The sequence below is a fragment of the Actinopolymorpha pittospori genome, assembly GCF_014873875.1.
Lineage (GTDB): Bacteria > Actinomycetota > Actinomycetes > Propionibacteriales > Actinopolymorphaceae > Actinopolymorpha > Actinopolymorpha pittospori.
In genome coordinates, this window is the sequence record NZ_JADBEM010000001.1 from 3023840 (window position 1) to 3250596 (window position 226757).

The window sequence follows — 226757 nt, forward strand, 5'->3', positions numbered from 1 at the left end:
AAGCCGGTTCCGGTGAAGTGCGCCTCGTCCCACCCGCCGTCGGGACGCTGGGTCTCGACGAGCCATTCCACTCCCCGCTGGGCCGCCTCGGAGTCAGCCTCGTCGGCCGCGTCCAGGGCGAGCAACGCCCAGGCCGTCTGGGAGGCGGTCGAGGCACCCACTCCGATCCATTCCGGTTCGGAGTAGGAGCGCAGGTCCTCACCCCAGCCACCGTCGGCGTTCTGTCGTGCTCGCAGCCACTCGACGGCACGGTGGATCGCCCGATGCTTGCGGGAGACCCCGGCCGCCACCAGCGCGGGTACGACGGCGCCGGTTCCGTAGATGTGGTTGGCGCCCCACCGGCCGAACCACGACCCTTCCGGCTCCTGCTCCTCGAGCAGCCAGCGCACGGCCCGCTGCACGACCGGATCATCCGCGTGTCCTTCGTGGGCGAACATCTCGACGATGTGGGCCGTCACGTCGGCGCTGGGTGGGTCGATCACCGCGCCGAAGTCGCAGAACGGCAGCTGGTAGGCGAGTTCGCGGGTGTTGTCGGCGTCGAAGGCGCCCCACGCGCCGTTCCGGCTCTGCATGCCACGCAGCCAGATCCTGGCCCGGCGTACGGCGTCGTCGACCTCCGGCACGTGCGCGGTGCGGCGCAGGCCGAGGACGACCTCGGCGGTGTCGTCGGTGTCGGGATAGCCGTCGTTGTCGAACTCGAACGCCCACCCGCCGGGTGGTGTGGTCGGACGCCGGACCGCCCAGTCACCTCGAACCGTGATCTCCTCCTGGAGCAGCCAGTCACGGGCGCGCAGCATCGCCGGCGCGTCGGGGTCCATGCCCGCGTCGCCCAGCGCCACCAGCGCGAGGCCGGTGTCCCAGACCGGCGACTGGCACGCTTCGATCCGTCGTACGGTCCCGTGCGGTGTCTCCTCGCGGATGGTGTAGCGCTCCCATCCCCGCAGGCCCGCGGTCAGCACCGGATGGTCCAGGGGATACCCGAGTGCGTTCAGCGCCATCAGCGAGTAGACCCACGGTGGCTGGATGCCACCCCAGCAGCCGTCCTTCTCCTGGCGCGCGATGATCCACTCCGCGGCTCGACGCAAGGCGACCTTGCGCAGTGGCCGGACGGCGTGGCGTTCGTACCCGTGCAACACCTGGTCGAGGCGCTGGAAGGCACCCCGCCAGGTGGTCACCGGATCCGGCCGGGGCGCCGGCGCGTGGCTACGCAGCTCGGCGGTCGTCACGCCGAGGTCACGCTGGGGCCTGAGCGCACCGAGGATGGTGAGGGGTACGACAGTCTGTCGTGCCCAGCACGCCCAGTCGTAGAGGTTGAACGGCACCCACTTCGGCAGGAACACGATCTCCGGTGGCATCGCCGGAACGTCGTTCCAGCTCCACTCGCCGAACAGTGCGAGCCACATCCGGGTGAAGACCCGGCTGCGCTCCAGACCACCCTTGTCAAGAATGTATTGACGGGCCTGTTTCAGGTGCTGGTCGTCCGGGTCGTCACCGGCGAGGCGGAGCGCGACATAGGCCTCGACCGTCGTCGAGAGATCACCGGGCCCGAACCTGAAGTTGGCCCACGAACCGTCCTGGCGCTGCTGGCTGCGGATCCAGCGGGCGGCCTCCTCGGTCTGCTCGGCCGTACGGATTCCGAGGAACTGACGCATCATCAGGTCCTCGGCGTCCATCGTGACGTTCGTCTCCAGCTCGCCCTTCCACCAGCCGGCCGGGTCCTGCAGGTCCATCAGGTGGGCCACGGCGCGGTCGAGCGCGTCCTGCGCGCGGTGGGTGTGTGAAGTGGCGTCGCGGAGTCGGTCGTGTGCCGTCATCAGCGGTCCCGTCCACGCAGCCGGCGGGCGATCCTGGCCAGGTCGTCTCGGATCTCCTCCGGCAGCTCCAACGGGTCGAGGGCCCGCACTCCGGCAGCGAGCTGCCGGTCGGCCTCCTCCTCGGTCCAGGCACGCCCACCGGCCTCGTCGACCAGGACGGCCGCCCGGATCAGTTCGCCCTCGTCCAACGGGTCGGGCCGGTTGTAGAGGTCCCGCAGCTCCGCGGCCGCCGCCGTCGAGGAGGTGAGCGCCGCCACCACCGGGACCGTCTTCTTGCACGCGCGCAGGTCCGACAACACCGGCTTGCCGGTGAGCACCGGGTCGCCCCAGATGCCCAGCAGGTCGTCGGTGAGCTGGAACGCCATCCCGACGTGGTTGCCGAACTCCGCGAGCCCCCTGACCAGGGTGGGCGGCGCACCGGCGAGAACGGCGCCGAGCGACGTCGAACAGGCGAGCAACGCCGCCGTCTTGTCCGCCGCCATGCTCATGCACTCCTCGAGCGTCACGTCGTCGCGCTTCTCGAACGCCACGTCGGCGGTCTGCCCCGCGATGAGCTGTCGAACCGTGGCGCCGAGCCGGCGTACGGCGTCGGGCACGTGTTCGGAGCGGGCCTCGCCGAGCACTTCGTTGGCGAGGGACAGCAGGGCGTCCCCGGCGAGGATCGCCGCGGAGATCCCGAACCGGGCCCAGACCGTCGGGCGGTGCCGGCGTTCGGTGTCGCCGTCGATCACGTCGTCGTGCAGCAAGGAGAAGTTGTGCACCAGCTCGCAGGCCAGGGCGGCCGGCACGCCGGCCGCGGCCGGTGCGTCGGCGGCCAACGCGGACAGGACCGCGAGGGTCGGGCGCAGACCCTTGCCGTTCAGGTTCTGCTCGGCCGGGAAGTGGCCCTCGGAGTCCCAGAACCCCAGGTGGTAGCCACAGGTCAGCCGGGTGCCCGCGTCGAGCCGGTCCAGCACCTCGTGCAGCGCCGGGTCGACCAGCCGGCGAATCTCGGTGATCCGGTACTCGGTCGGGATCAGCGTCATGGCAGGGCCTCCCCAAATGTTCGAAGTCGGGGCGGGCGTGCACGAGAGATGTCGAGCACGTCCGCCGCCTGGAGGCCGCTACGCACGGCGCCCTCCATCGTGTCCGGCCAGCCGGTGGCGGTCCACGCACCGGCGAGTGCCAGGTTGGGCAACAAGGTGCGGGCGGGTGGCCGCAGCTCCGCCGTACCAGGTCCCTGGTGGAAGGTCGCGTGCGGCTCACGAGTGACGAACGAGTCCTCCAACCGGGCGGTGCGAGCGCCGGGCAGAAGTTCGTCGACAGCTTCGGAGTAGGTACGTCGTACCTCCTCGGCCGGAGCGTCAATGCAGCCGTGCGCGGCCGAGACGGACACCACGAGGTACTGCCCGTGTTCGAGCCCGGCTGCCCGGGTCCGGTCGAAGATCCACTGCACCGGCGAGTCGAGGGCGGCGGCGTACCGGAAGCCCAGCACCTTGCGGTTGTAGCGCAAGTGGACGTTGACAATCGGTGCCGAACCGAGTCTGGTCCAGCGTTCCCGGTCCGGCACGGCCTGGGGTGGCACCAGCCGGGCGGCGGCCGGATGGGGAACGGCGACCACCACGGCGTCGGCGCTCAGGGTGCCGTCCCGGGTCCGCAGCACGAACCCGTCACCGTTCGGTTCGATGGCCATCACCTTCGTCCCCGTGTGTACGGCGACCCCGAGGCGCTCGAGGAGCCGGCCGGCGGGCTCGGCGTGCAGGTAACGCAAGGGCACGGCCGGCACCCCGATGTCCGCGGCGTCACGTTCGCCGAGGAACGCCGTCCGAAACACCTGCGCGGCGAGGGCGAGTGAGGCCTTGTCCGGCGGGAGGTTCAGCGCGGCGACGGCGATCAGCCCCCACAGGCGGTCGATCGACCGGGCGGACTGGTGCCGCCGACGCAGCCAGGAACCGAACGTCAACGCGTCCGAGTGCGGGTCGGCCGGATCGACGTCCCGCAGTGCGAGGACCGCGCGGCCGGCGCTGATCCGCTCCCGCGGCGAGAGCGGGCTGTACCCCAGCAGCGACCGGGTGAGGTGCAGCGGTGCCGGCGCACGACCCGCGCGGTACAGCCAGGACAGTCCTCGGGCGTGCAGGACCGGGATGGCGAAGTGGTCCTGCACCGGTGCGTGCCGGCTCACCCCCAGCCGCTCCAGCAGCGCGCGGTAGGCGTGGTAGCAGCGCAGGAAGACGTGCTGCCCGGTGTCGGCGACGACGCCGTCGCGGAGCAGTGAGTACGTCGCGCCACCGAGGTGGCTGCGGGTCTCCAGCAGCGTCACCTGGGCGCCACGGTCGGCCAGCCGGAGCGCGGCGGCGATACCGGCCAGGCCGCCGCCGACCACCACGACGGAATCGCTCATGCGGCCCCCAGGGTGAGGGCCCGGGCGGCGACAGCCAGCTTCGCGCTGGTCGGCAGCGAGAGCCGGGTCGAGCGCACGGCGTCGGGGTCGGCGCTGATCCGGTGCAGCAGCCGGTGGTAGATGCCCGCCATCGCAGCGGTGCAGGCACGGCTGCGCCGGTCCAACATCGGGAGCAGGGTGAGGCCGCGGGTGTACCACGTCTGCGCCCGCTCGGCCTCGAACCGGACGAGATCGCGGAAGCTGTCCGGATCGTTCAACCGGTCGCCGGGCCCGAGCTCGAGCGTGCAGCCGTAGTGCTCCAGGTCTGCCGCCGGCAGGTAGACGCGTCCGTTCTGGCGGTCCTCGCGCAGGTCGCGGAGGATGTTGGTCAGCTGCAGGGCGACACCGAGCGTGTCCGCCAGTGGTGCGGCGTCGTCGTACTCACGGGGGTCGAAGACGCCGAGCGACAGGCGTCCCACCGAACCCGCGACCTGCCGGCAGTAGCCCACCAGCTCGTCGAACGTCTTGTAGCGCAGGCCCCGCACGTCGGCCTCGCAGCCGTCGATGAGTTCCTCGAAGCCTCCGAGCCGGATCGGGAAGCGCCGGGCGGCGTCGGCGAGCGCGACCAGCACCACGTCGTCCTCGGAGGACGGTGAACCGCTGGCCTCGAGCGCCTGGACCTGCTTGCGTACGCCGGCGAGTTGGTCGAGCTTGTCCGCGTCGGGCAGATCGCCGTCGCCGATGTCGTCGATCCGGCGGGCCATGGCGTAGACGGCCGACAGGGCGCGTCGCTTGGGCGGGGGCAGCAGGGCGATGCCGTAGGCGAAGTTGCGCGCCTCGCGCCGGGTGATGGACTCGCAGCCGCGGTAGGCATCGTCGACGTTCATGCGCGTCCCTTCGTCACGGGTCGGCGCCGGCCGAGCATGCTGCGCAGGAATGCGCCGGCGAATGCGGGCGATGTCGGCCTGGGTACCCGCCGCAGCGGATCGAAACCCCCTCGCCGCAAAGCCGCGCAGGTGGCCCGCCCACCGGCGACGTATCCCGCGACACTCAGCCGAGCCCAACCCGACAGGGTTCCGAGCAGGGGAGCGCCCGCTTCGAGCAGGTCCTTCGCCCGCGCCGTCTCGAATTCGATCAGGGCGCGGACGTCCGCGGTGGCGGCGCGCAGGCCGAGGTCCTCCTCGCGTACGGAGAAGTGCCGAAGGTCCTCCCGCGGCACGTAGACCCGGCCGCGGTGGTAGTCCTCGGAGACGTCCTGCCAGTGCTCGAGCAGCTGCAACGCGGTACAGATCTTGTCCGACAAGGCGATGCGTTCGGGGGTGGCGCGACCGAAGACACGCAGGACCAGTTCGCCGACCGGATCCGCGGAGAGCCGGCAGTAGCCGAGCAGGTCGTCGAAAGTCTCGTACCGGCTGATGTGCTGGTCCCGACGGTTGGCCTCGACGAGGCGCAGCAGGGGATCGGCGGGGATCCGTTGCCTGGCCACAGTCGACGCCAGGCCCGCGACCACCGGATCGCTCACCGGACCGCCGTTGTACAGGGCGCGTACGTCGGCCTCCACACTGCCCAGGGCCGCCAACCGGTCGCCGGAGGCCTGGTCGCCGAGGTCGTCGACGTGGCGGGCATACCGGTACACCGCCTCGAGATCCTGGCGAATGCGTACGGGCAGGATTCGCAGCGCGACCGGGAAGTTCTCGGTGGCTGCCTTACCCAGCGGGTCCTCCGCCCGGATGGCGGGGCCACCGACGCCGATCGGCGCGGCGTCAGCCGAGCCGTCTGGCCTGTCGGACATGGCGAGCCCCTCCTCGCTGCCTCCGGTCGAGCGGGCGCGCCGTGGCGGCGCCGCCGGGAAGTCCACCGCACTTCGGTATGCCTTCGTGTGAGCGCCCCGTAATGCCCGTGCCCCGAGGGTCACGAGCTGTGTGATTCAGCTTAAGGGCGCGCGCGATCCGTGGTCACGACAATTCGGCGAGAAACACGGTCAAGAATGCATCCCGAATTTGGTAAAAAAAACCGGCAAGAAAAGGTTTGAAAGGACGCTGAGGCTATTTGCTCAGGTCGGGACCTTCGGGGGTACGCGGAATTGCTCCGGGCGCGCCCCGCCGGTGCATCATGTACGCCGCGAGCGAAGATCGTTGAGAGCCTCCCGCAGGTCCGAAAGCGCGCTCACCCGAAACACCACGAGGACCGCGCCATAACCGAGCAGGCACACCGTGCCCACCGTTCCCAGTGCCAGGATCGCGTGCCAGGCGCCATCCGTGGGAAGGACGCGAAGGACCGCCCACCCGCTCACCCCCGACACGGCAGAGGCGACCAGGACGGCCAGCAGGGTGCGGACAAGTGGTCGCAGCGCGATCGCCTGGTGGCGGCGTGCCGCGAGCACCGTCAACACGAGCGAGGCCAGGCACACCGACGTCGACGTCGACGCGGCCAGACCGGCCACGCCAAACCGCACGCCGATGGTGAGATCGCCGATCACGTTCACGGCCATCGCACCGAAAGCCGTCAGCACCGGGACGCGGCTGTCACCGACGGCGAGACACGCTCGCGCCACCACTTCGCGCACCGCGAGTCCGATCAGCGCGACCGAGTACACGGCGACGGCCAGGGCGGTCAACCGGACGGCCTGGGCGTCGAAGTTCCCGCGGCCGAAGAGGAACAGGACGATCGGCTTGGCGGTGACCGCGAGCACCACCACGACGGGAGCCATCACCACGAGGACGACCCCGAGAACGCGCCCGGTCGCGGCCCGCAGTTCGCGCCGCCGCTCCGGCCGGCCGAGCACACTGAACGCCGGGAAGAGCGTGGTCGCGAACGTCGTCACCAGGACGACCTCGGCGAGGGTGACGACCCGCCAGCCGTAGCTGAGGGAGGAGATGGTCCCCTCGCCCTGCGCCGAGCCCACCGCCCGGTCGACCATCGTGTTGACGTTCGCGATGGCGCTGCCGACCAGCAGCGGCGGCACCATCCGCACCATCTCCACGAACCCGGGGTCGCGGATCCGGAACGACGGGCGCAGCCGCATCCCGATCCCGTGGACGGCGGGCAGCTGGAAGAGGAACCGCACGGCCGAACCGACCACGAACCCGATGGCGAGGACCTCGACTCCCCAGGTCGCGCCGAAGAAGGTGATCATGGCGATCATCACGAGGTTGAACGGCACACCCTGGATGCCAGCCCAGAAGAAGCGGTCGTGTGCCTGGGCGGCGCCGGCCAGCAGGTTCGTGCCGGAGACGAAGATCGTCGCCACCAGCACGATCCGCGTCATCGTGACCGCGACCTGCTCGGTCGGCCCGTCGAAGCCTGGCGCCAGTACGTTCACCACCGGCCCGGCCGCGACGAACATCACGAGCGACGCGGTGGTGAGGATGGTGAGGGTCACGGTGAGCGTGACCTGGATGGTGCGTTGGCCGTCCCGGTGCCGGCCCTCGTCCACCGCGCGGGCGACCGGCGGCACCAGAGACTTCGCCATGGCACCGGAGACCAGCCCGAGGACGACGTTCATCACGCCCTGCGCGACCAGGAACGCGTCCACGGAGGAACTGGCGCCGAAGACGGCCGCCATCACGGCGTCACGGCCGAACCCGAGCACCTGGCTGATGGCGGTGAGGATGACGAGCAGTGCGGAGGAACGGACGATCTTGGCGCGGCGACTCGGTGTCATGAGCGGCCGCCAGCGCCACCCGGTCGCCGGTCAGCGCGCGGGTCAGTGCACGGCGCGGACGGGACTGACGGCACGCACGTGGCTCGCACGGCTACCGCCTCCCTCTGTCCTCGCGTCGTCGCGGATGCCGGTGTCGCCCGCCAGCGGGATCACCACCGTGAAGGTCGCGCCGACGCCTGGCGTGGAGTAGAGGACGACCCGGCCGCCGTGTGCCCTCGCGATGGCCGCGACGATGGCGAGGCCCAGTCCCGACCCCGATCCCTTGCCTCGCGTACCCTCGCCCGCCCGCTCGAACCGTCGGAAGATGCGTTCGCTGTCCGCCGCCGCGACACCGGTGCCGGTGTCGCGTACCCACAGGTGAACGCTGCGCGTCACCTGGTCGACGCTGGTGCCTAGGGCGATGGTGTCGCTCTCGGTGGTGTGGCGTACGGCGTTGTCGGCGAGCTGCAGCATCGCCTGGGTCAGGCGCTGGCTGTCCGCCGTCACCGTGACGTCCTCGCTGCTCTCGACCAGCCAGTTCCGCGTACCCAGGTTGCGTGCCTTCTCGGCGATGTCCTTGACCAGGAGGCCGACGTTCACCGGTGCGATGCGCAGGAAGTCGGCCCGGTCGGCGGTCGCCAGGGTCGACAGGTCGTCGACGAGGCGACCCATCCGGTCGAGTTCGTCGAGGACGAGGGACCTGGCGGCGGCGACCTCGGAGCGGTCACCGGTGTCCAGGAGTTCGAGGTGGCCGCGCATGATGGTGATCGGCGTACGAAGCTCGTGTCCGGCGTCGCCGAGCACCTGGCGTTGGAGGGTGAGCGGGGCGAAGGTGAGTGGCAGCCCGGACGCGTGACCACCGACCGATCCCAAGGTCCGCACCAGTCGGCCGACGAGCGGCCAGCCGGCGACCGCGAAGAGTAGCAGCCCGGCCAGGCCGACCAGGGCGAAGGCACGCGCCGCGTCGTAGACGCGCCCGGAGACTTCGGCGATGTCGCGGACACCCACCCAGGCGTAGCTGTTCTCGTCGCCTCCGGAGATCGGGTGCACGACCACCCGGACCTCGCCGGTCGCCGTCTTCGCGGTGCCGGTCGCTGGTCCTCCGCTTCCGAGCAACGACTGTGCGGCTTCGACGAACGCCGGGTCACGGCCGAGCGACGCGGCCTCGGTGCCGGCCGACTGCTGGCGCAACTGGCCGTTGACGAAGGCGAAGAACACCTCGCCCTGCTCGGGTGCGTGGTCGCGGAGGGCGACCGCGAAGATCTCGTCCGGCGTGGTGAGGACCTCACCGGTGCCCGGATCCACCAAGGTCGCTCGCGGAGTCGGGAAATCGCGCAACTGCTGACTCATCGAATTGTCGACGGAATCGATGATCCGGTCGCGCTCGACGAACGCCGTGGCCGTTCCGGCCGCCAGCAGGATGAGGGCGCACAAACCCACCATCCAGCCGAGGAATCGGGCTCGTACCGTCCTTGATTCTTCCGGCACGTTATACGACCGATACGTGCCCGCCATCGAAGCCACCCGTTAGTCCACCCGTCATGCGTCAGCGCCGGACTCCATTATCCGAAGTTACGACTGATTTGGTGGGGGAATCGCAGGTATGGCCGAGGTCCGCGTTCGGCCGATGGGAAAGGAGATCGCGGATGACCCACATTCTCATCGCCGAAGACGAGCCGGGCATCTCGACACTGATCGAGAAAGGGCTGCGGTGCAACGGGCTCGACAGCACCACGGTCGCCGACGGCGAAGCCGCCCTGACCTACGCCACCTCTGGCGACTACGACCTACTCGTTCTTGATCTCGGGCTACCGGTCAAGGACGGATTCACCGTGCTGCGGCGCCTGCGGGAGTCGCGCAACACGATCCCTGTCCTCATCCTGACCGCCCGGGACTCCGTGGCCGACACGGTCGCCGGCCTGCAGGGTGGGGCCGACGACTACATGAGCAAGCCGTTCCGCTTCGAGGAGTTGCTGGCGCGGATCCGGCTCCGGCTCGGTACGACACCCCGCCAGGCCGTCACGGTGGTTCGGCACGGGGAGTTCTCGCTCGACCTGCGTACCCGCCGAGCCGTGGTGGGTGACCGCGCCGTCGATCTCACCACCCGCGAGTTCCTGCTCGCGGAGATGTTCCTCCGCCATCCGGGTCAGGTTCTGTCCCGAAAGCAGCTGTTGTCGCACGTGTGGGGATACGAATTCGACCCCGGATCCAATGTGGTCGACGTCTACGTGCGGTATCTGCGCCGCAAGCTCGGCCCCGATCGCATCCAGACGGTGCGTGGACAGGGCTACCGGTTGGTGGGTGAAGGCGCGTCAAATTAAGGCTCTCTCATCCGGCGACAGCTCAACTTTCCGCCACCCAAGATGAACTCGGGATGGCCGACGGGCAAACAGAGGGCGGCCAAGAAGAGAACGGACGGGGTGATGGTATGTCCATTGCCGAACCGCGCGCCTGGACCAAAATAACGGTGGACGGAAACTCCTTCCAGCGGCTACCCGTCCGGACCCGTTGGCTGACCGAGAAGGACGACCTGGAACGCGTCATCTCAGAATACGGCGCAGACCTCGAGCCCGGTGACACGGTAGCGATCAGTGAGAAGGTGGCCCTGCTGCTCGCTGGCGCCACCGTGTCGACCCTCGACGTGCACGTGGGCAGGGAGGCGAAGTTCCTGACCCGCTTCGTCCGTCCCAGGCCCGGCTCCCGCGGGCTCTCGGTCCCGGAGAAGATGCAGTACGTCCTGCAGACTCTGGGCCGTCCGCGCATCTACGCGGCAGCGGCCGCGGCGGCTCTGACCAGGCCGTTCGGGGTGCGCGGGACCTTCTACCGGCTGGCCGGCAGCCTGGCCCGGGACATCGACGGCGGCCGTCCGCCCTACGAGGAGCTGCTCTTTCCGCCGTTCGACCAGAGCGAGGCCGCCAAGCTGTGTGCGGAACTCGACGAGCGGCTCGGCGTGGGCGTCGCGATCGTCGACATCAACGACTTCGGTGGTTCCATCCGCGCGGTCTCCGCCAGGTCCCTCTCGGCCGCCACTCTGGCGAACGTACTGGCCGACAATCCGCTTCGTCAGCGGCTGAGTGGTACGCCTTTCGCGATCATTCGACCGTCCTGATGAATCCCGCCTCCGCGCGGGAGTAATCCTCAGAGTCACTCAATTTCACCCACGCTGACCACCCGTCGATTCCGAAAACAGAGCGGCGGTTCAAAAGCGTGTCAAATTAAGGCTTCCGCATCTCACCCTCGACGTCCCCGCCCGCTGCCCACACTGATTTCGGCGAGATTTTCCTCGAGATCTGGCCCAAGCGGACCGGAGCGACGGGCGGGGGACGGAAATGGCTGTTGTCGAACCACGAGGCTGGACCAAAATAACGGTAGACGGAAACTCCTTCCAGCGAATGCCGGTCCGAACGCGCTGGCTCAGCGAGAAGGACGATCTCGGGCAGGTCCTGCTCGAGTACGGCGGCGAGGTCGAACCCGGCGACACGATCGCGGTCAGCGAGAAGGTGGCCCTGCTGCTCACGGGAGGCGCCGTCTCCACCACCGAGGTTCCGGTCGGCTGGGAGGCGCGGTTGATGGCGCGGTGCGTCCACCACCGGCCCGGTGCGCTCGGGCTGTCGATTCCGGTGAAGATGCAGTACGTCCTGCAGACACTCGGCCGTCCGCGGATCTACGCGGCGGCGGCCGTCGCCGCGGTCACCCGGCCGCTGGGGATCCGCGGCGGGTTCTTCCGGGTGGCCGGTGACGTGGCGCGCTACGTCGACGGTGGACTGCCGCCGTACGAGGACATGGTGTTTCCGCCGTTCGATCCGCGGAAGGCCGCCGCGCTGTGTGCCGACCTGGACGAGCGGCTCGGCGTGGGCGTCGCCATCGTCGACATGAACGACTACGGCGGCGCGGTCCGGGCGGTCTCCGCGCGGTCGATCCCGGCGGCGACGCTGCTCGCTTCGCTCGCCGACAACCCGATGCGTCAGCGCCTCACGGGGACGCCGTTCGCGATCGTCCGTCCCTCCTGAGATGCGGCAGATCCTGGGAGCACGGTGCGGCGCTGGCCAGGGCCGGGCTGGTCAGGGCCGGCTGGGCCGGCCGGCCGCCGGCGAGCGGTACGCCGGCTTGGCGCCGGTGGAGGAGCGCGGGGCGCCGCTGGTACTCGACCGGACCGGAGCGCCGGAGGAGCGGGCCGCGCCGCTGCCCGGACGGACCGGCTCGGCTCCGGCCGGCTGCCGGCTCTGTGCGGCGCCCGCCGGCCGTTGGTGCGGGCGGGCGATGAGGCTACCGTCCGCGGTGCCGTCGAGTACCTGGCTCGCGAGTGTGGCGAGGCGCATCTGGTGGCGCCTGGCGTGCCCGCGCAACAGGACGAACGCCTGGTCGATACCGAGGCTGCGGCGCTCGGCCAGCATGCCCTTGGCCTGTTCGATGACGAGCCGGCTGTCGAGTGCCTGCTGGAGCTGCTGGGCGAGGGTGTCGGCGCGTTGCTGCCGGCGTTCGCGGAGCAGGGTGATGGTGGCGATCCGGGCGAGCCCGTTGGCGATGTGGACGGCGTTCTCGTCGTACTCACCGGTGTCGGCGCCGTAGAGCTCGATCGCGCCGAGCACCTGGTCCTGGTGCCGCAACGGCCAGGCGTGCGCGGACCGGTAGCCGGCGGCGCGGGCGAGGGTGGCGAAGCCTTCCCAGCGCTCCGGCACCTCGCCGAGATCGGTGCACGTGACCGGTCGCCCGGAGAGGTACGCCTCCGGCCCGGGCCCACTTCCCGCACGCGGGTCGGGTGCGTCCGCGACGCGGATGCCTGGTGAGGACGAGGCCACCAGCTTGAGCTGCCCGTGGTTGTCGGCCAGCATGACACTCGCTCCGGCCGCGTCGAGGAGTTCGACGCTGCGGTGCGCGAGCCGCCGGAGGAAGCCGGCGATGTCGAACTGCCCGGGTCCGCAGTCCGCCAGCTCCACGTAGGCCTCGGTCAAGCGTTGTTCAGATGACAATCCAACCCCCACCTTCGAGGTACCGGGGCACCCCACCCCGGGGCAAACGGACGACAGGACCGCGCCCTGGCGACCGTGGTGTGGTCATCCGGATCGGCTCTGAACCCGGCAGGCGCGGCTGGTTGCTGCATACCCACTGGTCCGGTGTTTCACCCATTGGTCCGGATTTTTCAGCGAGCGCTTTCCGGCGCTGGGCCGACCGATGCTACCGGAGGAGAACCGTGTCCGCGGGGAGCTTCGCGCGGCACCGCGATCCCGTGGGTGGTCTTGATCCGCTCCGTGCGGCTGGACGTCGCGCGGCACGGGTCCGGGTCCGGCGACCTCCGCGACTGGCCGACAACTCCTGAACGTGGGACCGGCTCAGGAGTTGCTCCAGTACCGCGATGACGCCGGTGAGGTAGGTGAGGCCGGTGAGGGAGGTGCGTGAGCCGCCCTTGCGTTCCGAGGGTGGTCAGCCCCGCATGCGATCCGCGGGCAGCGGCGCCCGCGTCGCGGCGACCGCCGCTGGACAGGGGTCCAGAAACGGGCATCACAACCTGTTGACTTGCCCCCCCTCGCGCGAATTGACTTGGCCGCTACAGGTGAGTCCAAACATTCTTTTCGCGCCCGACGTGGGCGTAAATGGCTGTGCCCTGAACGGCGAGCACCTGGAGGTCGGCGTGATGGAGTCGGCGAAGAAGAAATACGAAAACGTCGAAGACGTAATCCGCTATCAACTCATGAACAGACGTGACGCTCTTCGAACCGGTCTCGGCGCTGGTGCCGCCGTGCTGTTCGGTGGCGGATTGCTCGGTGCCTGCTCCAGTGGTGGTGGGAGCTATTCGGGCGAAGGAAGGAACGCGCCGGAAGGCGGGGAGGAGCCGGTCGTCGGACGGGCCAACATCCCGACCCCGCGCGACCAGACGCTGGTGATCGGCCAGGTCGACTACCAGGTCTTCAACAGCTTCAACATCCGGATTCCGAACGGCGTCCAGTCCGGTAACGGCTTCGACGTCATGGTCCGTGAGTACCTCTTCTATCTCAATCTGCCAACGGGTGAGCTCATCCCCTGGCTGGCGACCGGCTATGAGTACAACGCGGACCACACCACGCTGACCTTCACCTTCGACTCGAACGCGAAGTGGAGCGATGGGCAGCCCTTCACGTCCAAGGACTTCAAGTTCACCGTCGACCTGATGCGTGACCACAGTGAACTGCTCGGTGGTGGCGGTGACCTCAAGGACTTCGTGAAGAACGTCTCGACGCCGGACGCGCAGACCGCCACGTTGGAGCTCACCCGGGCCAATCCGCGTCTGCACTACGGATTCATCTGCACGATCGCCAGCGGGTTCGACGTTCTGCCCGAGCACGTCTGGGCGGACAAGGATCCGACGAACTTCCGCGACAACCCGCCGGTGCGGACCGGGCCCTACATGCTCGACCGGGCCATCGCCAGCCAGAAGATGTTCGTCTGGAAGAAGAATCCCAACTACTGGAACAAAGAGAAGTTGGACCCGAAGCCCAACTACGTGATCTACCAGTCGACCGCACAGTCCCAGGACGCCGCCAGCCAGGCCTTTCGGCGGGCGGAGTTCGACGTGGGATCACTGGACGAGGAACACGCCAAGGCGTTGCGGAGCCAGAGCTACCAGAACCTCATCACCACTCCGTTCCACGACCCGTGTCCCAGGGCGCTCTGGCTCAACTGCGACCCCGCTCGCGGCATCATCGGCGACCCGCGGATGCACTGGGTCATCTCCTACGTGATCGACCGCGCGAAGGTGGGCACCACCGTGTGGCCGGTCAAGACGCCGGCCGCGCAGTATCCGTGGGCCGACTACGACGGCAACGACAAGTGGGAGATCGCCGAGGTCGCGAGCCAGTACAAGATGGAGTACGACCCGGCCAGGGCGGCCAGCCTGCTCGACGAGATGGGAGCCACGAAGGGCTCCGACGGCAAGCGGATGTGGAAGGGCAAGCAGGCCAGCATCGAGATCATCACGCCCTCCACCGTCGACGGTGCGGAGTTCGTCATCGGCCAGCTGATCGTCGGTGAGCTGAAGAAGCTGGGCCTGGCCGCCAACATCCGCAGCTACAGCGGATCCGTCCACAGTGAGAAGTGGGAGCGCGGCGAGTTCGACATCTCCTCGCAGTGGGTCTGCAACGTCTCCTGGGACCCCAACCAGCTCTACACCAGCCTGCAGACGCGGTACGCCAAGAAGATCGGCACGAACGCCGTCGGACGCAACCAGGTCCGGCTGCGAAGTCCACGGCTCGACCAGCTCTCCAGCCAGCTTGACGGGATGGACCCAGCGAGCCCGCAGGCCAAGCAACCGCTGCAGCAGGCGTTGGCGGAGTACTACCGGACGCTGCCCGTCATTCCGGTGATCCAGACCGCCTACCCGGCCTACTACAACACGACCTACTGGAAGGGCTGGCCCACCGAGGACGACCTCTACCAGGTGCCGAACAACTGGTGGGGCCAGTTCATGTTCGTGATCGGGAAGCTCGAGCCGACGGGTCGCAAATGAGCTCGTCCACGAGGGCGGCGGGATCTGGACTCCGTTCCTATCTCGCCGCTCATCCCCTCGCGAGCTACGCCGTCCGCAGAATCGGGCTCTACCTGGTCGAACTCTGGGGCGCTGTGACGGTCGCCTTCTTCTTCTTCCGGATGATCCCGGGCGACCCGATCCAGACCTTCATCCAGACCCTGCAGCAGAACTACGTGTACAACACGCAGGCCAGCGCCGAGGTGATCGCGCGCTACCGCTCGGAGTTCGGTCTGGACGGCAACATCTTCTCGCAGTACTTCCACTACATGTACAAGGTCCTGGTCGAGCACGACCTCGGGCCCTCCCTGCTCAACTACCCGACGCCGGCGCAGGACGTCATCATGCGGGCGCTGCCCTGGACCGTGGGTCTGCTCGGTCTGTCGGCGGTACTGGCGTGGGTGTTCGGGTTGCTGGCGGGGGCTCTGGCCGGCTGGCGCCGGGGCCGGCCGGGCGCCGACCTGGTGACGAACCTGTCGATCGCCCTGTCACACGTGCCGTACTACTTCCTGGCGCTGATCCTCACCTTCATCTTCGCCTACCAGCTGGCGTGGCTACCGGCCCGGTCGGCGTACGACGCGAGACTCTCGCCCGGGTTCACGCCGGAGTTCATCGTGAGCCTGCTGAGGTACGGGCTGTTGCCGAGCATGTCGATCGTCGTCATCGGTGTCTTCAGCTGGCTGCTGTCCACCCGGATGCTGATGGTGCCGGTGCTCGGCGAGGACTACCTCACCTACGCCCAGGCGAAGGGGCTGCGCCCGCGCCGGATCCTGACGCGATACGCGCTCCGCAACTGCTACCTGCCCCAGGTCACGGCGTTCGGCATCTCCCTGGGTTTCATCTTCAACGGCAACGTCCTGGTGGAGCAGCTGTTCAACTACCCGGGGCTCGGCGCGACCCTGGTCAACGCGATCCAGATCCTCGACTTCAACACGATTCTGGGGGTCACCAACCTCGCGATCTTCGCGGTCCTCACCGCCAACCTGATCCTCGACCTGCTGCTGCCGCTGCTCGACCCACGGGTGAAGTACTGGCGCTAGGCGGGGCAACACGGCCCCAGGGAGTGGTGCGATGAAACTGCTACGTGCGCTCGGAAGAGTCTTCCGCGGCAACTGGAAGTTGACATCAGGGTTGGTGCTGCTGGTGCTGCTGGTCGCCGCGGCGGTGTGCAGCCCACTCATCGCCTCCATGGTCGGCAAGGGCCAGGATCCGGTGGCGATCGCGGCGTACGAGAAGTGGCTGGTGCCCTCACCGGCGCACTGGCTCGGCACGGACCAGTACGGCCGCGACGTCTTCGCCATGACCATCGGCGCGCTCGCGGTGTCGCTGAAGGTGGGTGCGATCGCGGGGGTGATCTCGACGATCGCGGGCGTGGTGATGGCGTTCGTGGCGGGATACAAGGGCGGCGCGGTCGACGGCGTGCTCTCGACGTTCACCGACATGGTGCTCGTGGTGCCGAGTTTCCCGCTGCTGATCGCCCTGTCGGCGTACACCAAGGACGTCGGGATCGTCGAGGTGGCGCTGATGCTGGCGGCGTTCAGCTGGCCGTTCGCCGCGCGGACGATCCGCGCCAACGTCCTAAGCCTGCGGTCGCGGCCCTACGTCGAGCTCGCGAAGGTGACGAAGTTTCGGGACCTGGAGGTCATCGCGTATGAGTTGCTGCCCAACATGCTGCCCTACATCGGGGTCGGTTTCGCGTCGTCGGCACTCGGTGCGATCTTCGCGCTGGTGGGGCTCGAGGTGATCGGTCTCGGCCCGGGGGAGACGATCGACCTCGGAAAGATCATCTTCAGCGCGATCAACACCGGTGCCATGACGCTCGGCGCCTGGCCGATGTTCGTCGCACCGATCCTGCTGCTGACGTTGCTCTTCGCGGCGCTGAACCTCATCAACATCGGGTTGGAAGAGGTCTACAACCCGCGGCTGCGAGGAGTGACCGGTGCATAGGGCGGGTGTGGGTCCGGCCGACGGGCAGCTGAGCCAGCAGCGGTCCGAGGGGCAGGTGAACCCGGAACGGCAGGAGGCGGAGCCGGTCCTAGAGGTGAAGGGGCTCGACGTCCGTTACCGCACGACCCGTGGTGACGTGACCGCCGTCAAGGGCGTCGACCTGACGGTACGCCGGGGCGAGATCCTCGGCATCGCGGGGGAGTCCGGCAGCGGCAAGACGACCTTGGCGGTGGCGCTGCTGCGGCTGCTCCGACCGCCGGGACACGTCGCGGGTGGCGAGATCACGTTCCATCCCCGCGGCGGGCAGCCCGTCGACCTGCTCCGGATGGACGAGCGGCGGCTCCGGGCGCTGCGCTGGCGATCCCTGTCCTACCTTCCGCAGGGCTCCATGAACTCCATGAACCCCGTCATGCGGGTGGGGGCGCAGTTCCGCGACGTCATCCTGGAACACGCCGGTGACCGCAGGCGCGAGGTGGACGCGATGGTGCCGCGGCTGCTGCGCCAGGTCGGACTGGAACCAAGAGTCGCGCGGATGTATCCGCACGAGCTGTCCGGTGGGATGAAGCAGCGCGCGCTGATGGCGATGTCCATCGCGCTCGAGCCCGACCTCGTGGTGGCCGACGAGCCGACGACGGCGCTCGACGTCACGATCCAACGGGTCATCCTGCAGAGTCTCGGCGATCTGCGCGACGAGTTCGGTGTCACCCTCGTCGTCATCTCCCACGACATGGGCGTGCACGCCCAGCTCGTCGACCGGGTGGCGGTGATGTACGAGGGCGAGGTGGTGGAGGTGGGCGACGTACGTCAGGTCTTCAAACAGCCGCGGCATCCCTACACCCGCAGCCTGATCGAATCCATCCCGCGGATCGGGGAGGCGCCGTGGCAGGAGCAGCGGAAAGGGGGCCGGGCGTCATGAGCGCGAGCCAAGCCGACGCGAACCCGGACCCGGCAGCCGAGCAGCCGAGCGTCCCGCATAGGGACAACGGCCCGGACAAGGACATCGAGCTACGTCAGGTGGAGCAGCGGTTCCACGCCCGCGGCTCGGCGACGGGGTTCCTCACCGCCGTCCACGACACGACGTTCACGCTGCGGGCCTATCCACCGCACATCGTCAGCCTGGTCGGACAGAGCGGAAGCGGCAAGAGCACGATCGCCCGGATCATCCTCGGGCTGCAACAACCCACGTCGGGCACCGTGACCTACGGCGGCAAGGACATCTTCTCCCTGTCCAGGGCCGACTACGACGACTACCGCCGCAACGTGCAACCGGTGTTCCAGGACCCGTACGCGATCTTCAACCCGGTGTACCGGGTCGACCGGGTGCTGCGGACCGCGATCAAGAAGTTCGGGCTGACGTCGTCCAAGGCCCGGGCGGCCGAGCTGATGGAGGAGTCCCTCCAGGCGGTGAAGCTCGATCCGGCGCAGGTGCTCGGGCGCTACCCGCACCAGCTGTCCGGCGGGCAGCGCCAGCGGATCATGCTGGCCCGCGTGCACATGTTGCGGCCGAGGTTCATCATCGCCGACGAGCCGGTGTCGATGCTGGACGCCCAGGTGCGCAAACTCTTCCTTGACATCCTGGTCGACTTCCAGCGCGACTACGGCATGACGACGTTGTTCATCACCCACGACCTGTCCACGGTCTACTACGTCGGCGGCGACGTCATGGTGATCACCAAGGGGCGGGTGGTCGAACAGGGCCCGGTCGCCGAGGTGATGCACACGCCACGGCATCCCTACACGAAGATGCTGCTCGCCTCCGTCCCGCAGCCTGACCCGGACGCGCGCTGGACCGACCGGATCGACCTGGAGGAGGCGGAGCGGGAGGAGGCGGGCCCGGAGGTACCGCCCGGCGACCAGGCGCTGGAAGCAAGGGTTCCCTGACGAGCGACCCGACCCGAGCGGCGGGGCGAGCCGAGGCTCGCCCCGCCGGTCTCGTCACAGCGAGCGGTGGACCTTCGCGGGATCGGCGCCGGCTCGCAGGGGGACCAGCCGGTAGCTCAGGTCGTACGTCGTACCCGACGCGACCTGGTAGCGCTCCAGCGTGTCCGGCCCGCAGCTCGCGCCGCCAAGCCCACGTTGACGTACGTCGATCGTGAGGTAGGCGACGTCGTCCCTTTCCAGGTCGACCGTGTGGCGGGCGGTGCCCAGCGTCGCCGCGGAGTAGTGCGACACACCGGCCTCCACCGGCGTCGGCGCACTCACCAGCAGCCCGACACCGTCGGGACGGCGGATGGCGAGCCACCGCACGTCGGTCTTGTTGCCGTGCTCCTGCGGCAGGATGTAGGGCACGTACTGCTCGTCGACGCTGCCCTGCCACCGGCCGACGGGTGCACCGGCCTTGCGGTCGATGTAGCTCTCGTGCGGACCACGGCCGAGCCACTCGATCTGCTCGAACCCGGCCGGGACGCTCGCCAGGACACCGATCCGAGGCAGGTCCGGCAGCTCCTTGTCGACCTCGAACCGGTGGTGGGCGGTCAGGCTGCCGTCGGTGCCGACCACCCAGCGAACCTCGTGGGTGATGCCGTGCTCCTGGCCACCGGCCAGCAGCCGCTCGGAGCGAACGACGACGACGCGACCGTCGTCCTCCTGCTCGACCCGCACCGCCTCGGTCCGCGTGACCGGCTTGTCCAGCCCGGCATCCAGCCAACGGAAGTACGCCTGGTGCCGGCGCGCCCACGGCGCGTCGGCCAGCCGGATCCCGTCGTTGTCGGTCGGCGCCCGCCACGTGTTCAGCTCCGGTCCCGCGGCCAGCAGGTCGACACCGTCCACCCGCCACGCGGTGAGCGCGCCGTCGCCGGAACGGACGACGAGCTCCACCTGCTCGCCGCGGATGGTCCAGCCGGTGCCGGACTCCTCGACGGTGAGGGCGGGCGCCGCCGAGGTCGTCGGAGCGGCCTCCTCGGCACCGACGCCGAGGGCAAGCTGGACCCAGCCGACCTCGTGGCCCGGGCCGGCGAGCGGCACGTCGTCGGCGACGAAGCGCAGCGTGACGAACGCCTCCTGGCCGGCCGCGAGCGAGGGTGCCGACCACGGCACCGCGATCTCCTCGGTCCCGCCGGGTGCGGTGGACAGCGTGGGCAGGTCACCGGACTCGACCACCGAGCCGTCGACCGTCACCTCGAAGGACACGCGCAGGTGCGAGAGGTCCCGGAAGTCGTACTTGTTGCGCACTGTCAACCGGTCGTTGCCGGTGAGTTCGGCGTCGAAGGGCTGGAACAGCCGCTTGGCCTCCCACATCGCCGGGTGCGGCGTACGGTCTGGCCAGAAGAGTCCGTCGCAGACGAAGTTGCCGTCGTTCGGGTGGTCGTCGAAGTCGCCGCCGTAACCCCAGTAGGTACGGCCGTCCTCGGTCGTCTTCTGGATGCCGTGGTCGAGCATCTCCCAGATGAAGCCGCCCTGCAGACCGTGGTGGGACTCGATCGCCTGCCAGTAGTCGAGGAGGTTGCCGACGCTGTTGCCCATGGCGTGCGCGTACTCGCACATGATCAGCGGCCGGAAGTCCGTCGTCGTCTTCGCCCACTCGACGATCCGGTCGATCGACGGGTACATCGGGCAGATCAGGTCCGAGGACGGGTGCCCGGCCGACCAGTCCGGAGCGATGGCGCCTTCGTAGTGCACGATCCGGGTGGGGTCGACCCGGCGGACCCAGCCGGCGGCCGCGTCGTGGTTCGGGCCGTACCCGGACTCGTTGCCGAGCGACCACGCGAAGATGCTCGGGTGGTTGCGGTCCCGGATGACCATCCGGCTCACCCGGTCGACGAACGCGGCCTGGTAGCGCGGGTCGTCGCAGATCGTCGTGTAGTTGGCGTGCGTCTCGATGTTGGCCTCGTCGATGACGTAGAGGCCGTAGATGTCGGCGAGTTCGAGGAAGTACGGGTCGGGCGGGTAGTGCGACGTACGGACCGCGTTGACGTTGAACGCCTTGAGGACTCGGACGTCCTGCTCCACCGTCTCCTTGGGCACCGCGCTGCCGAACCGGTCGTGGTGCTCGTGCCGGTTGACGCCGCGGATGTAGACCGGCTTGCCGTTGATCAGAAGCTCGCGGTCGCGGATCTCCACGCTGCGGAAGCCGGTGCGGATCCGGGTGGCCTCCACCTCGTTGCCGTCCGGATCGAGCAGGCTCACGACGACGGTGCAGAGCGTCGGGACCTCCGCCGACCAGGGGGAGACCTGCGGCAGCGACGTCCCGAGCCCGACCGAGCCGAGCCCTGGCGTGTCACCGGCGCGCAGCGCCGGCTCCCCGCACAGCGGCTCGTCAAGGACAGCTTGCCCGTCCGGCCCGTCGAGGGTCGCGACGACGCTCCAGCCCGGCCCGGGCAGTTCGCCGACACTGACGAGGACACCGAACGTCCCCGCGCCGGTCGTGTGGTCGTAGCCCGCGGTGACGGCGACGTCGGCGAGGTAGGTGGCCGGTGTCGCGTAGAGGTGGACCGAGCGGTGGATACCCGCCTGCCACCACTGGTCCTGGTCCTCGACGTAGCTCGCGTCCGACCACTGGATCACCTGGACGGCCAGGGAGTTCGCACCCGGGCGCAGGACGCCGGTGACGTCGTACTCGCTGGGCAGCCGGGAGTCCTTGCCGATCCCGACGGGCGTGCCGTTGACCCAGATCGAGGACACCGAGATGGCTCCGCCGATGTGCAGGACCACCCGCGAGTCGGACCAGTCGGCCGGCACGGTGAACGACGTGCGGTAGAGCCCGGTCGGGTTGGCGGCCGGGACGTACGGCGGCCGGTTCGGCGCGAACGGCATCTGCACGTTGGTGTACTGCGGGTGGCCGAACCCCTGCATCGTCCAGTTGCCCGGCACCGCGGCGGTGTCCCAGGAGGAGACGTCGAGGTCGGGGTCGGGGAAGTCGGCGGGGGTGTCCTCCGGCCGGTCGACCACGCGGAGCGCCCAGTCACCGTCGAGGGAGAGCACCCGCGCGTGGACCTGGGCGCGGGCGTCGTCAGCGCTCGGGAAGGGGAGCAGGCTGGCGCGGGCGGGTAGTCGGTTGACTCCGGTGAGTTCCGGGGTCTCCCACGGCCGGAGCGCGGCGACGGCGGCTCCGCCGGTGTGTGCGGTCGTGGTGTCGACGGCGGTCGTGGGGGCGTCGGGCCGCCCGGATGGGTCGTTGGCTGGCATGGGGGTGGCACTCCTCGGGACGACGATTCGTCACCACCGTAGGGCCAGTTCGTGCGGACTGGGAAAGCGCCTGTCCCAGATCCCGGGCAGGTGCCCGGATCGTCCCGTCGAGCAGAGATCGGGGCCTGTCCCGGGCCGATGGGCTGGAGGCTCGTCCCGGGCCTACGGGCGCCGGGCCGGCGGGCTCCACACGTACGGCGTGGTCGTGGCCACGGCGAGCAGTCCGAGCCGGCGCAGGATCGGAGCGCTGTCCGGCGACGCGTCCACCCGCAGGTAACGGATGCCGCGCTCGAGCGCCAGGTGCGCGCGCCGAGCGACGAGGGCGCGGTAGATGCCACGGCCGCGCCACCCCACCAGGGTCGAACCGCCCCACAGTCCCGCGAACTCCGTGCCCTCCGTGACGCGTAGCCAGGCCACGCTCACCATGGTCGGCGGATCCACGAGACCGGTCTCGGCCACGAGGACGACGGTCTGGTCCACCGCGATGTCAGCGGACAGCGCCTCGACGAGCCAGCCGTAGTCCGCGCCCCACACCGCCGTCTCCATCTCGGCGATGCGGTGAAGGTCGGCGCGATCGGTGACCGTCCGGATCCGGACGCCGGCCGGCGGTGTCACCTCGGTCGCGAGGCGTACGGCGTCACCCACCAGCACGGTCTTCGGCTCCTGTGCCACGAAGCCCGCCGCCACCAGCCGTTTCGGCAGGTCCTCCGGTAGGTCGTAGTCGTGGTACTTCCACTCCGCGGCCTGGCCCAGACCGGTGTAGAAGTCCCGCTGCGCCGCGATGAACGCGTCGAGGCCGGGGCCCTCGAGGCCGCCGAGGTCGCGGTAGTCGACGAGGCCGGGGCGACCGTTCCCGTGGTGGCGAACGACGGGGCCGCTTCGCTCCACCATCATTCCTTCATGGACGGTGGTGGGAAAGCGGCCCCGGACCTGCGCGTCGTACGCCACGCGGTAGGTGGTGACGGTCACGCGTTCAGGCGGTGCTCTTGCCGGTGTGGTCGTTGACGAAGGCCAGCATCCGGGTCCACGCGTCGGCGCACTCCTTCGCGTACTCCTCGTGGCTGCGATCGAAGAAGCTGTGCGGCGCACCCGGGTAGGTGTGCAGCGTGTATTCGACACCGGTCGGTGCGAGGGCCGCGCCGAACTCCTCCACCTTCTCGGCGGGAATGCTCTGGTCGGCGCCGCCGAACAGGCCCAGCACCGGCACCTTCGCCTGCGGCGCCCGGGTGATCGGGGTCGGGCCGTTCTCCACCCGCGGCCGCATGCCGCCGTAGAAGCCGATGACACCGGCCAGGTCGGGCCGTGCCGCCTGCAGGAACGAGTTGGACCCACCGAAGCAGAAGCCGACGGTGAAGATGGACGTCACCCGGCCGCGCTCGCGAAGTCGGCGGACGGCCGCGTCGACGTCGGCCGCGACGCCGTCCGGCGTGGTCTGCGCGACGTGCGGGCCGTACTCGAAGTCCTTGTCGCGGTGGCCGGTGCCGGCGGTGCGGCCGAAGTAGTCGATGGAGACCGCGTCGATGCCGACGCCCGCGAAGCGCTCGGCCAGCCTCGTGTAGAAGGCGAAAAGTCCGCGTACGTCAGGCAGGATCACGACACCGGCGCCACTGGGCGTGGGCGCGTCCGCCTCGAACGCGGAGAACGCCGTGCCGTCGGCGGAGGTGAGGGTGAGATCCGTGCCGGTCACCGGTACGGCGCCACCGGGCGGCTCGGGCGGAAGGGCATCAGCTGCGAAGCACACGACGTTCTCCCTGAGCTCGTGGGCGACAACCCCGCCAGGCATGGCGGCCCGGTCGTCACCATGGATGGTGCCCCCGAATCTTGTCCTGTGTACGAACCTACCCCGCGCACCCCGGGGTGCCGTAGGGTGGCCGCCCGTGAGGATCGCTGTCCTCAGGGAGCGTCGACCCGGCGAGCGCCGGGTCGCCTTGCTTCCTGAGCAAATACCCCAGCTGCTCGAGGCCGGTGTCGACGTGTCCGTCGAGTCCGACGCGGGCGCCGAGGTGGGCGCCTCCGACGAGGCGTACCGCGCCGCCGGTGCCGAGGTCGGCGAGGACGTGTTGGAGGACGTGAACGCGGTGTTGTCGGTCCAGCCGATCAACCTGAGCACCGCGCGTCGGTTGTCCGAAGGCACCGTGACCATCTCGTTCCTGCCGACGGCCGAGGAAGGGCCGCTGGTCCGCCGACTGCGCGAGCGGCAGATCACGTCGTTCTCGATGGACCTGGTGCCGCGTACGTCCCGCGCGCAGCCGATGGACGCGATGTCCTCCCAGTCCATGGTGGCGGGCTATCGCGGCGCGATCGTCGCCGCCGAACGGCTACCTCGTTTCTTCCCGATGTTCATGACCTCGGCCGGCACCGTTCGTCCGGCGAAGGTCCTCGTCCTCGGCGCGGGCGTCGCGGGACTGCAGGCCATCGCCACCGCGCGCCGGCTCGGCGCCGTCGTGCAGGCCTACGATGTACGCCGAAGCTCTGCGGAGGAGATCGCGAGCCTCGGCGCGAAGTTCGTCGAGGTGGACCTTCCGCCGTTGGAGGGCGAGGGCGGTTATGCGCGGGAGATGACGGAGGAACGCTCCACCAGGCAACGCGAGCTCCTCGCACCCCACGTCGCCGACGCGGACGTCCTGATCACCACCGCCTCGGTGCCCGGACGCCAGGCGCCGCTGCTGGTGACGGCGGAGATGGTCGCGGGCATGCGACCGGGCTCGGTGGTCGTCGACCTCGCCGCCGACCAGGGCGGGAACGTCGCCGGCAGCATCCCCGGACAGGAGCTGTCCGTCGACGGCGTACTCGTCTGGGGCGGGTCCAACGTGGCGAGCCAGCTGCCGCGACCGGCCAGCGAGCTCTACGCGCACAACGTCGTCAACCTGTTCTTGCTCATGGTCCGCGCGGGTGACCTTCACCTCGACTTCGACGACGACATCCTCGCCGCCGCGTGCGTGACCCACGCGGGGAGGATCACGCACCGGCCGACACTCGAACTCCTCGGGGAAGTGGGGTAGATGACCGAGGGCATCGCACTGCTGACCGTCTTCGTGCTCAGCGCGTTCACCGGCTACGAAGTCATCTCCAAGGTGTCCACGACGCTCCACACCCCGTTGATGTCGGGGGCCAACGCGATTCACGGCGTCATCCTGATCGGTGCGATCCAGGTGGCCGGCCGGGCGCAGGGAAGCCTCGAGCTCTGGCTGGGTCTGGTCGCGGTGTTCCTCGCCACCCTCAACCTGGTGGGCGGTTTCGTGGTGACCGACCGGATGCTGGAGATGTTCCGTCCGAGGAGTGCGAGGCGGAATGGCTGAGAACCCCCTCGTCGTGGCCCTCCAGTCGGCGCAGATCGGCACGGGGACACCGACCTGGATCCAGTTCGGCTACCTCGTCGTCGCGGTGTGCTTCATCCTGGCGCTGAAGGGGCTGGCGTCCCCACGCACCGCGCGCACCGGCAACCTCGTCGGCGCCGCCGGAGCGGTCCTCGCGGTCGTCCTCACCTTCGTCTCCGTAGGACCCGACCATCTCCTCCCGATCCTGGCCGCCATTCTGGTCGGTGTCGCCGTCGGTGTGGTCGCCGCGCGCCGGGTCGTCATGACGGCGATGCCGCAGTTGGTCGCGCTCTTCAACGGTGTGGGTGGTGCGGCCGCGGGACTGGTGGCGTTGCTCGAACTCGGGGAGGTCGGCGACGCCGGCGTCCCCGCGCACCTGGCCACCGCGTTCACGGTGCTGGTCGGCGCGGTGAGTTTCGCCGGCTCGGTCCTGACCTTCGGCAAGTTGCAGGACCTCGTGCCCGCCCGGCCGATCGTCGTCCCGCGGTTCCGCTGGGTCTACGGCGGTGCGCTGCTGTTGACCCTGGCCGCCGCGATCCTCGTCGTCATCACCGGCTCGGTCACCCTCGCCGCGGTGCTCGCGGTGCTCGCGCTCGTCCTGGGCGTCTTGCTGGTCCTGCCCGTCGGTGGCGCCGACGTGCCCATCGTCATCTCCCTGCTGAACGCGTTCACCGGACTGTCCGTCGCCGCCAGCGGCTACCTCCTCGGCAACGCCCTGCTGCTGGTGGCCGGCACCCTCGTCGGCGCGGCCGGCTCCCTCCTCACCAGGCTGATGGCGCAGGCGATGGGCCGGCGGGTGACCACGATCCTGTTCGGCGGCCTGAGCGGCACCTCCACCCAGGGCGTGACCGCCGAGAGCACGTTGCCGGTCAAGTCCGCCGGGGCCGCCGACATCGCCGTCATGCTGGGCTACGCCCGTCGCGTCGTCGTCATCCCGGGCTACGGACTGGCCGTCGCCCAGGCCCAACACGTGCTCCGCGAACTCGTCGACACGCTGACGGCACGTGACATCGAGGTGGTCTACGCCATCCATCCCGTGGCCGGCCGGATGCCCGGACACATGAACGTCCTGCTGGCCGAGGCCGACGTGCCCTACGACCAACTGGTCGAGCTGGCCGACGCCAACCCGGAGTTCCCCGCCACGGACGTGGCACTGGTCGTCGGGGCCAACGACGTCGTCAACCCGTCGGCCCGCCGGCCCTACGGCTCACCGATCTCCGGCATGCCGATCCTGAACGCCGACGAGGCGAAGGCCGTGGTGTTCCTGAAGCGTTCCATGCGCCCCGGCTTCGCCGGCATCGAGAACCCCCTGCTGCACAACCCGAAGACGACGCTGTTCTTCGGTGATGCCAAGGAGTCCTTGACGAGGCTGGTCGCCGCGCTCCGGTCGGTGTAGCGCGGGCGTACGCGGACGTCGGACCGGGCGCCGCTCGGTGTAGCGAGGGCGTACGCGGTCGGGTGTCAGACGGCGGTGATGCGCACGCCGAGGTTGCCGAGCTTGGTCCAGTACGGCTCGACCAGCATCTGGGCGGCGCTTCCGATGACCTGGCTCGGACACGGAGGCTCGGTCTGGTAGAGGCTCGGTCGTGGGATGCGCCGCTGGGTGGTCCAGCCGCAGCTGTCCACCCGGACGAAACAGTCCCACAGCCCCTGGTCGAGCGGCCGGCCGAGCTTGGCCCGGCGCGGATCCAGCCGCGCGGTGCCACGCAGGGTCACCTGCTCGGTGTCGTCCGTGGTGTCGGGCACCAGGTGGCTAGAGGTCGACACCCGGTAGTCGCCGGAGTCGTCTCGGTTCTGCAGGTAGAGGTTCAGCCGGCTGCGCGTCAGCACGGTCGTCACGTCGTACGCCTCCTCCGGTACGTCCGTGCGCAGCTCCACCGGCGGCTCCCACAGCAGCAGTCCGTCGACCCGGTGGAAGGTCACCGGACGGCCGTCGGCGTAGGCGAGCCGGCCGCTGACCCGGATCAGCAGCTCCTCCTCGTCCCAGTCGATCCGCTCCAGCGTCGGCACCAGCGTGAGGCCACGCTCGGCCCGCTCCAACCTGGTGATCTCGGCGTACTCGCCGACCCGGAGCAGATGCGCGCGTACCCGCATCGACACCGGGAGCCACTCCTCCACCGCGGGCCCGAACCGCTCGGCGGCGAGCTTGCGCACCTCGCGGTACTGCGCGTACCGGCCGAAGCGGATCGGCCGGCCGAGGACCGTCCGGCCGCCGAGCCGCGCCAGCATCTTGGTCTGGTACCAGCGCGCGTAGATCCGGTCGCGCACCTCACCCCGCCGGGTGTGGGTCTCCACGAGGTCGAGCATCTGGCGCAGGGAGCGGTAGTCGGCCCTGCGGTCGGTCCGGCGGGCGAAACGGTCGCGGCTCGTCCGCCCGGACCACTGGCAGCACACGTCGTCGGCGAGGACGCTGATCACCTTGGCGTGGAGGTAGCCCTCCAGCACGAACCGCTCGTCCTCGAGCCAGACCCCTTCCTCGGCGAACCGCAGTTCGTTCTCCACCAGCAGGGCGGTCCGGAACAGCATGTGGGGTGTCAGACAGTCCACCAGATGGTCCGACACCAGGTCGGCCTGGTCCCGCGACTCCAGGAACGGCTCACTCGGCGCGCCGGGTCCGACCAGCTTGCCGACCACGATGTCGGCGTCGTTGCGGACCGCCATCGCGTACATCCGCTCCAGCGCCGGCGGTGTGAGCCGGTCGTCAGGGTCCAGGAAGTAGACGTACTCGCCGTTCGCGCGTTCGATCCCGAGGTTGCGCGGCTGGCCTGGACCACCGGTGCGGGTCGCCTCGAGGGCGCGCAGGTGCGGATACCGCCGGCTCAGCTCCTCGAGGCGCCGCATGGTGCCGTCGTTCGAACCATGGTCGACGAACATGAGTTCGTACTCACCCGGTGAGAACGACTGGCGAAGCAGTTCCTCGACACAGGTGTCGAGGAACGATCCCGGGTTGTGGACCGAGACGATGACGCTGACCTTCACACCCATGGGAAGACCCCCTGGTGTGAGGATCGGCAGATCCCCAGCCCCACAAACCTCTGAGGAATCCGCTCGCGGCGCCCCGCATCCACGGGGGCGGGTGTTGTCGTCGTCACGCGGAGGACACCGCTACGCGTTTCCTCCTCCTCTTCAGTGCACGACCCTGACTGGTCCCTCAGGGCACGCCCTAGCCGGCCACGCCGTAGAGCCGGTCACCCGCGTCGCCGAGGCCGGGGACGATGAAGCCGTGGTCGTTCAGATGTTCGTCGACGGCGGCCGTGACGATGGTGACGGGTACGTCGACCGACGCGAGCCGGCGTTCGAGGTTGGCGAGTCCCTCAGGCGCGGCGAGCAGGCAGACGGCCGTGATGTGGTCGGCGCCGCGGTCGACGAGGAAGCTCACCGCGTCGGCGAGGGTCCCACCCGTGGCGAGCATCGGGTCGAGGACGTAGCACTGGCGGCCGGACAGGTTCTCGGGGATCCGCTGGGCGTACGTCGAGGCCTTCAGGGTGTGTTCGTCGCGAACCATCCCCAGGAACCCGACCTCGGCGGTCGGCAGGAGCCGGACCATCCCCTCGAGCATGCCGAGCCCGGCCCGCAGGATGGGGACGACGACCGGCTTCGGCGCCGCCAGCTTGACCCCGCGTGCCGATGCGACCGGAGTCTGGACCGCGACTGGTTCGGTTCGCACGTCCCGGGTCGCCTCGTAGGCGAGCAGCGTGACCAACTCGTCGGTGAGTCGACGGAACGTCGGCGAGTCGGTCGTCGTGTCGCGCAACACGGTGAGTTTGTGCGCGACCAGCGGGTGGTCGGCCACATGAATCCGCATGGCCGTGAACCTTAGGCCATCCACGTTGCCGGCAGGGAATCCGTCACCAGCACTGCCTGCGGATGGTGAGACCGCACTCCCGGAGAGCGACAGAACCCGGCATGGAAGCCAAATTTCGCCAGGCGGCACAAAAAGATCGCCTCCAGACGTTGCCACGCGCAGGCCCCTGCGCCACCGTAGTGGAGTCATGTCGAGGGGCGTTCCGGTCAGGCGACCCTCCAGCTCACGGGGTCGTCTGGATCGGTGGGTGAAGCCATGGCCAACTGGCAGGGACGTCAGCGAAACCTTTCGGCGCCGGTTCCGCAGACCTTCGTGCGCGCGCCCGGACCCGAAGCGGTCCATGCCGCACCGCCCGCCGTCACCTCACCGGGCCACGAGGCCACGTTCCGCCCGTCGCCTGAGTGCGACGACACCGCGGAAGCTGTCGATGCCCTCACCTTCACCGAGAGTCAGCGCGAACGGCTGCGACGTCGGGCGGCCTTCCTCCGCGACCTGGCCGAGGCGAAGGAACTGCGGGCCCGGGTCCGCCCCCGACACACCCGCGTGGTCCGCCTCCGCGAGGCGCTGCGCCGGGCCACCTACCGCTCCGCCTGAGCCGTGTCGGCAACGGTTTTTCCAACTTTGGACGAAAACGCGCCGGTGAGCGTCACAAAGGCGCGGAAAAAGCGGGTGCTTTTTCGCGCGCGTCTGCCACGATTCCATACATGGCCGAGGAGAGCAGCGCGGCGATCGACTTCGCAGTGGTCACCTACCTCGAGGAGGGCCGCTGGCGGGCTTCGTCACTGGCGAGCACCGCTGCGCGTGACCTCGACACCTTCGTGCGTACGCTCCGCCAGCAGCCCGGCGATCTGGGTTGCCTCGGCTTCGTCTCGGTGGACGACGACTTCTTCGTCATGGTCCGCGTCTGGGGCAACGAGGTGCGCTTCCTGCTCTCCGACGTCACCGCCGCCACCGACTGGCCACTCGCCCGGGAGGTCCTGGACGAGTTGGCGCTCCCCGTCCCGGACGAGGACGACGAGGACCAGGCGCAACCCGCCGGTGACCTCACCATCGTGGCCGACCTCGGTATGGCGGCGATGGACCTCGGTGCGCTCTGCGACGACCTCGACCTGTACCCCGACGAGATGCTCGCCAAGATCGCCGAACGACTGGGCTGCGGTCCGGCGTTCCGGCATGCGGTCGACGCCGCTGTGGGCTGACCTCGACACCAGGGCGGTAGCGACCATTGGCAGTATGAGCGACTGATGGCAAAGACCGACTGAAGGAATGGTGCGCGGTGTCGTACTTCGCGGCGGCATTCGCCCGTAGTGGGGGCGAGTGGGTGGCAAGCGAGATCGACCTCGACGACGTGGACAGCGTCGAAGGCGTGGTCGACGCGGTACAGCAGGTCGAGACCGACGACGGGATCGTCCTCGTGTTCGTCGAGGAGGAGAACTGGTTCGGTGTGATCCGGGTGGAAGGTGACGACGAGCCCCGGGTCTATGTGTCGGAGGCGGCCGAGGCGATGCAGTCCCTGGTCGGCGAAGCGGTGTTGAGCCAGCTGATGGAGGACTACCGGCTGAGTGAGGCCTCCGACGACGAGGACGAGGAGGAGGAGCCGGTCGTGTTGCCGGCGGAGCCGATCGGTGAGTTCGGCATCCTCGACGACCTCGGCATCCAGTCCGGCGACCTCAACCGGCTGGCCGAGGCGATCGGCACGTCGCCGGCCGCGGCGGTGTCGTTCCTCGCCGACCGGCTCGGGTTCGCCGAAGCGCTCGAGGCGGTCCGCTGACGCCCGCCGGGCCGGCCTTCGAACCCTGGCCGCCGCAGGACCCGTCCGGGTGGGAGGGCCCCATGCGGGCGGCGCTCGACGAGGCGGTCCGGGCACCGGACACCGGAGACGTACCCGTCGGCTGTGTCGTCCTGGACCCGGCGGGCGCCGTTCTGGCGGTCGGCCGTAACGCTCGGGAGGCCACCGCCGACCCGACGGCCCATGCCGAGGTGCTGGCCCTCAGACAGGCCGCCGCCTCCCGCGGTCAATGGCGCCTGGACGGCTGCACGCTGGTGGTGACACTCGAGCCGTGCACCATGTGCGCGGGCGCGCTCGTGCTGGCACGGATCGAGCGGGTGGTTTTCGGGGCGTACGACGACAAGGCCGGTGCGGTCGGATCGCTGTGGGACGTCGTACGCGACCGGCGGCTCAACCACCGGCCGCAGGTGGTCGGTGGGGTTCTCGCGCCCGAGTGTGGCGAGGTGCTCAGGAGGTTCTTCGCCGCGGCGCGGCGACCCGGCTGAGGGGCCCGGAGCGGCCTCGGAGGTGGCCCCAAAACGCGATCTCCGGAGCGCCAGTGTGGGCGAGCGGACGGCCTCCGGTAATCTACCCCGCGGTGGCGTGTCCGAGTGGCCTAAGGAGCACGCCTCGAAAGCGTGTGAGGGGCAACCCTCCGCGGGTTCAAATCCCGCCGCCACCGCAGTAGGAGGGCCCGGGCGCACTTGTCGTGTCCCGGGCCCTCGCCCTTGTTGCGGGGGGAGGGCGGGGCGGTGACGGTCGCCGAACTCAACGCGTTCCTGCTCTACGGCTCCCTGGTCGTCCTGCTCGCCGTCCTGGCGGTCCGGGCCTCCGTCCGGTTCGGCCTCCCCAGCCTGTTGATCTACCTCGGGATGGGACTCGCCCTCGGGGAGGGCGCCCTCGGCATCCGCTTCGACGACGTCCAACTCGCCCACGCGCTCGCGTTCGCGGCCCTGGTCGTGATCCTCACCGAAGGTGGCCTTACCACTCGGTGGAGCGACGTCCGTCCCGCGATGCTGCCCGCACTTGCCCTCGCCACCGTCGGCGTCGCGGTGAGTGTCCTCGCCGTCGCCGTGATCATGCACGCGCTGCTCGGCCTGGACTGGCAGCTCGCCCTCCTGCTCGGCGCGGTGACCTCGCCGACCGACGCCGCCGCCGTCTTCTCGGTGCTCCGTCGGGTGTCGCTGCCTCGACGTCTGTCGAGAGTGCTGGAGGCCGAGTCCGGTCTGAACGACGCCCCGACGGTCCTCCTCGTCACCATGCTGAGCGCGTCGTCCTTCGGGCAGGAGTCGGTCCCCTCCGTCGTCGGACTGATCGTCCTGGAACTCTTCGTCGGTGGTGTCCTCGGGCTCCTCATCGGCTGGGGTGGCGCCTGGGCGCTGCGCCGGGTGGCGCTGCCCTCCTCCGGGCTGTACCCGCTCGCGATCGTGTCGTTCGCCGTCCTCGCGTACGGCGTCACCACAGCCCTCCACGGGAGCGGGTTCGCCGCGGTCTACATCGCCTCCCTGGTGCTCGGCAACGCCGAACTGCCGCACCGTGTCGCGGTCCGCTCCTTCGTGGAAGGGCTCGCGTGGCTGGCGCAGATCGGGCTGTTCGTGATGCTCGGCCTGCTCGCCTGGCCGAGCCGGTTCAACTGGAGCGAGGTCGTCGTCGCCCTGCTCGCGGGGGTCGTGCTCAGCTTCGTCGCCCGGCCGCTGTCGGTGCTGTTGTCGTTACTGCCGTTCCGTACGTCGGCACGCGACATGGCGTTCCTGTCCTGGACGGGGCTGCGGGGTGCGGTGCCGATCGTGCTGGCCACCATCCCGTTGGCCGCGGACGTGCCGGGAGCGGAGCGGCTGTTCAACATCGTGTTCGTCCTGGTCGTGGTGTTCACCCTGGTGCAGGCGCCGGTGCTGCCGTGGGTGGGGCGAGTGCTCCGGATCGACGGCGGTGACACCGTTCTCGACCTCGATGTCGAGGCGGCGCCGCTCGGTCGCCTCGACGCCGACCTGATGGAGATCCGGATCCTGCCCCGGTCGAAGCTCGCGAACGTCGAGGTCAGCGAGCTCCGGCTGCCGCAGGGCGCGTCGGTCTCGCTCATCGTGCGGGAGGGCCACAGCTTCGTTCCCGACCTGCGCACCGTGTTGAAGATCGGCGACGACCTGCTCGTGGTCACCCCACGCCGCCTCCGCGACGCGACCGAACGTCGGTTGCGGGCGGTCAGCCGCGCCGGGCGGCTCGCGGGCTGGCTGGAGGGAAGGGGCAACCCTCCGCGGCGCCGGAGCCGGCTGCGTCGTCCGTGACGTGACGGACGACGTGAGGTTGGAACCGGCCGAGGTGAGCCGGAGTAGGACCGCTCAGCCGCGCGTTCGGGCGGCGAGATCCGGGGTCGGGAGCGTGCTGACCACCTGGACGACCAACGCGATGTCGGTCGTCATCAGCTGGATGAGGAGGGACTCGCCAGAGGACTCGCCGGGTACGCCGACGAACTCGAACTGCACAGCGTCCGGGGCGCCGAGCTGGTCCTCGACCAGCCGCGTCCACAGCGCCGTCCTGCCGATCGCATCCGCCCACGGCGCGAGCCCTGAGACGTTGGCGAGCCGCCACCTGTCGAAAACGTCGTCGCTCGTCTGCGTCAGCTCCACGGTGGCGTCGCTTCGGTTCAACGAGACCAGCCAGTCACCGTCGACGAACATCAGGCGAACCGCGGCGATCTCCGTCGGCCGGTCCGGGTCGAAGAAGTAGCCGACCGCCCTGAGGGCTCCCGCCTCGTCGACGATCCGCTCGAGCTCGTCCCGAATCATGACTCACCTTCTGAAGACCTAGCCTGAACCCCGCTGCTTGTCACGATAGTGCTCGGCCCGCTTGATGATCTTGAGGGCCTTCTCCGCCCAACGCTTCTCCTCCGCGCTGCCCGTCTCGGCGAGCTCGGCGAGTTCCCGGACCGACATGTCGGCGTAGTGGCCGAGTTGTTTGACCTGGCCGCCGCCGCCTCCACGGGCGAGGATCGCGTCCCGCGCCGACTTGTCGCGCGTCTCCTCGTCGAAGGCGTTGAGCCGCTCGTCGACCTTGCGTTCGAGCGCCTTGCGCTGTTCGTCGTCCTGCCGGGAGCGGTTGGGATCGTGGTCGTCGTCGTCGCCCCGGCGTCGGCGTCCGCGTCCGCGGGGGGTGAGGTCGTCGATGACCTCCTCGATCTCCTCCTCGACCTTCTTGCCGATCTTGCTGCGCGTGTTGCCCTGGTTGTTTCGTCGGTTGTTCCTGCCGCCTCGTTTAGGCACTGAGGATCTCTCCGACCACCATGCCCTTGAGGTTGTCGACGATCGTCTTGGTGATCTGGCGGAAGATCGGGATCTGGAGGAGGGAGGCGCCGAGCGTGGCGACGGCGGTGGCGATGGCCTGGGCGATCGACCAGATCTTGAGGAGCAGGACGAGCGCGGCGTAGATGACCAGGCCGACGCCGAGGGCCAGGGGGATCTGGCCGCCGTTGGTGAGTGCTTTGGCGGGGCCGTGTTGTTGCCAGTAGGTCCGGAAGGCTTCGATGGCCTAGTCGGTGTTGGTGTCCCAGACCTTGCCGGCGGCGGTGTGGGCGTCTCGTGCCATCGCGGCGATCTTGGGCATCACCTCGAGCCAGGCCTGGCCGATCCGAAACAGCTTCTCCTCATCGGCGTCGGGCCAGTCCAGGCCGGCGAGGTTCATGACCGTGACGAGTCCGCCGGGCGGTTGGAGGCCCATCCCGGCGCCTCAGATGTTGGCCAGTGGGTCGCCGGCCCACTGGACGGTGGCGGTGGCCTTGCCCTGGGAGGCCTGGTAGTTGTCGGCCATCACGCCGAGGTCTTCGGCGTCGGTGCGCATGATGGCGGCTACTTCGTCGAAGAGGTCGAAGATCTTGTCGGCGCAGATGGTGCAGGTCTCACCGATCAGGCTGCCGATGTCGTCGCTGCCCCACGGCTCCCCGAAGCCGGCCAGCAGCTGCTCCGTCTCCTGCGTCAACGACTCCAGGTCACCCGCGAGCCGGCCCAGGTCGCCGCCGGCCGTACGGATCACACCCCAGTCGATCCTGCGCTCATCCATCGCTCGTACTCCCGTGCGCCGCCGAGTGTTCGGTCACGCGGAACGAGGTGACCGGTGTGCAGATGGTAGAGACTTCCGGGCCCACGTGGTCCCTGGGCGACTCGGGGCTGTGGACAACCGGTGGGCCGGGCGGGCGACGTTCGAGCGACGGCGTCCTAGTCGACCGTTGGAGTCTCGGTGGCTCGGGGATCGACGCAGACGGGAATCGGCGTGTCGACGTCCATGGCGGTCGGCCCCTTCGCCGCGAGGCCGTGGAAGTCGCTGCCCAGGACGATGTCGACACTCACGTCGTCGCGGTTGTCGGAGCGGACGGTCGGGTTGGTGAGGTTGGCGGCGACGAGGAGGACCTCGGGTGCGTTGGAGGCACGTCCCCGCACCTCGACCCGCGCCACCTTCGAGTCCCGGTCGTTACCGACGGTGTCGACGGTGAAGCCGCGCTGGCGAAGCTGTTCGGCCGTACGGTCGGCGAGTCCCGACACGCGCCCGGCGTTGAGGACGTTGACCGTCACTTTCGCGGCGGTGATCCGCTGCTTGACACCCGGGGAGGGGGAGTTGCACACCTCGGTGGGACCAATGCTGGGCACGCCCCTCATGACCGACTGGTAGCCGTACCACGCGGCCCCGGAGACCAGGGCGACCAGGACGACAAGCGTGAGGGGGCCACGAATCTTGCGTCTGCGACGGCGCCGAATCCTGCGTTGCTCGGCGGTGTCGTCCCACGCCATGCCCGCCCCCTTCCCCGCTGAGAACCATCAGCCCCTGAGCCGAAGCACGCGGGCGTGCAACACCATCCGTTGGTGCAGGGCGGCTCGCAGGGCCCGATGCAAGCCGTCCTCGAGATACAGCTCGTTGTCGTATTCGACCACGTGCGCGAAGAGATCGCCGTAGTAGGTGGAATCCTCCGCGAGAAGTGTGTCGAGATCCAGGGTGCGCTTGGTCGTGACCAACTGGTCGAGTCGGATCGGGCGCGGTGGCAGCTCAGCCCACTCGCGCTGGGTCGTGCCGTGCTCGGGATAGGGACGTCCGTCGCCGACTCGCTTGAAGATCACGCTTCGGCAGTGTAGTGGTGCCTGCTCGATGTGACCGGACAGAAGCGGTAGGTGTCCCCAGCGTAGGCCGGTCCGGGTGTCTCACGCCGCCCTCTGGCCAAGTGGGTCAGCCGATTCACCCTTGGGTATGACAGCTCGCGGGTTTCCGGTGGGCGGGTGCGTGGACGAAGAAGATCATCAACGATCTGGCGACGCTTCCGTCCCGCGCTCAGGACGCTCGGCCGACAGGGCGCGCAGCGCGTCCGCCTGTCCGCGTAGCGCCTCGAGGGCGGCCTCGACACTCGTCGACGCGTCGCCCACACCGCGCATGAGGTCGGCCGACACGTCGTCGTCTCCCAGCGCGGCGAGCGCGCCGCGGATCCGGTCGTGGACGGCATCGGACTGGACGGCCGCGTCGACGGCGAGGAGCGACTCCTCGACTCTCTTCACTGCTTCGGCGTACCCGTAGATCGTCTGTACCCGCCGGTCGATCGCGTCCTCGGCGGCCTGGACGGCGCTCACCTGGTCGGGCAGCCCACCACCGGTCGCGCTCAACAGCTTCCGCGCCTCGGCGAGCTGCGCCAACGCGCTCGCGATCCGCCATTGTTCGCCGGCCAGCAGGGCCAGGCCGTCGCCGAGGTGTCCCTCGCGCGCCGAGCGGGACATGGCCACCCGCAGCACCGCGTCGACGACGTCACGCATCACCGGCTGGTACTGCGGATGCAGGTCCCGGTCAGGAATGATCACCCGCGCCCGGAGCTCGGCGTCGTCGCGCTGACGATCGGAGTGCCCTTTGATCTGCAGCGCGACGTGTGCGACAAAGGGTGCACCCAACGCCAGGATCACGGCCCGGGCGAAGAGGTCGATACCCGGTTGGATCACGAGGATGATCCAGACCACCGCGAGGACCGACAGGTAACCGACCGACCGCGGACTGACCCGCTCGGTCGCCCCTTCGAGCCAGCGCGCACCGGCCCGACGCACGCGGGCCCGATCGGGCGCGGCGAGGCTCAGTGGAACCAGGATGTCGCGTCCGCCGATCCGGATGACCCCCGCTGCCGGACTCTCCCGTACCTCTTTGGCAGGCCCGGCTCGCCCGTCTGGCTGCATGCTCGCAGAGTAGCGGCGGCGCACTCGCCGTGGCAGCCTCCGACAATGCCCGGCCATTCACCGAAACCCGAGGTCCCGGCACGGAGCGAGTCGAGGGAACTCCCTACGTTCTGTCTTCCGCTTCAGGAGCGAAACGCCTCGAGGAGGAACAGAGAATGGAGGTACGCGCCGCATTGCCACATGCGCCGAGCGTCTCCGGTGGGGTAGAGGTGGAGCTATGAAGAAGATCATCAACGATCCGGCGAACGTCGTCGACGAGGCACTGGCCGGGATGGCCGCCGCCCACGCCGACCTGATCGAGGTCCACCGTGATCCCCACTACGTCGTCGCGCGCGAGGCGCCGCGACGGGGCAAGGTGGGTGTCGTCTCCGGCGGCGGGAGCGGGCACGAGCCGTTGCACGCGGGCTTCGTCGGCTTCGGGATGCTCGACGCCGCCTGCCCGGGCCCGGTGTTCACCTCACCTTCCCCCGACCCGATCCTGGCGGCGACGATGGCCGTCGACGCCGGTGCCGGCGTCCTCCACATCGTGAAGAACTACACCGGCAACTTCAGTCATCTACACTTCCGACATGCGCGCGTTGATCTACGCAAGGCTCAGCCGGTCGAAGGATAACTCGACCTCCATCGTCCGCCAGCTCGAAGCCTGCCGTCAGGAGGCCGAGCGCCGAGGGTGGCAGGTCGTAGGGGAGTATGCCGACGACGGAGTGAGCGGCGCCGTCGACCCGAGCGAGCGCCCCGAGGCGACGAAGCTCCTCGCCCGGCTCGACGAGGCCGACGTGATCCTCGTCTGGAAGCTCGACCGGCTCGCGCGATCCTTCCTGGCGTTCGCCGACCTCATGCGCGTGAGCGACCGGGCCGCGGTCGGTATGACCTCGGTCACGGAGCCGCTGGACACGACGTCACCCATGGGCCGGGCGATGATCCAGATAATCGCGGTCTTCGCAGAGCTGGAGCGCGCCATGATCCGGGAGCGGTCGCTCGCCAGCCGGGCATACCTCCGCACGACCGAGCGGCACATCTCCGGGCGGGCTCCGTACGGCCTCCGGATCGTCCCGGCGGCGGACGGCAAGGGCAAGGCGCTACAACGCGATCCCGAGGCCGTAGAGGTCATCAGGGAGATCCTTGCGCGCCTCGTCGACGGCGAGCCTGGGACGACCATCGCGGCCGATCTGGAACGCCGGGCGGTGCCGACGCCGCGGGTCCGCACGAGCTTGAAGCCGAACCCGAAGCCGTCGCACTGGAGCTACCAAGCGATCAAGCACATGCTCGGGCACCCGTCCCTCCTCGGGCACAAGATCGACGAGCGGGGGCACGTGCGCCGCGACGAGCAGGGCGCGGAGCTGATCTTCTGGGAGCCGGTCACGGACCGGGCGACCCTGGAGGCGGCGCGGCTGGCAGTCGAGGCGCGGAGCGTGGACAAGACGAGCCCGAACCGCCGCCATTGGCTCTTTGGCGTGGCGCTCTGTGCGAAGTGCGGCCGACCGCTGACCCAGAACGCGAGGGCGGGGCGGTCCTACGTCGAGAGGGGCTGGGACACGCGGTCTGTGCTCCGCTGCCTCGGCACCCGCGAGGAGCCGTGTGCCGGCGTGCTGATCGCTGAGCACAAGCTGTCCGAGTGGGTCGAGGAGGAGGTCCTCCGGACCGTGGGGCGCTTCGAGGCCATCGAGCCTGTCTACGTGCCCGGGAGCGACGTCGAGGCCGATCTCGCGGCCGTTGAGCGAGCGATCGGGAACCTCCGAGACGACCGGGACGCCGGGCTCTTCGACGACGACGAGGACGACTACCGCGAGCGCATGTCGGCGCTTGTCGGCCGCCGGAAGGCCCTACGCGCCGCGCCTAGCACCGAGCCGCGCTGGCAGTACCGCTCTATGGGCTGCACCGTCGCGGAGTTGTGGAAGACGCTGGAGCCGGCCGGCCGAGGTGACCTCCTCCGGACGATGGGCGTCACAGTGGAGGTCTCCTCGGCGAACCGGCGGAGGAACGTCACCACGGGCGAGCGCGCCCGGGTGGTCCTCCCAGACGAATCCGGCGCCTGGCAGGCGCCTCTCGAACAGGCGTTCTAAACTGATGACGGGGCCGCAAACTGGGCAGGGGACCGGTCCCAAAGAGAGCGGCACCCTCCAGCTCCAGGCCGAGGGTGCCGCTTCTTTCGTTGCTCGGTTACTGGCTTCGTCGCTTCCGGTAGAGACCGCCGAAGAGGCCGAGCACGGCGAGGAACACCGTCACTGCGCTCTCCGGGCCGTTCAGCCACAACGCCACGCCCGCGAGGGCGACCGCGACGGTGAGGCCGGCAAAAGGGGTGGGGGCCAGCGGCGGGCGGCTAGCTGGCAACCGTTCGGAATCGCGTAGGCTCACGGCAGGACTCCCTTTCTAGGAGTGGAGTTTCGGGTGCGGGGCCCGCCGACCTTTGCCGGGTGGGGCGGGCCTCCGCGATCACTGAGATGACAGTAACCCGGGAACACCCCAGTCCCCCGACCAGCGGGACGCCCTCAAGGAACGTTCGATGCCATGGATGCACAAGGATTAACATGGATTAACAAGGATTAACATGGCGATCGTTACCGACTTGAGACCGACGCGAACGCCGATGCACCTTCGTTCACGTGCGCCTACGTCTCGACGCGCCCACTTCTGTCGCCGAACTGTGATCGGCGCGAATGCAAAGAGAGCCCTCGCCGAGGGAGGACTCGATCTCGGCCAGCACCTCGCCGTCGAGTTTTTCCCGGTTCGACCCGCGCCTGGGCGCCGCGGACGGTCTTACGCACTGCTTCCCCGGCCAGGTCGGGCAGCGTCCGTGTTATCCACCACGGGGTAACCGTCAGAAGGACCTGCGCCGTACGGCGTGTGATCCGGAGGCCGGGGGTGCCGCTTCTGCTGTCAAGAGGCGGGGGCCTATTCAGTCGATAGGCAACCGGTCGTCCGTCCTGGGAATGGGGGCCATCCGACCCTTGTTGTAAAGGTTAGCTCTGCTAACGAGCTAGTAACCATGAGGCAAGGGGGTACGGGGGTGCAAAGGGCGATCTTGGCGCGCGCCAAGCGGTGCGCGGAACGGCATGCACGCGAAAAGAGCGACCCGACAACGGATCAGTGTCTAGCCATCGGGGTGCAGTGCGGCGTCGCCGCGACCCTCGACGTACTGGGCATCCAGCTCAGACGGCTGCCTCTGGGCGATGGCTTGACGAGCGTCGCGCGGCGCACGGAACCGCTGCCGGATCATGACCACGGACCGCTTCCAGACGATGACTCGTCGATAGGATCTCTTCCGGACGACTTCCTGACGTAGCGCCTAGAAGGCCCTGCGCCGGACGGCGTGAAGGTCGTCGAGCCGCCTGATGGGCTGCCCGGAGGCCGTGCGGCACCACTGCCCGGGGTCGGCGTGGCAGTGTCCGCAGGGGCGGGCTAGCACCCTGGCGAGGACGGCGCGCTCGCCCTCGTCGCACCCGTCCAGCTCCGGCAGGGATGTGTCAAACACCCAGTCGACGACGCCGCAGTCGGAGTCCGTGGCGTGGGTCTCCTCGTTCACTTCTTCCTCCCGTGATGGTGATGCTCCGAGGCCACTCGAAGAGAAAGCGCCCCGACCCTTCGCGAGGGGCCGGGGCGCTTGGCTTGCTGGTTACTAGGCAGCGGCGCAGACGGCGAACACCTGGAGCTGGTTCGCCTTCGTGCCGTTGTTGACAGCCTTCACGGTCCAGCCGTCCGACCCCCACGCGCCGGACTCGCCCTTCGTGAGGTTGCTCGGCATCGAGTAGTCGACGACGACGCTCGTCGCGCCCTGGGCGAGCTTGTAGCCGCCGCCGATCGCGACCTTGCCCTCCGGGCACGTCTGCGTGCGGACGAAGTTCTGACCGATCGGCATGGTCACCTCCACGCCCACGACCTCGTAGCCGGACACGCCGTCCGCGCCCCTGTCGCCTGCCTCGCCCTTCTCACCCTGCGCGCCGGCGGGACCGGCGGCGCCGGGCTCACCCTGTGCGCCCTTGAGCGAGGCGAGCCAGTCGGTCTCTGTGCCCTCGAAGCCGCCGGCCTGGGCCAGCTCGTAGGCGGATTTGCCGTCAGCGCCGTTGGCGCCAGCGGCACCAGCGGCACCAGCAGCGCCCGCGGCGCCGTCCTCGCCCGCGTCACCCTTGGCACCCGCGTCGCCCTTCGCGCCCTTCAGGGAGATGAGCCACTGGGCCTCCGTGCCCTTGTAGCCGTTGCGCTTCGCGACCTCGTAAGCGGACTCCCCGGGCTTGCCCGTGGCGCCCACCTTGCCCTTGCCATCCCACTTGATCGGGAACTCATTCGACTTGCACGCGGTCGGCTTGCCGTTGGTCGTCGCCGGGACGATGCGGAGACCGGAGTAGCTCTTGGTGGAGCAGGCGTAGACGGTGTTGTACTGGTTGTACCCGTCCGCCGGGTCGATGGCCGCGTAGGCGGCGGCACCGCTGGCGACGACGATGCCGGCCCCTGCCGCGATGGCGATGAGACGGCGGCTCTTGCGCGTTGCGAACACGACACTCCTCATGTGAAAGGTCCCCCTGAGATGCCCGGCGGACGGACGGGGGTGTTCCGCCCGCCGGGGTTTGTGGTTGGGCTCAGCCCCGGAGCCAGCGCAGGACTAGCCAGGCGATCACGAGAATCGGAACCCACGCGCCGATGGCACATGCCAGGAATCCGAGGGCGCGGGCCTGGGGGGAGTCGACCCATCGGGCGCGGTGACTTGGGCCGCCCTCGGCCCTGTCCTGCGTCCTCGGCGTGTCGATGAGCATGGAGCGGTCCTTCCCCCTTGGTGCTGTCCTGCTGGTGCCCGATGGGGCGGCCGGGACCGGGTGACCTTTCGGTCAACCGACCGCCGCATCAGGGGCAGGAGCAAATTAGCGAACTTGTAGGAGCTTGTCTAGATACAGATGACTACAGAGGACCAGTTTTGCCTACGAGTGGCCGGGGCCAACCTCATTGCATGGGGCCTGATGACGAGATCGACCACGATGGGCCAGTGGCGCCTTACAAACAGTTGGCCGAGATCCTCCGTGCCCGGCTCAAGCGCGGCGACTTTGGAGGACCGAACCGGCCGATCCCTTCAGAGCCTCGGCTCGTCCAGGAGTACGGGCTCGCCCGGTCGACGGTCCGACGCTCGGTGGCGATCCTCGTAGAGGAAGGGCTCGTTTACACGGTCCCGCAGCGCGGGAGTTACGTCGCCGGGAAGTGAGTCGCCCCTAGGAGGACGCGGCGAAGCTGCACATCCGTACAGCCACCGTTGGGCTCCCGGTCGACTAGGAGCAACTGGAAGATGCCCTGGAACGGGTTCACCCTCAGGCCGTAACGCTCGGTGATGCCCTCCTCGCGCAGTACGAGAGAGAGCCTTTTGAGGTCGCCGTAGGCCCGGCCTCGCTCGGCGTAGACCTCGATCAAATGCGCCTTCGTTGCCCGGGCCATGACGGCACCTCCCTACCGCGTGCTGCGGGTTACAGACGGGTCCAGGCGCCGCAGCGCTGGGATTCAAACGCCTTGTCGGTCGACTTGATCGTCACGACGACTGGGCCGGCTGGGAGACCGTTCGCGAGCGTGTCGTTAAGGTCGCCCGACAGGCCGCTGAGGCGCTGCCAATAGCAGTTTGCGCCCGCCTTGGGCGTCGCTCGGTACGTGCCGGGCTTGATGTCCTTACCGACGAGGTAAATGCCGTCGCCGCTGATCGTCGAGGCGGGCCCGGCGGCCTTGGCCGGGGCGGCAGGCTTGGCCGGGGTCTTCGGGCGGGCCGTCACGGTGACGGTAGGCGCGGGCTCGGGTGCTGCCGTCACAGTGACAGTCGGCGCGGGGGCCGGGGTCGAGGCGACCGGCGTCGAGGTCCCGGACGCGCCGATGCCCGACCCGATCGCGAACAAGAGCATCCCGCCCCCGATTTCGGCGAACGCTCGGTTACTCGGGCGCTTGCGGCGCGGGGCGACGGGCTCGACGGGCTGGGGTGCGCGGTGTTGAGACATGGGGGTGTTGCCTTTCGGGCCGTTTGGTCTGCGGCGCCCACTGGCGTCTGATGGAGAGAAGCTAGCATGCGTGAAACCACTCACGCAAGACGAAGGCCCCCGGGGTCGTCCCGAGGGCCTTTCGCAGTGGTGGAATCTCCTTATGTGGGGAGGGCTACGGCCGGATTGGATAGCCGGTCGCGAGCGAGTGAGCGGCGTCAGCGGCGGTCGCGTCGAGGCTGTCGAGGGTGTCGAAGTCGGCAAGGTCCCGGTCGACGTCCGCACCGATCAGGTCCGGGTCGTATGGCATGTGTTCCTCCTCGTGAATTTGCTTCGGGTGTGCCGCGTAACCAGAGGGCCAGTTGGCGCGTTTCTGTTCACGTGACGTATGGAGACTCACGCACCGACTGCCGCACGCATCTTTGCGACGGCCGCCTGACGGACCCGCTGGGCCTTGAGTCGGGACGAGAGACCGAGCTGGGCCGCGATCTTGCCGTCCGGCAGCGGGTCCGCGCCGCCCAGGCCGAAGGCCAGCCGGCAGACCTCGGCCTCGGTCTCATCGAGCACACCGAGGGCAGTCGCGGCCAGGAGCCGGTCCTCGACTCCGACGAGCGGGTCGGTGGTCGGGCCCCAGGGGGCTACGGCGTCCGTTTCCGCGGCCTCCTCGCGCCGGCTCTCCTCGCCGTAGTGAGTCATGAACGGGGCGCCTACGTTGGCGGACTTGAACTGCCGGTAGATGTTCGTGAACGTCGCAGAGGCCATGTCGAGGGACGGAGCCAGCTCGGCGCCACGGGCGGGGTCGCCGTCAGCGCGCCGGAGGATGCCGAGGAAGCGCTTAAGCGTGCGCTCGGGGATGCGGGACATGACGCCCTGCCCGGCCTCCCTCGACGCGGCGTCGGTCGCGTACTGCCGGACGATCCCGGCGACGCGCGGGTACTCACCCCCCGGGTCCCATGCCTGGACGGCCTCCAGGAAGCCGACGAGCACGACCGAGCGAAGTTCCTCCGTGTCCTGGAACATCGGCCAGAACTCACGGACGGCCGCCGCCAGGGCGGGCAGGTAGGCCCGGATGAGGGTGAAGGTCGCCGCCTCGTCGCCAGCCTGGGCGCGGATGAGGAGGTCGCGCTCCTCAGCGTCGGTAGCGATCGGTGCGGCGGATTCGGTCCAAATGGCAGCAAACATGCGTTGATCTCCTTACGGATCTTGTGTAGGGTTGATCAGGTACGTGAGGGGACTCACGCATCAGGTGGAGAAAGAAGGCGGGCGCGACAGCGGCCCGCCCGAGTGGCGGAAGATCAGGGGGAGTTATGCCGAGAGAGCGTCCTCGACGTGCACGACGGGCACGCCGTAGGCCTCGGCAAGGATGACTTCCGGTATGAGGGCCTCTAGCGATCCGGGTAGGCAGATGACGGCATCGGAGGCGAGGAGCGCGTCGAGGTCGACCGAGACACGGGCCAGGAGGCGTCCGAGTGATCTGCCGCGGAGGGCCGGATCGCCGCCCTCGTGTGGGGAGTAGACCTCGGCGCCGAGAGCTCGAAGACGCTCGGCCGCGTCGAGGAAGGCATCGCGGTTCTGATCCGCGTAGCCCGTCATGGGCCCGGCGAGGTAATAGACCCGCCGCCCTGGTGGGGGGTGTTGCATGCGTTGCTCCTGCTGTCACCACGCGCCTGTTGCCTTGCGTGTTGACAGCACTATTGCAGGCCCGCAACGCCTAGACAACGTTGTGACAGCTGAATTTCTGCTGAACGAGGGTTGTGTGTACGCTATGGCTCATGAGGTGGTGGGAGTACGTACAGCGGGTGACGCGCCGGGCCAGCCAGAACGAGATCGCCAGGCGCCTCGGTATCGCGCCGTCGAGCGTCAACCGCTGGCAGACCGGTGACCCGAAGCCGGAATCCGTGCGTGCGTTCGCCATCGAGTACGGCCGGCCCGTCCCGGAGGCGTTCGTCGCGGCTGGGTTCATGCAGCCCGAGGACGTCGAGGAAGCTCCGACGCCGGGGCCCGTGCCGCCGGCATCGTTGTCAGTCGAGGAGGCGGTTGAGCGCATCTGGGGGCTAACGGCGCTCCCGGAAGAGACTCGGCGAGCGCTGATCCTTGATCTCATGGAGCGCGAGGCGCGGGGCGAATCCGAAGCCAGCTAGGGATCTGGGCCCCGGTCGTGAGTGATCGCTCCAGCAAGGCGTGGTACATCTGACGAATGCTGGAGGGCAGTCAGGTCATGATCCCCGCCTTGTATGCGGCCATTTGGGTAGGCGCCGCCCTGATCTTTGCCGGCTTGATCGGGTATGTAGTCGGCCGTAGCGAGGACAGGCGGACCCAGGCCGCCGTCGCCAAGGATGTCGCCGAGGTGCGAGCGCGTCTTGACGCACGCGACGAAGCCGCCGAGATCCTCCAGCGTGTAAACGCCGCGCCGGAGCCAGCTCCCGTCCCCGAGACGCCAAAGCCGCGAAACGGGCTCTACCTCATTCGGGGCGGGCTACAGGCCGTTGCGTTCGCAATGGGTGGCATCGCCTTGGAGATGGCCCGGCGGCTGCGCTCCCGGTCGATCGCTACCGGAGTCGCAGGAACCCTCGTCACGACCGCCGGGGTCACGAGCCTCGTCCTCGTCACGCCGCCAGACACGAATGACGACCTGGAGGCGCCCGAGTCGGCCCCTACCGCGCGCGTGACGCCAGGCCCGGAGCGCCCGGAGAAGGCGGTAGGGCGGTCTCAGTCGACGCCTCTTGACGTGGCCGAGACCGAGCCCCTGTCGCGTGCCCCGACACCAGCGCCGACGGTCGCCGCGCGGCCCACGGGCCCGTCCACGCGCACCGCGGAGCCAACCGCGCCCTCCTCTAGGCCCTCCCCGACGGCCGCATCGGAGCCGACCGCGCCCGCAGCCGGGCCGGCCGATAGCGCCGGGTCGGTCGTGGCGAGCCCTAGACCGGTCGAGTCCAGCCCAGAGCCCACGGCCAGCGCGACCGCCGAGCCGGATAGCCCCGTGTCGGCCACCCCTAGCCCGGAGCCGCTACACACGCCCGACCCGGTGGCGCCGCCCAGCTCCGACCCGCGCTCGGCAAGCCCTGAGCCCACGCGCAGTCCGACGAAGGAGGCGACGGGCAAAGACGGCAAGGATAGGGACCGGCGAGATAAGGACCGGAAGGATAAGGATCGGAAGGATAACTCCGATTCCGGCCCACATGACCGCAAAGGCCCCACGCCGGGGATCGCGCGGTATCTAGGCGCCCTCCCAGACATCGAGAGCTTTCTCGGTCGTCCTGAGTGAGCAATAAGACCGCCATCACGACGGTCTCAGTACTTGCGCTAATCGTTTCTATTAGTAGTGCGTTGGTTGCCCTCGGAATCAGCTCTGGGCCGGCCGAGTTCTCATAGATACAAGTTGCATACATGGTGAGATCATCGGGGGTTATGAGATGCGGAAAGCAGGGCTCGCCAGAGGATGGTCGTGTGCGCTGGCCCACGCCAAGGGCGAGAAGATGAGAATGGGCGAGATTGAAGAGCTTTCCGAGGAGGAGCTGCACGGCCTGGACATCGGTGTCAGATGCGGCGTCGCGGCAATCCTGGACATCCTGGAGGCGCGGTTCAACGGCAGCGTGGCCTAAAAGGGAAGCCCCACCTCTTCGTGAGGTGGGGCTCCTTCTTCACTTCTTCGCTACCGGGAACCGACCCCGGGCTTTGTGAGTTGTTGCAGACAGGCCCCGCCTTTCTCCCCCCGGGAGGCGGGGCTCCCAATTCATTGCCTCCCCCCAGGGAACGAACTTCAGACTCGCCGAGTTGTTGAGAAGGGCCTCGCAGGTGTGCGGCCGGCGGGGCCTTCGTTTCACTCACGCGGCGCCGTAGCCGTGGCCCCAGGACGGGCCGTAGACCTCGGGGTCGCTTGCGATCTGCACTCCGTGGAAGACGGAGCCCATGACGCGGCCCAGCTCGCGGACGTACTCCTCGGCACTGTCTGCGGGAGCCTGGGCGATTAGTTCGTCGTGAACGGGCAGGAGGAGGCCGTCGCCGAGGCCGGCGTCGTGGGCGTCGACGATGGCCTGAGCGAGAAGGTCCCTCGCGGTCGACTGGACGACGTAGTTCGTCGCCGCATAGAGCCGGTCGCGGTCGAGCGGGAGGTGCCGGCCCGAGGGCGTGACGACCTCTTTCCGGCCGTACTCGGCGCGGTTGATCAGCCGGCGCGAGTATTTCTTGATCCCTGGGAAGGTGTCGTCGTACGCCGTGATCGCGCGCCGGACGGCCTCGATGTCCGCGCCGGTCTGCCGGGCGATCGTCGTAGCGCCGCCGCCGTAGACCTTGCCGAAGCCGACCGCCTTGGCGATCTTGCGGTGTTGCTTGGTGAAGTCCGGCCCGAAGACCCGTTCGGCGGTGAAGCTGTGCAAGTCCAGGCCGTCAGTGATGGCCGCCTTCATAGTCTCGTCGCCGGACAGCGCCGCGAGGACGCGCATCTCGACGGCCTGGAAGTCCGCCGCGACGATCGTGTGCCCGGGGTCGGCGACGAAGGCCCGCCGGATCACCCAGTCCGAGGAGGGGAGCTGTTGCAGGGGAGGCCGCGAGATCGACATGCGCGCGGTCCGCGCCTGGAGCCCGCCGATGAACGGGTGAAGCCGGCCCGCGTCGTCGGCCAGCTCGAGGAAGGCGTCAGCGTAGGCCGTCGCCCACTTCTCGGCGCGCTTGGCCCGGACGACCGCCTCGGCGAGCGGGTTGGGTGCTCGGACGTCGAGCCGCTCCCACTGGAGGTCGAGGTCGGCGAGCGGGAGCAATACGGCCTTGTCGACCTTCGCCGCGCCCGAGGGTGTCCGCTCGTCCAGCTCCTCGCCCATCGCGAGGAGCGCCTCGGCAACCTGACCTGTCGAGTTGACGTTCTCGACGCCGTACCGAGCCGCCGCCTTGCGGTACTGCTCCGCCTCGACCCTGAGGCTCTCCCGGAGCGTCTCGACGTAGGGGACGTCGAGGAGCATGCCCCGGCGCTGCATGATCGCGAGGAGGAGCTGTAGGTGATGCTCGAACTTCGAGAGGTGGTCGAGGCCGACGTCGCGGACCAGCGGCCCGATCTCGTGGAAGAGCCGGCTTACGAGGATCGTGTCCAGTCCGGCGTACCGGAGATAGGTCTCGTTCGTGATGTCGATGCCGGCCCAGCCCGTCGCCTTCGTCAGACCGAGCGAGCGGAAGACCGCCGTGAGGCCGCCTTGCGTGTCTGGGGCCTCCGGGTCGACGTAGACCGCAGAGAGTGGCTTCAGGCTGTGCCCGATCCCGCCCTCGGACTCCGCGCGCGGGTCGAGCAGGTGGGACAGGATGCGCGTGTCGAAGACGTGGGGCCCCAGCTCCTCGACCGTGACGCCCAGGTGGCGGTCCACGACGAGGAGGTCGTACGCCGCGTTGTGCATGACGAACATGCGCGGCTGCTGGAGCGCCCGGGCGATCGCATCGCCGAAGAGATCCGAGCGAAGGACCCACGCCTCGCGGTCGTTTCCGAACTGGGCGAGCCGGAGTTGGAACCCGCGTGTAAACACGTCGAGGCCGGTCGTCTCCGTGTCGAAGCCGAGCACTTTGTCGCCCTGGGCGAGGAACTCCTCGAAGCCGTACAGATCGTGCCGGGACTCTGGGATGTGGATTCGGCACTCGGCGCCGCCGACGGTGTGCGTGAGGGTGAGCACGTCTCTCCTGTCAGGTGTTGGCAGGCCCCGGCGCCGGGACTCAGGTCTCCAGCGCCAGGGGCCGATTAGGATGCGGAGGTCAACTCACGCACTGGCCGCCGCAACATGCGGCGCCGTCGGGCTTGGGCTCGTCCGGGTCGACGTCCGGGGCCTCCTCGAAGACCGCAGGCGGGAGGTCGTCCCCAGCGCCGCACATGCCCGAGAGTGGGCAGCTCCCGCACGCGGACGGGGCGCATGGGTTCGTCATTCGCGATACCTCCTAGAGCACGTCGTCGAGCGACGGGCCGGCTATCTGTGATTGGTCGTCCTGATAGAGGGCCAGCTCGTCGTCAGGTGTTCGGCTTTCGTCGTCGATTTCTGGGGCGTCGTGGTCGGCGACGGCATCGGTCTGCCGAGCCCGCCGCACACCCTCGAAGGCCATGCCTTGCGTGATCCGCCGCTTTATGAGTCCGCGCTCCTCCAGCGCCGCGAAGAACGCCCGCCGGGTCCAGCGCTCTTTGTTCGGAAGCGCCTCGTCGTCCGTCCACTCGCGGTAGGCGTCCCACAGGACCTTTCCTGTGACCTTCGAGCCCTCCTCGGCCACGAAGACGCCGGGGAAGAATCCCGACAGCGCGTCGGAGGTCTGCCGGTATTCGGTCGTCGCCTGGCGGATAACCGGCGGGTCCTGGAGCCCTCCCGCATACCACTCGGCAGCCCCACGCACGGCCCAGGCGAAGATGCCCGCGGCCTCACCCCGGAGCGTGTCGCCGAGGCGGTGATCGCGCTCAGACGGGCGGAAGTAGCGCTCCCACGGGACGAGCTTCACCCGCCGCCAAAGCCCCTCGTCCTGGCCGCGGAACTGGGGCTTGAAGTTGGTCGCGAGGAGCAGGAGGAACGCAGGCCGGAACTCGAAGAACTCCTTCCGCATGAAGCGGGCCGAGATGAGGTCGCGCCCCGTGACGCGCTTTAGGACCGCCTCGGCCATTGGCCGGCCCTGCTCGCCTTCGGCAGCCATGACGAGCCGCGCGCCCTTGAGCGCCGCCAGGTCGTTAGGGATTCCGCCCGAGCCCCGGTCCTCGAAGGTCGAGAACGGCGTCGTGACGGTCAGCTCGCGGAAGACGTCCGTCAGCGTGTCTGTGAAGACCGACTTCCCGTTGGCGCCCGTGCCCCACAGCACCGCGAAGCACTGCTCCGAGGTGTCGCCCGTCACGCCGTAGCCGACGAGTCGGCGTATGTAGGCCGGAAGGTCGGCGTGGGACGGGAAGACCTCGCGGAGGAAGGATTCCCAGCGCGGGCAAGCCGCCTTCGGGTCGTAGTCCAGGTCGACGCGACGGGTGATGAGTAGCTCCGGGTCGTGAGACTGGAGCGAGCCCGTCCGGAGGTTGACGACGCCGTTTCGAGCCGCGAGCAAGTGCGAGTGCCGGTCGAAGGCGTCCAGGTCGGCCGCCACGTCCCGGAGCGCCTGTAGCTCGCGCACCGCGGCATCAATCCCCCTGGAGGATTGCGAGTGACGAGCCCACGCTGCCCACGCCTTCGCCTCCTTGATCCGGTTGCCGTCCGCCCCTGCCTCGGCCATGAGATCGGCCGCGATCGCCGTCACGAGGTCGGCCGCCTCCTGGACGTAAGCCCGGGTCGTGTCGAGCTTGTCCGCCCGCCACACGCCGTCGCCCAGGAGGAAGAAGCCGGCCTCGGGGGAGTACCGGACGCCAGAGCCACGGGCCGCGATGTAGTCACGGACGAAGCGGGCGTTCCCGAGGTCCGTCAGCGGGTATGCCTTGGCGTCCCGCGAGCGGAGCGCCGCGTCGTAGGACGTGATCTCCTCCGCCGACAGGACCGCCCGGACGGCCTCCTTCGCGAACCGAGCCGGGTCCCGCTCGCGCCAGGACGTGAGGTCGAGGCCCTCCGGGACGTCGAGGACCTTCGTCCGCACGCCTCGCCCGACGAGCGACGTCGCGAGCGTCGACGAGAACGCCTTCCCGCTGGCGTCTCCATCGCCCGCCACGACCGCGGTACGGTCGCCGACCCACTCCGCTACCGTCTCGACGACGAGGGCGTTGGAGGCGAGCCCCGCGCCCCGAATCAGGATCGCGTCGTACCCGAGGGCGACCGCAGTAAGGCCGTCGCCAGGGCCCTCGGTGACGAGCACTTCGTCCCAGCCGGCCGAGCCCGGAAGGTAGCCGACCTTCGCCCACGAGGCCCCGTCTGGGTTCTCCGGGCCGATCCAACGGACCTTGGCGTCGGCCGCCAGGGCGCGAGCCTGGAAGCCGCGGGGAACGCCGTCGCGGTCGCGGAACGGAACGACGAGGCGCGGACCGCCGCCGAGGTCGTCGGCGTAGCCGAGGCCGAGCCGGTCGAAGTCGTCCTCGCTCAGGCCGAACCGCTCGGCCGCGTAGTGGATTGCCCCCTCGGCGTGCGGGTGCTTCGTCGCGGTGGCGTACTTGTCGAGCTTCGCCGCCAGTGCCGCCGTGAGGGCCGGGCTCACCGGCAGGTCCCGCGACGTCGCCCGGACCTTGACCTCTCCGGGCTCGACGTTGCCGAGATCCGCGAAGGTCATCCCGAGCGCCGCGAGGACGTCTTTCGTCTCGCACCGTGCCCGGCACTTCAGGAGGATCTTTCCCGCGTCCGAGACAGCGAGTCGAAGGGACGGGTGACTGTCAGTGTGCGACGGGCATGGGACCACCCAGCCGTCGCCCTCCTCGACGACCTCGGCGAACCGGCCGAGCAGGTCTTCGAGAGTCACGGGGACTCCTTTCGTTGTGTGTGGTCTGAGAGAGGGCCAGCCGGCGCGGGGGTGTTCAGCTCGGAAAGTCCTCGGCGAGATCCGCCGCGGTCTCGGCCGCGTGCGCGGCGAATGCCTCCGGCGCATGGCGGGTCAGGAGGTACTCGGCGCGGCGAAGACGGATCAAAAGCCGCGCCCAGGTGGCGACGGTCATCACGGCGTAGCCGGCGCCGACGGGCCGGCGGGCGCGCTTGACGAACGCGACGCCGTACGCCTCACCTGCGTTCAAACGCTGCCTCTCGGCGCCGTCCAGGCCCTCGCGGATCGCGTCCTGCCAGGAGGCCCAGTCCTTCGCCTGGCCGATGAACGGTGAGAAGCCCTGGAGGTCGCCGACGTCGTTCCGGCCTTCCTGCCTCGGCTTGAAGGGCTTGAGCCCGTAGCGGAGCTGCCAGAAGGCCGCCAGCGCGCGGACGAGGGCGGTTTCCCATCGGGTGCCGCGCGCCTTCGCGGGGTTGCTCACAGCTCCCGCCGAACGGACGCGCCGCGGACGACCGCGAGGCCGAGAGCCACAGCCCACTTGGACATCTGGCGTTCGGAGGGCTCGCCGGTCACGAGGAGGTCGGCGGTCGAGCCCTGGAGGTCCGCCGGGCCGTGGACGTAGCTCCGCGAGCCGTCCGGGCCGAGCGTGTAAACGTGCATTGGTCTCCTTACGAAGCCAGCGGCCCCGGGGCCGGCCGGACAGGTCCAGCTAGCCCCAGGGCCGGGAAGTGCGCGGATTAACTCACGCACTGGGTCAGAACGGAGGCGCCTCGCCGTTGTTCGCGGAGGACACGCGGCCGATCACCTCGATAACTGGCTTGGTGAACTTCCGCTTCGCACCCTCCCTCGTCTCGAACTCGACGACCTCCAGGCCGAGCCATGCGATGGCCGGCCCGTCGATCGCCGCGAGTGCATCCTCGACGGGGCCCAGGTCGCGGACGAGCGACCACGAGCCGGAGGTGAACTTGAACTTTCCGAGCGCCGGGTCGTCGGCCAGGGTGAAGAAGAGGGTGACGTTCGGCTGGCAGCCGGTGCCCTTGGTCGCGGCGGCCTTTCGGTCGGCGTAGGTGGCTGGGCACTCGCACGCACGGCCCTCGGCGTCCTCGCCGTGCTGCTCGACCCCATCGCATCGCCGGATCGCGCCGGCACGGCCCCACAGGACCATCTCGGAGCGGAGCGCCTTCGGGCTGTCGATGATGACCTTGACGCGCTTGGCCTCGGTGAAGACTTCGAGACCGTCTTCGCCCGTCGCCTCCCACTCCTGGGGCGCGTCGCCTCCGAACATGGAGTGAACGGCGTCCGCGACGTCAGGGTCGCCGGTCGTGACTCGCCACTTCTCCAGGCTCATCGGCCGCTTGTTTACCTGGTAGCCCGAGCGGAACCGACCGACGAGATCGTCCGAGAACCTCTGGCGAGGCTTCGGGGCGCTTTCGGGGTCGGTCTCCCAGATACGAAGAGACAAGGGTGATCCTTTCGAGACGCGCGGGCGCCCTGTTGAGCCGGGTCGTTTGAGCCGGGCGGCGTTCAAAGCCCGAGCCCCGCGAGATGTCAGGGACGCTTGGCTAGAGGGCCAGTAGCCCCGGGGGTGTTCACTTCGAGGAGTGGAGAAGGCCCGGGGGACGAGTGAGGCGAGGACCGGGGATAGATCCGCGCGTCTCCTTACGCATCGCCGCGCGCCCGAGCACCTCGGCGATCTTCGCGGACCGCCGGGCGCCCATGTGGGGGAGGACCGCCGTCATGATCTCGACCGCCCGAGCGCCGGAGATCTCCGCGTGCCAGGTCGCCTGGAACGGTGCCGGCTTCAGGGTGAGGCGGATCGTGGAGCCGAAGAGGGTCGCGGCTCGGCCTACCACGTCGCGGTCGCACATCGCGACCCGGACGCGGGGGTACTTCCCGCGGTGAAGGTCGAAGGTGCCCTCGCCCTCCAGGAGGCCGGCGAGCCAGATTACGTCCTCACGGTCAGCTTCGGTGATCACTTCGTGGCAGCCTTTCTCGGGGCGCGGGTACGGGGGCCGGAAGTGGCGCCCGAGGATGGGTTGGTGTTGATGGGGTTGCCGATGACGCCGCCCTTGATCTCGCGGTCCCAGTCGAAGACCTCGCGGAGGCTGAGGAAGTACTTGAAGACCGCCTCGTCGCAGCGGATCGGGAACAGGCCCCAGCCCTCCGGACGGACGTGGAGGACGAAGCCGCCCTCGATGTCAGGCATGGGGACCTTGGAGCCGTCGGGCCGGATGATGTAGTCGGCGTGCCGGTAGGCCGAGAGCTGGAGCGCGACCTCTTCGTGAACGCCGGAGCGGGTAGTCTTCCAGTCGCCGATCACCAGCTCGCCGCCGATGCGGCCGAGGACGTCGAAAGAGCCGGCGTAGGAGTGCTTCTCGCTCCAGACGGTCTCTTCCATGAAGACGAACTCGGGCTCGAACTCGGCCAGGAAGGATTGGAAGTGGTCGGCATAGACCTTGATGTCGGGGTGCAGGCGCCGAGGAGCTTCGCCGCGGGCCATGCCCTCGAAGACGTCGTGCACCTCGGTGCCGACCTCCGCGGCCCGCGCGGTGTCGCGGTCAGGAGCGCGCTTCAGGAGGTCGACTGCCGCGGACTTGTCGCGCATGGAGATGCCGACCAGCTCGCCGAGGTTCTCGACGGCGTACTCGGCGACGGCCTTCGAGGCCCAGAACTTCAGGAAGCCCTTCGGAAGCATGTTCACGACGGACGTCACGCCAGGGACCTTTACGGCCGTATCTGGGTGGACGTAGAGCCGAGAACCGCCCCGTGAGATCGTGCTGATCTTGGGAGTAGTCACGGACGCCCCTCTCAAGGGGTCGGGATGGGGACGTCCGTCTAGAGGGCCAGTGGCCCCGGGGATGTTCAGAGATGAGCGGGAGCGCCTGGGCAAGGCCCGAGGGCATGTAAAAATGCAGGAACTACCTACATTCTGTATTCCGCTTCAAGAGAGAGAGTCCTTGAGGAGGAATAGAGAATGTAGGTAGTTCCTGCACTTCCTACATGGTCAGAGCGTCCGGAGCTGCTCCGCACGCTCGGCGATCTTGCGCAGCAGGGTCCGCGCCGCTCGGCGGTCTGCCCCGCGCAGCTCGGCGACAGCCTCGTCCGAGACCCGCTCCAGGAGTGTGAACGCCACAGAGAAGGCGCGTATGACTTCCGGGTTCTCGCCGTCGCCCTTGAGGGTGGCAAGGAGGTTGCTCCGCTCCTCGTGAGCCGCGCGCACGCGCTCGCGGGGGCCAGGGCCGAGACCGAGGTCTTCCAGCTCCTCCGGCTTGAGACGCTCGCGCAGGATGTTGCCGATGTGGTACCGGCTTGCGGCCTGTAGGGGCGTGGCGTCCTCGGGCGGGATGCCCGCCTCGCCGTAGAGGTCGCGGACGAGTCGCCGGTACGCCCAGGCACGGCCCGCCCAGTCCGGGGTGCCGTCCTTCGTGAGGAAGTGCTCGCGCAGGTTCACCAGAGTTTCGCTCAGGTCCCGCATGAGCATCGTGCGGCGCTCGCGGTCGCCCTCGCCCAGCGAACGGAGCCCGCGCAGGATACGCACCGCGTCGCTTTCGAGCGCTGCCCTGGTCTTCGTCGCCACAGGCGCCGATCTTACACCGCCGCGTAAGACAACGCGCGCACCTTTGGGGTGAAACGCCGAAAGGCCCCGCTTCGTGCAGTTCCGAGGAGCGCCCGTAAGTCGAAGGCTCTCCTCTCGATAGGTAGTGCCTCCGTCACTCTCGGAACAGAGTCCGTGCCCGATGGCTTGTAGTTAGCACCGGCTAATCAACTATCGAGGGGGCGGGGGAGATGCGGAGAGAGATCATCGAGCGGGCGCGGAGGGTCGCCGAGCAGTGTGCGGGGGGCAGTGCAGGGTGGTCGGCGCTGAGCGAGGAGCAGCTGAGGTGTCTGGACATCGGCGTCCGTTGCGGCATCGCCGCGACTTTGGATGCGCTCGGCCTCAGCCTCAAGACGGACCCCGACCCTGCATAACGCCAAAAAGACCCCGCCCTGGGGCGCTCGGGGAGCAAGAGCGCCTCAGGACGGGGCCTTCAGAGGGTTCAGATCTTCGTCGTCATCTTATAGCGGACGGTCTCGGCCGCCAGGAGGTTGAAGAACACCGCCGCCGCATGATCTTCCTCGCGGTCCTCCGCAAGCCACTGCATCAGGTGACGGTGTGCGCTCGACTTGTAACGCGCGAGCTCCTCCGGGCCCTGGGCCTTCTCCCAGTTGCGGTCGGTGTACTTCACGGCGCCGCGGGCCATGTGCTCGGCGATCCGTGTAAGCAACTGAGCCGAGTACGGGACGCCCAGGGGCAGGAGGAGGTCGAATCGGGGCTTGCCCTCCTCCGTGTCCCGGACCATGCCGCTGTCGTACTCGGCGCGGGCGCCGCTGTCCTTTGTGACGAACTCCGCCACGGGATCTCTCCCCTCCGTCGGTTTAGGTGGACGACGGACTAGAGGGCCAACGGGCCGGGGGGTGTTCACACAGGATCGACACAGGATTGCCGGGTACGTTCTGATTACGAGCGGTTCCTTCGTAACGCCGGGACAAGGGCGTCCCGGCTGGATACTGCCGAGGCGCCGGTCGTCGCTTGCTCCTACGCCGGTCGGCGCCGCTAACGACAACGGGGGCGTAGGAGCCACCCAAAACGACAAAAGGCCCCGACCCTCCACGCGGGAGGGTCGGGGCCTTCGGTGCCGGGGCTACTGTGCGGTCGGGTCGGTGGGCTTCGCGGCCTGGGCGACGGACGCCTGGGCGGTCGCGCTGACGATGCCGGACTGCTTGATGATCGCCTTCAGGGTCGCGAGGGCGGCCGGGACGGATGCGACGGCCGCAGCCTTCAGGACGTCGAGGTTCAGCTGGTCCGCCAGGAGGAGCAGACCGATGAACGTCTGCACGTAGGTAGCGCCGACGCGCTCCGCCAGGTCGACGAAGAACTGCTTGGTCACTCAAAGCTCCTTGCTAGTTTCTCAATGGCGCGCATGGTCTCGGCGTGCGCGTCGCGGGTGACTTGCTCCAGGGCTAGCCAGGCTTCGCGGCCGGTGACCAGCTCGCGGAGAGTGGCGTTCTCCTGCTCCAGGTGGGCGATGCGCTTGGTGGTCTCTTCCCGGTAGGCCGAGAACTCCTGGCGCAGGTCGTTCAGACCCTCTTCGAGCCGGTCGCCGCGTGCCTTGTGCGCCGCGGCTTCGTCCTTCCAGATGGCCGCGGCCTGGGTGCGGGCGGCGTTACGCCAAACGACCACGCCGGCCGAGAGGAGACCGACGAGCCCGAGGGCCGTCCAGACGATGGCGAGGCTCACAACTCCTCGTAGACGCCGGCGATCGAGAACTGCATGCCCGCAGCGCAGTCAGAGCCGAGGAGGTTCGCCGTCACGCTGGCATTGACGTAGAGGATTCGGTCAATGGCGTTGGCGGCCACGGTGCCGTCGGGCCAGGTGACAGCGCTGAGCGTGTAGCCGGGCCCCTCGGTGTGCCCGACGAACACCTGCCGCACGATGCGGGCCGGGTTCGTCGGCAGGCCGGCCCAGACCGGAAGCGTTCCTGAACCCGCCGTGGTGCCGATCTTCACGTAGATCTGGAACGCGACGGTCTTCCGCCCGATGCGCCGCCAGCGCCCGGTGCGGACCGCGAATGTTGGCGAGCCGGCGTTTCCCCAGTTGGGGATGTAGGTAGCCCAGTCCGTCGTGTCGGAGGAGACGATGTTGCCCGCGACGGTGAGGTTCCCGATGTTGTCGACGTTGACCAGACTCGTGCCCGCTTCGGTGACGATCTGGAGCAGGTCGCCGGTCTGGCTGGCGCGCCGGGTGAGCCGTTGCGTGGTGTCCGTCGTGGCAACGGCGCTCACGTGCAGGGTGCTCGACCCCGGAGCCGGAACTCCAATGCCTACCCGGCGACCCGCGCTGACCGAGACGGCCGCGTTGCTGGCGCTGTCCCGGATGGAGGCTAGGTCGGCCGTCTGCCCGGACGCGCCCTGGACGGTCAGCGGCACCGCCGACGGGTCGGCGCCGATCGCTCGGAGGGTCGGGCCGCCGATGCGGTTGATGAAGGGGCGCTCGTCGGCCAGCAGGGTGACCGCGCCCGTCGAGTCGACGGTGAACGCGCGGAGCGCGACCTCGTAGCGGTCGGTCGGGGACTTCGGGAGCGTCGGGCGGCCGGCGCCTGCGGTGCCCGTCCGGAGCGCTACGCCGTAGGTCCAGGGGGCCGTGGTCCGGTCGAGGTAGGCGACGACGACGCTCTGCTGTGTGCCGGAGGTGGGCACGGGGATCGAGCCGGGGACCTGGGCGTCGAGGGAGAGAACGTGTCCCGCGATGAGGAGCCGGCCAGGCTGGACGGTCCAGGTGCCGGCGCTAGTGCTGACCGCGAACGCGGTCGAGGGCTGGCCCGGAAGGATGCCGTCGTCGACGGCTAGCCAGAGCGCCTCGTGCTCAAGGTCGTTGACAAGCCCGCCTTGACGCTGGGAGTAAGGCCAGAGGTCGGCCGCCATGTCACAAGGCCCTTTCGAGGTAGGAGATGCGGCGTTGCAGGGCCGCGACTGTGGAAGCGAGGGGGTCGTCCGTCTGCGCTTGAGTGGTGCCGATCACGGACGTGACCTCTTCGAGGCCGGTTTCGTCGATCTTGACGTCGACTTGGCGAACGAGATCCTCGACAGCGCCGAACGGCGTCGTCACGGCCACCTTGTCGCCGAGGTCGAAGTCGCGACGCCAGCGGACCGTTGGGGTGTCCTGAATCAGCGCGGAGACGGCCGTCTGCTCGCCGGACGCCGCGAGGACCTCGGACGCGGCCTTCAGGTACTCCGCATACCGGGCGTCGGCCGTTTCCGTCGAGTCGACCTGGCGCTGATCGACGAAGACCTCTCGCCGTTCGCCCGCGACGTAGAACTCGACCAGCTCGCGGGCGGCGAGGTCGCCTTGGCCGGCGACGAGTGCCGCCGTTGCCGTAGCGGAGACCGAGCTAACCGAGAGGGTGCGGACGTTCCCCAGCTCGACGCCGAAGCGAGCCGTCCTGGACTTGTCGGCGGGGGCCCGGACGACGAACTCCATCGCCCCGTTGAGGTTGTCGCGGACGTCGAAGACGAGCCCACCGCCCGCAAGAGCCACGGTACGGAGGGCGTCCAGCAGGGGTGTGAAGCGCTCCCGGATCGTGACCTGTGTCCCGGCGCCCGTGGACGTGCCCAGGCGAAGGCCGGCGACGCGGCGGGTAGCCAGGGCGAGCGATCCGGCCTGCCAGTTGACCGTGACCCTGAGGACTTCCTCGGCCTCGTCCGGGCCGTATACGAAGTAGCCGGCCCGGGGGTTGGTAGCGCTGTCGTTCGGCTGATCCGCCCAGGCGACGCTTGGCGTCGGGTAGACGATCCGGTAGCCGAGGCGGCCGAGGTCGGTGTCGCCCGCGAGGGAGTACAGACCCGGCCCCTCGGCCTCATCGCCGGGGTCCGCCGACCATGCGAAGGACCGCTCGTCGAGCATGCCCGAGGCGACGACCTCGCCGTCCCGGAGGAAGATCACGCCCGCGCCTGGGGCCGGCCAGCCCTCCGGGGTTTCCTCGGGCGGGATGCTGAGCGTCCACGAGCCGACCTCGTTTACACGCATGGCCAGGGTTGCCGACCACGAGCGCAGGAAGCCGCCGATCGACCTGTCCGGCATGCGCGCGAGGAGTTGCCAGGTCACGCCGTCTCCAGTCGTGGCCGGTAGGCGAGCCGCACGCTCGAAGGCGTCGGCGAGGACTGCCAGCCCTCCATCTGAACGGCGATATCGACCTCGCCGGGCGGGAGGGTGAACAGCGTCGAGGACGGCCAGCCGAGGTCGCCGATCCGGTTCGCGCCGGTCTGGTCGGTGACGGTGGAAGCCCCGACGTCGACGGTGATCACCTCGCCGCTCGTGACCGCGCCGAACGACCACGAGGGGCCGCCGGGGATGCCCACGCTTACCGAGGTAGCCGGGCCGGTGATGGTCCAGACCGGCGAGGCCGGCGCGTCACCGCGGACGAGGACCGTTTGGGTGCCGAAGGCCGTTTCGGGCGAGACCGTCTCGTACGGGCTCAGATAACTACGCGGGGCCGGGGCCTGGAAGTCGACCGCGACCTCTAGGGCGCCGTACCACCATGGGTCGGTCGCGACGAGCTGGACGACCGCTACGTCATCGGTCACGCCGCGTCCACTGTCGTCGGTCCAGCCGAACCCGTCGAGGTAGACCGCGGAGACCTCGCGCCACGTGCCGTCACGGCGGGCGATCCGAAGAACGCCCGGACGCGGTACGCCGGCCGGCGGGGTCGTCTGTGTAAACGCCTTCGTGAGGTCCCGTCGCAGCGTCAGGAACTCATCCGAGCCGGCGGCCGAGTACAGCATCAGCGGGAGCGTGATGATCCGCTCGCCCGCATACGACCACCTGGCGATCGTGCCGCCGGTCGCGATGCCGCGCCGGGTGATGGTCCGGGGGGCCGCGCCGAGGCCGTCGACGCCCTCGTCGAGGATGACGACGCCGGTCTCCGCGCTGCCGTTCATCAGGTCCCAGGACCGCCCGTCGGGCCCGGTCCAGACCACGCTCGCGAACCAATCGAGAGCCATTTAGCGCGGCCTCCCTACTCGGGTGCGTACCCGAGCCCCGTGAATGACCGGGGCGATCGTCTGCTCGTTGATGTCGAGGTTCCGGCCGTTGAACACGTAGGTGTCGCCGCCCAGGAATCCGCCCGCACGCTTGGCGTCGGCGATCGACAGGCCCCCGGTCGAGGTTTCCGAGAAGGCCGTCAGGGCTGCCGCGGCCTTGTTGACCTTCGGGGCCGCCTGCTGGATGCCGATGGCGAGGCCCTCGCTGATGTTCTGGCCGTAGCCCATCATCACCCGCGACGGCGAGTGAATCTTGAGCGCTCCGGTGATCTTCGACTTGATCCCGTCGACGATCCCGGACACCTTGTCCTCGACGGCGCCGATCATGTCTCCCATGCCGGCGATCAGGCCGCGGATGATGTCCTTACCGGCACTCAGGAGCAGGCTTCCGAGATTGCCGAGCGACTTCTTGACCTTGCCGGGGACTCCGCCGACGAAGCTGACGGCCTCGCCGAACTTTGCCTTCAGGCCGGAGACGAACTGGCCGACCTTGCCCACCGCGCCGACGACGGTCGAGCCGAAGTCGATGACCTTTCCGATGATCTTTACGACCCAGCCGATCACGGTGACGATCGCGCCGACGACGTTCACGAGCAGGAAGCCCGCGAACTTGATCAGCGGCGGGAGCACCTTCCCGAGGATCGCGGCGGCGAGCTTCAGGACGAAGCCCGTGACCTGAACCACGACGGAGATAACCCGCTGTATGGTCGGCTGCCACTCGCGGAACTTGGCGAGCACCTGCTCGAGAGCCGGGAGGACGTTTTTCCGGTAGGTCGCGACGAGGGTGTCGAAGACCGGCTTCAGCCGCTGCGCGATCGCCTGGTAGATGCCCAGGATCGCCGGCAGTAGCGTGCCGACGAAGAACGACGCGAGGCTCGCGATGATGGGCAGGACCTGGCCTTGCAGGATCGACCAGACGCTCTGGAAGATCGGCGCCAGACTCGACCCGATGTACTTCACCAGCGACACGACCGAGGGCAGCAGGCCACCCGTGACGAAGCTCGCGAGCTGGCCGAAGACGTCGCGCAGGGTGCGAGTGGCGCCCCCGATGACTCCGAAGACACCTACCGTCGTCCCCTGGCTGCCGCTGATCGCGGCGACAAAACCGCTCAGTACTGCGCCGGCCGTTTTGAGGGCAGGCCCCAGGATTCCGCCGAGTGCGCCAGCCGCGCTCTGGAGCGAGGGCAGCCACTTGTTGAAGAGGGTGATGGCGCTGGTGACGACCGGGAGTAGCGCGGCGCCGAGCTTCGTCTTCAGGTCCGAAAACTGCGCGGACAAGATTCGCTGCTGGTTAGCCAGACCGCCGGAGGTACGGGCGAAGTCGCCCTGAGCCACCGCGGTTTGCTTCATGATGAGCGCCTGGGCGGCGAGGACCCGTTGCTGAGGCGTGAGAGCGGTCTTCGTGGTTGCGATCAGGCCCATGGCGAGCGCCTGCTGACGAAGCGAGGCGTCGTCGAGGAGCACGCCGTACTGCCGAATAGGCTCGGACTCCCCGCGCAGCGCCGCACCGATCGCCGTGATGGCGTCCTCGGGTGAGGTGTTGTAGAACGACGCCAGGTCGCCGGACAGTCCGGTGAGGCCGGTCGAGAAGCCGGCGAGGTCCTTCCCGGTGAGGCCGGCCGCCTTCCCGAACACGCCGAAGGTCGAGGCGCCGTCGAGGGCCGACTGCTGCGTCTGGCCGAGACTGGTGTTCGCGGTCTTCGCGTAGTTCAGAACTTCGTCCGCGGCGTCGCCGAAAACGACCTTCGTCTTCGAGACGGTCTCGTTCAGGTCGGAGGCGCCCGATACCGAGTCCTTCAGGAAGTTGAAGACCGCCTGTCCCGCGAAAGCTGCGGCGATCGGGCCGGCAAAGCCCTTCGCCATCGTGAGGAGCCCACCGCCGAACGCCTGCCCGCCAGCCTTACCGCTGGCCGCCATCGGGACGGCCGTCTCCTTTGTCAGGGCCGACTGAAAGCCCTTGGCGGACGGGATGATTTGAAGGGTCGCGTAACCGACGTTGGACACGGCGAGGAGCCCTCCTTACTGACTTGGTGAGAGCCGCTCGCGCTGGGCTTTCAGTCGCGCGGCGAGAGAATCGGAGGCCGGCCGGTCCTCCATGCCCTTCGGTCGGGCGGGGTGGGGCTCTCCGGTGAGTGCGTGGTAGACGTCGGCCAGGAGGACGTCGGTGAGCGTCCAGCCGACGGGAACGCGGTTCTGATGCGCCCACGTAGCCGAGCCGGGCGGCAGATTGCTAACGAGGGCATAGAGCCGCCTCGCGGAAAGGCTCCCGCGCCAGAACTCCGCAATGTCGATGCCGTAGAAGCGCTGTAGGTCGGCCTCTACGGCATCGGACTGGTCGCGGAGTAGGACGAGGAGCCCGGCTAGTTTCCCTCCAGGCCCATCGCAGTCTGAAGCGACACGAAGAGATCGTTAAGCGACTGGACCGTGCGCGGCTTCGAGCGGAACTTCGCCCACTGGGAGGCGCCCAGAAGCGCGCGGACGGTGGTCGCGACCTTGCCGTCCTCGTACGCCTCCAAGACGTCGACGTCCCACTCCATCGGCGGGGGAACGACGTAGGAGTCGCCGTCGTACTCGAACGCGACAGACTCGCCGCGTGCCTCGGCCTTCGCGGGGGTGGAGTCAGCCATCGGTGAAAGTCTCCTTGCGGGCGCGGATTGGGCGCGGAAAGGCAGAGGCCCGGGACACGCTCCGCGCTTGGCGTATCCCGGGCCTTTTTAGAGGGGGTAGATCAGGGGGTGAGGGTGCCCTTGAGCTCCGTGTAGAGCGTGCCGTCCGCCTCGGGGTAAAGGACGACGGTGATCGAGTACACGGTGACGTCGGACTCGGTCTCGGTAACGTCGTCGATGCTGTCGACGGTGGCCCGCTTGACGATCCGGCGCTTAACCGTGTCGCCGTCACGGACCTCGAAGCCGATCGCGAACTCGGCAGAGGTGGGGACCCTCACGGCCGAGGTCGTCAGGCTGCTCGCTTCGTCAACGGTCCGGGTAGAGCCGGGGTTGACGATGCCGAAGATGGTGTCGTTGTCCTCCAGGGCGACGAACGTGATCGTCCGCTTGTGCTGGGACTTCGTGCGCTTGACGAGGAGCCCGCCCCAGGCGTACTTCTCGCTCGACTGGTCCTCGCGGGTCTCGGTGAAACCTTCCTCGCCGTCGAGCAGGCCGCCGGCCTTCCAGGCCGTGGCCCATGCGCTCGTGACGTCGGCCGGGCCAGCGGTGCCCACCGGGGCAACGTAGACATCCGCGTTTGCCCACTGCGCGGCGTTGGTGGCGTCTCCCGCCATCAGTAACTCCTCAGTAAATGGTCGGTCGCAGCCGCGCCGCGACTGTGAACGTAGAAAGAGGCGAGCCCGTGGCCGGGTCCGTCGTCGGTATCGGCCCGGTCAGGGGGCCGTACGAGCGGACCTCTGGGCCGCCCTCGTAGGCCAGCAGGACGGCCCGCAGGTGCCGGGCCAGGGCATAGCCGCTCGCGTCGTCCACGCCCCATACGGCGAGCCGGAGGGAGACCGTCTCGGTGACCGGGTAGCGGACGGTCGAGCTGTCGACCGCGACCGCGACGTAAGGCGCGGCCGGGGCCGTGGGGTACTCCTCGGGCGCCTTCGTGCCGAAGGTCGCCGAGGCGACCCGGGCGCGCAGGACGCCCAGCGTCGCGAGGATCGCGTCCGGGAAGTCAACGATCGGCCTAGCCACGCTCGCGGACCTCCAGGCCCGCAGCGCCGGCAGCCCGGGTGAGCGTGCCGTGCTTCGCCTGCATGCCGAGCCCGCCCGGGTGCGCGAGCGTCACAGCAGCCGCAGCGCGGTCGGTCGTGTAGCTCGCGACCCGCACCTCGCCACGGGCGGCATAGCGCTGCCACTCCGGCGACGAGCTGGCGTTGCCGGCGACGGTCCCCGCGAGGTCGTCGAGGGCGGCGCGTACTTCGCCGCTCCGGAGGACCTCGGCGATGCCGGCGTGATCGAGCCGGACCTTCGCACTAGCCACTGGTGACCTCCAGCCGCGCGAGGCCGACCGTCACGAGAACGGCCGCCCGCATGGAGCGGACGAGGTTCGGCTCGCCCTCGACTGCGTAGGTGACGCCGTTTACACGCACTCGGTCGCCGAGCTGGACGTCCGCGTCGGGCGGTAGGAGGAGCTGGTCCCGCCGGACCTGGAAGCCCCGGACCGTCGAGGTCGAGGGGGACTCCCAGGAGGCGCCAGGATTGCCGTAGGCGTCGGTTCCCGAGGCCCGGAGGATGGTTACCTCATCGGGCAGGTTCCGGAGGCTCACAGCGACCACCGCCACGGGTCGGGGTGGTCCCACTCCTCGCGGGGGACGGGCCTTCGTGTGCGGTCGTACGCGGGTAGGACGCGGACCGTCGTGAGCCCGCCTGTACCTGCGCCCCGCGCGGCGAGCTGGACGACCCGAATCTCGTCAGCCGTGAGGTAGACGCCGGTCTCGCCCTGGGCGTACTGGTAGGAGTACGAGCCGCCCAGGTTCTCGCCCTGGTAGCCGTCCGGGTTGCGGTAGGACCGGAGGGCGGCGCGCACGACGACCGCTACGACCGGATCGGGCGCCGTGATGGTCACGCCGTCGACGGCGACCCAATCGCAGCCGGCCTCGTTTCGGACGAGCGCCGAGGCGTCGGCCAGGTCCGCCTCCGCCCGCGCGAGGTCAGCGCCAGCGAGCGACCCGACGTCAACGCCGAGCCGGACTTCGAGCGCCGAGACCGGCGCGAGCGAAGGCAGAGCCATGGTCAGAACTCCTCGTGTGTAGACTCACGCCCTAGATCAGGCGGTCGTGCTGGTCAGCACGCGGACCGCCGGGACAACGGTCGCCCCGGTGCCCTGCTCGACCATGTTCATCGCCTGGCAGCCGATGAACGTCGACACGACGCTCCGGTCGGCCAGGAGCGAGGAGTCGTAGTCGCGGATGTACCGCATCGCGAATCCGTCGCCGGACGCGCTCTGACCGAAGGACACACCCTCGGGCACGCGCGGGGCCCGGATCGCCAGCGTGAAGGCGTCGCGGTGGTAGGCGACGATCTCGTCGTGCGCGAGCCGGTTGGACTCGATGATCGTGAAGCCGTGGACCTTGCCGACCTCAGCGTTACGGAGGGCATCCGTCGAGCCGCTCTGGTCGTAGCCCTTCAGGGCGCCGGAGTTGAGCAGGTCGGCGTAAACGCCGGTGCCCACCGCCGCCGTCAGGTTCGTCGCCGGGACCTTGCGGTCACGGAGGATCTGACGAAGCGTCACGAACTGCGCAGTCGGGTTGGTTGCACTGTACGAGCCGGCGACAGCCACGGCGCTCTCGGCGAGGGCCTGGAAGGCCGCGACGACGGTGTCCTCGACCTCCTCGGCAACCGCGGTCACCTGAGGCGCGAGCACCTGGCGGCCGAAGTCCTCCAGGTTCAGGGACAGGTCCTCGTCGGTCAGGTCGACCGCCGAGTAGATCATGTCCGTCATGGTCACCGCGACGGTGCTTTCCGAGATGCTGTCAGTCTGGATCGCGGTACCGGCCCCGATGCTCCGCTTCCGGGCGTTCAGGGTCGCCGGCTTCCGGACGTTGACCACGGTGCCCCGGCCGCCGCCGAAGCCGGCCTCGTAGTCGCGGTTGACGGTCCGGGCAAGCACGAGGTCGCCCCGGACGAGCGCGAGGGCCACGCTGGCGACCTGCGCGGGGGTGTAGAAGGTGTTAGCCATGGTTAGGCGTGGGTCCTTTCAGGAGGATCAGTAGCGGGCGCGAATGCGCTCCGCGATGGCGTGCGGGTCGAGGTCGCCAGGGTCGGCGTCGCTTCCGTTGCCGGGAACGAGCTTCGGCTTCGGCTTGCCGGGAAGCTCCGGAGTCTTTCCGGCCGTCCCGAGCTTTTCGGCGAGGAGCTTTGCCTTCGCCTGGATCTCTTCCTCGTTGGCGCCGGACAGGAAGCCGAGCAGCTCGTCCGGGACGCCGTGCTCTCGGGCGGCCTTCGCCACCGTGAGAGCTGTTCGGTGCTCGGCGGCCTCGCGCTCGGCCTTCTCGGCCCGCTCGATGATCCGCTGAAGCTCCGTTTTCTCCGCGTCTTCCTTCTCGCCGAGCCGCTTCTGAAGGTCCCCGAGGGTCTCCTTCAGCTTCGCGTTGTCGCCGCGCAAGTTGTCGACGAGCCGCGCCGCGCGGTCGGGGTTGAAGTCGCCTTCCCACTTCGGGGCACTGCCCTCAGCGGTCGGGGTCTCGGTCGCGGGTGCCTCAGCGGCGCCCTGCGGGGCCTCTGGGGCGTCGGTAACGCCTTCCGCCATGTTCTACGTCCTCCTGGGTACGCGAAAGGCCCTGGAACCTGTCCAGGGCCTTGGGGAAGTGGGCAAAGCAAAGGCCCTCACCGCCTATGCGATGAGGGCCTGCGTGTAAACGCCTCCGGCGGAGCCCTGTGGCCGGTCGTCCGGCCGCCGGATTGCCTCGGGGTCTAGCCCTGGAGGCCGTCTAGGGGTGCTGTTACGGGGTCTTCGTGCTGGACGGAGGCGAGGATCTCTCGCCACACCTCGTCCAGGGAGCGACCCTGGGCGGCGCCGGCCCGGAGGGCATCCTCGACGATGCGCCGGACGATGCCGGCATCGGTGTAGGGGGGCGCGGTGGCGTCCCAGCCAACCGCGTCGCCCTGGCGGGTCAGGTGGCCGACGATCTCGCGCCCTACGCGGACGGTGACGATCTCGCCCTCGCCTGTGTAGGAGTGCCGGGGGTATCTCGGTGGGGCGTAGGTCAGGGCTAGCGGCTGTTTCTCGATCATGGTTCTCACTTCCCGAGATTCATGATACTACTCACGCACGCGAAGCGCGAGGCATGGTCGGGTGGCCTTTGAGGCTCGCCGGGTCGACGCCCGCGGGAATGACCTCGGCCTCGATGTGCCAGGTCCTGCCGACCTTGTAGACGGCGTGAATGAAGAGGTCCGTCGAACGTTGGAGGAGGACCTCCCGCTCGCCTGTGAAGTTGGAGAAGTAGTCGACGTAGGCGCCGTTGTGACCCTGAGGAACCCGGACGAGGATCTGCACCGGGCTGTGTGAGAACGCGGCCGTGGTGCCGATCGACGTACTCATGTAGCCGTGCTGGGTCTGGACCGTCCCGATCAGCTCGCGGGGGTCCGGGGGCGGGATGTGCGCCGTACGGAGCCCACCGTCGAACTCGAACTCGTCGAAGGCGGTCCCACGTCGGACGTAGGTGTCCTCGGGGAACGGGCTCCGGTCGATGCCGGCGTCCGCGTCGCGCGTCAGGTCCTCCCAGCCCTTCGGCAGGGCAGTGCCGTCGGCCTCTGCCCGCAGGGCGTCGTTCCAGGCTCGGTAGGAGCCGCCCGTGTAGGTCTTCAGCGCGCGCTTGGCGGCGTCGTTCTTGTCGAACCGGTGGAAGGTCTTCCCCGCCCAGTCGAGCGCCGCGCGGTCGGAGGTGAAGTCGAGGGCGCCGTCCATGCCCTTGAGCTGGACGGAGATCCCGTTGACCTCTCGCCACTCGGCGAGGTACCTCGTGTAGCGGGTGGAGTTGTTCTTGTAGGACCGCAGCGCCTTCTTGTACGCCGTCTCGTCCGCCGGGGTGAAGCCTTCGCTCGCCTTCAGGGCCGCCTTCGCCTCGGACTCGAGAGCGTCGTCGATGTACCGGTTCGCCTTCAGGTAGTCCAGGGCGCCCAGGTCGCCGTGCTCGATGACGCGCTCGACGTAGGAGTAGTTGAAGCTCTGGGAGAGCTTCTTCCCGGTGCCGAGGGCGTCGTAGCGGGCGTTGACCTTGCCGAGCCAGTCGTCGAGGGCCTTTTGCTTCGCGGTCTTCGGGGCGGTGGGGGACTTTGGCGCGGTGGGCGCCGGCTTGCCCTTCCACTTCTTGACCTTCGCGGCTTCCTTCGCCGCCGCCTTGGCCGCCAGCTCCTCGGCCGCCTTCGCCGCTGCCGCGGCTTCCTCGGCTGCCTTCTTCGCGATGGCCTCGGCCGTCTTTACGACGTGCTGGCCGTAGGCCGCCGTGCGGACCTGGGCAGGGCTCGCCATCGGCCAGCGCTCAGAGTGGGCGCGGTTGAACGCCGCCCGGGCCTCCTTGCCGCTGAGGCCGACCGTCGACTCGTCCCAGACGGCGCGGAACTCCGTCGCCTGGGCGGTCCAGCCGGTGTCGCCCTCGAAAACCGGGACGGCCTCACAGTGGCAGTGGTCGTGTGTCCGAAACGAGCTGGAGCCCGACGACTTGTACGCCGGGCCGCGCCCGATCAGCATGGCGCAGAAAGAGCAGGGGTTGCCGCCGGAGCGCCGGGCCCAGCCGGTCGCGAGAGAGTCGCTCTGGACGGCCTTACGGATCGTGTCCCGGCCGCCGTCCTCGACGTGCCGGGTCACCGCGCCGAGCGTCATCTGCAGCGCCTGGACGAGGGCGTCCGTCGGCGAGATCCCGCCGGCAATCTTCGCCTTCGCCGCGACCGGGCCCGTGACCGCGAGGGACGTGTCCAGCGCTACTGGGTTCACGTCCTCGGCCAGGCCGACCGACTCCAGGGGCGGAGCGGTCGTCTCCATCGCGCGCAACGCCTGATAGAACGACGCGGCGAGGCCGGAGGACTTTGCCCGGTGCCCGTTGACGATGGTCGCAGCGACCTTCGCGTACGCCCGGTAGGACTTGTCGAGGTCCTTCGGGTCGAGGAGTCCCTGAAAGGCAGCCGTGACCGAGAGGAGGGCCTGGTCGGTGTTCGCCTTCTGAGCGAGGCGGTGCGCCTCGGCCAGGGCCAAGCCCTCCTTCGTCGCGGGCATGCTCACGCCTCCGGTGGACTAGGGCGCGGGCGCCTGGGATTACGGGTTAGGCGAGTCAGGCGCGGGTGCTGGAGCCGGCGCCGGAGCAAAGCTCGACGCGGTAGTCGTCGCCTCTGCGTTCGCCGTGAGGGCGTTCGCGAGTGCCGTCAGGCCGTCGCCCCTCTGGGCCATCTCCCGCCAGCGTGTGACGTCGCCATCGGTCACGCCCGGGATGCGATCCCACAGGCCCTCAACGGGCACCATGAGCATCTGCGCCATCTTCCCGAGCGCGTCCACCGTGCTCGCCAGAGCGCGGGCTTCAGACTCGCGCCAGCGGACCTCCGACTCCTCGTCAGAGGCGCCGTCAATGTCGCCGTCCGCCAGCGACGCGAGCCGGAAGACTTGCTCCCAAGATTCGCCGAAGTTCGTCTCGAACTCGCCGCCCTTACGGGTCGTTGTGGCCTCGACAGACGCGAGAGCGTCCGCCGCGAGGTTCACGAGGTCGCCGAGGAAGACGAGCGGGGAGATCTGAGAGATGGACGCCAGCGTTTTCACGGCCGACTGATACGTCGTCAGGTGCCCGCTAACGTCGGTTTGCGGGAAGTCCCCAAACCGAGCCTCGGGGTTATCCGAGACCCAGAGCCGGTCGACCGCGGCCTCAAAGGGCTCGATCGGAAGGCCGGTCTCGTCGTCGACCGGGATGGCAAGGCCAGTCGCCCAACGCTGACGGAAGCTCGCATACTGAAGAGCAATCATCAGAGTGAAGACCGACTCGTTGATCCGGTCCTGGATGTTGATTACCGGCGCGATGATCCCGCGGGCCTCGCCGTCGAGCCGGTCGCGGAAGCGGACGAGCGGAACATGCGGAAGGTTGTGTACCTCCTCGCCGATGTACTCCAGCTCGCCCGAGCCCGGCCGATTCTCGGCGACCAGGTGCACCGATCCGCCCTCAAGGAGCTGATACAACGTCGCGCCGTCGATACGCCGGCCCTTGAAAATAAGGGCGTGCACCGGCCACTCGTCGTCGTCGTCCTCGTAGAAGGCGAGCGTCCGCAGCGGCGAGATCGGTCGGATCAACGGGTCGGGCTCGCCCGGGAGGACGAGCACATAAGAGGCCCCGTACTCCAGGGCGCCACGGTGGGCGATGCTCTGCCGGGCGTCAAGCTTGTTTGCCTGCCAGTACCGCCACGCCTGAGAGTTGTCACTCGCGGTCGAGGCCCGGTAGCCGTCCACCCAAAGCATCTTCGAGAAGGTGTCCGAGATCAGCGGGAGCCAGTTTGTGATGGACCGCTCGGCGAGGATTCTGTACTCTCGCTTTGCCTTCTTCGGCATGTACGGCAGGTCATGCTGGCCCCGGAGGTACCGCCGGATACGCCCGTGGTGATGGTTAGGGTCGAGCATGGCGCGGTGCTGGGGAATCAGCTCTTCGGCTAGCTTCAGCACGGCGTCGGGGGTCAGAGCCATGCGACCTCCCTGGTCGTGTCGTGTTAGAAGCCGACGAGCCGCCCGACGCGGCCTCGACGTTTGCTGAGTACGTTCTCGGCGAGGACTCGTGTCCGTGCCATGCGCGCGAGGACGAGCGCCGCCAGGGCGTCGACCTTCTTCGTGGATTCGCGCGTCTCTTTGCCGAAGCTCACGCCCCAGCGGTTGGGCCGGCGGCGAGCGTTCAGGACGTGACGCCGTAGCCGGGCGTCGCCGTCGTGGGGGGCCTCGTGGTCGACGATGGCCCGGTTCAGCGCCTCGACCGCTCGCACCGTGTCGGCGGCGTGGGCGCGCATGTCCCAGGCGACCGCATGACGGGTCGTGGCCTTCACGAGGAGCTTCTCGGCGTACTCGTCACGCCAGGCGTCGACGTCGGTCTCCCAGTACGCGACGTCGGAGAAGAACGCGACGACATCGAAGCGTGTAAACGCATTGCCGACGTAGCCACGGACGACGCTCTTGTCGACCTCCCAGCCGACGCCGGCAGGGCCCGAGGGCTTCTCCCACAGGCCCAGCAGGAACGGGGCGCCGTCGCTCACGCGGACCGCGACGAGGGCCGATGAGTCGTCGGTGAGCGAGCCGTCGAAGCCGAGGGTCACGGTCTCGCCGTCCGCCAGCGGGGCGAGGTTCGGGTCTTCGTTCGCGTCCCACTCGGCCGGCGCGACCCAGGAGTCAGCCGCGGCGACGATCTGGTTCAGGTAGAACCGCCGCGACTCCTCCGGGGGCGTCGAGGGGTCGTAGACCTCGGAGCGGATGCGCTCCAGGTCGACCCAGGTCGCATCGCCGTAGGACGCGCGGAGCCCTTCGAGGAGCAGCTCGGGGTCGGCCAGGTCGACGAAGCCGGGGGCCTCGCGGGAGTCGTAGAGGAGGCCGGCCTCGCGGGCTCGCCCCTCGGCGATCGCGAGGTGGTCCTGATAGCTGGACTCCGCGACGCTTTCCTCGCTCGGGGCGTGGGCGTTGGTCGTCTCGATCGAGCGGGCCGAGCCGTCGCGGGACTTCGCGAGGTTGCGTCGGATGACCCGGGCGAGCTTCCAGCCGCCGTTGCTCTCGGTCCAGTGATGGGTTTCGTCCATCACAGCGAAGCTCGGGCGGGCGCCCTCCTGGGTCGAGGAGGACGCCGTGATCGGGAGGAGCCGGCCCCCACCAGGGGCGAAGATGCGCGTGAGGCCGACGTCGAGGCCGTACTCGTCGGTCGCCGGGGCGCCTTCGAGCATGCTCAGGACGACGGTCATCGTGTTCTGGGTCTGGGTCTCCGAGACGCCCGCGAGGTTGACCCAGGGCATCGGGTGAGGGATGCCGAGGGGCTCTCCGGCCGCGTCCCAGCCGCCGAAGCGGACCGGGCCGCACAGCTCTGCTAGACACAGGGCGCCCAGGAACGGCGACTTGCCCCAGCCCTTCGAGCGCCGGAGAACCGCGCGTCTATACACGAACCTGCCGCGGTCGTCGACGGCGTAGAACCACAGGACGAAGTTGATCTGTTCGGGCGTGAGCCGGAACGGGCTCCCGGCCTCGTCGCCGTCGGGCTGTCGGAGCATGCCCTCGACCCAGCCGATGACCTGCCAGCCGAGCGTGCGGACGGAGCCGTCCAGCGGGAACGACGCGAGGGAGACGACAGCCTTTACGGCGCTAATCACTGCCCGACCGGAGACGGGCCGCGAGGTCCGCTCGGGCGTCGACGAGGCTCACGACCGGGGCGTCGTCGCCGTCCTCGGCCTCGATGTGCATACGGGCCCTCATGCGGTCGACGAACGTCGCGCCGAGGCGCTCCTCGTTCATCCGGATCTCAGACAGGGCCGCCGCGGAGGGCTTCCGGGAGTAGGACTCGACGATCGCGGCCAGCAGGCCGAGGCGTGCCCAGTCGGTCGCCTCGAAGACCTGGGCCTGAGGAGCGCGCCGCCAGGTGTCGAACCAACGGATGACGGTCTCGCTCCAGTCCTCCCGGCCGGTCAGATCGAAGAGGCTCGGGCCGCGGACCTCACCGTCGCGGGTGAGGCTCGTCGAGTCGTGCGTCGGGGCGTTACGCCTCCGGCGGGTCTCCTTCTGGGTGTGCATTGTGCCGCGTGCCATGATCGGCCCTCCTCTCTCGGCGACTGGGGTCGAGCGCGCTCGACCGTGAGAAGATGCGCGCGTGCGTAACTGGGGGGAACACGTGAAGGCATGGGTCACGCCGGGACGCGGGAAGGCGCTCGCGGTCGCCGTCGTCGCCGCTGGGTTAGCGGTCGCTCTCGCTCGCTACGCGGGCGGACCTAAGCTCTTCCTCGACTATGTGAAGGTCCTCGTCTGGCCTCTCACGCTGGCCATAAGCGCGTGGTGGCTTCGAGACGTCCTTCGAGACAAGCTTCGTCAGCTCTACGAAGTGGCGTTTCCCGGTGGGGCCGCTGCGAAGTTTCGCGAGGCCGAGCGCGTGGACGCCGAGGCTTCGTCCGAAACAGCTCCAGCTGCCCACCTTTTGCTCCAGACGAAACACCTTCCTGAGGCGGAATCCCGCGCGGGGGACGCCGGCCCGGAGCAAGTCAACGGGCACCCGGCGGCTGAAGCCCAGGACGAGCTGGCGAGACAAGCTAGGGAACGCGAGCAGCGTAAGGCTTTCGAGAAGACCTTCAGGGAAGGCGCCGACTGGGGCTGGAAGATGTCCCAGATTGGCTTCAAGACCGCCCCAGTGCCGCACATCGTGTGGAGCGGGAACACGCCTCATATCACACACGAGGTGGGCTCTCGTCCCCGTCAAAGCGTTCGTGCCCTTGTGGCAGAGATCCAGGCGATAGAGGATCGGCTGAACCAAGGACAAAGCTTTCTGGTGGGAGACCCATACGAGGAGTTGGCGCGCCTCCGTGCCCAACTTCGAGCGCTCGAACCCCTCCACCCTCTCGGTTTGGAGGCCCTGATTCGGGACCCTCGGTTGGGAGGTAGTCCCCGGAATTCGTGAGAAGATGCGCACTGTGATGATGGCGCAGGATTCAAGCTCCGACCGTCCGTCGCATTAGCGCCTGGGAAGGTTCCCTACGCAGCTGCGGCCGTCTTGCCGTTCACGTTGACGTCAACGGAGACCACGGAGTCCTCCAGGGCCGCTCGGGCGCCGGCCTCGGACGCCGCGCGCACCGCGTCGGCGAGCGACTGGATGTCGACGGAGGCCCCGGAGCCGACGGCCTTCGCGAGCGTGTCGATCGTGGCGCGGAGAGCCCCGATCTGGGCGGCGTTGGCGACGGCGGACGCGGTGTCAGTGCGGATGTGCGCGACGAAAGTCTCGGCGGTGGCCTTGCTGCCGGAAAGGCTGGTCAGGCTGTGAGCCCAAACGGCGTCGGCGATCTCGTTGGCGGTGGGCAAGTCGTCCTCCTGATGGGCCTGAGGGGCCGGGGTGGTGCCGTAGTAGGCGGGGGCGAGTCTCTTCAGGGCCGCGAGGGTCGAGACGTCGCCGTCCACGACGCCGGAGACGCCCTTCACGGAGGCCTTGTCGGTCCACTGCCAGACCGAGGTACCGGCCGGCATGGCGCTGTCCGCGGAGGGCCATGGCCCGCCGGGGTTCGGCCACTTGGCGAGCCAGAGCCAGCGGCCCTCGACAAGCGAGGCGCCGTTCGTCTTGTTCGTCAGGTAGTCGGGGTTGACGTAGAGGCCGCAGCGCACCGCGCCCGCGAGACCGAGCTGCCGGTCGACCTCCTGCATGAACGCGAGCGCCCAGGCGGTCAGCGCGGACTTACCGAGCCCGCCAGTCTGCTCCAGGTCCAGGGCTGGGGGCAGGTCGCGGCCGGTCCTCCAGCCCGCGGCCTGAAGCTCGCTCGCGTAGTGCGCGGCCTGGGCCTTGGCGTCCTGGTCTGGGTGAGCGAAGTGGTAGGAGCCGACGAGGAGGCTGGCGTTGCAGGCCGCGGCGAAGTAGCTCCGCCAGGTGCTCGACGTGAAGCTCGTCCCCTCGGTCGCCTTGACGAACACGAAGCCGATGGTGCCTTTGAGCTGTGACCACGAGGTGACGGTCTGGTAGGAGGAGACGTCAATGCCGCGGACGATGGTCACCTGTCGGGCTCCGATCTGTCAGACCTTGCCGGTGAGGATGTGGAACAGGAACCAGACGATGAAGCCGCCGAAGAACCACGCGCCGGCAACGCCCCACTTGCGCCACGGGTTCAGCCCCAGCCACGCCCGGAGGCGCTCGCTGAGGGTGTCTCCGACGACCTTGTTTCGGATGGCCGGGATCTCGATGGCGAGGAAGCTGCCGATCACGGCCGCAAGCCAGACGCCCCAGATGAGGTCAGGCGACACTGGTGCCGCCGATCGCTACGGCCAGCCGGCCATCGGGGCCGCGAGTCACGCCGACGAGCGCCTCCTCGTCCGTCGCGGCACCGATGCCTATAACGACGCCGGCCGGCGCCGAGAGCTGGTAGCCGAAGCGGGCCTCCAGGTCGGAGACGGCCTCGACGAACGCGGCGGCCTTGGTGATGACTGCGGGGGAGATTGCGTAGACGGTCACGTCGCTGCTTCCTTCGTGTGGAGCGTGCGAGGAGGAAGCCCGGGGGTCCACAGGCTTACGCACAGGTCAGGACAGGGGGTCTAAAGGCCCTGAAAGGGCAGGACTTGCGGCATTGCTTAGGCCTTGCTGATCTATGTCCAGTTGGTCGCTATCCCGACCCATGGCTTCCCCCAGACTGGGGAGTCCCGCGGCGACTTTTGTGGTGCAGTAGAAGCTCGGGCGGCCCTGCCCGCGGGAGTATCTCCAGGACAGGGCCGGAAAGGGGGGATCGTGCGTGAACGCGTGAAGCTCCGACGCCGACTCATCGCGATCGGTGTCACCTTCGTGACCTTCCTCGGCATCACCGGACCGTCGGCGCTAGCCGATGGAACGAAGCCCACAGCCCCGCGACAAGACGGTGGGGGTGGCAGTAATGCGCCATCGCCTACGGGCGATCCACCGATCAACGCCGATGAAGGCTGGCAGCGAGTACCCGTCCTCGGGTCCACTGGCGGGAACCTCGAGCAAGGTGGCCGATTCACGATCAATGTCGCCGGCGGTAGATGGTCAGTACAGGTGCCTGACATCGGCTTCGTGGGCCCCGCGGGCTATGATCGCGAGGATCTTACGAGCAACCCTGACCGCATGCAGGGTTGCGAACTCCTCGGGAACTTCCGGCCTGGGGCGCTCCTAGGTCGAGTAAGTGGCGGAGCGGTGTTCGCCGTCACCTCCGGCCAATTCCGTGAGGCCGACGCCAGCGGAGCACTCGAACTTCGCATAAACGAAGCGGACCGCTGCCTCACAGACAACTCGGGCGCGATCAATGTCGAAGCGATGAGTTTCGGCGTCATCAGTGTGCCTGGACAGCCCTCGACCGGGCAACGGCCCAACGAGCAGGACGTCCGAGAAATCCAACAGCACGTAGTCCTACTCGCGCTGCAGCAAATGACCCAGTACGGACAACGGATATGTGAGCAGCGTCCAGCCAGCTGCCTGCAGTTCTTGAGGAGTGCCACGCTGCAAAGGGTGCTTCAGTTCGTCGGCGGCAGGGCCTTGCCCGCCCTGAGCGCACTCTCGTTCGCCAGGCTGAGTCTTAGGGCTATGCAGGTCAACGTCGACTGCGGCGCGCTCTTCCTCATTCCGAGCCTTAGGACAGTCACAAGTCGTGACATCAACATCTGCGTAGCGTCAGAAAGACTCTTCCAGACACGCCTCAAGGAGCTTTACGGCATCCCCGACTCCATATGGCCCTCGCCGTGACCGGATGAAAGCAGGCCCCCCAACCCGAGCGAGGGTCGGGGGGCCTGTTCGTAACGTCTCAGTGCGACCCCTATGCCCGTACAGAGGGCGAGAAGCTATGCCGTCTCGGTGAGGGGGCACGGCGGGGGAGGGGGTCATGCCCCAGGGGTAGAGCGCATCGGACTACCGATGTCAGAGCATCCCCGGATGAGACTCGGCCGGACGAGCGCGGGATACCCGGCGACGAGCCGCGTTACCTTCGGCTGCTGTCTTCCGCCCGTGATGCCAACGGCAGATCGTTTGCAGGTTGTCGTACCCATGGTCATCGCCAGGGCTGATGTGGTCGACCTCGTTACCTGGCTCACCACACAGGACGCCCAGCTCGTCGCGCACCTGGCAGCGGTAGCCATCACGCCGCAGCACGCGGAGCCGACGCACGGGCCAGTCATCAGGGAGCCGGGCGCGTCGGGTAGATCCTTCCCACGCCATGGCTCGACCTGCTCCCGGGGTAGCAAAAGAGCCCCTGGGGTTAGCCAGGGGCTCGCGTGTGGGTGGGATCAGGCGGCGGCTTCCATCTCCACGAGGAGGCGGCGCCGGAGGTACTCGCCCTTGCCGGGCTCGTCTGCTTCGATCTTGCGGCAGTGGTTCTCGAAGATCTCCTTAGCGACCCGGGCGACCGCCGCAGCGAACTCGCGCTCGGTGCAGGTGGTCTTGCCCTCCCGCTCCCAGATCTTGATGACGACCTCGGCTGCCAGATCGGTCGCGCTGTCGAAGATGTCCGTGGCGGTGATGTGCGTCGCTGTCGTCATGTGAAGACAATAACGTGCGTGGGTTGACTCACGCAAGCCTTAAACGCCCCGGGAGCGCTCAGAACCGCTCTACTCGCAGCCCACGATCAACCGCGCGGCTAGCGGGGAACGGGAGCGCTTCCCGGGGTCCACATAGCTACAACTTCCGGAGAATGCGCAGGTCAGGCGGCATTCTCTTCTGTGACAGCCTTCCTGCGTTCGGCCCGGTACTCACGTTCGGCCGCCGAGCATGCCGGGCACGCCGCCTCCTTCATGTAGCGGTGGCGGTTGTACCCGGCGTGTGAGCCGAGCTTGTCCCCGCATGCCAGCCCCGGAGCCAGGTCGAAGCGCTCCAGGGCTGCCGGGTCGCCGAGCCGGTAGGCCCAGTGCGGATTTGCTGCCCACCACGGGTCGGCCGCTGCCCGTCGCCCGAGGGTGTCCAGGTGGCCGGCCAGCTCGGCGGAGAACGTCGAGCGTCCGTCATCCGTGCCGGTCGGCGTGTGCGCACCGGGCGGGAGCCGGTCGAGCTGGACCGCGGGGCTCCCACCATCGGTCGCGAGGCCGACCTCTTCGAGCCGCTCGTCGAGGAGGTCCTGAGCCCACGCCGGCAGACTTGGCCGGAGGGCTTCGCTCGCTTCCTGGGTTCCGGCGTACTTGGCCCGCTTCCTCGCGTTGTCGGCCTCACGCGCCAGGGCGTCAGCACAGACCGCGCAGAAGTGCCGGTTAGCCCCTGGGCGCCGCCGGAAGGGCTCACCGCAGCGCAGGCAGCGGAGCGGCGCCTCCCGTTGCTCCTTCCGCCGCTGCCGGGCCTGGGCGGCGCGCTCGTCCCGCTCGGCTCGACATGCCGGGCACAGGGCGAGCTTGCGCCGCTCAGGCTCGAAACGTGCGCCGCAGCTCGGGCACGTCAGCACTCGTCAGACTCCTTTCCGGTACGGCTGGGGATCTCTGCCATGAGGTCGTGTAGCTCGTCCCACTCGCCAGCCTCATCGCGGGCGAGGTCGTCCGCGTAGGTGCGGGCGTAGAAGGCGTCGAAGGACTCCCAGGTGCTGGGCATCACCGCGTCCCTCCCTTCGAGGGCGCGAGGTTGGCCCGGGTCTTGGCGATCCGGTGGACGGTCCGTACGCGGGACGGGTAGAAGGAGCGGAAGACCTCCGAGCCCTTCGAGCCGCCGAGGAACTCCAGCCAGACGAGGCCGTCCGGCTTCTCGACGGCGTACAAAAAACGGAATCGCCCACGCTCGCCGCGGATGCTAACCTCGGCGCCGGGCGCCAGGATGCGGCCGTTTACACGCCACTCGAGATGACGGGTCCAGCTCGCCGACGGGTCGACGTGCGGGACGAGCGGATATGCAGAAAGCCGGGGCCGCCTCCGGCGGCGTGGCGTGGTCGTGGTGTTCACGGGGCCGACTCCTGGCGCATACGGGCCCGAGCGTGGGCGCACTTGGCGTGCTCGCGCAGCCTGGCTAGCTGGGCTCTCAGCCCGGCTATGTGATCTGCAAGCCGGCCGGACTGCTCCTCTGCGGCAGCGGCGCGAGCCTCAGCACGCTCGGCACGCCGGGTCAGGGCCTCGATGATGAGGTGAGCTAGGGCTGCGTACTCATTCATCGCCGGGCTCCTCGGCGTCGTGGAGTGGGCACACGGGCACGAAGTGGAGCCGGCTGGTCCCATCGGCCTCGTCGGCGGCGTCGAGGATGCCCGCGGCGAAGCTCCTCGCAACGGCGGGCTTCAGGACGACGGTCATCGGGTCGGCCGAGGCGCTCTTGGTCTGGAACAGGACGATGGCGCCATGAGGGCCGCCCCTCGCGGCGCGGACGGCGATCAGGTCGCCGGGGTCCTCGTGGCAGTTGACCGAGCGAGTCGGGCCGGCGGCGACGGCCTCCTCCTCGTACTCCTCGGTCTCATACGCCAGCTCGTAGCCGCGGAGGACGAGCAGGGCGTTACGGAGTCGGTCGAGCATTGGGGTCTCCTTCCTTTATTCGCAGTGAGTGGGTTAACTCACGCATCAGACGTCAGCTCGTCGAGGAGGAAGGCGGCGAGGCCCACGACGTCGCCCGCGGTGGCGGCCTGGGCGCCCATGAGCGACGGCTTCCGGGCGTTGAGGATCTCGACGGCCTTCGACGCTGCCGCCACTCGCCGGGGGTCGACGGCGGGCTCCGCGGCGCCGAGGAGCTCTTCCAACTCGGCGAGCAGGGACTCGACAGCGCTCGCGTTCAGGTAAGAGCCGTCCGCGTGAAGCCAGACGAGGGCGCCTTCGGGGGCGTCGGCCTCGGGGTGCTCCAGGATCACGCCCTCGTCGTAGACGCCGCTGATGGTCGCGATGTGGCTGGGGTGGGTGGGCATGCGCAGGAATCTCCTCTGTCCTATACAGGCCGCGGGACGGGCCGGGCGCTGTTGGACTAGAGGGCCAGCTGGAGACCGGGTGTTCAGGCGGGCTCCCACCTGCGCCGCTCGCCGTCTACATCGTTCGGCCTGCCCAGTCGCTCCGGAGGTCCTCTCCGGCGGCAGTGACGAAGGCGTTTTCGCCCTGCTCGTACGTTGGATAGTTGGCAGGATGAGGAATGATGGGGTCAAATTGCAGCACGGTGTACCACTGAGCCGCAGCCTCTCTGACTTCCCTTGGGCCAATGAGCCTCACGGCGATCCATGTGTCCATCAACTCGATTCGTAACCGGTTGCACCGATCGACCGCGGCTGTCACCTTTGGGTCGAGCGGGTCAGACTTGTTGGGCGGCTCGAACTTCCTTTTCAGCTCGTGGGCTTCCCAGATGGCGGCAGTCACCTCGCGGGCCGAGACCGCGAACGCCTGGTAGGCGGCATGGCGCTGCTCCCGGCGGCGTTGCCAGTCGTCTCGCTCGTGCTGTGAATCCTGCCACGCACGCTCCTCGCGCCGCTCTCTCAGAGCGTGCAGATTCTGAACCTTCAGTGCTTTCAACTGCGCCCTCATCTGTAGCCACGAACCGCCCCAACCGGCTAGCAGGCCACCAGCCGCTGGGATCGTCAGTTCCCACCACGTCGCCATGTGTCCTCCCCTGTCGATCACGGACGGTACCGACCGGGGCACGTAGCCGTCAGCCAAATTCTGCTGGCTCGACCTGGCTCTTCTTGCGGAGCCAAGGTCGGAGATCTCGGTGGACGGCCGTCAAGTCGGCCCGGACGAGGGGAGGGCGGTCGGTACGCGCCGTTGTGTAGTAATGCAGCAAGGACCTACATTCTCTATTCCGCTTCGAGTGAGAGACCCCTTGAGGAGGAATAGAGAATGTAGGTCCTTGCTGCATTACTACAGGCGCCGAGCCTTCCTGGCGCGCTTTCCCTGCGCTCCCGACGTCCCCGCTCCGTTGGAGCGCCGTAATCTGGTGCTCCAACCGAGGGGAGGGGCTGGGGTGCCCAGGACGCACGAGCGCAGCGGGTTCTTCGAGGTAGAGCCTGGCGAGGAGCTCTTGCCGCTGTTCGATCACCTGGAGGTCTTCGTCGACAAGCAGCTCCAACGTTGGGGGAGCGGGCAGTTCGCAAGGATGGTTCTCCTTCGAGACGCCGGAGGTGAGACGACGGCCAAGACCCTTCAGGAAGCCCGTGAAGACTCGGCGGAAGATCGTCACCAGATCGAGATGCTGATCATCCACTACATGGAGGGCGGCAGCCTCGGTGGCCGCACCCTGGTTATCAGCGCTACGAGCTGGAGCCGAGAGGCCGCCGGGAGCTTCCGGCTGGCCGTCAAGGTAGGCGGGCCCGAAGAGGCAGAGGTCATCGGCCTCGCTCAGATGGTCGGCGATGAGATACGGGCGTACAAGGACCGGGAGAAAGCTAAAGCCGAGGTAGAAGGCCAGGAACCCGGCCCTAAGGAAGCGCCGACGTCTCTGTGGCTCAACCCCTGGGTAGTGGGCATCGGCACGGCGTTGGGGGCGACGTTGGCCGCGGCCGTGATCACTTGGTTGTGGGCAAGCATCTTCTGAGGTTGAGACCGCTGGACCTTCGCTGGACTGCAGGTTTGGGGTAGACGTTGGCTATGAAGAAAATCATCAACGATCCCTCGACAGCCGTCGACGACGCGCTAGCCGGATTCGGTGCCGCGCACCCTGACCTCGTTCAGGTGCATCACGACCCGAACTACGTCGTCCGGGCGGATGCTCCAGTGCGGGGGAAGGTTGCGGTCCTGGCGGGCGGCGGGAGCGGGCACGAGCCGCTACATGCCGGCTTCGTCGGGCCGGGGATGCTCGACGCGGCGGTCCCAGGGCCAGTGTTCACCTCGCCCACGCCGGACCAGATCTTCGCGGCGATCCAAGCCGTTGACGCCAGCCTAGGCACAATTCTTTTAGTGAAGAACTACACCGGCGACGTGCTGAACTTCGAGACCGCAGCCGAACTCGCCGCGGCCGAGGACATCGAGGTCGAGGCGGTCGTCATCGACGACGACGTGGCGGTGCGGGACAGCCTCTACACCGCCGGCCGGAGGGGTGTCGGTGGCACCGTGCTCGCCGAGAAGATCGTCGGTGCGGCCGCCGAACGCGGTGCCGACCTGGCCTCGCTGGCCACGCTCTGCCGGAGGGTGAACGCCAACGTACGCAGCATGGGCATGGCGCTCACGCCGTGCACGGTTCCCCACGCGGGCAAGCCGACGTTCGAACTCGGCGACAACGAGATGGAGATCGGCATCGGGATCCACGGCGAGCCGGGCCGGGAGCGGCTGCCACTCGAGCCGGCCAACGCGATCGTCGAGCGGCTGCTCGCGCCGGTCGTGGAGGACCTGCCGTTCGGGTCGGGCGATCGGACGCTGCTGTTCGTCAACGGCATGGGGGGAACGCCGCTGATGGAGTTGTACGTCGCGTACGCCCATGCCGAGAAGGTGCTCGCCCAGCGCGGCATCGGAGTCGAACGGCGGCTCGTCGGCAACTACGTCACCTCCCTGGAGATGCAGGGCATGTCGATCACGCTGCTCCGCCTCGACGACGAGATGCTCGACCTGTGGGACGCCCCGGTCCAGACCGCCGCCCTCCGTTGGGGCCGCTGACCGTCCGCCCGTCCTCATGATCGTGGGCGAGCCGCCCCGGCCAGCTTCGGGGAAAGGGATCATGGTCACCGGAAAGGACCGGCACCCTCGTGGTGCGAGGCGGCAGGGGGGGAGGATGGCTCCATGGTGGTGATGCCGCATGCCGGACAGTGACGTACCGATGACGGCGCAGGATCTCCTCCGGGTGATCGCCGACTATCAGGCGGTGATCGCGGAGAACCGTGCATATCTGATCGAGCTGGACGCCGCGATCGGTGACGCCGACCATGGCGAGAACCTCGACCGGGGCATGAAGGCCGCGGTGACCAGGCTCGCCGAGACCGACACCCCCACGCCGGCCGACGTGTTGAAGACGGTCGCGACGGCGTTGATCTCCAAGGTCGGTGGGGCGGCCGGCCCGCTGTACGGAACGGCGTTCCTGCGTGCCGCGAACGCGGTCACCGGCAAGCCCGAGCTGACCGGGTCCGACGTCGCGGAGGTGCTGCGGGCCGGGCTCACCGGCCTGGTCGCCCGTGGCAAGGCCGAGCCGGGCGACAAGACGATGGTGGACGCCTGGGAGCCGGGCGTGCGAGCGGCCGAGCGCGGGGTCGAGCAGGGCCGCTCCATGCGGGACTTCCTCGCCGACGCCGCCGACGCCGCCGAGCAGGGCATGCTGGCCACCATTCCGCTGGTCGCCCGCAAGGGCAGGGCGAGCTACCTGGGCGATCGCAGTGCCGGACACCAGGACCCCGGTGCCACCTCCTCGGCCATGCTGTTCCGCGTCCTCGCCACCGTCGTAGACCACAGGGTGTAGGGCGCGGCGTTCGATGTCGGTCGGCATTGTCCTCGTCGCTCACGTCCCCGCGCTCGCCGACGGCGTACGCACCCTCGCGGCGCAGATGGCTCCCGACGTCCCGATCGCCGCGGCGGGCGGCACGGACGAGGGAGCGGTCGGCACCAGCTTCGAGAAGATCCTCGGCGCCGTCCTGGCGGTCGACGCCGGGGACGGTGTCGCAGTCCTCTACGACCTGGGCAGCGCGGAGCTGACGGCCGAACTCGTCCTGGAGTCCCTCGGCCCCGAGCAGGTGGAGTGGATCCGGCTGGTCGACGCTCCGCTCGTCGAGGGCGCGCTCGCCGCGGCCATCTCCTCCGCGGGCGGTGCCGACCTGGCCACGGTGGTCGCCGCGGCGAGGTCGGCGTTGTCCGAGCTCGCCGGGCGTACGGCGGAGGGCGCCGCCGCCCCGGTGGAGGCCGAGACCGGGCCGACCCTGACGGCGACGGCGGTCCTCCGCAATCCCGCCGGCCTGCACGCCCGTCCGGCCTCGCGGCTGGCGCACCTGGTCAGCGGCTTCGACGCCCGCCTCCGCATCGGCCGACCGGGCCAGGCGGGGGTCGACGCGGCCAGTGTCCTCGGCATCGTGGCGCAGGGCATCCGGGTCGGCGCTGAGGTCGAGGTGGTGGCGACCGGAGGGGAGGCACGGCCGGCTCTGGATGCCGTCCTCGCGCTGGTCGCCGAGGGGTTCGGTGAGTTCGGCGGACCGCCACCCGACGCCACCGCCGCGCCGGCCGAGGTCGTACCGGACGGTGGCGAGCCGGGCATCATCGGCGGGGTCGGCGCCTCTCCAGGGATCGCGGTCGCGCCGGTCCGCCACCTGCACCGGGCCGCGCCCGCGCTGCCACCCGCCCGCCCCGGGCTGGATCCGAACGCCGAACGCCGCCGCCTGAACGCCGCGCTGACCCAGATCCACGCCGCGCTCGGCGTGCGGGCCGCGGCGGGTGGCCCGGACGCGAGCATCGCGGGCGCCCACCAGGCGATGCTCGACGACCCGGCGTTGCGGAGCGGCGCCGAGGCGAAGATCGACGAGTCGACCCCCGCCGAGCGCGCGTGGTGGCAGACGGTCCAGGAGGCGGCCGAGCTGCTCGCCGGTGGGGACGCCTACGCCGCCGAACGCGCCGTCGACGTCGAGGAGGTCGGTCGGGCCGTCCTCGCCGCCCTCGGGGTCGACGTCCGGCCCTCGATCCGGCCCGACGACGCGGCGGGTGCGGTGGTGGTGGCGGAGGACCTGTTCGCTTCGGACGTCGCCGCGCTGGCCGAGGCCGGTGTCGCCGGGCTGGCACTCGCCGGCGGCGGCCGAACGGCGCACGCCGCGATCATCGCCCGCGGGCTCGAGGTCCCGATGCTCGTCCGCCTCGGCCGCCCGCTGCTCGACGTCGCGGAGGGAACGCTGGTCGTGCTCGACGCGATCTCCGGCATCCTCCAGGTCGACCCGCCGCCGTCGGTCAGGTCCAGCGCGAAGGAGCGGGCGTGCCAGCTCGCCGGCGAGCGCGACCGGGCCCGGGCCGAAGCGGCCGGTTCGGTGGTCCACGCCGAGGGCCGGCAGGTGCTGGTGGCGGCCAACGTGGGCAGCCTCGCCGAGGCGCGCGCGGCGGTGGCGGCGGGAGCGGACGGCGTGGGCCTGCTCCGGACCGAACTCCTCTACGTCGACCGGCCCGCGCTTCCCGACGAGGACGAACAGACCGCCGAGCTCGGCGCGATCCTGGAGGTGCTCGGCGACCGGCCGGTCGTCGTCCGGACCCTCGACGTCGGCGGTGACAAGATGCTGCCGGCCCTCGACCTCGACCCGTGGCGCAACGGTCCGCTCGGCGTCCGCGGGCTGCGGTACGGCCTCGCGCATCCGGGCGTGCTCCGCACCCAACTGCGGGCGATCCTGCGCGCGGCGGGCGAGCAGGGGGCGCACGTCTGGGTGATGGCGCCGATGGTCACCGTGGCGGAGGAGGCACGGCAGTTCCGCGAACTCCTCGCCGACGTCGTGGCCGAACTCGACCGGCAGGGCACCGTCCATGCGCCGCCCGCGAAGGTGGGGGTGATGCTAGAGGTGCCGGCGGCGGCGCTGGCGCCCCAGGACATCTGCGCCGAGGTCGACTTCGTCAGCGTCGGTAGCAACGACCTTCTGCAGTACGTCATGGCCGCCGACCGCGCCAACGACGCGGTGGGCTACCTCTACCAGCCCGAGCACCCGGCCCTGTGGCGGGTGCTCGACCTGCTCGTCGGGACCGCCCGGGCAGCGGGCTGCCACGTCGCGGTCTGCGGGGAGATCGCGGGGGACCCGGAGGCCGCCGTACGCCTCGTCCGGCTCGGCGTCGACGAACTCTCGATGGCGCCCAGCTCCCTGCCCGCCGTCAAGGCCGCCCTGCGAGAGGCGTACGGCTCCGTCAGCTGATCGGCTCCGGAGTGCTGTGGGCGGGCGGCGCTCCGGCGGCACTGCCGGCCGTGTGCAGGGCACGCGGGTGCATGGTCGCCCACGTCCGCGCCACCGTGACCGCCGTGACCAGGTCGTGCTGCCACTCGCCCGCGTCCCGGCCGACCGCGCCCCGCTGCCAGCGGTCGTAAAAGAACGCGAGTTCGGTGACGGCCGTCTGGTACTCGCGGACGGCCTGGGCGGCCTCGTGTCCCCACTGGCGTTCGACCGCGGCCCGCCAGCCGCTGCGACCCGGCAGGCTGGCGAGGTAGCGCACTTCGGCGGGCGCGATCCATCCGGCGGCGACGAATCTCGGCAACTGGGTCGCGACGATGCGCTGCTCGCGTCGGCGCTGCCAGACGACGACCGACGCCATCGCGACGAAGACCGGCACCATGAACACCAGGTAGACGAGGAAGAAGCCGCGCTCGCCCAGCAGCGTGGCCGAGCCGTTCCACAGGCTGTGCAGGAGGACGGCGGCGAGATAGCCGAACAGCGGGTAGGCGAACCGCGCCCTGCTGCTGCTCCGGCTCATGGCCCCGATCGCGAGGCCGGTCATCGCGGTGAAGATCGGGTGCGCGAACGGCGAAAGTATGCAGCGCAGGGCGAACAGCATGAAACCGCCGTGCAGGCCGTTCTCCGAGATCGCCGTACCGAGATAGAGGATGTTCTCGCTGAACGCGAAGCCCACGCCGACCAGCCCGGCGTAGACGATGCCGTCGACGATCCCGTCGAGCTCACGTCGTCGGACGGCGAGCAGCAGCAGCAGGAAGGCGCCCTTGAACCCCTCCTCGACGAACGGCGCCGTCACCACCGTGCCGAGCACGTTGCCCACCCCGGTCCCGACGACCTTCTCCCAGGCGTGGTTGAGGGCGATGCTGCTGAACGCCGCGGCCAGGGCGGCGACTCCCGCGCCCCAGAAGAACGCCATCAACAGGAGGCGGCCGGGCTCGGGTTCCCAGCGGTCGATCCAGAGGAAGACCGCGACGACCGGTACGACTGGGACGAACGCGAAGAAGGTGGCGAGAGCGGTGGGTTCTGGGCCGGCGCCGCGTATAGCGAGGGCGATGAGCGGTGTCATCAGCGCGGCCATCAAGACGATCAGGCCGACGGGCATCAACACCCGACGGTGGTTACGGTGCCGGCCGGCCCAGGGTCGGCGATGGTGGTGTCGGCCGTGGGCGCCCGGCCGGGCGGGTGGGCGGCCCGTCCCCGGCGGCCCGTGGGTGCCGTGCGGACCGGCCGGTGGCCCGTGTGAGGCGTGCGCCCCGTGTGGGTGGCCGTGCGACCCGTGCGAAGCATGCGCTCCATGGGAGCTGTGCGACGGCCCCGAGGACGGTCGCCCGGCGATCGGTCTGCCCGGTCGGCCGGTGCGTGGGGCACCGGAACGAGGGGGCGACCCACCGCCTTCGGGAGGTCGCGGCGGCGGACCCCCGTGCGGACCCGGACCCGGGGGAGTCGTACTCATGCGGCAAGAGCCTAAAGGAGCGGCTCTCCGCGCCGCCGCTCTCCCAGGCTTCAGTGCGCTGTGCGACGGGACCACGACGTATGGTCGGTCGCCAACGGGTACCGAGACGCCCCTTATGACGGGGAACACCCGCACCCAGGTCGGCGTGGTCAGGAGGAACGGCAGGCGACGTGCGGGAGCACCTCGGTCGACCTCGCCCGGCGGCGGGCGCGACACTGATCCGGCGTCCACGGTTCCGGGAGTCGGCGTACTTCGGGAAGAGATGCCGTTCTGCGTGTGACGAGGGTTTCGCGCCGGCGTCCCGGTGGGTTTGGCCGCTTTCTCCGGGATCTCTGTGGCAGCTCTCAGAGTGGTCTCAGCTGGCGGGGAGAACCTTTGGCCATGACCGAGACGACACCTTCGTCGGGCCAGCCGGACCGTTCCGACGGATCTGCGCCCGTGCACCATCCGGCCGAGTCCCCTTCCGAGGGCCAGCCGATCTCGTCCAACAGCCCCAGCGCTTCCACCCGTCCCGGTGCCTTCGGTGGCCCCGGTGCGTCCGGTGGCCCCGGTGCTTCCGGCCCGGGTGCTTCCGGTGGTCACCGTCCAGGTGCGTCCAGCGGTGGCGCCGAAGAGACCCGACCGCTCGCTCCGCGGTCCAATCCCTACTTCTACGGCCAGCGACCGCCTGGCGGACCCGCGCCGTACGGCCCGCAGCCCGGTGGGAACTGGTCGGGTGGAGATCGACCCCCCGGAAACTGGGCGGGCGGCCACGGGTCGGGGGGAGATCGTCCGCCAGGCGACCGGCCGGCTTCGGATCGACCCCGCCGACGGGGTGCGGCGGCCGTCGTCGCGCTCGCGCTCGCGGCTGGCCTGGTCGGCGGAGGGGCCGGGACCGCCGCCACGTACTTCCTCACCCGTGGTGAGGGTGGTTTCAACTCCACGGCACTTGACCAGCCGGTGGCGAGGTTCGAGGGCGCGTCGAACGCTCCGGCGGGCAGCGTGCAGCAGGTGGCGAACAAGCTGCTGCCGAGCGTCGTGTCGATCACGATCGCGACCGCGCAGGGTTCGGGCAACGGCAGCGGGATCGTGCTCAGCAAGGACGGCCTGATCCTCACCAACAACCACGTCGCGGCGGCGGGCCAGGGGGGAAGCCTGAGCGTGACGTTCAACGACGGGAAGACGGTGAAGGCGTCGGTGGTGGGGACGGACCCGGTCACCGACCTGGCGGTGCTCAGAGCCAGCCGGACCTCCGGGCTGACCCCCGCCGTGCTCGGTAGCTCCGGGGATCTGAGCGTGGGTCAGAACGTCGTCGCGATCGGGTCGCCGCTCGGGCTCTCCGGCACGGTGACCTCGGGCATCGTGAGCGCGCTCGACCGACCGGTACCCAGCAACGACTCCAACGAGAGCCAGAACACCGTCATCGACGCGATCCAGACCGACGCGGCCATCAACCCCGGCAACTCCGGCGGCGCCCTGGTCAACATGGCCGGTCAGGTCGTGGGGATCAACAGCTCGGCGATCCTGAGCGGCTCCGGTGAGCAGGAGGGCGGCTCCATCGGCCTCGGGTTCGCGATCCCGATCGACGAGGCCAGGCCGATCGCCAAGCAGTTGATCGACGAGGGACGCGCCGAGCACGCCCAACTGGGTGTGACGGCCGGGGCGTCCGCCAGCAGCAACGGAGTGACCAACGGTGCGCGGGTGCAGAACGTCACCGCGAACGGCGCGGCCGACAAGGCCGGCCTGCGGGAGGGCGACGTGATCACCAAGGTGGACGACCGCAACATCACCGACGCGGACGCCCTGGTCGCCGCGGTCCGGTCCTACCGGCCTGGTGTCAAGGTGGAATTGACGTACGTGCGGGACGGTCGGACCCTCACCACGCAGGCGACCCTCGGGACCGACGGTGGCAAGGCCCAGCAGCCTGTGCAGCCCGAGCAGGGAGGCCAGGACCAGTCGCCGGGACAGGAGCAGTCGCCGGGGCAGGGGGAGCAGGTCCCGGGACAGGACGGTGGGAACCAGGACGAGCTTCCGTTGCCCTGGCCGCGCTGACCGGCCGCCTGATGTGGCTCGAAGAACCCGACCTGGCTTGAAGAAACGGCGTTCTCCGCAGGGGAGAGAACGCCGTTTCTTGTTTCTGTTCTGCCTGCCAGCGGGCGTCCACCGACGCGGCGGCTGTCAGGGAACCTCGGGTGGATCACCGCCACGCCGCAACGCCTCGTCGAGCAACCGGCCGGCGGCGGTGACCGCGTCCGACCAGCCCCAGGCGACGTGGTGCACCAGGGCATTGGCGAGGTTGGCGTAGTACTTCGCCATCCGGGGCGCCCCCAACGCCAGCAGCCAGGCACTCTCCAGGTCGAGGATGGCGAGGGTGTCCGCATGTCGGCGTTGTTCTCCGGCGTGGCGACCATCGGATACACCTCAGGCACCAGCCTGACCGTCCGCTCGGCGGCGTCTTGCAGGATCGGCAGGATCTCCAGCGCGACGGTCGCGGTAGCCGGCTCGGCGTCGGTCGCCACCTGGATCGCCGTGTGGACGAACCGCCTCACGATGCTCTGGTCGGTGACGTCCACCTCCGGCATGCGGTAGACGTCGACCGCCTGGCGGAACGCCGGCGCGGCAGCCGGATCGCCGATCACGCGCATCGCGGTGCCGTACCGGGCGAACGCGTCCGCGATCAACAGACTCGGCTCGACCAGCCGTTCCCGGTATGCCTCGATCGCCTGCCCGAAACGCCGAGCGGCCTCCGGGTCACCGGCGACCGCGGACAGCTCGCAGAGCAGCAGCCGGACCGACGGTATCCGCAGCTCGTACTGGGTGCCGTATGCCGCGGCCAGTTCCTCGAAGAGTGTGAGCGCCTCGGTCGCGTCACGAATGCCCTCCGAGACATTGCCGAGGGCCTGATGGATCAGTGCGCGGTCCCAGAGTCGACCGGCGAAGATGTCGACCACCCGCTCCTCGGTGCGGTTCTTTCGGTAGATCCTGTGGGTGCCGTCCACCGCCCGGTCCGACCAGATGATGGCGTAGTCCCACGCGCTGTCCAGCATCGCGCGGGCCGCCTGCTCTGCGGCCCAGTCGGCGTCGCGGATCCGCTCGTCCTCCCGCCTACCCATGGCTACCTCCGCAGAGCGTTGTAGGCGGTCCACCGCCAGACGTCACTGTAGATCAACATCCGCGCCGGGGAAGGACCGTTTCGTCGTGCCGGTCCGCGGGTCCGGTTGCCGTTGAACCGACCACCCGCACTTGCGGTACGGCGGGGAAGGAAGGACGCTCGAGGACAACGAACGACGCGGTCGAGGTCCCCTGCGGTCGGCGGAGGTGAAGCATGGATTCCTGGGGTGGCGTTCCACTGATCCTGATCGGACTCCTCGTCCTCGCCACGCTCGCGGTCGCGGTCGTCCTCTTCGTCAGGCTCCTTCGGATGGGCCGCGTCGCCCGCTCCGTCGACATGCCCCAGCAGGGGAGGATCGCGTTCTGGATCGGACTGATCTACAGCGTCTCCCCGGTCGACCTGCTCCCCGATCCCGTCTACCTCGACGACATCGGCGTTCTCGTCGGCGCGATCGCCTACCTCGGGCACCTCGCCAGGAAGCACGGTCTGCTCGGCATCCGGCCGATCCGGTCCCAGGTCGAGGACCGGCCAGATCGACCACCGCGCGAACTCAGGTAAGGCCCCACCGCGACCGTGCTCCGCCTCCGGCCGGGCGGGCTGCCCGAATCTCTGTCCGACCGCATGCAATCGACCCACGGCGCGAGGCGTCCATGATGCGGGAGACACAACGTCTTCCTGCCATGAAGGGGGAGATCGTGTTCAGAACACTGGCGGCAACTGGGGCTGCCTCCGTGCTCGTGCTCGTGGGACTGGTCGGTGTCGCGAACGCCGAGGACGGCCCTGACTGCAGCGGCTTCGGTACGCAGGAACAGGCGCAGTCGGCCTACGACGGGATGAACCGTCCAGCCGACCGGAAGGGGCTGGACCCTGACGGTGACGGGATCGCGTGCGAGGAGCTGCCCTCGGCGCTCGACCCCGGAATCGATCCCGAACTCGGCGACGACGACGCGACCGACGACGACCCGACCCGCGACTACGGGGCGGACGACGACGTCGCGGTGCCGACCCGGATCGACACCGGCGGCGGCGCCATGGCGGCGCATCGCTAGGTGGTCCGCCAGGTCGTGTCCACGTCAGCAGTCAGAACTTCGGTCAGACCGCATGCAACCGGCGCCTGGCGTGGGGGGTTTCACCGGTCTGGGAGATGGGGGTCTTCCAACCACCAAGGGGAGATTGTGTTCAGAAAGCTGGCGGCACTTGGGGCCGTCTCCGCGCTCGTGCTGATGGGCTTCGTGGGCGTCGCCAACGCCGCGGACGACTACAACTGCGACGACTTCCAGACCCAGGAAGAGGCGCAGCGGGTCTACGACCAGGATCGGTCCGACCCGAACAACCTCGACGCTGACAAGGACGGGATCGCCTGCGAGGAGCTGCCCTCGGGCCCGTCGTCCGACACCGGCGACGACTCCGGCGATGACACCGGAGACGACGCCGGCAACGCGCCGAGCGACGACGTGATCGGCGAGCAGCCGGACGGTGTGAGCGTTCCGGCACCGACCCGGATCGACACCGGCGGCGGCGCCATGGCCGCGCGGTCGTAGTCCACGTCATCGAAGGAGCCGGGCGGCGCACAGCGTCGCCCGGCTACTCGTCCGCGAAGGAACCCCGTTGAGATTCCTGCCCGCCCTCGCCGCGGTCATCGTCCTGGCGGCCGGCTGCGCCGCTCCGCAGTCCGCCACCTCCTCGGCCGCCCCACCCGCGGCACCCACCTCCGCGCCTACCGCCCCTGGCGCGTTGCCCGCGCCGACATCGGGCGCACCGACACCCGGCGCATCTACACCCGGCGCATCGACACCTGGCGTGCCGGCAGCCGGCTCCGACGCCCGACGCGGCTCGGAGTCCGTCGCCGATCCGGCCCGCCTCGACATCCCGGCCATCGACGTGCACGCCTCCATGGTCGGCGTCGGGCTCGAGCCCGACGGCGCGATGGAGACGCCGGCGTACGACTCCAACCAGGCCGGTTGGTACACGAAGGGGCCCAGGCCCGGCGAGCGCGGTCCGGCCGTCGTCGCCGCACACGTCGACTCCAAGAACGGCAAGGACGTCTTCTGGCGGCTCCGCGAACTCGCGCCCGGCGATGAGGTCTCCGTCCTCGACAAGGACGGGGTCGAACACCGCTTCGTCGTCCAGCGGTCCGGGCGCTACCCGAAGGACGACCTGCCCTACCGCCAGATCTGGGGAGCCAGCGACGTTCCGGTGCTGCGGCTCATCACCTGCGCCGGTTCCTACGTCAAGGGCGCCGGCGGGTACCAGGACAACCTCGTCGTCTACGCGACCGCCGCGACGTAGGGCGGCTCGAGCCGTCGAAGTCCGGACCGTAGAGCTCCATCCGGTGCCGATCAGGTGATGCGTCGATGACGCTGCGTACCGGATGTCAGGAGTCGTGCCCCACGCTTTGACCCCCAACTCCCGTAGGGGCACGACGAAACGGCCCCGTCCCCACCTCGCGGGGGCGGGGCCGCGCTGTCCGGCCGGCGGCATGATCCGGGAAGCGCCCGGCCGGAGCCCGTTCGAGACCGAGTAGTCCTGGACGGGAGAAATGTCTGGGACGCAGGGGCTGGTCCTGGTCCACCCGGACGGTATAGAGTCACGCAGATCCTGGCTAGAGGCCCTCGATGGCCCGTGGTGCGGCGGTGTAGTCACCCGCAAAGTGCCATTTTTCGCACTAGTGTGCGCCAGCTCACAGTTAATTAGCTTGCCCAACTAACAGCGGTCCCCGCATAGTGGACGTCGATTGGTTGTATGACGCAAGCAAGGGGACGTGGGCGTGAGTGCGGATTCGATGGCCGGTTCGGCTGTCGAACCTACCAACGAGACCCGGCTCGAGATGTTCGACCGGCTCTCGCGCCAGATCCTCAGGCTGATGCGCCAGGCACCCCGGGAAGAGTGGCGACGCGGAGGACCCGGCGCCGCTCGCGCCGCCGACGCACTCGTCGTGACCCTGGTCGACCAGGGACCGCTGCGCACCGGGGAGCTCGCCGAGGTCACGCGTACCGACCCGTCGACCGTGAGTCGACAGGTGGCATTCCTCGTCCGGCAGGGGCTGGTCGAACGCCGCCCGGACCCACGGGACGGTCGGGCTTGTGTCCTCGCACCTACCGCAGAGGGAGAGCGGTTGTTCCAGCACTACCAACGAGCGCGTGACGAGCAACTGGCACAGATGCTCAACACGTGGCAGGAGCACGACCTGCTCCGGCTGGTCGAGATGCTCGACCGCTTCAACACAGATGTCGAGGATTACCAGCCGCTACTCGACGAACCCGTAAGAGCGCGGCGACGCGGAGAGGACCGATGAGTAACACGGCGCAGAGTACGGCGACACTGGCACCAGCCGGTGCGCCCGCACAGCGGGCCACGGGCCAGCTCAGTCATGGTCAGATCCTCACGATCCTCACAGGTCTGCTGCTGGGGATGTTCCTCGCCGCGCTGGACCAGACGATCGTCAGCTCGGCGATTCGAACGATCGCCGATGATCTGCACGGGCTGGATCAGCAGGCCTGGGCGACGACCGCATACCTCATCACGTCGACGGTCACCACCCCGCTCTACGGCAAACTGTCCGACCTCTGGGGGCGGCGGCCACTCTTCCTGACGGCGATCTCGCTCTTCGTGATCGGATCGCTCGCCTGCACGTTCTCGCAGTCGATGTACCAACTCGCTGGCTTCCGTGCCTTCCAGGGCCTGGGCGCCGGTGGCCTGATGTCCCTCGCCTTCGCGATCATCGGTGACATCGTGCCGCCGCGCGAGCGGTCGCGGTACCAGGGCTACTTCATGGCCGTGTTCGCCACGTCCAGCGTTCTCGGCCCCGTGATCGGCGGGTTCTTCGCCGGCCAGTCCGAGCTGATCGGCGTGGCCGGCTGGCGCTGGGTCTTCCTGGTCAACGTGCCGATCGGCATCGTCGCGCTTCTCGTGGTCGGCCGCGTCCTCCACATCCCGCACACCCGTCGTAACCACCGGATCGACTTCCTCGGCGCGATCACGATCGCCATCGGCGTCGTGCCACTGCTGATCGTGGCGGAACAGGGCCGTGCCTGGGGGTGGGGCTCGGGCAAGTCCTTGGCCTGCTTCATCATCGGCGGCGTCGGCTTGATCGCTTTCTACTTCGCCGAACGGTGGATGAAGGACGACGCGCTGATCCCGCTGCGGTTGTTCCGCAACTCGGTCTTCTCGCTGACCTCCTCCGGTGGCTTCTTCATCGGTGTCGCGATGTTCGGCGCGATCGCGATGGTGCCGCAGTACCTCCAGATCGTGAAGGGCGCCTCGCCCACCAAGGCCGGCCTGCTGATGCTGCCGCTCATGGGCGGCATCATGCTCGCCTCGCTGGCATCCGGCCAGATCACCGCGCGGACCGGGCGCTACAAGCTCTTCCCGCTCATCGGGTCGGTCCTGATGACCGGCGGGTTGCTGCTGTTCCACCAGGTGAAGTGGGACACGCCGCTGTGGCAGACGGACATCTACATGGCGATCGTCGGCCTCGGGCTCGGCCTGTGTATGCAGACCATCACGCTGGCCGTCCAGAACGCCGTCCCGCCCCGCGACATGGGTGTCGCGAGCTCGTCGTCGATGTTCTTCCGCCAGATGGGTGGCACGCTCGGCACCGCGGTCTTCCTGTCGCTGCTGTTCAGCACGGTCGGCGACAAGATCACCGAAGCCTTCCGGACGGTCGCGGGTACGCCCGACTTCCAGGCCGCGCTGCGCGACCCCGCGGTGCTCGCCGACAAGGCCAACGCGCCGGTGCTGGCGCTGGTGCACGGTGGTGGCGGCGGCGGTACGGCCGGCGTGCTGCAGGACTCGTCCTTCATCCAGCACCTCGACCCGAGGCTCGCCGTGCCGTTCCAGATGGGGTTCTCCAACTCCATGGACCTGGTGTTCCTCGTGACCGCGATCGCGCCCGTCGCGGCGTTCCTGCTGCTCCTGTTCATGAAGGAGATCCCGCTGCGTACGCAGTCGGGCATGGCGGCCCTCGCCGCCGAGGAGGCGGGTTCCGCCGCCCCGGTGGTGGAGGACCCGGCCGCGCCCGGCGCTCCGGAAGGAGCCCTCGCCGTCGGCAACGGCCATGAGCACAGCAACGGCCACGGGCACAGCAACGGCCACGCCAACGGCAACGGCCGGCACGCGCTGGCGGGCGAAGGCAACCTCAGCCAGATCCTTCGTTCGCCAGAACTCCAGCCAGGAGCCGAACTGATGACCAACGGATCGTCCGCGCCGCAGCAAGGGGAGACCAACCGGATCACCGGTCGGGTTCTCCGCGGAAACGGCAGCCCCATCAAGGGTGCCGCGCTGACCCTCATCGACCTCGGCGGCCACCAGGTGGCGCGAGCCGTGAGCGATGACTCCGGCGTCTACGGAGTTCCGGTCGCCTCGGCCGGCACGTACGTCCTGATCGCCTCGGCGGGCACCCACCACCCGCAGGCGTCGACGATCACCGCCAACGGCGGGTCGATCGAGGTCAACCTGGTGCTCGCCGGCCGAACCCGGTTGTTCGGCACGATCACCGTGGCCGACACCGGTGCGCCGGTGCCCGACGCGACCGTGACGCTGACCGACGAACGCGGCGAGGTCATCATGGCCGGGGTCACCGGCGCTGACGGCGGCTACTCGCTGGAGGGTCTGAGCGGTGGCATGTTCACCATGGTGGTCAGCGCCGCCCGCCACCGTCCGGTGGCGACCGCGGTCACCGTCCCGCAGGGCGGCGAGGAGCAGTTCGACCTGGAGCTGGTGGGCGGTGGCCGGCTGTCCGGCATCGCACGGTCCGGGAACGGGCAGCCGGTGCGGGACGCGTTGATCACCTTCGTCGACGGCTCGGGCACGGTGCTCATGACCACGACGACCGACGCGGACGGTGCCTACACGCTGGAGGACCTGCCCTCCGGGGAGTACACCATCATCGCCAGCGGCTACCCGGCGGTGGCGAGCGCGGTCCGAGTGGAGCCCGGTGCCCAGGGCCAGCACGACGTCGAGCTCCGCTACCCGGATGCCTGACCGTACGGCCGACCCGGCTCCGCGCCGGGTCGGCCACGGGTCAGACTGTCCTGGCCCGCAGATGGGCCGATGGAGTGGTGCGACGATGAGCGAGGAAACGTAGGGATGAGCACGACTGGACTCAGTGCCCAGGTCCGTACCAACGACGGATGGGCCGTTCCACACGCGGTGCTGACCGTGATCGACCTGACCGGCACGCAGATCGGCCGGGTGAGCGCCGGCGAGGACGGCACCGTCGTCGCGGCGGGGGTGCCCGCAGGCACCTACACCGCGATCGTGACCGCGCTCGGTTACACCCCGGCCGCCCGGACGGCGATCGTGCCGGCCAGCGGTGTGGCCACGCTCGGTGTCGTCCAGCTCACCCGGGTGGGCGGGCTGGAGCTTCCTCCCCCGGGGCCGTGGACCATCGACCCGCAGCACTCCGTGATCGGGTTCACCGTCCGGCACCTCGGCATGGCCAACATCCGTGGCCGGTTCACCGAGGTGAACGGGCGGATCGAGGTCACCGAGCCGATCGAACGGTCCTCGGTCCACGCCTCGATCTCGGTGGCGAGCCTCGACACCAGCGTCAAGATGCGTGACGCGCACCTCCTGAGCTCGGACTTCCTCGAGGTCGAGCGCTACCCCACGATCGACTTCCGCGGCACCGGCGTCACCCCCGCGGGCGACGACAAGTGGACGATGAACGGCGAGCTGACCCTGCACGGAGAGGCGCGCCCGGTCCAGCTCGCGCTGGCCTACCACGGCGCCGGTCCGGACGCGTTCGGCGGAACGCGGGCCGCGTTCAAGGCGACGGCCCAGCTCAACCGCGACGACTTCGGGATCAGCTATAACCAGATCATCCGGGCGGGCACCGTCCTCATCGGCACCACGGTGCAGGTCGAGCTCGACATCGAGGTGGTGCAGGGAACCAGCATTCCCGGACTCGAGCCGAGCGGTGACGAGGCGAACGGCGAGCAGCCGCTCGCGGCCGGCGGTGACGGCCGCTTCCCGGCGTAGCCGCCCGGACGTCTTAGTTCCCAGGCGCCGCGGCGTCGGGAGCTATGACGTCCACGAACGACCTCGGCGACCGAGCGAAGACGACCATCGGGCCGGCCCCTCCAGGGGCCGACCCGATGTCATATCTCACAGCGCCATCGAGCCGATGCCCGGAATAGCGACTCGGCGGCCTGGGGTTGCTCGAGAACATGAGAGCTTTGGTGTACGACCCGGCCGTCCGGCACGGCCTCCGGCTCGGCGAAGCGCCGGATCCAGTACCTGGCCCCCGGCAGGTGTTGGTGCGGATCGCGGCGACCTCCCTCAACTTCGGTGAGGTCATGGTGACGGCCGCGGCCGCCGACGGGAGCGGCCCGCCGGTCGGGGCGCGGGTGGTCACCTACGGCTGGAGCGGCGGCTGGGGCGAGCTGCGCGCCGTCGACACCACTGAACTTGCGGTCCTGCCCGACGGCGTGGACCTCGGCGTGGCCGCGGCGTTGCCGGTGGCCGGAGTGACCGCGTTGCGCGCGCTGCGCCGCTTGGGCGCCGTCGTGGGGCGGCGGGTGCTGATCACCGGGGCGTCGGGTGGGGTGGGCCGGTTTGCCGTCCAGCTCGCTGCACGTGCCGGAGCGCAGGTGGTCGCGGCGGTCGGCCGGCCAGAGCGCGGCGCGGGGCTGGCGGAGTTGGGCGCGTCCGACGTGGTGTCCGGAGGCCTGGACGGTGTGCGGGAGCCGTTCGTCGGTGTGATCGACAACGTGGGCGGTCCGTTGTTGGCCGCCGCCTATGCGCTGCTCGCCCCGGGCGGCCTGGCCGTGAGCGTCGGCAAGGCATCACTGGAACCGACCACGATCGACTTCGAGCGCGCTCGACTTGCCAACGCGGGCGCCCGGATCGAGGCGTTCACGGTCGGTACCGGCTTCGGTCCCGACCTCGCCTACTTGGCCTCGCTCGTGGCCGCCGGCGCGCTCGACCCGCAAGTGGGCTGGCGCGGCGGCTGGGAGCGGGCCGGCGAGGCGGCGGAGGCGCTGCTCAACCGTCAGGTGACCGGCAAGGCTGTCCTCGACGTCGCCTAGTGCCTCATCAACGAACCTCGGGTTGGTACGGACGTCGGAACGTTCGAGCGGGGTGGTGGAGACGGAACCGTACGGGGCTCGTGGAGGCGGTTCCGTATCGGGCACGTGGAGACGAAACTGGTTCGGAAACGACCTCGGGCCGGCCCCCAAGGGGACCGGCCCGACGTCATGCCTGACGAGGCTGGCGGAGGATGCGGGATTCGAACCCGCGAGGGGTTGCCCCCAACACGCTTTCCAAGCGTGCGCCATAGGCCAACTAGGCGAATCCTCCGCGCGAGAGAGTACCTGATTCCCTCCCGGGGCGAGCCAACCGGGTCACGGCGAAAGCTCGCCTTGCGGACAGTACGTCGCCTCCGGCACCCCTCGCCCGACATGTCGGGCTCCGGTGCGCGCGAAGGCCGCGGTCTCGCGTAGACTGCTTCACGGCTCCCCGTGCGGCGGTACCTTGCCCAACTCCCCCAGGGCCGGAAGGCAGCAAGGGTAAGCAAGCTCTACCGGGTGCGCGGGGAGTCCTCTATCTCACCGCCGCTCTGGTGCCGACCGGTGTCGGAGACGTGCGCGGTGCGGCCGCGTCGGGCCTGCCCGCGGGATGCGCGACCGTCGGTGCAGCGGGCTAGGGTCCCTATCGTGGAAGCGCCGCTCGCTCTTTACCGTCGATACCGGCCGCAGACGTTCGCCGAGGTCATCGGCCAGGCGCACGTCACCGAGCCGCTGCAGCAGGCTCTACGCAACAACCGGGTCAACCACGCCTACCTCTTCTCGGGTCCGCGTGGCTGCGGCAAGACGACCAGCGCCCGGATCCTGGCGCGTTGTCTCAACTGCGAGGTTGGGCCGACGCCCGAACCCTGTGGGAAGTGCCAGAGCTGCCTCGACCTCGCTCGGGGTGGCCCGGGCAGCATCGACGTGATCGAGATCGACGCGGCCAGCCACGGCGGTGTCGACGACGCCCGCGACCTGCGCGAACGCGCGTTCTTCTCCCCGGTCTCCTCCCGCTTCAAGATCTACATCGTCGACGAGGCGCACATGGTGACCACGCAGGGCTTCAACGCCCTGCTGAAGCTGGTCGAGGAGCCCCCCGAGCACCTCAAGTTCATCTTCGCGACCACCGAGCCCGAGAAGGTCATCGGCACCATCCGGTCGCGCACCCATCACTACCCCTTCCGGCTGGTCCCGCCGAAGGTGCTGCAGGACTATCTCGCCGACCTCTGCGACCGCGAGGGCGTCTCGGTCGACGCGGCGGCCCTGCCGCTCGTCGTCCGTGCCGGCGGTGGTTCGGTCCGCGACACGCTGTCGGTGCTCGACCAGCTCATGGGCGGTGCCGGCGAGGAGGGCGTCACCTACGCCCGCGCGGTCGGGCTCTTGGGCTACACCCACGAGTCGCTGCTCGACGAGGTGATCGACGCGCTGGCCGCTGGGGACGGCGGCAGCGTCTTCACCGTCGTCGACAAGGTGATCGAGTCGGGGCAGGACCCCCGCCGCTTCGCCGAGGACCTCCTGCGCCGGCTGCGCGACCTCGTGATCATGTCGGCCGTCCCCGACGCCGCCGGCCGGGGCCTCCTCGAAGGTCCGCCCGACCAGGCCGAACGCCTCTCCGCGCAGGCCGCACGCTTCGGCACCGCCGAGCTGACCCGGGCCGCCGACCTCGTCAACGCGGGCCTCACGGAGATGCGGGGAGCGACGGCGCCACGGCTCCACCTCGAGCTGATCTGCGCACGCATCCTGCTGCCCGGGGTCGACGACTCCGAGCAGGGGCTGTACGCGCGACTGGACCGGCTCGAACGCCGACTCTCCATCGCCGGCGGCACCGTGCCGGCGACCGGCGCCGGCGAGGGCCTCCGGCCGGTGGCCGACGCGGGACCGGCGGAGACAGCTCGTCCGCGCGCACCTCAGCCGGAACGCCGGGAGTCCCCGCGCGGTGGCGCGACCGGGGACGAGCGGGCGCCGCGCCCCAGGGTTCCCGCGGAAGGAGCGGGGGAACCCGCCGCCGCGCGGAGCCAACCCGACGCGGAGCCGCCCGCCGCCCCGTCCACGGGCGAGTCAGCCCAGGAGGAGTCCGAGACCACGCGTCCGGCCGCGCCCGCGGCTGGTGCCGCTGCCGGTTCTGCCCCCGGTCAGGCAGGTGAGGACCTCGGTGACAGTTCGGCGGCGGCCTCGGCCTCGTCGCCGTCGCCTGCCGAGTCCGCGGCCGCCGACTGGGGAACGCCTCTCGCGGACCGTGGTTCCCAGGCCCCGGCCGCTTCTCGTTCCGGTGGTGCGCCCGCGAGCGAACCCGCCGCCGCACCTGCGGCGAGCACACCACCGGCGAGCACACCACCGGCGAGCACACTACCGACGAGCACACCACCGGCGAGCGCACCAGGCGACATGGGCATCGCCGACGTACGCCGCCTGTGGCCGGACGTGCTCGAGGCGGTGAAGGGTCGGCGTCGCTTCAGCTGGGTGATGCTGAGCCAGAACGCCCAGCTCGCCGCTCTGCACGGCGGCACGCTCACCGTGGCGCTCGTCAACGCCGGCGCCCGCGACTCCTTCACCCGAAGCGGCAGCGACGAGCTGCTGCGCCAGGCGCTGCGGGAGGTGCTGGGCGTCGACTGGCGGATCGAGTCGATCGTCGACCCGACCGCCGGTGGTGGCGCCCCGGGCGGTAGTGGCGGCAGCTCCGGTGGAGGCGGCCACGGAAGTAGCGGTGGCGGCAGCCACGGAGGCAACGGCGGCGGCACCACGGGTGGCGGTCCCCCCTCGGGTGGATCCGGCGACTTCGCGGACCGCTCCACCGATCACGGCTCCCGCTCGGCGTCCTCCGGAGGGGGAGGCGCGGCCGGCTCGTCCGACGGCGTCCACGGTCCGGCGGCCCGAGGTGGCGCCACCTCCGATGGCAGCTCGGTGGGATCGGGTCTGGCGACCAGCGCGGCGACTGACTGGGCTTCGGCTGGCCCGGGGGAGCAGGACGTCCCCGCCCCGTCTGGACCCGGGTGGCAGCCTCCCGCGGATGACGTGGACGGGAATGACGCAGGCGGGGATGACGCGGGTGGGGATGACGGAGGCGGGGATACCGAGGCTCCCTCGGTCACCCTCGCCCGAGGCGCGGCGGCGGCTCGGGCGTCCATCGCGAACGGGACCGTGGAGCGGTCGGGGGATCACTCGGCAAACTCGTCCGAGGGTTGGTCCGACGTCACACCCGCGACGCCCGGCGGTCCGGACAACGATCAGACGCGGCCGAGTGGACGTGCCCGAGCGGCCGCGGCCGCCGCGGCCGCCGCTGGGCGCCCGGCCGAGCCCGAGCACGACCCCGACAAGGACGTCGACCCCGACACCGACGGTTCGCTGGCCGACTCACCGACCTCCCACGCCGAACTGCTGCGACGGGAGTTCGGTGCGGAGCTGATCGAGGAACTCCCGGCCAACTGAGCGCCGCGTCCGGGCGGGAGGATGCGGAGCTATCCGACCGGCAGGTCGACGCTCCCCGGAGGGCGTCCGGCTCGTCGAGGGTCGAGCCGCGGATGCGCCCCGACGGATGAGGGGCGCCGCCGGAGGAGCTCTGGCAGGGGAACGCACGGCCCAGGCCGCCCGCGCGAAGGGGCCTTCGGAACGGGTCCTCCGTAGGAGAAACCCGTGCGTTGCCGTGGTGCCACGTTCTGTGTCATCTGTCTGGTCAGTTACCTGGTCAGGCCGGTTATCCTGCCTGACCAGTCAGTGACAAACCCCTGTTCAGGTCCTTACCAGTATGGGACTATGGCAATTCGTGCGAAGACCCTCAAATCTTTTCGTCGGTATGCCTCGCGAGGTCTCCGTCCTCGCCTCGATCGCCTTCGCCGTAGCCGTTGGATTCGGGGTCGTGGCCCCGGCCCTCCCAGTGTTCGCGCGCGACTTCGGTGTTGGGCACACTGCCGCCGCCGCGGTGATCTCGGCGTTCGCCCTGATGCGTTTCGTGGCCGCTCCCGTCAGCGGTCGCCTGGTCGACAAGATGGGCGAACGCGCCGTCATGTTGACCGGGATCTTCTTCGTCGCCGGATCGACCGCGATCTCCGGCCTCTCCCAGACCTATCTCCAGTTGCTTCTCCTCCGCTCGGTCGGTGGCATCGGCAGCGCGATGTTCACGGTCTCCGCGGTGTCGCTCCTGCTGCGCGTGGTCGACGCCGACCGTCGCGGCCAGGCCAACGGGTTGTTCCAGGGTGGATTCCTCGTGGGCGGCCTGATGGGTCCGGTCGTCGGCGGCCTGCTGACCGAGATCACCCCCCGTCTCCCGTTCTTCGTGTACGGCGGTGCCCTCGCGGTCGCGGGCGTGATCGGGGCGATGTTCCTCGCCAAGGCGACGCTGCACGAGCGGCTCAGCGCGCAGAACGTCGACGGTGAGCGGACCACCCTGCGGGAAGCGCTCCACAACCGCGCCTACCAGGCGGCACTCGTCACCAACTTCGGCACCGGATGGGCGGTCTTCGGTGTCCGTTCGAGCCTCGTCCCACTCTTCGTCGTCGAGGGGTTGAAGGTCGGCGCGATCTGGACCGGCATCGGCTTCCTCGTCGGCTCGATCGTCCAAGCGACGTTGCTCATCTCGGCGGGGAAGTTCGCCGACACGGTGGGACGTCGCCCCGCCATGATCCTCGGCGGCGTCCTCGCGATCGCCGCCTCGCTCGTGGTGACGTTCTCCTCGACGCTGCCGACCTTCCTCATCGCGATGGGACTCTTCGGTGCCGGCTCGGCCTACCTCGGAGTGGCACCGGGCGCCGTGATCGGCGACGTCGTGCGCGGACGCGGCGGCCAGGTCGTGGCGGTGTTCCAGATGTCGGCCGACCTCGGCTCCATCCTCGGCCCGCTCGCCGCGGGCATGATGGCCGACAGCATGTCGTTCGGAGCGGCCTTCGGGGCCACCGCCGGCATCCTGATCTTCGGTCCGCTGCTGGCGTTGCGGATGCCGGAGACGAGGTACACCCGACAACCGGTCGTCGAGGGTGCGCCGGCCGCAGGGGCCGCGACCGCCCCGGCCGCGCCTCCCGTGGGCGACCCGGGCCGGAACGACGGTGCGCCCACGGTCGGCTCGGTCGTCGTCCCCGAGGTGGTCATCTCCAAGAGTTCGGTGGGCGTACCGGAGACGGCCCTGCCGAACGGGTCGACGGGCCTGCCCCAGGCGGTCGTCCAGAACCGTGTCGTCCAGAACGGTGCCGTCCGGAACGGCGTCGTATCGAACAACGCCGCCCAGAACGGCTCGGGGGCCACGCCCTACCCGGTCGCCGACGCCCGGGAGTCCACGGCGGCTCGCGGGCCGAGCACGGCTGAGTAGGCGCTCGCGGTCAGCCCGTCCTGGCCGGTCGGATGCTGTTGGCGGTGCGGAGGAGGTCGCCGGCACTGAAGCGGTTGCCGTCGAGCTTCACGACGATGGCGACACCCGGGCTCTGCAGCCAGAACGCCACCGCGCGGTCGCGGTAGCCCGGGTGTCCGTGCGGGTCGAACGGCGTGAGCTGCCAGTCGGCCGGATCCAGCTCGTAGTAGTCGGCGAGATAGGAGCGCAGGGACTCCCGATCGGTGAGCGACTCACCGCGCAGCACGGCGATGCTCATGTCGACGCGGTAGGCACCCTCGTGGTCCGGGCCGCTCTCCCACACCCGGCTGCGATGGGAGACCTCCTCCCACTCGTAGGCGAAGTCGGTGACGAGCGGCCCGACACCGGCGGGCAGGGCCTCGATCAGGAAGCCGTCGAGGGGCCGCCGTCGCGTGTCGTCGTCGGCCGTGCCCACCGAACGGCCCGCGGCGCCGGTCGCCGCCGTCGCCTGCGGACCGCCGGCGGCCAGGCTGTGGTGGGCGTGCCCGGAGGTCGCCGCCAGCACCGGCGGACTGACGGCGGCGACGAGCAGGGACACCGCGCCGGAGGCGACCGCGAAGCGGGCGGCGGTGGTGACGGCGGGTCGGATGGATCGGGTCATCGGGTCCTCCGGACGGATGAGCGGGGCCGGTCGTCGCCCCGGGTGGCGTCCATGTTTGATCTCGTCCGCGGCGGCGAGGGCCCTCGCGGGACGACGTGGACAACCCCGCCCATGGGTCAGCTGTGGACAAGATCCCGGCGTCGACCCGGCGGCGCAACCGCGCGCTTCGTGGGCCCTGTCTCCTCGGGGGTCCGGCATCCCTTCGGGGGGTGCGGCATCGTAGGCTCGACCTACGCCGGTAAGTCCGCCCCAGAGATGATCTGACCTGGATCTGTGGCGGGACGGAAACTCCGCGGCCGAGGATGAGGGAGATCACCGTGTTCCCTGGCGGAACGCCCGACATGCAGCAGCTACTCCAGCAGGCGCAGCAGATGCAGCAGGACCTCATGTCCGCTCAGGAGGAACTCGCCCAGACCCCGGTCAAGGGCACCTCCGGGGGCGGTCTGGTGACCGCGACCGTCAACGGCGTGGGCGAACTCCAGGGCATCGAGATCAAACCCGAGGCGGTCGACCCCGACGACACCGAGACACTGGCCGACCTGGTGGTCGCCGCGGTGCGTGACGCTGCCAACAACGCACGAGACCTGGCCTCGCAGAAGCTGGGACCTTTGGCCCAGGGCCTGGGCGGCATGCCCGGCGGCCTCGGCCTGCCCGGGAGCTAGAGCCCACACCGCGGGCGGAGAGCAGAGGTACGCGTGTACGAGGGCGTGGTCCAGGACCTCATCGACGAGCTCGGCCGGTTGCCCGGGATCGGGCCGAAGAGTGCCCAGCGGATCGCGTTCCACCTCCTCGCGGCTGACCCGATCGACGTGCGTCGGCTGGCCGAGGTGTTGGTCCAGGTCAAGGAGAAGATGCGCTTCTGCGAGGAATGCGGCAACGTCGCCGAGGAGGAACGCTGCCGCATCTGTCGCGACACGCGCCGTGACCTCTCCGTCATCTGTGTGGTGGAGGAACCGAAGGACGTCGTGGCGATCGAGCGGACCAGGGAGTTCCGCGGGCGCTACCACGTCCTCGGCGGCGCGATCAGCCCCATCGAGGGCATCGGACCCGACGATCTGCGGGTTCGAGAGCTCATGCAGCGCCTCGCCGACGGCGCCGTGCAGGAGGTCATCCTGGCGACCGACCCTAACCTCGAGGGGGAGGCGACCGCGACCTACCTCGCGCGCATGCTGGGACCGCTGGGGCTACGCGTGACCAGGCTCGCGAGTGGGCTGCCGGTCGGGGGCGACCTGGAGTACGCCGACGAGGTCACCCTCGGCAGGGCGTTCGAAGGAAGGAGGCTGCTCGATGCCTGAGCAGGGCGAGCGCTTCGACGCGACGACCGTGGGCGCGCCCCGTCGTGCCGCCGATGATGTGACTGGAAACCCGCAGGCAACGACCAACCCGGGGGACGATGACATGACAGCTGACACGAGGGTCGATGACGCTCCGGCGAGCGATGTCGAGGACTTCGCGCAGGAGATCGCCGACCAGGTCGAGAGCTTCCTGATCGCCCTGCGGGAGATCGCGCGGGCCGAGAAGCAGGCGACCGCCGTGCCCATGCTGCTGCTCGAGGTGAGCCAGCTCATGCTCGCGGGCGGCCGCCTCGGCGCGATCACCGACGTGGTGCCGGTCGAGAGGTTCGAGCCCGACGCCGGGCCCGACCCCGACCTCGACGAGCTGCGGGAGCGGCTCGGCTACCTCCTGGTCGACATCGACCACTACACCGAGATCTTCGACCCCTACAGCCAGCCGCCGGAGCTCCTCAACGGCCGCCTCTCCGACGATCTCGCCGGAATCGCCGCGGCGCTCGTCCACGGCCTCAAGCACCACCGGGCCGGCCGGATCGACGAGGCCCTGTGGTGGTGGCAGTTCTCCTACCTGTCGAGCTGGGGCGCGGAAGCTGGCGCCGTACTGCGGTCCCTGCACTCGGTGATCGCGCACGCCCGGCTCGACTCGGTGCGCGAGGACCAGGCCGCGGCCGACGACACCACGGCGACGGACGCGCTCGACAAGTAGCCGACCCGACCCCCGGCTGTAGCTGACCCGCCACGACCCGTGCCGACCGGCACCGATCGTGGCGGGTGGTGTGTTCCGGACCCGCAGGCTTCGACACGTCGCAGCGACGAGGGTCGCGCCCGCGGGTCCGGCGTCAGTAGCTACTTGGGCTGGGGCGCTGGCTGAGCGATCCGGACGTGGTTGCCGAAGGGGTCCCGGAGCCCGAAGTCGATCCCGTAGGGGCGCTCGGTCGGCTCCTCGGTGAGTTCGACGCCACGGGACTTCAGGGTCTCGTAGGTCTTGTGAGCGTCCTCGGTGGTGAAGAAGAGGGTGCCACCGGTCGCGCCCTTCGACACGAGCTCCCGGACCTGTTCCGCGGTCGCCGCGTCCATCGCGGGCGGCCCGGGCTTCTCCAGCAGGATCTGACGGCCGGGGTCGCCCGGGACGTTCACGGTCAGCCAGCGCATGAAGCCCAGGTCGGCGTCGGTGTTGACCTCCAGGCCAAGCTTGCCGACGTAGAACTCAAGGGCCTCGTCCTGGTCGAGGACGAAGATCTGCGAGTGCGTAATTGCGTTCAACATGGGTCTGACGCTACTCAGCCCTCCTGGCCGGGCGCTTCTCCGAAACTGCTCGGTCTCATCCACGCCATTGCGAAGCAGGTGGGGACCGCCGCGATCCCGGGACGGCGCCGATAGGTCGATGGCGACTCACCCACGATGTCGCGGAACGTCCGACTGAACGTCCCGAGGCTCGTGAACCCTACGGCGAAGCAGATCTCGGTCACGCTGCGTTCGGTCGCCTGGAGCAGGAACATCGCCCGCTCGACCCGACGGCGCTGGAGGTAGCGGTGCGGCGTCTCGCCGAACGTCGCCCGGAACGTCCGGATGAAGTGCGCCTCGGAGACGTGGGCGATCCGGGCCAGGCTGGGTATGTCGAGCGGCTGGGAGTACGACCGGTCCATGGCGTCCCGGGCGCGAAGCATCCGCCGGTTGCTGTCCTCCACGGCGCGGCTCATGGCGGCATCACACCACGGTCCGCCGTCGGGCCGGCACCGAGGTGCGGCCGTGCCCAGAACGATCTCGCGTCACTTCTCCTGCGGCACCTGCGGCACGTGCGGCACTGGCGGGGCCTGCGGGCCGACCGGCTCCTGGGCCCCGGTCGGATGCGGCAGCCCGGTGGCCGGGTCGACGGGCGGCAATTCAGGAGGAAGGAAGACCCACTTCTGGTACGACCAGAACCGAAAGAGCGTGCCGAGCCCGAGGCCGACGACGTTGCCGGAGATGTTGTACGCCAGCGGACCCTGCAGCCGCAGGACGTAGAAGGTGAAGCCCACCACCAGCAGGGCGATCAGCAGGCCGACGGCGTTCAGGGCGAAGTAGAGGAGGTACTCACGGGCGAGGTTGGTCCGGGCCCGGTGCCGCCAGGTCCAGAACCTGTTGCCGAGGAACGCGAGGCTGGCGGCGACGGCGACCGAGATCGTCTTGGACGTCAACGGGCCCAGGTCGAGACCGAACCGGAGCAGGTTCGATCCGAGGATGTCGACGACCGCCGCGGCCGCGCCGACGGTGCCGAACTTCGCCAGTTCGGCGAGGGCGGCCTCGAACCGCCCCCACAGCCTCATCACCGGCCTCATCCGGGCAATCTACCCATCTCGGCGGCTCGACAAGGGGCATCGTGGGCACGACGGACGATCGCGTCGCGTTCAGGCGGGCATCCGACGCCACACCGCCCGGGGCAGCAGCCGGAGAACGCCGAACACGGCGGCGAGCTTGGCGGGGGCCCAGACCGTCTCGCGTCCCTGGGCGAGTCCGGTGACCACCGCCTGCGCGACCTCCTCCGGTCCGGTCGGGAACGGTGCGTCCGGCATACCCGCGGTCATCTGCGTACGGACGAACCCCGGCCGGACGACCATCACCTTCGCCCCGGACCCGCTGAGCGCGTCGCCCAGCCCCTGCGCGAACCCGTCCAGCCCGGCCTTCGCGGCCCCGTAGACGTAGTTGGCCCTGCGAACCCGGACGCCGGCGACCGAGGAGAGGACGACGAAGGTGCCGTGTCCCTGCTCGCGCAACCGGGCCGCGACGGCGAGCCCGATGCCGACGTGGCCCGCGAAGTTGGCGACGGCGGAGTCCGCCGCCGAGGCAGGGTCCTTCTCATAGGCGGAGGTGGAGCCCAACACTCCGACCGCGTCGATCACGACGTCGAGGTCACCGAGCCGCTCGACCGCGGCCGTGACCACCGCCTCGTGCGTCTCGGGGCGGGAGACGTCGAACTCCAGGCCCTCGACCAGGCTCGCGCCCGCCGACTCCAGCCGGCGTACGGACTCCGGGTCGGGCTCGCCGCCCCGGACGGCGAGCAGCACCTTGCGCGCGCCACCCTCGACGAGACGACGGACGATGGCGAGCCCGATCTCGCTCCGCCCGCCGAGCAGCAGCACCGTGTCGACGGCGCCCACGGCGTTCTTCACGACGCGATCATCCCTTTCACGTGGGTTGGCCGGCTCACAGGCACGGCTCACTGGCACCGGCTCACAGGCACCGGCTCACAGGCCGAGCCTGCGGGAGAGGTCGGAACGGAGTACGCCGTCGGGGTCCACCCGGGCGCGTACCTGCCGCCACCGCGGCAGCTTCGGATACATCGCTTCCAGCAGGTCGGGCCGCAGGGTCGAGTCCTTCGCGAGGTAGACCCGGCCGCCGGCCGCTACGAGGCGGTGGTCGAAGTCGCGCAGCATCGCCGCGAGACGCCGGTCACCGAGGGGGATGTCGAGCGCCAGCGTCCATCCCGGCATCGGGAAGGACAGCCCGCCGGTGGTGCCCTCGCCGAACCTCTTCAGGACGGCGAGGAACGACGCGACTCCCGCGGAGGAGAGGTCGCGCACGATCGAGCGCAGCGTGTCCTCGGCGCCGAAGGGCACCACGAGTTGGTACTGCACGAACCCGCGGCCGCCGTAGAGGCGGTTCCATCCCCGCACCCCGTCGAGGGGGTGGAAGAACGCCGGGATCGACATGATCTCGTCGCGGCGCAGGTGCGGTGCCTTGCGGAACCACACCTCGTTGAAGGCGCGCACCGAGGCCCGGTTGAGCAGCCCGGACGGCATCCACGGCGGCGCGCTCAGCCGAGGGTGGGGGTCGAAGTGGAGCGGGTCGCGGCCGGCCCGGGCGCCCAGTTTGTCGGGCCGGGCGTGCCAGCCCCGGGTCAGGACGCTGCGGCCCATCGCGTCCCCGCGGGCGAGCAGGTCGATCCAGGCGACGGTGTAGTGGTAACGGTCGTCGGTGGCCGCCATCAGCGCGAGCGCCTCGTCGAGGTTGTCGGCGCGCTCGGTGTCGACCCGCATCCGGGACGTCTGGACCGGCAGGCAGCGGAACGTCGCGGCGGTGATGATCCCGGTGAGTCCCATCCCGCCGACGGTGGCCCAGAAGAGGTCCGGGTCGTCGTCGGGGGTGACCGCGACCACCTTGCCGCCGGGAAGGACGAGGGTCACCGAGAGCAGCGCGGAGCCGAACGAGCCGTCGACGTGGTGGTTCTTGCCGTGCACGTCGGCGGCGACGGCACCGCCGACGGTGACGTGCCTGGTGCCGGGGGTGACCGGCACGAACCACCCGAGCGGAAGCAGGTCGCGCATGAGCTGGTCCAGGCTGAGCCCGGCGGAGGCGGTGACGATGCCGTGCTCGGCGTCGATGGTCCGGGAAGGCGCCAGGGCGGTGCAGTCCAGGACCAGCCCACCGGCGTCCTGCGCCGCGTCGCCGTAGGACCGGCCGAGACCCCGGGCGATCACCCCACGCGGCGGCGGGTCGGCGAGCAGCGCGGCGACCTCGCCGGTGGAACGCGGCCGGGCCACCCGGGCGGCGCTCGGAGCCGTGCGGCCCCAGCCGGTCAACAGGACCGGTGCGCCCGCCGACTCGGGGGCTCGGCGTTCAGACGGCATACACACCAACCCCGAGCGCGGCCACGACGAGCAGGCCGGAGATCAGCAGCATCCGGTCGGAGAACATGATCTCCTCCGGTGCCTCGCCGGCTCCCGCGTCGATGAGCATGGCGTAACGCAGGATCCCGACCGAGAACGGGATGATCGACAGCCCGAACGCGACCTTGGACAGCCCTTCGTGCAGCTCGAACGCCCACAGACAGTAGGCGACGAGCAGCGCGCCGGAGGTGGTGGCCCGGACGTAGGTCAGGAACTCCCGCGTGTAGTGCCGCAGGGCGGCCCGCGACTCGCCACGGTCGAGGTTGCGGAGTTCGGCCTCCCGCTTGCCGGCCACCACGAACAGCGACCCGAGCGTGGCCACGGTGAGGAACCAGCTGGACACGTCGACCTGGACCGCCGCGGCGCCCGCGATCGCGCGGAGCACGAAGCCGGCCGCCACGCTCACCAGATCGATGATCGCCATGTGCTTGAGCCACAGCGAGTAGGCCGTCGTCAGGGCGACGTAGGCCGCGATCACCAGGCCGAGCAGCCAGCTACGGGTGAGCAGGGACATGGCCACCGCGAGGACGAGGAGCACGACGCCGAGTGGGTAGGCGAGGGCGACCGGGACGATGCCCGCCGCGACCGGACGGTGACGCTTGCGTGGGTGGGCCCGGTCGGCAACCGCGTCGCGGGCGTCGTTGACGAGGTAGGTGCCGCTCGAGGCGAGGCAGAAGCTGACGAACGCGATCAGCACGTCGAGCATCGCGCTCGGCCGGTCGAGGACACCCGCCGCGGCGGGGGCGGCCAGGACCAGGACGTTCTTGACCCACTGGCGGGGCCGGCAGGTCCGGACGACCCCGCGCCACCGGCTGGCGGATGTCAGCCGGGCCGCCTCGCGTGCCGCGGTGGTCGTCACGGGGGCATCTTAGGAGCTTCCGGACCCTTTGCCGGGTCCTACGAAGGCGGAGGGTCCGGCCGCGTCCTGGGGCGCTCGCTAGACTGTGCGCGGTAACGGTGCCGCTCCGGGCTCGGGTCGGCGCGGTTTCCGGAGATTCCGATCCGCCGAGCAGGAGCGTTCCGTGGGCCTTGTCGTGCAGAAGTACGGCGGGTCGTCGGTGGCCGATGCCCAATGCATCAAGCGTGTCGCGCAACGCATTGTGGCGACGAAGAAGGCCGGCCACGATGTCGTCGTGGTCGTCTCGGCCATGGGCGACACCACCGACGAACTCAGTGATCTCGCACAGCAGATCACCCCGCTCCCGCCACCGCGGGAGTTCGACATGCTGCTCACCGCGGGTGAGCGTATCTCGATGGCTCTGCTGGCCATGGCGATCCAGAACCTCGGCCAGATCGCGAAGTCCTACACCGGCAGTCAGGCGGGCGTCCTCACGACGTCCCACCACGGCCGAGCCAAGATCATCGACGTGACGCCGGGCCGGATCCGCCAGGCGCTCGACGAGGGCGCGATCGCGATCGTCGCCGGCTTCCAGGGCGTCTCGCAGGACACCAAGGAGATCACCACGCTCGGTCGCGGTGGGTCCGACACGACGGCAGTGGCCCTGGCCGCCGCCCTCGGCGCCGACGTGTGCGAGATCTACACCGACGTCGACGGCGTCTTCACCGCCGACCCGCGGATCGTCCCGGCCGCTCGCCGGATCCCGCGGATCAGCTACGCCGAGATGTTGGAGATGGCGGCCTGCGGCACGAAGATCCTGCTGCACCGTTGCGTCGAGTACGCCCGCCGCTACCAGATCCCGATCCACGTGCGGTCGTCGTTCAGCACCAAGGTGGGCACCTGGGTGGCCGATGCGGAGACCGTCGACGCGGCCCGTCGGGCCCATGTCGTCGACGTGCCCAGTGTGTCAGAGGAGAGTCAGATGGAGCAGCCGATCATTTCCGGGGTCTCGCACGACCGCACCGAGGCCAAGATCACGGTGGTCGCGGTCCCCGACAAGGTGGGCGAGGCGGCCCGTATCTTCAAGACGCTGGCCGACGCCGAGATCAACATCGACATGATCGTCCAGAACGTCTCCGGCGTGGCGACCGGCCGCACCGACATCTCGTTCACCCTCCCGCGGGCCGACGGCCAGCAGGCGATGACCGCTCTCGCCAAGATCAAGGACACCGTGGGTTACGAACAACTGCTCTACGACGACCGGATCGGCAAGGTCTCCCTGATCGGTGCCGGCATGCGCACCAACCCGGGCGTCGCCGCACGGTTCTTCCAGGCGGTCGCGGAGGCGGGCGTCAACATCGAGATGATCTCGACCTCCGAGATCCGGGTGTCGGTCGTGGTCGACGAGGACGAGGTCGACGCCGCGGTCGCCGCCGCCCACCACGCGTTCGACCTCGACTCCGAAGAGGTCGAGGCGGTCGTCTACGGCGGGACCGGTCGATGAGCGACGTCCGGCGCGGCGACGTCGCCGGACAGGGACAGCCGACCCTCGCGGTCGTCGGCGCGACCGGCGCCGTCGGGTCCGTCATGTTGCAGTTACTCTCGACCCGGCAGGACGTCTGGGGCGAGATCCGGTTGATCGCCTCCGCCCGTTCGGCGGGCCGCCTCCTCACCGTCCGCGGTGAGGAGGTCGAGGTGCTCCCGCTGTCGGAGGAGTGCTTCGAGGGTGTCGACGTCGCGATGTTCGACGTGCCGGACGAGGTGTCCGCGGCCTGGGCGCCGATCGCCGCCGCGAAGGGCGCCGTGGTGGTCGACAACTCCGGAGCCTTCCGGATGGACGACGACGTCCCGCTCGTCGTCCCCGAGGTCAACCCGGCGGAGATCCGAAACCGCCCCCGCGGCATCATCGCCAACCCCAACTGCACCACGCTGTCGATGATCGTCGCGCTCGGTGCGCTGCACCGCGCCTATGTCCTCGACAAGCTCGTGGTGGCCTCCTACCAGGCCGCGTCGGGCGCCGGTCAAGCCGGGATTGACACGCTGTACGACCAGGTCGCGAAGGTCGCCGGCCACCGCGAGATCGGCACCCAGGCCGGCGACGTACGCCGCATCGTCGGCGACGACCTCGGGCCGTTCCCGGCCCCGCTGGCGCTGAACGTCGTCCCGTGGGCCGGGTCGCTGCGTGACGGTGGCTGGTCCAGCGAGGAGCTGAAGGTCCGCAACGAGTCGCGCAAGATCCTCGGCATTCCCGACCTGCCGGTGTCGGCGACCTGCGTGCGGGTGCCGGTCGTCACGACCCACTCGCTCGCGATCCACGCGCGGTTCGAGCGGGAGTTGGACCTCGGCGAGGTACGCGAGATCCTGCGCGACTCGCCCGGCCTGCTGCTCTACGACGAGCCGGAGCGGCTGGAGTTCCCGACCCCCGCGGACGTCGTGGGCACCGACCCGACCTGGGTCGGCCGGCTGCGGCAGTCGTTGGACGACCCGCGTGAGCTGGAGATGTTCGTCAGCGGCGACAACCTCCGCAAGGGCGCGGCGCTCAACACCGCGCAGATCGCCGAACTCCTCGCGGCGGAGTTCACCAGCGACGGCGTGGCGGCCGAGGACTGAGCCTGCCGGGGTTCGATCCTCGGTGGCGTGGTGAAGGGCGACCGGCGTCAAGGTCTCATGACGAGCGCGCGGCCTCCGGCTCGGTCAGTGGCGATCCGTCGGCACATCTCGGGCAGGTGGCGGGATCCCAGAGTTCGCTGTGCGCGTGAGCGAGGCGCTCGACCGGGAGCCCGCTGAGAGCGGCCGGGGGATCCGCACTCGGCCCGAGCGTCAGCAGCGCACCGATCACGACCGGCGACCCTCCGGCGGCCAGCACGCTGTCCTGGGTCGCACGCACCGCCGAGCCCGCGTTGACGACGTCGTCGACGATGGCGACCCGCCGGCCCTCCAGCCGGGTGCCGGGCGGTAGGCGGTATTCCGCCGAGTACAGCGAACCCGCGTCGGGCGGCCTGGTGCGTTCGGTCCACCAGAAGTCCAGGTCGAGTTCGCGGGCGACCAGCGCGGCGAGGAAGGCACCGCCCGTCAACGGGCCACAGACGCCGTCGACGTCGTACGCCGAGATCAGCCGAGCAAGCTCGGCGACCTGAGGAGACAGGGCTCGCGGACGCCGGAACAGGTCGTCGAGGTCGGCGAGCCACAGGTTGCCGTGGTAGCCCGACTCCAGCAGAAAGTGTCCGGTGCGGGCACCCAGCCGCGCCGTCAGCGCCGCGCTCGTCGAAACGTCGTTCACCCCCTCATCCTGCCGTGCGGCGGTGTACGGAGGAAAGTACAAACACCGACGATGATCCTCTGCGACGACACGGTGATCTTGTGCAACGAGTTCGAATGCCCTAGCGTTCGAAACAAGTTTCGGCACGAAGGCTGCCCGCCAGATGTGATGCGGGCGGCTGTGAACGCCTTGTAAACAACGTGACATGCCGGGTCGCTCGCAGCGTTTTCTCGCAACCCCGCGGTATCGGCAACGGTCAGTACCTACGCGTCAATGACAGCTTGCGGCACCGTCCGAGTGCGGTGAGCGGTCGTCTCAGCCTGGGAGGTCCGACCATGAAGCTCGATCGTCGTCATTTTCTGAAGCTCGGCACGTTGGGCGCCGGAGCGTCCGCCCTCGCGACCCTGACCGGATGTGGCAGACCTGGTGCCCGGCGCGGTGACAGCGGCGGTGATTCCGGCACTCTCGCGTTCCAGGGTTGGGATTTCGAATCCGCACTGGTGCAGGAGAACGTCGACCGGTTCGTGCGGCTCAATCCCGACATCAAGGTCGACTACACACCCATCACCAGCGCACAGTACGTGCAGAAGATCGTGGCCGAATACACGGCCGGAACAGATCCCGACGCACTCTACGTCTACGACGACTCGCTGACGGCCTGGATCGGCGCCGAATACCTGCAGCCACTGGAAGGCATGCCCGATCTCGATCGGATCTACGACGGTCTCTATCCCGGCAACGCGCAGACGATGACCTTCCAGGGAAAGCGATACGGCGTTCCTTACTACACCGACTCCACCTGCCTGATCTACAACGCCGAACTGCTGGAGAAGGCGGGCTTCTCCGCGCCGCCCGCGAGCCTGGACCAACTCGCGGACCAGGCCCTCGCCCTGAAACAGAAGGGGATCCTCGAGTTCCCGATCGGCATTCCCGCACAGCTGTCCGACACCTGGTGGTCGTGGTGGTGGGCACTCCTCTTCGCCAGCGACGGCAACCTCTTCGACGACCGGATGCGGCCCGTGATGGCGACGTCGGAGCCGGTCGCCCGCGACGTGCTGACCTGGTTGGCGGAGGTTGCCGGCACGTCGAAGGTGCTCGACCCGGCCAGCGCGACACTGCCGCCGCCGGCGTTCGACACCGCCTTCATGGCCGGGAAGTACGCCTTCACCCTGGGCGCACGCTACGGCCTGCGCAAGTACAACGACCCGGCGCAGAGCAAGGTCGCAGGGAAGGCCAAGCTCGCGCTCGTCCCCAGTCTCGACGGCAAGGTGCACGGCACGGTCAGCAACACCCGGATGTACTGCCTGTCGGCCAACACCGACCGCAGGGACGACGCCTACAAGCTGCTGTCCTACCTCGGCGGGTACGACGAGAAGGACGGGCTCTACACCGCGAAGTTCTGGTTCCAGAAACAGGGCCTCGGCTTCGCCTTCAAGGAACTCGCGTCCGACCCGGAGATCACCTCGGCACTCGCCAAGTGGGCCGACCCGAAGGTCTACGCCCAGCTCGCGGAGATCGCTCGGCCTCGCAAGGTGATCGCCGAACCGTGGTACACCGAGTTCGAGACCGAAGGGCAGAAGGCGATCCAGCGGGTCATCACCGGCCAACTGGCTCCCTCCGGCGCGGTGGCGAGCATGGCCGACACGGCCACCAGGCTCACGAAGCAGTACTCCTAGGTGGGCTCGTGACCACTTCCATCGAGCCGGCACCCAGCCCTGACGCACGCTCGCGTCCGGCCCGCGGTGGGGCCTCCCGCTCCGCGGTGCGGGGCAGCTGGCGGGCCTACGTCATGAACCTTCCCGCCCTGGTCGTGATCGCGGCGCTCGTGGCGTACCCGATCGGCTACTCGTTCTGGCTGAGCCTGCAGCGCTACAACCTCAAGCAACCCGGTGCCCGGCGCTTCGTGGGGCTCGGCAACTACCTCTCGCTCTTCCGGGACGAGGCGTTCCTCTCCTCGATCCGGGTCTCGGCGGCGTTCGCGCTCGTCGTGGTCGCGTTGACGCTCGTACTGAGCCTCAGCCTCGCGCTCGTGCTCAACGAGGTCTTCCACGGGCGTGGCCTGCTTCGGAGCCTGATGCTGCTGCCCTGGGCCATGCCGGGTGTCGTCAACGGACTGATGTGGCGGTGGATCTTCGACGCCAAGGTCGGTGTCCTGAACGGCTTCCTCACCAGTGTCGGCTGGACCGACGGCTACCAGGCCTGGCTGACCTCGCCGGTGGTGGCGTTCTTCGTCGCCGCGCTCGCGGAGGTGTGGAACCTCATGCCCCTGGCCGTGATCATCCTGCTCGCCGGACTGCAGACCATCCCCACCGAGCTGTACGACGCGGCCCGGGTGGACCGGGCGGGAGTGCTGCAGAGGTTCCGCCACGTGACGCTGCCCTGGCTCACCCATCCACTGCTGATCGTCCTGATTCTGGAGACGATGAACGCGTTCCGCGCCTTCGACGTGATCTACGTGCTCACCGGCGGCGGGCCCGGCGACGCCACGAACGTCATCGCCCTGCTGACCGTGCGGACGGCGTTCACCTACACGAACTTCGGTCTCGGCAACGCCTACGCCTACGTCATCACGCTCGTGACCGTGGTGATCTCGGTGGCCTACCTCGCGTTGCTGTACAGGAAGGGGAAGGTCGAGGTATGAGCGCGGTGACCTCCTACTCCGGCACCTCCGGCACGGACCCGGCGGGCGGATCGGATCGCGTCCGTGGACCGGTGCCGGCCGGGCGCCCGCGCGCGCGCCGGATTCCGTGGCGCCGGATCCTCATCTACACCCTCGCGGTGCTGTTCGCGCTGTACATCATCGTGCCGTTCTACTGGATCATCGCGACCAGCTTCATGCACGAGGTCGACGCCCTCTCCACGCCACCCCAGTGGATACCGCTGCGGCCGACGCTGGACAACTACCGCGCCTTCGTCGACCCGCAGGGCGCGCAGGCACTGGTCGGGTCGCGGGCGGCGGAGGCCATCGCTCCGGCGCTGTTCAACAGCGCGGTGGTGGCGACGAGTACGGCGCTGCTCAACCTGGGCCTGGGCATCTCCGCCGCCTACGCCTTCGCCCGGATGAAGTTTCGGGGGAGCCAGGCGCTGTTGCTGTTCTACCTCGCGACCCGGATGGTCCCGGGCGTCGCGATCATCGTGCCCTTCTACCTGGTGATGCGGCGCCTGGACCTGCTCGACACCTACGGCGCGCTGGTCCTGTCGTACACGACGTTCTCGTTGCCGTTCACGATCTGGATTCTGAAGGACTACTTCTGCACCATCCCCGGCGACATCGAGGACGCGGCTCGGGTGGACGGCTGCGGATGGTGGCGGATGATGTGGTCGGTCTTCCTCCCGATCGCGACACCGGGCCTGGTCGCGGCGTCGATCTTCTCGTTCATGACGGCGTGGAACGAGTTCCTCTTCGCGTTGTTCCTGACCAGTACGACGTACTCCCAGACCGTCCCGGTGATCGCGGCGAACTTCGCCACCGACCTCAACGTGTCCTACACCTCGATGGCCGCCGCCGGCGTCGTCGCGGTGATCCCGCCGCTGATCCTGGTGCTGGTGTTCCAGCGCCTGATCGTCAACGGTCTGGCGTCCGGCGCGGTGCGATAGCGGTCGAGAACACACCAGGGGGCAGCGCCGGCGGGGTGGTCGACCCGACGGCGCCGCCCCCTGGCCATCGGGCGGCGGTGGGAGGTCAGGACCGGTGTGAGGTGGCTCCGGCAGGCGTGGCCTCAGCGTGCGTACCGGTGAGCGGCGTCCTGCGGTTCATCAGCAGGCAGGCGATCACGCCCAGCACCAGGACCAGGATCGGCAGCACCAGTGCGGTCTTCATGGCGGAGGTGAACGCGTGCTCGAAGACACTCTGGCCGAGCAGCCGGATCTGGTGGGCCGCACCGGGCGGGATTCCGGCCGGCAACGGTGCGTTGGCGGCGGCGGAGAAGTCGGTGCTGCCCGCGGCCTGGTCGAAGCTGTGGGCGAACTGCTCACGGTAGGGAGCGGGGACCCGCTGGGCCGCGGTCGCGGCCTGGGCGGGTAGCTCCACCGCAAGGCGAGCTTGCAGCAGGACGCCGATCGCCGCGCTGCCGATCACGCTCCCCACCTGGCGGGAGGTGTTGAAGATGCCCGAGCCCGTACCGATCAGCCGCGGGTCGAGGCCGGTGGTCGCAAGGTTGGCGAGCGGGGAGAAGATGCAGCCGACACCGACGCCTGCCAGCAGGAACGCCGGAGAGAGCGTCCAACCGGGACTGTCGTACTTCGCGACGAGCGTGAACGCCCAGATGCCGGCGGCGAACGCGGCGATACCGAACGCCACGATCCACTTGCCGCTGATCCGGTCCGACAGCCGCCCCGCGAACGGCGCGACGATGCCGGAGGCGAACGACAGGGGCGCGGTGATGAGTCCGGACAGGATGGCGGAGTAGCCCAGGACGGACTGGATGTAGATCACCACCGGCAGGAACATCCCGGCCATGGTGAAGCCGACGGTGATGTTGGCGAGGTTGGCCATCGAGAAGTTGCGGTGGGAGAAGACCCCCAGTGGCAGCAGGGGTTCCCGCCGGTTGACGCGCTGCCACACCACGAACGCCACCAGCAGGACCACCCCGAAACCGATGATCTCGAAGACGGTGATCGGCCCGGCGATGGCGCCCCAGTCGTAGCGCTGGCCCTCCTGCAGACCGAAGACGACGCAGAAGAGGCCGACGCTGCTCAGGGCGATTCCGATCGGGTCGAACCGGTGGCTGTTCCTGGGCTGCCAGTCCGGAACGAGGATCACGGCCATCACGATGCCGACGATCCCGATCGGGACGTTGACGAAGAAGATCCATTCCCAGCCGAGGGTCTGCACGAGCACACCGCCGAGCAGCGGCCCCGTGATCGTGGCCACGCCGGCGACCGCGCCCCACAGGCCCATCGGGCCTCCGCGCTTGCTGGGTGGGAAGAGTCGCGTGATGAACGCCATCGTCTGCGGCGTCATCGCGGCGGCGCCGAGTCCCTGGATAGCGCGGGCGATGATTAGCGTGCTCGCCTGGCCGGCGAGGCCGCACGCGGCGGACGCCACGGTGAAGACGACGAGCCCACCGAGGAAGAGCCGTTTCGGCCCGAAGCGGTCGCCGAGGCGTCCGGTGAGGAGCAGCGGTACGGCATACGTCAGCAGGTAGACGCTGTTGATCCAGATGATCTCGGTGAGGCTGGCGTTCAGGCCCTTGATCATGGCGGGGATCGCGACGTTCACGATCGTGGTGTCGAGCATGATCATGAAGAACCCGATGCACAGTGCGGCGAGGGCCGCCCAGGGTTTTCTGACCGGTGCGGTCGACGAGCCCTGGTGAGGCGGCTGGCTCATCCGGATGTCTCCTTCGTGTGGTGATCGGGGCCGGCTCCGTTGGAGGAGCCGGCACCGGGCCCGCCGTCGGGGGCGAGCCTGTCGTTCGTGGTGCCGTTCGTGCTGGTGTCGCCGTTACCGGCGGTGGGCTTGGTGGCGGTGGGCTTGGCGGTGCGGCGTCCCGACGTGGGGGTGTCGAACGGGCCGATGACCTCGCTGAGCTCGGAGCGTTTGTCGGGCTTCCAATCGAGTCGCCCGGACTCGATCTCGGCGATGAGGTTGGCCGTCCACGCCAACTCGGCCTCGCGCATCGTCAGGAGGTACTTGACGTCCAGCCAGAACCGCTCCTCCAGGCCCATGTCGCGCAGTCGCTCGGTGGCCAGCCGATAGAAGTCGACGGTGTGCTCGAGTTCCTGTTGGCGGCGGGTGAGCTCCACCAGTGCGGTGCGGCGGTCGAGTGCGTGCGCGAGGCTCAGCGCGAGCGGGTAGCCGGGGAACTCCTTGGTCGGCGTACCCAGTCGGTCTGCCACCTGGGCGGCGAACGCCTCGCGGCCCGCGTCGGTCACCGCGTACACCGTGCGCTCCGGGCGGCGGCCGGCCCGGACGGTCTCGGTGATCTCGACGAGTCCCAACCGCTCCAGCCGCTCGACCGAGTGGTAGAGCGAGCCGGCCTTGAGGTTGACCACCCGGTCGGTGTGGCGGACGCGCATCGTCTGGTGCATCTCGTAGGGGTGCATGGGGCGCTCGTGCAGCAACTCGAGGACCGCCAGGGAGAGCGGGGTGAGCTGACCGACTGCGACCATCTCTGAACACTCCGAATGGATTAGACCGGGCGAATTGAACCGTGCGAATTAGTCCATGTGGACTATATGCCGGCCGCGCCGCCCGGACAAACCTGAGGTCCGGGCGGAGGAGGGGAAAATCACCTGGTCTGTGGGGGCGGACGGCCCTACGCTGCCCGCCATGGGGACAGAGGCCAGGACCACCGACCCGCGATCCGGTGCCGACCGCGGCGAGAGTGCCGACCATGACACCCGCGACACCCACGCCGACCGTGGCGACTGGGGCGAAGGCGTCGAAGCACGTCCGATCGACAAGGAGGACGTCGCCGCCTGGGCGGCTCTGGTGAAGGCCGTCGAGGCGGTCGACGACACCGGCGAGAACTACGACGAGGACGACCTCGCCGAGGAGATGACCGACGTCGCGCTCCAACCCGTCCACGACACGCTGTCGCTGTGGCACGACGGACGGATGATCGCGTACGCCGTGGCGTGGGGACGTCCCGGTGCCCAGGGCCTCGACCGCGTCCGCATCGAGGGCGCCGTCCATCCGCAGTGGCGGCGGCGTGGGCTCGGCCGGCGCCTGCAGGAGTGGCTGTGCGAGCGAGGTCGGCAGGTCCACCTGGAGCGCAACCCGCACGTCCCAGGCGCGCTGACCTGCGGTGCGGCCGCCACCAACGACGGGTTGCGCGCGATGCTCGGAAGCTTCGGCTTCGAGCCGGCCCGCTACTTCTTCGGGATGGAACGCTCCCTGGCCGAGCCGATCCCGCTCGCCGACGTACCCGAGGGACTCACCCTCGTCCGCTTCACGGCCGACCTCGACGAGACCCTCCGCCTCGCGCACAACGAGGCATTCCTCGACCACTGGGGATTCCAGCCACGTGATGCCGACATGTGGGCCACCTGGATGACGGGTTCACGTGCGTTCCGGGCGGAGACGTCCCACCTCCTCCTCGACGGCGACCAGATAGCCGCCTACGTGCTCGCCTACGAGTACGAAGCCGACACCGCCGCCACCGGTGTCCGCGACTGTTACATCGGGCAGGTCGGCACCCGACGTGAGTGGCGAGGCCGCGGCGCCGCCCGGGCTCTGCTCACCCGCACCATGGCGGCGGCGAAGACGGAGGGGTACGACGAGGCCTCGCTGGGCGTGGACTCGGTCAACCCGACCGGTGCGCTCGGCCTCTACGAACGCCTCGGCTTCCGGGTCCGGCGGGAGTGGATCAGCTTCGAGCGGCACCTCGACTGACGCGGACCGGTCGAGCCCAGCCGAACCGGCCTGGCCGGGCCGGCCTGGCCGGGCCCACCTTCGTCAGGGCGCCAGCCACCTTCACCTGGGCTGGCGCCCGTAGGTGAGCCGGCGCAGGGCGACCTCGGCCGGCCCGCGCCATCCGTGGCGCTGAAACACCTCGGCGACCACGACGGTCGCCACCCAGGTCGCGATCGCGACCACGGCCACACCCGCGCTGCCGAGCCGGCCGCCGAGCCCGCCGGCGTACGGCGCCAACACCGCGACGAAGACGACGGACTGGGCGAGGTAGCAGGACAGCGAGCGCTGGCCGCAGGCGGCGAGAGCCGCACCGATCCGACGGCGACGGAAACCGCCCGCGAACAGGCTGATCGCCGCGGCGTACCCGACACCGCCGGCCAACCCCGTGAGGGTGTGCAGCGCGCCGAGCGTGAGGTCACCGGCGAACGACGTCGACGTCCACACTCCCGCCATGACCAGGGCCAGCGGGAGGCCACCGAGCACCGCGACCGTGATCCCGACGACCGTGGTACGCCGGAGCACGGCGAGGTGGCGTTCCGGCTCGTCCAGGAGTCGCCGTCGCGCCGCCCACACCCCCAGGACGATCGGCGCCAGGGTGGCGAGCACGGAGATCGGCGTCGCCGGCAGCCAGTTGGCCAGCCGGGCCAGCAGGGCGCCCACGGGATCCGCCACGGCCATGCCCGGATAGCCGGTGTCACCGGGCAGCGGGGCCAGTCCGTACCCCGTACCCAGCGCGATCACCGGCACCAGGAGTGCCGCCGTCAGCGCGAGCAGCCGGCGGTCGGACGCGCCGAGCAGGGTGAACACCACCAGCCCGGCCAGGCCGTAGGTGCCGAGGATGTCGCCGGAGAACAGCAGGAGCGCGTGCAGGAAGCCGAACGCCACCAGCGCGATGTGCCGCCGCCGTAGGACCGCGCCGACGTCGGCGATGGTCGCGCCGGCCGCGACCTGGCGGTCGGCGAGGCGCACGATGCCGTACCCGAGCAGGAACGCGAACAGCGGATAGGCCCGGCCGTCGACGAAGGTGCCGACGAGGAACGTCACCGCCCGGTCGAGTACGCCGGACTCCGCCAGGTGGCTGCGGCGCCCCACGGGTCGGCCGTAGAGGTACAGGGGCGAGTTGGCGAGGGCGATGAGCAGCAGCATCGCGCCACGGGCGAGGTCCGGCGCGAAGGAGCGCTCGGCCGCCGTGACGGGTCCGCGCCGTGGCGCCAGCCTGGGTGACGCCATGGACGGATCCATGAGGGGAATCTATGCGTGGCGGCCGGCCGGGTCGAGTCTCACATGCCGTGCACGCCGTGCGACGGAGCGGACGGGGTCCCCTCAGCCCAAGCCGCTACGGGGCCGGTTGGCGCTCGACACTAGGGTTGTCCGCGTGGCAACCGTGGTGACGATGCAGGAAGCGCTCCTCGCACTGACGACGTACTGGACCGAGCGCGGCGCGATGATCGTGCAGCCGTTCAACACCGAGGTCGGCGCCGGTACCTACAACCCGGCGACCATCCTGCGGGTGCTGGGTCCTGAGCCGTGGCGGGTGGCCTACGTCGAGCCCAGCGTCCGCCCCGACGACGCGAGGTACGGCGAAAACCCCAACCGCCTGCAGACCCACACACAGTTCCAGGTGATCCTCAAGCCGGACCCGGGCGACCCGCAGGAGATCTACCTCGGCAGCCTGCGCGCGCTGGGCATCGACATCGACGCCCACGACATCCGGTTCGTCGAGGACAACTGGGCGTCACCGGCGCTCGGCGCGTGGGGCCTCGGCTGGGAGGTCTGGCTGGACGGGCTGGAGATCACGCAGTTCACCTACTTCCAGCAGGCCGGCGGGAAGAACCTCGACCCGGTGTCGGTGGAGATCACCTACGGCATCGAACGCATCATGATGGCCCTGCAGCGCGTCGACCACTTCAAGAACATCGCCTACGCGCCCGGGATCTCCTACGGCGAGGCATTCGGCCAGGCCGAGTACGAAATGAGCCGGTACTACCTCGACGACGCCGACGTCGCGACCAACTGGCGACTCTTCGAAGACTACGAGGCCGAGGCGAAGCGCTGCATCGCCGAACGGCTGCCGGTACCCGCGCACAGCTTCGTCCTGAAGTGCTCCCACGTCTTCAACGTCCTGGACTCGCGTGGCGCGATCAGCACCACGGAGCGGGCGAACGCCTTCGGCCGGATGCGTGCCCTGGCCCGCCAGGTCACCGGGCTGTGGTCCGAACGCCGCGAGGAGCTCGGCTACCCCCTCGGCCAGGTCGAGCCCGCGCCCGCCGCGGCCACGCCCTCGACGTACCCGGAGATCACCGAGCCGGCCACCCTGCTCTTCGAGCTCGGCACGGAGGAGCTTCCCCACGCGGAGGTACGCCGGACGGCGGAGGCGGTCCGGGAGGCGCTGGTCGGCAAGCTCGCCGACACGCGCCTCACCCACGGCGAGGTCCGCACCTACGCCACACCACGGCGCGTCGTCGCGACCATCGAGACGGTCGCCCCGAACGAGCCGGACGCCGAGCGCACCGTGCGCGGCCCGCGGGTCAGCGCGGCCTTCGACGCGGACGGCAACCCGACCAAGGCGGCGCAGGGGTTCGCCCGCGGCCAGGGCGTCGACCCGGCAACCCTGACCCGGGTCGAGCAGGGCGGCGTGGAGTACGTCGCCGCGGTGCGCACCGACGTCGGACGTTCCGCCTCCCAGGTGCTCAGTGAGGTGCTCGGCTCGATCGTCGCCGAGCTCCGGGCCGACAAGAACATGCGGTGGAACGACCCGCAGCTCTCCTTCACCCGGCCGATCCGCTGGCTGCTCGCGCTGCTCGGCGACGTCGCCGTTCCCGTCGCGGTCTCGGCGCTGGCCTCCGGCCGGACCACCCGCGTCCGGCGTACGGCGGAGGAGCCGGTCGTCACCGTCGACAGCGCCGACGGCTACCTCGACCTCCTGCGCGCGCACGAGATCATGGCGAGTCCGGCCGAACGCCGGGAGCGCATCGTCGCCCAGGCGAGCGCCCTCGCGGCGGAGGTCGGCGGCCGCGTCGACTTCGAGGGCGAGGCGGCCCTGCTCGAGGAGATCGTCAACCTGGTCGAGTACCCCGTCTCGATCCGGGGCTCCTTCTCCGCCGACTACCTCGACCTGCCCGCCCAGATCCTCACCACCGTGATGCGCAAGCACCAGCGTTACCTTCCGGTGCGCGATGCCGAGGGCACCCTGCTGCCGCACTTCGTCGCGGTCGCCGACGGCGCCTGCGACCACGAGCTGGTCCGGGCCGGGAACGAAGCGGTGCTGCGGGCGAGGTACGAGGACGCGGCGTTCTTCTGGCGCGCCGACCTCGAGGTCTCGCCGGAGCAGCACCGGGCCGGTCTCGCGAAGCTCGCGTTCGAGAACCGGCTCGGCTCGATGGCCGAACGCGCCGACCGCATCGCCCACGTGGCGACGGAGCTGGGGCGCCGGGTCTCCCTCGACCCCGACGAGACGGCCACCCTGACCCGGGCGGGCGAGCTCACCAAGTTCGACCTGGCCTCCCAGATGGTGGTGGAGCTGACCTCGCTGGCCGGCACCATGGCCCGCGAGTACGCCCGCCGGGGCGGTGAGACCGAGGCCGTGGCGCAGGCGCTGTACGACATGGAGCTGCCCCGTACCGCGGGCGGTCCGCTGCCGGAGACCAAGCCGGGCGCCCTGCTCGCGCTGGCCGACCGGCTCGACCTGCTGGCCGGCCTCTTCGCGGTCGGCGCCAACCCCACCGGTAGCTCCGACCCGTTCGCGCTGCGGCGGGCGGCTCTCGGTGTGGTGAGCGTGCTGCGTGACCGTCCCGACCTCGCTCCGGTCACCGTCGAGGCCGGTCTCGCGGCGGCCGCCGAGCGGATCCGGGCGCAGGGCGTCGAGGTGCCGGAGCAGGCGCTGGCCGAGGCACGGGAGTTCGTCGTACGCCGCTACGAGCAGCAGTTGCTCGACACGGGCAACGAGTACACCCACGTCCAGGCGGTCCTGCTGCTGGCCGGAACCCCCGCGCGGGCCGACGAGGCGTTGCGCGAGCTGGCCCGGCGTACCTCCGACCCGGCGTTCGCCGACGTGGTGACCGCGCTGCAGCGGGTACGCCGGATCGTGCCGGCGGACGTCGCGGGCCACTACGACCCGGCCGCGCTCACCGAGCCGGAGGAGTTGGGCCTGCACCAGGAGCTGGGCAAGGTTCGTGAGGCGCTCAGCGGCGACTACGCCCTCGCGGAGTTCACGGACGCGGCGGGTGCGCTGGTCGGACCGATCAACGCGTTCTTCGACGCGGTCCTGGTGATGGCGGAGGATCCGGCCGTACGCGCGGCCCGGCTCGGCCTGCTCGCCTCGATCCGCGACCTCGCAGGCCCCGTCCTCGACTGGGACGAACTCTAGGACCCTGGCCAGGACCCTCCGGGGCTCACGCCGGTCCGGGTGAGGCCAGGGCGATCGCGTCGAGCTGTCGCAGAAGTCCGAGTTCGTCGGAGGCGGTCCACATCGAGGTGACCAGCCCGCCGGACAGCGTGAGGAGATCGATGACGCGGATCTCCACCATGCGTCCGGTGGGCGTGACCGGCCCGAGCGGTGTGGCGAGGGCACCCACGTGCCGTCCGCGTATCCGGATGGCGAGCGCGATCCGTCCGGGCGTCTCCATGCATTCCACGACCTCCGTCGTACGCCCCTCGTAGGTCTCCTGGAGCGCGACGGCCCGGCGGATGAGGTCGGACACCGGCATCTTGACGTCGTTCACCGTCACCGGGTCGGCGTAGACGGACCGAAACGCGGTCTCGGCCGCGGCCCAGTCGATGATCGGCTCGTCCCACAGCCGCAGGAGCCGGTCGATGAAGGCGCTCATGTCAGCAGTGTCGGGCCGGGCGCCGGGAACGACGGTCCACCGGAACGCCCGAATCGACGGGCCCAAGGGCACGCCTGCGTGGGACAGCCCGGTCATTCCCGGACGAAGACGCACCGAACCGGTGGTAGCCCCTCCGCGATCTGCTCCCACGTCCGGCCGGCGTCCTGGGAGACGAAGACCGATCCGTCCGACGTGCCGAACGCCGCGGTGGCGCCGTCACCGGACAGGCAGTGCGTGTCGACGTTGTCGGAGAGGGACGCGGGCAGACCACGGCGGCAGCGTTCGAGCCGCACGCCTTCGACTTCACCGCGGTAGACGGCGGCGTCTCTGCCGTCTGGTCCGTAGGAGGCGCTGAGCAGGACGGTGTCGCCGCAGACCGCGAGCGCCCGGGAGTAGGTGCCGGTCAGGCCGAGAGTGCGGTCGGACCAACTCGTCCCGTGGTCCCAGCTCGTCGCGAGCCCGCGAGCGGTGGCGGCCAGGACCGGCCGGTCGCCCGGGAGCGCGAGAACCTGGTGGACGTCGGCCTCGATGTCGATGGTGGGTTCCCAGCTGACGCCATGGTCGGTGGTGCGGACGATGCCACCGACATGGACGTTGACGTACGTCATGTCGTCATCGGCGCTGATCGAGCGCACCGAGGCGGGGTCGCCCCACGGGGTGTGCCACGTCTCGCGTCCGGCGACCGACTGGAACGACTCGAGTTGGCGGGGGAGGCCGTCGACGAGTCGGTACACCTGGGCGTCAGTGGTGCCGATGAGGACGCCGTCCGGGGTGGGATACAGCGCGGTGGCGCGCACGTCGCGCAGGCGCGTCACGTGCCGCCAGATCGGCGCCGAGCCGGCGGTGAAGATCTCCGCCTCGCCGACGATCGCCCAGATGGCGTTGCCGTGCCCGGCCAGCACGCGCAGGCGTCGCCCGGGTAGCTCCTGGCGTTTGTCCGCGCCCAGGACGTAGAGGCCGTCGTCGGTTCCCACGTAGATGCCGGCGGGCGTCAAAAGGCCCTCCCTTCGCCGTCGGAGATTCTTTCGTGGATCGTGGGAGTACGGAAGGCCTGATCGGGACCTCCTGCCGCTCGTTCACCCGACCTCGGGCAACCGATGCGAGCGCGTCGGGCGTCCGTCGTAGTAACGGAACGGGAGGTTCAGCGATGACACCGCGCTTCGAGACCCTTCGCGGCAACCCTGGCGGCGGCATTCCCAGGACATCCGTGGCGTTCCCCGCCGTGCTCTCCTGCTCGGCGGCCTCGCGCTCCCCTTCCTCGCCGCGTGTGGCCGCGAGTCCGAGCCTGAACGTGGCGACCTGAAACTGGTTGCCGCCCAAGGGGTCGAGCGACGCGTTCCGCCCGCGGACACACCGGTCGGCCCGACGGTCGCGGGCATGACGGCGTTCGGGCACGCCCTGCTTGGCGTCGCTGGTACGCCGAAGCAGAACTTCGTGGCGTCGCCGGCCAGCATCGCGTTCGCCTTCGGCATGCTGCGGGCCGGTGCCCGAGGTATGACCGCCACCCAGATCGACCAGGCGCTGCGCTTTCCGAGTGGCGGACCGCACGCCGCGCTGAACGCCCTCACCCGCTCGATCGGCACGGTGGCGGAGGCACCGCCGAAGGACAGTGGCAGTCGCGATGCCGGCGAGCCGCCGAAACCACCGATCGTCTCGATCGCGAACGGCGTCTTCGCCCAGCAGGACTTCGAGATTCGCGACGCCTACCTCCGGGTGCTCGCCGAGCAGTACGGAGCGGGCGTCCAGACCCTCGACCTGCACGCACCGGACGCCGTCTCCGTCATCAACGCGTGGGTGCGCCAACAGACCGCCGACCGGATCAGCAAGCTGTTCGACAGGTTGGCCCCGGACATCGTGCTCGTTCTCGCCAACGCCATCTACCTTCGGGCCGACTGGCGCAGCCCCTTCGAACACGCCGCCACCGCCGAGGGACCGTTCACCCGGACCGACGGCAGCACTGTCAAGGCGCAGTTGATGGCGCGCGAGGGCCAGCACCGCTACGCCACCGGGGACGGCTGGCAGGCCGTCGAGCTTCCCTACACCGGCGACGAGCTCGCCATGTGGGTGCTGGTCCCGACGACGGACGCCACGCGAGCAACGCCGGGCGACCTGCTCGCGCCCGCCACCGTCGACGCGGCCCTGACCGGTGGGCGCGACGAACGGCTGCGGATCGTCATGCCCCGTTGGGACTTCGCCACGAACATCGACCTCAAAGCCGTGCTCCAGCAGATGGGCATGACCGTTCCCTTCACGGCCGCGGCCGACCTGTCGGGCATCGCGGAGCATCTCTACGTCGGCCAGGCGATCCACCGGGCCACCATCACCGTGGACGAGTTCGGTACGGAGGCGGCCGCCGTGACGGGTGTCGGGGTCGGCCTGGTGTCTGCGCCGTCGCCGCCGAAGCTGGTCGTCCGGGCCGACCGGGCGTTCGCGTTCGCGATCGTGCACCGGCCGACCCGAACACCCCTCTTCGTCGGACAGGTGACCGACCCGTCCTGATCGCGGCGCCCCGCATCCACGCCGGCGGCGCCGCGCATCCGCCCTGGTGGCGTTGTCGTCAGGTGTGTTGGTCCGGGTTGCGCCAGAAGTAGGTCTCCGGGTCGTAGACCGCGGGCGTCGGATGCTGCCAGGGGTTGACGAACCCACCCTGGGCGAGGTTCTCCCGACGGGGCACGTTGCCCAGGTCCTTGTGCGCCAGCATGACCACCGGGGTGTTCGCGACCGTCCCCATGAAGAAAGGCCCCTGTTCGATGTGGATCTTCACCATCTCGAACGCCAACTGGCGACGCTTGACCTGGTCCGGCTCCAGCTTGCTCTGGTCGTACAACTTCCACAGCGCCGCGATCGGGCCGTCGGGCTCGGGTTCCATCCGGGGTGGCGTCCGCTTGAACGGATCGACGTCCAGCTCCTCCTTCTCCTGTGGCGTTCCACGCAGGTTGTAGAACTGACCCTCCAGCGGCGCCCAGCGACTCGGCTCGAGTGGGAGCATCCACGCTGCCTGCGCCAGGTGGTCGGGTCCGCTGCTGACCTCCCACGCGCACTGCGCCGTGAGTCGACCGGCGTTCCACTGGTCGCCGTAGCCGTCGGGTGGCATCGGGTTCAGCTTCACCGTCAGCCCGATCGCCTCCCAGTCGCGCTTCAGCATGTTGTTCTTCTGCTGGTGCTCGACGCCGGTGTCCGCGGGGTAGTCCAGCCGGATCGACAGCGGGCTGCCGTCGGGCAGCTCCCGTACGCCGTCGCCGTTCTTGTCGACGACTCCGATCTCGTCCAGGATCTTCTTCGCCAGAGCCGGGTCGTACTTCACGTAGGAGTCACGCCACTGCCGGTAGATCTCCTTGCCCTGTTCGTCGGCCTGGTACTCCGAGGCCTTCGGGCTCATCGTCCCGGTCGTCAGTTCGCCGGTGTTGAAGTAGATCTGCTTGCGCGCGTCGGCGCGGTGGAACGCGTGCGAGAGCGCCTGCCGGAACTTCGGCATCCGGATCAGCGCGCGCATCTTCGGATCCTGGTGGTCGTAGTTGAAGAAGAACATCGACCCCGTGCCGGTCCCGCTGTCCCACAAGACGACGTCCATCCCGCTCCGGTCCTGCGTCTTCTTCAGCCCGGAGACGTCGCCGAGGTTCAGGCCGGCGAACGGGCCGTGGACGTAGCTGACCTTGCCCTCCTGGATCTGCAGCTTTCCGACCTCGACGTCCTCGTTCGCGCGGATGGTCAGGGTGTCGATGTTGGGGAGCTGGCGACCTTCCTTGTCCACCACCCAGTAGTACGGGTTGCGTTCCCACACCGCCTGCCGGCCCTCGCTGTAGCTCTTCAGGCGCCAGCCGGTCATGGTCGGGCAGCCGACCACCTGCGAGTAGTCGCGTCGGCGATCGAACTCACCGTCGGCGGTGGCCCAGTCCTTCGGGACACTCTTGTTGTAGCGGGGGTGGTACCTGCTCAGGTAGTGCTTGGGTTCCATCCAGGTGGCGCCGTTGCCGCGGTTGACGTAGCCGGCCAGCCGCATGGGGGTCAGCGGGGACGGTGCGTCGAAGCTCATGACGAGGGTGACGTCGTCGGGAGCGGTGAGCTTCATGACGGTTCCCTTGGCCGAGCGCGTCTCGTCCGGCGGGACCTCGGTGTGTTCCTCGTTGAGGACCATGTCCTCCCACCAGAACATGATGTCCGCGGTGGTCCAGGGTTTGCCGTCGGACCAGTGCAGGCCCTGCCGGAAGTGCAGCGTCCACTGGGAGGTGTCCTCGTTGGACTCCCAGCTCTCGACCAGGCCGGGTCCGATGTCCAGGGCGTCGTTGAGGAAGCGGAGCAGGGAGTGCCCGTACATGTACTCGCGGATCTGCAGGTCGTTCGTGGCGGGCGCGAGGATGGTCAGGCCCCCGCCGTACTTGGCGGGCTCGAGCCAACGGTGCGGTACGACGTACGGGTTCGCAGGTATGCGCTTTCCCAGTGCCGGAAGTGTGCCCGCCTCGACCTGCGCCGCGAGCGCCGGAGCTTCGGTGAGCTTCGCGGGAGGTGTCAGCGGTTTGGGCTCGGATCCCTTGCCGGCGCGGGCGGTGGGAGTGCTGTTTCGCGAGGGTGGTGCCGGGTCGGCGCTCGAGCACGCGCCGAGTGCGAGGGCGCCTGCCGCGAAGCCTGCGCTGTACAGAAAGGTCCGCCGATCCAGCATGCTCATCGTCTCCGGTTCGTCGACTGCTGTGCGGCAGGGCCGGTTGGGCCCCGCGTACCCGGTTCGGGGGAAGCAGTTTCGAACTGTGAACGCACCGCGACGGCTCGTGCGGCCGGATGTGGTCGTGGTGACGCCCGACATCGGCCAGTCGTTGCCGAGGACCACCGCAGGAGGGGCCGGCCGGCGGTTGGCGCGCCCCTCGTCCGCGTGTTTACGTGGTAAGTGGAGGACGAGCGCTGGAGTGGCCCGATGGACTCGGATGCGCACGCGAACGAAGCGACCAGATCAGCCGGTCTTGTCCACGCTGCCGTCTTCTATCCCGACATGTCCGCCTATCTGGACGCCGTCGTGCCGTTCGTCGTCGAAGGAGCCTGGGCGGGTGATCCGGTCCTCGTCGTGGGTCCGTCGGCGACCGTCGGGCCGTTGCGCGCCCGGCTCCGCGCGGACGCGCCGCAGGTGACGTTCATCGACGCCTGCGAAGCCGTCCGGAACCCGACCCGGCTCATCCCGGCACTGCTGGACCCCTTTTTCACCAAGCATCACGACGAACACGTCCGCGTCGTGTGTGAGTCGCTGTGGCCGGGCCGTTCGGAGGCGGCGAAGCGCACAGCCGTCCAGACCGAGGCGCTCCTCAACGTCGCGCACGCCGGTGCGAACGCGACGATCCTCTGCCCGTACGACGTCGCGGGGCTGGAGACCGTCGACGTCGGGAACGCCCTGCGTACCCATCCCGTCGTCCGCGCCGAGGGGCGCGAGCCGTGGGCCAACCGGGGTTACGCCGACCCCACGACGGTGGCCACCGGCTGCCTCGAGCCGTTCCCGGAGCCGGCGGAGCAGTCCGTGCCGTTCCGGGTTTCGGGGCGTCCGGACCTGTTCCTCCTGCGCGCGATCGTCGCGGCGCGGGCGGCCCTGGCCGGGTTGCCGCACGGGCGTCGCGAGGACTTCGAGACAGCCGTGAACGAGGTCGCGACCAACGCGCTGGTCCACACCGGCGGCCCGGGCATCGTGCGGCTCTGGACGCAGGACGACACCCTCGTCTGTGAGGTCCGCGACGAAGGTCACCTGAGCGACGTGCTCGTCGGACGGCGACCGATCCGCTCCTTCGACGCCGTACACGGCCGTGGTCTCTTCCTCGTCAACGAGATCTGCGACCTGGTGCAGATCAACCCGCGTCCGGACGGCACGATCATTCGTCTCCACATGGACATCCACGCCACCGAACGCCAGCAGGAGATCGTGGAGGGTGAACTCTGGGAGCCGCCCGCCTGGTCCTGGTCGGCGCCGGACTGAGGGGAGCCGCGAGTCGCAGGTCCCGCGCCCGGATGCGTGCCCGGCGGTCTGCGGAACTCCGGCAAAACCCGTTGCCCACGCCCGCGGTGCGTGGGACGGTCCTGTGCCATGCCGACGGACATCGAGGAACTCCGCCGCCAGTTGGTGGTCGAAGCCTTCCCGCGGGCCGCGACCTACGACGCGACGTGGGTGATGACGAACCAGATGGGCCCCAACGCGCTGTGGCTCGCCGAGTCGTTGGGAGAGGTGCTGCCGTTGGAGGCCGGGTCCCGGGTGCTCGACCTGGGCTGCGGCCGGGGCCTGACGTCGGTCTTCCTCGCCCGCGAGTTCGGGGTCGAGGTCTGGGCGGTCGATCTGTGGGTCTCGGCGAACGACAACTGGCAGCGCGTCCAGGAGGCCGGTCTCGCGGGGCGCGTCCATCCGATCCACGCGGAGGCACACACGCTGCCCTTCGCGGAGGGATTCTTCGACGCGGCTGTGAGCTTCGACGCCTACCAGTACTTCGGAACCGACGATCTGTATCTCGGCTACCTGTCCCGTTTCGTCAAGCCTGGTGGGCAGATCGGAATCGTCGTTCCCGCGTTGGGTGCGGAACCGGACGTGTTCCCGCCGCCGCACCTCGCCCCGTACTGGGACTGGGACATGTGCTGCTGGCATTCACCCTCGTGGTGGCGCCGCCACTGGGAGAAGACCGGTCTCGTCGAGGTGGACGTCGCGGACCTGGTGCCGGAGGGCTGGGACCACTGGCTGCGCTGGGAGACGGTCGTCCAACGCGCGTGGACTGGCGAGGAGGAGCATGGCGGACTGTTGCGGGCCGACGCCGACCAGCGACTCCTCGGCTTCACCCGCCTGGTTGCCCGCCGAGCCGACTGACGTTGCCGCGTCCTCTGCGTTCCATCAGCCGCACGCGCCACATCCATGCCGAGCTCCTGCGCGCCCGAGATCCTCAGCGCGTCGTGAGGCGGGCCAGCAGGTCGGGGAGTCGGAGGTCGGCCGCGCTGGTGAGGACGACGTCCGCCGCACCGAACATCGCGGCGTCCATGTAGGCGTTGGGGATCGCGACGGTCGCCATCCCGGCGCTCCTCGCGGCCGCGACGCCGTGAGGCGTGTCCTCCACGGCGATCGCCGCCGCGGGAGTGACGCCGAGGCGGTCCAGCGCCAGGAGGTAGACCTCCGGATCGGGCTTGTGGGCACCCACCTCGTCGCCGGTGGCGAGGACCTCGAACATGCCCAGGGCACTGACGCGGGACAGGTGTCCTCGCACCCAGTCAGACGCCGAACTGCTCGCGACCGCCGACCGCCGACCGCAGGCCCAGAGCCGGTGCCTGGCGCAACCAGTCCCGGATCCCTGGACAGAGGTCCATGCTCTGGTGCAGGCGTTCGCGGTGTGCGGCACGACGCGCGTGGCTCGCGACGCGGTCGAACGACGCACCGACCAGCGCGGCGAGCCGGTCGTAGCGATGCTCGGTGACGTCCCCGCCGTGCCCGGGCCAGAACCCGTCGTCAAGATCGAGTTGCAGGCCGTGGAAGGCCCACTCGGTCCGCCAGCTCTCCACCATCGTCGTCTCGGTGTCCATCAACAGGCCGTCGAAGTCGAAGACGAGGGCCGCGAAGACCCCACTGCCGGGCTCACGGTGCGACGGGTTGGTGGGTTGGTCGGTCGACACGCCGCAACCCTAACCGCGCTCACCCAGGGCATCCGCATGCTCACGTGAGGAGAGCCCCGGAGACTTCCCTGCTGCTCGCGCCTCACCACCCGCCGTACTCTGCCCCGCGGGTGGTGAGGCGGCCGGGGCTGTCACTTCACGCGCTGCTTGCCCCTCATTCGCGGCCGAGCAGGATGTGCGCGATGGCAGTGTCGGCAGGGGTATGCACCGTGGTGTCGGAGTTCTTCGCGTCCCACAGAACGCTCTGCAGGATGCGGCCGAGCGTCCACCCCGTCGCCCGCCGTCGGTCCAGGCCGAGTGTGTCGGTCATCAGGTCGAAGCGTCGACGGACGGCGCGCGGGACGTCGCCGGTCGCCACGATGTCGTACCACCTGTTGTGCAGGGCGGGAAGGAGTTCGAACCCGGGGTCGCCAACGAGCGGTTTGGGGTCGATGGCCAGCCAGGGTTCACGTTGCTGGGAGGGCAGGGACGCCAGGGTGTTGTAGAAATGCAGATCCCGGTGCAGGAGTCGGTCGCCGCTTTCCGGTACGAGTTCGCGCACCGCTCGCGCGCAGTCCTCGATCAGTCGACGCTGGGGCCCGGACGCCAGGGTGAGCACGTGTGGCACCTCGTCGAGCCAGCCCTCCACGACGTCGGCCAGCCGGGACACCCCTGGCGGAGCGGGGACGGCATTGAGCCGGGTGAGGAGTTCGGCGATGATCGAGAGCGCGGCCATGTCGTCCTCCATGGTCTGCAGGGACCGCACGTCCAGGCGCTCCAGGAGCATCGAACCCGAGTCCGGATCGTGCTTCAGCAGGCGTACGGCACCGTGCCCGGCCCACGTGTGAAGTGCGATCGGCTCGCCACGGGTCTCGTGGTCGACCGGCTGAAGCTTGAGAGCCGCCGGGGTGTCGTCCGCCCGCAGGACGGGAACGACGAGCGCGACCGCCCCGCAGGCCGGTCGTCCGTCAAGGCGTAGTTGCCAGTGGTCCAGGAGGCGCGCTGCCAGCTGTGGCAGGGCCTCGATCCAGGGGCGGCCAGGCTCACCAAAGAACTTCTGGTGGGACGCGACCAGGTCCGCCGGTACGTCGATGAGAGGGGTGTGTGTGGAAGGCATGCGCCGTCATCTCCAGAAACGTGCGGGCGTCGGCTTGCGCCGACTGCCTCGATCCATGGCGGGAGCTGGATTTCTGGACGCGGCGGAGTCGCGTGTCTGGAGGGCGAAAGGCAGCGCGCGAACGCTGTCGGGTCAGCCAGTAACCACCGGTCGGAGGTCCCCGTGATCACGGAGACGCCGGTGGAGTCGCGGTGCTGGGAGTCTGAGCACGCGACGACACGTCGTTCTCTGCCGTGTCAGCGCGTGCCCGGGCGGCCGGGTAGTCCCACCCGCCCCGTGATGCCCTGAGACATCGGTGCCTTTCGATCGCTGTGGCTGGCTGTGGCTGGACCTTACCCCGTCGGGAGTCCGCGGCACCAAGAGATTCTTCCGGCGCCACGTCCTCCCGCTGAGCCCCTCCTACCGAGCCGTTTCCTGCTCGACGTCCGCACCCGACATCGCGTCGACGAGGTAGACCTGTGTGCCGGCCATGGGGTCGCGCGCCTGCAGGGTGTGGAACATCGGCGCGTCCGACCCGTTCAGATCGACCACGGTGGCCCCGGCGCCCTTGACCGCTCGCTCGAGCCACGGCGGAGCGGTCAGATCGATCCTGGTGACCACACCGGGCGTGACCCACACCGGAACACCGCGCAGCGAGCCGGCCAGCTGGAGGTGGAAGTGACCGCAGAGCACGGCCCGTACGTCGGTGCCGACGAGGGTGGCGCCGAGGTCGTCCGCGTTCCGCAGCCCGACGGACTTCATCAGCGGCGAGGACTCGAGTGCGATCGGTGGGTGGTGGAGAACGACGATCGATCCGGCGTCCGCCGGCTCGGACAGGATCGCGCGGAGCCACGCCAATTGGGCGGTGCTGACCTGGCCGTGCACGGATCCTGGAACGAGGCTGTCCAGCGTGATGATCCGCAGGCCGGCGACGTAGCTGAGCGCCGCGTGCTCCTCACCCGCGTCGGTGATCCGAAGGCCGAGGTCGCCGCCGTCCGGGCCCAGATGGCCGGTGCCGAACACAGATCCGAAGGCCGATCGCGTGTCATGGTTGCCGGTGCAGTAGACGTGCGGGATACCGCGCTCGGCCGCGAACCGGCCGACCCGCTCCCGGACGCCGGTGCACCCCTCCGCCGAACCGTCGTCCGCGATGTCGCCGCTCACGACCACCAGGTCGATCCCAGGTACGAACCGCGCGTCGTACAGCATCCGGTCCAAGGCCGCGGTGGCGTCGACGCCGTCCTCGTCGATGCCAGGGGCTGTGAGGTGGGTGTCGGACAGATGCAGGATTCGGTGGCGTCCCCTGCGGGACACATGATCGTGCGTCATGGCTGCTCCTCATCTCCTCGATGAGGGCACCCAGGCGGTCGATGCCCCGACTTTCACTCCCCGGTGGTGGACCCACCCGCGCCAGTCGTGTGAGTCGAGGCTACGTCAACCGCGTCGGACCCGGGTCCACCGGCTCGGGACTACGCCACGGTCGCCGGTGCCTCCTCGGGCTCGCGTCGCTCCGGGACCGACAGCTGGTTGAACGCGTAGTAGACAGCCAGCAGGCCGTGCAGGGCGAGCATCGCCCACGGCGCGAACAGGGCCAGCACGACGGTCACCGGATATCCCAGCGAACCGAGATTGAACCGGACCCGCGTAGAACGGGCGGCCTCGGCGTCCACGGTCGGGCGGAGCAGGTGACCCCGGTGGACGACGTAGGACCAGACGCATCCGTAGAGCAGCGCGTGGATCACCATGACGCCGCTGTAGATCACGCCCGCGACCTTCGCGTCCCCGGTGTTGCGGAGGTGCTCGGCCAGAAGTGCCGTCGGCCACGGCAGCGCGGCGACCACCATGAGCAGCAGGAGGTTGAGGAAGACCAACGTACGGTCGACCTTCGCGATGAGTCCGAACAGTGCGTCGTGGTTGACCCACATCACGCCGATCACCAGGAAGCTGACGACGTAGGCGACGTACGACGGCCACTGCTCGAGCAGCGCCTGGGTCAGTCGGTGCCCGGAACCCTCCGGAACCGGGATCTCCAGGATCAACAGCGTGATGGCGATGGCGAAGACGCCGTCGCTGAACGCCTCGACACGTTTGGTGTCGTTCACGCGAGCCCGTCCCAGCCCCAGCGCGGCGTTGGCCCCGGCTCCCCGAGGTCCGTGTCGACCGGCTGGGTCGAGACGTCGCGGGCGATCTGGGTGCCCCAGTCGAAGTACTCGAGGACGCGCTTGCGCAGCTCCTCGTCGTCTGGGAGCTCCTTCTCGACGGCGGCGGCCATCAGCTCCATCCAACGGACCCGGTGCTCCTCGGTGATCGACAACCCGAGGTGGACGCGCAGCAGAGCCTGGTGTCCACCGAGGTCTGAGGTGAACCCCGCCGGCCCACCGAAGACCTCGGCGAGCCAGACGGCGACGCGCTCGACGTGCGTACGGGTGAAGTTCGCGAAGACCGGGGCGAGGAGCGGGTCCACCAGCACGCCGTCGTAGAAGGTGTTGCTCAGTCGACGCAGTGCGTCGAGGCCGCCGACTGCTTCGTAGAGGGTCTCGGGTCGGTCGGTCATGGTGGTTCCTCCTGCTGCGGGACCCGCGACGTGGCGGACGCCCCGTGATGATCGCGGGTCCTGTACCAGTCGCTTCTAGCATCTGGAGCCGAGCCGCCCGGGGCCAGGGTGTCCAAAGCCCTCACCGTCGCGGCGAGGGTGAGGGGTGGTTGGCCTAGACTCGTTCGTCCAGTAACGGGTTCGCGACCGCGGGTGGTGGGCGATGGCCGGTCGACCGGCGCGGTACGTTCCGGGCCTCCCGACGCCCTCCCGCCCGCTCGTCATGGGCATCGTCAACGTCACGCCCGACTCCTTCTCCGACGGCGGACTGTGGCTGGACCCCGGCGCCGCGATCGCTCATGGCGAGGCCCTTCTCTTGCAGGGGGCGGATCTCGTCGAGGTGGGTGGTGAGTCCACCCGACCCGGCGTGGCCAGGACGAGCGCGGAGGAGGAGAAGCGCCGGGTGCTCCCTGTGGTCCGGGCCCTGGCCGCCGACGGAGCCCTCGTCTGTGTCGACACGATGCGCGCGGAGGTGGCTCGCGCCGCGGTCGAGGCGGGGGCGTGCATGGTCAACGACGTCTCCGGCGGACTCGCCGACCCGGCGATGCTGCCCTTCGTCGCCTGCGCCGGAGTGCCGTACGTCTGCATGCACTGGCGTGGGCACTCGGTCGACATGCAGGCGCGCGCCACCTACCGCGACGTCGTGGCGGAGGTACGGGCCGAGCTGAGTGATCGGATCGCGGCCGCGTTGGCGGCCGGGATCGACGCCGACCGGCTGGTCATCGACCCCGGGCTCGGCTACGCGAAGACGGCGGAGCACAACTGGGCGCTGCTCGGCGCACTCAGCCACCTTGCCGCGCTCGGCCATCCGATCCTGGTGGGCGCGTCCCGCAAGTCCTTCCTGGGGCTTCTGCTCGCCGACCGCGCAGGCGGTGAGCCACGGCCCACCGGTGACCGAGACGCCGCGACGGCCGCGGTCTCCGCACTCGCCGTGTCCGCCGGAGTGTGGTGCGTTCGCGTCCACACCGTGCCCTCGACCCTGGACGCCGTACGGGTCGCGGCGCGCCTGGCCCTGACCTGAGCGCGGCGCGCCGATATCCCGTTGACCCTTCCGCGCCGCGTTCCCTACTGTCCCGGGCGTGATCAGTCAGCACCCGCTGGGATACCTGTTGGGCCTGCAGGGGATAGCCATGCTCCGCGCCTTCGCCGGGGACTACGACCGCGAGTTCGTCGAGGCCCGCCTGACGGAGATCCAAGCGCTGCTGGACGCCAGGCCGGAACTCGGTGAGGGAGCCACCCTCGCCCCCATCACCACCGTGGACGGCTACCGGGAGTGGGCGCAGTTCTACGACGAGGCGGCCAACCAGCTCATCGAGTTGGAGCAGCCGGTCGTCCGGGAGATCCTCGACGGGTTGGCGCCTGGCAGGGCCCTCTACGCCGCCTGCGGCACCGGCCGGCACGCGTCGTACCTCGCCTCGTCGGGGCACGAGGTGATCGGCGTCGACAGTTCGCCGGAGATGCTGGCCAAGGCCCGGGCCAAGATCCCCGAGGGCACCTTCGTACTCGCCGACCTGCTCGACCTCCCGCTGCCGGACGACCACGTGGACCTGGTGGTCTGTGCCCTGGCACTCACCCACGTACCCGACCTCGAGCCGGTGCTGGCCGAGTTCGCCCGCGTCCTGCGTCCCGGCGGTCACCTGGTGATCTCCGACTCCCGAGGCCTGCTCGGCGATCTCGGGCTGCCGTTGATCAAGACCATCGACGGTGGTTTCGGATACCTGCCCACCTGGAGCCGTCACACCAGTGACTACCTGCGGGTCGCGCTCCCGCTCGGGCTGCAGGTCCGCCGGTGCGAGGAGCCGCGGCGCCCCTACCCGCTCGTCGACGCGACCGACGCCTACACCCCGGTACCCGGTACGCCGCCCAACATCTGGGCCCTTCACTCTTGGTGCGTCGACGCCACCAACGCCGCCTACCGGGGCGTCCCCGTCGCCGTCATCTGGGACTTCCAGCTGTCCGCCTCCTGACCCGCCCGCCACTCGCGGGCCCACGACAGGCGGGCCCGAGCCCCGTACGTCATGCCTGTCGGGCGTACGCCGTACGTCCCGACCGCGACGGGCCCGCCGTCCCGTGTGCTGGGTGCATGTCGGTGCCTACGGTGCGGTGGAAGGGCGGACCGGAGAGGGGCACCATGTCGGACAACTCGCATGCTGTGCATGTCCGTGACGGCTGGATCGGCGTCGAGCCGACGGTCCTGATCTTCGACGTGAACGAGACGCTGATCGATGTCGAGGCGATGAGTCCGCTCTTCGAGCGGGTCTTCGCCGACACGCGAGTCCTGCGGGAGTGGTTCGGCCAGGTGGTCATGTACTCCATGACCGTCACGCTGTGCGGTTGCTACGAGGACTACTTCGCACTGGGGCGCGGAGTGTTCTCGATGCTCGGCGACATCCACGGAGTGAAGGTCACGCCCTCCGACCTCGACGACCTCGAGCACGGGATGCGCACCATGCCCGCCCACCCCGACGTCGAAGAGGGCCTGCGGCGGTTGCGGGATGCCGGCTTCCGCATGGTGACCCTGACCAACTCGCCTCCCGTGGCCGGTGGCCGGACCCCGCTCGAGCACGCCGGGCTCGCGGGTTACTTCGAACGGCAGTTCAGCGTCGACACCATTCGTACGTTCAAACCGGCAGCGCTCACCTATCACCTGGCTGCCCGCGAGTTGGACGTTCCTCCGTCGACGTGCCTCATGGTCGCCGCGCACGTCTGGGACACCATCGGCGCGCAGAGCGCCGGCCTGTCGGCCGGCCTGCTCACCCGACCCGGGAACGCTCCCTTGCCGGTCCACGGCCTGCCGCAGCCGAACATCGTCGCGTCCGACCTCCCCGACTTCGCCGACAGACTGATCGCCCGCTGGCGTACCTGAGTGGCCTGGTCCGCGCACCGCCATGCTGGCGTGCCGCCGAGGACTACTACCTGGCGGCGACGCTGCCGATCGCCAGAGCTGGGCTCGTCGTCAGGGGGTGTTGAGAGAACCGTCGAGGTCCTATCTCGCTCGCGGTCGTCGAGCCCCGGTCTGTACGTTGCAGAAATGCTGATCCGGGAGTGCACAGCCGATGATCTGGAACCCTTGGAACAGATTTCGCCGAGTCCTGTGAATCGCGAGCATGCGCGCAGGCTCGAGCGGCAGCTGGCCGGTGCGGAGACCTATCTGGTGGCCTGGCACGACGACGTGTTGGCCGGCCACGGTGCAGTGCAATGGCAGGGGTGCACAGACGCGGAGGTTCGCGCGGCCTTTCCCGACTGTCCGGAGATCTACGGGTTGAGCGTCCGGCCCGAACTGCGCGGGCGGGGGATCGGCACGGCACTCATTGGAGCAGCGGAAGACCGAGTCCGGCAGCGCGGCCTGCGATGGATCGGGATCAGCGTCGACGTGGACAATCCTGACGCGGGACGCCTCTACGAGCGGCTTGGCTATCTCGCGAAACTGCGGTACCGCGGCGTCTGGAGCTACCTCGACGCTGCCGGAACCAAGCACGTCGTGGACGAACCCGCGATCTTCATGGTGAAGGACCTCCCGAGCTAGGGGAGTCGGGAGACACCCAAGGAGCGCGTCGCCTGTCGCCGTCCGCCCGTCAGCCCCCGTCTCAGCGTCCGGCGTTCCTCTCGTGCAGCCAGCGCTCGAAGTCGACGGCGACGATGCGCTCGTCGTGGACGCCGGCCGCGTCGTCGGAGGCCAGCCAGACGATGGGCGGGCCCATCACCGCGGGCTCCAGGAAGTTCCAGTCCTCGGGTGCGACGCCGGGGGGAATCATCCCCGTAACGGTCGCGCCACCGGGCAAGAGCATGTTGACAGTGACGCTCGTGTCCCGCAGGTCGGCGGCCATGACCCGGGACAGCGCCTCGCTGCCGGCACGGGACGGCCCGTAGGGGACGAACCCGGCTCGGTGCATGGTCGACTCGTTCACCGAGATGTTGACGATGCGGCCGCCACCGGCGGCCAGCATCCGCGGCGTGACCGCGCGCGCCACCAGGAAGTAGCCGGTGAGATTGGTCTCGATCACCGCACGGAAGCCGTCGACCGGCACGTCCCAGAAGCTCTGCGGATGCGTCATGAAGCGCGGGTTCACCGTCCGCATGCCGATCCCGGCGTTGTTCACCGGCATGTCGACACCGCCGAGCCGTGACCACGCCTCGTCGACCGCCCTGGCCACCGAGGCCTCGTCCCGCACGTCCAGTTCGATGCCGACGGCCCCCGGCAGTTCGGCGGCGACCGAACCCGCGTGCGCGCCGGATCGGCCGGTCAGCGCGACCGTCGCCCCTGCCGCCGCCAGGGCGGAGGCCATGGCCAGTCCCAGCCCGCTGGTCCCGCCGGTCACCAGCACCTTCATCGGGCTACCTCCGTCCCGCGACTCTCGCATTGGAGTACTCACGACCACGACGGTAGTCCGCCGTACCGGACGCTCGGCACGATCCGTTCACTCGGCCTTCCCGATCGGGCCACGTCGCTCCGTCTTCGCGGCCTGATGGGTGATCTACCCTCTCGGTTCGACGTCCATCTGCTCGGCGGCTCCGCCGCGCGCCCGGGAGTGTGCCTGTGAACCGCACCGACTTCACCGAACCGCGGTCCGACTATGTGTTGGAGAACGCGGCACCGCAGGCCGAACGACGCTTCACCGCGCTGGAGGAGCTGTACGACGAGGCGACGTTCGCCAACCTCGACGGCACCGGGGTGGGTCCGGGATGGCGCTGCCTCGAGGTGGGTGCGGGTGGTGGGTCTGTCGCGCGCTGGTTGGGCGAGCGCGTGGGTCCGCAGGGGTACGTCCTGGCCACCGACCTCGACCCTCGCCACGTGGACGCGGCGCAGTCACCGGTGATCGAGGTACGCCGCCACGACGTCGTGCACGACCCGCTGCCGGAGTCCGCCTTCGACCTCGTTCACGCCCGGCTCGTCCTCGTCCATCTGCCGGAGCGGGCCACGGCCCTGAAGCAGTTGGTCGCCGCGTTGCGGCCCGGCGGCTGGTTCACGATGGAGGAGTTCGACCTGCGGATGGCCCCGGTGAGCACCGAACGACGGGACGCCGGTGAGCGGGTGCTGGACGACGTGACGGGTGCGTTCGTCAGGTTGCTCGAACTCCGTGGTGTCGACCAGTCCTACGGGCGGGCGCTGCCCCGGCTGTTCGCCGAGGCCGGTCTCGTCCAGATCGAGGCCGTCGGACGGGTCACCTTCGCGCGTGGTGGGTCGCCGGGTGCCCGGCTGTACCGGGCCAACATCGAGCAGACGAGGGACCAACTCGTCGAGGCCGGCCTGGCCACGGCGGAGGAGATCGAGCGGTACTGCGATCGGCTTGCCGACCCCGAGGCGATGTTCACCCTGCCCGTCCTGGTGGCGGTGCGGGGGCGTCGCCCCTGATCCTGCGCCCTTGACTCTGCGTCACCTGGCCCCAGAGAGCCAACGAAGCGGCGCGGGCAACCGATACGGTGTTCTGGCTACTCGTCCCCTCCAGTAAGGACCGTCGCCCCATGAAGATCGCAGTCGTCGGCACGGGGTACGTGGGACTGTCGTTGTCGGTGCTGTTGGCGCAGCGAAACGAAGTCGTGGGACTCGACATCGACGCTGAGCGAGTGGCCATGCTCAACGATCGACGAAGCCCAATCGGAGACCCCGAGATCGTCGAGTATCTGACGACCAGGGAGCTGGACCTTCGGTTCACCCTCGACAGGTACGACGCCTACGTCGGCGCTGACTTCATCATCATCGCGACGCCGACGGACTACGACCCCGACACGAACTACTTCAACACCGACACGGTCGAGAGCGTGATCGACGACGTCCTGCGGGTCGAGCCCGAGGCCGTCGTGATCATCAAGTCGACGGTCCCGGTCGGCTTCACCGACCGAATTCGCGAGGCCAAGGGGACTCGCAACATCATCTTCTCCCCGGAGTTCCTCCGTGAGGGAAAGGCGCTGTTCGACAACCTTCACCCGTCCCGGATCATCGTCGGCGAGGTCAGCGACCGTGCGAAGGTCTTCGCCGAACTACTCCGCGATGCCGCCGTCGACGAGGATCCCCCACTCCTGCTCACCGGTAGCACAGAGGCCGAGGCGATCAAGCTCTTCGCCAACACCTACCTCGCCATGCGAGTCGCCTACTTCAACGAACTCGACTCCTTCGCTGCGACGCACGGCCTGGACACCCGCCAGATAATCGGTGGTGTCGGCCTGGATCCGCGCATCGGCGACTATCACAACAACCCATCGTTCGGATACGGCGGATACTGTCTGCCCAAGGACACCAAGCAACTTCTCGCCAACTACGCGGACGTGCCACAGAATTTGATGCAGGCCATCGTCGACTCCAATTCGACGCGAATGGACTTCATCGCCGACGACATTCTCAGCCGCAGCCCGAATCGGGTGGGTGTCTATCGCCTCATCATGAAGGCCGACTCAGACAACTTCCGAGCCAGTAGCATTCAAGGTGTCATCGAGAGACTCCACGCCAAGGGCGCCGATGTCCTCATCTATGAGCCAGCGCTCGACGCCGAGAACTACCACGACACACCGGTGACTCGAGACTTCGCGGAGTTCGTGGAGGCCGCTGACCTCATCATCGCCAACCGCATCACCGACGAAATCCGCCACCTGCGTCACAAGATCTACACGCGCGACCTGTTCGGCATCAACTAAGCGACCCCGACGACGTGGACTCGCTGGAGCCCCGGCACAGCTTCGGGTCACCTCTGGCACAGCTCGGCGCCTCACCGTACGTGGCGGGGCCGTGCACGGACAGCACGCACGGCCCCATCGTGATCTCATTCGACGGCCGGGTCGGGCAGGAACTCGCGGACGTCCTGCGCGCAGCGGCAGGAGACCGCGATCTTCGCGGCCCACTCCAGGGCCGCCTCCCGGGTGGGGACGTCGAGGACCATCATGCCGCCGATGAACTCCTTGCTCTCCGGGTAGGGGCCGTCGGTGATCGTCCCGTCGGTGGCGACGACGTCGTACTCCGGGTCGAGGGGTAGCCCGCCGGTGAAGACGAACACGCCGGCGTCCTTGGTCTCCTGGACCACCGCGTGGGCGGCTCTGCTCACCTCGGGGAGGTCTTCCTCGGGGATGTCCATCGCACCGTTGTTGAACGAGATCAGGTACCGCGCCATCTCATGACTCCTTGTCCCGGCGGCCTCTTCCGGGCCACCTCTCACCCCTGCTACGAACGCCTCGCCCCGGATCCGACAGCTGCCGGCAGAAATTACCTGCGGGCGCTTCCCCACGCCGATCGCTCGTGGCCTCGGCTATGAGCCGAACAGCTTCCACTGCCCCTCGGAGACGACCTTGACGGTGTCGTCGGTGACCACGATGGCCGTCTGGTCGTCGAGGGCGTACGCCGGACCTCCGATGTCGGTGGCCCATCTCTCCGCGTCGGCCATGGTGTTCTGCGGGAAGACGTCCAGGTGCGGGAAGATCGAGAAGTCGACGACCCCCAGCGTCCTGTCGTCCGGCGCGGACGGCCACTCCACGAAATCGGCACCGATTCGGGGAGTCATCACCATGCTGCCGGCGCTCACCCCCACCCAGACCGTCTCGGGCAGCGACGGCAGGAGGTCCGCCAGCCCGGACTGCCGCAGCCAGTGGCACAGGTAGGTCGCGTCGCCTCCGTCCACCAGCAGGACGTCGGCCTCCCGGACCCAGGGGACCCAGCGCTGCTCACCGATGCTGGGCAGCGCGGTGAGCTCCAACACGCCCACCGACTTCCAGCCCAGGCTGGACATGAGCCACGGGGGCTCGCCGGAAACGAAGCCGCGTACCGATGCCGGCCCGCACATCGGGTGGCCCCACTGCGCGGTCGGGATGCAGAGGGCGGTGCAGTCGGCGATCGGTTTGCCCAGCAGGTCGACGAGCGCCTCGTGGATGCTCGGGTTCGTGACGCCGCCGGAAGTGAGAAGAAGCCTCACGCTTGCCTCCTGTGCGTAGCGGTCATGACGCTCTCCTCGAGAGTCGAGAGTCGGGAGTCGGGTGCATGAGAAGACAGACTGGACACCGTAGCGAAACTCATCGCCGTTGCGACCCCCAAGCCGCGGCTCCCTGACTTCCCTGGCCGATTGATAAGCCCGAGGACGGCCCCGCGCCTCCCACACACAGGCGACGGGCAGCAGGTGGCGGTGCGAGCGAGCCAGTCGGCACCGTCGATGACCGTCCAGAAGGTGGCGGGCACGCAGTCGATGAGGTGACGGTGCATGGCGACGTGGGATCGAACTCCCGGCCGCATCGGACGCCAAGGTGCGCGGCACGTGGGACTGGCACGACTTCTACAACTGCGACAGGGTCTACCTGTCGTACTGGTCCGGGGCCGGCCTGGCCTACAACAACGAGACCGGCGGCGCGGTGAGCTACCTCTACGGCCAGTCAGGGCAGCGGATCGGCACCATCCCTCCGGACGGCTACCTCTACGCGGTCAACTGGGGCCCGGTGTGGTCGATCGGTGTCTAGTCACAACTCCGAACACCTCGCACGGTCCTCGGGAGGGCCGAACGCCAGGAGCAGTCGAATCGAGCAGTACATCAGGGAGCGTGTCGGCCCGAACCAGGGCCGACCCGCTGGTGTCGCTGTCGTCGAAGTTCGTGCACTCACAGGCCGAAGGTCGCCCGCATGGACTGGACGTTCGCCGCGCAACCCAGCCTTGACACACCGAGAATCTCCTCCGTGGTCCGCAGCAGCGAACAGTGGGTGAACGCGCGGCTGCTGGACACCTGCTTGGTGTGCGGAGAGATGACGATGGTCGGGATGTGGTTGGTCGACTGCGATCCCTCGTCCCAGGTCACCACGACGGCGAGGCGGCCGGCTCGGTAGTCGGGACCGGCGAGGATGCGTGGCATCCAGCGGGCCAGCCAGTCGTCACCGGCACCGATACGGCCGCTATCGCAGCCGGATGCGCCGTGCATGTCGTTGCACAGGTTCGGTGCGACGAACGAGTACGTGGGCAGGCCGTGGTCGATGTCGTGCCGCAACGAACCTGCGTCGGTGGTGCCCAGCGGCACGTCCCAGTCGGCGCACCGGTTGGCAACCGCGGTGTAGTACGGAGCGGGGGCGTGCCGTGGCACGTACGTGCCGGAGTTGCCCTTCGCGCATGCTTGCGGCATCGACTCCGCGTACACCCGCCATTGCCGCCCGGACGCTTGCACCTGGGAGAAGATGCTCGGCCCGTCGATCTGGTGGGCGTAGGCGTCGTCGTCGTCACAGATCCCGTGGGTGGAGCCGCTGGTCAGCAGCAGGTAGCCGGGCAGGGAGCGGCAGCCGGTGGAATAGCCCGCCTCGTAGTTGGTGGCGGTGCCGTAGGTACGGGCCAGCTTGGCGAGGAACGGCGCGTTGCCGCCGTTCAGCACCGCGTCGTACTCCTCGTTCTCCTCCACGATCACCAAGACCTTGTCCGGCCTGAGCCGCATGACGGGCTTGGCCGGCTTGGCTGCGGTTGCCGTGGCCAGTTGGTGCCGCTTCGCCGGAGTCGGCCTGGACGTCCCCACGGTCGGGGACGGCGCGGTCGTCGTGCGACTCGGCGTGGCGGCGGCCGAGGTGGGAGACGGCGTCGCGGTGGCGGTCCGGCGTGTCGCGGGACCACCGGCGGAGGTCTTGCGGGTGCTGTCCGTGCCGACCGACGTACATCCGGCGACGATTGTGGCGAGAGTCGCCAGGGCGATCAGGTAATTGCGTCCGCGCACGATGACCGACCACTTCCTTGTTCTGCTTCCTGGTCGATTCCGCGCCGACGCATTGCTCCGGTGGTGTCGCGGTGTTGGCCTTTTCCGGCCGCCCGACTCTCCGCATGGATTTCACCGCCGGCGCGGCTAAGCCCGTATGGTGACACCTCTTCCTGCGTTGGCCTCCATCGGGCCCTTCATCCGGCGTGGGCCGGTTCGATACCCGCTCGGAAAGCGAATTCACCACCCTGGTGAGACAAGGGAAATAGCACGAAATGTTCCGTCCGAAGAATTGTGAAACGCCCGGTATCTCCGGCGATGGAATTACGAACGGAATCACTGCGGCCACGTTTCGCGACCGGCGCGTGAGCTTCGGGAGATGCTGATGTCGCCGCTCACCGAGCACCGTGTCACCCAGATCGAGACCGTACGTCTGGGATCGCGGCGCGCGAACCAGCCTGCGCGGACCTACCGCGCGCCGCTCGACCCGGTCACCATGGTCTGCCTGGCCACCAGCGGCGGCGGCCGTTGTCGGCACCAACCGCCGGACGGTCGCGTGCTCAGCTTCGAGCTCGGTACGAGCAAACTCCGCCAGCTTGATCGCATCCCCCGCATCACTCTTGGCTCCGGAGGCACCCCACCGCGGCCGGGCCGCGTGGAAGGCGTTCGGGTGCACGGCCACCACCGGGTGACCGGCGGCAAGAAGCCGCTCCACGATCAGCCCTGTACGGGCTTCGATCCCCACCGGCAGCTCTGCCGGCGGGCACAGCCCCGCCAACCGCTGCAACGTCGCCGCGAGTTCCTCCTCACCATGTGCCAGCCGCCAGCTCGCCACCAGCTCCCCCCGCTCATCGGTGACCGCCACACTGTGCGTCGATCTCGCCCAGTCCCAACCAACCTGCATCTGAGGCCACACCTCCAACGACGCCGTAGCCCACCGGTATCGAGGACGACGCCGGCAGCTCGTTGAAGGCCCTCGACACTCACATCGGGGCAAGTCCCTAACGCCAGTCAACCGCCCTCGGTCCAGCGCGGCCGGCAATACTGACGCTGGCCGTCCAGCGGCACGCGCCGCGGGCCGTACCACGCCAGAACCAGAAGGCGCGGACCTTCGGCGTGCCTCCATAGGGTTCACCAACGAGCGCTGCCTGCAGGGCGGTCGGGCGGTGCGCCGCGTCAGCGGCGCCTTGATCCAGCACGGCGCGGCTCAGCAGCCCCAACCGACGACCATAGGCTCCGTGGTTGGCCCCCAAAACGATCAGAGGCCCTGCCGGATCTCTCCGGCAGGGCCTCTGACCTCCGTCGGGGTGGCGGGATTTGAACCCACGACCTCTTCGTCCCGAAGCATGCCCCGCGGGGTCGGGACCTGGCTCCTCACGCTCGTCGCAGCGTGCATTTGGTACGTGGTTGTGCGGTGTGGTCCGGTCGGATGCCGCGCGATTGTCACCCAGTTAGTCACTCACCGCGTGCTCCGGCGGCGAGTCGAGGATCGGCTGCGGCTCGGACCGGGATCGGGCGAGCGTCGGAGCGTCGACCTTCCGGTTTTCAGATCTGGCCACGTCGACGGGCGGTCCTACCTGGCGTTCGCGGTGATCTTGCTTAGCTGGCTACTGCCTGGGCGTACCCGGGTCGGTTGGCGTCACGACTGGCGTCGCGTTCAGGCCGGGCTAGCTCGAGGACGCCAGGTCGCCAACGAACGACCAGACGACGAAGGCCACGACAAGTGCGACCACGATCCAGACCCAGGTCGGTACTCGTCGAAGTTGGTTCACATCGGGATCATGGCAGATCCGCGAGCCGCTGGGCAGCGGTTGTGGTCACCCGGAGGACCGGCCGGTTCGACTGGAAGAAGCCTGGCAGCCTCACGCCCTGGTCGTCGGCCTCAAGCTGGGCCAGCGGTCCTGGAGCAGCGAAGGTCGGCCGGGTTGGTCGGTGGCCTGGCTTGCACCGGGAGGGTTGCGGGCCGCCGCATGTCCCGGCCCGGGGAGCAGCTTGCCCAGCGTCGCCTCTTCGCAGGTCCGGGCAGCTTCAACGCGAAGCCGCTGGTGGGAGTCACGTCCAGGACCTACGCCTTACGAGGCAGCACGGAGACTGTCTGGGCGTCGTTGGCAGGCCTCGTTCAGGCGTGCGTGGCCGTGTTCGGGTCCGTGCTGAACAGGCCTGAACGAGCGGGAACTGAGACCACAACTGAGACCACGACCCGACGCGGTGGACGTTCGCGTTCGTCGGCCTCCGCCTCGCGCGGGTCAGCCATGTGCTTGCATGCGTCCGCCTCCGCCTCCAACAGGCCGGCCAGCACCCTTGTCCGAAGCCGGACAGGTCGCGAAGTGAACAAGCTGAGGTATCGGTCCGTGCTAGACACACAGGCACTCCACGCTGAGCCCTCTGACTTAGGAGAACTGGAATGTCATGCAGAGCGAGTAGATCCGTCCGAGTCCTTGCTGTGGCCCTTACGGCGGTCGCCGCGACGGTGTTGTCGGCCCCTTCGTCCCTGGCTGGCACGGCGGAGCAGTTCACGGTGCCGTTTTCCGGTGACCAGGTGGTGCCCGGTCCTGGGGACCCCGACGGTGCAGGGGGTGTCTTCGTGGCCCTTGGCACGAAGACCGGGACCTTCTGTTTCTTCATCGACACTGCCAATATCTCCACGCCTCTGACCGCGGTGCACCTGCACCGCGGAGTGCGGGGACAGGTGGGTGAGGTGGTTGTGGATCTGTATGGTCCATCCACCGACCCTGACGTCAGTGGCTGCCTCGACCTGGGGCGTGAGCAGGCGAGGGACATCAGGCAGGACAGGGGGAACTACTACATCGACATGCACAGCGAGGAGTTCCCCGACGGCGCCCTCCGGGCCCAACTCGGCTAGACACTGCCAGCGGCTCGCCCGACCCAAGCTGTCCTGGCCGAGGCGGGCAGAGTTGCATGCTGGACGATCGGTCTGTCGACCGGCCGATAGCCGTCCCGCGTGGGGCACTCGGAGGGGCGGAGGGTTTGCCCGGTGGCCTGGCTTGGTCCGGGAGAGCGGTGGCCCGTAGCCTGTCCCGGCGTAGGCGGGTAGCTCGCTGCCCGCCCGTAACCGCCCGCCGTGGGCCGCCGCTCGTAGGGTCCCGGGCCAAGCGAGGTGGGTAAAGCCTCCGGCCCGGCGCCGGCCACGCACCTGGTCCCGCGGAGCGGGACGTGATGAGGGTCGCCAGTCTTCTGGCGGCCCTCTTGTCGCGCCCAGCCGCGTCGGCCGACCGGGCGCCGAAGGCGCAGAGGGAAGGCCGGCGCTGTGAGGCGGGCGCGGCGGCCCGTTTGGGCCGCCCTTGAAGACGTACAGAAACTTGTCACGGGCCCAGCGGCCGTGGATCTTTCGTCTAGCACTATCGTCCTCGTCTGGAGGGAGCTATGACGATGCGGGGCGTCATTCGTGCGGTCAGGGCGCGTCCATTGCTGGCATGTTCGATCGTCCTTCGAGCCGGATGCCTGGGGGTGTTCGGCCTTCTGTTCGTGGTCGTGCCGATCGTTGGGGGTGTGCTGAGTGGGGGTGACGGACCTAGCCCAACGCCCAGTCGTACTTCACCTTCCCCTTCACCTTCATACTCGCCAGTGACATGGACCTCTCGGGGACTCGCGTGCGGCGATGGATGGCGATCGGGCTCGATCGGTCGTCGCGGGGCCTGTAGCCATCACGGCGGTGTCGTCGAGGTCTGGGAGGGAAGCGATGGCACGCAGTTGAGGTGTCGCGATGGGTTCCCGCCACAACGTGCAGACACTCAGCTTGAACAGTTGAAGCAAATTGGCCAGCTGTATTGCAGGTCCCTTCCCGAGTGACGATACGTCCTCGCTTCTGCGCCGTCGTTCGACTGGCGAATGACGGCACAAGGCACGAACCTTGTAGCTCTGTGCCGATCTAGACGCGGCGATCTTTGTCGACGGCAGGGAGATCCGGGTCTCACCGACCAGGTATGGTCTACACGACCTCGACGCCCATGAACTGCTATCACCCGTCGGATCCACGGCCACAAGGTCACTTCGGCGGCTCCTACAAGCGAACCGCACCGTGGGCAAGCGCCATCCAGGCCAGGCTGGCCCTCAGGAAGCGCGGGCATCGCCACCACCCAGGCAAGCCAGCCTGGCTCTGAGGAGCCCTCCGGGGAGGGCCTGCCGTGGCCACTTGATCGACGTGAGCTTCCCTGCGCGCGCCGAGCACGGGAATCAGACTGCCAGATCTAGTGGCGGCCACACCTACGCGATGTCGAGTCGACCGAATCCGGCCAAACTGCGGACATGGTAACCCAGGCATGGAGGAGGCAGAACCGTAAGCTTTTCGATCGTGGATTGGATCTCGGTAGCTGGGCTGGCGGTGGCTGCGTTTGCCTTGCTGATTCAGTGGCGCTCCCATCGCCGGGCGATGGATGCGCAGGCCGCGGGAAACCGCATGGCCTTGGAGGCACAGGCAACAGAGAGTCGCGACGGCCGACGGCATGCTGAGGCGCTCGCCCGGGCCGACCGCGAGCATGCGTTGGCTCTGGCCAGAGAGGACCGCCTTTGGGCGCGGAGGGCCGATCTTTACACTTCCATCCTCGAGGCGATGCGGAGGCGGATCGAGGGCCGCGAACCGTCGCCGCCTGCACCGCCGGACGATCCCCGGCTCACAAGCTTGGCTACCCAAGCCCATGTACTGGCGAGCGGACAGGTGCAGGAGTGTCTGAACGAATTCGTCTATGACGGGCCGGACCATGAGCGGCAGGTAGACATCTGGGACGATCTCCAACACGTCGTGCATCGGGAACTAGGTATTCCGCGAGACTAGCCTGGGCCCTCGCTTCTCCTCAAAGGAGGCGGCCTAATTCTGCTTCGGTAGGCCAGCGACACGGCGCGCAATCGCGGTAAAGTTTCGTAGCGCGGCGTCGAAGTCGGCTGCTTTGTCACTAAATGCGCTATGTTTGGAAAGGGCCAGAGCTGCTTGGATCAAGCCATCAGCAGCAACTGCGAGCTCCGTGTTGCCAGCCATATGTAGTTGTGCCCAAGCGGACGTGAGACGGGTCAGAGGCCCGATCAGAGCAGCTTCGGCTTTTGCGGATCCGTCGGCATCCCATGCGAATGTAGTGCGAGCGGCGATAAGGAGTCCCTTTGAGCGACTGTCTGCCGCGAGGATTTCAACGAGTGCAGCCATGACAACGCGAAGCCGTGCACGTCGCGACGCCCAGACGTTCGCCTGCAGCGCAAGGCTTCCCTGATACATCGTCGCTGCCGCGACCATCTCACTAGCAAGCTGGCCATAGCGCTCCTGGTCGCGCCTTCGATTGCCGCGGCGTTCGCCATACCAGGTCGCGATCCAAAGTAGAGCTGGTACTGCGGCGCTGACGAGGCCGATGAGAATCTGCTCCATCCGATCATGGTGCCGTGTGCCGTCTCACCGGTTTCCGCGGGTGTTTAGTCGACTGGAGCAGACCTCTGGTCGAGCAACCGCCACCCCCGTCCTGTCAAGTGCCACGCGAGCAGGTATCCGTTCACGATGTCGCTTAGTGACCCCGCGACGGCAAAATCTGCTAAGCCGCCGTCGGCTGCCGGTCCGCTTTGCTGGGTCCCCGGACGGTTGAACGCAACCCACAGGAGCCCGTGTGCAGCCCCTGACCCGGCACGCCACTCTGATCGTGCTTCGACCTCGGCTTGAGAGCCGAGCGCCGCTGCGGCGGCTTGCTGGACGATGCCGGTGGCGTTGAAGCGGCCTGCATCCCCAGTTGTCGCACGTAGGGCCTCGTGCTCATCGCGACGCCTGCGGATGTGGTCGACGAGACTCGTCGTGTTCGGGTCGTTGCCTGCTGCCAAGACGGCGAGGTCGTTGAGGTATTTCAGGTGCTGCTCGTAGATCTCGGCCCTGACGATCCGGCTTCGTTGGAGGCGCTTGGTTGCATCGTCCGGGGCGAGGACCCAGACGGCCTGGGCGGCACTCAGGGTGGCGGTGCGGATTAGGGTGCGTTGAGCGAAGGGAAAGAGGGTACGCGCGTCGAGATGAGCGCGGATTGCCTTAAGGTGATCACCAGCTGCTGACAGGGCCCCGAAAACAAGTTGGGAGGTAGGGAGCACCTTCCAGTCCTCGTCGTCGGCTGCCAACTTGCTCCCTGGCGCCGCGTGGAATGCGGTCTCCGCCCGTTGACTCCAGCGCTCGAGGTCAGGATAGGTCGATCGGATGTGTTCGAGGGCTTCTTGTTCAGTGGTCATCAGTGGCTGATGTAGTTCGTAGCTGCCGTACTGAGGTACAACTTCTCCGCGTCGTCGGCCTCCTTGACGGCTCGCCGGACCTGTTCGCGCGTGAGGTCGAGAACACGCAGAGTCTTATCTTTCATCTGGGCAACGGCTTCGACGCGGTGGAACTCCTCGGCGTACTCGACGGCGAAATTCGCGAGACCACGGAGCTTCGGGAGCGCGTCAGTGAGGTGAGTGCCGTGGGGGTCGACGATGGAGACCCTAATGTTGTCCTCATCACCGGCGAAGAAGATGAAGTCTGGACACAGGCGTCGCCAGTTCTCCTTGGCGTCCTTGTATGCGATGGCCAGGGAGTCGTCGGATGCCCTGCCGGGGTTGCGGTACCAGGCGAGGAAACCTGGCTGGGCCATCTCGGAGTCGAGCACCATCGCTTCCCAGGCGGAGTCGAACGAGGAGAGGGGGAACTCGCCGTTGCCGTCGGACATGAGATGGCCAGTCCTGGTGGTGAACTTCTCCCCGTCGGCGTTCTCGGTCTCTTCCGAGCGGACCCTAGGTCGCAGTATGTCGATTCGCTGGGGATCGGTGGACATGGCGATGATGTCGTCGTAGACGGCTCGCCGTTCGTCGCGGAGGCCTTTGATGGCGACCCGGTACTGGTCGAGCCACTTCTTCGCCATGGCGTCGGCTTCACGGTTGAGTTCGGCCTGTACTCCAGCAACCTTGGCTAGGGCTGCCACTTTGAGGTGCGCTTCGAACAGACCGTCATCATCTCCGTCGGCGACGGCGATGTGGTCGGCATACTTGCGGGCGACGTCCGGTGACAGTATGCGTCCGGCCATCTTGAAGTCGGCTTCGACGGAGCGTTCGTCGGCGATTTCGGAGAACTGGCCTTCGACAACCACGTTCTTGTTGCCGGCGCTGGCCAGGATGGTTTCGCCTTGAACTTTGAGGATTTCGTCGCTGGCCTCGTCGACTTTACCCTTGTGACGTGCCATGAGACCGTCGAGGACGGCGAAAAGCTCAGCGTAGGCGTCCTTGCGGGCGTGGGTCCGAAGAGCGTCACGGGAGAGCGCCTGCGCGAGGGCGCTGAGCCGCTTGGTGGGTTTCGCGACCTTGCGTGGCAGCGTCTGGGACGGGAGTCGGTCGAACGCCTCCCACACGGCCGCGGGGATGGTTTTGTTGACGTACATGTCGAGCGGCTTGATCAGCACGCGACGGCCGTCGCCGCCCCCAGTATCACCTGACCCGTCGTCGCCCTCAGGATTCTTTCCGAGTAAGACGTCCGCGACTGCGGTGGCGGTCTTGCGGTTGAACTTCGGCAGTACGCACTCGACAGAGTTCAGGAGATCGTGCCCGGGGATGCGTCGGGCAAGAGGGGTGCGGACCATACGCCCGAGCAACTGGGTGATGTGTGTCTCGTCCTTGGCAGGCCGGAACGACACCAAGACCTCAGCTCTGGGGCAGTCCCACCCGGTTGAGATGCCGTCCTTGGCGAATAGGACTCTGACGCGGGTTCGTTCTTGTACCTTTTCGGGGCTCACGTACGGGACGACGAAGCCGCCGGCATCGATGGGGATGTGGTCGCCGAACACATGCGCCATCGCGTCCGGGGGAAGGTCATGCCATTCGTCGTAGATTGTCGTGAAGGCCGACACCAGTAGTTCATCAGATGGTGTGTTGGGAACCTGCACGACGAAAAGTGGTACCACCGGGTCGACGGGCGGATCCTGTGCCTCTGCATACTCCCGCCACATCGTGGTGGACTCCTTCACCTTCCGGATCGCACGGGCCAACAGCACCGTGTCGAAGGCTCCGGACTCGTCGGGGATGTCCAGTCGAATGTCGTCCTTGAGCAGCCCGGACTCCTGCACCCGCGCCGGGTCCACGATGACCGACGGATACTGCAGCCGTCCCTCTGCTTCTGCCATGGCCGTGTTGAACCGCTCTACTGTCGCGGAGATTCCCCACACGACCGGCACCGGTGGAACCCCATTCGCGCCGTTGATGAGCCGCCGCACGTTGGTCTGCTTCTCAGCACGGTCAGTCTTCGAGGGCTTCCGCATGCCCCGGTGCGCTTCGTCCAGGATAAGGTAGAGCGTCAGATGCTCATCTTCGATGGTGTTCCGAAGCGTGTCCCAGATGGTGAAGGAGCGCAAATCCGGCGATGCCTGACGCTCCATCAGTGCCTCTTGGTGGTCATCGACCGCACCCTTGACCAGTAGTGAGTTCTTGGACAACTTCTGGGAGTTCAGAAAGTAGACCTTGCCCGGCTCGAACTTCTGCTGGTTAAATGTGCTCCCGATGACAACGAGCCGTGAATGCGGAATACGATCCCCGGCCTCCATGAGTCGAAACCGAGTCTGCTCGTTCAACGACGGATCGTCGGTGAACCACAACACCACCGCACCGGGATCGGCCTGGAAGTCGAAGTCGTCGTTGCCGTCGAATAGCGACTCGATGACTGAGGCAGCCATTACGGTCTTGCCTGCACCAGTTGTTGCGGTCAAGGAGAACGCGACCGGGCGGCCTTTGCGATGGAAGTCATCACGAGCGTCCGCGAGATTACGAAGGACATTGCCGACAGCATCGTTCTGATAGTCCTTTAGCGTGAATTCCATGGCCGACCGTCACTCCCTGCCCGTGTTGATGGTGAAGTTCGTCACGTAAGATTCGTACAACCTCACCGGTTTCACGTGAACCGGGAGCTCGGAGCACACCATCTGATAGCTGCGTTCATCATCGGTAACGATGAAGGCCATCCTGACGTCCTCGGACTTCTCGAGTGCGTTCAAGAAGTCATGTGAGTAATCCATGTCGAATAGCACGCCGTAGGTGTCCGCGACATCGAAATCGTCCGTAGCCTTCTCGATGCGTCGCCCCTGCGACCCCGACTTCAACCAAAGCAACGGAGCGATGGCCTCGAACGCACGGTTGTGAGCCACCGTTCTGGGCGCCTCGTAGGTCATCGTGAAGAACTCAACGTTCTCCTCGAACCCATCCGACATCGGAAACTCGTCGTCGGTGAACTTGTAGTTGCCCTCCACCGTCGCGCCCTCTGGTGTCAGGCCGGTGATGGCTGCCTTGAGCCGCGGTTCTGTGATGGAGGCGCAGATGCCCAGGGCTTCCCACTCGGGATCGCCAGGCCGCAGTCCACGTTGCCGTAGCCCAGCCTGCTCTTCGACCGATACTTCGTTGTTGGTGACGCTGATTGATCTGCGGCGACCGTTGTCCTGGTGGTTTAGTCGCATCACAGCGTGTGCGGTCGTACCAGAGCCCGAGAAGAAGTCGAGCACGACCGCATCCGGCTTTTCGAGGACAGCGAAGCGCACGGCATCCTCCACCGCGTACAGCGACTTCGGAAATGGGAACTTGCGCCCTGGCATGAGCGTCGAGATAACGCCCGAACCATAATATCCGGCGTTGTGTGACGCGCGGTTCCATACGGTCATTCCTGCCCGCGCCGGAGCCCGGTTCGTCTCAAGCTGCAAAACATTATTACTATCACGCCCAATAATCCGGATCTCACCACGCGCAATCCGCTCCATTTGACCGCGGTTGAGGTAGAGGATGCTCCATCGGTCATTCTTGGCGTCGTAAGCCCCCGCCTTTGCAGTGCCCTTCGACACATGGGTGCGTAGAGTTTCAGGCGAAACTTGCCACCGCTTTTCAGCACCATCTCGCGCGAGTGGCCAAATGGCTACAAGTCCCTTAGGTACTGGTACGGTGGACCGGTCGACTTCCAGTGGTATCGCATTTCCGACGGAGACAATCGCTCTTCGCTTAGGGTCAACAAAGACCGGGTAGAACAGTTTCGGCCGGTCCTGCCGCCGCGCGTTGTTGCTTCCCTTTATCAGGCGCTCCCAGCGAACCGGATCTGGCCGTGACTCATCTCGCTGCTCGGACGACAGAAGGTCATCGGTAGTCAAGGCTGGACCAGCATCTCCAAGGAACACAAAGAAGGCGTACTCCTCGACGCGCGTGAACTCTCGATTCCTAGCTACGCCGCGATGGTTGATGGTGATGGTGACCATCTGGACCCTCGACTCCGGAAAGACCTGCTGCAAGAGCAAGCCCAGACGGTGAACCTCCCGCTCGTCGATGGTGACGATGAGCACCGAGTCAGCGGGATTGAGTAGTCGCTTCGCAAGTTTAAGGCGGCGTTCCATAAACGCAAGCCATTTGGAATGTCTGTAAGCATCTTCGGCGTCGACGTAGTTGTTATTGTACTTCCAGTCTCGCGCTCCGCTGTTATAGGGAGGATCGATATAGATAGCGTCGACCTTGCCCTCGTGGGTATAGAGCAGGGCCTGTAGGGCGTGAAAGTTCTCAGCGTTGATGACGGTGTGGAAAGGCTTGTCGCCCCCTTGTTCGACTTTTCCGGTGGACTTGAGGCCGGGGTAGATGGGGTCGCGGAACTCAGCCACGACGACAAGCTCATCGAGACGGCGAGTGGTGGTTTCCGCTTCCGACTCAGGGCCGTCCTTCCGGATGAGGGTGGCGACCCGTCCAGCAGGGGTCCGAGCGATTGAGGCGACGCGCCAGAGCCGTCGGTCAACGCTTCCAGGAGATGTTCCCCTTTCGGGCACGAAGCGGACCTTGTCCCCTTTGCGTACTGGGCGTCCTGGGAGCTCGACGGTCTCGGGTGTGTGGCGTTCAAAATTGAGACCGAATGACCGGCGTTCTCCGAGCGCCTTAACCTCGCGGGCGAGGTCTGCTGCCAACTGCGGATCCTTCTGCTCGATCTGCTTGAGCAGGTTGCTCAGTGCTGACACGTTCCCCGTCTTCCTTCATCCAACTCGTGGCCTGTACGCGCTATGAATCTGAGGTTATCGGCGGCGTCTCGGTGGACGCGCATATGCGGGGCTGCTCGACCGCTTCGACTCGGCAGAAGGTTGGAGCGGTTCAGTCAAGGCAGTGCAGGGCTCCGATAGGTCATCACTGAAGCTCTGCCTCTAGGTATTCCTGGACGGCAGGGAAGAAGCCGTAGGGAACGTACGTGGCAAGCTCGTCCCTCTTGCACCACGCGAGATCGGCCAGCTCGTCGGTGTCTACGACGTGGGCTTCGCCGGAGACGATCTCGCACGCGACGTAGATCATCTTGCGTCCCGTGTTCGGGTGGATGCGTTCGCCGAGGTTCTTCGCGGGTGTGACCGTGAGACCCACTTCCTCGCCAGTCTCTCGGGCGGCCGCTGCTTCGGCGGTCTCGTCTGGTTCGACCTCGCCGGATGGCAGGGCCCAGAGCAGGCTTCCTTCTCTTTGGCGACGCTGGACCAGCAAGACACGTCCGTCTTGCACGATTACCGCGGCGGCGACGGCAGGCCGTCCCTCAGGAAGCTGCTGTGTCATGTCGTCCCTCCAAGGTTCGAATCACAGGCGGATAGATCGAGTCTCGCGGAATGAACCGTGTCAGGTCCCCACGCTGCACCCAGGTGACGTCCACGTTCTCTACGACGTCCCTGTTCTCAGCTGTTCCTGCGAGGTAGTCACAGAGGAAGTATTCGCAGTAGACATGGGTCAGAGGGTGGAGTCGAGTGCCGAGGTTCTGGCTGATGGCGCAGTGGATTCCGGTCTCACTCAGCGTCTCCCGCACGGCGGTTGTTCCGCTTGACGTGCCGGGCTTGACCACGCCGGCGGGGAACTGCCAGGAGATCCCTCCGGCGTCATCTCCGCGTCGGCAGACGATCAGGACGTCATCGTCCCTGATGACGATCGCTATGGCGACTCGGAGCACCTGTGGGCTGCCCGCCGAGCCAGTCGAGGACGCGGCAGGCTGGTTGATGTCGCTGAGTAGACGTCCAAACCGCGACCGTGCGTCCGCTGGGGCTTGTTCGAGAGTGGCGTCCAAGATCTGCTGCATTTCAGTCTTGGGTATGAGGTCAGGCCTGCTGTGCCAGGTGCCAACGGTGCGTACGGCGATGCCAAGCTTGCGGGCGAAAGCTTCGTTGGTCATGCGTAAGGCGGCCTGCAAGGCGCAGGCGTGCTGGGCGGTCCAGACTTCGATGACTTCCATCGTTGCGGTCCCCCATGCTTGAAAAGTCATTACGGGTGCCGGTGTGTGTCATCTCGCTGCATCGTGGATGGGCTGTGAGTGCATCAGCGGTTCATGGCCGCTTCTGCCGTCCGGGGGTTGACTCAACCTCATGGGACTCCAGACGGTGGACGCGGGCCTCGAGCTCGTCAACACGGGAGGACAACTCCTCGAGCTTCGCCTGTGTCGGCTCCACTTGTGGTGCGGGTACAGCTCGGACGAAGACGCCAACGCCTTGCCGAGAGGTGATCACTCCTTCATAGCGGAGCACGGCAAGTGCCTGCTTCACCGTCATGTGCGAGATGCCGTACAGCTCAGAGATCTCGCGTGTGGGCGGAAGGCGGTCACCAACCTCGTAGTCGCCACGCCTGATGGCGTCACGCAGGTCGTCCGCCACCTGCACATAGCGCGGACGAGGATCTTCGAGGTCGGATCGCACCGCCCAAGGATAGACGACTCGGCTAGCTGGCCCCCGCCGAAGTGTTTGCGTTCGCCCAGGTCTGGGTGCATCATGTAGCTAGCTAAGCTTTCTAAGAAGGCTAAGTGCGCCGCCAGGTTGGCTGGCTGGCCCGTTCGAGTCGGGCGCGTGCACGGAGCCACACAGGGCGTGTGGTGAGGCGTGGTGCCTCGTTCCATCGATCCCATAAGGGGAGTGCACTCATGAATCTGCATCTGGATGGGTCGCGTTGGACGTTCACGGTGACGAAGGCTCCGGAGCCGAAGACTGACAACGAGGGACGTCAGAAGACGGACCGTAGGACCGGGGAGAGGTTGACTGTCACCCAGATGATGGCACTCAACGCTGAGGACGGGGCTGATGTCATCACGGTCACTGTGGCAGGAGACGTGCCGAAGGTGAGCGTGGGGCAGATCGTGACCCCGGTTGAGCTGGAAGCCATCCCCTGGGCGACGAACGGCCGTAACGGTGTGGCCTACCGGGCCAAGTCTCTCGACACCCCGAAGCAGGGCGTCAAGGCCGCCTAAAGCCCCAGGTCAGGCGGTGGACGGCGACACACAACCTGAGTCGAGTGCGACTTTCATGAACGCCCTGCCGTGCCGGGCAGGGATGCGCCGCTGACGGCGCGACACAGCTATACGACACAGAAACGGCCCCACGAATGGGGCCGCTCCCAGAAGACAGGCAGAGAGCCGGGACTGGTTGAGCGCCTTCCCGGCTCTCTGCCTTTTTTCAACCCCTCACCAGAAGGGCTTTGCCATGTCCGATGCTACCCACAACCCGAACCCCGACGACCCGTATCGGGGAGAACCGGCAGGGGATGAGTCGGCCGCCCACGCCGAACACGGCCGCAGCTGGGCCCGCAACGAGGTAGCGCTGCGTGCGTTCCGCCTGATGGCGGTGTATGAGCACCTGCGCCAGGCGGTGGACTGGATGTCCGCCGAACTGAAGGCACAAGAACGACTGTTCGAGGCCTTCCCCGACGCCCAGGGCGCGCAGGCGGTGATGGCTGACGCGGCGGCGATGACCGCGGCGATCCTGGCCGAACGTGACCACGCCGCCGAGGTCGTGTGCTCGATCTTCGGAGAGACGGCGTTCAAGACCGGAGAGGTCCACCTGGCCTTCCACAAGGTCTCCGCCGTCCTGGACGACATCGCCCGGGAGGCCGGTGAGAACCGTGCCCCGTAGCAACAGCAACCGTGTCCGCGCGGTGGAGAACGTGAAACCGCGCATCCATCAACGCTGGCTCGCCCAGCTGCTGCTCGCCTGCTGGCGGTGGCTCCCCGAAACCTTCGCTGCATGTGTGGTGGTGCTCGCCTACGTCCAGCTGGAGCAGATGGACCTGCCGCCGTGGGCGGCCGGATCCGTGCTGGTCGCACCCGTCACTCTGCTCCTGGTCATTCCGCCGACTGGGCGGGTCCTGGTGGCGTGGTTCTGGGTCGATGTGACCCGACACCGGCTACGCACCTTCATGTCGGAGAACGGGCTCCGTAACCGCTCCGGCCGCCTCCCATGGCTGGCCGTCATCTATCCCACCGCTGTCGGTGAACGCGCCTGGATGGTCCTCGTGGGAGGGATCTCCTGCACCGACGTCGAAGAACGACTCAAGTCCCTCGGCTCCACCTGCTACGCCCGCGACGGCCAGGTCGTCGCCCACCGCAAGTGGAGCCACCTCATCCGCATCGACATCACCCGCCGTGACCCCCTCGACTCCACCAAACCCGTCCGGTCACGGCTCCTCCCCAAAAACACCCCATCCGAACTCCTCCCACCCAGCCCCAACCCGGCCGACAGCGCCGGCGCATCGCACTGGGCTATCGGGATCGGACTGCCCCTCAACCACGACACCAACAACGAAGACAGCAAAGCGCCGAACGGCCAACCCAACGGTCACGGCCAGGTGGACGGCATGAAGGCCATCGAGCCGCCGACACCCCCAACCAAGAACCAGAAGGAGTCCGCAAACAAGAGGAAGCCGAGTAAGGAGGCACCCACCACCGCGGCCAGTCCTGCGGTGTTGTCGGCCTCCGGTGAGGACGTCTCCGATTATGTCTAGCCGCCAACTCGGCGGACTGGTGCTCCCCGGCCTCACGGCCGGGGACACCCCCGCCACCACCACCCCCGCTACTTCCGTCTCGGGGCTGTCGGCCTACGACAAGGTGCACTTCGGTATCGATGAGTACGGCCGGCCCCTGCAGGTCGAGTTGGCCTCCCGCAGCCTGCTCGCCGGCGGGCTGTCCCGCTCGGGGAAGTCCGGGTTCATCTCCAACGGCGTCGGCCACATGTCCCAGTGCACTGATGCCCGCATCATCCTCATCGACGGGAAGATCGTCGAGCTGATCCTGTGGAAAGAGACCGCCGACTTCTTCGTCGGCCCCGACCCCGTACTGGTCAACCACGTGCTGTTCACCCTCCAGGAGGAGATGAACCGCCGCTACGAATGGCTCACCCACCGCCGACGCCGCAAGGTCGTCAAAGGCGACGGCATGGACCTGATCACCGTCTGGATCGACGAACTGTCGGTGTTCACCACCGTCTACGGCACCCGCGACACCCAAGAACGCTTCCTCTCCCTGCTCATGGACCTCGTACAGCGAGGCCCGGCGGCCGGGATCGTCGTCGTCGCGGCCACACAGCGGCCCTCGGCTGAGATCGTGCCGACCCGGGTGCGGGACGTGTTCTCCTACCGGGTCGCGTTCCGCTGCTCCACCCAGGCGTCCTCCGACATCATCCTGGGCACCGGCTGGGCCGACCTGGGCTATGACGCCTCCAAGATCCCCACCAACCGGCCCGGTGTCGGCTACTGCCTCGCCGAAGAAGGCCGACCCTTCCGCTTCCGGTCGGTCTACCTGGAAGACGAGGAGATCGACACCCTCGTCGCCCGCTCCCTCTCAATCCGCGGGATGGCGGGTGCCGCATGAGCACCTACACCGGCCCCCGCAACCAGCCATCCCGTCGACGAACTCGTCCACGCCCTGGTCCACGCCGTCGTTTCCGCCGTCAGCTGGCCGAGTTCGACGACCCGACCGGTGCCCGGCACGGCGGGCTCCCCACCTACCCCTGGCACATGGCCCCGGAAGGGCTGGCCACCAAACGACAGCTCCTGGCCCTCGAGCTGCGACCGGGCGGGCAACCCATCGCCGCCCAGGTCATGTGGATACGCCACGGCCAACCAGCCGTCGCCTACCTCTACGACATCGCCAAAGCGAAGCCGAAGCGGATCCCCACCCTGGCGCAGCTGCACGCCATCGAGAAAGCACTCGCCGCACGCCGCACCTGCCCCCTGTGCGGGATCGACGCCGGCTACACCATCCCCACCTCGCTCGGCTGCTGCCTCAACTGCGCCACGCCCAACACGACTCAGGAAGGACAAGCAGCATGATTACCCCCACCGCGGAACCCACGACGGCTCCGCACGCGGCCACGCTGGAGGCCCTCAACCGGATCACGTTGCTCATGCGTGAGCACCGCGACGAGATCCCTCCCCAGGCGCTCTACATCGTCCTCACCGGCTATGACCGTCGCGTCGACGTCCAGGTCACCAAGATGGCCGGTACACGCGAACAGCGCTGGGCCCTGGTCGACCGGATCGCGCAGATCTGCGGCAACCCGACACCGGAGAAGCACACCTTCCAAGGCTCCCTCTTCTACGCGAGCGACTCGCCGGGCTGGCACATCTACACCGTCGACGACATCGCCGAGGACGGCGCGGCATGAGCGACACCACACCAGTCGCCGTCCCTGACGCCTCGTATGCGGAGCGGTTCAAGGCCCGGCTCATCGAGCACGGCTACCAACACAACGTCGCCGCCCGTAACGCCTACACCGTGGGCGTCCTCGCCTTCCTCCTCGAGGAAGCCATCCAGGCCGCCTGCCTGGACGACATGCGCGCACAAGTTGCCCGCGGCCTGGCGATCGTCGACGCCTTCGACCAGCTCTGCGACACCGACACCCACACCACCCTCCACAACCCCGACCAGTTGAAGGGAGGCGACCTGTCGTGAGCGTCCGCTCCTACACCGTGTGGGGCGCCACCTGCGACTCCTGCGACGCCGACTTCGAAACCACCCACAACGACCTCCCCTGCGACCGGGAAGACCTCACCGACTTCGGCTGGGCCATCGACGGCGACAACGCCCTCTGCCCCTCCTGCGCGGCACGGGAAGGCACCCGCCCCGAAGACCGCAAAGTCACCTCCATCACCAGCAGGCGGCCTGCGTGACCCACTCGACGCCGACCATCACCCCCGACACCCATGCGGTGCCGGGGGCGGTGGCCGCTGCCCAAACAGCCGCTGCCGGAACCCACTTTGCCGTCCCTTCCGCGATCGAGCGGGCCGGTCGAGACGACTACGGCCGCTGGCTCAACCATGTGCACTCCGCGGCCGGCTGCTCCCAACCTGTCCGCCTCGCGGGCAGGTTCCGCATGGCCACCGTCGACACCACTTCCGGTGAGATCACCCGGGAGGGTCCGGAGGTGTCCACCGCCGACATGCCGGACGGGGTGCTCTACAAGGCCTGCGGCAACCGCCGGGCGGCGGTGTGCCCGTCGTGCGCGGAGATCTACCGGGCCGATGCCTACCAGCTCGTCCTCGCCGGCCTCCGCGGCGGCAAGGGCATCCCAGAGACGGTCAGTGGGCATCCTGCGGTGTTCGCCACGACGACCGCCCCCGGGTTCGGCATCGTGCACACCACGCGGACCACGAAGAAGGGCCAGCCTGCCCCCTGCCGGGCCAGGCGCACCCCCGACGTGTGTCCGCACGGTGTTGACCTGTGCTGCATGCGCCGCCACGCAGACGGGGACGAGCAGCTCGGACAGCCTCTGTGTCCGGACTGCTACGACTATGAGCACCACGCGGTGTGGAACGCGTTCGCTGGCGAACTGTGGCGGCGCACCACCATCAAAGCCAACCGGATGCTGCACAAGTGGGCACGTCACCGCGGCTACGCAGAACGGATTGTCGACCCGGAGACGGGCAAAGCCAGGTGGAAGACCCCGGTCCGGATCAGCTTCGGGAAGGTCGCGGAGTTCCAACGCCGCGGCCTGGTCCACTTCCACATCCTCGCCCGCTTCGACGGCATCGACTTCGACAACCCCGAAGCGATCGTGCCGCCGCCGGACTGGGCGAACAGCTTCCTCCTCTCGTCGTTGCTGCAGTACGCGGTCGCTCGCACCAGCTACGTCACGCCCGCCCTGGTCGTCGGTGACCACCGCCGGCGGCTGCTCGTCGACGAGCCGGACGGGTGGCTCCTGGCGTGGGGTGAACAACTCGACGTCCGTCCGGTCCGGATGCGCGGGGACGACAAGCTCACCGATGAACGTGTCGCCGTCGAACTCGACCACCACGGGCGTACCCGCATGCTCTCCGGCAACGCGGTAGCCGGCTACCTGGCCAAGTACGCCACCAAAGCCACCGAGGCCGTCGGGCACTCCTCCCGCCGGCTCACACCGTCCACGGTTGGCCTGTTCGCGAACGACAGCCACCCCGGCCGCCTCATCGCCGCCTGCTGGCGGCTGTCCCAACGCGGCCTGCAGACCACCAGCGCGTGGAAGGACGGCAGCTACTACCGGCTGCGGCGGTGGGCGCACATGCTCGGCTACGGCGGCCACTTCTTCACCAAGTCCCGCCGCTACTCCGCCACCTTCCGCCAACTCCGCCAAGCCCGCATCGACTGGCGGAGAGCACACCATCAATCGGCCGAACACCTCGAGGAGCACCAGGTCCTGGCGGTCATCGGCGAACTCGTCTACACCGGCACCGGTTGGCACACCACCGGCGACGCGCTGCTCGCCAACACCGCGGCTGCGATGGCACGCGAGCAACGCCAAACCGGACGACTGGAGATCGCAACCAACGGTTGACACATCGAGCTGATCTGAGGAGGGGCTATGCAATCAGAGGAGTCTCGGAGGCTGTATCGGATCCCGCACGCGATGCGCTTGCTGAGCATGAGCCGCACTGTCATCTACGAGAAGATCCGGGCCGGTCGGCTTCGTATCGTCAAGGAGGGCCGTACGACGCTTGTGCCTGCTGAGGCGATTGAGGAGTACGTCGAACTGCTTAAGCAGGAAGCGGAGGTCTCGCGTTATGGCAAAGCGTCGTAGCCGTGGTGACGGTGGCCTCCACTGGGACGAAGCCCGGCAGCGTTGGATCGCCACTGCCCAGCTCGGCTTTCGGCCGAATGGCAAGCGCATCGTCAAGAAGGGGAGTGGCAGGACTAAGACGGAGGCGAAGCAGAAGCTCAAAGAGGTGCTGCGTGACCTCGAGGATGGGCTTCCTGTCGTCCGCGACGATCACACGGTTGCGTATGCCGTGCGGTCGTGGCTGTCCTACGGCTTGACGGGCCGCGATCCGAGCACCCTGAAGACCCGCACGATCTTGGCGAATGTCCATGTCATCCCTGATCTCGGGGCGCGCAGGCTGAGGGATTTGACGGCGGACGACGTGGACAGGTGGTTGGCGGCCAAGGCGCAGGATCTCAGCACTCGGTCGCTGCGGGACATTCATTCGATCTTGAGGCGCTCGATCGCGAGGGCGCAGGCCCGTGATCAGGTGAAGCGCAACGTTGCCCTGCTGTGCGATGTACCGAAAGGTCGGGAAGGGCGACCTTCCAAGTCGTTGACCTTCGACCAGGCGAGGGCGGTACTCGCAGTCGCGGGGGAGACGCGTCTCCACGCCTACGTGGTCCTGGCGTTGCTGACGGGGGCGCGGACGGAGGAGCTGAGAGCGCTGACCTGGGATCATGTCGACCTGGTGGGCGATCCGACGAGTGTCCCGCCGATTCCTCCGTCTCTGGCGGTGTGGAGATCAGTTCGGGCGGGTGGTGACACGAAGACCCGGCGGTCCCGCCGTACGCTCGGACTTCCTCGTCGGTGCGTGGCCGTGCTCCAGGCGCATGCCGTGCGGCAGCAGCGGGAGCGGACGGAGGCGGGGGATCGGTGGCAGGAGCACAACCTGGTGTTCTCGTCCAAGGTCGGGACCGAGCTGGACGCGGCGAACGTCCGCCGGGCCTTCCGCCAGGTCGTGAAGCTCGCCGGGCTGGATCCGACCCAGTGGACCCCGCGGGAGCTCCGGCACAGCTTCGTGTCGCTTCTGTCCGACGCGGGGGTGCCGTTGGAGCGGATCGCGCAGCTGGTGGGCCACAGCGGCACGTCGGTGACCGAGACCGTCTACCGGAAGCAGCTGCGACCGGTCATGACGGAGGGCGCGGAGATCATGGACGGGCTCTTCGCGACCGGCGACGCCCCGTCTGGCCGTAGTCACTCAGTTAGTCACTCAGAGGATGGCGAAGGGGGTGTCACCTGGTGGTGACACCCCCTCTGACCTGCGTCGGGGTGGCGGGATTTGAACCCACGACCTCTTCGTCCCGAACGAAGCGCGCTACCAAGCTGCGCCACACCCCGCAAACGCCTGAGGAGTCTATCGGGCCCCTCGGCGGGACTGCGACTGGGTATCGGTCGAGGCGTCCGCGATGCCCCGGTAGACCGTCAGCTGCCACTGCTGGAAGGGCACCTGACGCCAGAAGGAGAACCCCAGCTTCTCCATCACCCGGACCGATCGGACATTGGCGGCGACGGTGATCGCGATCAACGAGGGGAGTCCGAGGGTGCCGTAGGCCAGGTCACGGACCGCCAGGGCGCCCTCCGTGGCGAGGCCGCGGCCCCAGGCGCTCCGGGCCAGCCGCCAGCCGATCTCCACCTCGTCCGGGACCGCGCGGTGCTGGTGGAGCCCAATGAAGCCGGCGAGCTCGCCCGTGGAGCGGAGCTCGACGGCGTACAGGCCGTAGCCACGCTCCTGCCAGTGCTCGTCGATGCGCTCGGCGAGCAGGTCGGCCTCGGCCTCGCTCATCGGCGTACCGGTGATGTGCTCCATCACCATCGGGTCCGCGTTGAGCGCGTTGAACGCCGGACGGTCCTCGGGCCGCCAGGTACGCAGCACCAGGCGCGGGGTCTCCAGCCGAGCGGGAACCCTGAGCAGACCACCCCGAGGCGCCGTCACAGGGCCGAACGGAGGGTCAGCAGGCTGGCCTCGGGGTAGCACGCGAAACGTACCCGTGCGTACGGCGAGGTGCCGAGCCCGGCGGACACATGCAGCCAGGACGGCCCCCAGCGCGAGAGCCCCTTGGCCCGCCCGGTGTCCAGGTCACAGTTGGTCACCAGCGCACCGTACCCCGGCACGCAAAGCTGGCCACCGTGGGTGTGACCGGCCAGCAGGAGGCGGTAGCCGTCGCCGACCATCGCGTCGAGCACCCGGCGGTAGGGGGCGTGGGTGACCCCGATGGTGACCTCGGCGGAGGTGTCGGCCGGCCCGGCGACCTCTTCGTACCGGTCCGCGTGCATATGCGGGTCGTCCACGCCGGCGAACGCCAGTCGCCTGCCGTCGGCCTTGAGCTCGCCCTTGGCGTTGTTGAGATCGAGCCAGCCCGCCTCGGCGAACCCGGCGCGCAGCCGCTCCGTGGGCAGCCGCGGCGACACGAGCGGGCGGGGGCCCTTCTTGCGCCACAGGTAGCGGGTCGGATTGAAGCGCGACGGCGTGTAGTAGTCGTTGGAACCGAAGACGAAGACGCCCGGCAGCTCCAGCAACGGCTCGTAGGCACGCAGGACCAGCGGCACCGAGTCGGGGTGGGAGAAGTTGTCGCCCGTGGTGACCACCAGATCGGGCTCGAGGGCGGCGAGGCCGCGTACCCACTCGATCTTGTCCCGCTGGTCCGGCATGAGGTGAAGGTCGGACAGGTGCAGGATGCGCAGCGGTCGGCTGCCCGGCGCGAGGACCGGGACGTTGAAGCGGCGCAGACGGTAGGCCCGGACCTCATAAGCCGCGGCGTACGCCACGCAGGCGGCACCGGCGACGGTCGCGCCGGCAACGGTTCGCAGGGAGTACTTGAGCAGCGGATGCACCTCGCCAGGGTCCCATATGTGTGACGCGTCGGCGAACACGCGACGACCGGTCGAGCGCCGAACGTCGGGCGCGCGCGACCGTAGGATCAGGCGCATGAGCGACCTCAAGGACCGTCTGCGTGCCGACCTGACCGCCGCGATGAAGGCGCGGGACGCCCTGCGCGCGTCGACGCTGCGAATGACCCTGACCGAGGTGACGAACGCCGAGGTCGCGGGGGCCACGGCGCGGGAGTTGAGCGATGCCGAGGTGCTGGAGGTCCTCGACAAGGAGGCCAAGAAGCGCCGCGAGGCCGCCGAGGCCTTCGACCAGGCCGGGCGTGCCGAGCTCGCCACCAAGGAACGCAGCGAGGGCGAGATCCTCGCGGAGTATCTGCCCGCCCAGCTCTCCGAGGACGAGCTGGCCGGGATCGTCCGTGCGGCGGTCACCGAGGCCGGCGCCAGCGGCATGAAGGACATGGGCAAGGTGATGAAGATCGTGCAGCCCCAGGTCAAGGGGCGGGCCGAGGGCGGCCGCGTCGCCGCCGCCGTCCGCGCCCAGCTGGGCTGAGCTCGGCGGTGTGAGCGCGGCTCCAGCACACGCTCACACCAGCCGGGTGACCGCACCCACGCGAAGGGCCGCCTGCACCGACAGTTTCGTCGGTGCAGGCGGCCCTTCCTCACGCTGTCGGGCGGGCGGGGTTATCCCGTGCCCCCCAGGAACCCGGAAGCTCCGAGGAGGCCGGGTATGCCCGGACCGTTGGGCCCGCCGGGCCCTCGTGGCAGGTTCGGTCCTCGGGGACCGTCCGGGCCACCGGGCGGCTTGGGCAGGTCAGGCACCCGCGGCAGGTCGGGCGGGAGCGGCGGCTGCGGCGGCGGCGCCGGCGGCGTGCCGTCGGAGAGATAGATGGTGACGGTCGTACCGGAGCCGGCCGTGCTGTTGGGGCCGGGGCTCTGCCGGGCGACGGTGCCGCGCGGCAGACCGGAGTCGACGTAGCTGCCCATTGCCATCGTGAAGCCCGCGGCCTTGAGCGTGCGCTCGGCCTTGGACCGGCCCATCGAGATGACGGACGGGACGTTGGTCGGGATGCCCTGCACCAGGTCGGGGTTGGGCTCGACGAAGTTGGCGCTCTTGCGCCCCTCCAACGCGCCCTTCATCGCGGCGGTCCACATCGGACCGGCGAGCTTGCCACCCCAGACCTGGTCGCCGCCGACGGTGCGTCCGGCGATCCGGGTGCCGAGGAGGCTCTTCTGCGGCGGGTCGGCGTCGGTGATCACCGCGGCGGTGGCGAGGTTGGTGGTGTAGCCCATGAACCAGACGCCGATGCGGTCTTCGCTGGTACCGGTCTTACCGGCCGCCTGCCGCCCGTCGAGGTGCATGTCGGCACCGGTGCGGCCCGGGTCGGGGCCGTCGATGACCTGACGCAGCGTGTAGTTGACGCCGTCGGCGACTTCCTTGGGGATCTCCTGCTTGCACTGGGGACCCTGGACCTTCACCTGGTTACCGGTGCGGTCGGTGACCTCGGTGATCGGGATGGCCTTGCAGTGCAGCCCACGGGCGGCGAAGGAGGCGTAGGCCTCGGCCATCGACACCGGAGCGATCTCGTTGACACCGAGGGTGAACGGCTTGACCTGCTGCAGCGGGTCACCGTCGCTGCGGGTGGCGCCCAGCCGGGTCGCGATGTTGGCCGGCTCGCAGATGCCGGTCTGCTTCTCGAGGTTGCCGAAGAAGGTGTTGACCGAGTGGGTCGTGCCGGAGATCAGGGTGCTGGTCGAGCCGGCGCTGGTGGAGTTGCTGACTTTCCAGGGCAGGCGGTTGTAACCCGGCTTGCCGTTCTCGCAGGTCCGCACCGGTCCGGTGATCACCGTGCTGCCCGGCGACGGGAACTCCGCGGTCAGCGGGATGCCCTGCCGGATCGCTGCCGCCAGCACGAACGGCTTGAACGTCGAACCCGGCTGGTAGCCGATGCTGCCGTTGTACTTGTGCTGGGCGTTGAGGTTGATGAACGTCTTGCCCTTGCCGCGGCCGTAGCCCCGCGACTGCGCCATGGCCTTGATGTAGCCGGTGCCCGGCTCGACCATGGACAGCGCCCCGATCGCGCCGTCGGTCGGGTGGACGTTCTCCGAGACCGCCTTGTCGGCCGCCCGCTGGGCCTGCGGGTCGAGCGTCGTCCGGATCGTCAGGCCGCCCTGGTCGATCACCCGGCGCCGCTCGTCGCGGGTCTTGCCGAGGGCGGGGTCGTCGAGCAGGACCTGCTCGGCGTAGTCGCAGAAGAACGGATACGGCGAGTAGTAGCAGCCGCGCGGCGTCTTGTTCATCCGCAGGCCGAGGCCGGCCTTGCGGGCCTCCTCGTAGGTCGGCTGGGAGATCATCCCCACGTCGGCCATGCGGGACAGCACGAGGTTGCGCCGGCTGAGCGTGGCCTGCGGGTCGACGGCCGGGTTGACGTTGTTGGGGTCACGCACGATGGAGGCGAGCGTGGCCGCCTGCGTCAGCGTCAGCTTGCTCGCGGAGGTGCTGAAGTAGTGCTTCGCGGCGGACTCGACGCCGTAGGCGCCGTCGCCGAAGTAGACGATGTTGAAGTACTTCTCGAGGATCTCGTCCTTGGTCATCGTCTTCTCGAGCTCGACCGCGTAGCGCAGCTCCTGGAGCTTGCGGCCGTAGGAGTCCTCGACGACCTTCTGCTGCTCAGCCTCGGTCGCGGCCGTCTCGAAGAGGACCTGCTTGACGTACTGCTGAGTGAGGCTCGAACCACCCTGGGAGACGCCGCCCGACTGGGAGTTGCGGACGAACGCGCGGAGCGTTCCCTGGGCGTCGAGGGGCCCGTGCTGGTAGAACCGCGCGTCCTCGATCGCGAGGAGGGCGTTCTGCATGACCTTCGCGACCTGCTTGAGCGGGACCTCGACGCGGTTCTGGTCGTAGAACGTCGCGATGAGGGACCCATCGGCTGCCAACAGCCGGCTCCGCTCCGGAAGGGGCGGATCCTGCAGATTGGCGTCCATGTTCTCGAATGCGTCGGTCGTGGACTGGGTAGACAGTCCCAGCAAGCCGGCGAACGGGACCACCAAACCGGCGGCAAGCGCGCCGGTGAGCGCGCTGATCACGACGAACAGCAGGAGCTGCGAGACGAACCCCCGCTCTCCCCGCGTTCGTGACATGGCACGGATTGGGCTCATAGGGGCATAGCCTACGCGGTCGCCTGAACTGATCGCTGCGTCAAAGTACTCGACCTCCCGAGCGGTTCTTACCCAGTGGGCAGGCCGACACAATCACAAATCTGGTCTTCGGGGGCTGTCGCTTTGGGCGCCTCTGGCTTTACCGTTCTGCCAGGACGTTGGGGGAACGTCCGCGCATCGGTCACCTTGCGTGGCCGACGTCAGGGGAGGGACTACAGAATGACATGGAATGGCGACTGGGTCCGGCTGGCCGCCTGCCGCGGAAGCGACGAACCCGACAGGCTGTTCGTCCAAGGGGCCGCGCAACACGATGTCAAGACCGTGTGCATGGGCTGCCCGGTGCGGACCGAGTGCCTCGCTGAGGCACTGGACGGCCGCATCGAGTGGGGGGTTTGGGGAGGAATGACCGAGCGCGAACGTCGTGCCGTGCTCCGTCGCCGCCCCACAGTGACATCGTGGCGGCAACTGCTCGAAACCGCTCGTACCGAGTACGAGCGGGCCTACACCCGACACGGATCCGCCCGGGTTCGCGCTGTCGGTTGAGGCACGTCTCCTGCCAGGACACCCCGTCCCGGACCTAGCACGGGGGACTGGCGCGACACCCGTTCGAACGACGATCTTCAGTCCGAGGGACCAAGGTCCCTCGGACTGAAGTCACGTCAGGGCCTGTCCCGCCGAAAACGTCACTCACCGCTCAACCGGGCACCGATCTCCCGGAGGCCGTCCAGGTCGTGCACGTCGGACGACAGGGCCGGCACGCTCGCGACCGCCACACCCGGGTGGGCGGAGCCGAACCTCTCGGCGAGCCGGCGTTCGCGGCTCGCGCGCAGCATCCGCTCGCCGTGCAGCCGCAGCACCGCCGCGGCCGCCGGGTGCTTGCCGGACTCCGTGAGTGCCTCAGCGGCGGAAAGACTGCGCTCGGCCGAGACGTGCGTCGCCGCCGGAGCCGCCATCCGGTTGAGTACCAGCCCGGCCAGCGGCATCCGTTCGTCCCGCAGCCGCTCGACGAAGTACGAGGCCTCCCGCAGGGCGTCCGGCTCGGGCGCGGCCACCACCAGGAACGCCGTACGGCTCTGCTGGAGGAGCGCGAAGGTGCGTTCGGCGCGCTCCCGGAACCCGCCGAAGGTCGAGTCGAGCGCGGCGACGAAGGTCTGGATGTCGGTGAGGACCTGCGCGCCGACCAGTTTGGTCAGAGCGCCGGTGACCATGCCCATCCCGGCGGAGAAGATCCGGATCGGCCCGCGGGCGGGTGCGCTCAGGAGCCGGAGCAGCCGACTGTCCAGGAACGACGACAGCCGCTGCGGTGCGTCCAGGAAGTCCAGGGCGGAGCGCGAGGGCGGGGTGTCGACCACGATCAGGTCGTAGCTGCCGTTGGCGGAGGCGGCCGTGTGGAGCTGGCCGAGCTTCTCCATCGCCATGTACTCCTGGGTCCCCGCGAACGACGACGAGAGCGCGATGTAGAAGGGGTTCTCCAGGATCTGTTGTGCCTTGTCCGGCGAGGCGTGGTTGAGCACCACGTCGTCGAACGTGCGCTTCATGTCCAGCATCATCGCGTCGAGGTGGCCGCCCTTCTTCGTGTCGATCCCCTCGACCCGGCGGGGCGTGTCGTCGAGCTCGGGCAGCCCCATCGCCTGGGCGAGCCGGCGGGCGGGGTCGATGGTGAGGACCACGACGCGGCGGCCCCGCTCGGCGGCGCGTACCCCGAGCGCGGCGGCGGTCGTCGTCTTGCCGACACCGCCGGAGCCGCAGCAGACCATGATCTCGATCGAGGGGTCGTCGAGCAGCGCGTCGACCTCGAGACTGTGCAGCCCGGCCAGCGGGTGCGCCCCCCGGCTCACGCCATCCCCTGCGCGGTGAGCTCGTGGCTGAGTTCGAAGAGGCCGCCGAGGTCGACACCGTCGATGAGGCGGGGCAGTTCGTAGGTGGGACGACCGAGTTCGACGACGCGGGCGCGCAGGGTGTCCTCCAGGGCGACCCGGGTCGCGTGCTCGCGGGCCTCGGTGAGCAGTCCGGTGACGGTCTCGTCGTCGGCCGCGAGTTTGGTCTCCTTCAGGGCGGCGGTGAAGTCCGCCCTCGGCAGCGAGCCGTCCGCCGCGGCGGCCAGCATCTTCTTGTCCAGGGGACTGCGCTCGGCGAGGTTGACGACCACCGAACCGATCGGGATGCGGGCCGCGCGTAGTTCGGCGATGCCGTCGGCGGTTTCCTGCACGGGCATCTCCTCGAGCAACGTCACGAGATGGACGACGGTCTGCGGCGAGCGCATCAGCGACATGATGCTGTCGGCCTGCCGGCGGATCGGCCCGACCCGGGCGATGTCGGCGACTCCGGCGTTCACGCCGAGGAACCGCGCGATCCGGCCGGTGGGCGGAGCGTCCAGGACGACGCTGTCGTAGATACGGGCATCGCGCCGCTTCTTCTCCTTGCGGCGTACGGCCTCGTAGACCTTTCCGGTGAGGAGTACGTCGCGGACGCCGGGAGCGATCGTGGTCGCGAAGTCGACGGCGCCCACCTTGTCCAGCGCCCGCGCGGCCCGGCCCATCCGGTAGTACATCTCGAGGTACTCGGTGAGTGCCGCCTCCGGGTCGATGGCGAGGCCGTAGACCTCTCCGCCCGGGCTGTTCTCGGGTACGGCGACGAGTCGGTGCTCGTCGTAGGGCTGCCTCGGGGAATCGAACATACGGGCGATTCCCTGCCGGCCCTCCACCTCGCACAACAGGACGGTCTGGCCGTCGGCGGCGAGCGACAGCGCGAGGGCCGCGGCCACCGTGCTCTTCCCGGTGCCACCCTTGCCCGTCACTATGTGGAGGCGAACACCCTCCCAATCGCTCTCGCGGCGCGTCACGCTCGTCGAGCCTAGCCGCTGAACGCGCGGAGCCGGTACACGACCTGCGGACTCCCGCCCTCGGGCCGCTTCTTCTCGGCTGCCGGGTCGGCATCGGGAGTCCGGTGATCCACGATCCCCGCCCCTAGGACGCCGTCACCTCGGCGGGCCGCCCGGTGTCTCCGGGGTCGGCGGTGAAGGCGCCGCGGGTCCTCCCGTGGGGCAGACATTCCGGGCGTCCGCGCTCGCCGGGGTGCCATAAGCTCGCGGGCATGACGAAATGGGAGTACGCCACCGTGCCGCTGCTGGTCCACGCGACGAAGCAGATCCTCGACAACTGGGGCGAGGACGGATGGGAGCTGGTCCAGGTCGTGCCAGGCCCCAACCCGGAGAACGTCGTGGCCTACCTGAAGCGAGAGAAGGCGTGACCACTCCGGAGGACCGGCTCGCCCAGCTGGGTGTCCAGCTGCCTGCCGTCGCCGCCCCGGTCGCGGCGTACGTGCCGGCGGTCCGGACCGGCAACCACGTCCACACCTCGGGCCAGCTGCCGATGTCGGAGGGCAAGCTCCTGGCGACCGGCAAGGTCGGCGCCGAGGTGAGCCCGGACGACGCGGTCGCCCTCGCCCGCCAGGCCGCGCTCAACGCGCTCGCGGCCGTCCGCGCGGAGATCGGCGAGCTGTCCGCGGTGACCCGGATCGTGAAGGTCGTGGTGTTCGTCGCCAGCGCACCAGACTTCACCGGTCAGCCGCAGGTGGCCAACGGTGCCTCGGAGTTGCTGGGTGCGGCGTTCGGTGACGCCGGCCGGCACGCCCGTAGCGCGGTCGGTGTGGCCGTCCTCCCACTCGACGCGCCGGTCGAGGTCGAACTCGTCGTCGAGACGGCCTAGCCCCGTGGACCTTCGCCGATGAGCGTTCCCTACGACGGATCGATCCGGAGCGTGCCGGCGCCGCTCGTCGAACGGGCCCGCCGGCTCGCGGCCGGCGAGCTCACCCCGGTGCGGCCACGCCACGCCTCCACGGTGGTCCTGCTTCGCGACGGAGCCGACGGGCTGGAGGCGTACGTCCTGCGCCGGCACACCTCGATGGCGTTCGCCGCGGGGATGTACGCGTTCCCCGGTGGCTCCGCCGACGCCCGGGACGCCGAGGCGACGGTGGGGTGGGTCGGCCCGACGGCCGCCGAGTGGGCCGAGCGGCTCGGCTTCGGTGCGGAGCCGACGGCGCGGGCGTCGGTCTGCGCCGCCGTCCGCGAGACGTTCGAGGAGTCCGGGGTCCTGCTCGCCGGCCCCGACGCCGACACGGTGGTCGCCGACACGACCGGTGACGACTGGGAGCAGGACCGGATGGCGCTGCTCGGGCGCGTCCTGCCCTTCGGTGAGCTCCTGGAACGCCGGGGCCTGCTGCTGCGGTCGGACCTGCTCGCGCCGTGGGACCACTGGATCACCCCGCGGGTCGAGGAACGCCGCTTCGACACCCGCTTCTTCCTCGCCGCGCTGCCCGCGGGCCAGCACACCAGGGACGTGTCCGGCGAGGCAGACCGGGTGGCGTGGATGCGCCCCTCGGAGGCGCTGGCCTCGGTCGAGCGCGGGGAGATGCGGATGCTTCCCCCGACCTACCTCACGCTGGCGTCCCTGGCCGGGTTGCCGGACGTGCGGAGCGCGTTGGCGGCGGCGACGAGTCGGACCATCCGGCCGGTGATGCCGGCGGTCCGGCTCGCCGGGGACGGTGCGGAGTGGGTCCTTCCCGGCGACGAGTCCGGCGCGGGCGACATCGGCACGGGCGGAGCCTCCGGGGTCGGCGGGAGCGAGAGCGGCCCGGCGGCGCAGGACGAGGGAGTACTGCGATGAGCACGATGCCCGCCTGGACCGGAGGACAGGTCGGTGCGCGCGCCGTCTGCGTGGTGGCGCCGAACCCGGGGCCGATGACCCTCGACGGCACCAACACCTGGGTGCTGTTCGCTTCCGATGGTCCGCTGGCGGTCGTCGTCGACCCGGGCCCCGCGGTCGAGGCGCATCTACGCCGGGTGCTCGACGTGGTCGAGTCCCGTGGCGCCCGGGTCGCCGAGGCGGTGCTCACCCACGGGCACGCCGACCACTCCGAGGGGGCGCGGCGGTTCGCGGAACTCGCCGGCGCTCCGGTGCGCGCGGTCGATCCGGCGTACCGGGTCGGCGGCGACGGCCTGCGCGACGGGGACGTCGTGGCGGCGGGTGACCTGGAGCTCAAGGTGGTCCTGACGCCCGGGCACACCGCCGACTCGGTGTCGCTGCTGCTCCCGGCGGAGCGGGCGCTGCTCACCGGCGACACGGTGCTCGGCCGGGGCACGACCGTGGTGGCCCATCCCGATGGTGCCCTCGGGCCCTACCTCGGTTCGCTGCGGCTGCTCCGTGCGGTGGTCGTCGAGGAGGACGTACGCCTGCTGCTGCCTGGTCACGGTCCGGTGCTGGAGGAGCCGGTGCGGGTCCTGGACGAGTACCTCGCCCACCGGGCCGAGCGTCTGGAACAGGTCCGGGCCGCGCTGCGCGCAGGGGCGCGAACCCCGTGGGACGTGGTGGAGCGGGTCTACGCCGAGGTCGACCCGGTGCTCTGGCCCGCCGCGGAGCAGAGCGTCCGGGCGCAACTGGACTACCTCGAGACCGAGAAGAAGCCCTCGTCCTGACGGACCGGTGGCCGGTGAGCCGGGGTGGGTCCGGTGGACCCCGCGGCCCTGGGTGCGGCCCCGATGATCATGATCGTGCCCCGACCGGCTCGACCGCCTCGACGCGGCGATGGACCCGTCGGTCGGGCAGCCGGTGGGGACGGACGGCTCAGCGAGCCCGGTTGGTGAGGCGTTCGACGTCGAGGATGACGACGGCCCGCTGCTCGAGCCGGATCCAGCCCCGGTGGGCGAAGTCGGCGAGCGCCTTGTTGACCGTCTCCCGCGAGGCGCCCACGAGTTGGGCGAGCTCCTCCTGGGTCAGGTCGTGGTGGACGTGGACGCCGCCTTCGGTGGCCTTCCCGAACCGCCGGGCGAGGTCGAGCAGCGCCTTGGCGACGCGGCCCGGTACGTCCGAGAAGACCAGATCGGCGACCGCGTCGTTCAGGCCCCGCAGCCGGGAGGCCAGCTGGTGCAGCAGGCCCTGGGCGACCTCGGGTCGGCCGGTCAGCCAGGTCATCAGCTGCTCGTGGCCGAGGGCCAGCAGGGCGGCGTCGGTGACGGCGGTGACGGTCGAGGAACGCGGGCCGGGGTCGAAGACCGAGAGCTCGCCGAACATCTGACCGGGCCCGAGGACGGACAGGAGGTTCTCCCGCCCGTCGGAGGACGTACGGCCCATCTTGACCTTGCCGTCGATCACGACGTACAGCTCGTCCCCGATGTCACCCTCGTGGAACAGGGCGTCGCCACGACGCAGTCGAATCTCGCGCATCGCGGAGCGCAGCGCCGTCGACGCGGCATCATCCAGGCCCGCGAACAGCGGTGCTTGCCGCAGCACGTCGTTCACTCGGTGATCCTCCTCGGGGGAACCGGCACGATGCCGGTCGCCGTCTTAGTGTGCCGCGCCACAACACGATCACGGTAGCGAGGCCACGTAGGCTGACCGCGTGACACCTCCATCCGCCGCAACCGCCCGCTCCTCGGCAAGCCGCTCGACCACCCGGTCTGCCAAGTCCGCCGCCCGGCCCAAGGCCGCCAAGTCGACCGCCAAGTCCGCGGCCTCCTCGACCTCCGCTGCCGCGGAATCCGGCCAGGCCGCGAAGAGCACGGGCAAGTGGGCCAAGGAGACCCGCCTGGGGCTGGTCCGTCGGGCCCGGCGGATCAACCGGGTGCTGGCCGAAACCTATCCCGACGCGCACTGTGAGCTGGACTTCGACAATGCGTTCCAGCTCCTCGTCGCCACGATCCTGTCCGCCCAGACGACGGACAAGCGGGTCAATATGGTCACTCCGGAGCTTTTCGCGACCTACCCCACGGCCGCCGACCTCGCCGCCGCCAACCCCGAGGACGTCGAGCGGATCGTCCAGTCGACCGGGTTCTTCCGGGCCAAAACCAAGTCGATCATGGGCATGGCCCATGCGCTGGTGGAGCGATACTCCGGCGAGGTGCCGCCCAAGCTGAAGGAGCTCGTCACGCTCCCGGGTGTGGGGCGCAAGACCGCCAACGTCGTTCTGGGCAACGCGTTCGGCGTCCCCGGCATCACCGTCGACACCCACTTCCAGCGGTTGTCCCGGCGGTTCGGGTGGACCACCGAGACCGACCCGGTGAAGATCGAGACCGAGATCGGCACGCTCGTCCAGAAGAGCGAGTGGACCGACCTGTCCCAGCGACTCATCTGGCACGGACGCCGGCGCTGTCACGCCCGCCGGCCCGCGTGCGGAGCCTGTCCCGTTGCCCCGTTGTGTCCCTCCTACGGCGAAGGTCCGACCGATCCCAAGGTCGCCGCCAAGCTCGTGCGGAGCGAAGCGGAGGCACTGGACGCGCAATGAGGGCTGGTCACGGGAGAAGGTGGACGGCCTATGCCGTGGCGGGTGTCGCACTCGCCCTGCTGACCGCCGGGTGCGGCGGCGGGTCCGAGGTCGCCGGGGTGGGTCCCCGAGTGACCGAGACGGCGCCCGCGAAGGGTGACGCCGACTCGTCCGCCGCCACGACCGCTCTCGACAGCCCGAAGATCGCCGACCTGCGCGCGCGGGCCCGACTCGCGTCCTGTCCTGGCCCGGAGCGGGGGAGTGCCGGACAGGCCGCCGGAGAACAGTCCGCGACCGATGAGCGACAGGCTGTCGTCGGTGCTGACGCTTCACGTCGCCCGCTCCCGGACGTGACCCTCGCCTGCCTCGGATCCGGTCCCGACGTCGCGCTCGGGCAGCTGAAGGGCCCGGCCGTCCTCAACCTGTGGGCCCAGTGGTGCCCGCCGTGCCGGAAGGAGGCGCCGCACTTCCAGGCCCTGCACGAGCAGGCCGGCGACCAGCTTCTGGTGCTCGGCATCGACTACGACGACCCGCGCCCCGACCTCGCCCTCGCGCTCGCCGCGGATCTCGGGCTGCGCTATCCGCAAGTCGTCGATGCCGACAAGAAACTCTTGGCGCCGTTCGGGATGTTTGTGGGCCTTCCCGCGACCGTGTTCGTCGACGCGGACGGCCGGATCGCGCATGTCGTCCACCGACCGTACCGATCCGAGCAGCAGCTGCGGCAGGACGTGCGAACCTACCTGGGGGTGACGTGGTGAGGACGCAGGACAGCCAGGATGCCGGTCGCGGCGATCAGGCCGGCTCTGGCCGGTACACCGGATACGTGGAGAACGCCGGCCTCGTACGGGTTGCCACGGTGGCGAAGGTTTCGTCCGGACGGGCCGGGTTCGAGCGGGCCGGGGTTGCCGGATGAGCGCCCGGCCGGCCGAGGACGCCGCACTCCAGTCCGAGCCCAGCTTCGACCCGACCGGCCTGCCCGAGTGGCTCGAGCCCGTCGCGGAGCTGGCCAGGACCGTCCGCCCCACCGACTTCGCCCGCGAGCTGCCCCCCGATGGTGGCGGTCGGGCGTCCGCCGTCATGCTGCTGTTCGGTGAAGGACCGCAAGGGCCCGACATCCTGCTCATCGAGCGGGCCCACACGATGCGCTCGCACGCCGGTCAGCCGGCCTTTCCCGGAGGCGGGATCGACCCGACCGACGCCGGACCGGCCAGTGCGGCGCTCCGGGAGACGGTCGAGGAGACCGGCCTGGACCCGACCGGAGTCCAGGTGTTCGGGCGGCTGCCCAACCTGTACCTCCCACCGTCCGGGTACCTCGTGACGCCGGTACTCGGCTGGTGGCACACACCCTCCCCCGTCCGCGTCGTCGACACCGCGGAGGTGGCCTCGGTTCACCGGGTCCCGTTGGAGACGCTGGTGGCACCGCGGAACCGGCTCCGGGTCCGCCATCCTTCAGGATTCGTCGGTCCGGCGTTCGCGGTGGCGGGACTGATCGTCTGGGGGTTCACCGGCGGCATCCTCGACCGGCTGATCGCCCTCGCCGGCTGGGAACGCCCCTGGGACCAGGAACGCGTCGAAGAGCTGCCCGCTCACCTGGCCGCGCTCGCCCGTCCGCCGCGGAGGTCCTCGTGAACGTCCTGGACATCGTCTTGATCCTGGTCGCGATCGGGTACGCCGTCGCGGGATTCCGGCAGGGGTTCGTGACCGGCGTGCTCGGCATGGCCGGGCTGATCGGCGGCGGGATCGCGGGTGCGGCGCTCGCGCCCGCGATCCTCAACCAGTTCGTCCCGAGTGTGACGGTCTCACTGGCCGCGCTCGGTGTCGTCCTCGTCGGCGCGCTGCTCGGTCAGGCCCTCGGTGCCGCGGTCGGCAACGCCCTCCGGTCCCACCTGACCTGGGCTCCCGTGCACGCGGTGGACGCGACCGCGGGTGCCGCGCTGAGCGTGGTGGCCATGTTGGTGGTCGCCTGGATTCTCGGGTCGGCGGTCGCCAACGCCCAGCTCGGCAACGTGTCCAGGACGGTCCGTTCGTCGCAGGTGCTGGCGACGGTCAACAGCATCATGCCGAGGTTCGGCGAGCAGGCCCTGCAGGCGTTCAGCCGGGTCGTCGACCCGGGCCTCTTCCCGCGCTACCTCGAGCCGTTCGCGACCGAGCGGATCGCTCCGGCTCAGCCGCCGACCTCGGGGGTGCTCGCCGATCCGGACATCGAACGGGCCGGGCGCAGCGTCGTCCGGGTGACCGGTGTGTCTCTGCAGTGCTCGAGGTCCCTGGAGGGATCCGGAGTCGTCTACGCGCGCGACCGTGTGATGACCAACGCCCACGTCGTGGCCGGCGTCTCCGATCCGCAGGTGCAGGGCCGTGACGGCCGCACCTACGACGCGGAGGTCGTGCGGTACGACCCCGACGAGGACGTCGCGATCCTCGCCGTCCCCGATCTGCCGCTCGAGCCGGTACCCCTGCAGCAGGGTGCGGAGCCCGGTGACGAGGGCGCCGTCCTCGGCTATCCGGGCAACGGACCCTTCACCGCCGGCGCGGCACGGGTCCGGGCGGAGCAGCGGCTGCGGGGCCCCGACATCTACGGCGACCGTCAGGTGGTCCGCGAGGTCTTCTCGCTCTACGCCACGGTCCGCCCCGGCAACTCCGGCGGACCGCTGGTCTCGCCCGAGGGTACGGTCACCGGGCTCGTCTTCGCCGCGTCGGTGGAGGACGGGCAGACCGGCTACGCGCTGACCGCGGACGAGGTGCTCGACGAGGCGCGGGCCGGCATCGGTGCCAGCGAGCCGGTGTCCACCGGAGGTTGCGCCTGAGGTGCGTGTGCCTCAGGCGTCCTCGAGCCAGGACACCAGCTCCTTGGTGAAGGCGTCCGGTGCCTCCTCGTGCGGGAAGTGCCCGACGCCGTCCAGCAGCCGCCAGCGGTAGGAGCCGGCGACGTACTCCGCCGATCCTTCCGCGGTCGAGGGCAGGACGGACGTGTCGAGCAGCCCGTGGAGCTGCAGGACCCGCTGGGTGACCGGGCGCTTCATCATGGAGACGAACCGGCGGCCGTCGGAGCGGAACGCCGCCCGGACCAGCCAGCGGTAGTACTCCATCGCGCAGTGCGGCGCGGGCCACAACTGCATCGCACTGCGGTAGCGGCGAGACGCCTCCGGGTCGGGGAAGGCCGAACCCGGTGCGGACCAACGTCGCAGGAGTTCCTCGACGAGCGCGCCGTCGTTGGCGACCAGCCGGCGTTCGGGGCGCAGCGGGGTCTGGAACGCCAGCACGTGCGCGGCCGACCGTAGCTGCTGGCCATCGCGGAACGCCGCCCGCCGGAGCCGGAGCGGGTGGGGTGCGCCGACCACGGCGAGCCGGCTCACCTGTCGGGGGTGCAGCGCGGCGGTCGCCCAGGCGACGTAGCCGCCCCAGCCGTGTCCGACGAGGACGGCGTCCGGGTGACCCAGGGAGCGGACCAGTCCGGCGACGTCGCCGGCGAGGGTCACCGGGTCGTAGCCGCGGGGCGTCTTGTCGCTACCGCCGTACCCTCGCAGGTCCATCGCGACGGCGCGGTAGCCCAGGTCGGCGAGGGCCGGCAGTTGGTGGCGCCAGGCCCACCAGAACTCTGGGAACCCGTGCAGGAAGAGCACCAGTGGACCAGTGCCGGTCTCGGCGACGTGGAAGCGCGCTCCGTTGGCCGCGACCCACCGATGGGTCCACGGCCCGTCGATCTCGACGGCTCCCCCAGCTTGGGCGCTCATGTCCCCACTGTCCCATAGCGGACAGGCAGCCGCCGCACCGAAGACCCGTGTCCAGGGAGACACCCGGGGAGTCCCCTACCTGGCTCAGGGACGCCCTCACGGTCCGTCGGCCGGGGGATCCGGAGGGGGTTGGGGGCGGGCCGGGGTGCGAGGGAACCGGGGCGCGGAGCCCGGCGCCGGTGCGTGACGATCAGGTACGCCGCGTGAGCTCCCGGCCGGTGTCGCTGCCGCTGGTCTTTCCCCGCGCGAGCATGGCCTTGGTCTCCTCGATCGAACGCTTGGTGCGCTCCGGACCCCGGATCTTGGTCATGGCCCGCTTGCCGACCAGGGCGAGGATCGCGGCCACGATGAGGTAGACGCCGCCGACGATGACGAAGCCGAGAACTGGGTGCAACCCTGCCGCCACCAGACCGAACGCCGCGGCGACCGAGAGCATCAGGAATGCGACATAGGCGAGGAATCCCGCCGCGCCGAACATGCCCGCGCCCTTGCCCGCTTCGGCCGCGCTCTCCTTGAGTTCGGTCTTGGCGAGTTCGATCTCGCCCCGGATCAGCGCGGAGAGGTCTCGACTCGCGTCCGAGACGAGCTGGCCGATGGACCGCTCGTCCGGTACGGAGGTCGCGGCCTCCGGAACGGGCACCGTGTCGTCCTGCGCAGCCATGATCGCTCCTCGCGTTGCCGATGACCCGCCCTGCCGGTGACTCGCGGCGAGCCCTGGGTTCTCGGGGTCTCGGGGTTGTCCGTACCCACGGCGATCTTGGGCCATGCACCGCCGGGTCGCAACGACGGCGCACCGTCGGCCGTCGATCCACTCGATCCGCTCGACCGGGGTCATCCGGTTGCGGTCCGGTCCTCGGAGCCCCGGGCGCGCTGTCGGAAGCGGAGGAGGAGTACGGCGACCAGCGCGGCGAGCAGCGAGGCGACCAGGATGCCGGTCTTCACGTGCGTGACCCGCTCGGCATCGCCAGCGAACGCCAGATCGGCGATGAGCAGCGCCACGGTGAAGCCGATCCCGGCGAGGACGGAGACCGCCAGCACGTCCCGCCACCCCAGGTCGGGGTTGAGCTCGGCGTGGGTGAACCGTGCCGTGAGCCAGGCTCCACCGAAGACGCCGATGGTCTTGCCGAGCACCAGCCCGACGATCACGCCGACCGCGGCCGCGTCGGTGACCGTCGCGCCGAGGGCGGACCAGCTCACCGGCACGCCCGCGGCGAACAGGGCGAAGAGCGGTACGGCGAGACCGGCCGACAGCGGCCGCAGCCGGTGCTCCAGGCGTTCGGCGGGGGAGGTCGGCTCGTCCGGATCGGGCCGGACCCGGGTGAGCAGGCCCAGCGCCACGCCCGCGACGGTCGCGTGGATGCCGCTCTCGTACATGCACCACCAGGTCGCGACACCGAGCGGTACATAGATCCACGGTGTGCGGACCCGGCGGTTCTGGAGGACGGCGTAGACACCGAGCAGGACCACCGCCAGTGCCAGCGGCAGTAGATCGAGGTGTGCGGTGAAGAACACGGCGATGACGGTGATCGCGCCGAGGTCGTCGACGACGGCCAAGGTGAGCAGGAACGCACGCAGCGCCGGCGGGAGAGCCGACCCGGCGACCGCGAGCACGGCGAGCGCGAACGCGATGTCGGTCGCGGTCGGCGTCGCCCAGCCGGCCAGCGCGACCCGGTCACCCGATCCCAGGACGACGCCGGTGAACAGGACCGCCGGCACGACCATCCCGGCCAGCGCGGCGACCACCGGGACCAGGGCCAGTGCCGGCCGATGCAGCGATCCGGTGACGAGTTCGCGCTTGAGTTCGAGCCCGGCGACGTAGAAGAACACCGCGAGCAGACCGTCGGACGCCCACTGCTCCACCGACAGCGGTCCGAGCTGGAGGTGTCGCAGGTGCTCGTAACTGGCGTTCCAGGGTGAACTCGCCCACACCAACGCGATGACGGCGGCCGCGAGAAGGAGGGCTCCGCCGACGGTCTCCTGGCGCAGGACGTCGCCCAGGAAGGTCCGTTCGGCGCCGGTCTGGGCGGGAAAGACGAGCCGGTGAGGTCGAGCGGTGCGGCGGCGCGCCATGGGAAAACCCCTCGCTGGTTGGGGAAAGGGCACCCGTCGTGGTGGGTCCCTTGTTGACTCGCCGACCAGGCTTCCCGGCGCACCAGGGCCGACCTTACCGGGTCGGCTCGCCTTCCCGCCGGAGTCGACGGCGCTGGCGGTCGACCTCGTAGAAGACGACCGTGGCGGCGACCGCGGCGTTCAGCGAGCTCGCCGTACCGCCGGTGGGTATCCGGACGATCTCGTCGCAGGCGTCCCGCCACGCCACGCTCATGCCGCGGGTCTCGTTGCCCACCACGAGCAGGGTTGGCCCGGTGAGATCGGCGGCGTCGACCTCGACCGAGCCGCTCTCGTCGGTGCCGAGGATCCGCATCGGTACGCCGCCCGCCCGCAGGTCGTCGACCCAGTCCAGGACGTCGCGTGGCGCCGCCGCCCGAACCGTCGGCACCGCGAAGAGCGAACCCGTGCTGGCTCGGACGGCCTTGGGGTCGTAGACGTCCGCGGCGTGTCCGGTGACCACGACGCCGCAGGCACCGAAGGCGTCCGCCGAGCGCACGAGGGTGCCGACGTTGCCCGGGTTGGTGGGGCGGTCGAAGACGACGCCCAGCCCGTTGGCGGGAACGTCGATCCGGTCGAGCCGGTCGGGTGGGATCGCCGCGACGGCGACCAGCTCCGGGGGTTCGTCGGACTTCTCGCCGAGTTCGCGCAGGAGTTCGGATGTGACCTCGACCTGCTCCGCGTCGGGTTGCTCGGTCCGGACCTGGTCCATCAGCTGGTGCGCCCAGGCCGACAGTGAGGCGTCGGCGGGTCGCAGCAGTGCCCGCAGCGGCCAGCCATGCTCGACCGCGAGCGTGATCGGTCGTACCCCGTGGACGAGGAACTCGCCCTGGTGGGTGCGCTTGGTGCGGTTCTGCAGGAGCGCCTGCCACTGCTGGAAGCGGGCGTTGCGGGTGGCGACCCGGTTGCCCGTTGGTCCGGGGCGGTGGGGGCGGTGGCTGTGGCTGGACCGGCTGGACACAGTCGTCGATGCTGGCACATCGCCTGTCGTCGGTCCGGACGTGTACCGGGCGGGTCGGCGACCTCGATGCCCAGGTGGCTGGTGAGCGGCGCCGAGGAGCCCGGGAGGGATGGGGCGGATGGGAGGGATGGGCGATCGAGCGGCCCAGCCGTGACGTTCGGATGAATTCTGCCGTCGTCGTGCGGGCGAGTAGTGGCCCCGCGAGATGCGGCAGCGGCGCTTCCCCGTCCGCAAGGACGTCTTGACGCGACAGGAAGGTCGCAGGTGAAGGGGAGAAGTGTCGACGCAGCGTCGGTGCGCGGTCACACTTCATGTCCGGGTAAGCCCAAGACGCCGGTCATCGCAGAGTGGTTTGACCGGCTCACAGAATGCGTCGGGGCACTGGTGGTTACGGGAGGACGGTGGCTAGGATCTCACGCACGCCACCGCGGTGTGAGCATTTTCCGCGTTTGGGCGTGGCAGATGCTCACCGGCACCATGCCAGAGCGCCGACGCTGTTCGATGCGCGGGGCGTCTGGATCGTTGCCGCCGTCTTACGCAGAGGACGAGTGCACATGAGTGAGACGACCACCGGCGCCTTCCGTCTGGTGCGCCGGGGCTACGAACCCACCCAGGTCGACCACAAGGTCCGCCAGCTGACCGAGGCTGTCGACGCCGCGCGGCGCCAGTCGGTCGATCTGGCCCGGCGCGTGGAGGAGCTGGAGGCCAACGAAGCCAAGCGGAGCAATGAGCCCAAGTCCTCCGAGCCCTCGTTCTCCGAGTTCGGCGAGCGCATCGGCCGCATCCTCGCGCTGGCCGAGGAAGAGGCCGGCGACCTCCGTTCGGTCGCCGCCGCCCAGGCCGACGAGGTGCGCCAGGAGGCGCAGCAGGCCGCGGTCGAGATCCGCAAGGAGGCCGAACGCTACGCCGCCGGGAAGCGCAAGGAAGGCGAGGCCGAGGCGAGCGAGATCCTCGATGAGGCGAAGGAGAAGTCCGCCGAGATCGTCGACGCGGCCGAGCACGACGCGACGGCCCGTCGGGAGGAGGCCGAGGCGGTCTTCGAGCAGCAGCGCGCCAAGGCGGCCCAGGCGGCCGCCGACCTCGAGAAGACCCTCGCGCAGCGCCGGGAGCGGGCCGAGCAGGACCTCGTGGAGCGCACCTCGGCCGCCGAGCAGCACCTCGCGGCCGTGCTCGAGCGTTCCGAGCAGACCCACGCCGAGGCCGAGCGCGCCCACTCCGAGGCGATCCAGAAGGCCGAGCGCGCCGTCGACGAGGCTCAGCGCAAGGCGCACGACATCGTGTCCGAGGCCAAGACCCGCGCCGACCGGATCCGCAGCGAGTCCGATCGCGAACTGAAGGCGCTGACGCAGCGCCGCGACAGCATCAACGCCCAGCTGTCCAACGTCCGGCAGATGCTCGCCACCCTCTCGGGCACCGACCCGGCCGCGCTGCTCGGCGCGGCGGCGCTCGGTGGAGACGCGGCGAACAAGGAGTCCTGAGCCCTACGCAGTCCGAACACGCGAGACAGGGGAGGGGTCACCGGTTCTCCGGTGGCCCCTCCTTCGTCGCCTCTCCTTCGTTCACTCCGCCTCGGGGGTACGAGCCAGGCGGGAAGCCGAGGCGTAAAACGGCGGTGACTCGGGCGGCCTTGGTCGAGTACCGTCGCGTCGGTGAGCAGCGACCAGGCGCCCTACGTCCTCTCGGTCAACGTGGGTGGGCCCAAGCCCAATCCCCACAAGGACACCGACTCGACCGGCATCGACAAGCTTCCGGTCAGCGAGGCGGTCGAGGTGCGTGCACCCGGGCCCAAACACGGTGGCCTCGGTAGTGGTGTGGTCGGCGACTTCATCGGCGACCGGCGCCACCACGGCGGCGACGACCAGGCGGTCTACGCCTACGCGCGGGAGGACCTCGACTGGTGGGAACGCCAACTCGGCCGTACCTTCCGGTCGGGGTCGTTCGGGGAGAACCTCACCTCCACGGGCCTGGACGTCACCGGCGCCCGGATCGGTGAGCGCTGGCGGATCGGCTCCACACTCGTCCTCGAGGTCTCCGTTCCACGCATCCCGTGCTCGACGTTCGCGGGTTGGTTGAGCGAGCGGGGGTGGATCAAGACGTTCGTACGAACCGCGATCCCCGGCGCCTACCTTCGCGTGGTGACCCCCGGCCCGATGCGCGCCGGCGACGAGGTGACCGTCCTCGAGCGTCCCGACCACGACGTCACGGTGGGGTTGACGTTCCGCGCGGTGACCCTGGAGCCTGAGCTACTGCCCCGGCTCCTGGTCGCCGTCGCGCTGCCGGCAGAGTTGCGCGAGCGTGCCGTACGCCGGCAGACGTTCGACCTCGATGACGCACCCGACGCGGCCGCCACGTAGGGCCCCGGCCTGGCCGCCTGCTCCGTTCCCTGATGCACCCGGAGGTACGTGATGGCGCGGGGCGTCCTCATAGCCGAGAGCCTGCGCGCCGACGCCGACCTCGACCGACTGGACCTCTCCGTCGACCGCATCTGGCGCAGCGACGCAGGTGTCGAGGGCGCCGGCCAGCCCCTTCGGTGGACCCTGCTGCGTTTCTCCGTGCCCGATGATGGTGCGCAGGCTCTCGCCGAACGCCTCGCCGGGGCACTCGACGTGGGCGCTTGGTACGTCGACTTCAGCACCGCGGAGGAGACCTTCGTCGTCTACGCCGGCAGGGTCTTCCGTTATCCCCGGGGCGACATGGCGGGTCGCGCGGCGGCGGCTGAGCACGGCCGAGCGGTCGGTGTGCCGGAGGAACAACTCGACTGGCCGGTCTAGGTCTAGGTCCAGGCGCCCGGCACAAGGGCCTGTCTCAGTGCGGCTGGGCGGCCGCGACGCCGAGGACGAAGGCGGCGCCGACGAGGACGACCAGGGCGTACGCCGCGCGCCGGAAGCGGGCGAGGAGCGCGGGGCGTTCCTCGGCGAGAGCGAACAGCCGGCGCGGCCACAGCCGCCAGGAGACGTGGGCGAACACGAGGGTCGCGACCAGGAGCAGGGCGGCCTTGACAGCGTAGAAGGGAAGTCGGCTGCCCGCCCGCGGATCCGTCAGGACCAGCGCCACGCCGGTGATGGCGAGGACCCCGATCATCGCGACCACCTTCCACCGGTTGCCGCTCGCCATCGTGGTGAGGAACGCTTCCCGGCCGTCGTCGTCCCGACCGAAGAACCGCGCGGCCTTCGGCGTGACGACGAACAGGCTGTAGAGCATGCCGCCGAGCCAGCCGGCGGCGACCGCGGCGTGGACGAGGACCAGCGCGAGCCTCATCGCCTCACTGTGGCAGAAGGGATCCGGCCCGCGACGTTGGTCGCTGTCCTCTATCGGTCGGTGTCACGACCGGCCCCGCGCGGCGAAAGCCGAGGTCACTCCACGCGGTGACATCTTCACAACCAGCGCGGAACGCTGGTGACATCCGTCCGCAACATCCTCGCTGAACTGTTGGCGCGTGTCCGGTCCGGCCTTGTGACAAAGGCGTCTCGCCCAACCGGAACAGGCGCGTTCGTCGATCGACAGGAGTGGCGGATGAGAACAGGCGGGACACGTCGGGACTTCCTCAAGGCTGTCGGTGTTGCCGGTGGGGCCGGCGTTCTGTACGAGACGATGGGTGCGCTCGGCCTGGCGCCGACACCCGCACAGGCCGCTGTCACCGACTTCGCGGCCCCGACGGCCGCGGACTTCACGTTGACCGGACGGTCGGCGAAGAAGGTCGTCATCCTCGGTGCCGGCATCGCGGGCCTCGCCACGGCGTACGAGCTGGGCAAGGCGGGTTACCGCTGCCAGATCCTGGAGGCCAAGGACCGACCCGGCGGACGGAACTGGACCGTACGCGGGGGCACGGAGCTTCGTGACCTGGACGGTCAGTACCAGAAGGCGAGGTTCTCCGAAGGCCAGTACATGAACGCGGGACCGGGCCGCGTCGCCCAGTCGATGGTTACCCTCGACTACTGCCGCGAACTCGGTGTCGCGCTGGAGACCTTCGTCAACCAGAACGCCGACGCCTACATCTTCAACGAGAACGCCGGCCCGATGAGCGGCAGGCCCACCCGGTGGCGAACCGCGAAGACCGACGTCTACGGCTACGTCTCCGAACTGTTGTCGAAGGCGACGGACCGGGGCGCCCTCGACGCCGAACTCAGCGCCGATGACAAGGAGAGGTTGCTCGCGTTCCTGCGCAGCTTCGGTGCGATCGGCAACAAGTCGCAGGGATTCGCCTACACGGGCTCGGATCGCCGCGGCTACTCCGTCGAGCCGGGCGCGGCCGACGAGGCGGGCACCGTCCTCGGCCCCGCCCCGTCGATGACCGAGGTGCTGGCGAGTGCGTACGGGCAGCGGTTCTCCTTCGAACTCGGCTACGACCAGGCGATGATGATGCTGCAGCCCGTCGGCGGCATGGACCGCATCGCCTACGCCCTCGCCAAGGCGGTCGGGACGCCGCGCATCTCCTACAACTCGGAGGTCCGCCGCATCACCGATCTCCCCGACGGGGTGGAGGTGACCTACCGCGACGCGCACGGCCGCGAACGCGTCGAGCGGGCCGACTTCTGTGTGGCCGCTCTGCCGCCCCACGTCCTCGCGAAGATTCCGCACAACCTCGGGACGGCGGTGACGTCGGCCCTCGCGTACCCGGTCCCGAACTCCGTCGGGAAGATCGGGCTCGAGTACAAGAGCCGCTGGTGGGAGGAGCGGGACCGCATCTACGGCGGGATCACACCGACCGACATGGACCTGGACAACATCTGGTACCCGTCGTACGGCTTCCACGGCAAGCGGGGCACGGTCATCGGCTACTACAACACCGGTGCGCACGCCCAGGTGTACAGCCAGCTGAGCCCCGCCGAGCGGACGGCCCGCGCGGTCGCGCAGGGCGTGAAGATCCACGGTGACGTCTACCGCACCGAACTGGCCACGTCGTTCTCCGTCGCCTGGCACCGGACGCCCTACATCGAGGGTGGCTGGGTCTCGTGGCCGTCGCGGACCTCCGGCGAGTACGACCTGCTCAACCGGCCGGCCGGACGCGTCTACTTCGCGGGCGACTGGCTGAGCTACTTCATCGCCTGGCAGGCGGGCGCGTTCGACTCCGCCCGCAAGGTCGTCACCGACCTGCACCAGCGGGTGATGACGTCCTGACCGGCAGGAGATGAACCGAGGCTGGGTGGCGGCGTGCTCGACGGGACTCAGGTCAGGTCGAGCACGGCCTTCCCGGCCACCTGGCGACCCAGGAGCGCCTCGATCGCTTCGGTGACGCGATCCCAACCTCCCCGCCAGCCGACCTGCGGGTCGAGCTTGCCGTGGGCGATGAGGTCGATGAGGTAGCCCAGGTCGCGGCCGAGGCCCGCCCCCATGATGAAGCCCTCGAGCCGCCGCCTGGGCCCGACCGTGGAGTACGGCGGGAAGACCGTCGGCTCACCGGAGGTGGCGCCGATCGACTGGAGGGAGCCGCCCTCGCCGAGCAGGCTGAAGGCGCGCGCGAGACCGGGGCCACCCACGTTGTCGATGACGCCGTGCAGGGGCCCCTCCACGGTGTCCAGCCCGACGACCACCTCGGCGGCACCGAGTTCGGCGAGGCCGGCGCCCCGCTCGGGACGGCCGACGCTGGCGATCACCTCGGCGCCCGCCAGCGCCGCGATCTGGACCGCGAACCGCCCGACGCCGCCGGACGCTCCGGTGACCAGCACGCGCTCGCCGCCGACGAAGCCGAACCGCCGGATCGCCCGCAGCGCGGTGACGCCGGCGACCGGCAGCGCGCTGGCCGCGCCGAGCTCGACGGACTCGGGTACGACGGCGATCTCGCTGGTGTCGACGGCCCGGCGTTCGGCCCAGGCTCCGGAGGGCCCGAACGTCACGACGCGACTGCCGGCCCGCGGCCCGGAACCGTCGGCGGCCGCCTCGGCGACGATCCCGGCGGCGTCCCAGCCCGGCACCGTGCCGGCCGGTTGGGACCCGACGGAGCCGAGTTCGCCGTAGTTGAGTGAGAAGGCGCGTACGTCGACAAGCGCCTGGGAACGGTCCGCGCGGGGGTCCGGTGCCTCACCGAGGCGGAGACCGGAGGGAGCGGACTGGTCGACCACGAGTGCACGCATAGAGACCAGCGTTCCCCGGGACCGGTTTTTGTGCCAGCCCCGGGAAACTCCGTTGGTCTCAGTCGTCGTCGCCCGAAGCGCCCGGCTTGGAGAGATTGGTGCGGATGAGCTCCATCACCGAGGAGTCGGTCAACGTCGTGACGTCGCCGAGCTCGCGGTTTTCGGCGACGTCACGCAGCAGCCGCCGCATGATCTTGCCCGACCGGGTCTTCGGCAGCTCGTCGACGACCAGGATCTGCCGCGGCTTCGCGATCGGACCGATCTCGGAGGCCACGTGGTCGCGAAGCTCCTTGACGACCGCGTCGCCACCGCTGGCGGCCGACCCGCGCATGATCACGAACGCGACCACGGCCTGACCGGTGGTCGGGTCGTTCGCGCCGACCACGGCGGCCTCGGCCACCTTCGGGTGGGAGACCAGCGCCGACTCGATCTCCGTCGTGGACAGCCGGTGACCGGAGACGTTCATGACGTCGTCGACCCGGCCGAGCAGCCAGATGTCGCCGTCGTCGTCCTTCTTCGCGCCGTCGCCGGCGAAGTAGCGGCCCTGGAAGCGCGACCAGTAGGTGTCGACGTAGCGCTGGTCGTCACCCCACAGCGTGCGCAGCATCGCCGGCCAGGGCTCGGTGATCACGAGGTAGCCGCCGGAGCCGTTGGGCACCGGGTTACCGGCGTCGTCGACCACCTCCGCGGCGATACCGGGCAGCGCCTTCATCGCCGCGCCGGGCTTGCCCTCCGTCACACCCGGCAGCGGGCTGATCATCAGGGCGCCCGTCTCGGTCTGCCACCAAGTGTCGACGACCGGGGTGCGGTCACCACCGATGTGGGTGCGGTACCAGACGTAGGCCTCGGGGTTGATCGGCTCACCGACGCTGCCGAGCACCCGCAGCGAGGTGAGGTCGAACTCCGCCGGGATCTGCTCGCCCCACTTCATGAACGTGCGGATCGCGGTGGGCGCGCAGTAGAGGATGGTGACGCCGTACTTCGCGATGAGCTCCCACCAGCGACCCTGGTGCGGAGTGTCCGGCGTCCCCTCGTACATCACGCTGGTCACGCCGTTGGCGAGCGGGCCGTAGACGATGTAGGAGTGGCCGGTGACCCAGCCGATGTCGGCGGCCGTCCAGAAGATGTCGGTCTCCGGCTTGATGTCGAAGACGCCCCAGTGGGTCCAGGCGACCTGGGTGAGGTAGCCGCCGGTGGTGTGCAGGATGCCCTTCGGCTTCCCGGTGGTGCCGCTCGTGTACATCACGTAGAGCGGGTGCTCCGCGTCGAAGAACTCCGGCGTGTGCTGGTCGCTCTGCCTGTCGACGACGTCGTGCCACCACAGGTCACGGCCGTCCTTCCACTCGACGTCCTGCGACGTGCGCTTCACCACGAGCACGTTGCGGACGTCGGGGCACTCGGCGAGCGCCTGGTCAACCTGCGGCTTGAGCGCGCTGGGGGCGCCACGGCGGTAGCCGCCGTCGGAGGTGATCACGATCCGGGCGTCGCAGTCCTGGATCCGGTCGCGCAGCGCGGTCGCGGAGAAGCCACCGAAGACCACGGTGTGCGGTGCGCCGATCCGGGCGCAGGCGAGCATCGCGACGACGGTCTCGGGGATCATCGGCATGTAGATGGCGACCCGGTCGCCGGTCTGGACGCCGAGTTCGATCAACGCGTTGGCGGCCTTGGAGACCTCGCGCTGCAGGTCGGCGTAGGTGATCGTGCGGGTGTCGCCCGGCTCACCCTCCCAGTGGTAGGCGACCTTGTCGCCGTTGCCGGCCTCGACGTGGCGGTCGACGCAGTTGTAGGCCGCGTTGAGCCGGCCGCCGACGAACCACTTGGCGAAGGGCGCGTTGCTCCAGTCGAGCGCCTGGTCCCATTCCTGGTCCCAGTGCAGGCGCCGCGCCTGGCGTTCCCAGAAGGCGACCCGGTCGGCGCTGGCCTCGCCATAGGTGTCGGCCGTGACGTTGGCAGCAGCCGCGAGCTCGGCTGGCGGTGCGAACCGGCGATCCTCTCGCAGGAGGTTCGAGAGTGCTTCGCTCACGGGGGAACCCCTTCCTGTGTGTGGTCGGTCGCTTCGTAACGAGCTGTCCCGCGACCTTCATCCGCAGGACTGACCCTAGCCTTGGGCCGTTTTCGTCCGGGACAACGGTTGCACGGGCGAGATTGGCCTGTACCGGCCGCGCGGCTCAGACACCGCGCGGCGGTACGGGCTGTGACAGCTCGGACGACGCTCAGTGTCGGGTGGCCGCCTCCGCACCCGCACCCGTGAGCGCGCGGACCTCGAGTTCGTCGTATCGGCGCTCGGAGTCGGTGTCACGGCCGAGGACGGTCCCGAGCCAGCCGAGCAGGAAGCCGAGCGGGATCGAGACGATGCCCGGGTTCTCCAGCGGGAACCACGCGAAGTCGACCCCGAGCGGGAACAACGAAGCACTCGTCCCGTCGGCGGCCACCTTGCCGGAGACGACCGGCGAGAAGAACACCAGCAGGATGGCGCTGGCGAGCCCGCCGTAGATGCTCCAGACCGCACCCCGGGTGTTGAACCGGCGCCAGAACAGGTTGTAGATGATCGCCGGCAGGTTGGCCGAGGCCGCCACCGCGAACGCCAGCGCCACCAGGAACGCGACGTTGAGTCCCTGCGAGGGGATCGCGAGGGCGATGGCGACCGCGCCGATCAGCACCGCGGCCACCCGGGCGACCCGGACCTCCTGCCGCTCGGTGGCCTGCCCGCGCCGGAAGACGTGGGCGTAGATGTCGTGGGCGAACGACGAGGCCGAGGTGAGGGTCAGTCCGGCGACCACCGCGAGGATGGTCGCGAACGCCACCGCGGCGATCAGCGCGAGCAGCACCGCTCCGCCGGTCGTTCCCGCTCCACCGCCGGCCGCCTGCGCCAGCAGCGGCGCGGCCACGTTGCCCGCCGACGCGGCCACCTGCGAGCCGGGGCCGGTGTCGAGCAGCGCCGCCGCGCCGAATCCGAGCACCAAGGTCATCAGGTAGAAGGCGCCGATGATGCCGATCGCCCACTGCACCGAGGAGCGCGCGGCCCGCGAGGTCGGGACGGTGTAGAAGCGGATCAGGATGTGCGGCAGCCCGGCCGTGCCGAGGACGAGCGCCAGCCCGAGGGAGAGGAAATCGATCTTGGAGGTGAGGGTCTGGCCGTACTTCAGGCCCGGCTCGATGAAGGCCTGCCCCTTCCCACTCCGGTCGGCCGCGGCGCCAAGCAGGTCGGAGAGGTTGAAGCCGAACTTCCACAAGACGATGCCGGAGATGAGGATGGTGCCGCCCATGAGCAAGATCGCCTTGACGATCTGCACCCACGTCGTTCCCTTCATGCCTCCGACCGTGACGTAGAAGATCATCAGCGCGCCGACGAGCACGATGGTGAGGTTCTTGGCCGTGTCGCCGCTCACGTTGAGCAGTAGCGCGACGAGCGAACCCGCGCCCACCATCTGCGCGAGCAGATAGAAGACGGAGACGCCGAGCGTGGACACCGCGGCGGCGGTGCGCACCGGGCGCTGGCGCATGCGGTAGGCGAGCTGGTCGGCGAGAGTGAACCGGCCGGAGTTGCGCAGGAGTTCGGCCACCAGCATCAACGCGACCAGCCACGCGACCAGGAAGCCGATCGAATAGAGAAATCCGTCGTAGCCGGAAAGCGCGATCGCGCCGGTGATGCCGAGGAAGGACGCGGCCGACATGTAGTCACCTGAGATGGCCATGCCGTTCTGGAAACCGGAGAAGGACCGGCCGGCCGCGTAGTAGTCGGCGGCGGTCTTGTTCTGCCGGCTCGCCACCAGGGTGACGTACAACGTCACCGCCACGACGGCGAGGAACAACACCAGGGTGAGCGTCCGGTGGTCGGAACCCTGTGCCGCGGCGGCGAGATGCGGTGTCGCGATCGTGCTCATTGGTTCACCGCCTTCTCGTAGCGGGCGTTGAGTTCGGTGGCCACCGGGTCGAGGCGGCGGCGCGCGTGCCGGCTGTAGAGGAAGGCGATGACGAACGTCGAGAGGAACTGCAAGAGCCCGAAGACGAGTGCGACGTTGATCTTGCCCGCGACCTTCGTGCTCATGAATCCGGGCGCCCAGTTGGCGCAGACGACGTAGAGCAGATACCAGGCGAGGAACGCGATCGTCCAGGGAAAGGCGAAAGCGCGGTGGCGCCTGCGGAGCCCGCGGAACTCTTCGCTGCGAGCGATCCCGGCGTAGGTCTCGTCCTGTCTGACCGTTGTGCGTTCGGCCACGTTGCCCACCTCCGCTGATGTCGACGGCATATGCGTACGACGCGTGACGGTGCTCACCGTAGAACGGCGGTGGTCACTCGGGAAGTGTTTCCGATTCCTCGGTCAGTCGAAATCCGCTCGTGGTTGAAAATCCAGGTCCGGTCCGCCGAAAACCGCGCCGACAACGGGTGCGGCCGCCCGCCGGGCATCAGTCGAAGTCGGTGGCCAGACCGGGTTCGCGGTGATGGTCGAAGAGGATCTCGAGCTGGTCCGCGGTGCATCGTCCGGTGGAGAGCTCGGGCAACTCGTCCAGGCCGAAGAGGCCGACGTCGATGGTCTCCCCGTCCAGCCCCGCGGTCGGTCGCGCGTCGTCGAGGCGTTCGACCAGGAAGAAGAGCTTGTAGATGTGCCAGGGGCTGCCGGCGTGACCGTTGCGACGCGAGCCGTCGTGGACCGCCGCGAGCCTGGTGGCCCGGACCCGAAGCCCCGCCTCCTCCAGGAACTCGCGTTCGGCGGCCTCGGACGGTGCGTCCAGCGCGTCGGCCCACCCGCCCGGCAGAGTCCAGCGACCGTCGCGGCCCTCCCGGACCAGCAACACCTTGCCACCGTCGAACAGTGCCCCGCGGACGTCGACCTTCGGGGTGGCGTGCCCGGCCTCGGCGGCCAGAGCCGCACGGAAGTCCGCCGGACCGGTCCGCGCGAGGAGCGCCATCACCTCCGCCGACATCGACCGCAGCCGCTCGTAGCGGGCCAGGTCGTAGCGGTCGGTGCCGTACGTCAGGCCGTTCTGGGCCATCGCCGCGAGCTCGACCGCCACCGCGTGCAGTCGGCGGCCGGGGTCGTCCTGAGCCTGCTCGTCGTCGGGGGTCTCGCCCGTGCTGGTCACGGGCCCAGTCTCGCACCGCGCGGTGGGAGCCTCAGTTCCGCTTGCGCACCCGCGCCCGGTAGCAGGTGGTGGTGTAGGGCATCACCAGACCGTCCGGCTGGCGCGCGGTCATGTCGAAGAGCTGGCCGACGTGGAAGAGCACCTCGTTGCGCTCGGCGGGGGAGAGCGTCGCGACGTAGGACCGGGACGCGACGAGCTGAACCAGGCCCTCCCGGTCGAGCTTCTGCCAGAGCCGGAAACCGGTGTACTCCGGAGGCTCGAACAGCCGGCTCCACTGGAGCTTCTCGATGAGCTCCTCGGCCTGTCGGGACTGGATGCGCTCGGCCGAGGCGAGGAGGCCGGACAGCTGGCGCACCCAGGGGACGGACTCGTCGCGGTAGTTCCAGATCAGCCCGAGGGTCCCGCCCGGTCGCAGGACCCGGGCGATCTCCGCGAGCGCCACGTCGGTGTCGAACCAGTGGAACGCCTGCGCGACCACGACCGCGTCGGCGCAGGAGTCGGCGAGTGGAATGCGTTCGGCGACCGCGCGGATCGGGATCGCTCGCGGCACCGCCCGGACCAGCCGGTCCAGCATCGGCCCGGCCGGCTCGACCGCGACGACGACGTGGCCGTCGTCGACAAGGGTCCGGGTCAGCTTGCCCGTACCGGCGGCGAGTTCGACGACGGTCGCGGGGCGCAGGGTCGCGGTGGCGTCGGCCGGTCCGGTACCGAACTCCGTCGTGTCGGCGGGTGTCGGGTCGGCAGGTGTGCTGTCATGGATACCGGCGACGGCGTAGGAGTCGTAGCCGTCGAGGGGTACGTCGTCCAGGCCACTCGGGCGGTGGTCGGCCAGCAGCCAGCGGGCCGCCTCGATCGGATACTCGGGGCGGCTGCGTTCATAGACGTCGGCGGTGGCCCCGAAGGACCGACTCCGCGACCGCCGTACCGAATCATCCATGGTCCCGCGATGCTACGCGAAGTCGTGCGCGGCGCGCCGTTTCGGGGCGGAGGTCGGCCACCCTGGACGGACCCTGGCTGGAGCCCCGGGTAGGACCCAGTGACGACGCGGGTCGGACGCTGTGGAGAGCCGGGTCAGGTCGCGGCCGGTCCGCTGGGGACCGGGCGAGCAGCGAGCCGGGTCGGCCGTCGGCGAGGCGCCGCGCGGTCGCAGTCGCGTACGCCGATGTCAAGCAGCGCTTGGCGGTCGGTGTCGGACGGTAGCCGCATCGGCGGGCCGTGCTCCGCCGCCATCGTGCCGCCGGTGTCATGCCGCCGGGGTCGACACTGCTCACGGAACGCCACGACGAGCGCGACCTTACGGCGGAAGCCGGGCGGAGCGGGGAAAATGACCTGTGCAAGACGCGAGAGCGGCGCTTCCGAATCGGAAGCGCCGCCCGATCGGCACGCCGACCGGGTTACCAAGCGCGCAGCTTGTCGTCCACTTCGGTCACCCCGGAGGGACTGCCCTCTAAGACGGGCTGGTCGTCGCGTGGGTACCCGTCGGCGTGCACATCCTCGGCGGTCAGAATCCGCATCGCGTCGCCTCTTCCGACCTTGGGATGTCGTGCCTTTCTCCTACCTTCCTACCCGAGAAGGGAGGCGTCTGGCAAAGGTCTTCACGGTTGTTCCGCGTTTCACGAATGTCCGGCGCGGGCGGGAAGAAGATCCAGGAGATGGGAACGGGCGGCCTTCTCGATCGATTCGACCGTGGTGGGCGAATTCGTCCCGCGTCCCCTGCGGACCGCCCACAACAACGCCATCGCCGCTCCTGCGCACACGGCGACGGTGAGCACGGGTCGGTTGACGGTCCGGTTCTCGTGGGCGTCGACCGCGGTGGGTCGGGTGAAACGGAGGACTGGCCAGCCGCGCTCACCGGCGATCCTGCGCAGCGCGCGGTCGGGGTTGACGGCGTAGGGGTGACCGACCGAGTTCAACAGCGGCAGGTCGGTGATCGAGTCGGAGTAGGCGTAGCACTGGCTCAGGTCGTAGCCGCGGGTGTCGGCGAGTTCCTCCACGGCGGTCACCTTGTTCTGGCCGTAGGAGTAGAAGTCGATCACGCCGGTGAATCTGCCGTCCTCGATGGACATTCGGGTGGCGATCACCCGGTCGGCGCCGAGCAGCTCCCCGATCGGTTCGACGACCTCCTGGCCGGAGGAGGAGACGATCACGATGTCGTGGCCGGCCGCGCGGTGTTGGGCGATCAGCGTGACGGCCTCGGCGAAGACCAGCGGGTCGACGACGTGGTGCAGCGCCTCGGCGACGATGTCCTTGACGGTCTGGACTTCCCATCCGGTGACGATGGCGGACAGGTAGGCCCGCATCTTCTCCATCTGTTCGTGGTCCGCGCCACCCAGGTGGTAGACGAACTGCGCGTACGCCGACCGCACGACGGCGCGTCGGTTGATCAGGCCGCCCTGGTAGAAGTGGCGGCTGAATGCGAGCGTGCTCGACCTGGCGAGGATCGTCTTGTCCAGATCGAAGAACGCCGCGATCGGGGCGTCGTGGTCTGCTGCGTGGGGTGATGCGGCGGGGTCCATCTCTGCAAGCCTATGCGGGTCCACAATGTCCTTCGTCGCTTAGGGGACATTCGGGGTCAACTCCCGCATTCTCGGCGGGGTTGTTCCCCATCGTTACCACTTTGCCCGCACAGGGATTGGCGCGGCACGCGCTTCTGAGACAAACTGGCAGTGGCCCTTCGTCCGGAGTTTTGGGAACTCCGGGTGAGGGAACGTAAATCTCAGCGGCTCAAACCCCCCCTGGCCGCTGGTGCCGGCCCAGCCGCGGAGCGCGTGCTGTGGCCAGCGACAGCCCCCGCTCTCCCCCCCGGCGGGGGCTGTCGCCTTTCGTGTCCCCTGCTCTAGTGCCCAGCACCAGGCGATGCGAACCATCGAAACTCAGAGGTTCTCCGGCCACTCGACGCTGCTCCCACCAGCCTTCCGGTGCCAACCTGGGCATGCCGGGTGTTTTCCACACTGAGCGTATCGGCGCGACCGTCCACAGGCTCGAATCGAGCTCACTCGCCGCATTCGGCCAACGGCCATCGTGGGGGTCGTCCTGCTCTCCGCTGCCCGACCGGTCCCGCACCTTCGCAGGGTCCCGGGCCGTGTCCGGTGTCTCGAAAGGTTCCTCGATGTCTCGACCCGTGCCCTCTGTGCGGCCGATCGCCGTGACCGCCGACGATCGACTGCTCGACGACCTGATCCGGCTCGCCGCGGCCTCAGGTGTCTCCCTCGACGTCGCGCCCGACGCCGGCATGGCCCGGCGTGCCTGGACGAGCGCGCCCCTCGTCCTCCTCGGCGCCGACCTGGTGGGCGACCTGGCCCGGGCATCGCCACCCCGGCGCCACGACGTGCTCGTCGTCGGCCACGCCGTCGACCAGCGGAGTCTGTGGGAGGGAGCGGTCGAGGTGGGTGCCGAGCAGGTGCTCCAACTACCCGAGGCCGAGCAGGCACTCGTCCATCGGATCGCCGACGCGGTGGAGGGCGCCGGTCGGGAGGCGGTCACCGTCTGCGTGCTCGGCGGACGGGGCGGTGCGGGCGCGTCGACGCTGGCGGCGGCGCTGGCGGTCACGGCGGCGCGGCAGGGACGCGGGAGTCTCCTCGTCGACGGCGATCCGCTCGGTGGAGGCATCGAGTTGGTGCTCGGTGGCGAGGACTGCGTCGGCATGCGCTGGCCCGAACTGGTCGCTACGGAGGGCCGGGTGAGCGCGGGCGCGCTGCGTTCGGCGCTGCCGCGGGTCGAGGAACTCGTCGTGCTGTCCTGGGACCGAGGTGACCTGCTCACGATTCCACGAGCCGCGATGCGCGCCGTGTTGGGTGCGGCCGGACGCGGTGGCGACCTCGTCGTCGTCGACCTGCCGCGACATGTCGACGAGGCGACCGAGGAGGCGCTCGCGCTCTGCACCACCGCGCTGATGGTCGTGCCGGCGGAGGTTCGAGCGGTGGCCGCGGCCTCCAGGGTCCGCTCCGCGGTGACGGCCATCGCCTCCGACCTACGGGTGGTCGTCCGCGGCCCGTCGCCGGCCGGGTTGGACGGCCGGGTCGTCGCCGCCGCGCTGGAGTTGCCGTTGGCCGGAGAGCTCGACCCCGAGCCTCGCCTCGACGTGATGCTCGAGCGCGGGGAGGCACCCGCCCGCCGCGGCAAGGGGCCACTCGCGACGTTGTGCCTGGACCTCCTGGGCCAACTCGGTGTGGTCGCCGCCCGCGAGAGCGGCACCGCGGCATGAGCGCGTCGGTGCCGGTCGACCAGGCGCTGCTCGAACGGGTGCGAGCCGTCCTGGCCCAGGAGACGGCCGAGCCGACGCCGGCGCGGGTGGCGGCCGCGCTGCGCTCGGAGGGACGCCTGCTCGGTGACGCCGCCGTGTTGAGCGTGGTCGAGGCGTTGCGCCGGGAGCTTTCGGGCGCCGGTCCGCTCGAACCGCTGCTGGCCGAGCCCGGGGTCACCGACGTTCTGGTCCAGGGCCCTGGCCAGGTGTGGATCGACCGAGGTGGTGGCCTCGAGCTCACTGGAGTCGGGTTCGAGGACGATGCTGCCGTACGCCGACTCGCACAGCGGCTGGCCGGATCGGCCGGGCGTCGGCTCGACGACGCCACGCCGTTCGTCGATGCCCGGCTGCCTGACGGAACCCGCTTCCACGCGGTGCTCGCTCCGGTGTCGGCCCGGGGCACCTGCATCTCCCTGCGGGTGCCCCGCCGGCGAGCCTTCACCGTCGACGAACTCGTCGCCGAGGGGACGGTGCCATCGGAGGGCGCCCGGCTGCTGCGCCTCCTCGTCAAGGCGCGGTTGGCGTTCCTGGTCTCCGGCGGCACCGGTGTGGGCAAGACGACTCTGCTCGCGGCGTTGCTCTCGTTGGTGCCACCGGCCGAACGTCTCGTTCTCGTGGAGGACTCCGGTGAGCTCGCACCGACCCATCCACACGTCGTGCAACTGGAGGCTCGGCCGCCCAACCTCGAGGGTGCCGGTGAGATCACCCTGCGGACCCTCGTTCGCCAGGCGCTGCGGATGCGCCCGGACCGGCTCGTGGTCGGTGAGGTGCGAGGTGCCGAGATCGTCGACCTGCTGGCCGCTCTCAACACCGGCCACGAAGGTGGCTGCGGCACGTTGCACGCCAACTCCGCCGCCGAGGTGCCGGCCCGGGTCGAGGCCCTGGGCGTGGCCGCGGGCCTGGACCGGGCCGCGGTGCACAGCCAGCTCGCGGCCGCGGTCGACGTCGACGTCCACCTCGTGCGGGGCCGCGACGGGCGCCGTCGGGTCGGCGAGGTCTGCGTGTTCGACCGGACCATCGACGGCATGGTCGCGGCGGTGCCGGCGGTCGAGTTCGGCGCGGACGGCGACATCGCGGTCGACGCGGGGATGCCGAGACTGCGGGCGCTGCTGGCCCGCGGCAGGAACGGTAGCTCCGGACGTGCCGGATGAGCGCGCTGCTCCTCGTCTCGGCCGGGTGCGCCGCGGCGGCCGTCGCGCTCCTCGTGCCCGATCCGCCCGGAGTTGTGCTCGACCGGCGGCTGCACCGTCACGGTGGACGTCTGGTCGTGCCGCACGGGAAGTCCGGCCTGCCGCCGGCACTGGGCGCCTGGATCCGACGGCTAGGGCTCGAACGGCCCACCCGGAGGACCGAGCGCCGCCAGCGCGCGGCGGTGCTCGAAGCGGTCGAGGTGTTGGCCGCCGAACTGCGCTCCGGCCGAAGTTCGGATCAGGCGCTCCGCAGCGCCTCCGGCGTCCTCGGGGCGCTCGTTCCGGTCGCGGCGGTGAGCCGGATGGGTGGCGACGTTCCCTCTGCTCTGCGCGCGGTGCGGGTTCCCGGCACCGAGTCCCTGTCCCGGCTCGCCGTCGCCTGGGCCGTCGCGGGTGGGAGCGGCTCCGGACTCGCCGGAGCGCTCGATCGGATCGCACACGGTCTGCGTGCCGAAGAACGACTGCGCCAGGAAGTGGCGACGGCGCTGGCGGCGCCCCGCGCGACTGCTCGGATGCTGGCCTGTCTCCCGCTGCTCGGGTTGGGACTCGGTGCGAGCACCGGGGCGAATCCCTTCGGCTTCCTGTTCGGCACACCGATCGGCCTGGGCTGTCTGGTGGTCGGGAGCACGCTCGCCGGGTTGGGCCTGCTGTGGGTCGAGCGCCTGGCGCGTAGGGCGGAGGAGGGGCCGTGACCCTGTTGGCCGCCCTGCTCGCGGCCGCGGCGGTCCTGGTGTGGTGGACGCCGCCGGCGTCCGTGCACCGACTGGCCCGACTGCGTGCCCGCGCTCCCACCCGCCCCGCGCCGACCCTCGACCGTCGCTGGCGAACACCGGCGCCCGGCGGCTCGTTGCCGGGCGCCCCTACGGCGACCGGAGCGGCGGCGTCCACCGCGTCCACGGCGTCTATGGCGTCCACGGGCTCGGGCCGGAGCCGGTTGCTCGCCGCGGTGGTCGCGGGCTGCGCCGCCGGCGCGTTCGTCGGCGGGCCGGCCGGGCTGGTGGTCGGCTTCCTCGTGGCGGTCGTCGTGCACCGGGTGCTCGGGCGGCTCGAGCCCCGTGCGCTCCGACTTCGCCGGCAGCGACTCGTGGCCGACCTTCCCCTTGCCGCAGACCTGCTCGCCGGCTGTCTACGCGCCGGAAGGTCACCCACCGAGGCGATCGAGGTGATCGCTGCGGAGCTCGCCGGCCCCCTCGGGTCGGCGCTGCACCAGGTGGCCGCCGCCTTCCGGTTGGGTGCCGACGCCCGCACCGCCTGGAAGGGCTTTCTCGACGAGGAGACGCTGGCGGCGTTCGGGCGGGCGATGGTGCGCGTCTGGGACACAGGAGCACCGTTGGCGGAGACGCTCGACCGGCTGGCCGAGGACGCACGCGCGGCTCGCCGGGCGGAGACCGACCGGCGAGCCCGAGCGGTCGGCGTCCAGGCGGCGGCGCCGCTCGGACTGTGCTTCCTGCCGGCGTTCGTGCTGGTCGGCATCGTGCCCCTGGTCGCCGGCGCGCTCCTGAACTGACGCGCGGTCCCGGAGATGTCCACAGAACCCGCACCGGCGAGCTTGTCCCCAGGCCGCCTCTGGCCTCCCTTCGTGGTCGGTGCTCCTCCAGCAGAGTCGAGGCCTCGCCCCGACCAACGGGGCGCCGAACCGGCCGGTCGCCGGAGCATCAAGGAGAACGCACATGCGCACACCCCGACGTGCGGTCCGTCGCGACGAGCGAGGCATGACCACGGCGGAGTACGCCATCGGCACGGTGGCGGCGGCGAGCTTCGCCGGCCTGCTCATCAAGTTGCTGACGAGTTCGGAGGTCCAGCAGCTGCTGTTGAAGATCGTCAAGTCCGCGCTGAGTCTCGCGACCTGACCCACGGGGTCCGGCCCGGTCGGTGCCGCGACCGGGCCGGCCATCCCGGCACCGCGGCAGCACCGAGCTGTCGCGCACTGGACCGGCATCGAAGGCGGGGTGCCGCGACGGCGCGAGGCACGAGCCCGGTGAGGCATCAGCCCAGGGAGACACGAGGAGGCCGCGCGATGAGGCAGCGCGATGAGGCAGCGAGATGAGGTTCGCGGCCAGGAGGGAGAGGAGCGTCATGACGGAGGAGGAGCCGGTAGGCCTGGCCGCGACGGGAGTTCCCAGGCCCGGCCAGCGCGGTCAGGCGGGGATGGTGACGGCGGAGACCGCTGGCACTCACCGCCCTGGTCGTGGTCACGCTCGGCATGGTGTGGGTCGTCACCGCGATGACCCTGCAGGCGCGTTGCGCCGATGCGGCCCGCGACACGGCCAGGGCGCTCGCGCGGGGAGAGTCGGTCCTCGACAGCGAGGCGGACGGACGACGCAGCGCGCCGCCGGGCGCCCACATCGCCGTCGGTCGAGGGGGAGGCGTGGCGACGGTGGAGGTTCGCGTCGACGCGCGGCCTGCCTGGCCGGTGCTGGCGCACCTGCCGCCCGTCACGGTCAGCGGCAGGGCCGTCGTCGCGCTCGAGCCGGGAACGCCATGAGTGTCCTCCCGCACGGTAGGAAGACGCTCGCGGGCGACGGACCCGCCACACCTCTGCGCGATCGACCCGAGCGTGGAAGCGGCAGCGTCTGGGTGCTGGCTGTGGCCTGCCTCCTGATCATGGCGAGTGTCGCGGCGATCGCCGTCGCGGCCGTCCTCGGAGCCGGGCGCCGTGCCGACACGGCGGCCGACCTGGCCGCCCTGTCCGCCGCGGGAATGGGGCCGGACGACCTGGACTCCGCCTGCGCCGTCGCCGAACGGATCGCCGCGGCGCACCGGACCAGCCTGACCGCCTGCACGGTCGAAGGCGCGGTGGTCGATGTCACCGTCGAGGCGCGACAGGCCATGCCAGGCGGTCTGGCGCTCACCCTGCGTGCCCGCGCGCGAGCCGGTCCGTCGAGCAGTCCCGCCCCGGACCAGGCCCAGGCCGAGGTGGGGCCATGACCAGCCGCACCACGGCCCTCCCGACCCGGGCCGATGGCTCGGACCAGCCTCCACCGGCGCGCGCGAGTCGGAGTCGAGTCGCGCGAGGCCGGACTGTCAGTCGGACCTGCCAAGCTGGGTGCGTGCAGATCGCCGTGCTGGGGCCGCTCGAGGTTCGAGATGATCACGGGCGGCCCGTCGAGGTGAACGGGGCTCGCCTGCGCGCTCTGGTGGTCCGGCTCGCGATCGAGCCCGGCCGGCTGGTCTCCGCCGAGGCCCTGATCGACGCCCTGTGGGGGGCCACGCCGCCCTCCGGCGCGCTCAACGCACTGCAGTCCCTTGTGTCCCGGCTTCGTCGCATCCTGCCGCCGGAGAGTCCTGGCGCGGCCGTCGTGGAGTCACGGGTGGGCGGCTACCGCCTCGCGGTGGCGAGTGAGCAGGTCGACGCACACCGGTTCGAGCGGCTCGCGACGCAGGGACACCAGGCCCTGGAGGCGGGTGACCATGCCCGCGCCACGGCGGTGCTGCACGACGCGGAGCGACTCTGGCGCGGCCCGGTGCTCGCCGACGCGCTCGACGCGCCGTACGCCGAGGCGACGGCGGCGCGGCTCACGGGCCTGCGCTGCGCCGCGAGCGAGGACCGGATCGATGCCGAGCTCGCGCTCGGCCGCCATGGTGCCGTCCTCCCGGAGCTGGAGCGGATCGCGGCCGAACACCCCCTCCGCGAACGCCTGCAGGGTCAGTTGATGCGAGCCCTCTACGCGGGCGGACGGCAGGCGGACGCCCTCGCCGTCTACGAGCGCGTCCGGCACGCGTTGGCCGAAGACCTGGGCGTCGACCCGTCCACCGAACTCGCCGACCTCCACCTTGCCCTCCTTCGACAGGATCCCTCCCTGACTCCGCCGGCTCCACCCGTCGGCCCGGAGCCGGGCACCGGCGGGGCGGCACCTGCGCCGAAGCCGGGCACGAGAGGCACCGTCCGGGCGCAGTTCACCAGCTTCGTGGGCCGTGAGATGGAGCTCGACCGGGTGGCGAAACTCCTCGACGAATCCCGCCTGGTCATGGTGGTAGGCCCCGGCGGTGCCGGTAAGACCCGACTCGCCACCGAACTCGTGAGCCGGCACTACGCAGTGCCCGACGCGGCCCTGGCCAAGCCGGACGGCGCGCTTGACGGCCTGTGGTTCGCCGAACTCGCGCCGGTCACCGACTCCGGCGATGTCGCGCAGGCGGTCCTGTCGGCCGCGGGCGTGCGGGAGACGGCTCTCCTGGAGCGGACCCCGATCAGCGCCCAGGCGGCCGGCAGGGACGCGGTCACGTTGTTGGTCGACGCCCTCGCCCACCGCCGCGCGCTTCTCGTACTGGACAACTGCGAGCACGTGGTCGCAGCGGCCGCGCGGCTCGCCGACAGCCTGCTCGCGGCCTGCCCGGGGCTGCGGATCCTCGGTACGAGTCGGGAGCCGCTCAGCCTGCCCGGCGAGGTCATCTACACGATCCCGCCGCTGCGCTGGCCCGACGACCCGTCGGACCAGACCGCGGCCTCAGCGACGACCTCGGCGACGACTTCGATGACGGCCCCGGCGACGACCTCCGTCGCGACCCCGATGCCGTCGGAGGCCGAGGCACTCGACTATCCAGCCGTCCGCCTCTTCGTCGACCGTGCCGCCGCGGCCCTCCCAGACTTCGCGCTGACCTCGGACAACGTCGACTTCGTCGTGGAGATCTGCCGCCGGCTCGACGGCATGCCGCTCGCGATCGAACTCGCGGCCGCCAAGGTGCGCTCGTTGTCGGTCGCTCAGCTAGCGGCCCGGCTCGACGACCGGTTCCGCCTGCTGACCGGGCGCAACCGGACCGCACTGCCCCGGCACCAGACCCTGCGCGCGGTGATCGAGTGGAGCTGGGACCTCCTGACCGAGCCCGAGCGGATCCTCGCGCGCCGGATCTCGGTCTTTCCCGGCGGCATCACCCTCCACGCCGCGGAGCGGGCCTGCTCGGGCGCGGGCCTCGACCCGGACGACGTCCTCGACGTTCTCGCCGCTCTGGTCGACAAGTCCCTTCTCGACGTGGTGATGCCGGTCAACGACGACGGCAGTACGGACCCGCGTTACCGGATGCTGGAGACGGTGCGGGCCTTCGGCGCGGAGCGCCTTGCCGAGGCCGGCGAGACCGACGCGTTCCAGGCGGCTCAGGCCCGCTACTTCACCGCTCTGGTCGAGGAGGCGGAGCCCCACCTCCGCACCGCTGACCAGCTGCACTGGATGGCCCGGCTGCGCGCCGACCACGACAACCTCGTCGCCGCGTTGCGCTGGGCGATCGCCAACGGCGACTCCGACCTGGCCGTCCGGCTGTGCGCGTCGATGCTGTGGTTCTGGTTCCTGGACGGTAACCGGACCGAGAGCTTCCAGTTCGTGTCCGAGGTCGTCGCGCTACCGGGGGACGCTCCGGACATCGCTCGGGTGGAGCTGCTCGCCTTCTACTCCGCGGTCTCGTTCCTCACCGGCCGTGCAGACGCCGGTCGACGAGCCATCGAGGAGGCGTTGGCGCTCCTCGCACGGGTCGAGCAGCTGGACGCCCATCCGCTGCTCGCGCTGTTGTCCCCGATGGTGATGTTCTTCCGGGACAACGACCCGCGCGCCGTCGAGGAGACGACGAAGGTGCTCGACCATCCGGACCCGTGGACGCGGGCGGCAGCCCTGATGGCCAGGGCACAGCTTCACGAGAACGCCGGCAGAGCCGAGGAGTCGAAGCGGGACGTGCTGGCCGCTCGGGACGCCTTCGCCGCGGTGGGTGAGCGGTGGGGCCTCGCCGCCGCCTATCGCTACCTGGGCGGCGTGTGGTCTCGTGAGGGCAACCATGCTGGTGCGATCGAGGCCAACGAGCGGGCGCTCGTCCTGGCCGGCGAGATCGGGGAGACCGACGACACGGCCGAGGTGGTCGCCGCGATCGGAATTTCCCGGGTCAGGTCCGGTGACCTCGCCGGCGGCCGCGCCGACCTCGAGCGGGCCGTCGCCATGGCCCCGACCGAAGGGGACGTCGACCCCGATCCCGGCGTGATGGCGCGGCTCGGGCTCGCCGAGCTCGCCGCACAGATCGGAGACCTCGCCGAGGCGCACCGGCTGCTGGACGAGGCCGACGCGCTCATCGATTCCGTGCCGGTCGGGTTGCCCCATCGCAGGGCACTGGTGGGGACCCACCGCGTGTGGCTCGCCATCCTGGAGGGCGACGTCTCCGCGGCCAGAAAGGCACTCGCGGTGGGGCTCGACCAGGGCGTCGCCAGTAAGGACATGCCGGTTCTCGCCAGCGCCGTACAGGCGCACGCGGCCCTCGCGCATCTGGAGGGCGACCCGGAACAGGTGGCGTTCCTGTTCGGTGTGGCGGATCAGCTGATGGGCTTACCCGACAGGAGCGACCCCCGAGTGGTGCGGCTGCGGGAGCAGGCGCGAGCCCTGCTCGCGGCGCCGGTGTACGACGAGTCCTACCAGCGGGGCCTCTCGATTTCCCGGGAGGATGTGCTGACCCTGGTGCGCTCACCTGATCCTTCGGACGCGGAAGACGCAGCCTCCGGCGGCGGCGACCAGGGCTCCCAGGGCAACTGAGCGGCTCCAGGACCGGGACCCCGACCTACCCGTCCGCCGTCGGCGGGCAGCCCTCCGTGGGAGCTGGCCCGCCGACGGGCGACGAGCGCCGCGAGCCGGGCGGCCTCAGGTGCGGCGGCGGTAGGCGCGCAGCGCGAGCGGTACGAACACGACCAGCAGGCCGACGGCCCACAGCGCGACGTACAGCAGCGACTCGGCGATCGGGCCGCCGACCATCAGTCCGCGAACCGTGTCCACGAGGTGCTTCACCGGGTTCACGTTGACGAACGCCTGCATCCAGCCGGGCAGGGTGTCCGCCGGTACGAACACGTTGCTGCCGAACGTCAGCAGGATCAGCACCGGGAAGCCCGCGGCCTGGACTCCCTGCGGCTTCTTCATCGTCAGGCCGAGCCAGACCCACACCCAGCACAGCGCCGAGGCGAAGCCCAGCAACACCAGGCAGGCGGCGAGGGTCGCGAGGAACCCACCGGCGAAGTGGAAGCCCAGGATCGCGACGAACGCGATCATCACCGCCATCGAGATGGCGTAGGGCACGGCGTCCCCGAGCACCGCGCCGACCAGCGGCCCGGTCCGGGCGATCGGCAGCGAGCGGAACCTGTCGAAGACACCCTTGTCGATGTCGTTGTTCAGCGACAGGCCCGTTCCGACCGTCAGGAAGATGGTGTTCTGGACCAGCAGCCCGGCGGCGACGAACTGCAGGTAGCTGCGCCAGTCGCCGCTGATCGCGCCGCCGAAGATGAACACGAACAGCACGGTGAAGATGATCGGCTGGAACGTGACGTCGAACAGCGACTCGGGGTTGCGGCGGACCTTCAGCAGGCTGCGGCCGGTCAGGGTCAGGCCGTGCTTGAGCGCCCGGACGGGGTTCATGCGCCGCGGTGGTGCGACGCCGACGAGAGCGGTCATGCCCGGCTCCGTTCCGATGTCAGGTGGGTGGGGGTCGTTCCCCGGGCAGATCGGGTTGTCGCCGCCGACGGCGTGGACGGCGTGGACGGGATGCTCGGCGCGGACGGTGTGGAGGACCGCCGGGCGGGCGCCGACTCGGACTGGTGCCCGGTGATCGCGAGGAACACCTCGTCCAGGCTCGGCAGCCGCAGGGCCAGCTCACCGACGGTGATGCGGGCGTCGTCGAGGTGCCGTACGGCTGCGGACAGGGCCGCCGGGTCGTTCACGGGCACCGACAGCAGGCCCTCGTCCGGGCCGGTGGTCGGGTCGGTCCCGGTGAGATCGCGCATGAGCGTCGCGACGGCCGGCAGGTCGACGGCGTGCAGCGGCCGGATCTCCAGGCGCTGCGCGCCGGCCTTGGCCTTCAGCTGGCTCGGCGTACCGTTGCCGACCACCTTGCCGTGGTCGATGACGGTGATCTCGTTGGCGAGCTGGTCGGCCTCGTCGAGGTACTGCGTGGTGAGCAGGACCGTCACGCCGTCGGCGACGAGCCCACGGATGACGTCCCAGACCTCGTTGCGCGCATGCGGGTCGAGGCCGGTCGTCGGCTCGTCCAGGTAGAGCACGGCGGGGCGGCCGACGAGGCTGGCGGCGAGGTCGAGTCGGCGCCGCATGCCACCGGAGTACGTGCTCGCCGGTCGCCCGCCGGCGTCGGTCAGCTGGAAACGTTCCAGCAGTTCCTTCGCCCGCGCCCGCGCGTCGCGGCGGGAGAGCTCCAACAGCCGGCCGATCAGGACGAGGTTCTCCGTGCCGGTCAACTCCTCGTCCACCGAGGCGTACTGCCCGGTGAGCCCGATGAGTTCGCGTACCTTGTGCGCGTCGTGGGTGACGTCGTACCCGCCGACGGTCGCCTGGCCGGCGTCCGGACGGATCAGCGTCGCGAGGATGCGGACGGCGGTGGTCTTGCCGGCGCCGTTCGGGCCGAGGACGCCCAGCACGGAGCCGGAGCGGGCGGCCAGGTCGACCCCGTCGAGTGCCACGGTCTCACCGAACCGCTTCACCAGGCCCTCTGCCTGGACTGCGTAGGACATGTGTCCTCCTGTGGTGCGTTCATGCGTACGCCGACCACAGTGCGGAAACGTGCTGAGACGGACCGCACAGCGCGCTGAGACGAGGCGTCAGGGCGCGTGTCAGGAGGCTCGTCGAAAGATCAGGGCATGGGCTCCTGGCCCGGGCGCTGGCCTTCGGGCCGCGGCGGCGCGCCACGCTCACCCGGATCGGACGCCGGGCCGGCTTCCTCGCGACGTCGCGGAGCCCGACCCGGGTCAGCGTCCTCCGCGGAGGCGGGCGCCGTGGACGGCCGCTCCTCGAGGCCTGGTCGCGACTCCGGGTGGGACTCGCCCTGCGGAAGGGCCGGGTCGTCGGCGCCGACCGGTGCCGGCTGCACGGAGCGCTGGCGCAGCTCCTTGAGTTCCTGCTTGCGGGCCCGCCAGTGCTTCGTCCCGACGAGGAGGCACCAGACGCCCGCCGCCGCGCCGAGGGCGACGACGACGCCGATGAAGAAGAACGTGGAGGTGGTGCTCTCGATCCGGAGTGGACCGAGGACCACGGCGGTGGTCTGGCCTCCACCGACGCCGGCTCCGACGGCGGCGGCGATCATGACGAGGAGCAGGACGACTCCGACGACGATCATGTGCCGTCATCTCCTTCGGCTGGCGGGGTCGCGTGCGGCGCCCCTGCCAGCAGAACATCCAGCAGTCGGACAGCGCCGGACTTGTCGAGTGGATTGTTCCCATTCCCGCACTTCGGGGAATGTACGCATGATGGGCAGCCCTCGGCGCAGTGACAAGCGGCGATGGCGTTCCGGGTCGCCCGCAGCCACGCGGCCGCGGCGGTGAAGCCGCGTTCGGCGAAGCCCGCCCCGCCGGGATGGCCGTCGTAGACGAAGACGGTCATCCGGCCGGTGTCGGAGTGGAGCGCGGTGGAGACCCCACCGACGTCCCACCGGTCGCAGGTGGCGAAGAGGGGGAGCAGCCCGATCGCGGCGTGCTCGGCGGCGTGCGCGGCCCCCGCGACCTGGTCGCGAGCGAGGTCGGCGGCAGCGAGCTGTTCGGCGGACACCGTCCACCACACCGCCCGGGTGTGCAGGCTTCGTGGCGGCAGGTCGAGCGGGACCTCGCCGAGCACCTCGCCGCTCACGAGCTGGCGCCGGAGGTAGCCGACGACGCGGTTCTCGACCTTCACGACGCCGAAGTCCAAGGTGGCCGGTCCCCACGACTCGCTGCGTTCGCTCTGGACCACCTCGATGTCGGTGACCTCGCGGGCGGTCGTGGTGTAGTCGGGGCTGCCCCGCTCGACGAGGGAGACGGCGGCCTCCAGGTCGAGCCGGTCCACGACGTAGGTCTGTCCCTGGTGGAGGTAGACCGCACCGTCGTGCACCGACGTGTGCGCCGCGCCCGCGTCGACGGTCCCGAGCAGCCGACCGGTGGACCCCTCGACCAGTCGGACCTGCCGGCCGTCGACGGAACGGATGTCGGCGAGGTCGCAGGCCCGGTCGCGACGGGTCCAGAACCACCCGGTCGGTCGCTGCCGGACCATGCCCTCGGCCTCGAGGTCACGCAGGGCGTCGGTGGCGGAGGGGCCGAACCGGTCGAGGTCGGCGTCGGTGATGGGCAGTTCGGCCGCGGCGGCCGCGACGTGCGGCTTGACGACATAGGGGTTGTCGGGGTCGAGGACGGTCGCCTCGACCGGAGGTCCGAACACCGCCTCCGGATGCTGGACGAGGTAGGTGTCCAGCGGGTCGTCGCGGGCGACGAAGACGGCGAGCGCGCCCTGACCCTGCCGCCCGGCCCGGCCGGCCTGCTGCCACAGCGACGCGCGGGTACCGGGATAGCCCGCGACGAGTACGGCGTCCAGGCCGGCGATGTCGACACCGAGTTCGAGGGCGTTGGTGGCGGCCACGCCGAGCAGGCGTTTGTCCTGCAGGGCCTGCTCGAGGGCGCGGCGTTCCTCGGGAAGGTAGCCGGCGCGGTAGGCCGCCACCCGGTCGACGAGTTCCTCCGAGACGTCCGCGAGGTGCTCGCGCGCCTGGACGGCGACCACCTCGGCGCCGCGCCGGGACCGGATGAAGGCCACGGTGCGTACGCCGTCGGCGACGAGGTCGGCGAGCAGGTCGGCGGTCTCCGCGGTCGCGCTCCGGCGCACCGGCGCCCCGGCCTCCCCGGTGAGCCGGGTGAAGGGCGGCTCCCACAACGCGAACGACAGCCCGCCGTGCGGTGAGGCGTCGTCGGTGACGGCCCGCACCGGCAACCCGGTCAGCCGGCTGGCCGAGACCGCCGGATCGTAGACGGTCGCCGAGGCCAGCACGAACGTCGGGTCGGCGCCGTAGTGCGCGACGATGCGGCGCAGCCGGCGGAGGACCTGCGCGACGTGCGAGCCGAAGACGCCGCGGTAGTGGTGGCACTCGTCGACGACGACGTACCGCAGCGAGCCGAGGAACCGGGCCCAGCGGGAGTGCGCCGGTAGTACGGAACGGTGCAGCATGTCGGGATTGGTGAGGACGTACGCCGCGTAGTCGCGCGCCCAGTCGCGTTCGTCCCAGGAGCTGTCGCCGTCGCAGGTGGTCGCGAGCGCGTCCGTACCGGCGAGGGCGCTCACCGCGCGGAACTGGTCGGCCGCGAGAGCCTTGGTGGGGGAGAGATACAACGCGGTGGCTCCGCGACGGCGGGCCGTGCCGGCGTCGGGTCCGGTGAGGATGTCACTCAGCACGGGCAGCAGGTAGCCGAGCGACTTGCCGGAGGCGGTTCCGGTGGCGAGGACGACGTGCTGACCGTCCCGGGCGAGCTGCGCGGCGCTGGCCTGGTGGGTCCAGGGGCGGTGGATGCCGTTGCCGGCAAGCCGTTCCAGGACGGTGTCCGGCACCCAGGTGGGCCACTCGACCGTGCGGCCGGCGCGCGCGGGGACTCGTTCGACGTGCGTGACGCGGTCGGCGCGCTGCGGCCCGGAGGTCAGCCGGTCGAGTACGAGGTCCGGGGTGAGGAGGCGAGCTCCGACCGGGACCCGGGGCGCCGTCGTCGGGCTCGGCGAGGCCGCCTCGCCGTCGCCACGCCACGGATCCGTCGGTGCGCGCAGCGAGGCGAGTTCGTCGGCGGACGACTCCGCGCGGGATCGGGACGGCCGGATGTGGGACACGAAAGACAGTGTCACATCGACATGGCAGCGCCGACAGGGGCATCGGCATAGGCTGGCGCACGCCCGGCACCCGCCCCTGCGACAGAGCGGTCACGCCAGGTGATTGAATTCCACTGGGGCCGGTCCGTCGGGCTGAAGTGCTGGAGGAGTACGTGGATCTATCACTCGCGAACCGCGCCACGGGCGACCACATGGTGGTCGAGGTCGGCGGCGAGATCGATGTGTACACCGCGCCCAGACTCCGAGAGAAGATGGTCGAGCTCGTCAACGCCGGCCATTACCACCTGATCGTCGACATGGAGGGCGTCGACTTCCTGGACTCGACAGGACTGGGTGTTCTGGTCGGCGGTCTCAAACGTGTGCGCTCCCATGACGGATCCCTGCAGATCGTCTGTACGCAGGAGCGGCTGCTCAAGATCTTCCGCATCACCGGGTTGACCAAGGTCTTCCCGATTCACGACAGCATCGCCGAGGCGGTCGCTCCGGCGCAGTGACGTCCGCGGGCGTGGACCTGGCGGTGCTTCGCCGGTTTCGGTCGAGGGTCGGCCGACCCTCGACCGGCCCCGTCCGCAGTGCCGCCAGGTCGCTGTTCCGGGCGGGTCCAAAATGGATGGTCGGCCGCGACTCGCGGGGGTCACGTCCCTGGGAGCGGTCACCGGCGCTGTAGACTCCGGCCCGCCCCGGATTACATCCGGCGGCGCCAGTTGTCCGCGCGCCTCCGACGATGCCGGCCGCTGCCGACACCGTCGTGCGGATGGAGCGCTGGGCGGGGACAACCCACATCCGCGGCCGGCTGGAACGGCGTTCGCGTGCATGCACGAGGCTCAACGCGCGCGAACCACCGGACCGGACCGGGCGTGGCAGGCCAGCCCCCATCCGGATGCCCTGTCCGCCGCACCTCGATGTCGGGGCGCACATCAAGGGGGATCGAGGAAGCCCCCATATAGGAGGACGAATGTCCGCGTTCCTACTCGCTGCCGAGGGGGAACCCGTCTCGCTCACTGGCGGCAATCTGACCTATGTCGCCGTTGTTGCGTGCATCGGTGTAGTCGCGCTCATCATGGCTGCGGTGTTCCGGCGGGAGGTGCTCGCGGCCAAAGAGGGCACTTCCAACATGCAGGAAATCGCCAAGGGCGTCCAGGAAGGTGCGTCTGCCTATCTCAACAGGCAGTTCCGGACCCTTGCTGGTTTCGCCGTGTTGGTGTTCCTCGTACTCTTCCTGCTCCCCGGTGATGCCAATATCCGGATCGGGCGTTCCATCTTCTTCCTGGTCGGTGCGGTCTTCTCCGCGCTGATCGGCTACATGGGCATGTGGCTCGCGGTGCGGGCCAACGTCCGGGTGGCCGCGGCGGCCCGCGACGAGGGCCGCGAACCAGCCATGAAGGTGGCGTTCCGCACCGGTGGCACGGTCGGCATGGCGACGGTCGGTCTCGGCCTGTTCGGCGCCGCGCTGGTCGTACTGATCTACCGCAGCGACGCACCGAGCGTCCTCGAGGGCTTCGGCTTCGGTGCCGCGCTCCTCGCGATGTTCATGCGGGTCGGCGGCGGCATCTTCACCAAGGCCGCCGACGTCGGCGCTGACCTGGTCGGCAAGGTCGAGCAGAACATCCCCGAGGACGACCCCAGGAACGCCGCGACGATCGCGGACAACGTGGGTGACAACGTCGGTGACTGCGCCGGCATGGCGGCCGACCTGTTCGAGTCCTACGCCGTGATGCTGGTCGCGGCGCTCATCCTCGGTAAGGCGGCCTTCGGTTCCCAGGGCCTGGTCTACCCGCTGATCGTTCCGGCGCTCGGCGCTATCACCGCGGTCGCCGGCGTCTACTTCACCCGGCCGCGCACCGGTGAGAACGGCCTGAAGACGATCAACCGCAGTTTCTACATCTCGGCAGTGTTGTCGGCAGTGCTCTGTGCCGTCGCGGCGTTCCTCTATCTCCCGTCGTCGTTCGCCGGGTTGGCCGGCGCCCCCGCTGACGTCGCCCGACTTGGCGGCGACCCGCGGCTGGTCGCGGCCGGCGCGGTGATCCTCGGCATCGTGCTCGCGGCGGTCATCCTGACGCTCACCGGTTACTTCACCGGCACCGAGCACCGACCGGTCAAGGACGTCGGCAAGACCTCGCTGACCGGCGCCGCGACCGTGATCCTGTCCGGCTTCGCGCTGGGCCTCGAGTCCGCCGTCTACACCGCTCTCGTCATCGGTGCCGCGGTCTACGCGGCGTTCCTCATCGGTGGCGGCTCGGTCATCGTGTCGCTCTTCGCGATCGCGCTGGCCGGTTGTGGTCTGCTCACCACGGTCGGCGTCATCGTCGCGATGGACACCTTCGGCCCGGTCAGCGACAACGCGCAGGGCATCGCGGAGATGTCGGGCGACGTCGACGGTGACGGTGCCCGGATCCTGACCGAGCTGGACGCGGTCGGCAACACCACGAAGGCCATCACCAAGGGCATCGCGATCGCCACCGCCGTGCTGGCGGCGACGGCGCTGTTCGGCTCGTTCAACGACGCGGTGAGCGGGGCACTGACCTCGGCCGGCGCGCAGGTCAGCGCGACGACCACGGCGTTCCTGCGCACGGTCGACGCCCCCAACGTGCTGGTCGGCGTGATCATCGGTGCCGCGGTGGTGTTCCTCTTCTCCGGCCTCGCGGTCAGCGCGGTCGGCCGGGCAGCCGGCGCGGTCGTCTACGAGGTCCGCCGGCAGTTCCGCGAGATCCCCGGGATCATGGAGGGCACCGGCAAGCCGGAGTACGGCCGGGTCGTCGACATCTGCACCCGGGACTCCCTCAACGAGCTGGCCACTCCGGGTCTGCTCGCGGCCATGGCGCCGATCGCGGTGGGCTTCGGTCTCGGTGTCGGCCCGCTGGCCGGCTACCTCGCCGGCGCGATCGCGGCCGGCACGCTGATGGCGATCCTGCTGGCCAACTCCGGTGGGTCGTGGGACAACGCCAAGAAGCTGGTCGAGGACGGTAACCACGGCGGCAAGGGTTCCCAGGCGCACGAGGCCACGGTCATCGGTGACACCGTTGGTGACCCGTTCAAGGACACCGCGGGTCCCGCGATCAACCCGCTGATCAAGGTGATGAACCTCGTCGCGGTCCTGATCGCCCCGGCGATCGTCCAGCTCTCGGTCGGGGACAACGCCAACACCCCGCTGCGGGTCGGCATCGCCGTCGCCGCCGTCCTCGTGGTGGTGGCCGCGGTGACCATCTCCAAGCGCCGCCCGATCGCCATCGGTGCGGAGCAGGAGGAGGACAAGCACCCCGCCAAGGTCGGCTGAGCCGCACCCGGCTCACTCACACCGGCAACGCCCCGGGCCCCGGTCACATCAGCGATGTGGCCGGGGCCCGTCGTGTCTCCCGTCGTACGCCGCGCCGGTCCGCGTTCGCCCTCGCTCACTGATCGGCCATGGTCCGTGGGCCACGCCCTAGGATGATCGCGAACTTCGGAAGTGGTGCCCGGACGCCTGGACGGCGCCCGGCGCGGCCTGCTGGCCGGACCTCGTCGTCGGACTCTGTTGGATGGACGGATCGCACATGGCCGCCAGTCGGCGCGCAGGCATGGCCCTCCTCATCGCCCCCGTCGTCGGTCTCGGCCTTCTCGCGGGCTGCAGCGGCGACTCCGTCACCTACGCGGGCGAGCGGGTCAAGGAGCCGGAGACCTTCCTGCGCGACGTCGAGGCGCGCTGGCGCTCCGACCTCGACGACCAGCGGGTCACGAGGCACCAACAGGCACGCTGCTACTTCTCGACGCCGGCGGAGACGAAGGACCTCGACGGTTCCGTCTTCTGCGGCCCGGTCCGCTACTTCGTCGACGCCGGGCAGGAGTCGGGCTCGGGGGCTGGCCAGGACCGAAGCGTCGCCGGGCCCGGACTCTGGGACAGTTACAGCTACCACGCGTTCGAGGGCTCCGACGGTTACGCGCTGAGCGAGCCGAACCTCCAGTCCCGTGGGACCGACCTGCCGGACGGCCTGGAGTTGTTCCGTCCGGACGCCCAGCAGCCGCCGGCGGACGGCGAGCGGCTCGCTGCCCCGAAGCCCCCACCGGTGGAGGCGGGCTATCTCGACCCCGACGCCCAGGTCGACATCAGCAAGGCCAGGAAGCCGAAGGACGGCCGGGTCGTCACCCCCACGGTGACGGTGACCGTCGAGCAGGTCGGCAGCACCGACCGGATCCGGACCGACGACGGAACCAAGGGCCCGGCCAGGGGAGAGCGGTTCGTCGTCGCCACGCTGGCGTTCGACGACGGCCCCTTCGCGGCCACCTACGACGACGGCTGGGACCGCGACGGGCTCGTCGACGCCGACGTCACCTACGCCCTGGGGGTCGGCGACGACCGCCGGCCGCTGGAGTGGCAGGACTCCGGCCAGCCCGACTCCCACAGCCAGCGGACCCTCGTCGTGTCGGTGCCACAGTCGGCCGAAGCGTTCCTCGTCGTGAGCGCGGCCGGCCGGGACCAGCAGGTGTCCCTCACCACCGGCGAACGCGGCGAGGCCGTGGCCGGCTTCTACCGCGACCGGACCGAGGTGGGGGTCTCCCGGCAGTACGCCGCCAACCACTTCGTGGCGGGTGACTTCCAGCTCTCCTACTCCCTGCTCTTCGCCCGGGCCCGGCTGGCGCCGTTCGACCCCACCCGCGGCTGGGCGCCGGAGGGCAGGGCCTGGCTCCTCCTCGACGCCGAGCAGGTCGGGATCGACTGGCCGCGCTACCCGTACTCCCTCTATCTCGACCGCGCCGCCACCGCCACCGTGCAGGACGACCAGGGAACGATCTCCCATGATCTCGGGAAGTCCGAGACGTGGAGCAGTGGTGCCGGTGACCTCTCCCCGGTCTTCGAGGTCGACGCGGACGCGACGACCTTCCACCTGACCTACCGCCCGACGTTCACGTTCTCCTCCCCGGGCGGGGGCGGATACGCGCCGCCGACGGGCAGCGGGAGTTTGCAGACGCTCCAGTTCGACCTGCGGTTCTGACCGCCGACCGCGACGGGCAGGATGGTGGGAATGTTCGAGCTGCCTGAGGACGTCATCGCCCGGCTACGGGACCACCTGGCCGCGGTCGGCTACACCGTCGACGGCGTCCGTGCCAGGCTCGGCCCACTCGCCCACTCGGCACTGCACCGCAACGAGACGACCGCCGGACTGCGCGCCACGGCCGCCGGCGGAGCCCTCGACACGCTGGTCCGGCTGTGGCTGTTGCAGGCGCCGGTGTCCACGACGAAGGCCGAGCAGGCGCTCCCCGACCTGCTCGAGCCGCTGGTCGCGGCCGGAATCCTGCACGCGCGGGGCACCGAGGTCCACGCCCTGGTCGACGTCCGCCCCTACGGGGTCGCCGGTGACGACGCCGCGTCGGACCAGGACTGGTGGGTGGTCGCGGACCTCACACCGGGCATGGACGGCGCCCGGCCGGCGGTCTCACCCGACCACGTGCTCGGTGTCAACAGCGCCGCCACCACCCTGGCGCAGCTGACCGTACGCCGCCCGGTCGAGCGGGCTCTCGACCTCGGCACCGGGTGCGGCGTCCAGGCCCTGCACCTCGCCGCGCACACCGGAACCATCGTCGCCACGGACGTCAACCCGCGCGCGCTGGCGATGGCGCGGCTCACCGCGACCCTCAACGACATCGATCTCGACCTGCGCGAGGGCAGCCTGCTCGACCCGGTGCGCGACGAGAAGTTCGACCTGGTGGTGTCCAACCCGCCGTTCGTCATCTCCCCGCGCGGCGGCCTCACCTACCGCGACAGTGGTCTCGCGGGCGACGAGGTCTGCCGCCGGATCGTGGTGGAGGCGCCGCGACACCTCGAGGAGGGCGGGGTCTGCCAGATCCTCGCCAACTGGCTGCACATCCGCGGCGAGGACTGGCGCGACCGGCTGACCGGCTGGCTGGTGCGTGCCGACTGCGACGCGTGGGTGGTGCAGCGGGAGGTGTCGGACCCCGCCGAGTACGTCGAGTTGTGGCTCAAGGACGCCGGCCTGCACGGCGCGCACGGCTACCGCGAGCGCTACGACGAGTGGCTCGGCTGGTTCGAGGCCCAGGACACCGAGGCGATCGGGTTCGGCTGGATCACCCTGCGCAAGAGGGCCGGCAGCCGACAGATCCGGCTGGAGGAGTGGACCAGCGCGATCGAGCAGCCGCTCGGGGCGGAGGTCGCCCGCTGGCTGGGCGCGATCGACGAGCTCGGCCCGCGCGGCCGGTTCGCCGACGACGCGGCCCTGCTCGGTGCCCGGCTGCGCGTGGGCGACGACATCGACCAGGAGCAACTCGGCCGTCCGGGCGCCGCGGACCCCGAGCACATCGTCCTGCGGCAGCGGCGCGGAATGTGTCGCGCCGTCCAGGTCGACACCGCCGAGGGTGGGCTCGTCGGGGCCTGTGACGGCGAGCTCACGGTCGGGCAGATCAGCGACGCGCTGGCGACGTTGTTGGAGGAAGATCCGGGGGAGATGCGGGCTCGGCTGCTGCCGAGGGTGCGGGAACTGTTCGTGGAGGGCTATCTTCGGGAGGCGGAGCCGCGGTCCTGACCGGACGCGGCACGCCAACCGCCACGAATGGCACAGTGGGGATGAGAACGCCCGTCCGGCGACGTACCCTCACAGTTCGTGACAGTACCCACGGTGTACGGAGCGTGGTTCGGTCCGGCATACGAGGTTCTGCCGAAGAGGCACCCGCGCAATGCCGAGGATCGTCGTACGGTTACCGTCTAGCGGGCCCAAGCGGCTCGCGGCAGCACCGGCTAGACCATGGCTCCACGTACAGATAGGGACATTAGGAGAGGTAAAACGTGCCCGCCAAGAAGGCTTCCACCTCGACCGAGGATGGTCACCGGCTCGTCATCGTCGAGTCGCCTGCCAAGGCGAAGACGATCGCGGGTTACCTCGGCCGTGGCTACGTCGTGGAGTCGTCCGTGGGCCACATTCGCGACCTTCCGGGTGGCGCGGCCGAAGTCCCCGCGAAGTACAAGAAGGAGCCCTGGGCCCGGCTCGGCGTCAACGTCGACGAGGGCTTCGCTCCGCTCTACGTCGTGCCGCGCGACAAGAAGCCGACCCTGAAGCGCCTCAAGGACCTCATGTCCGACGCCGGCGCGGTCTACCTCGCGACAGACGAGGACCGCGAGGGGGAGGCCATCGCCTGGCACCTGCTCGACGAGCTCAAGCCGACGGTCCCGGTGCACCGCATGGTGTTCCACGAGATCACCCGCGAGGCCATCACCCAGGCGGTCAGCAACCCGCGCCAGATCAATGACCACCTCGTCGACGCGCAGGAGACCCGCCGCATCCTCGACCGGCTCTACGGCTACGAGGTCTCGCCGGTTCTGTGGAAGAAGGTCATGCCGAAGCTGTCGGCGGGCCGGGTGCAGAGCGTGGCCACCCGCATGGTCGTCGACCGGGAGCGGGAGCGGATCGCCTTCCGGACCGCCGGCTACTGGGACATCGTCGCCGAACTCGACGCGGGGGAGTCCAAGGACCCGCGTGCCGTCACGGTCCGGCTGGTCAACCTGGACGGCCGCCGGGTCGCGCAGGGCCGTGACTTCGCCTCCGACGGAAACCTCCGGGAGGCGTCGCGGGACGTCGTCGTCCACCTCGACCGGGCGCGGGCGCAGGCGCTGCAGGGCGCCCTCGGCGACTCGACGTTCACCGTCCGCGGCGTGGAGTCCAAGCCCTACCGGCGCTCGCCGTACGCACCGTTCCGCACCACCACCATGCAGCAGGAGGCCGCCCGCAAGCTCGGCTTCGGCGCGGCCCGCACCATGTCGCTGGCGCAGCGGTTGTACGAGAACGGCCACATCACCTACATGCGTACGGACTCGGTCACGTTGTCGGAGACGGCGGTCAGCGCGGCACGGACGCAGGTACGCCAGCTGTTCGGGCAGGACTACCTGCCCGACAAGCCGCGCGTCTACCAGAGCAAGGTCAAGAACGCCCAGGAAGCCCACGAGGCGATCCGCCCCTCCGGTGACCGGTTCCGCACGCCCGCCGAGACCGGGCTGCGGGGCGACGAGTTCCGGCTGTACGAGCTGATCTGGATGCGCACGGTCGCCTCCCAGATGCGCGACGCCGAGGGGCGCAGCGTGACGTTGCGGGTGGGCGCCCGCGCCGCGACCGGCGAGGACGCGGAGTTCACCGCGTCCGGCAAGGTCATCACCTTCCACGGCTTCCTCAAGGCCTACGTCGAGGGTGTCGACGACGCCAGCACCGAGACCGACTCCGCCGAGCGTCGGCTGCCCGACGTGGTCGAGGGCGACCAGCTCGCCGCGACCCGGCTTGAGGCGGCCGGGCACGAGACGAAGCCGCCGGCCCGCTACACCGAGGCGACGCTGGTCCGTGAGCTCGAGGAGCGCGAGATCGGCCGGCCGTCGACCTACGCCACGATCCTCGGGACGATCCTCGGCCGCGGCTACATCTACAAGAAGGGCCAGGCGCTGGTCCCGACGTGGGTGGCGTTCGCCGTGGTGCGCCTGCTGGAGCAGCACTTCGCCCACCTGGTCGACTACAACTTCACCGCCAGCATGGAGGACGCGCTCGACGAGATCGCGCGCGGCGGCTCCAACATGGAGACCTGGCTCGCCCGGTTCTACTTCGGTGACGGTGGCGACGCGGCCCGCGCGAACGGTGGCACCGCCAACGGCGGCACCTCGAACGGTCACGGCAGCAACGGCCACGGGCACGCCGAAGAGGGTCTGAAGTACCTCGTCACCGAACTCGGCGAGATCGACGCGCGGGAGATCTCGACGTTCCCGATCCTCGACCGCGACGGCGGCTCCGAGAGCGACAGCGGCATCGTCGTCCGGGTCGGCCGCTACGGCCCCTACGTCGAGGATCCCGACGGCAACCGGGCCAACGTCCCCGACGACCTGCCGCCCGACGAGCTCACCGTCGAACGCGCGAAGGAGCTGCTGTCCCAGCCCGCCGGCGTCGAGCGTGAGCTGGGCGTCCACCCCGACAACGGCCTGCCGATCGTCGCCAAGGCCGGCCGCTACGGTCCCTACGTCACCGAGGTCCTGCCCGAGGACGCCCCGAAGAACGCGAAGCCGCACACGGCCTCGCTGTTCAAGTCGATGAACCTCGACACGGTGACCTTCGACGAGGCGGTGCGGCTGCTGTCGCTGCCGAGGTCGCTCGGCGCGGATCCCGACGGCGGCGAGGAGATCGTGGCGCTCAACGGCCGCTACGGTCCCTACGTCAAGAAGGGCACCGACTCCCGCTCGCTCGGGTCGGAGGAGGAGCTCTTCACCGTCACCCTCGACGCCGCGGTGGAGCTGTTCAAGCAGCCGAAGGCCCGTGGCCGTCGAGCCGCGACCGCCCCGCTGCGCGAGCTGGGCGATGACCCGGAGACGGGCAACCCGGTGGTGGTCAAGGACGGCCGGTTCGGCCCGTACGTCACCGACGGGGAGACCAACGCGACCCTGCGCAAGGACGACGACGTCGAGTCGATCACCCTCGACCGGGCGGCCGACCTGCTCGCGGAGAAGCGCGCCAAGGGCCCGGCGCCGAAGCGGACCGCCAAGAAGACGACCAAGAAGGCCGCGGCGAAGAAGAGCCCCGCCAAGAAGGCCGCCTCGAAGACCACGGCCAAGGCCACGACCGCGACGAAGACCGCGGCCAAGAAGACGACGGGGAAGAAGACCGCCGCCAAGAAGGCGACCGCGAAGAAGAGCTGACCACGCCGTCCGTAGGCTGGGTCGGATGCACGTCGTCGGAATCGGTCTCACGCCCGTCAAGGGGATGGCTCACGAGCCGCTGGCCGCGCTCGAACTGCCCCGCGGAGGTCTCCCTGGCGATCGCGCGTTCTGCTTCTACGACGTCGCGAAGGACCGGGTACTGCGGACCGTCGACCACGACGCGCTCCTGGCCTGCCGGGCCCGCTTCGAACCACCTGTCCTGACCATCTCGACGCCGGCGGGTGAGGCGACCGGCGAGGTGGTCGCCACCGGCACCCGCTACGTCGCCGACTACTGGGGCCGCCCGACCGAGCTCACGGCGCTCGAGGGGCCCTGGTCGGACCTGGTGAGCCGCCACCTCGGCACGGAGGCCGTTCTGTGCCGGGTCGGACGGCGCGGCGCGGTGGTGTGGGGCGGGGCGGTCTCCGTCGTCACCACCTCCTCTCTGGCCGAGATCGCCCGGCGGATCGGCCGGGACGCCGAGGACGGCCGGAGGTTCCGGGCCACGTTCACGGTCGACACGGGCGACGCGGCGGCATTCGTGGAGGACGCCTGGACCGGTCGGCAGCTGAGGCTCGGAGACGCTGTGGTGCGGGTCCGCGGTCCGCTCGAGCGATGCGCCGTGATCGACCGGCGACCCGAGGCCGGCGGCCGCGACGCCACCGTGTTGCGGGCGCTGGCCGCCGACCGGAGGCTGAACGGCCAGCTCGTCTTCGGCGTCCACGCCGACGTGATCCACCCCGGCACGGTCCGGCTCGGCGGCGCGGTCGCCGTCGGGAGCGAGGGGTTCTCACCCGCGGGTGCCGCCGGGAACGACGGTTCGCGGGCAGGTCACGGTCGCGGGTAGAGCGTCTCCACCCGTTCCTGCAGGGCGGCGTTGAGCTCCTCGAACGCGGGCAGTGCCTGGGAGTGGAGCCAGCCCCGCATGATCGGCACGGCGACGCCCCTGAACGTCTCCTCCTGGACGAGGCGCACCCGGCCCGGCGCGATCGGCGTGATCACGAAGGAGTGCTCGCCGGCGAAGATCCCGGGTACGGGGAGCCGTGCCATCCAGCGCAGCTCACGGCCGGGCTCGACCGCGAGGACGGTCGGGGTGAAGGTCCGCTGGCCGCTGCGGAACTCGTGCACGTTGGTGAGGGTCGCGCCGACCCGGAGGTCGCCCGTGGACCTCACGACGTACGGGTTCCACTCCGCATAGGCCGGAAGGTCGGCGAGCACCTGCCAGACCTCGTCCGGCCCGGCGTCGATCTCCACCTCGGCGCGCAGGAGGAGGAGGGGATGGGTACGCCGCCGCCAGACCGCCCCACCGGCCACCAGGGCGAGAACGGCGCCGACGGCGAGCGGCCAGCGGCGCCGGCGCCCGCCGATGCGGGGCTTCGCGGGAGCGGACCGGGTGCGGGACGTGGTCATGGGTGGCTGGGTCCTTCCGGATGGGGCGGTGGGCCGAGGACGCTGTCGACGAGGCGTTCGGCGTACTCCGGTGTGAGCGGGTCGTCGGTGAAGAGGAGCCGGTAGTAGAGGGGGCCGACGAGCTGGTCGACGACGGTCGCCGGGTCCAGGCCGGGATCGACCTCCCCGCGCCGGACCGCCTGGTCGAGGGCCTCGACCGCGAGCTGCCGCCGTCGTGCCCAGCGGGCGCGCATGGTCGCTCCGAACTCCGGGTCGTTGGCCATCGCCGCGGTGAGGTCGGCGACCAGCGCCGGACCGACGGCGACGAGGCCGGCCGCGATCTTCACCGTGTGCCGGGCCAGGTCGGCCCGAATGTCGCCGGTCACCTCCAGGCCGGCCTCCTCCTGCAGCCGCGAGGTCAGGTCCGCGACCAGCCACGCCTTGCCGGGCCACCTGCGGTAGACGGTCGTCTTGGCGACGCCCGCACGCTCGGCCACGGCGTCGACCGACAGCCCGGCGTACCCGTGCGTCTCGATCGTCTCCCGCGCGGCCGCGAGGACGCGCTGATCAACATCGGTGTCGCGCGGACGACCTCGGCGGGGTCGCGCCTCCGACATGAGGTCTCCCTTTACGAAACTCAAGTATCGAAAAGAACGCTACGCGTGCTCCCACAATTACGCAACAGCGGTTTCGGAAGGCATCGGCGAACGTCCCGTGCGGCGTACGTTGGTGGAAACGGGGAACTGGGGTGCCTTCTGGTTAGGCTGACCGAGTGTCTGAGCGCGAGCGATCCACCAACGCGGGCGGAGCCGGCCTGACGGACCCCTCCTTCGACGTCCGGGGCGTCCTCCGGATCAAGCCGTTCCGCACCCTGTGGATCGCCCTTGGCCTGTCCAGCCTCGGTGACTGGTTGGGATTGCTCGCCCTGACGGCGATGGCGGGCCAGCTCGCCTCCGGCGACTACCGAACCGAAAACTTCGCGATCGCGGGCGTGCTCCTCCTGCGCCTCCTGCCGGCCGTCGTGGTCGGCCCGCTCGGCGGCTACATCGCCGACCGGCTCGACCGGCGGTGGACCCTCGTCGTCGGCGACGTCCTGCGCTTCCTCCTGTTCGCGTCGATCCCCGTGGTCGGCTCGCTGTGGTGGCTGTACGTCGCGACGGTCCTGATCGAGGCGATCTCCCTCATCTGGCTGCCCGCCAAGGACGCCGCCGTACCCAACCTCGTCCCGCGTGACCGGCTGGCCGTCGCCAACCAGGTCTCGATGGTCACGACGTACGGCTCGGCGCTGCCGGCGGCGCTGCTGTTCACCCTGCTGGCCGTGGTCAACACGTCCTTGACGAGGACGCTGCACCTGTTCAGCAGTTCGGTGGACCTGGCGCTCTACTTCAACGCGGTGACCTTCCTCGTCGGCGCCATCGTGGTGGCCCGGTTGCGGGAGGTGTCCGGCCGACCCACGACGGATGTCGCGGCCCAGGAGCCCAACGTCCTCCGTTCGATCGGTGAGGGATGGAAGTTCGTCGCCAGCAACCGCCTGGTCCGCGGCCTCGTCATCGGCGTGGTCGGAGCGTTCGCCGCCGGCGGTGTGGTCATCGGTCTGGGCCGTACCTACGTCACCGACCTCGGCGGCGGTGCGGCGGGCTACGGCGTCGTGTTCGGAGCCCTCTTCACCGGTCTGGCGCTGGGCATGGGCGTCGGCCCACGCTTCCTCGCCGGCATGTCCCGCCGCCGGATGTTCGGGCTCACCCTGACCGCTGCCGGCGCCTCGCTGATCGCGGTCTCGTTGTTCCAGAACCTCGTCCTGGTGGCGTTCTGCACCGTGCTACTCGGCGCGTTCGCCGGGGTCGCCTGGATCACCGGATACACCCTGCTCGGCCTGGAGGTCGAGGACTCCATCCGAGGCCGGACCTTCGCG

General features: G+C 69.5%; 224 protein-coding genes, 3 tRNA genes, 1 other RNA gene, 2 pseudogenes and 1 riboswitch (2 of these 231 running past the window's edge). Of the genes and pseudogenes, 103 read left to right on the forward strand and 127 right to left on the reverse strand.

Annotation, left to right across the window (positions count from 1 at the left end; genetic code table 11):
* The 7 genes from shc to HEB94_RS14375 form a co-directional block, all read right to left on the reverse strand.
* Positions 1–1814, reverse strand: partial view of a squalene--hopene cyclase gene (gene shc, locus HEB94_RS14345; RefSeq protein WP_192750350.1) — the 5' portion only. Its footprint begins 85 nt before the window's first position; only the first 1814 of its 1899 coding nucleotides appear in the window; its start codon is at positions 1812–1814; its stop codon lies beyond the left edge, outside the window.
* Positions 1814–2839, reverse strand: a complete 1026-nt coding sequence (locus HEB94_RS14350; protein WP_192750351.1) for a polyprenyl synthetase family protein — start codon at positions 2837–2839, stop codon at positions 1814–1816. Before HEB94_RS14350 ends, shc begins: the two co-directional genes overlap by 1 nt.
* Positions 2836–4194 (reverse strand): hydroxysqualene dehydroxylase HpnE, encoded by a 1359-nt coding sequence (hpnE, locus tag HEB94_RS14355; protein WP_192750352.1) that lies wholly within the window; start codon positions 4192–4194, stop codon positions 2836–2838. The genes HEB94_RS14350 and hpnE overlap by 4 nt, the downstream gene beginning before the upstream one ends.
* Positions 4191–5060 carry a presqualene diphosphate synthase HpnD gene (gene hpnD / locus HEB94_RS14360; protein WP_192750353.1) on the reverse strand — a complete coding sequence of 290 codons (870 nt, stop codon included), beginning with the start codon at positions 5058–5060 and terminating at the stop codon, positions 4191–4193. Before hpnD ends, hpnE begins: the two co-directional genes overlap by 4 nt.
* Positions 5057–5965 (reverse strand): squalene synthase HpnC, encoded by a 909-nt coding sequence (gene hpnC, locus HEB94_RS14365; protein ID WP_192750354.1) that lies wholly within the window; start codon positions 5963–5965, stop codon positions 5057–5059. The genes hpnD and hpnC overlap by 4 nt, the downstream gene beginning before the upstream one ends.
* Positions 5966–6283: 318 nt before the next feature.
* Positions 6284–7837, reverse strand: a complete 1554-nt coding sequence (murJ, locus tag HEB94_RS14370) for a murein biosynthesis integral membrane protein MurJ (RefSeq protein WP_192750355.1) — start codon at positions 7835–7837, stop codon at positions 6284–6286.
* 42 nt (positions 7838–7879) lie between these two features.
* Positions 7880–9259, reverse strand: coding sequence for a sensor histidine kinase (locus tag HEB94_RS14375; RefSeq protein ID WP_192750356.1), 1380 nt, complete (start codon positions 9257–9259; stop codon positions 7880–7882).
* Positions 9260–9462: 203 nt separating this feature from the next.
* Between HEB94_RS14375 and HEB94_RS14380 the strand changes: the two genes are divergently transcribed.
* The 3 genes from HEB94_RS14380 to HEB94_RS14390 all read left to right on the forward strand — a co-directional run bounded on the left by HEB94_RS14380 (position 9463) and on the right by HEB94_RS14390 (position 11826).
* Positions 9463–10137 carry a response regulator transcription factor gene (locus tag HEB94_RS14380; protein ID WP_192750357.1) on the forward strand — a complete coding sequence of 225 codons (675 nt, stop codon included), beginning with the start codon at positions 9463–9465 and terminating at the stop codon, positions 10135–10137.
* Between the two features lie 107 nt (positions 10138–10244).
* On the forward strand, positions 10245–10925 hold the full coding sequence (locus tag HEB94_RS14385; RefSeq protein WP_238361527.1) for a hypothetical protein: 681 nt from the start codon (positions 10245–10247) through the stop codon (positions 10923–10925).
* Positions 10926–11208: 283 nt separating this feature from the next.
* Positions 11209–11826, forward strand: a complete 618-nt coding sequence (locus HEB94_RS14390) for a hypothetical protein (protein WP_192750358.1) — start codon at positions 11209–11211, stop codon at positions 11824–11826.
* Positions 11827–11877: 51 nt separating this feature from the next.
* Here HEB94_RS14390 and HEB94_RS14395 read toward each other — a convergent pair whose 3' ends face one another.
* Complete coding sequence (locus HEB94_RS14395) at positions 11878–12768, reverse strand: GAF and ANTAR domain-containing protein (RefSeq protein WP_192750359.1); 891 nt, start codon at positions 12766–12768, stop codon at positions 11878–11880.
* Between the two features lie 599 nt (positions 12769–13367).
* Between HEB94_RS14395 and HEB94_RS14400 the strand changes: the two genes are divergently transcribed.
* Genes HEB94_RS14400 through HEB94_RS14420 form a run of 5 tightly spaced genes read left to right on the forward strand, consistent with a single transcriptional unit; the run spans position 13368 to position 19142 of the window.
* On the forward strand, positions 13368–15296 hold the full coding sequence (locus HEB94_RS14400) for an ABC transporter substrate-binding protein (protein ID WP_337917679.1): 1929 nt from the start codon (positions 13368–13370) through the stop codon (positions 15294–15296).
* The gene (locus tag HEB94_RS14405) at positions 15293–16354 is read left to right on the forward strand and encodes an ABC transporter permease (protein WP_192750360.1); all 1062 of its coding nucleotides are present in this window, start codon (positions 15293–15295) and stop codon (positions 16352–16354) included. Before HEB94_RS14400 ends, HEB94_RS14405 begins: the two co-directional genes overlap by 4 nt.
* A 31-nt stretch (positions 16355–16385) precedes the next feature.
* Positions 16386–17261 carry an ABC transporter permease gene (locus tag HEB94_RS14410; protein WP_192750361.1) on the forward strand — a complete coding sequence of 292 codons (876 nt, stop codon included), beginning with the start codon at positions 16386–16388 and terminating at the stop codon, positions 17259–17261.
* Complete coding sequence (locus tag HEB94_RS14415; RefSeq protein WP_337917680.1) at positions 17254–18177, forward strand: ABC transporter ATP-binding protein; 924 nt, start codon at positions 17254–17256, stop codon at positions 18175–18177. The genes HEB94_RS14410 and HEB94_RS14415 overlap by 8 nt, the downstream gene beginning before the upstream one ends.
* Positions 18174–19142: an ABC transporter ATP-binding protein gene (locus HEB94_RS14420; protein ID WP_238361528.1), complete on the forward strand. Its 969-nt coding sequence runs from the start codon at positions 18174–18176 to the stop codon at positions 19140–19142. The genes HEB94_RS14415 and HEB94_RS14420 overlap by 4 nt, the downstream gene beginning before the upstream one ends.
* A gap of 54 nt (positions 19143–19196) precedes the next feature.
* Here HEB94_RS14420 and HEB94_RS14425 read toward each other — a convergent pair whose 3' ends face one another.
* The 3 genes from HEB94_RS14425 to HEB94_RS14435 form a co-directional block, all read right to left on the reverse strand.
* Positions 19197–22385: a glycoside hydrolase family 2 TIM barrel-domain containing protein gene (locus tag HEB94_RS14425; protein WP_192750362.1), complete on the reverse strand. Its 3189-nt coding sequence runs from the start codon at positions 22383–22385 to the stop codon at positions 19197–19199.
* A gap of 162 nt (positions 22386–22547) precedes the next feature.
* Positions 22548–23354, reverse strand: a complete 807-nt coding sequence (locus HEB94_RS14430) for a GNAT family N-acetyltransferase (protein ID WP_192750363.1) — start codon at positions 23352–23354, stop codon at positions 22548–22550.
* A gap of 4 nt (positions 23355–23358) precedes the next feature.
* Positions 23359–24168: a dienelactone hydrolase family protein gene (locus HEB94_RS14435; RefSeq protein WP_192750364.1), complete on the reverse strand. Its 810-nt coding sequence runs from the start codon at positions 24166–24168 to the stop codon at positions 23359–23361.
* Positions 24169–24262: 94 nt separating this feature from the next.
* Between HEB94_RS14435 and HEB94_RS14440 the strand changes: the two genes are divergently transcribed.
* The 3 genes from HEB94_RS14440 to HEB94_RS14450 are packed head-to-tail and all read left to right on the forward strand — an operon-like array spanning position 24263 to position 27098.
* Entirely contained in the window at positions 24263–25387 is a 1125-nt protein-coding gene (locus HEB94_RS14440) for an NAD(P) transhydrogenase subunit alpha (protein WP_192750365.1), read from the forward strand.
* Entirely contained in the window at positions 25388–25684 is a 297-nt protein-coding gene (locus tag HEB94_RS14445; protein ID WP_192750366.1) for an NAD(P) transhydrogenase subunit alpha part 2, read from the forward strand.
* Entirely contained in the window at positions 25677–27098 is a 1422-nt protein-coding gene (locus tag HEB94_RS14450) for an NAD(P)(+) transhydrogenase (Re/Si-specific) subunit beta (protein WP_192750367.1), read from the forward strand. Before HEB94_RS14445 ends, HEB94_RS14450 begins: the two co-directional genes overlap by 8 nt.
* Positions 27099–27163: 65 nt before the next feature.
* Here HEB94_RS14450 and HEB94_RS14455 read toward each other — a convergent pair whose 3' ends face one another.
* On the reverse strand, positions 27164–28687 hold the full coding sequence (locus HEB94_RS14455) for a glycosyltransferase family 2 protein (RefSeq protein ID WP_192750368.1): 1524 nt from the start codon (positions 28685–28687) through the stop codon (positions 27164–27166).
* 178 nt (positions 28688–28865) lie between these two features.
* Positions 28866–29507 (reverse strand): uracil phosphoribosyltransferase, encoded by a 642-nt coding sequence (gene upp, locus HEB94_RS14460; RefSeq protein WP_192750369.1) that lies wholly within the window; start codon positions 29505–29507, stop codon positions 28866–28868.
* A 243-nt stretch (positions 29508–29750) separates the two neighbouring features.
* Here upp and HEB94_RS14465 point away from each other — a divergent pair, with 243 nt between their 5' ends.
* The 6 genes from HEB94_RS14465 (at position 29751) to HEB94_RS14490 (ending at position 33557) form a co-directional block, all read left to right on the forward strand.
* Positions 29751–30101: a hypothetical protein gene (locus HEB94_RS14465; RefSeq protein ID WP_192757195.1), complete on the forward strand. Its 351-nt coding sequence runs from the start codon at positions 29751–29753 to the stop codon at positions 30099–30101.
* 110 nt (positions 30102–30211) lie between these two features.
* Positions 30212–30706 carry a tRNA adenosine deaminase-associated protein gene (locus HEB94_RS14470; protein ID WP_192750370.1) on the forward strand — a complete coding sequence of 165 codons (495 nt, stop codon included), beginning with the start codon at positions 30212–30214 and terminating at the stop codon, positions 30704–30706.
* Positions 30707–30783: 77 nt separating this feature from the next.
* A complete protein-coding gene (locus HEB94_RS14475; protein ID WP_192750371.1) occupies positions 30784–31278 on the forward strand; it encodes a tRNA adenosine deaminase-associated protein in 495 nt (164 codons plus the stop codon).
* A gap of 62 nt (positions 31279–31340) precedes the next feature.
* Positions 31341–31781, forward strand: a complete 441-nt coding sequence (gene tadA, locus HEB94_RS14480; protein ID WP_192750372.1) for a tRNA adenosine(34) deaminase TadA — start codon at positions 31341–31343, stop codon at positions 31779–31781.
* 91 nt (positions 31782–31872) lie between these two features.
* Positions 31873–31957: transfer RNA gene (locus HEB94_RS14485), tRNA-Ser, on the forward strand.
* A 70-nt stretch (positions 31958–32027) separates the two neighbouring features.
* On the forward strand, positions 32028–33557 hold the full coding sequence (locus HEB94_RS14490; RefSeq protein ID WP_192750373.1) for a potassium/proton antiporter: 1530 nt from the start codon (positions 32028–32030) through the stop codon (positions 33555–33557).
* A 54-nt stretch (positions 33558–33611) separates the two neighbouring features.
* On the opposite strand, the gene HEB94_RS14495 is transcribed toward HEB94_RS14490, so the two are convergent.
* The 7 genes from HEB94_RS14495 to HEB94_RS14525 form a co-directional block, all read right to left on the reverse strand.
* A complete protein-coding gene (locus HEB94_RS14495) occupies positions 33612–34058 on the reverse strand; it encodes a hypothetical protein (protein ID WP_192750374.1) in 447 nt (148 codons plus the stop codon).
* A gap of 18 nt (positions 34059–34076) precedes the next feature.
* Positions 34077–34532: a hypothetical protein gene (locus HEB94_RS14500; protein WP_192750375.1), complete on the reverse strand. Its 456-nt coding sequence runs from the start codon at positions 34530–34532 to the stop codon at positions 34077–34079.
* 265 nt (positions 34533–34797) lie between these two features.
* Complete coding sequence (locus HEB94_RS49255; protein WP_202896347.1) at positions 34798–34986, reverse strand: WXG100-like domain-containing protein; 189 nt, start codon at positions 34984–34986, stop codon at positions 34798–34800.
* Between the two features lie 9 nt (positions 34987–34995).
* The gene (locus HEB94_RS14510) at positions 34996–35325 is read right to left on the reverse strand and encodes a hypothetical protein (RefSeq protein WP_192750376.1); all 330 of its coding nucleotides are present in this window, start codon (positions 35323–35325) and stop codon (positions 34996–34998) included.
* Positions 35326–35480: 155 nt separating this feature from the next.
* A complete protein-coding gene (locus tag HEB94_RS14515; protein ID WP_192750377.1) occupies positions 35481–36050 on the reverse strand; it encodes a LytR C-terminal domain-containing protein in 570 nt (189 codons plus the stop codon).
* Between the two features lie 27 nt (positions 36051–36077).
* Positions 36078–36374 carry a type II toxin-antitoxin system VapB family antitoxin gene (locus tag HEB94_RS14520; RefSeq protein WP_192750378.1) on the reverse strand — a complete coding sequence of 99 codons (297 nt, stop codon included), beginning with the start codon at positions 36372–36374 and terminating at the stop codon, positions 36078–36080.
* A gap of 177 nt (positions 36375–36551) precedes the next feature.
* The gene (locus tag HEB94_RS14525) at positions 36552–37463 is read right to left on the reverse strand and encodes a hypothetical protein (RefSeq protein ID WP_192750379.1); all 912 of its coding nucleotides are present in this window, start codon (positions 37461–37463) and stop codon (positions 36552–36554) included.
* Positions 37464–37680: 217 nt separating this feature from the next.
* On the opposite strand from HEB94_RS14525, the pseudogene HEB94_RS14530 reads away from it, so the two are divergent.
* A pseudogene (locus HEB94_RS14530) lies at positions 37681–38010 on the forward strand (dihydroxyacetone kinase subunit DhaK); the annotation flags it as partial.
* Between the two features lie 22 nt (positions 38011–38032).
* The gene (locus HEB94_RS14535) at positions 38033–39526 is read left to right on the forward strand and encodes a recombinase family protein (RefSeq protein WP_192750380.1); all 1494 of its coding nucleotides are present in this window, start codon (positions 38033–38035) and stop codon (positions 39524–39526) included.
* A gap of 97 nt (positions 39527–39623) precedes the next feature.
* Here HEB94_RS14535 and HEB94_RS14540 read toward each other — a convergent pair whose 3' ends face one another.
* The 4 genes from HEB94_RS14540 to HEB94_RS14555 all read right to left on the reverse strand — a co-directional run bounded on the left by HEB94_RS14540 (position 39624) and on the right by HEB94_RS14555 (position 42211).
* Positions 39624–39818: a hypothetical protein gene (locus tag HEB94_RS14540; protein ID WP_192750381.1), complete on the reverse strand. Its 195-nt coding sequence runs from the start codon at positions 39816–39818 to the stop codon at positions 39624–39626.
* A gap of 931 nt (positions 39819–40749) precedes the next feature.
* A complete protein-coding gene (locus tag HEB94_RS14545) occupies positions 40750–40986 on the reverse strand; it encodes a zinc finger domain-containing protein (protein ID WP_192750382.1) in 237 nt (78 codons plus the stop codon).
* Positions 40987–41079: 93 nt separating this feature from the next.
* The gene (locus HEB94_RS14550; RefSeq protein WP_192750383.1) at positions 41080–41955 is read right to left on the reverse strand and encodes a hypothetical protein; all 876 of its coding nucleotides are present in this window, start codon (positions 41953–41955) and stop codon (positions 41080–41082) included.
* An 82-nt stretch (positions 41956–42037) separates the two neighbouring features.
* The gene (locus tag HEB94_RS14555) at positions 42038–42211 is read right to left on the reverse strand and encodes a hypothetical protein (protein ID WP_192750384.1); all 174 of its coding nucleotides are present in this window, start codon (positions 42209–42211) and stop codon (positions 42038–42040) included.
* 191 nt (positions 42212–42402) lie between these two features.
* Between HEB94_RS14555 and HEB94_RS14560 the strand changes: the two genes are divergently transcribed.
* Positions 42403–42651, forward strand: a complete 249-nt coding sequence (locus HEB94_RS14560) for a GntR family transcriptional regulator (RefSeq protein ID WP_192750385.1) — start codon at positions 42403–42405, stop codon at positions 42649–42651.
* Here HEB94_RS14560 and HEB94_RS14565 read toward each other — a convergent pair.
* From HEB94_RS14565 to HEB94_RS14580, 5 genes are all read right to left on the reverse strand, one after another.
* Positions 42633–42878: a hypothetical protein gene (locus HEB94_RS14565; RefSeq protein ID WP_192750386.1), complete on the reverse strand. Its 246-nt coding sequence runs from the start codon at positions 42876–42878 to the stop codon at positions 42633–42635. The genes HEB94_RS14560 and HEB94_RS14565 overlap by 19 nt on opposite strands.
* Before the next feature lie 29 nt (positions 42879–42907).
* Positions 42908–43330, reverse strand: coding sequence for a hypothetical protein (locus HEB94_RS14570; protein WP_192750387.1), 423 nt, complete (start codon positions 43328–43330; stop codon positions 42908–42910).
* Between the two features lie 247 nt (positions 43331–43577).
* The gene (locus tag HEB94_RS52440; protein WP_273375570.1) at positions 43578–43712 is read right to left on the reverse strand and encodes a hypothetical protein; all 135 of its coding nucleotides are present in this window, start codon (positions 43710–43712) and stop codon (positions 43578–43580) included.
* Between the two features lie 86 nt (positions 43713–43798).
* A complete protein-coding gene (locus HEB94_RS14575) occupies positions 43799–44584 on the reverse strand; it encodes a sigma-70 family RNA polymerase sigma factor (protein WP_192750388.1) in 786 nt (261 codons plus the stop codon).
* 123 nt (positions 44585–44707) lie between these two features.
* The gene (locus tag HEB94_RS14580) at positions 44708–45043 is read right to left on the reverse strand and encodes a DUF4406 domain-containing protein (RefSeq protein WP_192750389.1); all 336 of its coding nucleotides are present in this window, start codon (positions 45041–45043) and stop codon (positions 44708–44710) included.
* Positions 45044–45201: 158 nt separating this feature from the next.
* Between HEB94_RS14580 and HEB94_RS14585 the strand changes: the two genes are divergently transcribed.
* Positions 45202–45543 (forward strand): helix-turn-helix domain-containing protein, encoded by a 342-nt coding sequence (locus tag HEB94_RS14585; protein ID WP_192750390.1) that lies wholly within the window; start codon positions 45202–45204, stop codon positions 45541–45543.
* Positions 45544–47226: 1683 nt separating this feature from the next.
* Here the strand turns inward: HEB94_RS14585 and HEB94_RS14590 are convergent.
* The 28 genes from HEB94_RS14590 to HEB94_RS14725 form a co-directional block, all read right to left on the reverse strand.
* Positions 47227–49053, reverse strand: a complete 1827-nt coding sequence (locus HEB94_RS14590) for a DNA polymerase (RefSeq protein ID WP_192750391.1) — start codon at positions 49051–49053, stop codon at positions 47227–47229.
* A 259-nt stretch (positions 49054–49312) separates the two neighbouring features.
* Positions 49313–51772 (reverse strand): phage/plasmid primase, P4 family, encoded by a 2460-nt coding sequence (locus tag HEB94_RS14595; protein WP_202896348.1) that lies wholly within the window; start codon positions 51770–51772, stop codon positions 49313–49315.
* A gap of 55 nt (positions 51773–51827) precedes the next feature.
* Positions 51828–52271 carry a hypothetical protein gene (locus tag HEB94_RS14600; RefSeq protein WP_192750393.1) on the reverse strand — a complete coding sequence of 148 codons (444 nt, stop codon included), beginning with the start codon at positions 52269–52271 and terminating at the stop codon, positions 51828–51830.
* The gene (locus tag HEB94_RS14605) at positions 52268–52450 is read right to left on the reverse strand and encodes a hypothetical protein (RefSeq protein ID WP_192750394.1); all 183 of its coding nucleotides are present in this window, start codon (positions 52448–52450) and stop codon (positions 52268–52270) included. The genes HEB94_RS14600 and HEB94_RS14605 overlap by 4 nt, the downstream gene beginning before the upstream one ends.
* Before the next feature lie 94 nt (positions 52451–52544).
* Positions 52545–53252, reverse strand: a complete 708-nt coding sequence (locus HEB94_RS14610) for a recombination directionality factor (RefSeq protein ID WP_192750395.1) — start codon at positions 53250–53252, stop codon at positions 52545–52547.
* Between the two features lie 127 nt (positions 53253–53379).
* Positions 53380–53766: a hypothetical protein gene (locus HEB94_RS14615; RefSeq protein WP_192750396.1), complete on the reverse strand. Its 387-nt coding sequence runs from the start codon at positions 53764–53766 to the stop codon at positions 53380–53382.
* Positions 53763–54503: a hypothetical protein gene (locus HEB94_RS14620; protein ID WP_192750397.1), complete on the reverse strand. Its 741-nt coding sequence runs from the start codon at positions 54501–54503 to the stop codon at positions 53763–53765. The genes HEB94_RS14615 and HEB94_RS14620 overlap by 4 nt, the downstream gene beginning before the upstream one ends.
* A 291-nt stretch (positions 54504–54794) precedes the next feature.
* Positions 54795–55367 (reverse strand): hypothetical protein, encoded by a 573-nt coding sequence (locus HEB94_RS14625; protein WP_192750398.1) that lies wholly within the window; start codon positions 55365–55367, stop codon positions 54795–54797.
* 460 nt (positions 55368–55827) lie between these two features.
* Positions 55828–56184 (reverse strand): dATP/dGTP diphosphohydrolase domain-containing protein, encoded by a 357-nt coding sequence (locus HEB94_RS14630; protein WP_192750399.1) that lies wholly within the window; start codon positions 56182–56184, stop codon positions 55828–55830.
* A 288-nt stretch (positions 56185–56472) separates the two neighbouring features.
* Positions 56473–56718: a holin gene (locus HEB94_RS14635; protein ID WP_192750400.1), complete on the reverse strand. Its 246-nt coding sequence runs from the start codon at positions 56716–56718 to the stop codon at positions 56473–56475.
* Positions 56715–57068 carry a hypothetical protein gene (locus HEB94_RS14640; RefSeq protein ID WP_192750401.1) on the reverse strand — a complete coding sequence of 118 codons (354 nt, stop codon included), beginning with the start codon at positions 57066–57068 and terminating at the stop codon, positions 56715–56717. The genes HEB94_RS14635 and HEB94_RS14640 overlap by 4 nt, the downstream gene beginning before the upstream one ends.
* Entirely contained in the window at positions 57065–58252 is a 1188-nt protein-coding gene (locus tag HEB94_RS14645; RefSeq protein ID WP_192750402.1) for a hypothetical protein, read from the reverse strand. Before HEB94_RS14645 ends, HEB94_RS14640 begins: the two co-directional genes overlap by 4 nt.
* Position 58253: 1 nt before the next feature.
* A complete protein-coding gene (locus HEB94_RS14650) occupies positions 58254–59432 on the reverse strand; it encodes a Gp37-like protein (RefSeq protein ID WP_192750403.1) in 1179 nt (392 codons plus the stop codon).
* Complete coding sequence (locus HEB94_RS14655) at positions 59429–60328, reverse strand: phage tail family protein (protein ID WP_192750404.1); 900 nt, start codon at positions 60326–60328, stop codon at positions 59429–59431. Before HEB94_RS14655 ends, HEB94_RS14650 begins: the two co-directional genes overlap by 4 nt.
* Positions 60329–62371 (reverse strand): phage tail protein, encoded by a 2043-nt coding sequence (locus HEB94_RS14660; protein ID WP_192750405.1) that lies wholly within the window; start codon positions 62369–62371, stop codon positions 60329–60331.
* Between the two features lie 356 nt (positions 62372–62727).
* Positions 62728–62994 carry a hypothetical protein gene (locus HEB94_RS14665; protein ID WP_192750406.1) on the reverse strand — a complete coding sequence of 89 codons (267 nt, stop codon included), beginning with the start codon at positions 62992–62994 and terminating at the stop codon, positions 62728–62730.
* A 101-nt stretch (positions 62995–63095) separates the two neighbouring features.
* Positions 63096–63647 carry a phage tail tube protein gene (locus HEB94_RS14670; protein ID WP_192750407.1) on the reverse strand — a complete coding sequence of 184 codons (552 nt, stop codon included), beginning with the start codon at positions 63645–63647 and terminating at the stop codon, positions 63096–63098.
* A 10-nt stretch (positions 63648–63657) separates the two neighbouring features.
* A complete protein-coding gene (locus HEB94_RS14675) occupies positions 63658–64053 on the reverse strand; it encodes a hypothetical protein (RefSeq protein ID WP_192750408.1) in 396 nt (131 codons plus the stop codon).
* Positions 64046–64342 carry a hypothetical protein gene (locus HEB94_RS14680; protein WP_192750409.1) on the reverse strand — a complete coding sequence of 99 codons (297 nt, stop codon included), beginning with the start codon at positions 64340–64342 and terminating at the stop codon, positions 64046–64048. The genes HEB94_RS14675 and HEB94_RS14680 overlap by 8 nt, the downstream gene beginning before the upstream one ends.
* Positions 64335–64628, reverse strand: coding sequence for a hypothetical protein (locus HEB94_RS14685; RefSeq protein WP_192750410.1), 294 nt, complete (start codon positions 64626–64628; stop codon positions 64335–64337). Before HEB94_RS14685 ends, HEB94_RS14680 begins: the two co-directional genes overlap by 8 nt.
* Positions 64625–65092 (reverse strand): hypothetical protein, encoded by a 468-nt coding sequence (locus HEB94_RS14690; protein ID WP_192750411.1) that lies wholly within the window; start codon positions 65090–65092, stop codon positions 64625–64627. The genes HEB94_RS14685 and HEB94_RS14690 overlap by 4 nt, the downstream gene beginning before the upstream one ends.
* A gap of 36 nt (positions 65093–65128) precedes the next feature.
* A complete protein-coding gene (locus HEB94_RS14695) occupies positions 65129–66040 on the reverse strand; it encodes a major capsid protein (protein WP_192750412.1) in 912 nt (303 codons plus the stop codon).
* A 27-nt stretch (positions 66041–66067) separates the two neighbouring features.
* Positions 66068–66610: a hypothetical protein gene (locus HEB94_RS14700; RefSeq protein WP_192750413.1), complete on the reverse strand. Its 543-nt coding sequence runs from the start codon at positions 66608–66610 to the stop codon at positions 66068–66070.
* A gap of 164 nt (positions 66611–66774) precedes the next feature.
* A complete protein-coding gene (locus HEB94_RS14705) occupies positions 66775–67095 on the reverse strand; it encodes a hypothetical protein (protein ID WP_192750414.1) in 321 nt (106 codons plus the stop codon).
* Between the two features lie 31 nt (positions 67096–67126).
* Entirely contained in the window at positions 67127–69073 is a 1947-nt protein-coding gene (locus tag HEB94_RS14710; protein WP_192750415.1) for a VG15 protein, read from the reverse strand.
* A 39-nt stretch (positions 69074–69112) separates the two neighbouring features.
* On the reverse strand, positions 69113–70516 hold the full coding sequence (locus HEB94_RS14715; RefSeq protein ID WP_192750416.1) for a phage portal protein: 1404 nt from the start codon (positions 70514–70516) through the stop codon (positions 69113–69115).
* Positions 70517–70539: 23 nt separating this feature from the next.
* The gene (locus HEB94_RS14720; RefSeq protein ID WP_202896349.1) at positions 70540–72168 is read right to left on the reverse strand and encodes a hypothetical protein; all 1629 of its coding nucleotides are present in this window, start codon (positions 72166–72168) and stop codon (positions 70540–70542) included.
* On the reverse strand, positions 72161–72601 hold the full coding sequence (locus HEB94_RS14725; RefSeq protein ID WP_192750417.1) for a phage terminase small subunit: 441 nt from the start codon (positions 72599–72601) through the stop codon (positions 72161–72163). The genes HEB94_RS14720 and HEB94_RS14725 overlap by 8 nt, the downstream gene beginning before the upstream one ends.
* Before the next feature lie 61 nt (positions 72602–72662).
* On the opposite strand from HEB94_RS14725, the gene HEB94_RS14730 reads away from it, so the two are divergent.
* Complete coding sequence (locus HEB94_RS14730) at positions 72663–73460, forward strand: hypothetical protein (RefSeq protein WP_192750418.1); 798 nt, start codon at positions 72663–72665, stop codon at positions 73458–73460.
* A gap of 74 nt (positions 73461–73534) precedes the next feature.
* On the opposite strand, the gene HEB94_RS14735 is transcribed toward HEB94_RS14730, so the two are convergent.
* From HEB94_RS14735 to HEB94_RS14745, 3 genes are read right to left on the reverse strand one after another with little or no spacing between them, the layout of a single operon-like run.
* A complete protein-coding gene (locus tag HEB94_RS14735) occupies positions 73535–74539 on the reverse strand; it encodes a GH25 family lysozyme (protein WP_192750419.1) in 1005 nt (334 codons plus the stop codon).
* Positions 74540–74557: 18 nt separating this feature from the next.
* A complete protein-coding gene (locus HEB94_RS14740; RefSeq protein WP_192750420.1) occupies positions 74558–74785 on the reverse strand; it encodes a hypothetical protein in 228 nt (75 codons plus the stop codon).
* Positions 74775–74993, reverse strand: a complete 219-nt coding sequence (locus HEB94_RS14745) for a hypothetical protein (RefSeq protein ID WP_192750421.1) — start codon at positions 74991–74993, stop codon at positions 74775–74777. The genes HEB94_RS14740 and HEB94_RS14745 overlap by 11 nt, the downstream gene beginning before the upstream one ends.
* Positions 74994–75263: 270 nt before the next feature.
* On the opposite strand from HEB94_RS14745, the gene HEB94_RS14750 reads away from it, so the two are divergent.
* Positions 75264–76232 (forward strand): hypothetical protein, encoded by a 969-nt coding sequence (locus HEB94_RS14750; protein ID WP_192750422.1) that lies wholly within the window; start codon positions 75264–75266, stop codon positions 76230–76232.
* A 536-nt stretch (positions 76233–76768) separates the two neighbouring features.
* Here the strand turns inward: HEB94_RS14750 and HEB94_RS14755 are convergent.
* The 7 genes from HEB94_RS14755 to HEB94_RS14785 all read right to left on the reverse strand — a co-directional run bounded on the left by HEB94_RS14755 (position 76769) and on the right by HEB94_RS14785 (position 80017).
* Entirely contained in the window at positions 76769–77020 is a 252-nt protein-coding gene (locus tag HEB94_RS14755) for a hypothetical protein (RefSeq protein ID WP_192750423.1), read from the reverse strand.
* 161 nt (positions 77021–77181) lie between these two features.
* On the reverse strand, positions 77182–77910 hold the full coding sequence (locus tag HEB94_RS14760) for a hypothetical protein (protein ID WP_192750424.1): 729 nt from the start codon (positions 77908–77910) through the stop codon (positions 77182–77184).
* Entirely contained in the window at positions 77904–78053 is a 150-nt protein-coding gene (locus HEB94_RS14765; protein WP_192750425.1) for a hypothetical protein, read from the reverse strand. Before HEB94_RS14765 ends, HEB94_RS14760 begins: the two co-directional genes overlap by 7 nt.
* Positions 78053–78397, reverse strand: coding sequence for a DUF7246 family protein (locus HEB94_RS49260; protein ID WP_202896350.1), 345 nt, complete (start codon positions 78395–78397; stop codon positions 78053–78055). Before HEB94_RS49260 ends, HEB94_RS14765 begins: the two co-directional genes overlap by 1 nt.
* A 198-nt stretch (positions 78398–78595) precedes the next feature.
* Positions 78596–78955 (reverse strand): hypothetical protein, encoded by a 360-nt coding sequence (locus HEB94_RS14775; RefSeq protein WP_192750426.1) that lies wholly within the window; start codon positions 78953–78955, stop codon positions 78596–78598.
* Positions 78956–78993: 38 nt separating this feature from the next.
* The gene (locus HEB94_RS14780) at positions 78994–79338 is read right to left on the reverse strand and encodes a hypothetical protein (RefSeq protein ID WP_192750427.1); all 345 of its coding nucleotides are present in this window, start codon (positions 79336–79338) and stop codon (positions 78994–78996) included.
* A 115-nt stretch (positions 79339–79453) separates the two neighbouring features.
* A complete protein-coding gene (locus HEB94_RS14785; protein ID WP_192750428.1) occupies positions 79454–80017 on the reverse strand; it encodes a hypothetical protein in 564 nt (187 codons plus the stop codon).
* Positions 80018–80378: 361 nt separating this feature from the next.
* Between HEB94_RS14785 and HEB94_RS14790 the strand changes: the two genes are divergently transcribed.
* The 4 genes from HEB94_RS14790 to ptsP all read left to right on the forward strand — a co-directional run bounded on the left by HEB94_RS14790 (position 80379) and on the right by ptsP (position 85203).
* Entirely contained in the window at positions 80379–80948 is a 570-nt protein-coding gene (locus HEB94_RS14790) for a hypothetical protein (protein ID WP_192750429.1), read from the forward strand.
* A gap of 53 nt (positions 80949–81001) precedes the next feature.
* Positions 81002–82003, forward strand: a complete 1002-nt coding sequence (dhaK, locus tag HEB94_RS14795; protein WP_192750430.1) for a dihydroxyacetone kinase subunit DhaK — start codon at positions 81002–81004, stop codon at positions 82001–82003.
* A gap of 139 nt (positions 82004–82142) precedes the next feature.
* Complete coding sequence (gene dhaL, locus HEB94_RS14800; protein WP_202896351.1) at positions 82143–82796, forward strand: dihydroxyacetone kinase subunit DhaL; 654 nt, start codon at positions 82143–82145, stop codon at positions 82794–82796.
* Between the two features lie 13 nt (positions 82797–82809).
* A complete protein-coding gene (gene ptsP / locus HEB94_RS14805) occupies positions 82810–85203 on the forward strand; it encodes a phosphoenolpyruvate--protein phosphotransferase (RefSeq protein WP_192750431.1) in 2394 nt (797 codons plus the stop codon).
* Here the strand turns inward: ptsP and HEB94_RS14810 are convergent.
* Positions 85196–86338: a PrsW family intramembrane metalloprotease gene (locus tag HEB94_RS14810; RefSeq protein WP_238362234.1), complete on the reverse strand. Its 1143-nt coding sequence runs from the start codon at positions 86336–86338 to the stop codon at positions 85196–85198. The two genes, ptsP and HEB94_RS14810, sit on opposite strands and share 8 nt — an antisense overlap.
* Positions 86339–87070: 732 nt before the next feature.
* On the opposite strand from HEB94_RS14810, the gene HEB94_RS14815 reads away from it, so the two are divergent.
* The gene (locus HEB94_RS14815) at positions 87071–88720 is read left to right on the forward strand and encodes a S1C family serine protease (protein WP_238361529.1); all 1650 of its coding nucleotides are present in this window, start codon (positions 87071–87073) and stop codon (positions 88718–88720) included.
* A gap of 126 nt (positions 88721–88846) precedes the next feature.
* On the opposite strand, the gene HEB94_RS14820 is transcribed toward HEB94_RS14815, so the two are convergent.
* The gene (locus tag HEB94_RS14820) at positions 88847–88984 is read right to left on the reverse strand and encodes a hypothetical protein (RefSeq protein WP_192750432.1); all 138 of its coding nucleotides are present in this window, start codon (positions 88982–88984) and stop codon (positions 88847–88849) included.
* Positions 88985–89047: 63 nt separating this feature from the next.
* Here HEB94_RS14820 and HEB94_RS14825 point away from each other — a divergent pair, with 63 nt between their 5' ends.
* The 9 genes from HEB94_RS14825 to HEB94_RS14865 all read left to right on the forward strand — a co-directional run bounded on the left by HEB94_RS14825 (position 89048) and on the right by HEB94_RS14865 (position 97810).
* Positions 89048–89257, forward strand: coding sequence for a hypothetical protein (locus tag HEB94_RS14825; protein WP_192750433.1), 210 nt, complete (start codon positions 89048–89050; stop codon positions 89255–89257).
* Positions 89258–89993: 736 nt separating this feature from the next.
* Positions 89994–90338 carry a YkvA family protein gene (locus HEB94_RS14830; RefSeq protein WP_192750434.1) on the forward strand — a complete coding sequence of 115 codons (345 nt, stop codon included), beginning with the start codon at positions 89994–89996 and terminating at the stop codon, positions 90336–90338.
* Positions 90339–90475: 137 nt separating this feature from the next.
* Entirely contained in the window at positions 90476–90829 is a 354-nt protein-coding gene (locus HEB94_RS52445; RefSeq protein WP_202896352.1) for an excalibur calcium-binding domain-containing protein, read from the forward strand.
* Positions 90830–90955: 126 nt separating this feature from the next.
* On the forward strand, positions 90956–91321 hold the full coding sequence (locus HEB94_RS14840; protein ID WP_202896353.1) for an excalibur calcium-binding domain-containing protein: 366 nt from the start codon (positions 90956–90958) through the stop codon (positions 91319–91321).
* Between the two features lie 67 nt (positions 91322–91388).
* On the forward strand, positions 91389–92069 hold the full coding sequence (locus HEB94_RS14845; RefSeq protein WP_192750436.1) for a class F sortase: 681 nt from the start codon (positions 91389–91391) through the stop codon (positions 92067–92069).
* Between the two features lie 478 nt (positions 92070–92547).
* Positions 92548–93075 (forward strand): MarR family transcriptional regulator, encoded by a 528-nt coding sequence (locus HEB94_RS14850; RefSeq protein WP_192750437.1) that lies wholly within the window; start codon positions 92548–92550, stop codon positions 93073–93075.
* On the forward strand, positions 93072–95762 hold the full coding sequence (locus HEB94_RS14855) for an MFS transporter (protein WP_192750438.1): 2691 nt from the start codon (positions 93072–93074) through the stop codon (positions 95760–95762). The genes HEB94_RS14850 and HEB94_RS14855 overlap by 4 nt, the downstream gene beginning before the upstream one ends.
* Before the next feature lie 105 nt (positions 95763–95867).
* A complete protein-coding gene (locus HEB94_RS14860) occupies positions 95868–96761 on the forward strand; it encodes a YceI family protein (protein ID WP_192750439.1) in 894 nt (297 codons plus the stop codon).
* 188 nt (positions 96762–96949) lie between these two features.
* Positions 96950–97810 (forward strand): zinc-binding dehydrogenase, encoded by an 861-nt coding sequence (locus HEB94_RS14865; protein ID WP_192750440.1) that lies wholly within the window; start codon positions 96950–96952, stop codon positions 97808–97810.
* 182 nt (positions 97811–97992) lie between these two features.
* On the opposite strand, the gene HEB94_RS14870 is transcribed toward HEB94_RS14865, so the two are convergent.
* Positions 97993–98081, reverse strand: a tRNA-Ser gene (locus HEB94_RS14870).
* A gap of 150 nt (positions 98082–98231) precedes the next feature.
* On the opposite strand from HEB94_RS14870, the gene ffs reads away from it, so the two are divergent.
* From ffs to HEB94_RS14885, 3 genes are all read left to right on the forward strand, one after another.
* Positions 98232–98328, forward strand: an RNA gene (ffs, locus tag HEB94_RS14875) — signal recognition particle sRNA small type.
* Between the two features lie 109 nt (positions 98329–98437).
* Entirely contained in the window at positions 98438–101215 is a 2778-nt protein-coding gene (locus tag HEB94_RS14880) for a DNA polymerase III subunit gamma and tau (RefSeq protein WP_192750441.1), read from the forward strand.
* A 364-nt stretch (positions 101216–101579) separates the two neighbouring features.
* The gene (locus tag HEB94_RS14885; RefSeq protein ID WP_202896354.1) at positions 101580–103085 is read left to right on the forward strand and encodes an MFS transporter; all 1506 of its coding nucleotides are present in this window, start codon (positions 101580–101582) and stop codon (positions 103083–103085) included.
* Positions 103086–103095: 10 nt separating this feature from the next.
* On the opposite strand, the gene HEB94_RS14890 is transcribed toward HEB94_RS14885, so the two are convergent.
* Positions 103096–103725, reverse strand: a complete 630-nt coding sequence (locus HEB94_RS14890; protein ID WP_192750442.1) for a hypothetical protein — start codon at positions 103723–103725, stop codon at positions 103096–103098.
* Positions 103726–104027: 302 nt separating this feature from the next.
* Between HEB94_RS14890 and HEB94_RS14895 the strand changes: the two genes are divergently transcribed.
* Genes HEB94_RS14895 through HEB94_RS14905 form a run of 3 tightly spaced genes read left to right on the forward strand, consistent with a single transcriptional unit; the run spans position 104028 to position 105723 of the window.
* Positions 104028–104387, forward strand: a complete 360-nt coding sequence (locus HEB94_RS14895) for a YbaB/EbfC family nucleoid-associated protein (protein ID WP_202896355.1) — start codon at positions 104028–104030, stop codon at positions 104385–104387.
* Positions 104388–104420: 33 nt separating this feature from the next.
* Positions 104421–105020 (forward strand): recombination mediator RecR, encoded by a 600-nt coding sequence (recR, locus tag HEB94_RS14900; protein ID WP_192750443.1) that lies wholly within the window; start codon positions 104421–104423, stop codon positions 105018–105020.
* Positions 105013–105723 (forward strand): DUF5063 domain-containing protein, encoded by a 711-nt coding sequence (locus HEB94_RS14905; protein ID WP_238361530.1) that lies wholly within the window; start codon positions 105013–105015, stop codon positions 105721–105723. The genes recR and HEB94_RS14905 overlap by 8 nt, the downstream gene beginning before the upstream one ends.
* Before the next feature lie 140 nt (positions 105724–105863).
* Here HEB94_RS14905 and HEB94_RS14910 read toward each other — a convergent pair whose 3' ends face one another.
* From HEB94_RS14910 to HEB94_RS14935, 6 genes are all read right to left on the reverse strand, one after another.
* A complete protein-coding gene (locus HEB94_RS14910; protein ID WP_192750444.1) occupies positions 105864–106283 on the reverse strand; it encodes a VOC family protein in 420 nt (139 codons plus the stop codon).
* A gap of 14 nt (positions 106284–106297) precedes the next feature.
* Entirely contained in the window at positions 106298–106717 is a 420-nt protein-coding gene (locus HEB94_RS14915) for a helix-turn-helix domain-containing protein (RefSeq protein WP_192750445.1), read from the reverse strand.
* Positions 106718–106786: 69 nt separating this feature from the next.
* The gene (locus HEB94_RS14920) at positions 106787–107335 is read right to left on the reverse strand and encodes a GtrA family protein (RefSeq protein ID WP_192750446.1); all 549 of its coding nucleotides are present in this window, start codon (positions 107333–107335) and stop codon (positions 106787–106789) included.
* A gap of 69 nt (positions 107336–107404) precedes the next feature.
* Positions 107405–108166 carry a decaprenylphospho-beta-D-erythro-pentofuranosid-2-ulose 2-reductase gene (locus HEB94_RS14925; RefSeq protein WP_192750447.1) on the reverse strand — a complete coding sequence of 254 codons (762 nt, stop codon included), beginning with the start codon at positions 108164–108166 and terminating at the stop codon, positions 107405–107407.
* Between the two features lie 75 nt (positions 108167–108241).
* Positions 108242–109624: a decaprenylphosphoryl-beta-D-ribose oxidase gene (locus HEB94_RS14930; protein WP_192750448.1), complete on the reverse strand. Its 1383-nt coding sequence runs from the start codon at positions 109622–109624 to the stop codon at positions 108242–108244.
* Entirely contained in the window at positions 109614–110522 is a 909-nt protein-coding gene (locus tag HEB94_RS14935) for a decaprenyl-phosphate phosphoribosyltransferase (protein ID WP_192750449.1), read from the reverse strand. Before HEB94_RS14935 ends, HEB94_RS14930 begins: the two co-directional genes overlap by 11 nt.
* 163 nt (positions 110523–110685) lie before the next feature.
* Here HEB94_RS14935 and HEB94_RS14940 point away from each other — a divergent pair, with 163 nt between their 5' ends.
* Together HEB94_RS14940 and HEB94_RS14945 are read left to right on the forward strand one after the other, a co-directional pair.
* Entirely contained in the window at positions 110686–112005 is a 1320-nt protein-coding gene (locus tag HEB94_RS14940) for an aspartate kinase (RefSeq protein ID WP_192750450.1), read from the forward strand.
* On the forward strand, positions 112002–113111 hold the full coding sequence (locus HEB94_RS14945) for an aspartate-semialdehyde dehydrogenase (RefSeq protein ID WP_192750451.1): 1110 nt from the start codon (positions 112002–112004) through the stop codon (positions 113109–113111). The genes HEB94_RS14940 and HEB94_RS14945 overlap by 4 nt, the downstream gene beginning before the upstream one ends.
* Positions 113112–113166: 55 nt before the next feature.
* Here HEB94_RS14945 and HEB94_RS14950 read toward each other — a convergent pair whose 3' ends face one another.
* Complete coding sequence (locus HEB94_RS14950) at positions 113167–113781, reverse strand: phosphoribosyltransferase family protein (RefSeq protein ID WP_192750452.1); 615 nt, start codon at positions 113779–113781, stop codon at positions 113167–113169.
* 314 nt (positions 113782–114095) lie between these two features.
* Here HEB94_RS14950 and HEB94_RS14955 point away from each other — a divergent pair, with 314 nt between their 5' ends.
* The 3 genes from HEB94_RS14955 to HEB94_RS14965 are packed head-to-tail and all read left to right on the forward strand — an operon-like array spanning position 114096 to position 117357.
* Positions 114096–115436, forward strand: a complete 1341-nt coding sequence (locus tag HEB94_RS14955) for an ABC transporter substrate-binding protein (RefSeq protein WP_192750453.1) — start codon at positions 114096–114098, stop codon at positions 115434–115436.
* 8 nt (positions 115437–115444) lie between these two features.
* Positions 115445–116401 carry an ABC transporter permease subunit gene (locus HEB94_RS14960; protein ID WP_192750454.1) on the forward strand — a complete coding sequence of 319 codons (957 nt, stop codon included), beginning with the start codon at positions 115445–115447 and terminating at the stop codon, positions 116399–116401.
* The gene (locus HEB94_RS14965; protein WP_192750455.1) at positions 116398–117357 is read left to right on the forward strand and encodes a carbohydrate ABC transporter permease; all 960 of its coding nucleotides are present in this window, start codon (positions 116398–116400) and stop codon (positions 117355–117357) included. Before HEB94_RS14960 ends, HEB94_RS14965 begins: the two co-directional genes overlap by 4 nt.
* Before the next feature lie 85 nt (positions 117358–117442).
* Here HEB94_RS14965 and HEB94_RS14970 read toward each other — a convergent pair whose 3' ends face one another.
* Positions 117443–119092 carry a DHA2 family efflux MFS transporter permease subunit gene (locus tag HEB94_RS14970; RefSeq protein ID WP_192750456.1) on the reverse strand — a complete coding sequence of 550 codons (1650 nt, stop codon included), beginning with the start codon at positions 119090–119092 and terminating at the stop codon, positions 117443–117445.
* A complete protein-coding gene (locus HEB94_RS14975) occupies positions 119089–119874 on the reverse strand; it encodes a PadR family transcriptional regulator (protein WP_192750457.1) in 786 nt (261 codons plus the stop codon). Before HEB94_RS14975 ends, HEB94_RS14970 begins: the two co-directional genes overlap by 4 nt.
* Positions 119875–120034: 160 nt before the next feature.
* On the opposite strand from HEB94_RS14975, the gene HEB94_RS14980 reads away from it, so the two are divergent.
* Positions 120035–121099, forward strand: a complete 1065-nt coding sequence (locus tag HEB94_RS14980; protein WP_192750458.1) for a GNAT family N-acetyltransferase — start codon at positions 120035–120037, stop codon at positions 121097–121099.
* Between the two features lie 81 nt (positions 121100–121180).
* On the opposite strand, the gene HEB94_RS14985 is transcribed toward HEB94_RS14980, so the two are convergent.
* Positions 121181–122350, reverse strand: a complete 1170-nt coding sequence (locus HEB94_RS14985; RefSeq protein ID WP_192750459.1) for a DUF418 domain-containing protein — start codon at positions 122348–122350, stop codon at positions 121181–121183.
* 145 nt (positions 122351–122495) lie between these two features.
* On the opposite strand from HEB94_RS14985, the gene HEB94_RS14990 reads away from it, so the two are divergent.
* A complete protein-coding gene (locus HEB94_RS14990) occupies positions 122496–125486 on the forward strand; it encodes a glycine--tRNA ligase (RefSeq protein ID WP_337917687.1) in 2991 nt (996 codons plus the stop codon).
* A 25-nt stretch (positions 125487–125511) separates the two neighbouring features.
* On the opposite strand, the gene HEB94_RS14995 is transcribed toward HEB94_RS14990, so the two are convergent.
* Together HEB94_RS14995 and HEB94_RS15000 are read right to left on the reverse strand one after the other, a co-directional pair.
* Entirely contained in the window at positions 125512–125946 is a 435-nt protein-coding gene (locus HEB94_RS14995) for an ester cyclase (RefSeq protein WP_192750460.1), read from the reverse strand.
* Positions 125947–126038: 92 nt separating this feature from the next.
* Positions 126039–126941: a WD40/YVTN/BNR-like repeat-containing protein gene (locus HEB94_RS15000; RefSeq protein WP_192750461.1), complete on the reverse strand. Its 903-nt coding sequence runs from the start codon at positions 126939–126941 to the stop codon at positions 126039–126041.
* A 382-nt stretch (positions 126942–127323) separates the two neighbouring features.
* On the opposite strand from HEB94_RS15000, the gene HEB94_RS15005 reads away from it, so the two are divergent.
* Positions 127324–128445, forward strand: a complete 1122-nt coding sequence (locus HEB94_RS15005) for a serpin family protein (RefSeq protein ID WP_192750462.1) — start codon at positions 127324–127326, stop codon at positions 128443–128445.
* A 58-nt stretch (positions 128446–128503) separates the two neighbouring features.
* Here HEB94_RS15005 and HEB94_RS15010 read toward each other — a convergent pair whose 3' ends face one another.
* Complete coding sequence (locus tag HEB94_RS15010; RefSeq protein WP_192750463.1) at positions 128504–130609, reverse strand: ABC transporter substrate-binding protein; 2106 nt, start codon at positions 130607–130609, stop codon at positions 128504–128506.
* A gap of 243 nt (positions 130610–130852) precedes the next feature.
* On the opposite strand from HEB94_RS15010, the gene HEB94_RS15015 reads away from it, so the two are divergent.
* Complete coding sequence (locus HEB94_RS15015; protein WP_192750464.1) at positions 130853–131893, forward strand: anti-sigma factor RsbA family regulatory protein; 1041 nt, start codon at positions 130853–130855, stop codon at positions 131891–131893.
* A 108-nt stretch (positions 131894–132001) separates the two neighbouring features.
* The gene (locus tag HEB94_RS15020) at positions 132002–132766 is read left to right on the forward strand and encodes an SAM-dependent methyltransferase (RefSeq protein WP_192750465.1); all 765 of its coding nucleotides are present in this window, start codon (positions 132002–132004) and stop codon (positions 132764–132766) included.
* A gap of 73 nt (positions 132767–132839) precedes the next feature.
* Here the strand turns inward: HEB94_RS15020 and HEB94_RS53525 are convergent, their stop codons facing one another.
* The 6 genes from HEB94_RS53525 to HEB94_RS15045 all read right to left on the reverse strand — a co-directional run bounded on the left by HEB94_RS53525 (position 132840) and on the right by HEB94_RS15045 (position 137189).
* Positions 132840–133157 carry an HAD family hydrolase gene (locus tag HEB94_RS53525; protein ID WP_337917688.1) on the reverse strand — a complete coding sequence of 106 codons (318 nt, stop codon included), beginning with the start codon at positions 133155–133157 and terminating at the stop codon, positions 132840–132842.
* A gap of 4 nt (positions 133158–133161) precedes the next feature.
* On the reverse strand, positions 133162–133560 hold the full coding sequence (locus HEB94_RS53530; RefSeq protein WP_337917689.1) for an HAD family hydrolase: 399 nt from the start codon (positions 133558–133560) through the stop codon (positions 133162–133164).
* A 154-nt stretch (positions 133561–133714) separates the two neighbouring features.
* A complete protein-coding gene (locus HEB94_RS15030) occupies positions 133715–134656 on the reverse strand; it encodes an aminoglycoside phosphotransferase family protein (protein WP_192750466.1) in 942 nt (313 codons plus the stop codon).
* Between the two features lie 399 nt (positions 134657–135055).
* Positions 135056–135964, reverse strand: a complete 909-nt coding sequence (locus HEB94_RS15035) for a metallophosphoesterase family protein (RefSeq protein WP_192750467.1) — start codon at positions 135962–135964, stop codon at positions 135056–135058.
* A gap of 21 nt (positions 135965–135985) precedes the next feature.
* A riboswitch (ZMP/ZTP riboswitch) is annotated at positions 135986–136063 on the reverse strand.
* Between the two features lie 41 nt (positions 136064–136104).
* The gene (locus HEB94_RS15040) at positions 136105–136737 is read right to left on the reverse strand and encodes a TMEM175 family protein (protein ID WP_192750468.1); all 633 of its coding nucleotides are present in this window, start codon (positions 136735–136737) and stop codon (positions 136105–136107) included.
* Positions 136734–137189, reverse strand: a complete 456-nt coding sequence (locus HEB94_RS15045; protein ID WP_192750469.1) for a group II truncated hemoglobin — start codon at positions 137187–137189, stop codon at positions 136734–136736. The genes HEB94_RS15040 and HEB94_RS15045 overlap by 4 nt, the downstream gene beginning before the upstream one ends.
* Before the next feature lie 202 nt (positions 137190–137391).
* Between HEB94_RS15045 and folP the strand changes: the two genes are divergently transcribed.
* From folP to HEB94_RS15065, 4 genes are all read left to right on the forward strand, one after another.
* Positions 137392–138249 carry a dihydropteroate synthase gene (gene folP / locus HEB94_RS15050; protein ID WP_238361533.1) on the forward strand — a complete coding sequence of 286 codons (858 nt, stop codon included), beginning with the start codon at positions 137392–137394 and terminating at the stop codon, positions 138247–138249.
* 58 nt (positions 138250–138307) lie between these two features.
* The gene (locus HEB94_RS15055; protein ID WP_192750470.1) at positions 138308–139195 is read left to right on the forward strand and encodes a methyltransferase domain-containing protein; all 888 of its coding nucleotides are present in this window, start codon (positions 138308–138310) and stop codon (positions 139193–139195) included.
* A 164-nt stretch (positions 139196–139359) separates the two neighbouring features.
* Positions 139360–140094 carry a haloacid dehalogenase type II gene (locus HEB94_RS15060; protein ID WP_192750471.1) on the forward strand — a complete coding sequence of 245 codons (735 nt, stop codon included), beginning with the start codon at positions 139360–139362 and terminating at the stop codon, positions 140092–140094.
* A gap of 228 nt (positions 140095–140322) precedes the next feature.
* On the forward strand, positions 140323–140754 hold the full coding sequence (locus tag HEB94_RS15065) for a GNAT family N-acetyltransferase (RefSeq protein ID WP_337917691.1): 432 nt from the start codon (positions 140323–140325) through the stop codon (positions 140752–140754).
* 61 nt (positions 140755–140815) lie between these two features.
* Here HEB94_RS15065 and HEB94_RS15070 read toward each other — a convergent pair whose 3' ends face one another.
* A complete protein-coding gene (locus HEB94_RS15070; protein WP_202896357.1) occupies positions 140816–141601 on the reverse strand; it encodes an SDR family NAD(P)-dependent oxidoreductase in 786 nt (261 codons plus the stop codon).
* Between the two features lie 164 nt (positions 141602–141765).
* On the opposite strand from HEB94_RS15070, the gene HEB94_RS15075 reads away from it, so the two are divergent.
* Together HEB94_RS15075 and HEB94_RS15080 are read left to right on the forward strand one after the other, a co-directional pair.
* Complete coding sequence (locus HEB94_RS15075; RefSeq protein WP_192750473.1) at positions 141766–142581, forward strand: methyltransferase domain-containing protein; 816 nt, start codon at positions 141766–141768, stop codon at positions 142579–142581.
* A 110-nt stretch (positions 142582–142691) separates the two neighbouring features.
* A complete protein-coding gene (locus HEB94_RS15080) occupies positions 142692–143858 on the forward strand; it encodes a nucleotide sugar dehydrogenase (protein ID WP_192750474.1) in 1167 nt (388 codons plus the stop codon).
* A gap of 125 nt (positions 143859–143983) precedes the next feature.
* Here HEB94_RS15080 and HEB94_RS15085 read toward each other — a convergent pair whose 3' ends face one another.
* Positions 143984–144328 (reverse strand): YciI family protein, encoded by a 345-nt coding sequence (locus HEB94_RS15085; RefSeq protein ID WP_192750475.1) that lies wholly within the window; start codon positions 144326–144328, stop codon positions 143984–143986.
* A 135-nt stretch (positions 144329–144463) separates the two neighbouring features.
* Complete coding sequence (locus HEB94_RS15090; protein ID WP_192750476.1) at positions 144464–145123, reverse strand: Type 1 glutamine amidotransferase-like domain-containing protein; 660 nt, start codon at positions 145121–145123, stop codon at positions 144464–144466.
* A 325-nt stretch (positions 145124–145448) separates the two neighbouring features.
* On the opposite strand from HEB94_RS15090, the gene HEB94_RS15095 reads away from it, so the two are divergent.
* Positions 145449–145658, forward strand: a complete 210-nt coding sequence (locus HEB94_RS15095) for a hypothetical protein (protein WP_192750477.1) — start codon at positions 145449–145451, stop codon at positions 145656–145658.
* Between the two features lie 137 nt (positions 145659–145795).
* Here the strand turns inward: HEB94_RS15095 and HEB94_RS50600 are convergent, their stop codons facing one another.
* Together HEB94_RS50600 and HEB94_RS54585 are read right to left on the reverse strand one after the other, a co-directional pair.
* Positions 145796–146884 carry an alkaline phosphatase family protein gene (locus HEB94_RS50600; RefSeq protein ID WP_337917692.1) on the reverse strand — a complete coding sequence of 363 codons (1089 nt, stop codon included), beginning with the start codon at positions 146882–146884 and terminating at the stop codon, positions 145796–145798.
* A gap of 562 nt (positions 146885–147446) precedes the next feature.
* Positions 147447–147989 (reverse strand): annotated as a pseudogene (locus tag HEB94_RS54585) (IS110 family transposase); the annotation flags it as partial.
* A 1317-nt stretch (positions 147990–149306) separates the two neighbouring features.
* On the opposite strand from HEB94_RS54585, the gene HEB94_RS15105 reads away from it, so the two are divergent.
* Positions 149307–149726 carry a CHRD domain-containing protein gene (locus tag HEB94_RS15105; RefSeq protein ID WP_192750479.1) on the forward strand — a complete coding sequence of 140 codons (420 nt, stop codon included), beginning with the start codon at positions 149307–149309 and terminating at the stop codon, positions 149724–149726.
* Between the two features lie 1449 nt (positions 149727–151175).
* Positions 151176–151655 carry a hypothetical protein gene (locus tag HEB94_RS15110; RefSeq protein WP_192750480.1) on the forward strand — a complete coding sequence of 160 codons (480 nt, stop codon included), beginning with the start codon at positions 151176–151178 and terminating at the stop codon, positions 151653–151655.
* A 33-nt stretch (positions 151656–151688) separates the two neighbouring features.
* Here the strand turns inward: HEB94_RS15110 and HEB94_RS15115 are convergent, their stop codons facing one another.
* The 7 genes from HEB94_RS15115 to HEB94_RS15145 all read right to left on the reverse strand — a co-directional run bounded on the left by HEB94_RS15115 (position 151689) and on the right by HEB94_RS15145 (position 159519).
* Positions 151689–152234 carry a hypothetical protein gene (locus HEB94_RS15115; RefSeq protein ID WP_192750481.1) on the reverse strand — a complete coding sequence of 182 codons (546 nt, stop codon included), beginning with the start codon at positions 152232–152234 and terminating at the stop codon, positions 151689–151691.
* 44 nt (positions 152235–152278) lie between these two features.
* The gene (locus HEB94_RS15120; protein ID WP_192750482.1) at positions 152279–153067 is read right to left on the reverse strand and encodes a hypothetical protein; all 789 of its coding nucleotides are present in this window, start codon (positions 153065–153067) and stop codon (positions 152279–152281) included.
* On the reverse strand, positions 153067–155670 hold the full coding sequence (locus tag HEB94_RS15125) for a DEAD/DEAH box helicase (RefSeq protein WP_192750483.1): 2604 nt from the start codon (positions 155668–155670) through the stop codon (positions 153067–153069). Before HEB94_RS15125 ends, HEB94_RS15120 begins: the two co-directional genes overlap by 1 nt.
* Positions 155671–155679: 9 nt before the next feature.
* Complete coding sequence (locus HEB94_RS15130) at positions 155680–157824, reverse strand: DNA methyltransferase (protein ID WP_192750484.1); 2145 nt, start codon at positions 157822–157824, stop codon at positions 155680–155682.
* A 163-nt stretch (positions 157825–157987) separates the two neighbouring features.
* Complete coding sequence (locus HEB94_RS15135; protein WP_192750485.1) at positions 157988–158398, reverse strand: NUDIX hydrolase; 411 nt, start codon at positions 158396–158398, stop codon at positions 157988–157990.
* The gene (locus HEB94_RS15140) at positions 158379–159062 is read right to left on the reverse strand and encodes an NUDIX hydrolase (protein WP_192750486.1); all 684 of its coding nucleotides are present in this window, start codon (positions 159060–159062) and stop codon (positions 158379–158381) included. The genes HEB94_RS15135 and HEB94_RS15140 overlap by 20 nt, the downstream gene beginning before the upstream one ends.
* A 91-nt stretch (positions 159063–159153) precedes the next feature.
* Positions 159154–159519, reverse strand: a complete 366-nt coding sequence (locus tag HEB94_RS15145; protein ID WP_192750487.1) for a GntR family transcriptional regulator — start codon at positions 159517–159519, stop codon at positions 159154–159156.
* A 221-nt stretch (positions 159520–159740) separates the two neighbouring features.
* Between HEB94_RS15145 and HEB94_RS15150 the strand changes: the two genes are divergently transcribed.
* The 11 genes from HEB94_RS15150 to HEB94_RS15200 all read left to right on the forward strand — a co-directional run bounded on the left by HEB94_RS15150 (position 159741) and on the right by HEB94_RS15200 (position 166849).
* Positions 159741–160064: a hypothetical protein gene (locus HEB94_RS15150; protein WP_192750488.1), complete on the forward strand. Its 324-nt coding sequence runs from the start codon at positions 159741–159743 to the stop codon at positions 160062–160064.
* A 232-nt stretch (positions 160065–160296) separates the two neighbouring features.
* Positions 160297–160725 (forward strand): hypothetical protein, encoded by a 429-nt coding sequence (locus tag HEB94_RS15155; RefSeq protein ID WP_192750489.1) that lies wholly within the window; start codon positions 160297–160299, stop codon positions 160723–160725.
* Positions 160726–160756: 31 nt separating this feature from the next.
* The gene (locus tag HEB94_RS15160; RefSeq protein ID WP_192750490.1) at positions 160757–161593 is read left to right on the forward strand and encodes a hypothetical protein; all 837 of its coding nucleotides are present in this window, start codon (positions 160757–160759) and stop codon (positions 161591–161593) included.
* Positions 161586–162458 (forward strand): FtsK/SpoIIIE domain-containing protein, encoded by an 873-nt coding sequence (locus HEB94_RS15165; RefSeq protein WP_192750491.1) that lies wholly within the window; start codon positions 161586–161588, stop codon positions 162456–162458. Before HEB94_RS15160 ends, HEB94_RS15165 begins: the two co-directional genes overlap by 8 nt.
* Positions 162455–162919, forward strand: coding sequence for an RRQRL motif-containing zinc-binding protein (locus HEB94_RS15170; protein WP_202896358.1), 465 nt, complete (start codon positions 162455–162457; stop codon positions 162917–162919). Before HEB94_RS15165 ends, HEB94_RS15170 begins: the two co-directional genes overlap by 4 nt.
* On the forward strand, positions 162916–163254 hold the full coding sequence (locus HEB94_RS15175) for a hypothetical protein (protein ID WP_192750492.1): 339 nt from the start codon (positions 162916–162918) through the stop codon (positions 163252–163254). Before HEB94_RS15170 ends, HEB94_RS15175 begins: the two co-directional genes overlap by 4 nt.
* On the forward strand, positions 163251–163541 hold the full coding sequence (locus HEB94_RS15180; RefSeq protein WP_192750493.1) for a hypothetical protein: 291 nt from the start codon (positions 163251–163253) through the stop codon (positions 163539–163541). The genes HEB94_RS15175 and HEB94_RS15180 overlap by 4 nt, the downstream gene beginning before the upstream one ends.
* Positions 163538–163759, forward strand: coding sequence for a hypothetical protein (locus HEB94_RS15185; protein WP_192750494.1), 222 nt, complete (start codon positions 163538–163540; stop codon positions 163757–163759). The genes HEB94_RS15180 and HEB94_RS15185 overlap by 4 nt, the downstream gene beginning before the upstream one ends.
* On the forward strand, positions 163756–165399 hold the full coding sequence (locus tag HEB94_RS15190; RefSeq protein WP_202896359.1) for a replication initiator: 1644 nt from the start codon (positions 163756–163758) through the stop codon (positions 165397–165399). The genes HEB94_RS15185 and HEB94_RS15190 overlap by 4 nt, the downstream gene beginning before the upstream one ends.
* Positions 165400–165426: 27 nt before the next feature.
* Positions 165427–165642: a helix-turn-helix domain-containing protein gene (locus tag HEB94_RS15195; RefSeq protein WP_192750495.1), complete on the forward strand. Its 216-nt coding sequence runs from the start codon at positions 165427–165429 to the stop codon at positions 165640–165642.
* A complete protein-coding gene (locus tag HEB94_RS15200) occupies positions 165626–166849 on the forward strand; it encodes a site-specific integrase (protein WP_192750496.1) in 1224 nt (407 codons plus the stop codon). The genes HEB94_RS15195 and HEB94_RS15200 overlap by 17 nt, the downstream gene beginning before the upstream one ends.
* A gap of 18 nt (positions 166850–166867) precedes the next feature.
* Here HEB94_RS15200 and HEB94_RS15205 read toward each other — a convergent pair.
* The 3 genes from HEB94_RS15205 to HEB94_RS15215 form a co-directional block, all read right to left on the reverse strand.
* Positions 166868–166941, reverse strand: a tRNA-Pro gene (locus tag HEB94_RS15205).
* A 16-nt stretch (positions 166942–166957) separates the two neighbouring features.
* Complete coding sequence (locus HEB94_RS15210; protein ID WP_192750497.1) at positions 166958–167536, reverse strand: GNAT family N-acetyltransferase; 579 nt, start codon at positions 167534–167536, stop codon at positions 166958–166960.
* A complete protein-coding gene (locus HEB94_RS15215; protein WP_337917695.1) occupies positions 167533–168435 on the reverse strand; it encodes a metallophosphoesterase in 903 nt (300 codons plus the stop codon). Before HEB94_RS15215 ends, HEB94_RS15210 begins: the two co-directional genes overlap by 4 nt.
* Positions 168436–168529: 94 nt before the next feature.
* Between HEB94_RS15215 and HEB94_RS15220 the strand changes: the two genes are divergently transcribed.
* Positions 168530–168982: a GatB/YqeY domain-containing protein gene (locus tag HEB94_RS15220; RefSeq protein WP_192750499.1), complete on the forward strand. Its 453-nt coding sequence runs from the start codon at positions 168530–168532 to the stop codon at positions 168980–168982.
* Positions 168983–169113: 131 nt separating this feature from the next.
* Here the strand turns inward: HEB94_RS15220 and HEB94_RS15225 are convergent, their stop codons facing one another.
* Complete coding sequence (locus HEB94_RS15225) at positions 169114–171570, reverse strand: penicillin-binding protein (protein WP_192750500.1); 2457 nt, start codon at positions 171568–171570, stop codon at positions 169114–169116.
* Positions 171571–171807: 237 nt separating this feature from the next.
* On the opposite strand from HEB94_RS15225, the gene HEB94_RS15230 reads away from it, so the two are divergent.
* Positions 171808–172131 (forward strand): WhiB family transcriptional regulator, encoded by a 324-nt coding sequence (locus HEB94_RS15230; RefSeq protein WP_192750501.1) that lies wholly within the window; start codon positions 171808–171810, stop codon positions 172129–172131.
* 140 nt (positions 172132–172271) lie between these two features.
* Here the strand turns inward: HEB94_RS15230 and bagB are convergent, their stop codons facing one another.
* Both bagB and bagA read right to left on the reverse strand, forming a co-directional pair.
* Positions 172272–173396 (reverse strand): ArsA family ATPase, encoded by a 1125-nt coding sequence (bagB, locus tag HEB94_RS15235; RefSeq protein ID WP_420481589.1) that lies wholly within the window; start codon positions 173394–173396, stop codon positions 172272–172274.
* A 26-nt stretch (positions 173397–173422) separates the two neighbouring features.
* Positions 173423–174430, reverse strand: a complete 1008-nt coding sequence (bagA, locus tag HEB94_RS15240) for an ATPase BagA (protein WP_345483192.1) — start codon at positions 174428–174430, stop codon at positions 173423–173425.
* A gap of 251 nt (positions 174431–174681) precedes the next feature.
* Here bagA and HEB94_RS15245 point away from each other — a divergent pair, with 251 nt between their 5' ends.
* From HEB94_RS15245 to HEB94_RS15260, 4 genes are read left to right on the forward strand one after another with little or no spacing between them, the layout of a single operon-like run.
* Complete coding sequence (locus tag HEB94_RS15245; RefSeq protein WP_192750502.1) at positions 174682–174837, forward strand: Sp36 family protein; 156 nt, start codon at positions 174682–174684, stop codon at positions 174835–174837.
* Entirely contained in the window at positions 174834–175295 is a 462-nt protein-coding gene (locus HEB94_RS15250) for an Atu1372/SO_1960 family protein (RefSeq protein ID WP_192750503.1), read from the forward strand. Before HEB94_RS15245 ends, HEB94_RS15250 begins: the two co-directional genes overlap by 4 nt.
* An 18-nt stretch (positions 175296–175313) precedes the next feature.
* Positions 175314–176252: an NUDIX hydrolase gene (locus HEB94_RS15255; RefSeq protein WP_192750504.1), complete on the forward strand. Its 939-nt coding sequence runs from the start codon at positions 175314–175316 to the stop codon at positions 176250–176252.
* Entirely contained in the window at positions 176249–177061 is an 813-nt protein-coding gene (locus HEB94_RS15260) for an MBL fold metallo-hydrolase (RefSeq protein ID WP_192750505.1), read from the forward strand. Before HEB94_RS15255 ends, HEB94_RS15260 begins: the two co-directional genes overlap by 4 nt.
* Before the next feature lie 148 nt (positions 177062–177209).
* On the opposite strand, the gene HEB94_RS15265 is transcribed toward HEB94_RS15260, so the two are convergent.
* Positions 177210–177884, reverse strand: coding sequence for a cyclic nucleotide-binding domain-containing protein (locus HEB94_RS15265; RefSeq protein ID WP_192750506.1), 675 nt, complete (start codon positions 177882–177884; stop codon positions 177210–177212).
* A gap of 292 nt (positions 177885–178176) precedes the next feature.
* Here HEB94_RS15265 and nth point away from each other — a divergent pair, with 292 nt between their 5' ends.
* The 5 genes from nth to HEB94_RS15290 are packed head-to-tail and all read left to right on the forward strand — an operon-like array spanning position 178177 to position 181649.
* Positions 178177–178866 (forward strand): endonuclease III, encoded by a 690-nt coding sequence (gene nth, locus HEB94_RS15270; RefSeq protein ID WP_192756462.1) that lies wholly within the window; start codon positions 178177–178179, stop codon positions 178864–178866.
* Positions 178867–178901: 35 nt separating this feature from the next.
* On the forward strand, positions 178902–179603 hold the full coding sequence (locus tag HEB94_RS15275) for a TlpA family protein disulfide reductase (RefSeq protein WP_337917696.1): 702 nt from the start codon (positions 178902–178904) through the stop codon (positions 179601–179603).
* Positions 179600–179758, forward strand: a complete 159-nt coding sequence (locus HEB94_RS15280; RefSeq protein WP_192750508.1) for a hypothetical protein — start codon at positions 179600–179602, stop codon at positions 179756–179758. Before HEB94_RS15275 ends, HEB94_RS15280 begins: the two co-directional genes overlap by 4 nt.
* A complete protein-coding gene (locus HEB94_RS15285) occupies positions 179755–180474 on the forward strand; it encodes an NUDIX hydrolase (protein WP_192750509.1) in 720 nt (239 codons plus the stop codon). The genes HEB94_RS15280 and HEB94_RS15285 overlap by 4 nt, the downstream gene beginning before the upstream one ends.
* Positions 180471–181649, forward strand: a complete 1179-nt coding sequence (locus HEB94_RS15290; RefSeq protein WP_192750510.1) for a MarP family serine protease — start codon at positions 180471–180473, stop codon at positions 181647–181649. Before HEB94_RS15285 ends, HEB94_RS15290 begins: the two co-directional genes overlap by 4 nt.
* 12 nt (positions 181650–181661) lie before the next feature.
* On the opposite strand, the gene HEB94_RS15295 is transcribed toward HEB94_RS15290, so the two are convergent.
* From HEB94_RS15295 to HEB94_RS15310, 4 genes are all read right to left on the reverse strand, one after another.
* Positions 181662–182576 carry an alpha/beta fold hydrolase gene (locus HEB94_RS15295; RefSeq protein WP_192750511.1) on the reverse strand — a complete coding sequence of 305 codons (915 nt, stop codon included), beginning with the start codon at positions 182574–182576 and terminating at the stop codon, positions 181662–181664.
* Between the two features lie 190 nt (positions 182577–182766).
* A complete protein-coding gene (locus HEB94_RS15300; RefSeq protein WP_192750512.1) occupies positions 182767–183237 on the reverse strand; it encodes a phage holin family protein in 471 nt (156 codons plus the stop codon).
* A 170-nt stretch (positions 183238–183407) separates the two neighbouring features.
* Positions 183408–184646, reverse strand: a complete 1239-nt coding sequence (gene nhaA / locus HEB94_RS15305; RefSeq protein ID WP_192750513.1) for a Na+/H+ antiporter NhaA — start codon at positions 184644–184646, stop codon at positions 183408–183410.
* 94 nt (positions 184647–184740) lie between these two features.
* Positions 184741–185643, reverse strand: a complete 903-nt coding sequence (locus tag HEB94_RS15310) for a TrmH family RNA methyltransferase (RefSeq protein WP_192750514.1) — start codon at positions 185641–185643, stop codon at positions 184741–184743.
* A 554-nt stretch (positions 185644–186197) separates the two neighbouring features.
* Between HEB94_RS15310 and HEB94_RS15315 the strand changes: the two genes are divergently transcribed.
* The 3 genes from HEB94_RS15315 (at position 186198) to HEB94_RS15325 (ending at position 188414) form a co-directional block, all read left to right on the forward strand.
* On the forward strand, positions 186198–187121 hold the full coding sequence (locus HEB94_RS15315; RefSeq protein WP_192750515.1) for a coiled-coil domain-containing protein: 924 nt from the start codon (positions 186198–186200) through the stop codon (positions 187119–187121).
* A 171-nt stretch (positions 187122–187292) separates the two neighbouring features.
* Positions 187293–187997, forward strand: coding sequence for an MOSC domain-containing protein (locus tag HEB94_RS15320; protein ID WP_192750516.1), 705 nt, complete (start codon positions 187293–187295; stop codon positions 187995–187997).
* A gap of 51 nt (positions 187998–188048) precedes the next feature.
* Positions 188049–188414 carry a hypothetical protein gene (locus HEB94_RS15325; protein ID WP_192750517.1) on the forward strand — a complete coding sequence of 122 codons (366 nt, stop codon included), beginning with the start codon at positions 188049–188051 and terminating at the stop codon, positions 188412–188414.
* A 34-nt stretch (positions 188415–188448) separates the two neighbouring features.
* Here the strand turns inward: HEB94_RS15325 and HEB94_RS15330 are convergent, their stop codons facing one another.
* On the reverse strand, positions 188449–188901 hold the full coding sequence (locus HEB94_RS15330) for a hypothetical protein (RefSeq protein ID WP_192750518.1): 453 nt from the start codon (positions 188899–188901) through the stop codon (positions 188449–188451).
* Between the two features lie 255 nt (positions 188902–189156).
* Between HEB94_RS15330 and HEB94_RS15335 the strand changes: the two genes are divergently transcribed.
* Complete coding sequence (locus HEB94_RS15335) at positions 189157–190761, forward strand: flavin monoamine oxidase family protein (RefSeq protein ID WP_192750519.1); 1605 nt, start codon at positions 189157–189159, stop codon at positions 190759–190761.
* 47 nt (positions 190762–190808) lie between these two features.
* Here the strand turns inward: HEB94_RS15335 and HEB94_RS15340 are convergent, their stop codons facing one another.
* From HEB94_RS15340 to HEB94_RS15370, 7 genes are all read right to left on the reverse strand, one after another.
* Positions 190809–191714: a zinc-binding dehydrogenase gene (locus HEB94_RS15340; RefSeq protein WP_192750520.1), complete on the reverse strand. Its 906-nt coding sequence runs from the start codon at positions 191712–191714 to the stop codon at positions 190809–190811.
* Positions 191715–191772: 58 nt separating this feature from the next.
* Positions 191773–193737 (reverse strand): acetate--CoA ligase, encoded by a 1965-nt coding sequence (gene acs, locus HEB94_RS15345; RefSeq protein WP_192750521.1) that lies wholly within the window; start codon positions 193735–193737, stop codon positions 191773–191775.
* Positions 193738–193927: 190 nt separating this feature from the next.
* Positions 193928–195598, reverse strand: a complete 1671-nt coding sequence (locus HEB94_RS15350; RefSeq protein WP_192750522.1) for a solute symporter family protein — start codon at positions 195596–195598, stop codon at positions 193928–193930.
* A complete protein-coding gene (locus HEB94_RS15355) occupies positions 195595–195933 on the reverse strand; it encodes a DUF485 domain-containing protein (RefSeq protein WP_337917699.1) in 339 nt (112 codons plus the stop codon). The genes HEB94_RS15350 and HEB94_RS15355 overlap by 4 nt, the downstream gene beginning before the upstream one ends.
* Before the next feature lie 187 nt (positions 195934–196120).
* Entirely contained in the window at positions 196121–196798 is a 678-nt protein-coding gene (locus HEB94_RS15360) for an NUDIX hydrolase N-terminal domain-containing protein (RefSeq protein WP_192750523.1), read from the reverse strand.
* A gap of 31 nt (positions 196799–196829) precedes the next feature.
* Entirely contained in the window at positions 196830–197735 is a 906-nt protein-coding gene (locus tag HEB94_RS15365) for a class I SAM-dependent methyltransferase (RefSeq protein WP_192750524.1), read from the reverse strand.
* Positions 197736–198411: 676 nt separating this feature from the next.
* Positions 198412–199314, reverse strand: coding sequence for an HAD family hydrolase (locus HEB94_RS15370; protein WP_192750525.1), 903 nt, complete (start codon positions 199312–199314; stop codon positions 198412–198414).
* A 593-nt stretch (positions 199315–199907) separates the two neighbouring features.
* On the opposite strand from HEB94_RS15370, the gene ssd reads away from it, so the two are divergent.
* From ssd to HEB94_RS15410, 8 genes are all read left to right on the forward strand, one after another.
* Entirely contained in the window at positions 199908–201002 is a 1095-nt protein-coding gene (gene ssd / locus HEB94_RS15375; RefSeq protein WP_192750526.1) for a septum site-determining protein Ssd, read from the forward strand.
* The gene (locus HEB94_RS15380; protein WP_192750527.1) at positions 200999–202192 is read left to right on the forward strand and encodes a TadA family conjugal transfer-associated ATPase; all 1194 of its coding nucleotides are present in this window, start codon (positions 200999–201001) and stop codon (positions 202190–202192) included. The genes ssd and HEB94_RS15380 overlap by 4 nt, the downstream gene beginning before the upstream one ends.
* A complete protein-coding gene (locus HEB94_RS15385) occupies positions 202189–202923 on the forward strand; it encodes a type II secretion system F family protein (RefSeq protein ID WP_192750528.1) in 735 nt (244 codons plus the stop codon). The genes HEB94_RS15380 and HEB94_RS15385 overlap by 4 nt, the downstream gene beginning before the upstream one ends.
* Complete coding sequence (locus HEB94_RS15390) at positions 202920–203738, forward strand: type II secretion system F family protein (protein ID WP_337917700.1); 819 nt, start codon at positions 202920–202922, stop codon at positions 203736–203738. Before HEB94_RS15385 ends, HEB94_RS15390 begins: the two co-directional genes overlap by 4 nt.
* Positions 203739–203901: 163 nt before the next feature.
* Entirely contained in the window at positions 203902–204081 is a 180-nt protein-coding gene (locus HEB94_RS15395; RefSeq protein ID WP_192750529.1) for a DUF4244 domain-containing protein, read from the forward strand.
* Positions 204082–204398: 317 nt separating this feature from the next.
* On the forward strand, positions 204399–204716 hold the full coding sequence (locus HEB94_RS15400) for a TadE family type IV pilus minor pilin (protein ID WP_273377902.1): 318 nt from the start codon (positions 204399–204401) through the stop codon (positions 204714–204716).
* On the forward strand, positions 204713–205159 hold the full coding sequence (locus HEB94_RS15405; protein ID WP_192750531.1) for an Rv3654c family TadE-like protein: 447 nt from the start codon (positions 204713–204715) through the stop codon (positions 205157–205159). Before HEB94_RS15400 ends, HEB94_RS15405 begins: the two co-directional genes overlap by 4 nt.
* Before the next feature lie 122 nt (positions 205160–205281).
* Complete coding sequence (locus tag HEB94_RS15410) at positions 205282–208731, forward strand: BTAD domain-containing putative transcriptional regulator (RefSeq protein WP_192750532.1); 3450 nt, start codon at positions 205282–205284, stop codon at positions 208729–208731.
* A 105-nt stretch (positions 208732–208836) separates the two neighbouring features.
* Here the strand turns inward: HEB94_RS15410 and HEB94_RS15415 are convergent, their stop codons facing one another.
* From HEB94_RS15415 to HEB94_RS15430, 4 genes are all read right to left on the reverse strand, one after another.
* Positions 208837–209637: an ABC transporter permease gene (locus HEB94_RS15415; protein WP_192750533.1), complete on the reverse strand. Its 801-nt coding sequence runs from the start codon at positions 209635–209637 to the stop codon at positions 208837–208839.
* Positions 209634–210707, reverse strand: a complete 1074-nt coding sequence (locus tag HEB94_RS15420) for an ATP-binding cassette domain-containing protein (RefSeq protein WP_192750534.1) — start codon at positions 210705–210707, stop codon at positions 209634–209636. Before HEB94_RS15420 ends, HEB94_RS15415 begins: the two co-directional genes overlap by 4 nt.
* A gap of 119 nt (positions 210708–210826) precedes the next feature.
* Positions 210827–211309, reverse strand: coding sequence for a hypothetical protein (locus HEB94_RS15425; RefSeq protein ID WP_192750535.1), 483 nt, complete (start codon positions 211307–211309; stop codon positions 210827–210829).
* Positions 211306–213807, reverse strand: coding sequence for a DEAD/DEAH box helicase (locus HEB94_RS15430; RefSeq protein ID WP_337917701.1), 2502 nt, complete (start codon positions 213805–213807; stop codon positions 211306–211308). The genes HEB94_RS15425 and HEB94_RS15430 overlap by 4 nt, the downstream gene beginning before the upstream one ends.
* A gap of 152 nt (positions 213808–213959) precedes the next feature.
* Between HEB94_RS15430 and HEB94_RS15435 the strand changes: the two genes are divergently transcribed.
* From HEB94_RS15435 to HEB94_RS15460, 6 genes are all read left to right on the forward strand, one after another.
* Complete coding sequence (locus HEB94_RS15435; RefSeq protein ID WP_192750536.1) at positions 213960–214301, forward strand: anti-sigma factor antagonist; 342 nt, start codon at positions 213960–213962, stop codon at positions 214299–214301.
* Positions 214302–214762: 461 nt separating this feature from the next.
* A complete protein-coding gene (locus HEB94_RS15440; protein ID WP_192750537.1) occupies positions 214763–217081 on the forward strand; it encodes a sodium-translocating pyrophosphatase in 2319 nt (772 codons plus the stop codon).
* A gap of 256 nt (positions 217082–217337) precedes the next feature.
* Positions 217338–218774: a hypothetical protein gene (locus HEB94_RS15445; protein WP_192750538.1), complete on the forward strand. Its 1437-nt coding sequence runs from the start codon at positions 217338–217340 to the stop codon at positions 218772–218774.
* A 30-nt stretch (positions 218775–218804) separates the two neighbouring features.
* On the forward strand, positions 218805–220319 hold the full coding sequence (locus tag HEB94_RS15450; RefSeq protein WP_192750539.1) for a DUF7059 domain-containing protein: 1515 nt from the start codon (positions 218805–218807) through the stop codon (positions 220317–220319).
* A 260-nt stretch (positions 220320–220579) separates the two neighbouring features.
* Positions 220580–223456 (forward strand): type I DNA topoisomerase, encoded by a 2877-nt coding sequence (topA, locus tag HEB94_RS15455; RefSeq protein ID WP_192750540.1) that lies wholly within the window; start codon positions 220580–220582, stop codon positions 223454–223456.
* Positions 223457–223481: 25 nt separating this feature from the next.
* Positions 223482–224303 carry an MOSC domain-containing protein gene (locus HEB94_RS15460; protein ID WP_192750541.1) on the forward strand — a complete coding sequence of 274 codons (822 nt, stop codon included), beginning with the start codon at positions 223482–223484 and terminating at the stop codon, positions 224301–224303.
* On the opposite strand, the gene HEB94_RS15465 is transcribed toward HEB94_RS15460, so the two are convergent.
* Together HEB94_RS15465 and HEB94_RS15470 are read right to left on the reverse strand one after the other, a co-directional pair.
* A complete protein-coding gene (locus HEB94_RS15465; RefSeq protein ID WP_192750542.1) occupies positions 224288–224866 on the reverse strand; it encodes an SRPBCC domain-containing protein in 579 nt (192 codons plus the stop codon). The genes HEB94_RS15460 and HEB94_RS15465 overlap by 16 nt on opposite strands.
* Entirely contained in the window at positions 224863–225462 is a 600-nt protein-coding gene (locus tag HEB94_RS15470) for a TetR/AcrR family transcriptional regulator (protein ID WP_192750543.1), read from the reverse strand. Before HEB94_RS15470 ends, HEB94_RS15465 begins: the two co-directional genes overlap by 4 nt.
* Before the next feature lie 155 nt (positions 225463–225617).
* Here HEB94_RS15470 and tmk point away from each other — a divergent pair, with 155 nt between their 5' ends.
* Positions 225618–226757, forward strand: partial view of a dTMP kinase gene (gene tmk / locus HEB94_RS15475; protein WP_337917704.1) — the 5' portion only. 1371 nt of this gene lie beyond the right edge of the window; only the first 1140 of its 2511 coding nucleotides appear in the window; the start codon lies at positions 225618–225620; the stop codon falls past the right edge of the window.

Bases quoted from the DNA above. Each gene is read 5' to 3' on its own strand.
- HEB94_RS14350 (WP_192750351.1), bottom strand. From the start codon at position 2,839: ATGACGCTGATCCCGACCGAGTACCGGATCACCGAGATTCGCCGGCTG.
- hpnE (WP_192750352.1), bottom strand. From the start codon at position 4,194: ATGAGCGATTCCGTCGTGGTGGTCGGCGGCGGCCTGGCCGGTATCGCC.
- hpnD (WP_192750353.1), bottom strand. From the start codon at position 5,060: ATGAACGTCGACGATGCCTACCGCGGCTGCGAGTCCATCACCCGGCGC.
- hpnC (WP_192750354.1), bottom strand. From the start codon at position 5,965: ATGTCCGACAGGCCAGACGGCTCGGCTGACGCCGCGCCGATCGGCGTC.
- murJ (WP_192750355.1), bottom strand. From the start codon at position 7,837: ATGACACCGAGTCGCCGCGCCAAGATCGTCCGTTCCTCCGCACTGCTC.
- HEB94_RS14375 (WP_192750356.1), bottom strand. From the start codon at position 9,259: ATGGTGGGTTTGTGCGCCCTCATCCTGCTGGCGGCCGGAACGGCCACG.
- HEB94_RS14380 (WP_192750357.1), top strand. From the start codon at position 9,463: ATGACCCACATTCTCATCGCCGAAGACGAGCCGGGCATCTCGACACTG.
- HEB94_RS14385 (WP_238361527.1), top strand. From the start codon at position 10,245: ATGTCCATTGCCGAACCGCGCGCCTGGACCAAAATAACGGTGGACGGA.
- HEB94_RS14390 (WP_192750358.1), top strand. From the start codon at position 11,209: ATGCCGGTCCGAACGCGCTGGCTCAGCGAGAAGGACGATCTCGGGCAG.
- HEB94_RS14405 (WP_192750360.1), top strand. From the start codon at position 15,293: ATGAGCTCGTCCACGAGGGCGGCGGGATCTGGACTCCGTTCCTATCTC.
- HEB94_RS14410 (WP_192750361.1), top strand. From the start codon at position 16,386: ATGAAACTGCTACGTGCGCTCGGAAGAGTCTTCCGCGGCAACTGGAAG.
- HEB94_RS14420 (WP_238361528.1), top strand. From the start codon at position 18,174: ATGAGCGCGAGCCAAGCCGACGCGAACCCGGACCCGGCAGCCGAGCAG.
- HEB94_RS14425 (WP_192750362.1), bottom strand. From the start codon at position 22,385: ATGCCAGCCAACGACCCATCCGGGCGGCCCGACGCCCCCACGACCGCC.
- HEB94_RS14435 (WP_192750364.1), bottom strand. From the start codon at position 24,168: ATGCCTGGCGGGGTTGTCGCCCACGAGCTCAGGGAGAACGTCGTGTGC.
- HEB94_RS14445 (WP_192750366.1), top strand. From the start codon at position 25,388: ATGACCGAGGGCATCGCACTGCTGACCGTCTTCGTGCTCAGCGCGTTC.
- HEB94_RS14450 (WP_192750367.1), top strand. From the start codon at position 25,677: ATGGCTGAGAACCCCCTCGTCGTGGCCCTCCAGTCGGCGCAGATCGGC.
- HEB94_RS14455 (WP_192750368.1), bottom strand. From the start codon at position 28,687: ATGGGTGTGAAGGTCAGCGTCATCGTCTCGGTCCACAACCCGGGATCG.
- upp (WP_192750369.1), bottom strand. From the start codon at position 29,507: ATGCGGATTCATGTGGCCGACCACCCGCTGGTCGCGCACAAACTCACC.
- HEB94_RS14470 (WP_192750370.1), top strand. From the start codon at position 30,212: ATGGCCGAGGAGAGCAGCGCGGCGATCGACTTCGCAGTGGTCACCTAC.
- tadA (WP_192750372.1), top strand. From the start codon at position 31,341: ATGCGGGCGGCGCTCGACGAGGCGGTCCGGGCACCGGACACCGGAGAC.
- HEB94_RS14495 (WP_192750374.1), bottom strand. From the start codon at position 34,058: ATGATTCGGGACGAGCTCGAGCGGATCGTCGACGAGGCGGGAGCCCTC.
- HEB94_RS49255 (WP_202896347.1), bottom strand. From the start codon at position 34,986: ATGGGCCTCCAACCGCCCGGCGGACTCGTCACGGTCATGAACCTCGCC.
- HEB94_RS14510 (WP_192750376.1), bottom strand. From the start codon at position 35,325: ATGGATGAGCGCAGGATCGACTGGGGTGTGATCCGTACGGCCGGCGGC.
- HEB94_RS14515 (WP_192750377.1), bottom strand. From the start codon at position 36,050: ATGGCGTGGGACGACACCGCCGAGCAACGCAGGATTCGGCGCCGTCGC.
- HEB94_RS14525 (WP_192750379.1), bottom strand. From the start codon at position 37,463: ATGCAGCCAGACGGGCGAGCCGGGCCTGCCAAAGAGGTACGGGAGAGT.
- HEB94_RS14535 (WP_192750380.1), top strand. From the start codon at position 38,033: ATGCGCGCGTTGATCTACGCAAGGCTCAGCCGGTCGAAGGATAACTCG.
- HEB94_RS14555 (WP_192750384.1), bottom strand. From the start codon at position 42,211: ATGCTCATCGACACGCCGAGGACGCAGGACAGGGCCGAGGGCGGCCCA.
- HEB94_RS14560 (WP_192750385.1), top strand. From the start codon at position 42,403: ATGGGGCCTGATGACGAGATCGACCACGATGGGCCAGTGGCGCCTTAC.
- HEB94_RS14565 (WP_192750386.1), bottom strand. From the start codon at position 42,878: ATGGCCCGGGCAACGAAGGCGCATTTGATCGAGGTCTACGCCGAGCGA.
- HEB94_RS14570 (WP_192750387.1), bottom strand. From the start codon at position 43,330: ATGCTCTTGTTCGCGATCGGGTCGGGCATCGGCGCGTCCGGGACCTCG.
- HEB94_RS52440 (WP_273375570.1), bottom strand. From the start codon at position 43,712: ATGCCATACGACCCGGACCTGATCGGTGCGGACGTCGACCGGGACCTT.
- HEB94_RS14575 (WP_192750388.1), bottom strand. From the start codon at position 44,584: ATGTTTGCTGCCATTTGGACCGAATCCGCCGCACCGATCGCTACCGAC.
- HEB94_RS14580 (WP_192750389.1), bottom strand. From the start codon at position 45,043: ATGCAACACCCCCCACCAGGGCGGCGGGTCTATTACCTCGCCGGGCCC.
- HEB94_RS14605 (WP_192750394.1), bottom strand. From the start codon at position 52,450: ATGCACGTTTACACGCTCGGCCCGGACGGCTCGCGGAGCTACGTCCAC.
- HEB94_RS14645 (WP_192750402.1), bottom strand. From the start codon at position 58,252: ATGGCGGCCGACCTCTGGCCTTACTCCCAGCGTCAAGGCGGGCTTGTC.
- HEB94_RS14655 (WP_192750404.1), bottom strand. From the start codon at position 60,328: ATGGCTCTCGATTGGTTCGCGAGCGTGGTCTGGACCGGGCCCGACGGG.
- HEB94_RS14665 (WP_192750406.1), bottom strand. From the start codon at position 62,994: ATGGCTGACTCCACCCCCGCGAAGGCCGAGGCACGCGGCGAGTCTGTC.
- HEB94_RS14670 (WP_192750407.1), bottom strand. From the start codon at position 63,647: ATGGCGGGAGACGCCACCAACGCCGCGCAGTGGGCAAACGCGGATGTC.
- HEB94_RS14690 (WP_192750411.1), bottom strand. From the start codon at position 65,092: ATGGCTCTGCCTTCGCTCGCGCCGGTCTCGGCGCTCGAAGTCCGGCTC.
- HEB94_RS14695 (WP_192750412.1), bottom strand. From the start codon at position 66,040: ATGGCTAACACCTTCTACACCCCCGCGCAGGTCGCCAGCGTGGCCCTC.
- HEB94_RS14700 (WP_192750413.1), bottom strand. From the start codon at position 66,610: ATGGCGGAAGGCGTTACCGACGCCCCAGAGGCCCCGCAGGGCGCCGCT.
- HEB94_RS14705 (WP_192750414.1), bottom strand. From the start codon at position 67,095: ATGATCGAGAAACAGCCGCTAGCCCTGACCTACGCCCCACCGAGATAC.
- HEB94_RS14710 (WP_192750415.1), bottom strand. From the start codon at position 69,073: ATGCCCGCGACGAAGGAGGGCTTGGCCCTGGCCGAGGCGCACCGCCTC.
- HEB94_RS14715 (WP_192750416.1), bottom strand. From the start codon at position 70,516: ATGGCTCTGACCCCCGACGCCGTGCTGAAGCTAGCCGAAGAGCTGATT.
- HEB94_RS14725 (WP_192750417.1), bottom strand. From the start codon at position 72,601: ATGGCACGCGGCACAATGCACACCCAGAAGGAGACCCGCCGGAGGCGT.
- HEB94_RS14755 (WP_192750423.1), bottom strand. From the start codon at position 77,020: ATGACGACAGCGACGCACATCACCGCCACGGACATCTTCGACAGCGCG.
- HEB94_RS14765 (WP_192750425.1), bottom strand. From the start codon at position 78,053: ATGCCCAGCACCTGGGAGTCCTTCGACGCCTTCTACGCCCGCACCTAC.
- HEB94_RS14775 (WP_192750426.1), bottom strand. From the start codon at position 78,955: ATGCTCGACCGACTCCGTAACGCCCTGCTCGTCCTCCGCGGCTACGAG.
- HEB94_RS14780 (WP_192750427.1), bottom strand. From the start codon at position 79,338: ATGCCCACCCACCCCAGCCACATCGCGACCATCAGCGGCGTCTACGAC.
- HEB94_RS14785 (WP_192750428.1), bottom strand. From the start codon at position 80,017: ATGGCGACGTGGTGGGAACTGACGATCCCAGCGGCTGGTGGCCTGCTA.
- dhaK (WP_192750430.1), top strand. From the start codon at position 81,002: ATGAAGAAAATCATCAACGATCCCTCGACAGCCGTCGACGACGCGCTA.
- dhaL (WP_202896351.1), top strand. From the start codon at position 82,143: ATGCCGGACAGTGACGTACCGATGACGGCGCAGGATCTCCTCCGGGTG.
- ptsP (WP_192750431.1), top strand. From the start codon at position 82,810: ATGTCGGTCGGCATTGTCCTCGTCGCTCACGTCCCCGCGCTCGCCGAC.
- HEB94_RS14810 (WP_238362234.1), bottom strand. From the start codon at position 86,338: ATGCCCGTCGGCCTGATCGTCTTGATGGCCGCGCTGATGACACCGCTC.
- HEB94_RS14815 (WP_238361529.1), top strand. From the start codon at position 87,071: ATGACCGAGACGACACCTTCGTCGGGCCAGCCGGACCGTTCCGACGGA.
- HEB94_RS14820 (WP_192750432.1), bottom strand. From the start codon at position 88,984: ATGGCGAAGTACTACGCCAACCTCGCCAATGCCCTGGTGCACCACGTC.
- HEB94_RS14825 (WP_192750433.1), top strand. From the start codon at position 89,048: ATGTCGGCGTTGTTCTCCGGCGTGGCGACCATCGGATACACCTCAGGC.
- HEB94_RS14830 (WP_192750434.1), top strand. From the start codon at position 89,994: ATGGATTCCTGGGGTGGCGTTCCACTGATCCTGATCGGACTCCTCGTC.
- HEB94_RS14855 (WP_192750438.1), top strand. From the start codon at position 93,072: ATGAGTAACACGGCGCAGAGTACGGCGACACTGGCACCAGCCGGTGCG.
- HEB94_RS14860 (WP_192750439.1), top strand. From the start codon at position 95,868: ATGAGCACGACTGGACTCAGTGCCCAGGTCCGTACCAACGACGGATGG.
- HEB94_RS14865 (WP_192750440.1), top strand. From the start codon at position 96,950: ATGAGAGCTTTGGTGTACGACCCGGCCGTCCGGCACGGCCTCCGGCTC.
- HEB94_RS14885 (WP_202896354.1), top strand. From the start codon at position 101,580: ATGCCTCGCGAGGTCTCCGTCCTCGCCTCGATCGCCTTCGCCGTAGCC.
- HEB94_RS14890 (WP_192750442.1), bottom strand. From the start codon at position 103,725: ATGACCCGATCCATCCGACCCGCCGTCACCACCGCCGCCCGCTTCGCG.
- HEB94_RS14895 (WP_202896355.1), top strand. From the start codon at position 104,028: ATGAGGGAGATCACCGTGTTCCCTGGCGGAACGCCCGACATGCAGCAG.
- HEB94_RS14905 (WP_238361530.1), top strand. From the start codon at position 105,013: ATGCCTGAGCAGGGCGAGCGCTTCGACGCGACGACCGTGGGCGCGCCC.
- HEB94_RS14910 (WP_192750444.1), bottom strand. From the start codon at position 106,283: ATGTTGAACGCAATTACGCACTCGCAGATCTTCGTCCTCGACCAGGAC.
- HEB94_RS14915 (WP_192750445.1), bottom strand. From the start codon at position 106,717: ATGAGCCGCGCCGTGGAGGACAGCAACCGGCGGATGCTTCGCGCCCGG.
- HEB94_RS14920 (WP_192750446.1), bottom strand. From the start codon at position 107,335: ATGAGGCCGGTGATGAGGCTGTGGGGGCGGTTCGAGGCCGCCCTCGCC.
- HEB94_RS14930 (WP_192750448.1), bottom strand. From the start codon at position 109,624: ATGCCGTCTGAACGCCGAGCCCCCGAGTCGGCGGGCGCACCGGTCCTG.
- HEB94_RS14945 (WP_192750451.1), top strand. From the start codon at position 112,002: ATGAGCGACGTCCGGCGCGGCGACGTCGCCGGACAGGGACAGCCGACC.
- HEB94_RS14955 (WP_192750453.1), top strand. From the start codon at position 114,096: ATGAAGCTCGATCGTCGTCATTTTCTGAAGCTCGGCACGTTGGGCGCC.
- HEB94_RS14965 (WP_192750455.1), top strand. From the start codon at position 116,398: ATGAGCGCGGTGACCTCCTACTCCGGCACCTCCGGCACGGACCCGGCG.
- HEB94_RS14970 (WP_192750456.1), bottom strand. From the start codon at position 119,092: ATGAGCCAGCCGCCTCACCAGGGCTCGTCGACCGCACCGGTCAGAAAA.
- HEB94_RS14975 (WP_192750457.1), bottom strand. From the start codon at position 119,874: ATGGTCGCAGTCGGTCAGCTCACCCCGCTCTCCCTGGCGGTCCTCGAG.
- HEB94_RS14980 (WP_192750458.1), top strand. From the start codon at position 120,035: ATGGGGACAGAGGCCAGGACCACCGACCCGCGATCCGGTGCCGACCGC.
- HEB94_RS14985 (WP_192750459.1), bottom strand. From the start codon at position 122,350: ATGGCGTCACCCAGGCTGGCGCCACGGCGCGGACCCGTCACGGCGGCC.
- HEB94_RS14995 (WP_192750460.1), bottom strand. From the start codon at position 125,946: ATGAGCGCCTTCATCGACCGGCTCCTGCGGCTGTGGGACGAGCCGATC.
- HEB94_RS15005 (WP_192750462.1), top strand. From the start codon at position 127,324: ATGACGGCGTTCGGGCACGCCCTGCTTGGCGTCGCTGGTACGCCGAAG.
- HEB94_RS15010 (WP_192750463.1), bottom strand. From the start codon at position 130,609: ATGAGCATGCTGGATCGGCGGACCTTTCTGTACAGCGCAGGCTTCGCG.
- HEB94_RS15015 (WP_192750464.1), top strand. From the start codon at position 130,853: ATGGACTCGGATGCGCACGCGAACGAAGCGACCAGATCAGCCGGTCTT.
- HEB94_RS15020 (WP_192750465.1), top strand. From the start codon at position 132,002: ATGCCGACGGACATCGAGGAACTCCGCCGCCAGTTGGTGGTCGAAGCC.
- HEB94_RS15030 (WP_192750466.1), bottom strand. From the start codon at position 134,656: ATGCCTTCCACACACACCCCTCTCATCGACGTACCGGCGGACCTGGTC.
- HEB94_RS15035 (WP_192750467.1), bottom strand. From the start codon at position 135,964: ATGACGCACGATCATGTGTCCCGCAGGGGACGCCACCGAATCCTGCAT.
- HEB94_RS15045 (WP_192750469.1), bottom strand. From the start codon at position 137,189: ATGACCGACCGACCCGAGACCCTCTACGAAGCAGTCGGCGGCCTCGAC.
- folP (WP_238361533.1), top strand. From the start codon at position 137,392: ATGGCCGGTCGACCGGCGCGGTACGTTCCGGGCCTCCCGACGCCCTCC.
- HEB94_RS15060 (WP_192750471.1), top strand. From the start codon at position 139,360: ATGTCGGACAACTCGCATGCTGTGCATGTCCGTGACGGCTGGATCGGC.
- HEB94_RS15080 (WP_192750474.1), top strand. From the start codon at position 142,692: ATGAAGATCGCAGTCGTCGGCACGGGGTACGTGGGACTGTCGTTGTCG.
- HEB94_RS15085 (WP_192750475.1), bottom strand. From the start codon at position 144,328: ATGGCGCGGTACCTGATCTCGTTCAACAACGGTGCGATGGACATCCCC.
- HEB94_RS15115 (WP_192750481.1), bottom strand. From the start codon at position 152,234: ATGGAGCAGATTCTCATCGGCCTCGTCAGCGCCGCAGTACCAGCTCTA.
- HEB94_RS15120 (WP_192750482.1), bottom strand. From the start codon at position 153,067: ATGACCACTGAACAAGAAGCCCTCGAACACATCCGATCGACCTATCCT.
- HEB94_RS15125 (WP_192750483.1), bottom strand. From the start codon at position 155,670: ATGGAATTCACGCTAAAGGACTATCAGAACGATGCTGTCGGCAATGTC.
- HEB94_RS15135 (WP_192750485.1), bottom strand. From the start codon at position 158,398: ATGACACAGCAGCTTCCTGAGGGACGGCCTGCCGTCGCCGCCGCGGTA.
- HEB94_RS15140 (WP_192750486.1), bottom strand. From the start codon at position 159,062: ATGGAAGTCATCGAAGTCTGGACCGCCCAGCACGCCTGCGCCTTGCAG.
- HEB94_RS15150 (WP_192750488.1), top strand. From the start codon at position 159,741: ATGAATCTGCATCTGGATGGGTCGCGTTGGACGTTCACGGTGACGAAG.
- HEB94_RS15155 (WP_192750489.1), top strand. From the start codon at position 160,297: ATGTCCGATGCTACCCACAACCCGAACCCCGACGACCCGTATCGGGGA.
- HEB94_RS15165 (WP_192750491.1), top strand. From the start codon at position 161,586: ATGTCTAGCCGCCAACTCGGCGGACTGGTGCTCCCCGGCCTCACGGCC.
- HEB94_RS15170 (WP_202896358.1), top strand. From the start codon at position 162,455: ATGAGCACCTACACCGGCCCCCGCAACCAGCCATCCCGTCGACGAACT.
- HEB94_RS15175 (WP_192750492.1), top strand. From the start codon at position 162,916: ATGATTACCCCCACCGCGGAACCCACGACGGCTCCGCACGCGGCCACG.
- HEB94_RS15180 (WP_192750493.1), top strand. From the start codon at position 163,251: ATGAGCGACACCACACCAGTCGCCGTCCCTGACGCCTCGTATGCGGAG.
- HEB94_RS15195 (WP_192750495.1), top strand. From the start codon at position 165,427: ATGCAATCAGAGGAGTCTCGGAGGCTGTATCGGATCCCGCACGCGATG.
- HEB94_RS15200 (WP_192750496.1), top strand. From the start codon at position 165,626: ATGGCAAAGCGTCGTAGCCGTGGTGACGGTGGCCTCCACTGGGACGAA.
- HEB94_RS15220 (WP_192750499.1), top strand. From the start codon at position 168,530: ATGAGCGACCTCAAGGACCGTCTGCGTGCCGACCTGACCGCCGCGATG.
- HEB94_RS15225 (WP_192750500.1), bottom strand. From the start codon at position 171,570: ATGTCACGAACGCGGGGAGAGCGGGGGTTCGTCTCGCAGCTCCTGCTG.
- HEB94_RS15230 (WP_192750501.1), top strand. From the start codon at position 171,808: ATGACATGGAATGGCGACTGGGTCCGGCTGGCCGCCTGCCGCGGAAGC.
- HEB94_RS15245 (WP_192750502.1), top strand. From the start codon at position 174,682: ATGACGAAATGGGAGTACGCCACCGTGCCGCTGCTGGTCCACGCGACG.
- HEB94_RS15255 (WP_192750504.1), top strand. From the start codon at position 175,314: ATGAGCGTTCCCTACGACGGATCGATCCGGAGCGTGCCGGCGCCGCTC.
- HEB94_RS15260 (WP_192750505.1), top strand. From the start codon at position 176,249: ATGAGCACGATGCCCGCCTGGACCGGAGGACAGGTCGGTGCGCGCGCC.
- HEB94_RS15285 (WP_192750509.1), top strand. From the start codon at position 179,755: ATGAGCGCCCGGCCGGCCGAGGACGCCGCACTCCAGTCCGAGCCCAGC.
- HEB94_RS15295 (WP_192750511.1), bottom strand. From the start codon at position 182,576: ATGAGCGCCCAAGCTGGGGGAGCCGTCGAGATCGACGGGCCGTGGACC.
- HEB94_RS15300 (WP_192750512.1), bottom strand. From the start codon at position 183,237: ATGGCTGCGCAGGACGACACGGTGCCCGTTCCGGAGGCCGCGACCTCC.
- nhaA (WP_192750513.1), bottom strand. From the start codon at position 184,646: ATGGCGCGCCGCCGCACCGCTCGACCTCACCGGCTCGTCTTTCCCGCC.
- HEB94_RS15315 (WP_192750515.1), top strand. From the start codon at position 186,198: ATGAGTGAGACGACCACCGGCGCCTTCCGTCTGGTGCGCCGGGGCTAC.
- HEB94_RS15325 (WP_192750517.1), top strand. From the start codon at position 188,049: ATGGCGCGGGGCGTCCTCATAGCCGAGAGCCTGCGCGCCGACGCCGAC.
- HEB94_RS15330 (WP_192750518.1), bottom strand. From the start codon at position 188,901: ATGAGGCTCGCGCTGGTCCTCGTCCACGCCGCGGTCGCCGCCGGCTGG.
- HEB94_RS15335 (WP_192750519.1), top strand. From the start codon at position 189,157: ATGAGAACAGGCGGGACACGTCGGGACTTCCTCAAGGCTGTCGGTGTT.
- HEB94_RS15340 (WP_192750520.1), bottom strand. From the start codon at position 191,714: ATGCGTGCACTCGTGGTCGACCAGTCCGCTCCCTCCGGTCTCCGCCTC.
- HEB94_RS15350 (WP_192750522.1), bottom strand. From the start codon at position 195,598: ATGAGCACGATCGCGACACCGCATCTCGCCGCCGCGGCACAGGGTTCC.
- HEB94_RS15365 (WP_192750524.1), bottom strand. From the start codon at position 197,735: ATGGATGATTCGGTACGGCGGTCGCGGAGTCGGTCCTTCGGGGCCACC.
- HEB94_RS15370 (WP_192750525.1), bottom strand. From the start codon at position 199,314: ATGGACCCCGCCGCATCACCCCACGCAGCAGACCACGACGCCCCGATC.
- ssd (WP_192750526.1), top strand. From the start codon at position 199,908: ATGTCTCGACCCGTGCCCTCTGTGCGGCCGATCGCCGTGACCGCCGAC.
- HEB94_RS15380 (WP_192750527.1), top strand. From the start codon at position 200,999: ATGAGCGCGTCGGTGCCGGTCGACCAGGCGCTGCTCGAACGGGTGCGA.
- HEB94_RS15385 (WP_192750528.1), top strand. From the start codon at position 202,189: ATGAGCGCGCTGCTCCTCGTCTCGGCCGGGTGCGCCGCGGCGGCCGTC.
- HEB94_RS15395 (WP_192750529.1), top strand. From the start codon at position 203,902: ATGCGCACACCCCGACGTGCGGTCCGTCGCGACGAGCGAGGCATGACC.
- HEB94_RS15405 (WP_192750531.1), top strand. From the start codon at position 204,713: ATGAGTGTCCTCCCGCACGGTAGGAAGACGCTCGCGGGCGACGGACCC.
- HEB94_RS15415 (WP_192750533.1), bottom strand. From the start codon at position 209,637: ATGACCGCTCTCGTCGGCGTCGCACCACCGCGGCGCATGAACCCCGTC.
- HEB94_RS15420 (WP_192750534.1), bottom strand. From the start codon at position 210,707: ATGTCCTACGCAGTCCAGGCAGAGGGCCTGGTGAAGCGGTTCGGTGAG.
- HEB94_RS15425 (WP_192750535.1), bottom strand. From the start codon at position 211,309: ATGATCGTCGTCGGAGTCGTCCTGCTCCTCGTCATGATCGCCGCCGCC.
- HEB94_RS15440 (WP_192750537.1), top strand. From the start codon at position 214,763: ATGTCCGCGTTCCTACTCGCTGCCGAGGGGGAACCCGTCTCGCTCACT.
- HEB94_RS15445 (WP_192750538.1), top strand. From the start codon at position 217,338: ATGGCCGCCAGTCGGCGCGCAGGCATGGCCCTCCTCATCGCCCCCGTC.
- HEB94_RS15450 (WP_192750539.1), top strand. From the start codon at position 218,805: ATGTTCGAGCTGCCTGAGGACGTCATCGCCCGGCTACGGGACCACCTG.
- HEB94_RS15460 (WP_192750541.1), top strand. From the start codon at position 223,482: ATGCACGTCGTCGGAATCGGTCTCACGCCCGTCAAGGGGATGGCTCAC.
- HEB94_RS15465 (WP_192750542.1), bottom strand. From the start codon at position 224,866: ATGACCACGTCCCGCACCCGGTCCGCTCCCGCGAAGCCCCGCATCGGC.
- HEB94_RS15470 (WP_192750543.1), bottom strand. From the start codon at position 225,462: ATGTCGGAGGCGCGACCCCGCCGAGGTCGTCCGCGCGACACCGATGTT.